Source organism: Saccharopolyspora tripterygii, from assembly GCF_054778355.1.
Map to the genome: position 1 here is coordinate 1 of NZ_BAAGZP010000030.1, position 188898 is coordinate 188898.

Genomic DNA, 188898 nt, shown 5'->3' on the forward strand with positions numbered 1-188898 from the left:
CGTGCACCACAGCCGAAACACACCGACCCGCAAGCACATCCGACACCGCAGCCCGATCAGCGACATCACACGCCACCACATCCACACGAGCACCGAAACCCGTCAGCTCAGCTTTCAGCTCACCCGCGCCCACAGCATCCAAACCACGCCGACTCACCAGAACCAGATCACGAACACCCTTCTCCAACACCAGATACCGGGCCACCACAGCACCCAAACCACCCGTGCCACCCGTGACCAGAACCGAACCCTCCACGTCCCACTCCACCGACACGTCCTGCGAAGCCACCCGCCCCAACCGAGCAGCCAAAACCTCACCATCACGGATCAACAGCTGCGGCTCATCGCTCGCCGAAGCCGTTGACAGTGCCGCGGGAGAGACCTCTCCGGCGTCCAGGTCCAGCAGCCCGAAACGACCCGGGTGCTCCGACTGCGCCGACCGCACCAAACCCCACACAGCAGCCGCAGCCACATCCTCACCCGACACCACACCCCGCGTCACGAACACCAAACGCGACCCATCAAACCGCCGTTCCGACAACCACTCCTGCACCAGACCGAGCGCGTGCCGTGCGCATTCGTGAGCCGAGCCCACGACATCGGCGTCGCCGACCACGGGAACCAGCACGACCTCGGACTCGACCGCGCCCAAGTCCTCGTGCGCGGAACCGGGCAACCCCCACGGGTTCGACCCGAGAACGGCGCACTCCGGCTCGGCGAGATCGGTCCCAGCGGACACCGGGACCCATTCGACGCCGAACAGCGCATCGCGCGTGCCCTGGGCGTCGGCGAGGTCGGTTCGGGTGAGTTCGCGCACGACCAGGGACTCGACCGACGCCACCGGGGCACCGTTCGCGTCGGCCAGCGCGAGGGACATCGTCCCGTCCTCGGCGACCGACAAGCGCACGCGCAGCTCGGTGGCTCCCGCCGCGTGCAGGGAGAGGCCCCGCCAGGAGAACGGCACGACTCCGCCGGACACGCGCCGACCGGCGAGCGCGAGAGCGTGCAGGCTCGCGTCCAGCAGCGCGGGGTGCAGGCCGAACCCGCTGCTCTCGGTCCCCTCCGGCAGGACCACCTCGGCGAACACCTCGCCGTCGAGCCGCCACGCCGAGCGCAGCGCCTGGAACACCGGGCCGTAGTCGAACCCGGCCTCGGCGAAGCGCTCGTAGAACCCGGTCAGCTCCAGCGGCTCGGAACCCGCCGGCGGCCAGGCGACGGCGTCGAACGGCTGGGACGTCTCCTCGCGACCGAGCAGACCGACCGCGTGCTGGGTCCAGGGCAGGTCCGCGTCGTCCTCCGGCCTGCTGTGCACGGTGATGGCGCGGTGTCCGGTGGCCTCCTCCGGGCCGACGCGCAGCTGCAGCTGCAGCGCGCCCTGCTCGGGCAGCACCAGCGGAGCCGACAGCGTCAGCTCCTCGACCCGCTCGCACCCCGCCTCGTCGGCGGCCCGGATCGCCAGTTCCACCAGGGCGGCGCCCGGCACGAGAACCTGGCCCTGCACGACGTGGTCGGCGAGCCAGGGCTGCGACCGGACCGACAACCGGCTGGTGAGCAGGAACCCGTCGGAGTCGGCGAGTTCGGCCGCCGCACCGAGCAGCGGGTGGTCCACCGAAGCCAGTCCGGCGCCGCGCACGTCCCCGGACTTGCCGAGGGCATCGGGCCAGAACCAGCGGCGTTCGAAGGCGTAGGTCGGGAGGTCGGTCCGGCGGGCACCCGTGCCCTCCCACAGCGGTTCCCAGCGCACGTGCGCGCCGGTCGCGTGGAGCCGGGCCATGGCGGTGACGAAGGTGGTCTCCGCGTCGTGGTCCTTGCGCAGGACGGGGGTGATCACCGCGGCGTCCGGCGCGGTTTCGGCGGCCATCGCGGAGAGGACGCCGTCGGGGCCGAGTTCCAGGAAGGCAGTCGCACCCGCGTCGACGAGCCGGTCGACGGAGTCGGCGAACCGCACGGTTTCGCGCACGTGCTGCACCCAGAACTCGGGGTCGCTCACATCACCGCTGGTCGCGATCGCGACGCTGGGAGTGTGGAACGTCAGACCGCTGATGGACTGGCGGAAGTCCTCCAGCACCGGATCCATCAACGACGAGTGGAACGCGTGCGACACCTCCAGGCGCTTCGACTCCCACCGCGACACCACGTCCAGCACGGCGGCTTCCGCACCGGCCAGCACCACCGACGACGGTCCGTTCACCGCAGCGACCGACACACTCTCGGTCACATACGGCACGACCTCGGACTCACCAGCCCGCACCGCCACCATCACACCACCGGCCGGAAGCGCCTGCATCAAACGCGCCCGCGCACTGATCAACACGCACGCGTCCTCCAACGAGAACACCCCAGCCACATGCGCAGCCGCGATCTCACCAATCGAATGCCCCGCCACAAAATCCGGCCGCACACCGAACGACTCCACCAACCGGAACAACGCCACCTCGAGAGCGAACAAGGCAGGCTGGGCCATGCCGGTCTCATTCAGCGCATCAGCCTCAGCACCCCACATCACCTCGCGCACCGAAGGATCCAGGTACCCCAGGACCTCATCCAACGCCTCCGCGAACACCGGGAACCGGCCATACAGCTCCCGACCCATCCCCAGACGCTGCGAACCCTGACCGGAGAACAGGACCGCGACCGACTGCTCGCTTGCCGCTCCCCGCGCCGCCTCCACCGGGCCGCTGTCGGTGGCCAGCAGCACGGCGCGGTGGTCGAACACCGATCGCGAGGTCACCAGCGAGTACCCGACGTCGGCGACGTCGGCGTCCCACTCGCGCAGCCGGGAGATCTGCGCGTCCAGGGCGGCCGCGGACCTCGCCGACACGACCCACGGCACCACCCCGGGCGTCACCAGCGGTCCTGCTGCGGAGTCGACGACAGCGGGTCCCTGCTCCAGGATCACGTGCGCGTTGGTGCCGCTCACGCCGAAGGACGACACGCCCGCCCGGCGAGGTCGCCCGGTCTCCGGCCACTCCACCGGCGCGTCCAGCAGCTCCACGGCACCGGATTCCCAGTCCACGTGGGTGGAGGGCACCTCGGCGTGCAGGCTTCGCGGCACGAGGCCGCGCTGCATCGCGGTGACCATCTTGATCACACCGGCGACTCCGGAGGCGGCCTGGGTGTGACCGAGGTTGGACTTGATCGAGCCGAGCAGCAGCGGACGCTCGCGGTCCTGCCCGTAGGTCGCCAGCAGGGCTTGGGCCTCGATCGGGTCACCCAAAGTCGTTCCCGTGCCGTGGCCGTCCACCGCGTCGACGTCCGAAGCGGACAGACCGGCTGCGGCCAGGGCGCGGCGGATCACCCGCTGCTGCGCGGGACCGTTGGGCGCGGTCAGGCCGTTGGACGCGCCGTCGGAGTTCACCGCCGAACCCCGCAAGAACGCCAGCACCTGATGGCCGTTGCGACGGGCGTCCGAGAGCCGTTCCAGCACCACCAGACCGGCGCCCTCGGACCAGCCGACGCCGTCGGCGGTGTCGGAGTAGGACTTGCAGCGGCCGTCGGCGGCCAGTCCGCGCTGGCGGGAGAACACCACGAACGACGCCGGGGTCGACATCACGGTCACACCTCCGGCCAGCGCCAGGGAGCACTCCCCCTGCCGCAGCGACTGCGCCGCCAGGTGCATCGACACCAGCGACGACGAGCACGCCGTGTCCACGGTGACCGCCGGCCCCTCAAAACCCAGGGTGTAGGACACGCGACCGGACAGGACGCTCTGCGCGGTACCGGTCCCCTGGTATCCCTCGAAGGTCTCGCCGTCGAGCAGGGTGCCGTAGTCGTTGACCATCACACCGGCGAACACACCGGTCTGGCTTCCCTGCAACGACACCGGGTCGATCCCGGCTCGCTCGATCGCCTCCCACGCGGTCTGCAGCACCAGCCGCTGCTGCACGTCGGTGGCCAGCGCCTCGCGCGGCGACATGGCGAAGAAGTCGGCGTCGAACTCCCCCGCGTCGTGCAGGAATCCGCCCGAGGCCGAGTACGAGGTGCCCGCGCTGTCCGGGTCGACGTCGAACAGGGAATCCAGGTCCCAGCCGCGATTGGTCGGGAACTCCGAGATCGCGTCCACCCCGTCGGACACCAACCGCCACAGGTCCTCCGGCGAGGACACCCCGCCCGGGTAGCGGCACGCCATGCCCACGATCACGATCGGGTCGTCGTCCGGGGACCGCACGGGTTCGACCGGACGAACGTCGAGGGCCGCGCCGAACAGGTCGTCGCGCAGGTGCTCGGCGAGCCGGGTCACCGTCGGGTAGTCGAACACCGAGGTCGCCGAGAGCCGCAGTCCGGTCGCCGCGGTCAGCCGGTTGCGCAGCTCCACGGCGGTGAGCGAGTCGAAGCCCAGTTCCTGGAAGGGCCGCGAGGCGTCCACTCCCCCGGCACCGGCGTGCCCGAGCACCGCCGCGACCTCGTCGCGGACGAGCTCCACCAGCCGCTCGGTGCGCTCGGCGGGAGTGGAGGCGGCGAGGCGGTCCACGAGCGCCTCGGCGCCGTTCCCGGAGGACGCGGTGACTCGGCGGATGGGGGTGCGGATCAGCCCGCGCAGCAGGTGCGGGACCTCACCGCGACCGCGCAGCGACGGCAGGTCCAGCTGCACCGGGAGGAGCTGCGGCTGTCCGGTTCCCAGCGCCGCGTCGAACAGGTCCAGGCCCTGCTCCACCGGCAGCGCCTGCACTCCCATCCGCGAGATCCGCTGCACATCGGCTTCGGAGAGGGCGCTGGTCAGGCCGACGGACTGCTCCCACGCGCCCCAGCCCAGCGACGCGGCCGGGAGTCCGCGCTCGCGGCGGTGCCGCGCCAGGGCGTCGAGGAAGGCGTTGCCCGCGGCGTAGTTGCCCTGCCCGGCGCCGCCGAAAGTGGCTGCGGCGGAGGAGAACAGGACGAACGCGTCGAGATCCCCGGCGAGTTCGTGGAGGTGCCAGGCGGCGTCGACCTTCGGGGCCAGCACCGCCTCGACGGCCTCGGCGGACAGGGATTCGATCACGCCGTCGTCGACGACTCCGGCGGTGTGCACCACGGCGCGCACCGGGTTCTGGTCGAGAAGGGCGGCGACCGCTGCGCGATCGGTGACGTCGCAGGCCACGATCCTCGCGGTGGCACCGCGTTCGGCCAGGTCGGCGACCAGGTCGGCGGCGCCGTCGGCGTCCGGGCCCCGGCGGCTGACCAGCAGCAGCTCCCGCACGCCGTGCGCGCCGGCCAGGTGCCGGGCGAGCACGGCCCCGAGACCGCCGGTGCCGCCGGTGATCAGCACCGTACCGTCGGCGTCCCAGGTGACGTCCTCTGACGCATGTCGGGTGGGTGGGGAAGTTTTCATGAAAACTTCCCCACCCACACCCGATGTCCTCGCCCGGGCGACGCGCGGCGCGAGCACCTCGCCGTCGCGGATGAGCAGTTGCGGCTCGTCGCTGGTCAGCGCACGCGACAGCAGCGCGTCGGCGTCCGCCTCGGCACCGGGCTCGGTGTCCACCAGCGTGAACCGGCCCGGGTGCTCGGTCTGCGCCGAGCGCACCAGGCCCCACACCGCTGAGCCGGTGAGGTCGTGGCCGGAGGTCGCGCCGCGGGTCGCGAACACCAGCCGGGAGTCGGCGAAGCGCTCCTGCGCGAGCCAGTCCTGCAGGACGCGCAGCACTCGCGCGGTCGTGGAGCGCACCGAGTCGACGACGTCGGAGGCGTCTCCGACGACGGGCACCACGACCGTGCCGGGGTCGACGTCGGTGAGGTCGTGCGGTGCGTCGAGCACCGACCACGTCTCGTCGGTCGCGTCCGCGGTGGCGACCGGACTCCAGTCGAGCTGGAAGAGCGCGTCGCGCGTGGCCGAGTCCTCGGTGATCTGGTCGGCGGGCATCTGCCGGGTGACCAGGCGGTCGACCGAGGCGACCGGCGCTCCCGCCGCGTCGCCGATGGACAGCACCGTGGTGTCGTCGGGTCCCGGGGCCAGCCGCATCCGCACCGCCGAAGCGCCGGAGGCGTGCAGCGAGACACCCTGCCACGAGAACGGCAGCGCGCTCCTGCTGAGCGCGCCGACGTCGCCGAAACCGGCGGCGTGCATCCCGGCGTCGAGCAGCGCCGGGTGCAGGCCGAAGTCGTCGGCTGCGGTGTCTCCCGGCAGCTCGACCTCGGCGAACACCTCATCACCTCGGCGCCACACGGCGCGCAGGCCGCGGAAGACGGGACCGTAGTCGAATCCGACCTCGGCGAACCGCTCGTAGCAGTCGGTCACGTCGACGGCCTCGGCACCGGCCGGAGGCCACGCGGCCAGGTCGAAGCCGGGCCGAGCCGCTGTCACGGCGAGCACCCCGCTGGCGTGCTGGGTCCAGGCGCGCTCGCCCGCGTCCGCGCGGCGGGAGAAGATCGCCACCGGACGGCGGCCGGACTCGTCGGCCGCACCGACGGTCGCCTGCACCTGGACGTCGCCCTGGGAGGGCAGCACCAGGGGCGCCGACAGCGTCAGCTCTTCGACGTGGCCGCATCCCACTTCGTCACCGGCGCGGATCGCGATTTCGAGGAATCCCGTTCCGGGGAACAGGACTCGGCCGTGGACGACGTGTTCGGCGAGCCAGGTGTGGGTGCGCAGCGCCAGCCGGCCGGCGAGCAGGAACCCGTCGGTGCCTGCGAGTTCGGCGGCGGCGCCGAGCAGCGGGTGTCCCGGCGATTCCAGCCCGGCCGACCGCACGTCAGCCTTCGACGTCGCGGGCCGCGGCCAGTAGCGCTCGTGCTGGAAGGCGTAGGTGGGCAGGTCGACCCGCCGTGCGCCGGGGCCGAAGAACTGCGCCCAGTCGACGTCGCCGCCGGTCACGTGCAGCCGGGCCAGCGCGTCGATCAGCGCGGGCTCGGCCTCGCGGTCCTTGCGCTGCGCGGCAACGAGAACCGCGTCCTCCGGGATGGTTTCGGCTGCCATCGCGGTGAGAACGCCGTCGGGACCGAGTTCCAGGAAGGCGTTCACGCCTTTCTCGGCCAGCGAGCGCGCGTTGTCGGCGAACCGCACGGCGTTCCGCACGTGCTGGACCCAGAACTCACGCGACGTCACGTCGCCGTCGACCACGACCGGAACGCCGGGGTCGTGCAACGACAACCCGCTGATCGCGGCGCGGAAGTCGTCCAGCATCGGGTCCATCAGCGGGGAGTGGAAGGCGTGCGAGACCTTCAGGCGAGTGGACTTCCACCGGGCGGCCACGGCGAGGACGGGCTCCTCGGCGCCGGCCAGCACCACCGAGGCCGGGCCGTTCACCGCAGCGATCGAGACGCCCTCGGTCAGGTGCGGCAGCACCTCCGCCTCACCGGCCTGCACCGCCACCATCACGCCGCCCGCGGGCAACGCCTGCATCAGCCGAGCCCGCGCGCTGATCAGCGCGCACGCGTCCTCCAACGAGAACACCCCGGCCACGTGCGCGGCCGCGATCTCCCCGATCGAATGCCCGGCCAAGTAGTCCGGCCTCACGCCGAACGACTCCACCAACCGGAACAACGCCACCTCGAAGGCGAACAACGCGGGCTGCGCGAACCCGGTCTGGTTCAACGCCTCCGCGTCCTCGCCCCACATCACCTCGCGCACCGCGGGATCCAGGTGCGCCAGCGCCGCGTCCAGAGCCTCGGCGAACACCGGGAAACGGCTGTGCAGCTCGCGACCCATCCCGAGCCGCTGCGAACCCTGACCCGCGAACAGCACACCCAGCGACCGCTCGACGGCGACACCCCGCGCGATCTCGGCCGCTCCGTCGCGCGAAACCAGCCGCACCACCCGGTGGTCCAGGGCCGTCCGCGAGGTGGCGAGGGCACCACCGATGTCGACCGGTGCCAGGTGCGGGTTGCGCTCGACGAACGCGTCGAACCGCTCGACCTGCGCGGCCAGCGCCGCCTCCGACTTGCCCGAGAGCACCCACGGCACCTCGGCCGGCTCGGAGTCCCGGTTCTCGTCCTCGACCGGTTCCGCGAGCGGAGCTTCTTCGATGATCACGTGCGCGTTCGTGCCGCTGACGCCGAAGGCCGAAACCCCGGCCCGGCGCGGGCGTTCACCGCGCTGCCACTGCCGGGACGAGGTCAGCAGCTCCACCGCGCCGGACGACCAGTCCACGTTGGACGACGGGTTCTCGGCGTGCAGCGTCCGGGGCAGCACGCCGTGGCGCAGCGCCATCGCCATCTTGATGACGCCCGCGACACCGGCGGCGCCCTGCGGGTGGCCGATGTTGGACTTGATCGACCCCAGCAGCACGGGGTCCTCGCGATCCTGGCCGTAGGTCGCCTGGACCGCCTGGGCCTCGATCGGGTCGCCCAAAGTCGTTCCCGTGCCGTGCGCCTCGACCACGTCCACGTCGCCGGCGGCCAGATCGGCGTTGTCGAGAGCCGTCCGGATCACCCGCTGCTGCGACGGGCCGTTGGGCGCGGTCAACCCGTTCGACCCGCCGTCGGAGTTGATCGCGGACCCCCGCAGCACGGCCAGCACCTCGTGGCCGTTGCGCTGGGCGTCGGAGAGTCGTTCCAGCACGAGGACGCCGACGCCCTCCGACCACCCGGTCCCGTCCGCCGAATCGGAGAAGGCCTTGCACCGGCCGTCGGGCGCCAAGCCGCTCTGCGAGCTGAACGCGCTGAACGCGTTGGGCGTCGACATCACCGCCACGCCACCCGCCAGAGCCAGCGAGCACTCACCGCCGCGCAGCGACTGCACCGCGTTGTGCAGCGCGACCAGCGACGAGGAGCAGGCGGTGTCGACCGTGACCGCCGGGCCCTCCAGCCCCAGCAGGTAGGAGATGCGTCCCGACAGCACGCTCGCCGCGAACGCCGTCGTGGAGTACACGCCGATGTCCTCGCTCGACCCGGCCAGGAGTTCGCTGTAGTCCTGGCCGGTGGTGCCCATGAACACCCCGGTCCGGCTGGCGCGCAGCGAAGTGGCGTCGATGCCCGACCGCTCGATCGCCTCCCACGCGACCTCCAGCAGCAGCCGCTGCTGCGGGTCCATGGCCACCGCCTCGCGCGGGGCGATGCCGAAGAACCCGGCGTCGAAACCGGCGACGTCGGCGAGGAAACCGCCCTGGAAGGTGGCGCTGGCCAGCTCGTCGACGTCCCAGCCGCGATCGGCGGGGAACTCCGAGATGGCGTCGCGCCCCTCGGACACCAGCTCCCACAGCTCCTCCGGCGACGAGACGCCGCCGGGGTACCGGCAGCCCATCCCGACGATCGCGACGGGCTCCACCGCAGCGGCGATGAGCTGCTGGTTCTGCTTGCGCAGGCGATCGTTCTCCTTCAGGGACGAGCGCAGAGCCTCGACGTACTGCTTCTCAGAGCTGCTCATCGGTTTCCTTTGATCGCCGGGTCTTTCAGTTCGCGGTGTGCTCTGTGGCCAGCCGCAGGAGGCTTTCGCCGTCCATCTCGTCGATCGAGTCCCCCTCGTCGGGCGAGGGGTCGGCGGTTTCGCCGTCGTCCTGGGCCAATCCCAGGACGAGGTCCAGCAAGCCCGCCTTGCGCAGTCGGCTGATCGGGATCGCCGCCAGGGCTTCCCGGACGTGCGCGTCCGGGTCGTCGGCTTCGCCACCGCCGGGGAGGAGTTGTTCGTGGAGGTGTCCGGCCAGGGCCGCGGGTGTCGGGTGGTCGAACACGAGCGTCGCCGGCAGCGCGAGCCCGGTGACCGACTTGAGCCGGTTGCGGAGCTCGATGGCGGTCACCGAGTCGTAGCCGACGTCGCGGAAGGCCCGGTTGGCGGGGAACGACTCGGCATCGGCGAATCCGAGCGTCGCCGCGGCTTCTCCGCGCACCAGTTCCAGCACGGACCGCGCCCGTTCCGCTTCGGGCAGGCCGGTCAGGCGCTGCGCGAACGCCGATTCGTCGGTCTCCGACTCGGGTTCGGCCAGGGCCTCCCGGGCTTCCGGGATGCCCGACAGCAGCGGGCTCGGGCGTCCGACCGTGAAGCTGGGCGCGAACCGCTCCCACTCGGTGTTGGCGACGGTCAGCGTCGCGTCCCCGTCCGCCACCGCCTGGTGCAGCACCATGAGCGCGAGCTCCGGGTCCATCTGCAGCACGCCTCGCTTGCGCAGGCGCTCGGCGTCCTCGCCGTCCGAGGCGGCCTTGCCCGCTCCTGCCCACGCTCCCCAGGCGATCGACGTGGCCGGCAGCCCGGTGCTGCGCCGGTGCTGCGCCAGGCCGTCGAGGTAGGCGTTGGCCGCGGCGTACGCGGACTGGCCACCGCTGCCCCAGCTCGCGGCACCCGACGAGAACAGCACGAAAGCGTCCAGGTCCAGCTCCGCGGTGAGCTCGTGCAGGTGCCGCGCGGAAGTCATCTTCGCCCGCAGGACACCGTCGAAGTCCTCGCCGGAGAGCTCGTCGATCCCGAGCCCGCTGTCGAAGATGCCTGCGGCGTGCACGATTCCGCGCAAGGGCTGCTCGCTCGGGATCTCCGCCAGCACCGAGGCCAGCGCGTCGCGGTCGGCGACGTCGCAGGCCCGCACCGTGACCTCGGCCCCGATCGCTTCCAGCTCGTTCCGCAGTTGTTCTGCACCAGGGGCTTCCGGACCCCGGCGGCTGAGGAGCACCACGTGCTCGGCTCCTCGGCTCACCGCGGAGCGGGCCACCTCGGCGCCCAGACCGCCGGTACCGCCGGTGATCAGCACCGTGCCGCTGACCTGCCACTCGCCGCTCCGCTGCCCGCGCGGGGCGCGGCTCAGTCGCCGACCGAACGAGCCGGAGGAGCGCACAGCGATCTGGTCCTCGTCGCCGGGATCCGCCAGCACACCGGCGAACCGCTCCAGGACCCGCTCGTCGAGCTCATCGGGCAGGTCGATCAACCCGCCCCACCGACTCGGAAGTTCCAGCGCCGCAACGCGTCCCATCCCCCACAGCACAGTTTGAACCGGACTGCAAGGGGCGTCGGAGTCACCGACCTGCACGGCTCGCCGGGTCGCGCACCACAGCGGTGCGTCGATGCCCCGGTCCCCCAGCGCCTGCAGCAGCGCCAGGGTCGAGAGCACGCCGATCGGGGTCTCGCCGAACACCGGGTGCGCCGCTTCGTCCACGCCCAGCAACGACAGCACCCCGGCGAACCCGACGCCCTCCGGAGCGGCCTCGGCGAGGTCGGCAGCGAACTGGTCGCGGTCGGCGGCGGGCTTGACCTCGACCCGCACCACGTCCGGTCCCAGCGCGGTGAGCGCCGAGCTCGTCCAGGTGTCCGCCGCTCCGGCGGGCACCACGGCCAGCCACGTCCCCGACGGCGTGCCTGCGGATCCGGCCAGCGCGGCCCAGGTCTCCTGGTACCGCCAGGCGCCGGTGATCGAGTGGGCTCGCTGGTTCTGGCGCCAGGACGTCAGCGCGGGGGTGATCGCGGCCGCGGTCTCCTCGTCCAGGCCCAGCGCCGAGCCGAGGTCCCCGCCTTCGACCAGGCCCCAGAAGGCGTGGTCCACGGGGTCGGCCGCGGTGACGGCCGCAGCGGGCTTCGGCCAGAGTCGCTGCCGCTGGAAGGCGTAGGTGGGCAGGTCGACCCGGCGAGCACCGGTCCGGTCGAACGACCCGCTCCAGTCCACGTCGACACCCCGCACGTACGCCTCGGCCAGCGAGGTCGCGAACCGGACGGGCCCGCCCTGCCGGCGGCGCAGGGTGCCCACGGCCGTCACGTCGACCTCGGCGTCCTCGGCCATCTGCTGCACGTGCATCGTCAGCACCGGGTGCGCGCTGGGTTCGATGAACACGCGGTGCCCATCGGCCATGAGCGCGGCCACGGCACCGGCGAAGTCCACCGGTCGGCGCAGGTTCTGGAACCAGTACTCGGCGTCGAGCTCGGCGGTGTCGATCCGGGTGGCGGTCACCGCGGAGTAGAACGGGATGTCGGTGGAGCGCGGTCGCACCGACGACAGCGCCTCCAGCAGCGTCTCCCGCAGCGGTTGGACGTGCGCGCAGTGCGAGGCGACCGGAGCGACCACCCGCGCCCGCACGTCCCGCGCCTCGCAGGCCGCCTGGAACTCCTCCAGCGCGTCCCGGTCTCCGGCGACGGTGACCGCGCCGGGCCCGTTGATCCCGGCGAGCGCGAGCTGGTCGGGCCAGTCCTCCAGCAGTGCGGTGACGGCCTCGCGGCCTGCCGCGACGGAGGCCACGCCGCCCTTGCCCTGCAGCTCTTCGGCGAACAACCGGCTGCGCACCACCACGATGCGCGCCGCGTCCTGCACGCTCAGGGCCCCGGCGACGCAGGCCGCGGCGATCTCGCCCTGCGAGTGGCCGACGACGGCGGCGGGCCGGACTCCGCAGGAGCCCCAGAGCTCCGCCAGCGACACCATCACCGCGAACAGCACCGGTTGCAGGACCTCGATGCGCTCCAGGACGGCCGCGCCCTCCTCGGTCTCGGAGTCGCGCAGCACCTCCAGGACCGACCACCCGGCCAGCGGGTGGATCGCCTCGTCGCACTCGCGCAGGGCGCGCCCGAAGACGGGCGAGGATTCCAGGAGTTCCAGTGCCATGCCCGGCCACTGCGTGCCCTGCCCGGGGAACACCAGGACCGGTCCCGGCCCGACCTCGCCCACCTCGCCGCGCACGGCACCGACGGGCGCGCCGTCGAGGCGCAGCGACACCGCGCGGTTCTCGAACACCGAGCGCGTGGTCAGCAGCGAGGATCCGATGTCGACCGGGGAGACCTCGGGGTGTTCGGCGGCGAAGGACTCGATCCGGTCGAGCTGTTCGTCCACCGCGGACTCGGAACGCGCGGACACGACCCACGGGACGAGCCCGCTCGGGGTTACGCCCGGTGCCGAGGGTTCGACGTCCGCTTCGGCCTGCTCCAGGACGAGGTGGGCATTGGTGCCGCTGATGCCGAAGGAGGACACCGCCGCGCGCCGCGCCCGGGCGACCTCCGGCCACTCCGCGGGTTCGTTGAGCACCTGAACTCCGGAGGCCGACCAGTCCACGTGCGCGGAGGGCGTGCCGGCGTGCAGGGTGCGCGGCAGTACTCCGTGGCGCAGGGCCAGCACCATCTTGATCACGCTCGCCACGCCCGCGGCGGCCTGGGTGTGCCCGATGTTGGACTTGATCGAGCCCAGCAGCAGCGGGTGCTCGCGTTCTTGGCCGTAGGTCGCCGCGAGCGCCTGCACCTCGATCGGGTCGCCCAGCGCGGTTCCCGTGCCGTGCGCGTCGATCGCGTCAACGTCCGATGTGGACAGATCGGCCGACGACAGCGCCTGGCGGATCACCCGCTGCTGCGACGGCCCGTTCGGGGCGGTCAGGCCGTTGGACGCACCGTCCTGGTTGACCGCCGAACCGCGCACCACCGCGAGCACGTCGTGGCCGTTGCGGCGCGCGTCCGACAGGCGCTCCAGCACCACCACGCCGACGCCTTCCGCCCAGCCGGCGCCGTCGGCGTCGTCGGAGAAGGCCTTGCAGCGCCCATCGGGGGCGGACGCCCCTTGCCGCTCCAGCTCGGCGATCGTCGCCGGGGTGGACATGATCGTGGCGCCACCGGCCAGCGCCAGATCGCACTCGTCCCGGTGCAGCGACTGCGCGGCCAGGTGCATCGCCAGCAGCGAGGACGAGCAGGCGGTGTCCACGGTGACGGCGGGGCCTTCGAAGCCGAAGGTGTAGGCGAGCCGCCCGGAGATCACGCTGCCCGCGACACCGGTCAGCGCGTGCCCGCCGGTGTCCTGGTCGGAGGCGGTGAGCACGGTGGCGTAGTCCTGCATGGTGCTGCCGACGAACACGCCGGTCCGGCTGCCGCGCAAGGATTCCGGGACGACCCCGGCGCGTTCGAAGGCTTCCCACGACGTCTCCAGCAGCAGGCGCTGCTGGGGGTCCATGGCCAGCGCCTCGCGCGGCGAGATGCCGAAGAACAGCGGGTCGAACTCCGCCTGCCCGGCCAGGAATCCGCCCTCGCCGGGGATCGCGCCGGAGCCCAGCAGCGCGTCGAGGTCCCAGCCCCGGTCGGTGGGGAACCCGGCGATCGCGTCGCGGCCCTCCACCAGGAGTTGCCAGAGCTCTTCCGGCGAGGTGACGCCGCCGGGGAAGCGGCAGGCCATGCCGACGATCGCGATCGGCTCGTCGACCCGGTCGTGGCGGTGCGCGACCTCGATCGCGGAGCGGTCCCCGAGCAGCGCGGCGAGCAGGTGCTCGGCCAGCGCCCGAGGAGTCGGGTAGTCGTAGACGAGGCCGGCGGCCAGCGTCCGGCCGGTGGCGTGCGCGAGCTGGTTGCGCAGCTCGACACCGGTCAGCGAGTCGAAACCCAGGTCCCGGAACGCCTTGTCCAGCCCGATCGCCGAGGGGGCGGCGTGACCGAGGACCGCGGCGACGCGGGTGCGGACCAGGTCGAGCACGAGTTCGGTCCGCGCGGCCTCGTCCAGCTCCCGGAGCCGGGTGGTGAAGGCTGTCGCTCCGGCGTCGGGCCGGGCGGATTCGAGCGCGGCCAGCACCGACCGCGCTTCCGGCAGCTCGGACAGCAGCGGCAGCGGGCGCATCTCCAGCAAGCTGCTCAGGGTTCGCGGTTGCACCAGGTCGGCGATGACCGTCGTCGCGGAGGGGCGGGCGACGGCCTGCCACAGCGCGGTGATCGCGAGTTCCGGGTCGAGCGTCCCGGCGCCGGCCCGCTGCAGGCGCTCGGCGACCTCGCCGTCGGCGGCCATGCCGCTGCCTGCCCAGGCGCCCCACGCGAGGGAGGTGGCGGGCTTCCCGGCGCTCCGGCGCCACTGCGCCAGCGCGTCGAGGACCGCGTTGGCGGCCGCGTAGTTGGCCTGCCCGGGGTTGCCCACCGCACCGGCCACGGACGAGAACAGCACGAAGAAGTCCAGGTCGCCGGTGAGCTCGTGGAGCAGCAGCGCGGAGTCGACCTTCGAGCGCAGCACCCCGGCGAAGCGCTCCGGTGTCAGCTGTTCCAGCACGCCGTCGTCGACGACACCGGCGGTGTGCACCACGCCGGACAACCGCTCCACCCCGGCCAGCAGGGCGGTGAGGTCGTCGCGGTCGGCGACGTCGCAGGACTCGATCCGGACCCGCACGCCCAGCCCGGTCAGCTCCTCGTGCAGAGCGTCGGCGCCGGGTGCTCGCGGTCCGCGACGGCTGACGAGGACGAGCTCGTCGACACCGCGTCCGGCCAGGTCGCGCGCGACGGCGGCACCCAGCGCGCCGGTGCCGCCGGTGATGAGCACGGTCCCGGAGGCCGTGAACGGCCCCGAGGCAGGCTGGTGGCGAGGCGCGGGGATCAGCCTTCGGCCGAACGCGCCCTGGGCGCGCACCGCCACCTGGTCCTCGGTCCCCGAGGCCAGCACCGCGGTCACGCGCTCGGTGATCCTCTCGTCGAGCTGGTCGGGCAGGTCGATCAGGCCGCCCCACCGGCCGGGGAGCTCCAGCGCGGCGACGCGACCCAGGCCCCACGTGGCAGCGCGCTGCGGGTCGCGGATCGGGTCGTCGTCGCCGGTGGAAACCGCTGCGCGGGTGATGGCCCAGATCCGGGCGTCGACACCCGCGTCGCCGAGCGCCTGCACCAGCAGAGCGTTCCCGGTCAGGTCCCATTCGGCCGCACCGAGCAGCGACACCGCTCCGGACACCTCGGGCAGGTCCGCGAGTCGCTCGGCCAGCTCACCGCGGCCCTGGTCTTCGGGGATGTCCAGGGCGAGGGCCTGCGTGCCGAGGGAGTCGACGACGGCGGTGATCCACGGGTCGTCGGCGAGTTCGGCGGGCACCAGGACCAGCCAGGTTCCGGTCACCGGCGCCGGGGACGGGGTCAACGGGGTCCAGGACTCCTGGTAGCACCAGGAGTCCACCTGCGCTTGGGTGCGGCGCCGGGTGCGCCAGGAGGACAGCGCGGGGACCAGTCCGGCGACCGATTCCTCGTCCACGCCCAGTTCGGCGGCCAGCGAACCGTTGTCGACCAGGTCCCAGAACAGGTCGTCATCGGGGTTCGACGCCACCCGCTCCGGCCAGTAGCGCTCGCGTTGGAAGGGGTAGGTGGGCAGGTCGACCCGATGCGCGCCGGCGCCTGCGAAGCACCCGGACCAGTCGACCTCGACGCCGGCCGTGTGCAGCCGGGCGAGAGCTTCGACGAGCGCGGGCTCGGCGTCGCGGTCCTTGCGCTGCGCGGGGACCAGAACCGCTTCCTCCGCAGCGGATTCGGTGGCCATGGCGGTCAGGGCGCCGTCCGGCCCGAGCTCCAGGAACGCGTTCACCCCTCGGTCGCCCAGGGAGCGCACGTGGTCGGCGAACCGAACGGTGTTCCGCACGTGGCGCACCCAGAACTCCGGCGAGGTCACATCCCCGTCGGTGGCGATCGCAATGCCGGGTTCCTGGAAGGACAGTCCGCTGATCGCAGCGCGGAAGTCGTCCAGCATCGGGTCCATCGCCGATGAGTGAAACGCATGACTGACCAGTAGACGCCTAGACTTCCAACGCCCGGCCACTTCCAGGACGTCGTCCTCGTCACCGGCGAGCACCACCGAGTTCGGGCCGTTCACCGCAGCGATAGAGACGCCCTCGGCCAGGTACGGCAGCACCTCGTCCTCACCGGCCTGCACCGCGACCATCGCACCGCCCGCGGGCAGCGCCTGCATCAGCCGAGCCCGCGCGCTGATCAACGTGCACGCGTCCTCCAGCGAGAACACCCCGGCCACGTGCGCAGCCGCGATCTCACCGATCGAATGCCCCGCGACGTGATCCGCACGCACACCGAAGGACTCGATTAGCCGGAACAACGCCACCTCGACGGCGAACAGCGCGGGCTGCGCGAACCCGGTCTGGTTCAGCGCCTCCGCGTGCTGGCCCCACATCACGTCCCGAACACCCGGGTCCAGCTGCTCCAGCACGCAGTCCAGGGCCTCGGCGAACACCGGGAAACGGTCGTAGAGCTCCCGACCCATCCCCAGCCGCTGCGAACCCTGCCCCGCGAACAGCACACCCAGCGACCGCTCCCCGGCCACACCGCGCGCCGCCTCCACCACGCCCGTTGCCGAGGCCAGCAGGACCGCGCGGTGCTCGAAGGACGAACGCGATCGGGCGAGCGAGAAGCCGACGTCGACGGGCGAGAGATCGGCGTGGTCGCGCACGAACGCCTCGACCCGCTCCAGCTGCGCCGCCAGGGCGGGTTCGGACCGCGCCGACACGACCCACGGTATGACGTCGGGCACGAGGGCAGGCTCCTCCGCCTGATCCTCGGGATGCGGGGCGGATTCGACGATCACGTGCGCGTTGGTGCCGCTGACCCCGAACGAGGACACACCGGCACGGCGCTCGGGTCCCGTGTCCGGCCATTCCCGTTGCGACACGAGGAGTTCCACCGAACCAGAAGTCCAGTCCACTGAGGATGACGGCTCGTCGACGTGCAGCGTGCGCGGCACCAGGCCGCGCTGCATCGCCGCGACCACCTTCATCACCCCGGCGACACCGCCCGCCGACTGCGCGTGTCCGATGTTGGACTTGATCGACCCCAGCAGGACCGGTGCGTCCCGGTCCTGGCCGTAGGTGGCGAGCACGGCCTGCGCCTCGATCGGGTCCCCGAGCGTGGTTCCGGTGCCGTGCGCCTCCACCACGTCCACATCGGACGGTTGCAGGCCCGAGTTGGCCAGCGCCTGGCGGATCACCCGCTGCTGCGACGGGCCGTTCGGCGCCGTCAGCCCGTTCGACGCGCCGTCGGAGTTCACCGCCGAACCCCGCACCACCGCCAGCACGCGGTGGCCGTGGCGACGGGCGTCCGACAACCGCTCCAGCGCCAGCATCCCGGCGCCTTCGGACCAGCCCGTGCCGTCGGCGGCGTCGGCGAACGCCTTGCAGCGGCCGTCCGGCGCCAAACCTCCCTGCCAGGTGAACGCGGCGAACGCGTTCGGCGTCGCCATCACCCGCACGCCACCCGCCAGGGCGAGGTCGCACTCGCCCTGGCGCAGGGACTGCGCGGCCAGGTGCAGCGCCACCAGCGACGACGAGCACGCCGTGTCCACGGTGATCGCGGGGCCCTCCATGCCCAGCAGGTAGGAGATCCGGCCCGAGAGCACGCTCGCCGAGAACGCCGTGGTGGCGTAGAGCTGGAATTCCTCGCGCGCGTGGGAGCGGGTGAGCAGGTCGCCGTAGTCCTGGTCGGTGGTCCCGGTGAACACACCGGTCCGGCTGCCCCGCAGCGCCCCCGGGTCGATGCCCGCGCGCTCCAATGCCTCCCACGAGACCTCCAGCAGCAGCCGCTGCTGCGGGTCCATCGCCAGCGCCTCGCGCGGCGAGATGCCGAAGAACCCGGCGTCGAAACCGCCGACGTCGGCGAGGAAACCGCCCTGCGAGGTGGCGCTGTCCATCCGATCCAGATCCCAGCCGCGGTCGGCGGGGAACGACCCGATCACGTCGCGGCCCTCGGCCACCACGTCCCACAGCTGCTCGGGCGAGGACACCCCACCCGGATAGCGGCATCCCATGCCCACGATCGCGATCGGGTCGTCGGACACCCCGGTGCCGACGACCGGGACCGCGACCGCATCGCCGCCGCCGAGCAGCGCTGTGCGCAGGTGCGCGACCACGGCTTTCGCGGTCGGGTGGTCGAAGACCAGCGTGGTCGGCAACGCGAGCCCGGTCGCCGCCCTGAGCCGGTTGCGGACGTCGACGGCCGTCACCGAGTCGAAGCCGAGCTCGCGGAACGCCCTGTCGACGGGCAGCTCGCCCGGGTCGGTGTAACCGAGCGCCCGCCCGGCCTCGGCCCGCACCAGGTCGAGCAGCACTCGGTCCCGCTCGGGCTCGGAGAGACCGGTGAGCCGCCGCACCAGGCCGGAGGCACCGGCGGCCTGGTGCGCGTCGGCGTCATCCTCCAGCGCCCGCCGGGCCTCCGGGATTCCCGTCAGCAGCGGGCTCGGGCGTCCGGCGGTGAAGCTCGGGGCGAACCGCTGCCAGTCGGTGTCGGTCGCGGTGAGGGTCGTCGACCCGTCGCCGACGGCGTGCTGCAGCACCAGCAGCGCCTGCTGCGGGTCCATCGGCCGCACGCCGACGCGCCGCATCAGCTCGGCGCGCTCCGGGTCGGTGGCCAGCCCGGACCCGGCCCAGGCGCCCCACGCGATCGAGGTCGCGGCCAGGCCCAGGCCGCGCCGGTGCAGCGCGAGCCCGTCCAGGTAGGCGTTGGCAGCGGCGTACGCGGACTGGCCACCGCTACCCCAGCTCGCGGCACCCGAGGAGAACAGCACGAAAGCGTCCAGGTCCAGCTCCGCGGTGAGCTCGTGCAGGTGCCGCGCGGAGGTCATCTTCGCGCGAAGGGCACCGTCGAGGTCGTTGGCTTCGAGGAGGTCGACCGGCGCGTCGCCCTCGCCGTGCGCGGCGGCGTGCACCACCGCGGTCAGCGGGCAGTCGTCCGGCACGCGCGCGAGCACGCCCGCCAGCGCGTCGCGGTCCGAGACGTCGCAGGGCTCGACGGTGACCCGGGCGCCCAGCGCCTCCAGCTCGTCGCGCAGTTGCGGGGCGCCCGGCGCTCCGAGACCCCGGCGGCTCACCAGCAGGACGTGCTCGGCTCCTCGGTCGATCACCCATCGTGCGACCTGGCCGCCCAGCGCACCGGTCCCGCCGGTGATCAGGACGGTGCCTCGCGCTCGCCACTCCCCCCGGCGCGCTGGTCGCGGGGCGCGCGACAGGCGCCGGCCGAAGGCGCTGGACGAGCGCACCGCGACCTGGTCCTCGCCGCCCGCGAACGCGGCTGCGAAGTGCTGCGCTACCGAGTCGTCCAGGTCCTCGGGCAGGTCGATCAGCCCGCCCCACCGGTCCGGCAGGTCGAGCGCGGCGACCCGGCCGAATCCCCACAGGGCCGACTGCACCGGGTGGAGCACCGGGTCGGACTCGCCGGTCGACATCGCCGCCCTGGTGACGCACCACAGCGGCGCGGTGATGCCGGCGTCACCGAGCGCCTGCACGAGCAGCAGCGTGGAGACCAGTCCGGCCGGGCTCGACGCGTGCACGGGACGGGCGGTCTCCGAGGTGCCCAGCAGCGACACCACGCCCGCCGGGTGCGGCAGCTGCGTGAGCCGGTCCGCCAGCGCGGGCCGGTCGTCGTCGCCGACGTCCAGCCGGAGCACCTCGGCGTGCGCTCCCAGCGCGGCCGACGCCCAGTCGGCTTCCGGAGAACCGGCCGAGGCGACGAGCAGCCAGGTCCCGCGTGGACCGGTCGCGGCGGGCGCCGGCACCCAGGTTTCCCGGTACCGCCAGGAATCCACCGCGGCCTGCGCGCGCGAGCGCTCGCGCCAGGAGGCCAGCGCGGGTGCCACGGCGGTGGCGGTCTCGGCGTCGAGGTCCAGCGCCGAGGCCAGGTCGCCGCCCTCGACGAGCTCCCACAGCGCGGAGTCCACCGGGTCGGCGGCCACCCCGTGTTCGATCGGGTCCTCCCAGTAGCGCTGCCGCTGGAAGGCGTAGGTGGGCAAGGAGACCCGCCGCGCGTCCGTGCCCGCGAACAGGGCCGCCCAGTCGACCCGGACCCCGCGGACGTGGGCTTGGGCGACCGAGGTCAGCAGCTGGCCCCAGCCGCCGCTCCCCCGCCGCAACGAGCCCAGGACGACGCCCTCAGCTCCCGCGTCCTCGATCGTCTGCTCGACGGGGCTGGTCAGCACGGGGTGCGCGCTGGGCTCGATGAACACGTCGTGCCCGTCGGCCAGCAGGAGTCGCGTGGTCGGCTCGAAACGCACTGTCCTGCGCAGGTTCTCGTACCAGTAGTGGGCGTCGAGACCGGCGGTGTCGAGGAGGCCGCCGGTGACTGTCGAGTAGAACGGCACGGCGGCGGAACGCGGCTGGAGGCCGGAGAGCTCGGTGAGCACGCGGTCGCGGATGGCTTCCACCTGCGCGCTGTGCGAGGCGTAGTCGACGGTGACCCGCCGGGTGCGGACGCCCTCGGCCTCGCACTCGGCGGCCAACTCGTCCAGCGCCGCGTCCTCACCGGCGACGACCGCCGAGTGCGACGCGTTGACCACGGCCACCGACAGCCGCTCGCCCCACCGGTCGAGCCGGCTGCTCAGCTCGGCTTCGGGCAGCGCGACCGAGAGCATCCCGCCGCGCCCCGACAAGGAGTCGGCGACGGCGAGGCTGCGGAGGGCGACCACGCGGGCGCCGTCGGCGAGGCTCAGCGCACCGGACACCACCGCGGCCGCGATCTCGCCCTGCGAATGTCCCACCACCGCAGCGGGTTCCACGCCCAGCGAGCGCCACAGGTGCGCGAGCGAAACCATCGTCGCCCACAGCACCGGCTGCACCACGTCGACGCGGTCCAGCGAGGGCGCGCCATCGGCTTCCCGGAGCACGTCGTGCAGCGACCAGTCGACGAACGGCTCCAGCGCCGCGGCGCACTCGTCGATCCGCTCGTCGAACGCCGCCGACCGTCCCAGCAACTCGCGGCCCATGCCGGCCCACTGGGAGCCCTGCCCGGGGAAGACGAAGGCGGTCTTGCCGACGGGTGCGGTGACGCCCTGGACGACGCGGTCGTCCGGGCGCTCGGCGATCAGCGAGTCCAGCGCGGCGCGCAGCGCGGCGCGGTCGGTCCCGAGCACGACGGCCCGGTTCTCGAAGGACGTCCGCGAGGTCACCAGCGAATACCCGACGTCCACCGGTTCGGCCTCCGGCACCTCGGCGTCGCGGAGCCGCGCGGCCTGCGCGAGCAGCGCCTGGTGCGATCGCGCCGACAGCACCCACGGCACCACCGCGGTGGGCTCGTCCCTCACCTCGGCCGGAGGGTCGGCGCGCGGGGCCTGTTCGAGGATGATGTGCGCGTTGGTGCCGCTGATGCCGAACGACGACACCCCGGCCCGGTGCGAGCGGTCCGCGTCCGGCCACGGCGTCGGCTCGGTCAGCAGCCGGACCCCGCCGGTGGACCAGTCGACCTGGCTGCTCGGCTCGTCGGCGTGCAGCGTCCTGGGCAGCAGGCCGTGGCGCAGCGCGAGCACCATCTTGATGACCCCACCCACGCCCGCGGCGGCCTGCGCGTGCCCGATGTTGGACTTCAGCGCGCCCAGCAGCAGCGGCTGCTTGCGGTCCTCGCCGTAGGTCGCCATCAGCGCTTGGGCCTCGATCGGGTCGCCCAGCGGGGTTCCGGTGCCGTGCGCCTCCACTGCGTCCACATCGGACGGACGCAGTCCCGCGGTGGCGATGGCCTGGCGGATCACCCGCTGCTGCGCGGGACCGTTCGGGGCGGTCAACCCGTTCGACGCGCCGTCGGAGTTGACCGCCGAGCCCCGCACCACCGCGAGCACCTCGCGGCCGTTGCGGCGGGCGTCGGAGAGGCGTTCCAGCGCGAGGACGCCCGCGCCTTCCGACCAGCCCATCCCGTCGGCGGAATCGGAGAACGGCTTGCACCGGCCATCCGGTGCCAGGCCGCGCAGCCGCCCGAAGATGGTGAAGGGCTCCGGCGTGGACATCACCGTCACACCGCCGGCGAGGGCGAGATCGCACTCGCCGGAGCGCAGCGACTGCACGGCCAGGTGCAGCGCCACCAGCGACGACGAGCACGCCGTGTCCACCGACAGCGCAGGGCCTTCCAGCCCGAGGGTGTAGGCGACCCGGCCGGAGACCAGGCTGCCACCGCTGGTGCTCGCCGAGTCCGTACCGCGCGCGTAGTCGTGGTACATCACCCCGGCGAACACCCCGGTCCGGCTGCCCTTCAGCGAGCGCGGGTCGATCCCCGCGCGCTCGACGGCTTCCCACGCGACTTCGAGCATCACCCGCTGCTGCGGGTCGGTCTGGGTCGCCTCGGCCGGGGAGATGCCGAAGAATCCGGGGTCGAACCGCGTCGCGTCGTCGATGAAACCGCCGGTGGAGACGTAGGTGCGGCCGATCTTGCCCGGTTCCGGGTCGAAGATGCGCTCCACGTCCCACCCGCGGTCGGTGGGTAGGTCGGTCGTGGCGTCGCCGCCGTCGAGCAGCAGCTGCCACAGCTCCTCGGGGCTGTTCGCCCCTCCCGGGTAGCGGCAGCTCAGCGACACGACCGCGATCGGATCGTCGACGCCGTGGCGGGCGGTGACCACCTCGTCGCGAACGACCCCGCTCAGGTCGTCGTCCAGGTGCTCCACGACGGCCAGCGGCGTGGGGTGGTCGAAGACGAGCGTGGCGGGCAGGTGCAGCCCGGTGGCCGCGGCGAGCCGGTTGCGGAACTCCACGGCGCTCAGCGAGTCGAAACCGAGCTCCTGGAAGGCGCGTTCGGGTTCGACCGCAGCCGAGGAGGCGTGCCCGAGCACCGACGCCGCGGTGGAGCGGACCAGGTCGAGGAACGCGGTTCGCCGGTCCGCGCCGGACAGGCCCGCGAACGCCCCGGCGAGCGAGGAGGTCCGGGCGGCCTGGCGCGCCGGTGCGCGCACGAGACCGCGCAGCAGCGCGGGGATCTCGCCGCCGCGCGACCGCAGCGCACCGGTGGCCAGGCGCAGCGGGACGAGCTGCGCGGAATCGGATGCCAGCGCGGCGTCGAACAGGGCGAGCCCGTCCTCGCCCGACAGCGGCAGGTAGCCCTGCTCGCGCATCCGGTCCCAGTCGCTCTGCGCGAGCCCGGTGCTGAGCCCGTCGCCGATGTCGAGCACGCCGTAGTCCAGCGACGTCGCGGGCAGGCCGTGGCGGCGGCGGTGCGCGGCGAGGGCGTCCAGGAAGACGTTGGCCGCCGCGTAGTTCGCCTGCCCGGCGCTGAGCACCAGGCCGCCTGCCGAGGAGATCAGCACGAACATCGCCAGGTCGGCCTCGGCCGTCAGCTCGTGCAGGTGCCACGCCGCGTCGGCCTTCGGGCGGAACACGCTGTCGAGCCGGTGCGGGTTCATCGACTCGATCACGCCGTTGTCGCTGACGCCGGCCGCGTGGACGACGCCGACGAGCGGGTGCTCGGCGGGAACGTCCTCCAGCAACCGGGCGAGGGCGTCGCGGTCGGCGACGTCGCAGGCGGCGAAGGTGACCGAGGCTCCTCGCTCGGCGAGTTCGGCGCGCAGCCGCTCCGCCCCGGGCGCGTCCGCGCCTCGGCGGCTGGTCAGCAGTAGGTGGCGCACGTCGTGCGCGTGGACCAGGTGCCGGGCCAGCAGAGCCCCGAACCCACCGGTGCCGCCGGTGACGAGCACGGTGCCCTCGCGCAGCTCCGGTGCGGTCGCCGCGGTCGAGGTGCCGGTCAGGCGCGGGACCCGCAGTTCGCCGTCGCGCACCGCCGCTTCCGGCTCACCGACCGCGACCGCGGCGCCGACGTGGGCGAGGTCGTCGACGTCGAGGAGCTGGAACCGCCCGGGGTTCTCGGCCTCAGCGGCCCGGACGAGGCCCCACACCGGGGCTTGACCTAGGTCGATGGCGTTCTCGTCGGCGACCGCTCCCCTGGTCACCACGACCAGGCGGGACCGGCTGAAGCGCTCGTCGGCGAGCCACCGCTGCACGGTCTCCAGCACGGACCCGCAGACGTCGCGGGCGCCGTCGAGCACCTGTCCGGAGGTGCTCGGGCAGACCAGGGCGACGATGTCCGGCACGTCCTCGCCGAATTCGGGCAGATCGGCGAGAACCGGTGCGTCGAGGTCCTCGCTGCCGATCACCGACCAGTTCAGCGGCCCGGGTGCGGGAAGCGGCCGGGAGGTCCATTCCAGCCCGAACAGCGAGTCCGAAACCCGCTGCGAGCCGAGCTGTTCCGCCGTCACCTCGCGGCCGACGAGGTTGTCCACCGCCAGCACCGGACGGCCCAGCTCGTCGGCCAGCTGCAGCGAGACGCTGCCGGGCCCCTCCAGCACCATCCGCACGCGGACGGCGGAGGCCCCGGTCGCGTGCAGCGACAAGCCGTTCCACACGAACGGCAAGGACACGCCTTCGTCGGCGCCCCGGCCGATCAGCGAGACGTGCAGGGCGGCATCGAGCAGGGCGGGGTGGACGCCGTAGTCCGATGCCGCAGCGACATCGGCGTCGTCGAGCCGCACCTCGGCGAACAGCTCGTCGCCTCGGCGCCACGCCGAGCGCAGGCCCTGGAAGGCCGGGCCGTAGGCGTAGCCGGCGTCGGCGAGCACCTCGTAGGCCGCGTCGAGCTCGATCGGATCCACCTGCGGCGGAGGCCATTCGGCGAAGTCGAAGTCGGGTACCGCACCGCCCAGGACCACGGATCCTTCGGCGTGCACCGTCCACGGGGACTCGCCGTCCGGGCGCGCGTGCACGGTCAGCCTGCGCCTGCCGGACTCGTCGGCGCCCGCGACGGCCACCTGGATCCAGACCGCGCCGTCCGCCGGGATCTCCAGGGGCGCGCGGAGGGTGAGCTCGTCGACGACGTCGCAGTCCACGCGCTGGGCGGCGTGCAGGGCCAGCTCCGCGAAACCGGTTCCCGGCAGGAGGACCGAGCCGAGCACGACGTGATCGGCCAGCCAGGGAAGGGTTTTCGTGGACAGCGCGCCGGTGAAGGTGACTCCGTCGGAGTCGGGCTGTTCGACCACGGCACCCAGCAGCGGGTGTTCGGCGGTGTCGACGCCGTGGGCGGCCAGACCGCCGATGTCGCCACCCAGCCACGAGTGGGCCAGGTGCTCGCGGGGGTCCAGCCAGAACCGCTCGTGCTGGAAGGGGTAGGTCGGCAGGTCGATGCGGCGCGCCCCGCGGTCGCGGTGGAAGGCCGCCCAGTCCACGTCGGTGCCCGCGCAGAACAGCCCGGCCAGCCCGGTGACCGCGGTCATGCGCTCGGTCCGGTGGCGCCTGCCGAGCGGGAACGCGGCGACACCGCCGGAGTGCTCCAGCGCCTCCAGGACCATGGGCGTGAGGGCCGCGTCGGGCCCGACCTCCGCGAACCGGGACGCGCCCAGCTCGCGCATGGTCGTGACCGCGTCGGCGAAGCGCACGGTGTCGCGCACCTGCCGGACCCAGTACCCGGGGTCGGACATCTCGTCGGTGATCTGCGCCCCGGTCACCGACGACACCAGCGGAACCTGCGGGCGGTGGAACGACAGGCCGCGGATCTCGGCCTCGAAGGCCGCGAGCATCGGGTCCATCAGCGGGGAGTGGAAGGCGTGCGAGACCCGCAGCCCGCGGGTGCGCCATCCCCGCTCCTGGCAGCGCTCGGCGACCGCGCGCACGGCGTCCTCGGCGCCGGAGACGACGACCGACGCCGGGCCGTTGACGGCCGCGATGGCCACGTGCTCCGGCAGCAGCGGACGCACGTCGTGCTCCGCGGCGCCGATCGCGACCATCGCACCACCGGCCGGGAGGTCCTGCATCAACCGGCCGCGCGCGGCCACCAGGGCGCAGGCGTCGTGCAGCGACAGGACGCCTGCCACGTGGGCGGCGGCGATCTCACCGATCGAGTGCCCGGCCACCACGTCGGGACGGACGCCCCAGGACTCCAGCAGCCGGTGCAGGGACACCTCGAACGCGAACAGGCCGGCCTGCGCGAACAGGGTCTCGTCCAGCAGATCGTCCCCGGCCTCGCCGAAGATCACCTCGCGCGGTGAGCGGCCCACCAGCGGCGCGAGCAGTTCGGTGATCTCGTCGAAAGCCGCTGCGAACGCGGGAAAGGCGGCGTGCAGGTCGGCACCCATGCCGGCCCACTGCGCGCCCTGCCCGGAGAACACCGCGCCGGTCGACCCGGTGATGGCCCGGCCCGACACCACGCCCGGGGCGTCCCCGCCGCGGGCCAGCGCCTCCAGCCCGGAGGCCGGCTCCGGGAGTTCGGTGCCGAAGGCGACGGCGCGGTGCTCGAACAGCGCGCCCGAAGTCGCCAGCGAGAACCCGACGTCCACCGGGTGTTCCACCACTTCGGACAGATCGCGAGCACGATCACGCAGCGCATCAGCGGTTTTCGCCGACAGGACCCACGGGATCACCGGTGCGGGAATCCGCTCGTCGGCGACGTCCTCCTCCGCAGGCGCCAGCTCCAGGATGACGTGCGCGTTGGTGCCGCTGATGCCGAACGACGACACTCCGGCGCGGCGCGGGGCGCCGGTCTCCGGCCAGCGCACCGGTTCCCGCAGGAGCCGGACGCCACCCGCCGACCAGTCGACCCGGCTGCTGGGCTCGTCGACGTGCAGGGTCGGCGGCAGAACCCCGTGACGCAGCGCCATCACCATCTTGATGACCCCGCCCACGCCGGAGGCGGCCTGGGCGTGCCCGATGTTGGACTTCAGCGAACCCAGCCACAGCGGACGTTCGGCGGGCCGGTCGGCACCGTAGGTCCCGAGCAGCGCTTGGGCCTCGATCGGGTCGCCCAGCGACGTGCCGGTGCCGTGGCCCTCCACGGCGTCGACCTGATCTGCCGAGATCCGCGCGTTCGCCAGCGCCTGGCGGATCACCCGCCGCTGCGCCGGGCCGTTGGGCGCGGTGAGCCCGCTGGACGCGCCGTCGGAGTTGACCGCGCTCCCCCGGACCACGGCGAGCACCTGGTGGCCGTTGCGACGCGCGTCCGACAGCCGCTCGACGACGAGCACGCCGACGCCTTCTGACCAGGACGTTCCGTCAGCGGAGTCGGCGAAGGACCGGCACCGGCCGTCCGCCGACAGGCCCCGCTGCTTGCTGAACTCGATGAACGCCTCGGGCGTCGCCATCACCGTGACACCACCGGCCAGCGCCAGCTCGCACTCCCCCGAGCGCAGCGACCGCACCGCCGCATGCAGCGACACCAGCGACGACGAGCACGCGGTGTCCACCGTGACGGCCGGACCTTCGAACCCGTAGACGTAGGAGAGCCGGCCGGAGGCGACCGAGCCGGAGTTCGCGTTGGCCGGGTAGTCGTGGTACATCATCCCGACGAACACGCCGGTCCGGCTGCCGCGCAGCGCGGCGGGGTCGAGGCCCGCGCGCTCGAAGGCCTCCCAGGAGGTTTCCAGCAGCAGGTGCTGCTGCGGGTCCATCGTGGCGGCTTCGTTCGGGCTGATCCCGAAGAAACCGGGGTCGAAATCCCCTGCCTCGTGCAGGAAACCGCCCTGGCGGCTGTAGGTGGTGCGGGGTTCGACGCCGGTGGGGTCGTGGAGCCGTTCGACGTCCCATCCCCGGTTGGTGGGGAAGTCGGTGATGGCGTCGACCCCGTTCTCCACCAACCGCCACAGGTCCTCCGGGCTCGTCACGCCACCCGGGTAGCGGCAGGCCATGCCCACGATCGCGATCGGCTCGGAGGCTGCGGCGACGAGCTCGCGGTTCTGGGCTCTGAGCTGCTCGTTCTCCTTCAGCGAGGCCCGCAGCGCTCCGATGAGCTTGTCCTTGGACTCAGCCATGTGTCAGCCTCACGCTTCCCGTGCGGCGTCGTCGGATGCCGAGGCACCTTCGAACGCCATCGTGATCAGGTCTTCCGCGTCCATCTCGTCGATGTCCTCGACGTCGTCGGCCGCGCTGGGCTCGGACGGGGCGCGCACCCCGCCGAGTTCGAGCAGGGCGTCGAGCAGGCCCGCGTCGCGGAGCCGGTGCAGCGGGACGCTCCGCAGCACCTCGCGGATGCGCTGCTCGCTCAGGGCCGAGGCGTCCTCGTCCACCGGGGCGAGCTCGGCGCTGAGGTGTTCGGCCAGCACGGTGACGCTCGGGTGGTCGAAGACCAGCGTGGCGGGCAAGCGCAGCCCGGTCGCCTCACCCAGAGCGTTCCGGAATTCCACGGCCGTCAGCGAATCGAACCCCAGATCGGTGAACCCCGCACCAACGTCAACCGATTCGGCGTCGGGGTGCCCGAGAACCGTTGCGGCGTAGGTCTGGACGAGTTCGACGAGCACCGCCGCGCGCTCGGAGTCGGAGGCGGCGCGCAGCCGTTCGGCCAGCACCGGTCCAGCGCTGGTCGTCGCTCGCCTGGTTCGGTTCGGCCTGACCAGGTCGGCGAAGATGCGGGGCACGTCGGCCGTCGAGGCCCGCAGCGCCGCGGCTTCCAGCCGCAGCGGCACGAGTGCGGCTTCGGAGCGCGCCCCGGCCGCGTCGAACAGCCGCACGCCCTGCTCGACCGGTAGCGAACCGACGCCGTTGCGCGCGGTCCGCTGCCGCGCGGCGGAATCCAGCTCGGCTGCCATGCCGGGCGCGCCGGTGTCCTCCCACAAGCCCCAGGCCAGCGACTGCCCGGCCAGCCCGCGGGATCGCCGGTGCTGGACGAGCGCGTCCAGGAAGGCGTTGGCGGCCGCGTAGTTGCCCTGTCCCGGTCCGCCGATCACCCCCGCTGCGGAGGAGAACACCACGAACGCGCCGAGCGGCATGTCGCGGGTGAGCTCGTGCAGGTGGAGGGCGGCGTCGACCTTCGGGCGCAGGACCGCCCCGACCTGCTCGTCGGTCAGGGTCTCGATCACGCCGTCGTCGATCGCGCCCGCCAGGTGCACCACGCCGGTCAGCGGGTGCTGCGCAGGCACTCCGGCCAGCACGGTGGCCAGCGAGTCGCGATCGGCGACGTCGCAGGCGGCGAAGGTGACCTCAGCGCCCAAGCCCACCAGCTCGGCGCGCAGCTCCTGCGCGCCGGGCGCGGTCTCGCCGCGACGGCTCGCGAGCACGAGGTGGCGGACGCCGTGCTCGGCGACGAGGTGGCGGCTGAACAGCCTCCCGAGCATCCCGCCTGCACCGGTGATCAGCACCGTGCCGTCAGGTGCGAAGGTCGAGGCGGGCGGTCCCGCACCGGTGTCGGCGCGGCGGAGCCGTGCCCCGGAGAACCGCGTGCCGCGCACCAGCACCTGCGGCTCCCCGGTCGCCAGGACGCTCGCGGCGTCGAGCTCTCCGTCGACGTCGGCCAGCACGACCCGGCCGGGGTGCTCCGCCTGCGCGGAGCGCACCAGCCCCCACACGGCCGCACCGGCGAGGTCGGTGACGTCCTCCCCGGTGTCCCCGACCGCGGACCGCGTCACGACGAGCAGCGTCGCGTCGGTGTCGCGGGCCAGGAATTCCCGGAGCCGGGCCAGCACCCGCAGGACCTCGGTCCGCACGGCGATCTCGTCGGCGCCGGGGGTCGTGGGCAGGACCTCGACCTCCCGCTCGCCCGGCTCACCCGGTGACACCGGCACCCACCGCAGTTCGTGGAGGTCGTCGGCTCCGGCGAGCTGCTGCGCCGAGACGGGCCGGGTGACCAGCGAGTCGACGGTGGCGACAGGCGCACCCGTGGCGTCGGCCAGCGCCAGCGCGACGGTCCCGTCGGCGCCGGGCGTCAGCCGCACCCGCAGCTCCTCGGCGCCGGGGGCGTGCACGGTGATGCCCTGCCAGGAGAACGGCAGTACCGCTCCGGTGGGTTCGGCGGCGCGCAGCGCGGAGTCCAGCAGCGCCGGGTGCAGGCCGAAACCGCTCGGCCCGCCTGCTGGCAGCCGCACCTCGGCGAACACGTCGTCGCCGCGTTGCCAAGCAGTGTGCAGGCCCTGGAACGCCGGGCCGAAGTCGAAGCCCGCGTCGGCGAACCGCGCGTACCGCTCCTCGACGTCGACGGGCTCCGCGCCCTGCGGCGGCCATTCGGCGAAAGCTTCCGCGTCCCAGTCGCTTCCCCGCTCCGCGAGCACTCCGCCGGCGTGCTCGGTCCACTCGCCCACCCCTGCCGGGCGGCCGTGGATCGCCAGGGTGCGGCGGCCCGATTCGTCCGGCGAGCCGACCCGCACCTGCAGGTCCACCGCGCCCTGCTCCGGCAGCACGAGCGGTGCCGCGAGGGTGAGCTCCTCGACCTGGGCGCATCCGAGCTCGTCACCGGCGCGCGCGGCCAGTTCCAGGAACGCCGTGCCCGGCAGCAGCACTCGGCCCAGGACGACGTGGTCGCTCAGCCACGGGTGACGTTCGATCGACACCCTGCCGCTGAACAGCTGCTCCCCGGATCCGGCCAGCTGGGCGCCGGCGCCGAGCAGCGGGTGCTCGACCTCGGCCAGCCCGAGGCTCGCCGCATCACCGCGGCGCTGTGACCCGGTTGCCCAGAACCGCTGGTGCTGGAACGGGTAGGTCGGCAGGTCGACCCGGCGCGTTCCGGTCCCCGCGTACCAGGCGCTCCACCGCACGTCGGTTCCGATCACGTGCAGCTCGGCCAGCGCGCGGAGCAAGCACGCCTGGGCGTCGTCGTCCTTGCGCTGCACCGGCACGATCACCGCTGCCCCGGGCGCGGATTCGGCGACCAGCGCGGAGAGCACCCCGTCCGGGCCGAGTTCCAGGAACGCGCTCGTCCCGGACTCGGCGAGCTCGGTGACCGCGTCGGCGAACCGCACGGTCTCCCGCACGTGCCGCACCCAGCGCTCCGGCGAAGTCACGTCCCCGGTGGCGGCGAGAGGGATCTGCGGTTCGTGGAACGTCAGACCTGCGACCACGGCGCGGAATTCGTCCAGCATGGGATCCATCAGCGGCGAGTGGAAGGCGTGCGAGACCGTCAGCCGGGTGGACTTCCACCGCGCGGCCACCTCCAGCACCGGGGCTTCCTCCCCCGCCAGCACCACCGCTGCCGGGCCGTTGACCGCGGCGATCGAGACCCCGTCGACCAAGTGCGGCAGCACCTCGTCCTCACCGGCCTGCACCGCGACCATCGCACCGCCCTGCGGGAGGGCCTGCATCAGGCTCGACCTGGCGTTGACCAGCGCGCAGGCGTCGGCCAGCGAGAGCACCCCGGCGACGTGCGCCGCCGCGATCTCGCCGATCGAGTGCCCCGCGAGGCGGTCCGGGCGCACGCCGAGCGATTCCACGAGCCGGAACAGCGCGACTTCGAGCGCGAACAGCGCGGGCTGGGCGTAGCCGGTGCGGTTGAGCACCTCGACGTCGTCGCCCCACATGACCTTGCGCACGGCGGGGTCCAGCTGCGCCAGCACCGCGTCCAGGGCCTCGGCGAACACCGGGAACCGGTCGTAGAGCTCCCGTCCCATGCCGAGCCGCTGCGCGCCCTGACCGGAGAACAGCACCGCCAGGGAGTGCTCGCCGGCGATTCCCCGGGTCAGCTCGACGGGAATTCCGCCGTCGTCGGCGACCAGCACGGCGCGGTGCGCGAGGTCCGACCGCGAGGTCAGGGAGAGCCCGATGTCCGCAGCGGACCGCTCGACGCGCTTCAGTCGTGCGATCTGCTCGTCCAGCGCGGTGTCCGCCTTCGCCGACACCGGCCACGGCACCACCCCGGTCGGCGGTGGCGGGGTGTCATCGGGGGCCGCGTCGATCGCGGGCTGCTCGATGATCACATGCGCGTTGGTGCCGCTGACCCCGAAGGAGGAGATCCCCGCCCGGCGAGAACGACCCGCCTCGGGCCACTCCGCGGGAGACGTGACCAGCTCGACGGCGCCGGCGTCCCAGTCCACGTGCGAGGAGCGGGTCTCGGCGTGCAAGGTCCGGGGCACCACGCCGTGCTGCATCGCGAGCACCATCTTGATCACACCGGCTACGCCCGAAGCCGCTTGCGCGTGGCCGATGTTGGACTTGATGGTGCCCAGCAGCAGAGGCCGGTCGCGGTCGCGGCCGTAGGTCGCCAGCAGCGCCTGGGCCTCGATCGGGTCGCCAAGCGTGGTGCCGGTCCCGTGCGCCTCGACCACGTCGACGTCCGATGTGGAAAGTCCGGAGCTCGCCAGGGCCTGGCGGATCACCCGCTGCTGGGACGGGCCGTTGGGAGCGGTCAGGCCGTTCGAGGCGCCGTCGGAGTTCACCGCGCTGCCGCGCAGCACGGCCAGCACCGGGTGCCCTTGGCGCTGGGCGTCCGAGAGTCGTTCCAGCACGAGCAGCCCCGCGCCTTCCGACCAGCCGACGCCGTCGGCCGACTCGGCGAACGACTTGCACCGGCCGTCGGGCGACAGCCCGCGCTGGCGGGAGAACTCCAGGAAGGTGCGCGGGGTGGACATCACCGTGACCCCGCCCGCCAGCGCCAGCGAGCACTCGCCCTGCCGGAGCGCCTGCGCGGCCAGGTGCATCGCCACCAGCGAGGACGAGCACGCCGTGTCCACGGTGACCGCTGGACCCTCGAATCCGAAGGCGTAGGACAACCGGCCCGACACCACGCTGGGAGAGCTGCCGAGGTTCTGATAGCCCTCGAACGCGGGGCCGGTGAGCAGGTCGCCGTAGTCGTTGTACATCACGCCCGCGAACACGCCGGTCTGACTGCCGCGCAACGCGTTCGGGTCGACCCCGGAGCGTTCCAGCGATTCCCAGGCCAGTTCCAGCAGCAGGCGCTGCTGAGCATCGGTGGCCATCGCCTCCCGCGGCGACATCCCGAAGAACGCCGGATCGAAATCACCCGCATCATGCAGGAAACCACCATGCCGCGCGTACGAAGTCCCAGCACTACCCGGATCCGAATCGAACAACGAATCCAGATCCCAACCACGGTCCACCGGGAACTCCGAAATCGCATCCACACCACCGGACACCAACCGCCACAAGTCCTCCGGCGACGCGACCCCACCCGGATAGCGGCACGACATCCCCACCACGACCACCGGATCATCCGCCGTGCTCGACGCTGAGGGAATCGGCTGGGAGACGGTCGCTTCGGAGCCGTAGAGCTCGTCGTGGAGATAGGCGGCCAGCGCCTTGGCGGTCGGGTGATCGAAGCTCGCCGTCGTGGGCAACCGCAGTCCCGTCGCGGCACCCAACCGGTTGCGCAGGTCGACCGCGGTCAGCGAGTCGAAACCCAGCTCCTGGAACGCCTTCGCCGTGTCGATCGCGCTCGCGTCGGCGTGCCCCAGCACCGCGGCGACCTCGCCGCGCACGAGTTCCACCAGCGCACCGGGGCGGTCCGAGGCTCCCAGCGAGTTCAACCGCGCCCGCAGCGACTCGGTCGCCGCAGAGCCCACCAGCGACCGGCGCGGCCTGGTCCGCACGAGGCCGCGCAGCAGGGGCGGCACCTCACCGGCCGACCGCAGCGCCGCCAGGTCCAGCCGGAGGGGCACCACCACGGACCTGCCGGTGGACATCGCGGCGTCGAACAGCCGCACGCCCTGCTCCCGCGCCAGCGGAGGCGTTCCCGCCTTCGCCACCCGCTCGGCGTCGACGTCCGAGGCCATGCCGAGCTGCCACGGGCCCCACGCCATCGACACCCCGGGCATCCCCAGCGAGCGCCGGTGTTCGACCAGCGCGTCCAGGAAGGCGTTGGCCGCCGCGTAGTTCCCCTGGCCGGCCGTGCCGAGGACGCCAGCTGCGGAGGAGAAGACCACGAACGCCGACAGGCCCTCGGTGAGCTCGTGCAGGTTCCAGGCCGCGTCCACCTTCGGACGCAGCACCGCGTGCACCCTCTCCGGTGTCAGCGCTTCGAGGACGCCGTCGTCGACGGCGCCGGCCACGTGCACGACCGATCGCACCTCGTGCTCGGCGAGCAGGCGCGCGACCGACGGGCGGTCCGCGACGTCGCAAGCCCGGATCGCGACGCGGGCTCCCTGGGCGGTGAGCTCGTCGACCAGCGCATCAGCACCGGGAACGTCCGCGCCCTGGCGGCTGACCAGCAGCAGCTCGCGCACCCCGTGCTCGGCGACGAGATGCCGGGCCAGCACCGCGCCCAGTTCTCCGGTACCGCCGGTGATCAGCACCGGTCCGTCGAGCGACCGGCTCTCGTCCTGCGGTGCCGCGCGGGCGAGACGGGCGGCGAGCAGTGCGCCGCCGTCGATCGCCAGCTCCGGTTCGTCGCAGGTCACGGCGCGCGCGAGCAGGTCGTGCCCGACGGGCTCGGTCCCGAGGTCGATCAGCCCGAACCGGCCCGGGTGCTCGGTTTGCGCCGACCGGACCAGGCCTCGCACCGCCGCGGCCGCCGGGTCGGCGCCCGACACGGCTCCGCGCGTCACGAACATCAGCCTGGAATCGGTGAACCGCTCGGCGGCCAGCCAGTCCTGCAGCACCGACAGCGCTCGCTCGGTGAGGGCGTGGGTGGAGGCGACCACGTCGCCGGGATCACCGGCGATCGGGACCAGGACCACACCCGCATCGCAGGAGCCCAGGTCGGTTCCGGATCCCGCTTCGAGCCCTGCGCCGCGCAGCGCGTCGGCGACCTCGTGGACGTCCTCGCCCAGGACGGTCACCCGCCCTGCCGGGGTGTCCGCCGCGTCGGGCACCGCGGTCCACTCGACGCCGAACAGCGCGTCGTCCAGGCGCACCGCGGCACCGGCCTGCGCCGGAACCGGGCGGGTGCGCAGGGAATCGATCGTGGCCACCGGCAGTCCGGTGGTGTCGGCGACGGTGAGGACGAGCTCACCGTCGGCTCCGGGCGCGACGCGCACCCGGACCTCCGAGGCGCCGGTGGCGTGCAAGGCCACGCCCTGCCAGGAGAACGGCAGCCCGGCCCGCTCGATCACCTCGTGATCGGCGACGCCGGAGGCGTGCAGGCACGCGTCCAGCAGCGCGGGGTGCAGGCCGAACCCGCTGCCGTCCGCTCCGTCCGGGAGCGCGACCTCGGCGAAGACCTCCACTCCTCGCTGCCACACCGCGCGCAGACCCCGGAACACCGGGCCGTAGTCGAAACCGGCTTCGGCGAACCGCTCGTAGCCGGCCTCCACGTCGGCGGGCAGCGCACCCACCGGTGGCCAGGCCGCCAGGTCGGCGGGCACGTCCTCGCCCCGCACGCCGAGGAGACCGGCGGCGTGCTCGACCCACGGCAGGTCCGACTCGCCCTCGGGGCGGGACAGAACCGCGACCGGGCGCCTGCCGAACTCGTCCGCAGCGCCGACCGACACCTGCAGCTGCACCGCGCCGCGCTCGGGGATCACCAGCGGAGCGGCGAGCGTCAGCTCCTGGACCTGATCGCAGCTCACCTCGTCGGCGGCGCGCATCGCCAGTTCGAGGAACGCGGTTCCGGGCAGCAGCACTCGACCGGCCACGGCGTGGTCGCCGAGCCACGGGTGCTCCTCCAGCGACAACCGGCCGGTGAACAGGAATCCGTCGGATCCGGCCAGTTCGACGCCCGCACCCAGCAGGGGGTGCTCCACCTCGCCCAGACCCGCGGCGCGCACGTCGGCTCGCCCGGGCGAGAGCCGGGCCCAGTAGCGGCGCCGCTGGAACGGGTAGGTGGGCAGATCGACCGGCCGCGCCCGGGTGTCCGCGAAGAACGGCGCCCAGTCCACGTCCGCACCGGCCACGTGCAGACCGGCCAGCGCCGAGAGCACGGCGACCGCGTCACCCCGGTCCTTGCGCAGCGCGGGGATCAGAACGGCGTCCGGGGAGATGGTTTCGGCGGCCATCGCGGTCAGGACGCCGTCGGGTCCCAGTTCGAGGAACGCGTTCACCCCGGCGTCGGTGAGGCGAGCTACCGCATCGCCGAACCGGACCGCGTCACGCACGTGCCGGACCCAGTGCTCCGGCGAGGTCACGTCACCGCCGGCGGCGATCGGGATGTTGGGTGCGTGGAAGGAGATTCCGCCGATCGCAGCGCGGAACTCGTCGAGCATCGGGTCCATCAGCGGCGAGTGGAAGGCGTGCGAGACCGTCAGCCGGGTGGACTTCCACCGCCCGGCCACCTCCAGCACCGGGGCTTCTTCCCCCGCCAGCACCACCGAGTTCGGGCCGTTCACCGCGGCGATCGACACCCCCTCGGCCAGGTACGGCACGACCTCGTCCTCACCGGCCTGCACCGCGACCATCGCACCGCCCGCGGGCAGCGCCTGCATCAGCCGAGCCCGCGCGCTGATCAACGTGCACGCGTCCTCCAACGAGAACACCCCGGCCACGTGCGCAGCCGCGATCTCCCCGATCGAATGCCCCGCGACGTGATCCGCACGCACACCGAAGGACTCCACCAACCGGAACAGCGCCACCTCGACGGCGAACAACGCGGGCTGCGCGATGCCGGTCTCGTTGAGCGCTTCGGCGTTCGGCCCCCACATCACGTCGCGCACCGCGGGGTCCAGCTGCGCCAGCACCGCGTCCAGGGCATTGGCGAACACCGGGAACCGGTCGTAGAGCTCCCGACCCATCCCCAACCGCTGCGAACCCTGCCCCGCGAACAGCACACCCAGCGACCGCTCCCCGGCCACACCGCGCACCGCCTCGATCACCGAGTCGCGGGAGACGAGCAGCACCGCGCGGTGCTCGAAGACCGACCGGCAGGTGGCCAACGAGAACCCGACGTCGACGCTGACGCCGTCCGACCCGCGCAGCCGGTCGATCTGCTCGTCCAGCGCGGCTTCGGACTTCGCCGACACCACCCACGGCACGACTGCGGGCGACACCCACGCCGAGGGCGAGGGCACCTCCACCACCGCCGGGTGTTCCAGGATCACGTGCGCGTTGGTCCCGCTGACGCCGAACGAGGACACCCCGGCGTGCCGGGGACGTCCCGTCTCGGGCCACGCCACGGGTGCGGTGAGCAGTTCAACGCCGCCCGACCAGTCGACGTGCGAGGACGGCGCGTTGACGTGCAGCGTCCGGGGCAGCACGCCGCGGCGCATCGCCATCACCATCTTGATGACGCCGGCGACCCCGGCCGCCGCCTGCGTGTGGCCCAGGTTGGACTTGACCGACCCGAGCAGCAGCGGGTGTTCCCGATCGCCGCCGTAGGTCGCGATCAGCGCGTCGGCCTCGATGGGATCACCGAGGGCCGTGCCGGTGCCGTGTGCTTCGACAGCATCCACTTCGGACGGTTCGAGCTTCGCCGAGCGCAGTGCTTCTCGGATGACGCGCTGCTGGGAGGGCCCGTTCGGCGCGGTCAGCCCGTTGGACGCCCCGTCGGAGTTCACCGCCGAACCCCGCACCACCGCCAGCACCCGGTGCCCGTTGCGCTGGGCCTCCGACAACCGCTCCAGGACCAGCACGCCGACGCCCTCGGACCAGCCCGTGCCGTCGGCCGAGTCCGAGAACGCCTTGCAGCGGCCGTCCGCGGCGAGGCCGCGCTGCCGGGTGAACTCGAAGAAGGCGTGCGGGGTGGCCATGACGGTGGCCCCGCCCGCCAGTGCCAGCGAGCACTCGCCCTGCCGCAGCGACTGCGCGGCGAGGTGCATCGCCACCAGCGACGACGAGCACGCCGTGTCCAGCGTCATCGACGGGCCCTCGAACCCGAGCGCGTAGGACACGCGACCGGACAGGACGCTGGCGATGTGCCCGGTGGCCGCGTGCCCCTCGGGGACCTCAGGGCCCGTGCCGAGGAGGGTGGCGTAGTCCTGGCCGTTGGTGCCGATGAAGGCGCCGGTCCTGCTGCCCCGCAACCGGGCGGGGTCGATGTTCGCCCGCTCCAAGGATTCCCAGGCCGTCTCCAGCACGAGGCGCTGCTGCGGGTCCATCCCCGCCGCCTCTCGCGGCGAGATCCCGAAGAAGTCGGCGTCGAAATCCGCTGCGGAGTCGAGGAATCCGCCTTCGGTGGCGAGGCTGGAGCCGGCCAGCGCCGACCGGTCCCACCCGCGGTCGTCCGGGAACGGGGAGATCGCGTCCACGCCGTCGCGGACCAGTTCCCAGAGCCCCTCGGGCGAGGTCACACCTCCCGGGAAGCGGCAGGCCATGCCGACGATCGCGATGGCCTCGCTGTTCCTGAGCTCCAGCTCGGACACGCGTTCGCGGGCGCGGCGGAGATCGACGGTGGTTCGCCGCAGGTATTCGACAACTCTGTCCTGCTGATCTTCCGGCACCGGTCCACCTTCATGTCACGTGTCGAGCTGGTCTCAACGTCAGGAGAGGTCGAGCAGCCCGTTGTCGATGGTGTTGAGCAGTTCGTCCACGGGCATCGCCTTGATGTCGTCCTCGGAGGGAAGACCACATGCGGAGGGCTGCGCCCGGTCGCGCAGCCAGGCTTGGATCTCCTCCAGCCGCTGCCGGATCGCCTCGCCGTCGACGTCCTCGGCCGAGGACCGCAGCGCCTCCTCGAAGCGGTCGAGCTCGGTCAGAGCGGAGCCGACCGGGGACGCGTCCTCGACGGTCAGGTTCGCCAGCAGGTGGCCGGCCACCGCGCGAGGCGTGGGGTGGTCGAACAGCAGCGCCGAGGACAGCGGCAGCCCGGTCGCCCGCCGCAGCCGGTCCCGCATCTCCACACTGGTCAGCGAATCGAAACCCACGTCGCGGAAGGCGTTGTCGACCCCGATCGCGGTGAGGTTCGCGTGTCCGAGCACGGCGGCGGCCTCGGCCCGCACCAGGTCCAGGACCGCTCGGTCCCGATCCGCGGGCGCCATCCCCGAGAGGCGCTGCGCCAGAGCGTCTTCCGGGTGATCGACGCGTTCCGCGTCGACGGCCCGGCGTGCGGCACCGATGCCCGACAGCAGCGGGCTCGGCCGCGCGGCGGTGAAGCCCGGGGCGAAGGTCTCCCAGTCCAAGTCGGCCACGACCACCGCGGCACGCTCGTCGGCGACCGAGCGCCACAGGGCGGCGATGGCCTGCTCGGGCTCCATCGGCAGCACGCCGCGCCGCCGCAACCGCTCGGCGATCGTCGCGTCGGCGGCGACGCCCGCCCCGGCCCAGGCGCCCCAGGCCACGGAGGTGGCGGGCAGGCCCGCGCTGCGGCGCTGCCGGGCCAGAGCGTCGAGCACCGCGTTGGCGGCGGCGTAGTTGGCCTGCCCCGCGTTGCCGACCGCGCCCGCCAGGGAGGAGAAGAGCACGAAGAAGTCCAGGTCCCGTTCGCGCGTGAGCTCGTCGAGCAGCAGCGCCGAGTCCACTTTGGACTGGTAGACGTCGTCGAACCGCTCGGGCGTCAGTTGTTCCAGCACGCCGTCGTCGACGACACCGGCAGCGTGCACCACCCCGGACAGGTCGTCGATGCCCGCGACGACCGCGGCGAGGGCGTCCCGGTCGGCGACGTCGCAGGCCTCGATCCGCACCCGGGCACCGTGCCCGGTCAGGGCATCCCGCAGTTCGGCGGCGCCCGGCGCCCGCGGGCCGCTCCTGCTGAGCAGGACCAGCTCCTCGGCGCCGCGCTCGGCGAGGTCGCGGGCCAGGTGCCCGCCCAGCGAACCGGTTCCGCCGGTGATCAGCACCGTGCCCGTCGGCGCCTTCGGGTCGGCGTGCGGCAGCGCGGCGGGGGCGAGCCTGCGGGCGAACGCGCCCCAGGTCCGGATCGCCACCTGATCTTCGGTCTCGGACGCGAGGACGCCGGTGAAGCGCTGCGCGCTGCGGGTGTCGAGCACGTCGGGCAGGTCGACCAGGCCGCCCCAGCGGTCCGGGAGTTCGAGCGCGGCGACCCTGCCGAGACCCCAGACGCCGGCGTAGGAGGAGTCCCGCACCTCGTCCCCGGCACCGACCGACACCGCTCCGCGCGTCACCGCCCACACCCGGGCGTCGACGTCCGCATCACCCAGCGCCTGCAGCAGCGCGGTGCACTCGATCTCGTCGAGCAGCGACACCACGCCGTCGGGCACGGGCAGGTCGGCCAGGCGCTTGGCCAGTTCCTCGCGCCGCGCGCCGGGACCGATCTCGACGCGCACCGCAGCCGCGCCGAGGGCATCCACGACGGAGGTGGCCCACGGGTCGGCCGCGAGTTCGTCGGGCATCGCGATCCACCAGGTCTGTCCCCCCGGCGCCGAGGGCAGCGCCGACAGCGGGGTCCAGTTCTCCTCGTAGCACCAGGAATCCGTCACTCCGGAGACCAGCTGCTCGGGCCAGTACCGCTTCCGCTGGAAGGGGTAGGTGGGCAGGTCCACCCGCTGCGCGCCGGTACCGCTGAACAACGAGGACCAGTCGACGTCGGCGCCGGACACGTGCAGCCGGGCCAGCGCCTCGATCAGCGCGGGTTCGGAGTCACGGTCCTTGCGCTGCGCGGGAACCAGAACCGCGTCCTCCGGTGCGGAATCCGCAGCCATCGCGGTCAGAACGCCGTCCGGACCCAGTTCGAGGAACGTGTTCACACCCCGTTCCGCCATCGACTGCACGTGGTCGGCGAACCGCACCGAGTTGCGCACGTGCTGGACCCAGAACTCCGGCGACGTCACGTCTCCGTCGGCCACGATCGCGACAGCGGGTGCCCGCAGGGACAACCCGCTGATCGCCGCGCGGAAGTCGTCCAGCATCGGGTCCATCAACGACGAGTGAAACGCATGGCTGACCAGCAGACGCCTAGACTTCCACGGCTCGGCGACGGAGAGGACCGCGGACTCGTCACCGGCCAGCACCACCGACGAGGGCCCGTTCACCGCGGCGACCGACACCCCGTCGGTCAGGTGCGGCAGCACCTCCGCCTCATTGGCCTGCACCGCCACCATCACGCCACCGGAAGGCAGTGCCTGCATGAGGCGCGCCCGGGCGCTGATCAACGTGCAGGCGTCCTCCAGCGAGAACACCCCTGCCACGTGCGCGGCCGCGATCTCGCCGATCGAATGCCCGGCCAGGAAATCCGGTGTCACGCCGAACGATTCGACCAACCGGAACAACGCCACCTCGAAGGCGAACAACGCGGGCTGCGCAACGCCCGTTCGGCTCAGCGCCTCCTCGTCCGCACCCCACATCACGTCTCGCACGACCGGGTCCAAGTGCTCCAGCACGGCATCCAAAGCGGTTGCGAACACCGGGAAGCGGGCGTGGAGCTCACGGCCCATCCCGAGCCGCTGCGAGCCCTGGCCCGCGAACAGCACGCCCACCGAGCGCACGACGGCGACACCGCGCGCCACCTCGTCCACGCCGCCGGACGAGGCCAGCCACACGCCGCGGTGCGCGAACACCGACCGCGACTCCACCAGCGAGAGCCCGACGTCGACCGGTGAGCGCTCGACCGCGCGCACCCGCGCGGCCTGCTCGTCCAGGGCCGACTCGGACTTGGCCGACACCACCCACGGCACCGCGGCGGGGAGCACCCGCTCCTCCACCGCAGGCGACTCGATGGTCGGCGCCTGCTCGACGATCAGGTGCGCGTTCGTCCCACCGATCCCGAAGGAGGAGACCCCGGCCCGGCGAGGGCGTCCGGTTTCCGGCCACCGCACCGGCGAGCTCACCAGCTCCACCGAACCCGATCCCCACTCCACGTGGGAGGAAGGCGCCTCCGCGTGGAGGGTTCGCGGCACCACACCGCGCCGCATCGCCATGACCACCTTGATCACCCCGGCGACTCCGGCCGCGGCCTGGGTGTGACCGAGGTTGGACTTGACCGACCCCAGCAGCAGCGGCCGTTCCCGGTCCTGGCCGTAGGTGGCCAGCAGCGCCTGCGCCTCGATCGGGTCGCCCAGCGACGTCCCCGTGCCGTGCCCCTCGACCACGTCTACGTCCGAAGTGGACAGAGCGGCGCGGGTCAGCGCCTGGCGGATCACCCGCTGCTGCGACGGGCCGTTCGGCGCGGTCAGGCCGTTGGACGCGCCATCGGAGTTCACCGCCGAACTCCGCAGCACGGCCAGCACCGGATGTCCGTTGCGCCGGGCGTCGGAGAGCCGTTCGAGCACGACCACGCCGGCACCCTCGGACCAGCCGACGCCGTCGGCGGCATCGGAGTAGGACTTGCACCGGCCGTCGGCGGACAACCCGCCCTGCTTGGTGAACTCGACGAAGGTCGACGGCGTGGACATGATCGTCGCGCCACCGGCCAGCGCCAGCGAGCACTCGCCCTGCCGCAGCGACTGGGCCGCCAGGTGCATCCCCACCAGCGACGACGAGCACGCCGTGTCCACCGTGACCGCAGGCCCCTCGAACCCGAAGGCGTAGGCGACCCGGCCGGAGGCGACGCTGCCCGCGGTACCGGTTGTCCAGTACCCCTCGGTGCCCTCCGGCGCGTCGACGAGCCCGGTGCCGTAGTCGTGGTACATCACGCCGGTGAACACGCCCGCGTCGCGACCGCGCAGCGACACCGGGTCGATTCCCGACCGCTCCAACGCTTCCCAGGAGACCTCCAGCAGCAGGCGCTGCTGCGGATCCATCGCCAACGCCTCGCGCGGCGAGATGCCGAAGAACGCCGCGTCGAAATCGGCTGCGTCGTGCAGGAATCCGCCGTGCCGGGTGGCGCTGGTGCCGGGCCGTCCCGGGTCGCCGCCGGACATCTTCGCCAGGTTCCAGCCGCGGTCCGCGGGGAACGGTGAGAGCACCTCGGCCCCGTCGGCGATCAGCTCCCACAGTTGCTCGGGCGAGCGCACGTCACCGGGGAACCGGCATCCCATGCCGATGATCGCGATCGCCTCCCCGGACTCGGCACGCGGCGGCGCGACCAGCGCGGTCGGCGTCCGCTCCCCGAACAGCTCGGCGCGCAGGTGGCGGGCCAAGGACTCCGGTGTCGGGTGGTCGAACGCGACGGGTGCGGGCAGGTCCAAGCCGGTGGCCAGAGTCAGCCGGTTGCGCAGGGCGACCGCGCTGACCGAGGTGAGCCCGAGCTCGCGGAACGCGCTCCTGGCCGCCCCGGCGCCCGGCGACGGGTGTCCGAGGGCTTCGGCGACTTCGGTGAGCACCAGGTCGAGCAGGGAGGATTCCTGCTGCTGCGGCGACATCTCGGCCATCCGCTTCCGCAGCGCCGAGCGTTCCCGCTCGTCGCCCTCGACCGTTCGCGACGAGGCCTCGGTCAGCTCGCGCAGCAGGGCCGGCACCTCCCCGGAGGTCCTGGCCGGCATGACGACGGCGTGGGCGAGGTCGCTTCCGGTGGCGACGTCGAGCATCCCCACCAGCTCCCGGCCGGGCAGCGCGGCGTCGACGGCCAGGCACAGCGCGGGCAGACCGCGGGAGCGACGGTGCTGCGCCAGCCCCGCCAGGAACTCCTGCAGCGCGGCCCGCTCTCCGCCGGCTTCGCCGAGCGCACCCGCTGCGGTGCCCACGAGCAGGAAGGCACCGATCTCGCGCTGCTCGGTGATTCGGTGGAGGGTCAGCGCCCCGTCCGCGATGGACCGGAAGTCGCTCTGCGCCTCGCCGCAGTGCAGCACCGCGGCGATCGGCCGTCCCAGCTCGGCGTCCAGCGCCTGGTGATCGGGGATGTCGCAGGTCGCGATCCGGGTCTTGGCGCCGAGGTCGGTCAGTTCAGCCGCGAGCTCCTCGGCGTCGTCGGCGAGCAGGACGTGGCGAGCACCGCAGGCGGCCACGAGGTGCCGGGCGATCGCGGCAGCCGCCGGGCCTGCGGCCCCGGTGACCACGAGCGCGCCGTCCGGATCGAGCCGCAGCGACTCCCCCACCGCCGTGGACGACGCCCTGGCCAGCTGCGGCGAGAGCACCACGCCCTCCCGGACGGCCAGCTGCGGCTCCGCTGTGGCGACCGCGGCGGCCAGCGCCTCGACGGAGTCCTCGTCGAGGTCGATCAGCGAGAACCGCCCCGGTTGCTCGGCTTGCCGGGCGCGCAGCAGCCCCACCGCGGGCGCGTGCACCAGGTCCCGCACGTCCTCATCGCTCGCAGTGGCTACCGCGCCTCGGGTGACCAGGACCAATCGGGTTGCGGGAAGAGGGTTTCCGGTCCACTCGCGCAGCAGTTCCTCGACCCGCCGCACCGCGTCGCGCGCCGCTCGGCCCAGGTCGTCCGCCGTCTCGGGCGGCAGGCACACGACGGCGACATCGGGGGCGGGGCCTTCGGCTGCCCGGAACGCCGCGACATCGGGGTGGGCGCCGACGGCCAGACCCGCCGCTGCGAGCGCCGGTGCTACGCCGAAGAGGTCCGGGCCGAGCACCGTCCAGGACGCCGGAGCAGCCGCGTCCTGCGGCAGCGGCTTCCAGGACATCCGCAGCAGCGACTCGTGCCTGCCCTCGACCGCGCCCCGCAGCCGCGCGGGCAGGTCGAGCAGCACGTGCCGGGTGATCTTGCCAGAGGCGGTCCTGGGGACGCGGTCGATCTCGTAGAGCTGCTCGGGGATCTTGAAGCTCGACAGCTGCTCGCGGCACGCGGCGTAGATCCGCTCGGCGTCGAAGCCGGGTGAGCGCGGCACGACGAACGCGACCGGCACCTCACCGAGCACGTCGTGCGGCTTGCCCACGACCGCCACGTCGGCGACCCCGGCAACGCCGCGCAGGACGTCCTCGACCTCACCGGGATGGATGTTCTCCCCACCCCGGTTGATCAGCTCCTTCACCCGGCCGGTGATCGTCAGGTAGCCGAACTCGTCCTGCCGGGCCAGATCCCCCGTGCGGTACCAGCCGCCGGGCAACGCGGCGGCGGTCGCCTCGGGCTGGTCGTGGTAGCCCACCATCAGGTTGGGGCCCTTGACCCACACCTCGCCCTCGTCGCCCAACGCGACGTCGAGGTGGGACTCCGGGTCGACCAGCCGGATCGCCTGTCCCGGCACCGGGAGGCCGCAGGAACCGTCCACGCGGGTGCCGGTCTGCCAGTTCACCGCCATCAGACCGCAGGTCTCGGTGCTGCCGTAGCCGTCGATCAGCGGGACGCCGAAGGTCTCCTCGAACTCGGTCCGCAGCGAGGCCGAGCACACCGAGCCCGCGGTCAGGCAGCGCTCGAGACCGCTGATCCGGACGTCGCTGCGCTGCGCGGCCTCCAGCATGTGGTGGTACATCGCGGGCACGCCGGTGAGGAAGGTGTAGTCCTCGTCCTGGAACGCCCGGAGGACTTCCTCGCCGGAGAACCCGTCCAGCACGCGGCAGGTCGCCCCGACCGCCGTCACCCCGATCACGCACAGCACGTGCGCCAGGCTGTGGTGCAGCGGCAGCGGCCAGAGCACGCGGTCCTGCTCGCGGAGGCCGACGATCGGCGCGTAGCAGGCCGCCACCGACCACAGGCAGCTGCGCTGGGTGGACAGGACGCCCTTCGGCTTCCCGGTGGTGCCCGAGGTGTAGAGCATCCAGGCGATGTCGTCGAGCTGCTGGTCGTCGCGGGCCGGACGCGGCGGCTCGGAGCCGACCAGATCCGCGTAGCGGCTCACCGCTGCCGGTGCTTCGACCGGCAGCGGATCGCTCCCGGTGACCAGCACCCGAAGGTGCGGACGTCCCGGTAGCAGGGCCAGGACCTGGTCCAGGCGCCCCGGATCGGTGATGATCACCCTGGTCCCACTGTCGTCGACCACGTAGGACAGCTCCGCGTCGGCGGAGTGCGGGTTGAACGGGACGGCCACCCCGCTGGCCCGGATGATCGAGAGGTAGCTCTCCAGGGTCTCCACGGAGTTGCCGAGGTAGATCAGCGCGCGGTCACCGGGCTCCAGCCATTCCGCCAGGTGCCCCGCCAGGCGGCCGGTGTCGCGCTCGTACTCCGCGTAGGTCAGGTCTCGCCGGTTGTCGCTGAACGCGATCTTGTCCGGGATCCGCTCGGCGTGTTCTTGCAGCAGCACCGACAACGGCCGGATGAGTTCGGTACGCAGCACGACGACGCTCCCTCGTCCAGTGGCTGATCGGGTCCGCGCCGTTCGGGCCGTCGAACTGACCACGCGAAACCGGGAGATCTCGGCACCGGACGACGTTGCTTGCAACCAGTCGCGACGCTAATCGCAGACGTAGTGAGAATTTCCCTAGCTGTTCGCAGCGGTTTCGCCGACGCGAACGCGCCGCCGCGCAGGTTCTCCCGCTCGCGTGCTCAGTGGGCCGGAGAACTGGGAGAAACACGAGACTTCTGCGCCTACGGTTGACGGCGCAACGCTGTTCACGCCACCGCCTCCGACCACACCGAGCGGAAGTGAGATGCCGATCCCCGCTGTGCCCCCCAGGCCCGACCGCGACACCGACGCGGACGTGGTGATCGTCGGCTGCGGCCCGGTGGGGCTCACCCTCGCCCTGCAGCTGGCCCACCGCGGGTGGGAGGTGGCCGTCCTGGAGCGATACGCCGAGCAGTACCCCTTCCCCCGGGTCGTGACGATCGACGGCGAGACCGCCCGGAACTTCGCCGCCGCAGGCATCGGTGATCAGCTCCACGACCTCGGCGAGGAGATGGGCGTCTACGAGTTCCGCAACGCCGACGGCCACACCCTGCTCAGCTTCGACGCGCCCTACCGGCCCGGCCACCAGGGGTGGCCGAAAGCCGCGGTGATGCACCAGCCCTCGTACGAGGCGGCGCTGCGGGCGCATGCCGAGACGCTGCCCAACCTCAGGATGCTCTACGGCCACGAGGTCCACGGCCTGGCGGATCGCGGCGAGCACGTCGAGGTGCGCGGCACCGGTCCGGAACTCGGCGACCGCCCCCTCACCGGGTCCTGGCTGGTGGGCTGCGACGGCGCGAACAGCACCGTCCGCGAGCACATGGGCGTCGAGGTCACCGATCTCGGCTTCTCCCAGGACTGGCTGCTGTGCGACGTGGTGTTCCACGAACGGCGCGAGTTCCACCCCACCGACGTGCAGATCTGCGATCCGGCGCGGCCCACGACCATCGTCGCCAGCGGACGCGGCCACCGCCGCTGGGAGTTCATGCTGCTGCCCGGCGAGACCCCCGAGGAGCTCAGCACCGTCGAGGCGATGTGGGAGCTGCTGGAACCGCACGGCGCCACGCCGGACAACGCCTCGCTGACCCGCAACATCGTCTACACCTTCGACGCGAGCGCGACGCAGCAGTGGCGCCTCGGCCGGTTCCTGCTGGCCGGCGACTCCGCGCATCTGATGCCGCCGTTCGCAGGCCAGGGCATGTGCTCCGGGGTGCGCGACGCCGCAGGCCTGTCCTGGCGCCTCGACCTGGTGCTGCGCGGCCTGGCGACCGAGCGGCTGCTGGACACCTACCCCGCCGAGCGCGCGAAGCAGGTCCGGCGCACCACCGACGCCTCGATCGAGATGGGCAAGCTGGTCTCCGAACTCGATCCCGTCAAGTCGGCCCGCCGGGACGAATACCTCATCGCCGCCCGGTCCGAGCAGGACCAGCCGGGGGCGGCGCCCCCTTCGTTCCCGCTGGAGGACGGCTTCCTGCGCCGCGCTCTCGGCCGCACCATCGTCAAGCCCGCCGGTGAGCTGATGCCCCAGGGCCAGGTCGCGCGCGGCGAGCAGCGGGGCCTGTTCGACGACGTGGTCGGCAACGGCTTCGCGCTCATCACCTCGCTCGATCCCCGCGACGCCCTGGACGAGGACGGGCGCGCGTTCCTGGGGAGCATCGGCGCGATGCTGGTCCGCGTCCTGCCTTTCGGCTCCGGCCCCAAGCACGCCGGGCCGGACGAGGTCGTCGACGTCGGCAACGTCTACCTCCCCTACCTCACCGAGCAGAAGCAGGTGGCTGTGCTGGTGCGGCCGGACTTCTACGTCTTCGGCGGAGCGAAGGACCGCGCCGACATCTCCCGGCTCGTGCGGGAGCTGCGCGCGCAGATCACCGGCGCGACGTCGATCCCGCGACGGCCGGTCGCGGCCCACCAGCGCAGTTCCCCGCAGTGACCCCGCAGAGCCTGGCGCAGAAAGGGCGGACACGACGATGTCGACGAGCACGCAGGATTCGAACCCCGCGACGGCGGAGGACTTCAACTCGGGCTTCCGCAAGCTCAACGCGCAGCCGCAGGCCGAGCGTCGCGGCCCCGAACCCGAGCAGATCAAGGGTGCGGTCTCGGAGATCTACAACGGGGTCGCGTCGTGGTCGACCCACGGCGACTTCTGGAACTGGGGCATGCACGACGCGGCGCTGCTCGACGAAATCCGCTCCCTGGTACCCGGTTTCGACCGGTACGGTACCGATGGTTTCTCCGAGCAGCTGTACTTCCAGGCGCTGCGCCAGGTCCCGATCCCGCTCGACGGCTACGCGGGCAAGAAGGTCCTCGAAATCGGTTGCGGCCTGGGCGAAGGCCTGAACTTCGTGTCCCGCTTGATCAACTCCTCGGAGGTCGTCGGCCTGGACCTGTCACGAGCCGCGACCGATCGCGCCAACGCCCGGCTCTCCCGCGGCGATCAGCTGCGCTTCGTGCAGGGCGACGCCGAATCCCTGCCCTTCGACGACGGGGAGTTCGACGTCGTCCTCAACGTCGAGAGCTCCCACAACTACCCCGATCTCGGCGGTTTCCTCAGCGAAGCCGCCAGGGTGCTCAAACCCGGTGGGCACCTCTCGCACGTCGACCTGTTCATCGAGGAGTCCCACGCGCGGCTCACCCGGCTCAAGCAGGACGACGGCGAGTTCGAGTGGATCGAGGAGGTCGACATCACCGAGCAGGTGCGCTCGGCCATCCGGAAGCGCCTGGAACCCGGCAGCTTCTACCGCCGGAACTTCTCCTCGAAGAAGCTCGGCCTCAAGACCCGGATCATGATGGGACGCGGCGGAAGCCACCTCGCCGGAGCGGATTTCGTCGGGCACCAGGATCTCGTCGACCGAGTGCTGGAGGCCGCCCGGATCCGCCCCAAGCGCGTCCTGCAGGACTACCACAGCTACCGCCACCACATCGCCCGCAAGAAGGCCTGAGCGCTCGTCGTGCACTGGGCGTTTCACTAACGCGAAGGTGCTTATCGTGACGGTCGTTCGCCTCCCCCAACGGCAGGAGAAGTCGTGACTGACACCGCGAACGAGGTCAGCCAGCAGCCGCTGCTCGACCTGACCACCGGCTTCATGCGCTTCAAGACCTTCGCAGCGGCCGTGGAGCTGGACGTGTTCAGCCGGCTCTCCGACGGACGCGAAGTCACCGCGCAGGAGTTCGCCACCACCCTCGGCCTGCAGCAACGCCCCGCGGACATCCTGCTGCCCGCGCTGGTGGCCCTCGAGCTGCTGGACAAGGACGGCGAGAAGTACCGGAACTCCGCTGTGGCCGAGGAATTCCTCGTCAAGGGGCGCCCCTACTTCTTCGGCGGGTTCGTGCAGTTCTACGACCGCGGCCTCTACCCCGGCTGGGAACAGCTGGTGAACTCCCTGCGCACCAACAGGTCGATGTTCGTCGACCCCGAGAAGCAGGAAACGGTCTTCGCTCCCAACGACTTCATGATGAACTTCTTCTGGGAGGCGATGCACTCGCTGGCCGGCTACACCGGCAAGGCGCTCGGCGAGGTCTACGACTTCGGCGCGCATCAGGCGGTGCTCGACGTCGGCGGCGGCTCGGGCGGCATCCCGATCGAGCTGTGCCGGAGGGTTCCCGGACTCACCGCGGGCGTCTACGAACTCCCCCACGTGTGCCCCGTGATCGAGAAGAAGATCGGCGAAGCCGGGCTCGACGGCGTCGTCAGCGCCCTGCCGGGCGACTTCAACACCGACGAGGAGCTGCCCGGCGGCTACGACGCCATGCTGCTCAGCCAGGTCATGCACTGCGGCGACGAGGAGTCCAACCGGGCGCTGCTGGACAAGTGCTTCGCGGCCCTGGAACCCGGTGGAGCCGTGCTCATCTGCGAACTGCTGCTCAACCCCGACCGCACCGGGCCGGCGAACGCCGCGGTGATGGGCCTGAACATGCTCGTCAGCCATCCTGGCGGGCAGAACTACTCCGAAGCCGAGTACCGGGACTGGCTCACCGGCGCGGGATTCGTCGACATCGACGTGGTCCGCTTCGACGCGGCCGGAGCCGACGGAGCGGTGATCGGCCGCAAGCCGGCCTGACGGCCTCGGCTCCCCCACTCGGTCTGCACAGCAGCGGAACCTGGCTCGTCGTCAGGGCTCCGGACGCAGGAAGGAAGCATGAGCGATTCGGAGACCATCGATGTGCCGGTCCTCATCGTGGGCGGTGGCGGCGCGGGACTGACCGCGTCCATGCTGCTGTCCCTGCACGGCGTGGACGCGCTGCTGATCAACTCGGCACCGGCGACCTCGATCCTGCCCAAGGCCCACGTGCTCCACCAGCGGACCATGGAGATCCTGCGGGACGCCGGGATCGCCGAAGCCGTCTACGAACGCGGCACGCCGCCGGAGAACATGGCCCGCGCGGGCTGGTACATCGAGGGCGGCGACCACGAGGACCGCGGGCGCTGCCTGGCCAAGCTCGAGATCTGGGGAGCGGGCGGCGAGAACCCGGCGTGGCGCGCCGCCAGCGCCTGCCTGCCCGCGAACCTCCCGCAGATGCAGCTCGAACCGCTCATGCGGGACCGCGCCGAAGAACTGGCCCCCGGCCGCGTGCGGTTCGGCCACGAGATGACCGACTTCCGGCAGGACGCCACCGGTGTGACAGCCGACGTGCGCGACAACGCGACCGGACGCACCTACCAGGTGCGCAGCCAGTACCTGCTCGCCTGCGACGGGGGCCGGTTGATCCTGCCGGCGCTGGGCATCGGCACCGAAGGCGTCGACGACATCGCGCGCATGGTCTCGGTGCACCTCTCGGCGGACCTCTCGACGTCCCTGACCGACCCCGAGGTGCTGCTGCGGTGGCTCTGGCTGCCGGAGACCGGTGTGGGCGCGACCCTCCTGCCCGCGGGCCCGCACCGCTGGGGGCCGGAGTCGGAGGAATGGGTGGTGCACACCAGCCCGGTCACCGGCGACGTCGACGAGCTCGACGACGAGGCGATCCTGGCCGAGGTGCGCACCATCCTCGGCCTCGACGAATCCGACGTGCAGGTGCACGCCGTGTCCCGCTGGACGATGGGCGGCTCCGTCGCGGAGCGGTTCCGCGACGACCGCGTCTTCCTGCTCGGCGACGCCGCGCACCGGTTCCCGCCCACCGGCGGGTACGGCCTGAACTCCGCGGTGCAGGACGCCCACAACCTCGTCTGGAAGCTGGCGGCGGTGCTGCACGGCGACGCCGGTGAACCGCTGCTGGACACCTACGAGGTCGAGCGCCGCACGGTCACCGGCCGCACGGTCGGTCAGGCGGTGAACAACATCGTCAACCACCTGCAGGCCATCGAGACGGTCGGCATGGGACCCGACAGCGTCCCCGCCGAGAACTGGGTGGCGCTGCGCAGGCTGTGGAGCAAGCAGCCGGAGGACGCCGAGTTCCGGGCCGCGGTGCGGCGCGTCATCGACTCCCAGTCGATGGAGTTCAACGCCCTCAACCTGGAATGCGGCTACACCTACGACTCCGCCGCCGTCATTCCCGACGGCACCCCCGAACCGCACAACCCCGACCCGATCCGGCACTACCAACCCGACGCGCGGCCCGGCCACCCCCTGCCGCACGCGCTGCTCGAAGACCACGACGGCCACCGCGTGCCGCTCATGGACCTGGTGCGGCCGGGCCGGTTCCTGCTGATCGCGGGCGAGGACGACACCTGGACGAAGGCGGTGGGCGAGCTCGTCGAGCTCTACGACGTGCCGCTGGACGTGCTGAGCATCGGGCACGTCGACGGCGACTACCACGATCCGCGGTCCACCTGGGTCGCCCACCGCGGCATCACCGCGCGCGGCGCCGTCCTGGTCCGCCCGGACCGGTTCATCGCCTGGCGCACCCCCGACTCGGTCGACGACCCCGTCGCGGAACTGACGCAGGTGCTCACCCCGCTCCTCGGAGGGAACCGGTGACGGGCGCCGCGATCCGGGTGCGACCGCGCAACACGAGACACCAAGGAGCCCACGATGCCTGACCAGTCGAGCCTCTCGAACGCCGAAGCGGTCGGCAAGATCTACGACCGCTTCGCCGCGGAATCCCGCGACCTGTGGCCGGACGAGGCCGAGGTCCCCAACTTCGGGTTCGGCGAGCACCTGCACTTCGGCTACTGGGAGACGCCGGACGAGGACGTGCCGCTGGGCGTCGCGGCCCTCCGGCTCACCGACATGGTGATCGACCGCCTGCGCGTCGACGAGCGGCACCACGTGCTCGACGTGGGCTGCGGCATCGGCGGGCCCGCGCTGCGCACCGCTCGGCGCACGGGAGCGCGGGTCACCGGCATCACGGTCAGCGAAGCCCAGGTCGAGCCCGCGAAGGCGCTGGCGCGGTCGGAGGACACGGCCGGGCTGCTGGACTTCCAGCTCGCCGACGCGCTGAACCTGCCCTTCCCCGACGGCTCCTTCGACGCCGTCTTCGCGCTGGAATCCATGATGCACATGCCGGATCGGCAGCAGGTCCTCGGCGAGATCTCCCGCGTCCTGCGACCCGGCGGCCGGCTGGTGCTGACCGACTTCTTCGAACGGGCCCCGATCCCCGAGGCGGACCGCCCGTTCGTCGACCTCCTGCGCGAGAGCTCCTTGCTCACCACGGTTCCGGTGGAGGACTACCCGTCGATGCTGCGCGAGGCGGGCATGCTCTTCGAGGAGATCCGGGACATCAGCCCGCACACGACACGCCGGACCTTCATGGAGATGTCGCGCCCGTGGACGGACTGGGCCGCGGCGAATCCCGGGGTCGGACTGCAAGACGCGCTCGCGGCGCGGATTCCCGCACCGGGGCTCATCGACGTCGACGAGCTCGGGTACCTCCTGCTCAGCGCCCAGCGCACCTGAGAGGCTGCGTCTGATCGCGATTTCGCCTGTTCTTGGGGACGTTTCGGTGTGAAACCCGGTGTGGAGCACCCGATTCAGTGATCGCTATGCGCTCGCGTTCTCGAACTGGTGCGTGCATGATTAGCACATGAGTTCGAGGACGCCTGTGGGGGCCGCGATGGCGACGGCCAGGGCCGCGCTCGCCGCGGTCCTGGCGTCCCCGCCGCATACCAGTGATGCGGAGTTGACCGAAGCAATCGTCGATGCCGAGTCGCTTGTTCGCCTGCTCCAGTCGCTTCAGGCTGGTTTGGTGGCCGAGGCCGACCGGCGTGCGCTGGGGCGTGCGCAGGGTGCGCGGAATACCGCGACCTGGTTGCAGGACCGGCTCGCACTCGATCCCGGGCAGGCCCGCGGCCGGGTCGCAGTTGCCCGGGCTTCCGGTGGACCGAGTCGGCAGGCGTTGTCGGATGGTGTGATCAGTCTGGATCACGCCCGGATCATCGCCACGTGTCTGCAGAAGTTGCCTGATTCGGCTGCCGGTGAGGTGGCGAAGATCGAGCGGGTGCTGACCGAGCGGGCGCGATGGTGCCGTCCGGGTGACTTGCGGAGGCTTGCGGACGGCGTGAATGCGACCTACGACCGCGACACCGCAGTCCGGGATGAGCAGGCGCAGCACGAGGCTCGTGAGCTGCACTACGTCACCACCGACGACGGCACGGTCATGATCAAGGCCCGGCTGGACAAGGAGGCCGGGCAGAAGTTCATCGCCGCCCTCCGGCCGGTGTCGAAACCCTGTCCCGCCGCCGGTGGTGAGGCGGATCCGAGGAGTCCCGCGCAACGTCACGCTGATGGTCTTGCCACGTTGGTGGATTTGGCGTTGGGGGCCCATGGGATGCCCCGTGTGGGTGGGCAGCGAGTGCAGGTTCAGGTGTCGGTCGACTTCGACGACCTCGCCCGCAGCCTGGATCCGGACGCTGAGGGTGTGTCGCCGGGGGTTTTCGCTGACGGTGTGCCGATCACCGCCGACAACGTGCGCCGCCTGGCGTGTGACGCTGGAATCCTGCCGGTCGTCTTGGGCAGCGACGGAGTTGCCGTGGATCACGGGCGGGAGGAACGCACCGCTCCTCCGGCACAACGCGCCGCGCTGTTCCGGAGGGACGGGGTGTGCGCGTTTCCCGGGTGCGAGCATCCGCCGGGAACATCACAAGCGCACCACATCCGCCACTGGCTGGACGGTGGTGCGACGGATCTCGACAACCTGGTGATGTTGTGCGCTCTTCACCACCGAATCCTCCACCGCGACCACTGGCACATCACCCTGCGACAAGGCCGGCCGGTGTTCATCCCGCCCGCCCACGTGGACCCGGAACGCGCACCACGACCCGGCGGCACCGCCAGAACAACCGTGCATCAACGAATTGTCCGGTCCCTGGCCCCAAATCCACGACAACCAGAACCCACCCACAACTAGCCAAACCCGTTACCCGGACACGCCTTCGTGGCCGGTCACCCCGGCATGCCCTTGTGGCACCTGCTCATTGACAACTCAAGAGGGACGAGCACTCCCCCGCGCGCAGGATCACCACTTCACCGGGAGCTCCCGCACGCAGTAGGTGATGGCCGCATCTCGGTAGCTGAGCTCGCTCGGCGGCACCGCGAGCTGGAGGGTGGGGATCCGGCTCACCAGAGTTCCGATCGCGACCTGCATCTCGACCCTGGTGAGGAACTTGCCGACGCAGCTGTGCAGGCCGTGGCCGAACGACAGCGAGATCCCGGTCTCCCGGGTGATGTCGAGCCGATCGGCGTCGGGGTGGGCGGCGTCGTCGCGGTCGGCCGAGGGCAGGAGCAGGATCACCGCGGAGCCCGAGGGGATGCGCTGACCCGCGATCTCCACGTCCTCCGAGGCGACCCGGCCGACTCCCCACTGCATGATGTTCTGGTGCCGCAGCAGCTCCTCCACCGCGCTGTTGATCAGGCTCGGGTCCGCTCGGAGACGAGCCAGCTCCTCCGGGTTCTCCAGCAGCGTCATCACGCTCAGCGAGATGGCGCTGGCCGAGGTGTCGTACCCGGCGGAGAGCAGCATCATCGCCATGGCGGTGATCTCCTCGCGGGTGATCTCGCCTCGGGCGAGGTGGTCGCCCGCGAGCCAGCCGAGCAGGTCGTCGGTGGGCTTCTTCGACTTCGCCGTCACGAGACGGCGCAGGTACTGGAACAGCGAACTCGCGGCTCCCTTGTTCACCGAGGGGTTGGCGGTCGGCTCGTTCAGCTTGTTCACCCACCGCCCGAACGCGACCCGGTCGCGGTAGGGCACGCCGAGCAGCTTGCAGATGACCGACAGCGGCACCTCCTTGGCGTACGAGGCCACCAGGTCCACGGGCGGGCCGGCCGCGAGCATGGCGTCGATCCTCGCGTCGACCAGCTCCTGCAGGTACGGCCGCATCGCCTCGGCTCGCTTGCGGGTGAACTGGCCGACCACCATCCGCCGGTAGCGGCTGTGCTCCGGCGGATCCGACTGGACGAACGCCCCCGGCGGTGCGGGTTCCGGGAAGAACAGCTTCGGGTACCCGGGGTGCGCGACGCGCGAGCTCAGGCGCCGATCGCTGAGCGCGGCGCGCACGTCCTCGTACCGGCTGATCACCCACGCGTCATCGCCCGCCGAAGTGCGCACCCGGCACACCGGTTCCTCCTGCCGGAGCCGCCGGTACTCGGGTGGCAGGTCCAGCCGGTTCTCGGGGTCCCTCGGCATCGGGAACGGGCAGGCCGACACCACTTCGTCGCTCATCGGATCACCATCTGATCGGGAAGCGTTCGAGGCCGCCCGCGAGCTTGCCGCCCGCGCGCGTTTCCAGCTCCGACTGCGGCACGGCCAGGCTCAGCTCGGGAAGCCGGGAGAACAGGGCGGTGAACCCCACCGACATGATGACCCGCACCAGCGGAGCACCCGTGCAGTGCCGCATCCCGTGACCGAAGGTGAAGTGCGGGTTGGGGGTTCGGGTGACGTCGAACTTCTCGGGCTCGGCGAACACGCGCCAGTCGAAGTTCGCCAGCGAGAAGTCCAGCATCACAAGATCGCCCGAGGGGATCGTCACGTCCCCCACTTCGAGGTCGACGCTGGCGTAGCGCGGGAGGACGGGGCTGCCGATGGTCGCCCGCATCACCTCGTCGACGGCCCGCGCCATGATCTCCGGATCGTTCATGGCCAGCTCGCGCTGATCGGGGTTGAGCAGGAACAGCAGCACCCCGAAGTCGATGTGGCTCACCAGCCCGGCCAGACCGGTGAACAGCAGCACGACCACGTGCATGCCGATCTCGTCATCGGTCAGGCCGCTCTCGACGAACCGCGTGATCACGTCGTCGCCCGGGTCGTCGCGGCGGCGCTCGGCGACCTGCGCGGCGAAGCCGAACACCGATTCCATGCCGCCTTCGGCGTGTTCCCGGTCGACCGAGCCGACCCGGTCCATCTGCGTCAGCAGCTCCTCCCGGGCGTCCTCCGGGATGCCGATCATGTCGCACAGCGCGTTCTGCGAGAAGACCGTCGAGAAGGTCTCGTGCAGGTCCGCGGGCTGTCCGGCGGCGATGATGTCGTCGATCTTGGCGTGCGCGATGGCCTTCACCCGGGACTTGCGGTCCAGCACGCGCCGGGCCGCGAAGCTCTTGGTGTACAGGGCGCGCTTCTCCTCGTGCACCTTGCGCTCGACCTCGACATCGGTGTCGGTGACGAGCATGTCGAGCATCGGGTTGCGCAGGAACCGCGGGGCGTTGGCCGGGTCCGGGTGGTAGCGGGCGAGCCGGTTGTCCTGCAGCAGGGCCTTGACCTCGGCGTGCTGGGTCACCAGCCACGCCTCGTCGCCCGCTGGTGTGCGGATGCGGCACACGGGTGCCTTCGCCTGCAAGGCGAGGCGCACCTCGCTGAAGCTCAAGATGGATGGGCGCTCGACGCCCACCAGGGGTAGTTCCTCGCTCGAAGCGGTCACGACGCCTCTCCCAGTCTCTGTGCGTTGTCCGGGTCTCTTGCAGCGGGCGGGGCGGCCGAGGTCACCCCGGGTTCACCGCGGAGGTGCTGAGCCAGTCCTCGATCACCTCCGCGGTCATCGCCGAGTCCTCCTTGACCATCGACATGTGGTCGGTCTGCACCAGGCGCAGCTCGTCGTGCGGCACCTTGACGTCCTGGCCGGTGATCTCGAGGTTCGTCCCGTCCACTTCCTTCGCGCAGCGGACCAGCAGCTTCGGCGCGGTCGACTCCAGTCCGATGTCGACGATGCGGACGAACCAGTGCGCCATCGCCGACAGCCGGGCGCTGTTGAGGCTCACCGCAGGCGATTCCATGGTGTTGAAGTAGTTGTTGGTGACCGCGTCGAAGTCCATGCCCTCGTGGCTGTCGTAGCGGAGGCTGAGGGTGTCGAGCATGATCACGCCCTCGGGGCGGATCCCCCACGTCTCCTCCAGCACGGCCGCGGCGAAGTAGGCGAGCGTTCCGCCCGAGGAGTGCCCGACGAGCACGAACGGTTCCCCGTCGCTGGCGTGCAGGACGGCCTCGGCCACCCAGCGCGCCGCCGCCTCGCTGGTGGCCGGCAGGGCTTCGCCCGGCTCGAACCCCACCAGCGGCAGCGCCGACACGTCCCGCTTGCCCCGCAGCTGCGCCGCCAACCGCGCGTACATGTGGATGCCCGCGGTGGCGCCGGGGGCGCTGATGCAGATCAGCTTCGGGCCGTCGGGGCCGCTCGCCAGCGGGACCGGGGCGGCCAGCTCCTCCAGCTCGGCCGGCGTCTCGAACATCGGCCGCAGCAGCGCCACGTGCTTGAGCACCTGCAGGCCCTGCAGCGTCTGCCCGGAGCTGACCGACTGCATGAACAGCCCGTGGAGGGTGTCCTCCGGGGCCACGGGCTGACCCGCCCCCTGCACCGGCGCGGCGCCGGCCCCGTCGAGCGAGCCGAGTTCACCGAGCAGCGTCTTCGCGAGCTGCTCCGGCGTCTTGCTGTCGAAGACGATGGAGCTGGAGGGCCGCACGTTGAGCTGGTCGGACAGCTGGTTGCGCAGCTCCACCGCGATGAGCGAGTCGAAGCCCAGTTCCAGGAAGTCGCGTTCCGGGGCGACCGCGCTCGGATCGGGGTGGCCGAGCAGCGTGGCCGACAACCCGACCACGAGGTCGCGCACCATGCCTTCTCGCTCCTCCGGGTCGGCGTCGCGCAACCGCTCCAGCACGGTGACCGCGGCGGTCCTGCCCGTCGTTCCCGCGATCGACGCCTCGGGGACGAGCCCGCGCAGCAGCGCTCCACCCCCGCCGGGTGCGCTCGTTTCGACGTGAGCGGCCACCGCCAGAGACTCATCGGCGACCAGGGCCGCGTCGAACAGCGCCAGGCCCTGCTCGGGAGCCAGCGGCGGAATCCCGGAGCGGGTGATCCGCTCCATCGCCGCCTCGCTCAGCCCACCCGTCATGCCGCTCGTCGACGTCCACGGTCCCCACGCCAGCGAGATCCCCGCCAGCCCCTCGTGACGGCGGTGCGCCGCGAGAGCGTCCAGGTATGCGTTCGCGGCCGCGTAGTTGCCCTGCCCGGCACCGCCAAGCAGGTTCGCGACCGACGAGTACAGCGCGAAGACGGAGAGGTCGAGACCGCGGGTGGCGCGGTGCAGGTTCCACGCCCCGTCCACCTTCGGCCGCAGGACGGCGGAAAGCCGTTCGGGCGTCAAGGTGTTCACCAGCCCGTCGTCGAGCACGCCGGCGGTGTGCACGACGGCGTCGAGCGGGTGAGCATCGGAAATCCCGGCCAGCAGTGCGGACACGGCATCGGGGTCGCCGATGTCGGCGGCGGTGACCGTCACGGTCGCACCGTGCGCGGCGAGGTCGGCTTCCAGCTCGGGAACTCCGCGTGCGTCCGGGCCGCGCCGGCTGACGAGCAGCAGGTGCCGGACACCGCAGCGCGCGACCAGGTGCCGCGCGAGCTCGGCGCCCAGGCCACCCGTGCCACCGGTGATGAGCACGGTTCGGTCGGGATCCCAGGTGTGCGGGGTCCGGTCCACCTGGGGCACGTCGGCCAGTCGTGCGGCTCGCACGGAGCCGTTGCGCACCAGCACCTGTGGCTCGTCGGCGGAGACCAGCTTCGGCAGGAGCGCCGCCGACATCGGCTCGCCGTCGGAGTCGACGAGCAGGAAGCGCCCCGGGTTCTCCGACTGCGCCGAGCGCACCAGGCCCCACGAGGACGCGGCGGCGAGGTCGTCGCCGGTGGCCGCACCACGACCGACGAACACCAGTCGCGAGTTGTCGAGCTGCGGATTCGCCAGGCATTCCTGGACGAGGCCGAGCACGCGGGCGCACACGGCGTGCACCGAGTCGGCGTCATCGCCGCCCGACAGCGTCACCACGAAGACGTCCGGGGCGACGCCGCTCTCACCGGTCGCGTCGGCCAGGGTCTCGCCGTAGCCCGTCACGGTCTGGCCTGCGCTGAAGAGCAGGTGCGCGAGGTCGAGCGGGTCGTCGCCGACGACGGCCCAGCGCGCGCCGGTGGCGGCGGTCGTGATCTCCACGGGCGCCCAACCGAGGCGGTACAGCGACGGTTTCGGGCCCTGGAACATCGCACCGAACGCCGCCCGCGGGTCGGCCGTGGACTCCGGCCAGTACCGCTCGCGGTCGAACGGGTAGGTGGGCAGCTCGACCCGCCGGGCACCGGTGTTCGCGAAGAACACCGTCCAGTCCACGGCGACGCCGGCGACGTGCAGCCGGGCAAGCGCGGTCAGGAAAGCGCTGTCCTCGGGCCGGTCCTTGCGCAGGGCCGGAACGCAGCCGTCGACCAGCGTCGAGAGCGCGCCGTCCGGACCGAGTTCCAGGAACGCGTCGGCGCCGTTCTCCCGGAGCCTGGTGACGTTGTCGTGGAAGCGCACCGCGTCGCGCACGTGCCGCACCCAGTGCTCCGCCGAGGTGACGTCGCCGGTGGCCGCGATCGGGATTTGCGGCGCGGAGAAGGAGATCCCGCTGATGGCGGCGCGGAAATCCTCCAGCATCGTATCCATCAGCGGTGAGTGGAAGGCGTGCGACACGCGCAGCCGCTTGTGCTTCCACCGCTCGGCGAGCGCCAGCACCTCGTCCTCGGCACCGGCCAGGACCAGCGAGTCCTTCCCGTTGATCGCGGCGATCGACACCTGGTCCGGCAGGTGTGGAAGCACCTCGTCCTCGGTGGCCTGCACCGCCACCATCGCCCCGCCCTCGGGCAGCGCCTGCATCAGCGACGCCCGGGCCGACACCAGCCGGCAGGCGTCGGGCAGCGACAGCACGCCCGCGACGTGAGCTGCCGCGATCTCGCCGATCGAATGACCGGCGAGGTGTTCCGGTGTCACCCCGAAGGACTCCACCAGCCGGTAGAGGGCGACCTCGATCGCGAACAGCGCGGGCTGAGCGTTCCCGGTCCGCTGCAACGCATCCTCGTCGTCGCCCCACATGATCTCGCGCAGGCCCACGTCGAGGTGGGCGAGCACCGCGTCCAGGGCCTCGGCGAACACCGGGAACTGCTCGTGGAGCCGACGGCCCATGCCGAGCCGCTGCGAGCCCTGGCCGGAGAACAGCACGGCGAGCGAACCGCTTCCCGCGACCCCGCGCGCGACCTCGGCCGTTCCGTCCTGAGTGGACAGCACGACGGCGCGGTGGTCGAAGGTCGGCCGGGTCGCCAGCAGCGAGTGGCCGATGTCGACCGGGGAGCCTTCGACGAGCTCGATCCGCTCGACCTGGGCGTCCAGCGCGGAGGCCGACTTCGCCGACACCACCAGGGGAACCACCTCGAGGGCGGCAGGAGCGGATCCGCCGTCCTCGGGTTCGGGCGCTTCGCGGAGGATCACGTGCGAGTTCGTGCCGCTGACGCCGAACGACGACACACCGGCGCGACGCGGCTTCTCCCCGCGCGGCCACGTCACCGGTTCGGTGAGCAGCCGCACGCTGCCCGCCGACCAGTCGACGTGCGCCGAGGGCTCTGTGACGTGCAAGGTCCGCGGCAGCAGGCCGTGCTGCAGCGCCAGCACCATCTTGATCACCCCGGCGGCACCCGCCGCCGCCTGCGTGTGGCCGATGTTGGTCTTGATCGCGCCGAGCAGCAGCGGCTTATCGCGGTCCTGCCCGTAGGTCGCCAGCAGCGCCTGCGCCTCGATCGGGTCGCCCAGCGTCGTGCCCGTGCCGTGCGCCTCCACGGCGTCCACATCGGACGCACCCAGTCCGGCACTGGCCAGGGCCGCGCGGATGACCTCCCGCTGCGCCGGACCGTTCGGGGCCGTCAGGCCGTTGGAGGCGCCGTCCTGGTTCACCGCGCTGCCCTCCAGCACCGCGAGCACCGGGTGCCCGTGGCGCTGGGCGTCGGACAGCTTCTCGACGAGCAGCACGCCGACGCCCTCCGACCAGCCGGTGCCGTCGGCGTCGTCGGAGAAGGCCTTGCAGCGGCCGTCCGGCGCGAGCCCGCCCTGCCGGGTGAACCCGGCGAAGTTCGAGGCGGTGGTCATCACCGTGACCCCACCGGCGAGCGCCAGCGAGCACTCACCGCCCCGCAGCGCCTGCGACGCCTGGTGCAACGCCACCAGGGCCGAGGAGCAGGCGGTGTCGATCGTGACCGCGGGGCCTTCGAGTCCGAGGGTGTAGGCCACGCGGCCGGAGAGCACGCTGGCCGCCGTGCCCATCCCCGCGTGTCCGCCGACGTCCTCCTGCGACGCCATGAGCACGTGCCCGTAGTCCTGGCCGTTGGTGCCGACGAACACGCCGGTCCGACTGCCGCGCAACGACGTGGGATCGACTCCGGCGCGCTCGACGGCCTCCCAGGAGGTCTCCAGCAGGAGTCGCTGCTGGGGGTCCAGGGCCACGGCTTCGCGTGGCGAGATGCCGAAGAACCCCGGGTCGAACTCCGTCACGTCGCGGAGGAATCCGCCCTGGAGAGTCGCGCTGTGCCCGGCGTCGCTGCCGGCGAGCGCGCCGAGGTCCCAGCCACGATCGGTCGGGAAGCCCGAGATCGTGTCGCGGCCGGACGCCAGCACGTCCCACAGGTCCTCCGGCGTGCTCACGCCGCCCGGGAAGCGGCAGGCGAGGCCGATGATCGCGACCGGTTCGTGCTTGCCCGCCTCGACCTCCTCCAGCCGCTGACGTGCCCGGTGCAGGTCAGCGGTGACCCACTTCAGGTACTCGACGAGCTTCTCTTCGTCGGGCATGGCAGGCGCCTTTCCTTCTAGAGACCAGGGATCAGGAGCGGTCGGAGAGCGGTGCGGCAGCGGTCGCGCCGCATCTCCGGACCACCCCTAGCGCTCGGTGTCGCGGCCGAGCTCGTTGTCGATGAACGCCAGGACCTCGTCGGTGCTGGCCGCGTGGATCCGTTCGGTCACGGTCACCTCCTCGGTGGTCGTGACCGAACCGTCGTACTGGGCCAGGAGGTTGCGCAGCCTCGCCGGAGCACCGGAGCGCGCCCGGTCCTCCGGATCGGAGGAGGCCAGCAGGGACTCCAGGCGGTCGAGCTCGCCGAGCAGCGCGGCCGCCGCGTCCAGCTCGCCGCCGAACAGCTCGCCGTCGAGGAACCCGGCGAGCTCGGCGGGTGTCGGGTGGTCGAACACGAGCGTGGAGGGCAGTTTCACCCCGCAGGCCGCGGACAGGCTGTTGCGCAGCTCCACCGCGGTGAGCGAGTCGAAGCCGACCTGGCGGAACTCCTTGCCGGGGTCGATCGCCTCCGGTGAGCCGTGGCCCAGGACCCCGGCGGCGTGGCCGCGCACCAGCGCCACCAGGTGCTGCCGCCGCTCCTCGGCGCCCATCCCGGCGAGGCTGCTCGCCAGGTCGGCGTCGCCGCGACGACCGGCGGCGACCCGCTTGCCTCCGCGGACCAGTCCCCGCAGCACGGCCGACACCGGGCCGTCGCGGCGGCCGGCGTTGATCCGCGCCGCGACCAGCAGGGCCTCGTCGCGACCCGTCGCGTCCTCGAAAAGCGCGAGACCCTGCGCGACCGACAGCGGCGGCATCTCGGAGCGCCCGATGCGTTCCGCGCGCCCAATGCGTTCCGCGGAACCGTCTTCGAGGCCGCCGGTCATGCCGACCGAACCGGTCCAGGGACCCCAGGCCAGCGAGGTCGCCACCATGCCACGAGCCCGCCGGTGCGCGGCCAGCCCGTCCAGGAAGGCGTTGGCCGCCGCGTAGTTGCCCTGGCCGGCCGATCCGATGACCCCGGCGACCGAGGAGTACAGCACGAACGCGGCGAGATCGAGGTCGCGCGTGGCCTCGTGCAGGTTCCACGCGCCGTCGACCTTGGGTCGCAGCACGTCGTCGAGGCGTTCGGGCGTCAGCGACTCGACGATGCCGTCGTCGAGCACACCGGCGGCGTGCACCACGGCGGTCAGCGGTCGCTCCACTTCGGACAGGAGCCGGGACAGCGAGCCGGGATCGGTGATGTCGCACGCGGCGGTGCCGACGTCCGCGCCGTGCACGGCCAGTTCGTCCCGGAGCTGCTGCGCGCCGGCGGCTTCCAGACCACGACGGGACACCAGCAGCAGGTGTCGCGCACCGCGCTCGACCACGAGGTGGCGGGCGAGCTCGGCGCCGAGCCCACCGGTGCCACCGGTGATCAGGACCGTGCCCTCGGGGTCCCAGTCGCGGGGTCCGGGCTCGTCGGTGGTGCGGGCGAGGCGGGCGAGGCGAGCCTCGCCGTCGCGCAGCAGCACCTGGGTTTCGCCGTTCTCCAGGAGTTCCGGCACGAGCGGGATCGCGTCCGGCTCGTCGAGGTCCACCAGCAGGAACGTGCCGGGATTCTCCGACTGCGCCGAGCGCACCAGGCCCCACGCGGTCGCCGCGCCGAGGTCATCGCCGCTGACGGCACCGCTGGTGGCGAACACCAGTCGGCTGCGGGTGAACCGGTCGTCGGCCAGCCACTCCTGCACGCACCGCAGCGCGCGAGCCGCCGCGTCGTGCGCGGCCTCGGCGCCCCGGCCCTGGCCGGTCAGCGGTACCAGAACGACGTCGGGGACCCGCTCCTCCGCGGCCACGTCCGCCAGGGAGGCCGCCGACACCACCTGGTTCCCGGACTTCTCGATGGCCACGCGCGCACCGATCTCGTCGTCCCCGAGCACGGCCCAGCGCGTCTCCCCCACCGGCACCTGCGCCTGAGCGGGAACCCAGTCCAGCCGCAGCAGCGAATCCCGCGGGGCGGCGGCAGCGGCCGACGGGGCGCCGAGCGCGGCGGAGTCGACGCTCAGCACCGGTGCGCCGTCGGGGTCGACCGCGACCAGGCCGATCGAGTCGTCCCGGATCGAGGCGCGGACCCGCAGCTCGGCGGCGCCGACCGCGTGCAGCACCGCGCCGCGCCAGGCGAGCGCGACCCGGTCGTCCTGCGCGGCCGCGCCGACGGCGGCGGTCAGCAGTGCCGGGTGCACGCCGTACCCGGCGGCGTCGGTGTCCTCCGGCAGGACGATCTCGGCGTAGACGTCGTCGCCGATCCGCCACGCCCTCGGCACGAGTTCCGGGTCGGGCACCTCGGCGGGCTCGGCTCCCTGCGGCGGCCACTGCTCGGTGAAGCGCTCGGCCGCCGGGGTTTCGGGGGCGAGGACGCCGCGGGCGTGCTCGCGCCACGGCTGGTCCTCCGACTGCCGCGAGTGCACCGCGATGCGTCGGCGACCGTCCTCGTCAGCACCGTCGACCCAGACCTGCACCACTCCGGGCAGCAGGGGTTCGACGACGGTGAGCTCGTCCACGACCCCGCAGCCGACGTGGTCGGCGGCGGCGAAGGCCAGTTCCAGGAACGCCGATTCCGGCACGGCCTCGCTGAGCCGGTTGGTGAACGCGACGGCCCGCGAGCCTCCGGCGGACTCGGAGCCCGCGACCTCCATCGCCACGCCCAGCAGCGGGTGCTCGGACGGCGCGAGGCCGATTCCTCCGGTGTCACCTGCCCTCTTGACGGGCTGGGGCCAGTAGTGCTCGTGCTGGAACGGGTAGGTGGGCAGGGTGACGCGTCGCGCACCGGTCCGGGCGAACAGCCGCTGCCACTCGACGCGGACACCGGTGACGAACAGCCGGGCCAGCGCGGTCACCAGGGATTCCTGCTCGTCGCGGTCCCGGCGCAGCATCGGCACGCAGCCCTCGACCATCGCCGAGAGCGCGCCGTCCGGGCCGATCTCCAGGAACGCGTCCACCCCGGCGCCGCGCAGCGCGTCGACGCCGTCTCCGAAGCGCACGGTCTCGCGGACGTGGCGCACCCAGTACTCCGGCGAGCGCAGCTCGTCGCCACCGGCGATCTGGCCGCTGAGGTGGGACACCACCGGGATCACCGGCTCGGCGAAGGTCAGATCGGCCACGACGGCGCGGAAGTCCGCCAGCATCGGCTCCATCAGCGGGGAGTGGAACGCGTGGCTGACCGACAGCCGTCGCGTCCTGCGGCCCTGCTCGGCGAAGTGCTCGGCGACGGTGAGCACGGCGTCCTCGGCACCGGAGAGCACCACGGAACCGGGCGCGTTGACCGCAGCGATCGACACCTGGTCGGTCAGGTGCGCGACCACCTCGGCCTCGTCGGCCTGGACCGCGACCATCGCCCCGCCTTCGGGCAGCGCCTGCATCAGCGAGGCGCGCGCCGACACCAGCCGGCAGGCGTCGTCCAGCGACAGCACGCCCGCGACGTGCGCGGCCGCGATCTCGCCGACGGAGTGGCCGCCGACGAATTCTGGCATTACACCGAAGGATTCGGCGAGACGGTAGAGCGCGACCTCGATCGCGAACAGCGCGGGCTGGGCGTTGCCGGTCCGCTCCAGCGCCTCGGCGTCCTCGCCCCAGACGACGTCCCGGAGCCCGGGGTCGAGCCGGTCGAGGACGTCGTCCAGCGCGTCGGCGAACACCGGGAAGCGCTCGTGGAGCTCGCGTCCGATGCCGAGGCGCTGGCTGCCCTGACCGGAGAACAGCACGGCCAGCGATCGCCGTCGCGCCTCGCCGCGGGCGATCTGCGCTCCGTCCAGCAGCACCGCGCGGTGCTCGAACGCCGAGCGCCGCAGCAACGAGTGGCCGACGTCGAGCGGATCGTGCTCGACGGCGCCGATGCGCTCGATCTGGGTGTCCAGCGCCTCTGCGGTCTTGGCCGACACCACCCACGGTGCGCAGAACCGCTCGTCGTCGGAGCGCACGACCCCTTCCACGGACCCGTCCACGACGGCGGGAGCGGCTTCGAGAATCACGTGCGCGTTGGTGCCGCTGATGCCGAACGACGACACACCGGCACGAGAGGGCCGGTCGAGCGAAGGCCATTCGGTCTGCTCGGTCAGCAGCCGCACGGCTCCGGCCGACCAGTCGACGTGCGTGGACGGTTCGGTGACGTTCAGCGTCCTCGGCAGCACCCCGTGGCGCAGCGCCATGACCATCTTGATCACGCCGGCGACGCCCGCCGCCGCCTGGGTGTGGCCCATGTTGGACTTGATCGAGCCCAGCAGCAGCGGGCGTTCCCTGTCCTGGCCGTAGGTGGCCAGCAGCGCCTGCGCCTCGATCGGGTCGCCCAGCGTCGTGCCGGTGCCGTGGGCTTCCACGGCGTCTACGTCGGCGGCAACCAGCCCGGCGCCGGCGAGCGCCTGCTTGATGACGCGCTGCTGCGACGGTCCGTTCGGCGCCGTCAGGCCGTTGGACGCGCCGTCCTGGTTGACCGCCGAACCGCGCAGCACCGCCAGCACCTCGTGCCCGTTGCGTTCCGCGTCGGAGAGCCGCTCCACCACCAGCACGCCGATGCCCTCGGACCAGGCGGTGCCGTCGGCGCTGTCGGAGAAGGGCTTGCACCGGCCGTCGCTCGCGAGCCCGTTCTGCTGGGTGAACTCCATGAACGCGCCCGGCGTCGACATCAGCTGGACGCCTCCGGCCAGCGCGAGCGAGCACTCGCCGTTGCGCAGCGCCTGCATCGCCACGTGCAGCGCGACCAGGGCCGACGAGCAGGCGGTGTCGATCGTCATGGCCGGGCCTTCGAGTCCGAAGACGTAGGACAGGCGGCCGGAGATGATGCTCGGCGAGGTGCCGGTGCCCGAGTAGCCCCCCGTGCTCAGGTCCGAGCCGAGCACGAGGTGGGCGTAGTCCTGGCCGCTGGCCCCGACGAACACGCCGGTCCGGCTGCCGCGCAACGACACCGGGTCGATGCCGGCGCGTTCCAGCGCCTCCCACGACAGTTCCAGCGTCAGCCGCTGGTGCGGGTCCATCGACACGGCTTCGCGCGGCGAGATGCCGAAGAACGCCGGGTCGAAGTCGGCGATGCCGGAGATGAATCCGCCGCGATCGGTGGCGCTGTGCCCTGGCCCGTCGCCGTGGAGCGCGTCGAGGTCCCACCCGCGGTCCTGCGGGAACGGTCCCATCGCGTCGCGGCCGTCGGCCAGCAGCTGCCACACCGCTTCCGGTGAGTCGATCCCGCCCGGGAAGCGGCAGCTGATGCCGACGATCGCGATGGGGTCGTCGCGGACGTCGACGCCCGTGACCACGTCGTCGTCGAGCTCGGGTTCCGAGCCGAACAGCTCGCCGAGCAGGAACTCGCCCATCTCGCGAGGCGTCGGGTAGTCGAAGACCAGGGTGGCGGGCAACGTCAAACCCGTTGCGGCGCCGACCCTGTTGCCCAGTTCGACGGAGGTCAGCGAGTCGAAGCCGAGCTGGCGGAACTCCCGCTCCTCGTCGATCTCCTCCGCCGAGGAGTGCCCCAGCACCGCCGCGGCCTCGCCGCGCACGAGGTCGACCACGGCACGTGCGCGCTGCGCGGGCGGCACGCCCTGCAGCTGCGACGCCGCCGTGGCTCCTTCGGTCCCGGGTGCCGCGGCGCGCCTGCCGCCGCGCACGAGTCCCTGCAGCATCGGCGGCAGCATCCCGTCGAGCGCACCGACCTTGATCTGCGCGGGCACGACGAGCGGTTCGTCCACGGTGGTGGCGACGTCGAACAGCGCGAGCCCCATCTCGACCGGGAGCGGCGGCAGGGCGGACTTCTCCAGCCGCTGGAGCTGTCGCGCGTCCATCGTGCCGGTCATGCCCAGCGACGACGCCCACGCGCTCCAGGCCAGGGACACCGCGGGCAGGCCGAGGTGTCGGCGGTGCGCCGCGAGCGCGTCCAGGAAGCTGTTGCCCGCCGCGTAGTTCCCCTGGCCGGGCGTGCCGAGCAGACCCGACACCGACGAGTAGAGGATGAACGCGGCGAGGTCCTGGTCGCGGGTGAGCTCGTGCAGGTGCCAGGCCGCGTCGACCTTGGGCCGCAGCACCTTCTCCATCCGCTCGGGTGTCAGCGAGCCGATCGCGCCGTCGTCGAGCACACCGGAGGCGTGGACCACCGCGGTGAGCGGGCGGTCCACTTCGGACAGCACGCGGGCGAGCGAGTCGCGATCGCTGAGGTCGCAGGCCTTGATCAGCACGTCGGCGCCGTGCCCGGCGAGCTCGTTGCGCAGCTCCGCAGCGCCCGGGGCGTCCGGGCCTCGCCTGCTCAGCAGCAGCAGGTGCCGCACGCCCCGGCTGACGACCAGGTGTCGTGCGAGTTCGGCGCCCAGACCACCCGTGCCACCGGTGATCAGGACGGTGCCCTCGGGGTCCCAGGGCTCGGGCATCGACAGGACGATCTTGCCGATGTGCTTGGCACGGCTCATGAACCGGAACGCCTCGCGCGCCCGGCGCACGTCCCAGCCCGCGATCGGCAGCGGTTCCAGGACGCCGTCGCCGAACAGCCCCAGCAGCTCGGTCAGCATCCCCTGGATGCGCTCGGGATCGACCCAGCCCAGGTCGAACGCCCGGTAGGAGATCCCCGGCAGGGCCTCCGGGTCGCGCAGGTCGGTCTTGCCCATCTCCAGGAAGCGACCGCCTTCGCCGAGCAGTCGCAGCGAGGCGTCGATGAACTCCCCGGACAGGGCGTTGAGCACGACGTCGACGCCCTGGGCGAAGCGCTGCTCGAACTCCACGGTCCGCGAGGAGGCGATGTGGTCGTCGGCGACGCCGAGCCCGCGCAGCACGTCCCACTTGCCCTCGCCGGCCGTGGCGAACACCTCGGCGCCGAGGTGGCGGGCGATCTGGATCGCGGCCATGCCGACGCCACCGGCACCGGCGTGGACCAGCACCTTCTCACCGGGTCGCACGTCGGCGAGGTCCACCAGAGCGTGGTGAGCGGTCAGGAACACCAGCGGCACCGAGGCGGCCACCTCGAAGGACCAGTCCTCCGGCAGCCGCGCGAGGTGCCGCTCGTCGACCGAGCCCAGCGGCCCGAAACCACCGGGCAGCATGCCGAACACGCGGTCGCCGACCCGCAGGTCCGTCACGTCCGGGCCGGTGTCGACCACGACGCCGGCGGCCTCGTTGCCCAGCGCGCCGGCCTCGCCGGGGTACATGCCCAGGGCGTTGAGGACGTCGCGGAAGTTCATGCCCGCGCTGCGGATCGACAACCGCACCTGGCGTCCCGCGAGCGGTTCCAGCGCTTCCGGGTACGGCGCGAGTTCCAGGTCGTCGAGGCTGCCGCGCTGGGCGATGTCCAGTCGCCACGGGACGCCCGCCGGCGGCACGAGCCCGCCGCTGGAGGCCATCCGGGCGAGCCGTCCCGCGTAGGCGTTGCCGTCGCGCACGACGAGTTGCGGTTCGCGGGTGACGAACATCCCGGGCGTCACGGTCGCGCCGTCGTCGAGGTCGATGAGCTGGAACCTGCCCGGCTGCTCGGCCTGCGCGGAGCGCACCAGGCCCCACACGGAGGCGGCTCCGAGGTCGGTGATCGGCTCGCCGGAGACGGAGACCGCGCCACGGGTGACGAACACGATCGGTTTGCGCGCCTGCTGCAGCATGTCGAGCACGCGCCCGGTCTCGACGTGCGCCGATTCCGGGTTCATGCCGCCGGAGATCTCGACCAGGTCCACTTCGGGACCGTCCACGTCGTCGACCTCCACCGGTACCCACTCCAGGCGGTGCAGACCGTCCTCGGCCGGTTTGGGCGCGGGCTGCTCGGCCGAGGGCGTGCGGACGACCAGCGAGGACACCGACATCACCGGCTTGCCCTCGACGTCGACCGCCGCCACCGACACGCCCGACTTGCCGGCGCGCGACAGGCGCACCCGCAGCCGGGAAGCCCCGACCGCGTGCAGCGACACCCCGTCCCACGCGAACGGCAGGCCCTGCCCGCCGCCGTCGAGGAACGCGATCGCGTGCAGCGAGGCGTCCAGCAGCGCGGGGTGCACGCCGAAGGACCCGGCGTCTTCGACGGAGTCGGGCAGCGCGACCTCGACAAACACGTCGGAGTCGCGACGCCACGCGGTCCGCAGTCCCTGGAACACCGGCCCGTAGCCGAGCCCGGATTCGTGCAGGCCTGCGTAGAAGTCGTCGAGGGAGAGCTCTTCGGCGCCCTCGGGTGGCCATTCGGCCGTGTCGAACTCGGCGGTGTGCGCGCCGGTCACGAGCGTGCCGCTCGCGTGCTTGGTCCACTCCTCGGTGTCGGCCGGGCGCGCGTGGATGGTGACGGCGCGGCGGTCGGCGTCGTCGGGTTCCTGGACGCGCACCTGCACGTCGACGGCGTCGCGCTCGCCCAGCACCAGCGGGACGACGATGCTGAGCCCGTCCACCCGGTCGCAGCCGGCCATGTCGCCTGCGCGGAGGGCAAAGTCGAGGAAGCAGGTGCCGGGAAGCAGCACCGATCCGCCGACCACGTGGTCGGCGAGCCAGGGGTGCGTGGAGACCGAGAGCCTGCCGGAGAGCACCAGCTCCTCGGTCCCGGCCACCGCGACGGCGGCCGACAGCAGCGGGTGCCCGGCCCGGTCGAGCCCGAACGATCGCGCGTCGGCCCGGCCGACCGCGGAGGTCCTGGGCCACAACCGCTTGTGCTGGAACGGGTAGGTGGGCACGTCCACCCGCCGCGCCCCGGTCCCGGCGAACCAGGCGCCCCAGTCCACGCGCACGCCTTCGACGTGCAGGCGGGCGAGCGCGGTGGCCGTGGCGACCTGCTCGGTCCTGTCCTCGCGCAGCATCGGGTGCACGTCGGGGACCATCGCCGAGAGCACGCCGTCCGGACCGATTTCGAGGAACCGGGTGGCCCCGGACTCGCGCAGGGACGCGACGTTGTCGGCGAACCGCACGGCGTCGCGCACGTGCCGCACCCAGTACTCCGAGGTCGCGACGTCACCGGTGGCGACCACCGGGATGCGCGGCCGGTGGAAGGTGATCCCGCTGATCGCGGCCCGGAAGTCCTCCAGCACCGGATCCATCAACGGCGAGTGGAACGCGTGGGACACGCTCAGCCGCTTGGACTTCCACCGCTCGGCGATCTCCAGCACCTCGGACTCGGCACCGGAGATCACCACCGAGCGCGGGCCGTTGACCGCGGCGATCGACACCCGCTCGGTCAGGTGCTCCACGACCTCGGCCTCGCTCGCCTGGAGCGCGACCATCGCCCCGCCGGTGGGCAGCGCCTGCATGAGGCTCGCCCTGGCGGTCACGAGCGTCGCGGCGTCTTCCACCGAGAGCACGCCTGCGACGTGCGCGGCAGCGATCTCGCCGACGGAGTGACCGGCGAGGAACCGGGGGCTGAGGCCGAAGGACTCCGCCAGCCGGTACAGGGCGACCTCGATCGCGAACAGCGCGGGCTGCGCGAACCCGGTCTGGTTCAGCGCCTCGGCGTCCTCGCCCCACATCACCTCGCGCAACCGCGGATCAAGGTGCAGCAGCACGGCATCCAGCGCGTCGGCGAACACCGGGAACCGCCCGTGGAGCTCGCGGCCCATCCCGAGGCGCTGCGATCCCTGGCCGGAGAACAGCACGGCCAGCGGCCCGTCCGCCGCCACTCCCCTGACGATCTCCGCTCCGTCGAGCAGCACCGCCCGGTGCGCGAACGCCGCTCGCCCGGTCGCCAGCGAGTACCCGACGTCCAGCGGGTTCGCCTCCAGAGCGCGCACCCGCTCGACCTGGGCGTCCAGCGCTTCCTCGGTTTTCGCGCTGACCAGCTGCGGAACGACTCCCGCGTGGTCGGTTTCCGGTTGCTCGGGGGTGTCGAACGATTCCAGGATCAGGTGCGCGTTGGTGCCGCTCATGCCGAACGACGACACGCCCGCGCGCCGAGGCCGGTCACCGGCGGGCCATTCGGCGGGCCCGGTCAGCAGTTCGATGCCGCCGGACCAGTCGATGCGCGAGGACGGTTCGGAGACGTGCAGCGTCGGGGGCAGCAGCCCGTGGCGCATCGCCATGACCACCTTGATCACGCCCGAGGCGCCGGCCGCGGCCTGCGAGTGGCCGAGGTTGGACTTCACCGATCCGATCAGCAGCGGGCGTTCGCGCTCGTGGTCGTAGGCCGCGACCAGAGCTTCCGCCTCGATGGGGTCGCCCAGCGCGGTGCCCGTCCCGTGCGCTTCGACGGCGTCCACGTCGGACGGTCGCAGGCGGGCGCTCGCCAGGGCATCGCGGATGACGCGCTGCTGCGAGGGACCGTTCGGCGCCGTCAGGCCGTTGGACGCGCCGTCCTGGTTGACCGCGGAACCGCGCAGCACCGCCAGCACCTGGTTCCCGTCGCGCTCGGCGTCGGAAAGCCGTTGCAGGACGATGATTCCCACGCCCTCGGACCAGCCGGTGCCGTCGGCGTCGTCGGAGAACGCCTTGCACCGGCCGTCGGCCGCGATGCCGCCCTGCAGGGAGAAGCCACCGAAGCTCGTCGGTGTCGACAGCACGCTCACTCCGCCGGCCAGCGCCAACGAGCAATCGCCGCCCCGCAGCGCCTGCGCGGCCTGGTGCATCGACACCAGCGCCGAGGAGCAGGCGGTGTCGAGGGTGACCGACGGGCCTTCCAGGCCCAGCACGTAGGACAGGCGGCCGGACAGGACGCTCGCGGCCAGGCCGGTGCTGGCGTGGCCTTCGAGGTCTTCGTTGGCGGCCATCACGACCTGCTGGTAGTCCTGCCCGTTCGTGCCGACGAACACGCCGGTGCGGCTGCCGCGCAACGAGGTCGGGTCGACCCCGGCTCGTTCGACGGCCTCCCAGGACGTTTCCAGCAGCAGCCGCTGCTGCGGGTCCATCGCCAGCGCCTCGCGCGGCGAGATGCCGAAGAACTCGGGGTCGAAGTCGGCGACACCGGTGAGGAAACCGCCCTTGCCGGTGGAGCTGGTCATGCCCGCCAGGTCCCAGCCGCGGTCGGTCGGGAAGTCGCCGATCGCGTCGCGGCCCTCCACCAGCATCCGCCACAGGTCTTCGGGCGAGTCGACACCGCCGGAGTAGTGGCAGGCCATGCCCACGATCGCGATGTCGTCGGTGCTCGCGAGCGGCCCGTCCTCGCGGGTTCGGGCGGGCGAGCCGACGGCCTCGTCCCCGCCCAGCAGCTCGTCGGTCAGGAACTCGGCGAGACCGCGGGGCGTCGGGTGGTCGAAGACCAGGCCGGTGGCCAGCGCGAGACCGGTGACTTCGATCAACCGGTTGCGCAGCTCCACCGCGGTCAGCGAGTCGAAACCCAGGTCGCGGAAGGCCTTGTCGGCGCTGATCGCCGATGCCTGGGCGTGGCCGAGCGCCGCGGCGGCGTGCGTGAGCACGACCTCCAGCACGACCTCGACGCGGTCGCCGGGGTGGGCCTCGCGCAGTTCCCGGCGCAGTTGCGCGCCGGTCTCGTCGTCGCTGCGGCCTGCCGCGAGCTCCGCCAGAACGCCTCGCGCCGCGGGGAGTTCGGACAGCACCGGGCTGGTGCGCAGCCTCAGCAGCGAGCCCAGCAGCTGCGAGCGGTTGAGGTCGGCGATCACCACCGCGGGCGCGGGTTCGGCGACCGACCGGCGCAGCGCGGCCAGCGCGCGCTCGGGGTCCAGCGCGGACGCGCCGAGCTGCCGGATCTGCTCGCTCGCGCCGGCTCGGGCGGTCATGCCCTCGCCTGCCCAGGCTCCCCAGGCGATGGAGGTCGCGGCGAGGCCCGCCGCGTGCCGCCGCTGCGCGAGGGCGTCGAGCGCCGCGTTCGCCGCGGCGCTGTTGGCCTGACCGGCATCGCCGACGGCTCCGGTCGTGGAGGAGAACAGCACGAACGCGGCCAGGTCGTGCTCTCGGGTCAGCTCGTCGAGCACCCTCGCCCCGTCGACCTTGGCGCGGAACGCCTCGGCGAACCGCTCGGGCGTGAGCGACCGGAGCTCGCCGCCGTCGAGCACGCCCGCCGCGTGCACCACGGCGGTGACCTCGGACAACCCGGACAGAACCTCGGCCACCGAGCTCCGGTCGGCGACGTCGCACGCGCGGATCGACACCTCGGCGCCGAACGCGCGCACCTGCTCGTCCAGTTCGGCGGCGGCCGGCGCGTCTGGTCCGCGACGGCTCAGCAGCACCAGTCGTCGCGCACCGCGCCGCGCGAGATCCCGGGCCACGTGCGAGCCCAGAGCCCCGGTGCCACCGGTGATGACCACGGTGCCGGAGGGTTCCCACTCGGCGATCTCCGTCGTCCGGGGTGCGGGCACGATCCGGCGGCCGAACGCGCCACCCGGGCGGAGGGCGACCTGGTCCTCCCCCGAATCGCCGCTGATGATCGCCGCGAGCCGCGCCGCAGCGCGCTCGTCGAGCTCCTGCTCGGGCAGGTCGACCAGTCCGCCCCAGCGGTGCGGGTGTTCGAGCGCGACCGCGCGACCGAGGCCCCAGACACCGGCCTGCCACGTGCTGGTGGTGGTCTCCGCGCGGCCGGCCGAGACGGCTCCGCGGGTGAGCGCCCACAGCGCGGTGGTGCTGCCGATGTCGCCGAGCGCCTGCACGAGGGCGGCGGTGCCGAGCACCGGTGTCAGATCACCGGGGTCGTCCAGCGCCAGCAGTGACACGACCTGGGTGTGCTGCCCCTCGACCGCCGCGATCACCTCGGCGAGGTGATCGCGGTCGGCGTCGTCCACGTCCAGGCGGGTGACGTCCGGTCCGAGGGCGGTGAGCACGGCGGAGACCTGCGGGTCGTCGCCGAGTCGCCGGGGCACCACGACCAGTCGCCGTCCCGACCGCCCGGAGCCCAGTCCGGTGAGCGGGTGCCAGGTCTCGCGGTGCCGCCAGGAATCGACGGTGGACTGCGTCCGGCGCCGGCTGCGCCAGGCCGAGAGCGCGGGCACGACCGCGGCGACCGTCTCGGCGTCGAGGTCCAGCGTCGAGGCGACCGAGTCGAGGTCCTCGCGCTCGATCGCCGACCAGAACGCCTGGTCGGCGGGATCGGCCGCCGCTGCGGCGCTCTCGGCGATCTCCGGCCAGAACCGCTCGTGCTGGAAGGGGTAGGTCGGCAGGTCGACCGACCGGCCGCCGTCGTAGATCGGGGACCAGTCGACCTCGACACCGCTGACGTGCAGCCGAGCCAGCGCCGTGAGCAGCGCGGACTCCTCGCCGCGGTCCTTGCGCAGGGCCGCGACCGCGCCGTCGACCAGCGCGGACAGGACGCCGCCGGGTCCGATCTCCAGGAATGCGGTGGCACCGGATTCGCGCAGCGACGCGACGGCGTCGGCGAACCGGACCGTCTCGCGCACGTGCCGCACCCAGTGCTCCGGCGAGGTCACGTCACCGGTGGTGGCCAGCGGGATGCGCGGTTCGCGGAAGGTGATTCCGCTGATCGCGGCCCGGAAGTCCTCCAGCATCGCGTCCATCAGCGGCGAGTGGAACGCGTGGCTGACCTGGAGCCGGGTGGTCTTGCGGCCCTGCTCGGCGAACCGCGCGGTGAGATCCGCGACCGCGTCCTCGGTTCCGGAGGCGACGACCGAGTCGGGCGCGTTCACCGCGGCGATCGCGATCTCCGGGCTGAGCCAGGGCTCGATCTCCTGCTCGGTGGCGTTGATCGCGACCATCGCGCCGCCGGTGGGCAGCGCCTGCATCAGGTCCGCGCGGGCCGACACCAGCGTGCAGGCGTCCCGCAGCGACAGCACACCGGCGACGTGCGCCGCGGCGACCTCACCGATCGAGTGGCCTGCGACGAAACGGGGCCGCACGCCGAACGATTCGACCAGCCGGTGCAGCGCGACCTCGACGGCGAACAGGGCGGGCTGCGAGTACCCGGTCTCGTCGAGGCGGTCGGCGTCCTCGCCCCACATCACCTCGCGCACCCCCGCACCGAGGTGCGCGAGCACGTCGTCGAGGGCCGCGGCGAACACCGGGAACCGCTGGTGCAGCTCGCGGCCCATGCCCAGGCGCTGCGATCCCTGGCCGGAGAACAGCAGCGCGGTCGAGGGTTCACCGGCCACTCCCCTGGCGATCTCCAGGCCGTCGAGCAGCACCGCGCGGTGCTCGAAGGTGCTGCGGTGGGCCGACAGCGAGTAGCCGATGTCCAGCGGGTCGCCGTCGAGCGCGCGGACGCGATCGAGCTGCGCGTCCAGCGCGGCCTCGGATTTCGCGCTGACCAGCAGCGGAACCGGTCCGGCGGGGTCGCGGTCGGGGACCTCGTCCTCGACGGGGCCGGCTTCCAGGATCACGTGCGCGTTGGTGCCGCTGAGCCCGAACGACGACACGCCGCTGCGCCGCGGGCGGTTCAGCTCGACCCACGGGCTGGGCTCGGTGGCCAGCTCGACGGCTCCGGCGGACCAGTCGACGTGCGAGGACGGCTCGGTGACGTGCAGGGTGCGGGGCACCAGCCCGTGCTGCATCGCCAGCACCATCTTGATCACACCGGCCACACCCGCGGCCGCCTGCGTGTGGCCGAGGTTGGACTTGACCGCGCCGAGCAGCAGCGGGTGCTGCCGGTCGTGGCCGTAGGTGGCGATCAGCGCCTGCGCTTCGATCGGGTCGCCGAGCGCGGTGCCGGTGCCGTGCGCCTCGACGGAGTCCACATCGGACGGTTGGAGCCCTGCGTTGGCCAGGGCCTGCCGGATCACCCGCTGCTGCGCGGGACCGTTCGGGGCGGTTAGGCCGTTGGAGGCGCCGTCGGAGTTCACCGCCGAGCCGCGCACGGTGGCGAGCACGCGGTGCCCGTGGCGCTCGGCATCGGAACGCCGCTCCACCACCAGCACCCCGACGCCCTCGGACCAGCCGGTGCCCCCGGTGTCGTCGGAGAATGCGCGGCATCGCGCGTCCGGTGCGAGACCGCCCTGGGCGTTGAAACCGGCGAAGTTCATCGGGGTCGACATCACCGTGACACCGCCGACCAGCGCGAGCGAGGACTCGCCCGAGCGCAGCGACTGCGCCGCCACGTGCAGCGCGACCAGCGACGAGGAGCAGGCGGTGTCGACGGTGAGGGCGGGTCCTTCGAGGCCGAAGGCGTAGGAGAGGCGCCCGGAGATGACCGCGGCGGCCAGGCCGGTGCTGGAGTGCCCCATGATCTCCTCGCGGGAGCGGAGCACGAGCTGGGTGTAGTCCTGGCCGTTGGTGCCGATGAACACGCCGGTGTTGCTGCCGCGCAGTCCCCGGGCGTCGATGCCGGTGCGTTCGACGGCTTCCCAGGCGACCTCCAGCAGCTGGCGCTGCTGCGGGTCCATCGCCAGCGCCTCGCGCGGTGAGATCCCGAAGAAGCCGGGATCGAAATCGGCTGCGCCGTCGAGGAAACCGCCCTCGGCGGTATCGCCGTCGGCCAGCGGGTCCTGCTCCCAGCCGCGATCGGAGGGGAATCCGGAGATGGCATCGGTGCCGTCGGCGAGCAGCTGCCAGAAGTCCTCGGGAGAGCGCACCCCGCCCGGGAACCGGCAGCTCATCCCGACGATGACGATCGGGTCGTCGTCGATGTCGGCGTGCTGCGGCGCGAAGTCGAGATCGCCGCGCTCGCCCGAGATCTCGGCGATCAGGTGCTCGGCGAGCTCGCGCGGGGTCGGGTGGTCGAACGCGAGCGTGGTGGGCAGGTTCAGGCCGGTCGCGCCGGCGAGCCGGTTGCGCAGTTCGATGGCGGTCAGCGAGTCGAAGCCCAGCGCCCGGAACTCCCGGTCCGCGCGGACGTCCGAGCCGGAGGTGTGGCCGAGGACCGCCGCGGCCTCGTCGCGCACGACGTCGGTGACGTGACGCAGCCGGTCCTCGCCGCGCAGTCCGGACAGCTGGTCCGCCAGGGCGCCTTCGGCACCCCCGCGCCCGCTCGCCGCGATGCGCCGCCCCGGCCTCATCAGGCCGCGCAGGATCGCCGGGACTTCTCCCCCGGCGGGCCTGGTTCCGGTCGCCAGCGGCACCAGCAGCGCCTCGCCGGAGGCGACCGCGGCGTCGAACAGCGCGAGTCCTCGCTGGACCGACAGGGTCGGCGTCCGACGCGCTTCGGCCACGGTGGAGGTCATGCCCGCGCTGGCTTCCCAGGCGCCCCACGCCAGCGACAGCGCGGGGAGTCCGAGGCCGCCGCGGTGCGCGGCGAGCGCGTCGAGGTAGCTGTTGGCGGCCGCGTAGTTGCCCTGCCCGGCCGCGCCCATCACCCCGGCCACCGAGGAGTACAGGACGAACGCGGCGAGGTCCTGCTCGCGGGTGAGCTCGTGCAGGTGCCAGGCGGCGTCGACCTTCGGCCGCAGCACCTCGTCGAGCCGCTCGGGGGTCAGCGAGCCGATCACGCCGTCGTCGAGCACGCCCGCGGTGTGCACCACGGCGGTCAGCCGCACCGGGGCCAGCAGGGCGGCGAGCGCGTCGCGGTCGGCGACGTCGCACGCCGCCACCGACACCTCGGCGCCGTGCTCTTCCAGCTCTGCCCGGAGTTCCGCGGCTCCGGGGGCGTCGAGGCCGCGGCGGCTCACCAGCAGCAGGGAGCGGACGCCGCGTTCGGTCACCAGGTGCCGCGCCAGCGCCGCACCGAGCCCTCCGGTGCCACCGGTGATCAGCACGGTGCCATCGGGGTCCCACGCGCGCGCGGTGCTCTCGCGGAGCGTCGCCCGCGCGAGGCGGCCGACCCGCGCTTCCCCGGCGCGCACCACCACCTGCGTCTCGCCCGAGCTCAGCAGGGCGGGCAGATCCGGCAGGAGGGCGGCCGACTCCTCGGTGTCGTCGAGGTCGACGAGCAGGAACCGGCCGGGGTTCTCCGTCTGCGCGGCCCGCACCAGGCCCCAGGCCGCGGCGGCGGCCGGGTCGTCGCCGGACACCGCGCCGCGCGCGACGAAGACGAGCACCGAGCGCGCCTCGCCGGGCCACTCCTGCAGCAACGCGAGCACGCGGGCGGTGAGCCGGTGGGCCTGCTCCGGTTCGGCGCCGCCGGCGAGCGGCACGACGACCGTCGCGGGCGGCTCGTCCGGAAGGGCGGGCACCGCGGGGATTCCGAGGCCGAGCACGTCCTCGCCGAGCAGCACGGCGTCGGCGCGGTCGGCCTGCTCGACCCGCTGGGGCACCCAGTCGAGCTGGAACAGAGAGCGCAGGTCGGTGACCTCCGCCGGCTGCGGGACCGGCGCGAAGGTCACCTGCGCCGTGAGGACCGGGTCGCCGGAGACGTCGGTGGCGGCCGCGGACACGCGATCACCGGCGGCGGTGAGGCGCACGTGCAGCACTGATGCCCCGGAGGCGTGCAGCGAGACGTCGGCCCAGTCGGTCGGCACGCCGTACACGCCGAGGAAGCCGGCCGCGTGCAGCGCCGCGTCCAGGAGCGCGGGGTGCAGGCCGAAGGCGCTGCCCTCCGAGACGTCCTCCGGCAGCGCGACCTCGGCGAACACCTCGGTGCCCGCAGCCGAAGCACGACGCCACACCGCGCGCAGCCCGCGGAACACGGGACCGCGCACCACCTCGGCGGTCTCGTCGTCGAGGTCGGCGATGTCCACGACGGTCGCACCGCGCGGTGGCCACTCGTCGATGCCGACTTCCGCCAGACCCTCGCCATCGGCGAGGACGCCGTCGGCGTGCGGCACCCACTCGGCTTCCTCGTCGGCGCGCGCGTGCAGCCGCAGCTCGCGGCGACCGGTCTCGTCCGGTTCGCCGACCCGCAGCTGCACCTGCACCGGGCCGTCGTCGGGCAGCACGAGCGGCGCGATCCGGGTGAGCCGTTCGACGCGGTCGCAGCCGATGCGGTCGGCGGCGTAGGAGGCCAGCTCCAGCACGGCCGAGGCCGGAAGCAGCGCGCGGTCGTCCACGAGGTGGTCGGCCAGCCACGGGTGCGCGGCCAGCGACAGGGTGCCGGTCAGGATCATCTCGTCGGAGCCGGCGACGGTCATCGCGGCACCGAGCAACGGGTGGTCGGCGGCCGAGAGGCCCAGGCCTGCGGGGTCGCCCGCGCTCACCGACACCGACGGCCAGAACCGCTGGTGCTCGAAGGGGTAGGTGGGCAGGTCCACTCGACGGCCGCCCGCGAACGACGACGACCAGTCCACCTCAACGCCGGTGACGTGCAGTCGCGCCAGGGCCGTGAACCACGCGGTTTCCTCGTCGTGGTCGGCGCGCAGCGACGGGACGGCGTCGCCGACGAGCGCGGAGAGCACGGCGTCCGGGCCGAGTTCCAGGAACGTGGTGGCGCCGGAGTCGCGTGCGGCGGCGGCGTTGTCGGCGAACCGCACGGTGTCGCGCACGTGCCGCACCCAGTGCTCCGGCGACGTCACGTCACCGCTGGTGGCCAGCGGGATGCGCGGCTGGTGGAAGGTCAGTCCGCTGATCGCGGCCCGGAAGTCCTCCAGCATCGGATCCATCAGCGGCGAGTGGAACGCGTGGGACACGCTCAGCCGCTTCGACTTCCACCGCTCGGCCAGGCGCAGCACCTCGTCCTCGGCACCGGCGATGACCACCGACCGCGGACCGTTGACCGCGGCGACAGACACGCGCTCGGTCAGGTGGCCGACGACCTCCGTCTCGCTCGCTTCGAGGGCGACCATCGCCCCGCGCTCCGGCAGCGCCTGCATCAACGACGCACGAGCCGACACCAGCACCGCGGCGTCCTCCAGCGAGAGCACACCGGCCACGTGGGCCGCGGCGATCTCGCCGACCGAGTGCCCCACCAGCGTCGTCGGGCGGAGGCCGAAGGACTCGGCCAACCGGTACAGGGCGACCTCGACCGCGAACAGCGCGGGCTGCGCGAACCCGGTCTGGTTCAACGCCTCCGCGTCCTCGCCCCACATCACCTCGCGCAACCGCGGGTCCCAGTGCCGCAGCACGGCGTCCAGGGATTCGGCGAACACCGGGAACCGATCGTGGAGCTCGCGTCCCATCCCGAGGCGCTGGGCTCCCTGACCGGTGAACAGCACCGCAGGCGCGTGCTTGCGGGCTTCGCCCCTGGCGACTTCCCGGCCGTCGAGCAGCACCGCCCGGTGCTCGAAGTTCGCCCGCCCGGTCGCCAGCGAGTACCCGACGTCCAGGGGATTCTCCCGCACGCCCCGGACGCGTTCGACCTGCTCGTCCAGCGACGCCTCGGACCGGGCGCTGAGCAGCCACGGGACCTGGCCGGACGGCTCCGAAGCGGTGACCGCGACCTGCTCCCGGCCTTCGAGGATGACGTGCGCGTTGGTGCCGCTCACGCCGAACGACGACACGGCCGAGCGAGCGGGGCGGTCGCCGGCGGGCCAGTCGACCGGCGAGGTGACCAGCTCGGCCGATCCCGCCGACCAGTCCACGTGCGAGGACGGTTCGGAGACGTGCAGCGTCTCGGGCACCACACCGTGCCGCATCGCCATGACCATCTTGATCACGCCCGCGACGCCTGCCGCCGCCTGCGCGTGCCCGATGTTGGACTTGATGGTGCCCACCAGCAGCGGGTTCTCGCGGTCCTGGCCGTAGGTGGCGAGCAGGCTGCGCCCCTCGATCGGGTCGCCCAACGGCGTTCCGGTTCCGTGCGCCTCGACGACGTCCACTTCGGACGGTTCGAGCCCGGCCTGGTTCAACGCCTGGCGGATGATGCGCTGCTGTGCACGGCCGTTCGGCGCGGTGAAGCCGTTCGAGGCCCCGTCGGAGTTGACCGCCGATCCGCGCACCACCGCCAGCACCGGATGCCCGTTGCGCTCGGCGTCGGAAAGCCGTTCCAGCACCAGCATTCCCACGCCCTCGGACCACCCGGTGCCGTCGGCGTCGTCGGAGAAGGCCTTGCAGCGGCCGTCGGGGGCCAGACCGCCCTGGCGGCTGAACTCCACCAGCGAGCCCGGCGTGCACATGACGTTCACACCACCGGCCAGGGCGAGCCCGCACTCACCGGCGCGCAGTGCGTGCACGGCGAAGTGCAGCGACACCAGCGACGAGGAGCACGCCGTGTCGATCGTGGCGGTGGGCCCCTCCAGCCCGAGTTCGTAGGACACGCGCCCGGATTCCGCGCTCGCGGCGATGCCGGTGCCGATGTCGCCGGTCGCGTCGGACACCGAGTGGATCAGCAGGTGCTGGTAGTCCTGCCCGTTGGTGCCGACGAACACACCGGTCTGGGTTCCTCGCAGCGAAGTCGGGTCGATCCCGGCGCTCTCGATCGCCTGCCAGGACGTCTCCAGCAGCAGCCGCTGCTGCGGGTCCATGGTCAGCGCTTCGCGCGGGGAGATGCCGAAGAAGCCGGGGTCGAAATCCGCTATGCCGGAGAGGAATCCGCCGCGCACGCTGATGCCGGTGCCTCGCTCGTCGACGCCGGCGGCGCCGAGCGCACCCACGTCCCAGCCCCGGTCGGCGGGCAGCTCCGAGGTCGCGTCCCGGCCGGAGGCGACCAGTTCCCACAGGTCTTCGGGCGACTCGACACCGCCCGGGTAGCGGCACGACATGCCCACGATGGCGACGGGCTCGGTAGCCGCGGCCACCAGCTGCCTGTTCTGCTTCCGCAGGCGGTCGGTCTCCTTGACCGCCGCGCGCAGCGCCTCGACGACCTTGTCGCTGGAGTCGTTCATGGTCAGCTCCTTCAGTCCTGGCCGTCGAGTGCGGCTTGCACCAGGTCATCGACGGACATCTCATCGATGCCGTCGTCGTGGGCAGTCTCGTCGCCACCGGAGGTCTCGCCGTCGCGGCCGACCAGCTGCAGCAGCGGCTCCAGCACGCCGATCTCCCGCAGCTGCGAGAGCGGCACCTTCCCGAGCAACCGGCGGATCTCCGCTTCCTCGTCGTCGGCCCGGGTCGCCGGGGTCGCCGAGTCGGGCAGCAGCTCGCCCAGCACGTGCTCGGCGAGGTCGGCCGGTGTGGGGTGGTCGAACACCAGCGTGGAGGCGAGGCTCAGGCCGGTGGCCGCGCCCAGCTGGTTGCGCAGCTCCACCACCGCCAGCGAGTCGAACCCGAGGTCCCGGAAGGGCCGGTCGGGGCGGACGACCTCGACGTCCTGCTGACCGAGCACGGCGGCGGAGAGCGTCCGCACCAGCTCCAGCACCACGTCCGAGCGCCGTTCGGGCGCCAGTGCGCGGATCTGCTCCGGAAGCGCGGGTTCCTGCGGCCCGCTCGCCTCCGGGGTGTCGTCCGGGATGAGCTCGCGCATCAGCGGGCTCGGGCGGGCGGGGCGGCCTGCTCGCCCGGTGTCGACGGCCGTGACGACCGCGGTCGGGCCGGATTCGGCGGCGAGTTGCCGCAGCGCCGTGCAGGCCAGCGCCGGGTCCATCGGGATGATCCCGGCGCGCTGAGCGCTCTGCTCGGCCTCGGCGGAACCGGCCATGCCACCACCGCCCCAGGCTCCCCAGGCGATCGAGGTCGCCGGGAGGCCGCGCGACCTGCGCCGTTCGGCGAGCGCGTCGAGCATCGCGTTGGCCGCCGCGTAATTCGCCTGCCCCGGGCTGCCCACGGCCGAGGAGGCGGAGGAGAACAGCACGAAGGCCGTCAGGTCCGAGGTCAGCTCGTCCAGCAGCAGCGCCGAGTCGACCTTGGTGCGGAAGACCTCCTGGAACCGCTCCGGTGTCAGCCGGTCCAGCACGCCGTCGTCGATGACACCGGCGGTGTGCACGACTCCGGTGAGCGGACCGGGGATCTCGGCGAGCAGCGCGGTCAGCGAGGCGCGGTCGGCGACGTCGCACGCGGCGATCGTGACGCCGACGCCCGCCGCGCGGAGTTCCTCGCGCAGCTGCTCGGCTCCGGGCGCGTCGGGCCCGCGCCTGCTGGCCAGCACCAGGTGTTCGGCGCCTTCGCGGGCCAGCGCGCGGGCGACGTGCCCGCCGAGGGCACCGGTGCCGCCGGTGATGAGCACCGTCCCGGAGGGCTGCCACGCGGCAGCGGGCTTCTGCTCGGACGCGGGCGCGGGTGCGGGCACGAGCCTGCGGGCGAACAGCCCGCCGGAGCGCACGGCCACCTGGTCCTCACCGTCCACTCCGGACAGCACGGCGCGGAACAGGGCTGCGGCCCCGTCGCCGAGCTCGCCGGGCAGGTCGACGAGACCGCCCCAGCGCTCCGGGTGCTCCATCGCCGCGACCCGGCCCAAGCCCCACACGGCGCCCTGGGTGACGTCGTCGAGCCGGTCGGAGGCGCCGGTGGACACCCCGCGCCGGGTGACGCACCACAGCGGCGCGGTGATCCGAGCATCGCCGAGCGCCTGGATGAGCGCGGCGGTGAGCAGCGCACCGTCGGGCACCGAGCCGCCGGACGGCGAGGCGAGCGCCAGCAGGGACACCACGCCGTCGAACCCGGTGCCGCAGGAGCGCAGGGCCTCGGCGAGGGCGTCGCGATCCGGGTCACCGACCTCGACGAGGACGGTGTCGGTGCCGAGGGCGTCCACCGCGGCGGTGACCTGCTCGTCGGCTTCACGAGGGACGATCACCAGCCACGTCCCGGCCGGTTCGCCGGCGTGCGCGCCGCCGAGCGGGCGCCAGGCGATCCGGTGCCGCCAGCGGTCCACCTCGGCGAGGTCCTGGTGCTGCTTGCGCCAGTCGAGCAGCGCGGGCAGCACCTGGGACAGCGCGGTGCCGTCGACCTGGAGCACGTTCTCCAGCGAGGGGAAGTCCTCGCGTTCGACGGCGTCCCAGAACGCGTGGTCGTCGGCGTCGTGCGCGGCGGCAGCGGCGGTGGGCCGGGACATCGCATCCGGCCAGTACCGCTGGCGCTGGAAGGCGTAGGTGGGCAGGTCGATCCGCCGCGCCCCGGCACCGTCGAAGAAGGCCGTCCAGTCGACGGTCGCGCCGTCGACGAACAGCCTGCCCAGCGAGGAGGTGAACCACGCTTCCTCGTCGCGGTCCCGGCGCAGGACCGGGACGGTGCCCTCGACGAGAGCGGACAGCGGCCCGTCGGGGCCGATCTCGACGAAGCCGGTGACCCCGGACTCGCGGACCTCATCGACGTTGTCGGCGAAGCGCACGGTGTCGCGCACGTGCCGCACCCAGCGCTCAGGAGAGGTCACGTCACCGGTGGCGGCCAGGGGGATCCGGGGTTCGTGGAAGGTCAGCTCCGCGACCACGGCCCGGAAGTCCTCCAGCACCGGATCCATCAGCGACGAGTGGAACGCGTGGGACACGCTGAGCCGCTTGGGCTTCCAGCGCTGCGCGAGCTCCAGCACCTCGCTCTCGACGCCCGACAGCACCACGGACTGGGCGCCGTTGACCGCGGCGATGGACACGCCGTCGGTCAGCAGCGGCAGCACGTCGGCTTCGGCGGCCTGCACCGCCACCATCGCCCCGCCCTCGGGCAGCGCCTGCATCAGCGACGCGCGCGCCGTGACCAGTCGGCAGGCATCGCCCAGCGAGAGCACGCCGGCCACGTGCGCGGCCGCGATCTCACCGACCGAATGACCCACCAGGTGATCCGGCTCGACGCCCAGCCACTCCACCAGCCGGAACAGCGCCACCTCGACCGCGAACAGCGCGGGCTGGGTGAACTCCGTGCGGTTGAGCACTTCGGCGTCCTCGCCCCACATGACCTCGCGCAGCCGCGGATCGAGGTGGGCGAGCACCTCGTCCAGCGCGTCGGCGAACGCCGGGAACCGCGCGTGAAGCCCCCGGCCCATCCCGACGCGCTGCGCGCCCTGTCCCGAGAACAGGAAGGCCGGCTTGCGGTGGCGCGCGGCTTCACCGCGCAGAACCCCGGGCGCGCTGCGGTCGTCGACCAGGGCGGTCAACCCGTCGATCAGCGCGGCGTGGTCGGTGGCGAGCACGCCTGCGCGCTGCTCGAACGCGGCGCGCGTCGTGGCCGCCGACCACGCGATGTCGGTGAGCGGGAACGCACCGGACCGCACGTGCGCGAGCAGGTTGCGCGCCTGCTCGCGCAGCGCCGCCGGGGTGCGGCCGGACACCGGCACCAGCACCTCCGCCACCGGGATCGCGGCGTTGCCGCCGTCCTCCTCGGGCTGCGGGACGTGCTGCTCCAGGATGACGTGCGCGTTGGTGCCGCTGGCGCCGAAGGACGACACGGCGGCCCGGCGCTGCGCCCCGGTCTCCGGCCAGCCGGTCCGCTCGGTGAGCAGCGACAGCGCGCCGGATTCCCAGTCCACGTGCGACGACGGCGCGTCGGCGTGCAGCGTCCTGGGCAGTTCTCCGTGCCGCATCGCCATGACCATCTTGATCACCCCGGCGACGCCGGACGCGGCCTGGGTGTGGCCGATGTTGGACTTGACGGCGCCCAGCCACAGCGGCCGCTCCCGGTCCTGCCCGTAGGTGGCGAGCAGTCCTTGCGCTTCGATCGGGTCGCCGAGCTCGGTACCGGTCCCGTGCGCCTCCACAGCGTCCACATCGGACGGTTCGAGACCGGCCGCGTTGAGCGCCTGGCGGATCACCCGCTGCTGCGCGGGACCGCTGGGAGCGGTGAGGCCGTTGGAGGCGCCGTCGGAGTTGATGGCCGAGCCCCGGACGACGGCCAGCACCTGGTGGCCGTTGCGCTCGGCGTCGGAAAGCCGTTCCAGCACCAGCATTCCCACGCCCTCGGACCAGCCGGTGCCGTCGGCGTCGTCGGAGAAGGCCTTGCACCGGCCGTCGCGCGAGAGCGCGCCCTGCGCGCTGAACTCGACGAACCCGACCGGGGTCGCCATCACGGTGACGCCGCCCGCCAGGGCCATCGAGCACTCACCGGAGCGCAGCGCCTGCGCCGCGAGGTGCAGCGACACCAGCGAGGAGGAGCATGCCGTGTCCACCGACACCGTCGGTCCCTGCAGGCCGAACGCGTAGGCCACCCGGCCGGAGAGCAGGCTCGCGGACTGCGCGGTCTGCCACTCCATGCCGGTGATCTCCGCCGGTGCGCGGTACTCCCCGCTGCCACCGCCGACGAACACGCCCGTGACGCTGCCGCGCAACCGGCCCGGGTCGATCCCCGCGCGTTCCAGGGATTCCCACGCCGCCTCCAGCACGAGCCGCTGCTGCGGGTCCATCACCAGCGCCTCGCGCGGTGAGATGGAGAAGAAGTCCGGGTCGAAGTCGGCGACGTCGTGCAGGAATCCGCCGCAGCGGGTGGCGCTGCGGCCTTCGTCGAACAGCGCCCCGAGGTCCCATCCCCGGTCGGTGGGCATCTCGCCGACCGCGTCGACCTCGTCGACCAGCAGCCGCCACAGGTCCTCGGGAGACCGCACGCCGCCGGGGTAGCGGCAGCTCATGCCGACGATCGCGATGGGTTCGTCCGCCGCGGGCCCGGCGGGCAGCACGGCCGGGGCGTCGCTCTCGCCCGTGAGCTCGGCGAGCAGGTGCTCGGCGAGCTCGGTCGGCGTCGGGTGGTCGAACACCAGCGTCGCCGTCAGGGCGAGCCCGGTCGCCCCGGTGAGCTGGTTGCGCAGGTCGACGGCGGTGAGCGAGTCGAAACCGAGGTCGCGGAACGGCGCGTCGAGCTCGACGGCGTCGGCGTCGCCGTGCCCGAGGACGGCGGCCGCGCGCTCGCGCACCAGGGTCAGCACCGCGCTGCGACGACGTCCCTCGGGCATCGCCAGCAGCTCCTGCCGCATCGCGGGGTCCTCGCTGGATTCCCCGGCCTGCACCGCGCGGGCTTCGGGGATCCCGGAGAACAGCGCGGCGCGTTCGCCGAGCGATCCGGCGAAGGTCTCCCAGCGGACGTCAGCGACGGCCACGGCGGTTTCCCCGCCCGCCACAACACGTCCCAGCACGGTCAGCGCCCGCTGCGCGGGAACGGCCGGAAGGCCGCTGAGCCGCAGGTGGGAGCTCGTGCTGCGGTCGGTGGTCTCGGCCCACGGTCCCCAGGCGACGAAACGAGTGGGGCGGCCGCGGCTCTGGCGGCGCCGCGCGAACGCGTCCAGCCGCGCGTCGTGGGCCGCCTGCCGCGAACGCCCGCGCACGCCCCAGGTTCCGGCGATGGAGCCCAGCACCACGAACGCGTCCAGCTCGCGGTCGCCCAGCAGCTCGTCGAGGTGCGCGAGCCCGGTCATCGCGTGCTCGGGGTCCTCGGCGTGCTCCTCACCCGCGTGCACCACCGCGGTGAGGTCGTCGACGCCGTCGAGCAGCGCGGCGAGTCCGTCGCGGTCGGCGGTGTCGCAGAGCGCGACGGTCGCGGGCAGGTCCCGCACCACCTCGGAGGCCTTCTCGGTGCCGGTGAGCACGAGGTTGTCGGCGCCGTTGTCGGTCAGCCAGCGGGCGACGAGCTCGCCCATCGGGCCGGTGCCGCCGACGACGAGGACGGTTCCCCGCGGTGTCCAGGTCTCCCCCGCTGCGGCACCGCGCACCAGTCGGCGGGCGTGGGCGCCGTCGGGTCGGATCGCGATCTCGTTCTCGCCGTCCGGGATCTGCCCGAGCCAGTCGTCGACGACCTCGGGCAGGTCGATCAGGCCGCCCCAGCGCTCCGCGTGCTCCAGCGCCGCGACCTGTCCGGCGCCCCAGACGTGGGCGTGCGCGGTGTCGCGCAGCGGCTCGTCGGCCACGGCGACGGCACCGCGCGTCACGCACCACAGCGGTGCGGTGATCCCGGCGTCGGCCAGTGCCTCCAGCAGCTCGTCCGGGCCGGTTCCCAGCAGCGACACGACTCCGGCGAACTCCTGCGCGGGCGCCTCGCCGATCGCCTCGGCGCGCACCACGGCGTCGCCGAGCGCGTCGGCGGCGTCCGCCGCCCACTCGTCGCCGGTCGGCACGAGCGCGAGCCACGTTCCTCGCGGGAGTCCGGTGCCGGTGACCGGGGTCCACGTCGTGGTGTAGAGCCAGTTCTGCGCTCCGGGATGGTCGACGACCGCCCCGGCGACGGTGTCCGGCCAGTAGCGCTGGCGCTGGAAGGCGTAGGTGGGCAGGTGGATCCGGCGCGCGCCGGTGCCCTCGAAGAAGGACTCCCAGCGCACGTCGTGGCCTTCGGTGAACAACCGGCCCAGCGCGGAGGCGAAGGCCTGCTGCTCGTCGCGGTCCCGGCGCAGCAGCGGGACGCTTCCCTCGACGAGCGCGGACAGCGGCCCGTCGGGACCGATCTCGACAAACCTCGTCGCCCCGGCGTCGCGCACCGCGTCGACGTCGTCGGCGAAGCGCACGGTGTCGCGCACGTGCCGCACCCAGTGCTCGGGCGAGGTCACGTCACCGCCGGTGGCGAGCCGGATCGTGGGCTGGTGGAAGGTCAGCCGCTCCACGACGGCCCGGAAGTCCTCCAGCATCGGATCCATCAGCGACGAGTGGAAAGCGTGGGAGACCTTGAGGCGCTTGGATTCCCAGCGCTGCGCGAGCTCCAGCACCTCGTCCTCGACACCCGACAGCACCACCGAATCGGGGCCGTTCACCGCCGCGATCGAAACGCCCTCGGTCAGCAGCGGCAGCACCTCGGCTTCGGCGGCCTGCACCGCCACCATCGCCCCACCTTCGGGCAGCGCCTGCATCAGCGAAGCCCGGGCCGACACCAACGCGCAGGCATCCTCCAGCGAGAGCACGCCCGCCACGTGCGCAGCCGCGATCTCACCGACCGAATGCCCCACCAGGTGATCCGGTGCGATGCCCAACCACTCGACCAGCCGGAACAGCGCCACCTCGACCGCGAACAGCGCCGGCTGGGCGAACCCGGTCTGGTTCAGCGCCTCCGCGTCCTCGCCCCACATCACCTCGCGCAGCTGCGGATCCAGGTGCAGCAGCACGGCATCCAGCGCGTCCGCGAACACCGGGAACCGCTCGGAGAGCTCGCGACCCATCCCGAGGCGCTGCGCGCCCTGGCCCGAGAACAGGAACGCGCTCGCTCCGCCGCGCCGCACGACACCCCGAGCCAGCTCGACCGGGCCGGAATCGGCAGGCATCAGTGCCGCGCGATGCGCGAACGCCGACCGGCTGGTCGCCAACGAGCAGGCGACGTCGATCGCCTCGCCCTCGGCGGCCCGCACGCGCTCGATCTGAGCGTCCAGGGCAGCCGCGGTCTTGCCGCTGACCAGCCACGGCGCGGGCACGATCTCCCGCCGCGCGATGCTCGCCTCCCCTTCCGGGACGCCCTCCAGCACGACGTGCGCGTTGGTCCCGGACAGGCCGAACGCCGACACGCCCGAACGTCGCGGGCGGCCCGTCTCCGGCCACTCGACCGACTCGGTGAGCAGCGACAACGCACCGGAATCCCAGTCGATGTGCGAGGTCGGTTCGTCGACGTGCACCGTCCTGGGCAGGACCCCCCGCCGCATCGCCATGACCATCTTGATCACACCGGCCACACCGGCGGCGGCCTGGGCGTGGCCGAGGTTCGACTTCACCGAGCCCAGCCACAGCGGCCGGTCGCGGTCGCGGAACGCGGCCAGCAGCGCCTGGGCCTCGATCGGGTCGCCCAGAGTGGTTCCGGTGCCGTGCGCCTCGATCGCGTCCACGTCCGCCGAGGTCAGACCCGCGTCGGCCAGGGCGTTGCGGATCACGCGTTGCTGCGACGGGCCGTTCGGCGCGGTGAGGCCGTTGGAGGCGCCGTCGGAGTTCACCGCCGAACCGCGCAGCAGTCCCCACACCTCGTGGCCGTTGCGGGTCGCGTCGGACAACCGCTCCAGCACGAGCACACCGACGCCCTCGGACCACGAGGTCCCGTCGGCGGCGTCGGCGAAGGCCTTGCACCGGCCGTCGGGCGCGAGTCCGTCCTGTGCGGTGAACTCGACGAACGAATCGGGGCTGGACATCACCGAAACACCGCCGGCCAGCGCCAGCGAGCACTCACCACCGCTCAGCGCGCCTGCGGCCCAGTGCATCGCGACGATCGAGGACGAGCACGCGGTGTCGACGGTGACCGCGGGTCCTTCCAGGCCCAGGGCGTAGGCGAGGCGGCCGGACATGACGCTCGCCGTGTTGCCGGTGGCGAGGTAGCCCAGCGCGTCGAGGTCCTGCGAGCGGCGCAGCACGTGCTCGTAGTCCTGGCCGTTGGTGCCGACGAAGACACCGGTTTCGCTGCCGCGCAACGACACCGGGTCGATCCCCGCGCGTTCCAGCGCCTCCCAGGCTGTTTCGAGAACCAGGCGCTGCTGCGGGTCCATCGCCATCGCTTCGCGCGGCGAGATCCCGAAGAACCCGGCGTCGAAGTCCGCGACACCGCGCAGGAAGCTCGCCTCGCGGGTTGCCGACGCACCGGCGTCCAGGGCGGCCAGGTCCCAGCCGCGGTCGTCCGGGAACGGGCCCGCGGTGTCCTCTCCGTCGAGCAGCAGCCGCCAGAGCTCTTCCGGCGAGGAGATGCCGCCGGGGAAGCGGCAGCCGATCCCGACGATGGCGATCGGCTCGTCCGCGACCGATTCGGCGCCGGTCCGGGTGAGGACCGCGGGGTCGTTCCCGGCGGTTCCGACGACCTCGCCGAGCAGGAATTCCGCCAGGTCCACCGGTGTCGGGTGGTCGAACAGCAGCGAGGCGGGCAGCGTCAGCCCGGTCGCCGCGGCGAGCCGGTTGCGCAGCTCCAGCGTCGTCAGGGAGTCGAACCCGAGGTCGCGGAACGCGCGGTCCGGGTCGAGATCGGTGGGCCGCGCGTGGCCCAGCACCCCGGCGACGTGCGCCAGCAGCAGGTCGAGGACCGCTCGACGACGATCGGTCTCGGGCAGTCCGGCCAGTTCGCGCAGCGGCTCCGGCTCCTGCTGCTCGGCCGTCGGCCGCGCACCGGTCGAGATCCGCCGCACCTCGGGCAGGTCGCCCACCAGCGGCGCCGGGCGGAGGTGGGTGAGGCCGGGCAGGAACCGCGACCAGTCGATGTCGGCGACGGCGAGCGAGGTGTCGCCGTGCTCGATCGCGCGCTGCAGGGCGGCGATCGCCTGCTTCGGCGGCATCGGGGTGAACCCGCCGCGCCGCAACCGCTCTTCGACGCCTTCGTCGACCGCCATGCCCGAACCGGCCCACGGGCCCCACGCGACCGAGGTGGCCGGGAGCCCCTGAGCGCGGCGCATCTCGGCGAAGGCGTCCAGGAAGGCGTTGGCGGCGGCGTAGTTTCCCTGCCCGGCCGCGCCGATGACCCCGGCAGTGGAGGAGAACAGCACGAACGCGTCGAGGTCGTCGGTGAGCTCGTGCAGGTTGTGGGCGGCTGTCGCCTTGGCGCGCAGGACGTTCGCGAAGCTCTCGGGGGTGAGCGAGTCGACCAGCGCGTCCTCCACGACACCGGCCGCGTGGAACACTGAGGTGACCCGGTGTTCGGCCAGCAGGGCCGCGAGGGCGTCGCGGTCGGCCGCGTCGCACGCGGCGATGGTGACCCGCTCCCCCAGCTCCTGCGCGAGTTCCGCGGCACCCGGCGCGTTCGCGCCGCGCGTGCCCACGAGCAGCAGGTGTTCGGCGCCCGCCTCGGCGAGCCAGCGCGCCACGTGGGCGCCGAGGGCTCCCGTTCCGCCGGTGACCAGCGCGGTTCCCGGCCGGAACCCGCGGGTGGTCTGGTCGTCGTCGATCTCGCTGCGCACGAGCCTGCGGGCGTAGACGCCGGAGGGGCGCACCGCGACCTGGTCCTCACCGGTCCCGGCGAGGACACCGGCCAGGCGGCGCACGGCGTTGCGGTCGAGCTGCTGCGGGAGGTCGACCAGACCGCCCCAGCGCTGCGGGTGCTCCAGCGCGATGACGCGCCCGAGGCCCCACACGGCTGCTCGTTCGGGTGCCGGGCCCGCATCGCTGGCGTCCGCGGCGACCGCGCCGCGAGTGGCGACCCACAGCGGTGCCTCGACTCCGCTGTCGCCCAGCGCCTGCGCAGCAGCCGTGGTTCGGGTCAGGCCCTCGTGCAGGTCCGACTCCAGCGCGAGCAGCGACAGCACGCCGGTGAACGAGCCGTCGAGGTCGCGCAGGGCTCCGGCGAGCACCTCGCGATCGGTTCCGGCGACCTCCAGACGGGCGGTCTCGACACCGAGACCGTCGAGGAGGTCGTTCGCGTCCTGCCCGGGGGCGTGCAGCACGAGCCACCGACCGGTCGGTGTCGCCGACGTGGTGACGGGCCGCCAGGTCACGCAGTAGCGCCAGGAGTCGACGGCGGACAGCTGGTGCCTGCGACGCCATTCGGCGAGCGCGGCGAAGTCCTCGCGCTCCACCGCGTCCCAGAACTGCTCGTCGAGCGGCACCGAGGTCTCGGCTGGCTCGCCGGCGGGGGCAGCGGCCTCCGGCCAGAACCGCTCGTGCTGGAACGGGTACGTGGGCAGGTCCACGGCGCGGGCACCGCTGCCGTCGAAGAACGCGGGCCAGTCGACACCCGTGCCGCGCACGTGGAGCCGCGCCAGCGAGGCGAGAAGCGCCGGCACCTCGTCGCGGTCGGAGCGCAGCGCCGGAGCGAGAACGGCGTCACCGCCCAGGATTTCCTGCGCGAGGGCGCTCAACGTCCCGTCGGGGCCGATCTCCAGCGCCGCGCGCACGTCTCGCTGCGCGAGCTGCGCGACGTTGTCGGCGAAGCGCACGGCGTCCCGGACGTGCCGCACCCAGTGCTCGGGCGAGGTCACATCACCGGCGACCACGAGCGGGATCTGCGGTTCGCGGAAGGTCAGCCCCTCCACGACGGTCCGGAAGTCCTCCAGCATCGGATCCATCAGCGACGAGTGGAACGCGTGAGAAACCTTGAGCCGCTTGGATTCCCAGCGCTGCGCGAGCTCCAGCACCTCGTCCTCGACACCTGAGAGCACCACCGACGACGGCCCGTTCACCGCCGCGATCGAAACACCCCCGGTCAACAGCGGCAGCACCTCGGCCTCACCGGCCTGCACCGCCACCATCGCCCCACCCGCAGGAAGCGCCTCCATCAGCGACGCCCGAGCCGACACCAACGCGCAGGCATCCTCCAGCGAGAACACCCCCGCCACGTGCGCAGCCGCGATCTCACCGACCGAATGCCCGGCCAGCTGATCCGGGCTCACACCCAGCGACTCCACCAGCCGGAACAGCGCCACCTCCACCGCGAACAGCGCCGGCTGGGCGAACTCCGTGCGGTTGAGCAGTTCGGCGTCCTCCCCCCAGATGACCTCGCGCAGCGGCCGGTCGGACTGCGAGTCCAGGTGCGCGCACACCTCGTCGAAGGCGTCGGCGAACGCCGGGAACCGCTCGTGGAGCTCGCGACCCATGCCCAACCGCTGCGATCCCTGGCCGGAGAACAGGAAAGCCGTGCGACCGCGCGTCGAAACACCTCGCACCAGCGCGGTGTCGGGCTGGTCGTCGCGCAGCGCGGTCAGGCCGCGCACCAGGCTCTCGCGGTCCTCGGCGATCACAGCGGCGCGGTGCTCGAACGTCGACCGCGCGGTCGCGAGCGCGCCCGCGACGTCGGTCAGGTGCGCGTCCGGCTGGTCGTCGAGCAGCTCCAGCAACCGCGCGGCCTGCTGGCGCAGCGCCCTCGCCGCTCGCGCCGAGACGAGCACCGGGACGGTTCCGCCGACCGGCTCGCGCTGCTCGGCGTCCGGCTGCTCGACCTCGGGTGCCTGTTCGAGGATGGCGTGGGCGTTGGTGCCGCTGAGCCCGAACGAGGACACGGCGGCCCGGCGCGGGCGACCCACCTCCGGCCAGGCGGTCTCCTCGGCGAGCAGCTCGATGGCGCCGGGAACCCAGTCCACCTTCGTGGACGGCTGCTCGACGTGCAGCGTCCGCGGCAGCACGTCGCGCTGCAGCGCCTGCACCATCTTGATCACGCCGGCGACACCGGAGGCCATCTGGGTGTGGCCGATGTTCGACTTGATGGAGCCGAGCAGCAGCGGACGTTCGCGACCCTGGCCGTAGGTGGCCAGCAGCGCGTCCGCCTCGATCGGGTCGCCCAGCGCCGTACCGGTCCCGTGACCCTCCACCACGTCCACATCGGACGGTTGCAGGCGGGCGTTCGCCAGCGCCTGGCGGATGACCCGCTGCTGCGCGAGGCCGTTCGGGGCGGTGAGGCCGTTGGACTCGCCGTCCTGGTTGACCGAACTGCCCCGCACCACCGCGAGGACCTCGTGGCCGTTGCGCTGCGCGTCGGAGAGCCGTTCCAGCAGGACCAGACCGACGCCCTCGGCGAGGGTCATGCCGTCGGCGGCGTCGGAGTAGGCCTTGCAGCGGCCATCAGCGGCCAGCGCGCGCTGACGGCTGAAGCCGACGAACGCGCCCGGGGTCGACATGATGCTCACGCCGCCCGCGAGGGCGAGCGAGCTCTCCCCGCCGCGCAGCGACTGGCAGGCCAGGTGCAGCGCCATCAGCGACGACGAGCACGCCGTGTCCAGGGTGACCGCAGGCCCTTCCAGGCCGAACAGGTAGCTGATCCGCCCGGACAGGATGCTGGAGAGCGCACCGGTGATCATGTGCCCCTCGTCGGGGGCACCACCGGCGCCGGCCGAGTAGTCCTGGTAGCTGGCGCCGATGAACGCGCCGGTGAGGCTGCGGCGCAGCCGGTGCGGGTCGATGCCCGCGCGTTCGATCGCCTCCCACGCGGTCTCCAGCAGCAGTCGCTGCTGCGGGTCCATCGACAGCGCCTCGCGCGGGCTGATGCCGAAGAAGCCCGGGTCGAAATCCGCTGCGTCGTGCAGGAATCCGCCCTGGACGGAGTAGGTGCTGCCGGGCCGGTCCGGGTCCGGGTCGTGCAGGAAGCCGTCCCAGCCGCGGTCCGCGGGGAACCCGGAGATGGCGTCGACGCCGTCGGCGACGAGCCGCCACAGGTCCTCCGGCGAGCTCACACCGCCGGGGTAGCGGCAGGCCATGCCGACGATCGCGATCGGCTCGTCCTCGGCCACCGAGGTGACGACCGGCGCGTCGTGCCGGGTCTCGCCGCCGCCGATCTCGGCCAGCAGGTGGTCGGTGAGCGCCAGCACGCTCGGGTGGTCGAAGACCATCGTGGTCGCCAGCCGCAGGCCGGTCGCGGCCACGAGGCGGTTGCGCAGGTCCACGGCGGTGATCGAGTCGAAGCCGACCTCGCGGAAGGCGCGGTCCTCCGGCAGCGCGTCGGGACTGGAGTGCCCGAGCACCTTGGCGGCTTCGGCGCGCACCAGCTGCAGCACGGCCTGCCCGCGCTCGCCGGCGGGCAGCGCGCGCAGCCGCGCGACCTCCCCGCCGTCGCTCGCCGCGGAGTGCTCGACCGCGGCGTTGCGCCTGCGGACCTCGGCGATCTCGTCGAACAGGGTCGTCGGGCGCGCCGCGGTGAACACCGGGTGGTAGCGGTCCCAGGCGACGTGCGCGATGGCGAGTTCGGTCTCGTCGTCCTCGATCGCCCGCTGCAAGGAGCCCAGCGCCAGCCGCGCCTTCATGAACTCCAGCCCGCTGCGGCGGATCTGGTCCGGGTCGACGCGGCCGAGACCGAGGTCGTCGGACCAGATGCCCCAGGAGATCGCGGTCGCCCGCAGGCCGCGGGCGCGTCGGTGGGCCGCCAGCGAGTTGAGGTAGGCGTTGCCGGCCACGTAGGCGGCGTGGTCGCCGCTGCCCCACATGCCCGAGACCGAGGAGAACAGGACGAACGCGTCGAGGTCGTCGGGCAGCAGCGCGTCGAGGTGCTGCGCGCCGTGGACCTTGGCGCGCAGCACCTCGGCGAGGACCTCGGGCGTGGCGTCGTCGATCGGGTGCAGCCCGATGGTGGCGGCCGCGTGCAGGACCGCGCGCACCTGATGCCCGTCGGCGCTGAGCCGGGCGAGCAGTGCGGCGACCGAGTCGCGGTCGGCGACGTCGCAGGCCACGACGGTGGTCGGGGTGCCGAGTTCGCCCAGTTCGCGGGCGAGTTCGGCGGCGCCGGGCGCGTCCTGGCCGCTGCGGCTGGTGAGCACCAGGTGCTCGGCGCCCAGGTGGGCCAGCCAACGGGCGACGTGCGGCCCGAGCGTGCCGGTGCCTCCGGTGATGATCGTGGTGCCGCGCGGTGTCCACGGTTCGGAGCGGTCGGGGCGCGCAGGGGCGTGCACGACGCGGCGGGTGAGCACACCGTTGACGCGCACGGCGAACTGGTCCTCGTCACCGGGCTGGACCAGCAGGGCCGCGAACCGGCGAGCGCTGCGCTGGTCGAGCTCCTCGGGGACGTCGATCGAACCGCCCCAGCGCTGCGGGTGCTCCAGCGCGGCGGACCAGCCGAGCCCCATCGCCATCGCCTGCGCCGGGTGCTCGACGGCGTCCGACCGGCCGGTGGACACGGCGTTGCGCGTGATGTTCCACAGCGGAGCGTCGATGCCCGCGTCGCCGAGCGCCTGGACGAGCGCGACGGTGAGCACGAGGCCGACCGGCAGGTCCACGCTGGTCTCGGTGGCGTGCTCGGCACCGGGCAGCAGCGACACCACTCCGGCGAGATCGTCGGCGCCGGCTGATGCTTCGAGATCGCTCGATTCATCCGGAGCACCGAGCCGCCGGGCGAGCACCGCTCGGTCGGCGCAGGTCTCGTCGAGGACCACCCGCCGGACCTCGGCGCCCTGATCGGTCAGAGCCGCCGCCACGTCGTCGCCGGGGTTGCCCTCGGTGGTGACCAGCAGCCAGGTTCCGGTGAGGTGGGCGTCCGGCTGGCCGCGCAACGGCTTCCACACGACGCGGTAGCGCCAGGAGTCCGTTGTGGACTCCTCGCGGCGGCGTTCGCGCCAGGAGTTCAGCGCGGGCAGCACGGCCGCCAAGGAGTCCTCGCCGACGTGCAGGCTGGCGGTGAGCGAGGCGAGGTCGGACTGCTCCACGGCGGCCCAGAACTCCGCATCGGCCGGGTCGGACTCGGTCTGCCCCGGGATCGCGGGTTCGATCCAGAACCGCTCCCGCTGGAACGGGTAGGTGGGCAGGTCCACGCGCCGGGCGCCGGTGAACCGGGCCGACCAGTCCACTGCGATGCCGCGGACGTAGGCCTCGGCGAGCGAGTGGAGCACGCGGCCGGTGCCGCCGTCGTCGCGGCGCAGCGTCCCGCAGGCCAGTGCGCGGGCACCGGCGTCATCGATCGCGTCCTGCACTCCCGGCGTGAGCACCGGGTGCGCGCTGACCTCGATGAACGCCTGGTGGCCCGAGGTGAGCAGGGTATCGACGGCTTCGGTGAAGCGCACGGTCCGGCGGAGGTTCTGGTACCAGTACTCGGCGTCGGTGTCCGGCCCGTCGATGCGCTCACCGGTCACCGTGGACAGGAACGGGACCTCGGGCTGCTGCGGCCGGATCGGTGCCAGCTCGCGCAACAGCTCGTCGTGCAGGTCTTCGACGTGCCGGGAGTGCGAGGCGTAGTCGACCTCGATGCGGCGGACCCGCACGCCCTCCTCGGTCAGCGCGGCGCAGAACTCGTCGAGCGCGTCCAGATCGCCCGACACGGCCACCGAGCGCGGGCCGTTGGTGGCGGCCAGCGAGAGGCGGCCTTCCCAGGCTGCGAGCCTCGGTTCGACCTCGTCGGCGGCCAGGGCGAGCGAGGCGATGCTGCCGCGCCCGGCGAGCGCGCCCGCGATCGCCTTGCTGCGCAACGCCACGACCCTGGCGGCGTCCTCCAGCGACAGCGCGCCGGACACGCAGGCGGCGGCGATCTCGCCCTGGGAGTGGCCGATCACGACGTCGGGTTCGACCCCGTGGGCGCGCCACACCTCGGCCAGCGACACCATGACGGCCCAGGTGACCGGCTGCACGACGTCCACGCGGTCCAGCGGCAGCCCACCGCGGACCACGTCGACGAGCGAGAAGTCGGTGAACGGCGCGAGCGCCGCGGCGCACTCGGCGAAGCGGTCGGCGAAGGCGGGCGACTCGTCGAGCAGCTGCGCTCCCATGCCGACCCACTGCGCGCCCTGCCCGGGGAAGACGAAGGCGACCTTGCCGTCCACGTCACCGACGCCGCGCACGGCCTCGACGCCGTCGAGCAGCACCGCCCGGTGCTCCAGCTGCGAGCGCGCGGTCAGCGAGAACCCGACGTCGACCGGCTCGGCCTCGACCTCGCGGACCCGCTCGACGTGGGCGTCGAGCGCTGGCGCCGACCGGGCCGTGACCGGCCACGGGACGGGCCCCTCGTGCTCCGCTCGGAAGGACGAGCGCTGTTCGCCCGCAACGCCTTCCAGGATGATGTGCGCGTTGGTGCCGCTGATCCCGAACGACGACACCGCGCCGCGGCGCGCGCGCCCGGTCTCCGGCCAGCTCTGCTCCTCGTGCAGCAGCGACAGGTGACCCGCGCTCCAGTCCACGTGCGTGGACGGCGTGTCGCAGTGCAGCGTTTCCGGCAGGGTGCCGTGCCGCAGCGCCATCACCATCTTGATCACGCCGGCCACACCGGCCGCGGACTGGGTGTGCCCGATGTTGGACTTCACCGAGCCGACCAGCAGCGGGCGGTCCGCGTCGCGGCGCTGACCGTAGGTCGCCAGCAGCGCTTGGGCTTCGATCGGGTCGCCCAGCGCGGTTCCGGTGCCGTGCGCGTCGAGTGCGTCCACATCGGACGGTTCGAGCCCGGCGTTGGCGAGCGCCTGGGTGATGACCCGCCGCTGCGACGGCCCGTTCGGCGCGGACAGGCCGTTGGAGGCGCCGTCCTGGTTGATCGCCGACCCCCGAACCACCGCGAGCACCGGGTGCCCGTGGCGTTCGGCGTCGGAGAGCCGTTCGACCACGAGCACGCCGATGCCCTCGGAGAGGATCATGCCGTCGGCCGAGTCGGCGAAGGCCTTGCAGCGGCCGTCCGCGGCCAGGGCGCGCTGCTGGCTGAAGGCGATCAGCGGCTTGGGGTTGGGCATGACGGTGACGCCGCCGGCGAGCGCGTAGTCGCTCTCGCCGCTGCGCAGCGACTGGCAGGCCAGGTGCAGCGCGACCAGCGACGAGGAGCAGGCGGTGTCGACGGTGACCGCCGGGCCTTCCAGCCCGAACAGGTAGGACACGCGTCCGGACAGCACGCTCGGGCTGCTGCCGGTGACCTGGTAGCCCTCGGAACCGGCGTCGCCTCCGCCGTACTCGATGTAGCTGGAGCCGATGAACGCGCCGGTGCTGGTGCCGCGCAGCGCGGCCGGGTCGATGCCGGCCCGCTCGATGGCCTCCCAGGTCGATTCGAGCAGCAAGCGCTGCTGCGGGTCCATGCCCAGGGCTTCGCGGGGCGAGATCCCGAAGAACGCCGGGTCGAACTCGGCGGCGTCGTCGAGGTAGCCGCCCGCCGTGGTGTAGGTCGTGCCGGGCCGGTCGCGGTCCGGGTCGTGCAACGCGGAGACGTCGAATCCCCGGTCGTTCGGGAACGAGGTGATGGCGTCGGTGCCGGTCCGGATGAGCTCCCAGAACTCCTCCGGTGTCGTGACGCCGCCGGGGAAGCGGCAGCTCATGCCGACGATCGCGATCGGCTCGTCGGAGGCGCCGTCGACCTGGGGCCGCCGCGCGATGGCGTCCTCGGAGGCGCCGAGCAGCTCGCCCACCAGGTGCTCGGCCAGCACCTCGGGGGTGGGGTGGTCGAAGACCAGGGTGGCCGGGAGGGTCAGCCCGGTGGCGGTCGCGAGCTTCTTGCGCAGTTCGACGGCGGTCAGCGAGTCGAACCCGATGTCGCGGAACGCCCGCTTCTCCCCCACTTCTTCGGCGGAGCCGTGCCCGAGCGTCGCAGCCGCCTCGGCGCGCACGAGCTCCAGGACGCGGCGCTCCTGGTCGGCGGCGGACATCCCGCGCAACCGCCGGGCGAAGTCGGAGTCCTCGGCGGGGGTCGCGGAGGACTCGGCCAGCGCGCGCACTTCCGGCAGGTCGGCCAGCAGCGGGCTGGGGCGCGACGAGGTGAAGACGGGGTGGAAGTTCTCCCAGTCCACGTCGGCGATCGTGACGTGGGCGTCGCCGTGCACGACGGCGCGGTTGAGCTCGGTGATGGCCAGTTGCGGCGGCAGGGGCGTCAGACCGCGGCGGGACAGGTCCTCGGCCACGGCAACGTGGGTCGCCATGCCGGACTCGGCCCACGGGCCCCAGGCCACCGAGGTCGCGGTCAGGCCGCGCGCCCGGCGCTGCTCGGCCAGGGCGTCGAGCAGCGCGTTGCCCGCTGCGTAGGCGCTCTGCCCACCGCTGCCCCAGACCCCGGCGATGGATCCGAACAGCACGAAGAGGTCGAGCTCGCGGTCGGCGAGCAGTTCGTGCAGGGTGATCGCGCCGAGCACCTTCGCCGAGAGCACGTCGGCGAACTCGGCGCGCGAGGTCTGCGCCAGCGGCGCAGACTGGCCGACACCGGCGGCGTGCACCACGCCGGTCAGGTCCGGGATCCGGTCGAGCAGCGCGGCGACGGCGTCGCGGTCGGTGACGTCGCAGGCGACGACCTCCACGCGCGGCCCGAGGTCCTGCAGCTGCTCGATCAGCTCCGCCGCGCCCGGCGCCTCGGCGCCCCGGCGGCTGGTGAGCACGAGCCGCTCGACCCCGCACCGCGCGAGCCAGCGCGCGGTTTCGGCGCCGAGCGCCCCGGTTCCGCCGGTGATCAGCACGGTCCCGCGCCCGGTGTGGGAGTGCGGCAGGGCGTCCACGGTGCGGTGCACGAGCCGCCTGCCGAGCAGTCCGGTGGAGCGCAGCGCGACCTGGTCCTCGGCGCGGTCGCGACCGATGCCGGCGAGCACCGCGACGAGCCGCTGCGCCGCGCGCTCGTCGAGCACCTCCGGCAGGTCGACCAGCCCGGCCCAGTGCTGGGGGTCTTCCAGCGCGGCGACCCGGCCGAACCCCCAGACGGCAGCCTGGGCGAGGGAGGTGATCTCGTCGGCGGGACCGGTGCTCACGGCACCGCGCGTGGCGGTCCACAGTGGAGCGTTCAGGGATCGGACGAGTGCGAGTGTGAGTCCGAGACCCACCGAGAGCGAGGGGTGTTCGGCGCTCGGCCGCTCGTCGAGGGCGACCAGCGACACGGCGCCGTCGCAGTCGGGAAGCCGCTCGGCCAGCACCGCCGGGTCGAGGCACGCCTCGTCCAGCACCACCGGCGAGACCTCCGCGCCCGCCGCGCTCAGCGCCGCCCTCACCCGCTCCACGAGCTCGTCGTCGGCACCGTTGGAGGTCAGCAGCAGCCAGGTGCCTTCCAGCGCCGGAGTTCCGGTGGCGCGCAACGGCGACCACAGGACCCGGTAGCGCCAGGCGTCGAGTCGCGTCTTGTCCTGGTTGCCCTTGCGCCAGGACGACAGCGCGGGGATCAGGGAGTCCAGCTGCGAGCGGTCGTCGAGGTCGAGCGCCAGCATCGAGGCCAGTTCGGCGGCGTCTCCGCGCTCGATCGCCGCCCACAGCCGCGTGTCCGCCGGATCCGCCTGCCCGTCGGCGGCGGGTGCGGCGGTGGCCACCGGCCAGTAGTGCTCGTGCCGGAACGCGTAGGTGGGCAGGTCGACCCTGCGGGCGCCGGGGAAGTGCGCGGACCAGTCCACGCGCACGCCGTGGACGTGCAACCGGGCGAGCGCGGTGATCAGAGCCGCGGGTTCGTCGCGGTCCTCGCGCAGCAGCGGGACGCACTCGTCGACCAGTGCGGACAGGGCGCCGCTGGGACCGATCTCCAGGAACGTCGTGACGCCCGAGTCGCGCAGCGCGGCCACGTCGTCGGCGAAGCGCACGGCGTCCCGGACGTGCCGCACCCAGTGCTCCGGCGAGGTCACGTCACCGGCGACCACGAGCGGGATCTGCGGTTCGCGGAACGTCAGCCCCTCCACGACCGCCCGGAAGTCCTCCAGCATCGGATCCATCAGCGACGAGTGGAACGCGTGAGAGACCTTGAGCCGCTTGGATTCCCAGCGCTGCGCGAGCTCCAGCACCTCGTCCTCGACACCTGAGAGCACCACCGACGACGGCCCGTTCACCGCCGCGATCGAGACACCCCCGGTCAGCAACGGCAGCACCTCACCCTCACCGGCCTGCACCGCCACCATCGCCCCACCCTCGGGCAACGCCTCCATCAGCGACGCCCGAGCCGACACCAACGCGCAGGCATCCTCCAGCGAGAACACCCCCGCCACGTGCGCGGCCGCGATCTCACCGACCGAATGACCGGCCAACGCGGAGGGCCTGACGTTCCACGAGCGCACCAGCCGGAACAGCGCCACCTCGACCGCGAACAGCGCCGGCTGGGCGATCCCGGTCCGGTTCAGCAGGTCCTGGTCCTCGCCCCACATCAGCTCGCGCACCGCGGGATCGAGATGCGCCAGCACCTCGTCCAGCGCTTCGGCGAAAACCGGGTGCTCGGCGTGCAGCGCGCGACCCATGCCGAGGCGCTGCGCGCCCTGACCCGAGAACAGGAACGCGAGCCGGCCCGTCTCAGCATCACCGGTGATCACGGCCGGGTCCGGGCGGTCGGCGGCCAGCGCGTCCAGCGACCGCAGCAGCGAGTCGCGGTCGTCCGCGACGATCGCCGCACGCTGCTCGAAGGCGGTCCGCGAGGTGGCCAGCGAGTGGCCGAGGTCGGTGAGCCGGGTCTGCGGGTTCGCGTCGAGGTGGGAACGCAGCCGCGCGGCCTGCGCGCGCACCGCGTGCCGCGACCGGGCCGACAGCAGCACCGGCACCACGCCCGGCTCCTCCGGAGCGGAGTCCGGGACGGGCTCCTCCGGCGGCTGCTCGATGATCAGGTGCGCGTTGGTGCCGCTGATGCCGAACGACGAGATCCCGGCCCGCCGCGGCCGATCGTGCTGCGGCCAGGCCGTGCTCTCGGCGAGCACCTCCACGGCGCCCTCGGACCAGTCCACGCGCGAGGAGGGTTCGGTGACGTGCAGCGTCTTGGGCAGCACGCCGTGCCGCATCGCCTGCACGACCTTGATGACACCGGCGACACCCGCGGCGGCCTGCGTGTGGCCCATGTTCGACTTCACCGAACCGAGCAGCAGCGCCTCGTCGCGGTCCTGGCCGTAGGTCGCCAGCAGCGCCTGCGCCTCGATCGGGTCGCCGAGGGAGGTCCCCGTCCCGTGCGCCTCGACGACGTCCACATCGGACGGTTCTAGGCGGGCGCCGGCGAGCGCGGAGCGGATCACGCGCTGCTGCGCGGGACCGTTGGGCGCCATCAGGCCGTTGGACGCGCCGTCCTGGTTCACCGCCGAACCGCGCACCACGCCGAGCACCCGGTGGCCGTTGCGGCGCGCGTCGGACAACCGCTCCAGCACGACCACGCCGACGCCCTCGGACCAGCCGACGCCGTCGGCGGTGTCCGAGAACGCCTTGCAGCGCCCGTCCGGGGAGAGCCCGCGCTGCCGGGAGAACTCGATGAGCGCGGTGGGCGTCGACATCACCGTCACGCCACCGGCCAGCGCCAGCGAGCACTCCCCGGCGCGCAGCGCCTGCATCGCCCAGTGCATGGCCACCAGCGACGACGAGCAGGCGGTGTCGACGGTGACCGCGGGTCCTTCCAGCCCCAGCGTGTAGGAGACGCGGCCGGAGACCACACTCGGCGAGGTGCCGCTTCCCTGGAAGCCCTCGAAATCGCCTCCGCCGAGCCCGGCACCGTAGTCGCTGTACATGACACCGGCGAACATGCCGGTGGGGCTGCCGCGCAGCGAGCGCGGATCGATCCCGGCGTGCTCGACGGCCTCCCAGACGACCTCCAGCAGCAGGCGTTGCTGCGCGTCGGTCGCGAGCGCCTCGCGCGGCGACATGCCGAAGAAACCGGCGTCGAACTCCCCCGCGTCGTGCAGGAATCCGCCGAAGCGCGCGTAGGAGGTGCCGGGGTGGTCGGGGTCCGGGTGGTACAGCCGCTCCAGGTCCCAGCCGCGGTTGGTCGGCAGTCCCGACACCGCGTCGCCGCCCTCGTCGATCAGCCGCCACAGCGCATCCGGCGAGTCGACCCCGCCCGGGTAGCGGCAACCCATGCCCACCAGCACGATCGGGTCGTCCTCGTCGGCCGTCCGCGCCCCGGGAACCACCTTCGCCTGGACCTGCTCGCCGAGGAGCTCGCCGAGCAGGTGGTCGGCGAGAGCGGCCGGGGTCGGGTAGTCGAACACCATCGTCGCGGGCAGCCGCAGCCCGGTGACGGCGGTGAGCTGGTTGCGCAGCTCCACGGCGGTCAGCGAGTCGAAACCCAGGTCCTGGAACTGGCGTTCCGGTTCGATCTCCTCGCCACCGGAGTGCCCGAGCACGGCCGCGATCCGGCCGCGCACCAGCTCCAACACGGCGTCCTGCCGGTCCTCCTCCGACAACGCGGCCAGGCGCTGGAGCAGGGAGTCGGCGGTCTGCGACCCGGCGGCCTGCCTGCGGGTGCGGGTGCGGATGAGGCCGCGCAGCAGCGCGGGTACCTCGCCGCGGGTGCGCATGGTGGCCAGGTCCAGCTTGGCGGGCACGACGACCGGCCGGCCGGCGGCGATCGCGGCGTCGAACAGCCGGAGCCCGTCGGCGACCGGCAGCGGCGGCATGCCCACGCGGGCCATGCGTTCGGCTTCGACGGGCGAGAGCATGCCTTCCTGCTCCCACGCGCCCCAGGCCAGCGACACCGCGGGCAGGCCCTCGGCGTGCCGGTGGCGGGCCAGCGCGTCGAGGAAGACGTTGCCCGCGGCGTAGTTGGCCTGCCCGGCGTTGCCGAAAGCACCGGCGGCCGAGGAGAACAGGACGAACGCGGAGAGCTCCCCGGTCAGCTCGTGCAGGTTCCACGCGGCGTCGACCTTGGGTCGCAGCACGGCGTGCAGGCGCTCCGGGGTGAGCGCGTCGATCACGCCGTCGTCGAGCACACCGGCGGCGTGCACGACCGCCCCCACCTCGTGCTCGGCGAGCAGTTCCGCCAGCGCAGCCCGGTCGGCGACGTCGCAGGCGGCGACCTGCACGCGGGCGCCCAGCTCGGTGAGCTCGGCCGGCAGCTCGCCTGCGTCACCGCGGCGGCTCACCAGCAGCAGGTCACGCACGCCGTGCGCGGTGACCAGGTGCCGTGCGACGAGCGCGCCCAGGCCGCCGGTGGCGCCGGTGATCAGCACGGTGCCGTCCCAGGTGACGGGCGCCGATGCCGGTTCGGAGCGGGCGAGGCGCGGGGCCCGCGGCTCACCCTGGTGCAGCAGCAGCTGCGGTTCGTCCGATCCCAGCGCCTGCGGCAACGCGGCGAGGGACGCTTCAGCGGAATCGATCTCCACCAGGCCGAAGCTGCCGGGGTGCTCGGACTGCGCGGAGCGCACCAGCCCCCACGCGGCCGAGGAGGCGAGCTCTCCCGCCCTCGTGACGAACACGACCTTCTCGGCCCGGTGGCCCTGGATCAGCTCCAGCGCGCGCTCGGCCGACGCGTGCGCCGACCCGGCGACGTCGTCACCACCCACGACCGGCACGACGAGGACGTCGGCGTTCTGTGGATCGACCCCGCCCAGGCCGAGCACGTCCTCGCCGAGCACGGCGAAGGCCGGGGGCTCACCGGTGGCCGCGACCGGGACCGGGTCGATGCGGAACAAGGAGTCGCGGTCCACACCGGACGCGGGCGCTGTACCGGCTGCGGGCCGCACGACCAGGGAGTCCACCGAGAACAGCGGCGCCCCAGCACCGTCGGCCGCCACGACCGTCATGGCGCCGTCGTCGGTCAGCTCCAGGCGCACCCGCAGCGCGGAGGCGCCGGTGGCGTGCAGCGACACGCCTTCCCACGAGAACGGCACGCCCGCCTCGCCCAGCCCGGCGAGCTGCGCGGCGTGCAGCGCGGAGTCCAGCAGCGCCGGGTGCAAGCCGAACTCGGCCGGCTCGACGTCTTCGGGCAGCTCGACCTCGGCGAACACGACGCCGTCCGCACCGCGCCAGGCGGCGCGCAGTCCGCGGAACGCCGGGCCGTACTCGAAGCCCCGCTCCGCGAAGCGCTCGTAGCAGCCCTCGACGTCCAGGAGCTCGGTGCCTGCAGGCGGCCAGGTGTCGGCGTCGAACGATCCCGCGGCCTCCCCCACCGCCAGGGTGCCGCCAGCGTGCTGGGTCCACGGCTGCTCGTCCTCGCTCTCGGGCCGCGAGTAGATCGTCACCGACCGCCGGCCCTCGGGGTCGGGCTTGCCGATCCACAGCTGCACCTGCACACCGCCCCGCTCGGGCAGCACCAGGGGCGCGGTGAGGGTGAGCTCGTCGACTCGATCGCAGCCGACCTCGTCACCGGCGCGGATCGCGAGTTCCACGAACGCGGTGCCCGGCAGCAGCACCGCGCCGTTGACCGCGTGATCCACCAGCCACGGGTGCGATTGCCGCGCCAGCCTCCCGGTGAGCAGCACCCCGTCGGAGTCGGCGAGCGACACGGCGGCCGACAGCAGCGGGTGCTGCGCGCTGCCGAGCCCGGCCGCCCTCGGGTCGTTGAAGCCGAACGCGCCGCCCTTGGGCCAGAATCGCTTTCGCTGGAAGGCGTAGGTGGGCAGGTCGACGCGGCGGGCACCCGTTCCTGCGAAGCACTCGGCCCAGTTCACCCCGACGCCGCGCACGTGCACGCCCGCCAGGGCGGCGGTCAGGGTGTCGACCTCCGGCCGGCCGGACCGCAGCGCGGGCACGGCGACGGCGTCCACGCACTCCTGCGCCATCGCCGAGAGCACGCCGTCCGGGCCGAGTTCGAGGAACGTGGCGACGCCGTGCTCGTGCATCCAGCGCACGGCGTCGGCGAAGCGCACGGTCCGGCGCACCTGGTCGACCCAGTAGTCGGCGGAGGTGACCTGCTCCAACCGCACCTGCTCGCCGGTCACCGTCGACACCAGCGGGATCTGCGGGGCTTCCATCGAGATCTCCGCCAGCACCGCGCGGAAGTCGTCCAGCGCGGGTTCCACCAGCGGCGAGTGGAAGGCGTGCGAGACGTGCAACCGGCTGGTCTTGCGCCCTTCGGCGGTGAAAGCGGTCTCGATGGCGGCGACCGCGTCCTCGGTGCCCGAGACCACGAGCGAGTGGGGGCTGTTGATCGCGGCGATCGAGGTCTCGGCGGTGAGGTGCGGCAGCACGTCGGCTTCCGCCGCGGTGACGGCCAGCATCGCCCCGCCCGGCGGCAGCGCCTGGATGAGGCGGCCGCGCGCGGTGACGAGCTTCGCGGCGTCCTCCAGCGAGAAGACCCCCGCGACGTGCGCGGCGCTGATCTCGCCGATCGAGTGCCCGGCGACGAAATCGGCTTTGATCCCCCATGATTCGACGAGCCGGTGCAGTGCGACCTCGATCGCGAACAGCGCTGGCTGGGCGAATTCCGTGCGCGCCAGGGCATCGCGGTCCTCGCCCCACATCACGTCCCGGACCGCGGGGTCGAGGTGGTCGAGCACCTCGTCGAGCGCCTCAGCGAAGGCGGGGAACCGCGCGTGGAGCTCGCGTCCCATGCCGGGGTGCTGCGCGCCCTGCCCGGTGAACAGGTGGGCGAGCTTCCCGCGTCCCTGCGCGACGCCGTGCACGACGCGGGGTCCCGCTTCGCCGCGCGCGAGCTCGTCGAGCGCGGTGCGCAAGGAGGTGGTGTCGTCGGCGAGCACGACGGCCCGCTGCTCGAAGCTCGACCGCGTGGTCGCGAGCGAGTAGGCGACGTCGAGCGGCGAACCCTCCACGGTGGACAGACGCGCGGCCTGCTCCTGCAGCGCCGCGCGGGTGCGGCCGGACACCAGCACCGGCACCGTCGACACCGGGATCGGCTCGGGTTCGGGCTCGGGCTCGACGACCGGCGCCTGCTCGATGATCGCGTGGGCGTTGGTGCCGCTGAGTCCGAACGAGGACACCGCGGCGCGACGCGGTTCACCGGTCTCCGGCCACGGGGTGTTCTCGGTGACCAGCCGCACGGCACCGGCGGACCAGTCGACGTGCGAGGACGGCTCGTCGACCAGCAGCGTCCGGGGCACCACCCCGTTGCGCATCGCCATGACCATCTTGATGACGCCGGCAACACCGGCGGCGGCCTGCGTGTGGCTGATGTTGGACTTCACCGAGCCGAGCAGCAGCGGCCGGTGCTCGTCGCGGTTGCGGCCGTAGGTGGCCAGGAGGGCTTGGGCCTCGACGGGATCGCCGAGGGTGGTTCCGGTGCCGTGCGCGTCCACGGCGTCGATCTGGTCGGCGGTCAGCCGCGCGTTGACCAGCGCCTGCTGGATGACGCGCTGCTGCGAGGGCCCGTTGGGGGCGGTGAGGCCGTTGGAGGCGCCGTCCTGGTTGACCGCGGATCCGCGCAGCACCGCGAGGACGTCGTGGCCGTTGCGCTGCGCGTCGGACAACCGCTCCAGCACCAGCACACCGGCGCCCTCGGCCCAGCCGGTCCCGTCCGCGCTGTCGGCGAACGAGCGGCAGCGACCGTCGGAGGACAGACCGCCCTGGCGGCTGAACTCGATGAAGGTCGCCGGGTTCGACATGACGGTGACGCCGCCGGCCAGCGCCATCGAGCACTCGCCGTTGCGCAGCGCGTGCGTGGCCATGTGCATGGCCGCGAGCGACGACGAGCACGCGGTGTCGAGCGTGACGGCCGGGCCGACGAGCCCGAGGGTGTAGGCGATCCGGCCGGAAATGACGCTCTGCGAGCTGCCCAGCAGAGCCGTTCCCTCGCCGCCCTCGCCGGGCGCGAGCTGGTAGTCCTGGTTCATGGCACCGACGAACACGGCTGTCTCGGTGCCCTTGATGGAGTGCGGGTCGATCCCGGAGCGCTCCAGCGCCTCCCAGGTCACCTCCAGCACCACGCGCTGCTGCGGGTTCATGCCGAGCGCTTCGCGGGGCGAGATGCCGAAGAAGTCGGCGTCGAAGTCCCCGGCGCCGCTGAGGAATCCGCCGCGGTCGGTGGCCGACATCGCCAGCATCTCCGGGTCCCAGCCGCGGTCGTCCGGGAACTCCCCCACGCCGTGCTCGCCGAAGGCGACCATCCGCCACAGGTCTTCCGGGCCGGTGACTCCTCCGGGGTAGCGGCAGCCGATGCCGACGATGGCGATGGGTTCCTGCGCAGCGGCCTCCACATCGCGCAACCGCCGCCGGGTCCGCTGGAGGTCCGCACTGGCCCGCCGCAGGTAATCCCGGAGCTTCTGCTCGTTGTCCATCTCCACCAAACCCATCTCGACGACGCCCGTTTCTTTTGGCCCACCGGCCTGGACGCGATCACGCAGGAGGAACGACCCGCCGGGAAGTGTTGTGCAACAGCAGCTCAGAAACCCCTAGTTCTTCGGGTGCCCGGCTCCAGCGGCCGTTCGCGGGCGGGCGCGAGAGGGGCGCGAAGTCTAGGGATTCTCGAGCTCGCGCTGAGGTCGACTGGCGGACGGCCCACTGACCGCCACCGGAGAGTGCCGCTTGCTGATCGCCTTCTTGGACACCCATCTGCGGCCGTACCGGCGGGCGCTCGCGCTGCTGCTGGTGCTGCAGATCGCGAAGACGATGGCCACGCTGCTGCAGCCGGCCTTCTTCTCGCTGGTGGTCGACCGGGGCATCGTGCGCGGCGACCTGGACTACATCCGCTACATGGGCACCGTCATGGTGGTGGTCGCGCTGGTGCAGATCCTGGCCGCGGGCGGGGCGGCGGCCGTCGGCGCGCGCGTGTCGGCCGCGCTCGGTCGGGACCTGCGCTCCCGGGTCTTCCGCCGCGTCATGGGGGTTTCGGCCCGCGAAGTCGGGCGGTTCGGGGCGCCCTCGCTGATCACGCGCACCGTCAACGACGTCCAGCAGGTGCAGGCGCTGGTCGTCACGCTGCTCGACATCGCCGTCGCCGCCGTGATCACCTGCGTGGGCGGCGTGGTGATGGCGCTGCTGCAGGACGTGTCGCTGTCGCTGATCATCGTGGCCTTGGTCGTGGTTCTGGTGACCGGGCTGACGGTGATCCTGGTGCGGATCAGCCCCACCTACGCCCGGATGCAGCGAGCCGTCGAGAACATCAACCGGCTGTTGCGCGAGCAGATCACCGGTATCCGCATCATCCGCGCGTTCGTCCGCGACGACCACGAGCGCGCCCGGTTCAGCGGGGCGAACTCCGAGTTGTTCGGCGTCGGGCTGAAGGTCGGCCGCATGATGGCGACGGTCCCGGTGGTGGTCATGGTGCTCATGAACACCGCGACGCTGCCGATCATCTGGTTCGCCACCGGCCGCATCGACGCCGGTCAGGCGCAGGTCGGCTCGATCGCGGCCTTGCTGGGCTACGTGACGCTGATCATCACCGCGATCATCATGGCCACCATCGTCTTCGCCGACCTGCCGCGCGCCGCCGTCTCGGTGCGGCGCGTCCAGGAGGTGCTGGACGTCGAGACGAGCGTGCCGACGCACCCGAACCCGGTCCACGGCGCCCGCCGGCGCGGCCGCCTGGAGATCCAGGCCGCCGGGTTCCAGTACCCGGGTGCGCCGAAACCGGTTCTGCACAACATCGATCTGGTCGCCGAGGGCGGTCAGACGGTGGCGATCGTCGGCAGCACGGGCAGCGGCAAGACGACTCTGCTCAACCTCGCGCTGCGGCTGTTCGACCCGACGAGCGGCAGCGTCCACGTCAACGGGATCGACGTCCGGTCCTTCTCCCCCGATTCGCTGCACCGGGTGATCGGCATCGTTCCGCAGGAACCGCACCTGTTCAGCGGCACCATCGGCTCGAACCTCCGCTACGGTTCTCCGGGCGCGCACGACCACGACCTGTGGCACGCCCTGGACATCGCCCAGGCCGGGGAGTTCGTCGAGCGGCTGCCCGGGATGCTAGACGCCCCGGTCTCGCAGGGCGGTTCGAACTTCTCCGGCGGGCAACGACAGCGGCTCGCGATCGCCCGGGCGCTCGTGCTGCGCCCGGAGATCTACCTGCTCGACGACAGCTTCTCGGCGCTGGACCGCAGGACCGAGGCCCGGCTGCGGGCCGCGATGGCCCGCGACGTGCCGGGGGCGACGATGATCGTCGTGGCGCAGCGGCTCAGCGCCGTGCAGCACGCCGATCGGATCGTGGTGCTCGACCAGGGCCGCGTGGTCGGCGCCGGCACCCACGAGCACCTGCTGTACTACAACAGGACTTACCAGGAAATCGCTTATTCCCAGGGCATTCCGCAGGAGATCCCGAGTCGCGGCAACCGAACCATCCGGGGGGTGCTGCATGGCCTCCGCAGCTGACGCGTCCTCGTCCGCGATCGTGCGGCTGCTGGCCATGCTGCGGCCCTACCGGGTCCGCCTCGTGCTGGTGCTGGTGCTGGGCACGGGAGCGACGGTGTTCAACCTCGCGGGCCCCAAGCTGGTCGGCAACGCCACGGACATGGCCTTCGCGGGAGTGGTCAGCCGCGGCCTGCCTGCGGGGGCGTCCAAGGAGGAGGTCATCGCCGGGATGCGCGCCAGGGGCGACGAGGCTCTGGCCAACGTGCTCAGCACCGCCGACATCGTCCCCGGCCAAGGCGTGAACTTCCAGGCGCTTGCCCAGCTGCTGATGGTGATCCTCGCCCTCTACCTCGCCAGCGGGTTGTGCATGCTGGTGCAGGGGCGCGTCGTCGCGTTCATCGCGCAGCACGCCATGTTCGCGCTGCGGGAGCGGGTGAGCGCGAAGCTGACCCGGCTGCCGCTGGGCTACTTCGACCGCACGTCGCGCGGCGAGGTGCTGAGCCGGGTCACCAACGACGTGGACAACCTCCAGCGAACCCTGCAGCAGACCCTCGGTCACATGGTCAACTCGATCTTCGCGGTGGTCGGCGTCATGACGGTCATGGTGCTGCTCTCGCCGCTGCTCGCGGGACTGGTGCTGGTGAGCGTGCTGGTGGCCGCGGCGGCGGCGCTGGCGATCAGCAGGCGAGCACGGCCGAGGTTCGCCGAGCGGTGGCAGCGCACCGGCGCCCTCAACGGCTACGTCGAGGAGACCTACACGGGGCATTCGACGGTGGTGGCCTTCGGTCGCCGCGAACTCGCCGAGCGCACCTTCGAGGAGCACAACGAAGCGCTCTACCTCGCCTCGTCCCGCTCGCAGACGCTGTCCGGCCTGATCGGCCCGGTCACGCGGTTCGTCACCGATCTGAACTACGTGATGGTGGCCGTGGTCGGCGCCCTGCAGGTCGCCAGCGGTTCGATGTCGATCGGCAGCGTGCAGTCGTTCATGCAGTACTCCAGCATGTTCACCCAGCCCATCATCGACATGGCCAACTTCTCCGCCCAGCTCCAGTCGGGGATGGCCTCCGCGCGCCGGGTTTTCGAGGTCCTCGACGAGCCCGAGCAGCGCCCCGCCCCGCCGAGGCCGGTGCGCCCGAGGCGGGTGCGCGGGCGGGTCGACTTCCGGCAGGTGTGCTTCCGCTACAAGCCGGACGCCCCGCTGATCGAGGACCTGTCGTTGAGCGCGTCGCCGGGTGAGCTCATCGCCATCGTCGGCCCGACGGGCGCGGGCAAGTCGACGCTGGGCAACCTGCTGCTGCGCTTCTACGAGGTGGACCGCGGCAGCATCCTGCTGGACGGCGTCGACGTCGCCGACATGGCCCGCGAAGACCTCCGCTCGCGGATCGGCCTGGTCTCGCAGGACTCGTGGCTGTTCGCGGGCACCATCGCCGACAACATCGCCTACGGACGCCCGGGCGCGACCCGCCAGGAGGTCGTCAACGCGGCCCGCGCCATGTGCGTGGACCGCTTCGTCCGCTCGCTGCCCGATGGCTACGACACGGTCCTGGACGACGAGTCCTCCACCGTGAGCGCAGGTGAGCGCCAGCTCATCACGCTGGCCCGAGCGTTCCTGGCGGAACCGTCGATCCTGCTCCTGGACGAGGCGACCAGCTCGGTCGACTCCCGCACCGAAGTCCTCATCCAGCAGGCGATGGCCTCGCTGCGGGCGGGTCGCACGAGCTTCGTCATCGCCCACCGCCTCTCCACGATCCGCCACGCGGACATGATCCTGGTGATGGACTCGGGCCGCGTCGTCGAACGAGGAACCCACCAGCAGCTCCTGGCCGCCAACGGCCACTACTCCCGCATGTACGCCTCCTGATCCACGCATCAGGCCGTCGCGGGATGAACGTCGGGCGCCCGGGCGGGAAGCCGAAGACTAGGGATTCGCGAGGGGTTCCTGGGGTTGACTGGTAGCTGGAAAGGCAGCGACCGAAAGGATCGGCCACCGAGTTGAACACCACCAAGGATGATGCGACCACGGAGTGGATTCGCCGGTACCGGCCGTCGACGACGAGCACGACGCGGCTCGTCTGCTTCCCCCACGCGGGCGGCTCGGCCAGCTTCTTCCACCCGTTGGCGCCGCGGTTCTCCCCCGGTACCGACGTCGTCTCCCTGCAGTACCCGGGCCGCCAGGACCGGCGGCACGAGCCGTGCGTCGAGGACATCGGGACGCTCGCCGACCTGCTGGCCGATGAGATCGCCGCGCTCAGCGACAAGCCCACCGTCTTCTTCGGCCACAGCATGGGCGCGGCCCTGGCCTTCGAGACCGCGTACCGACTCGAACAGCGTGGAACCCGCGCTCCGCGCTCGGTGATCGCCTCCGGCAGGCGCGGACCCGCGACTCGCCGGGACGAGGAGGTGCACAAGCGCGACGACAACGGCGTCATCGACGAGCTCAAGAAGCTCAACGGCACCGACACGGCGATCTTCGGCGACGAGGAGCTGCTGCGGATGGCGATGCGCGCCATCCGCAACGACTACCGCGCCATCGAGTCCTACCGCAGCGAGCCGGACCGGAAGGTGCGCGCTCCCCTCGTGGTCCTGACCGGCGACGAGGACCCGAAGACGACGCGGGAGGAAGCGCAGGCCTGGGAACAGCACACCGAGGGCGACTTCCGGCTCAGGGTGTTCCCCGGCGGCCACTTCTTCCTCACCGAGCACCTGGCCGAGGTCAACCGCGAGATCGAGACCGAGCTCGCGGCCGCGGAGTCGATCGGGGTGGGGCAACGTGGCTGAGAAGCGCAGCGGACGGGTCGGCAACGCCCTCCTGTGGGTGCTGCAGGTGGTGCTGGCGCTGGTGTTCGTCGCCGCGGCCGTCCCGAAGTTCCTCGGCGACCCCACGATGGTGGCCACGTTCGACGCCGTCGGCGTCGGTCAGTGGCTGCGGTACGTCACCGGCGCGTGCGAGATCGCCGGCGCCATCGGCCTGCTCGTACCGAGGGTGACCGCACCGGCCGCGCTCGGGCTCGTGGCCGTCATGGTCGGCGCCACCATCACCAACCTGCTGACCTTCCCCCCGATCGCCGCGGTGACGGTGGTGCTGGGTGTCCTGCTCGGCGTGGTCGCCCGCGCCCGCTGGACCGGCATTCGCACCGCGTCCTGATCCCCGAACCGCACCTCCGGACCACCGACCCGGAGGTGCGGTTCGGTCCCACTACAGCTCCCGGGCCAGGTGGTCGGCGAGCAGGCGCGTGAAGCGCGCGGGATCGGTGAGCTCACCGCCTTCCGCGAGCAGCGCCGTGCCGTGCAGGAGCTCGACGGTCTCGGCGAGCTCCGCGGAGTCCCCGCGATCACCGCGGGCCTTGCGCAGGCCCTCAACCAGCGCGTGACCAGGGTTGATCTCCAGGACGCGCTTGGTCGCGGGCAGCTGCTGCCCCATCGCGCGGTAGAGCTTCTCCATCGTGGGCGTCATCTCGTGCGCACCGCTGACCAGGCACGCCGGCGAGGTCGTCAGCCGCGAGGACAGCCGGACCTCCTTCACCTGATCGGCCAGCAGCTCGCTCATCCACGACAGCAGCTCCGCGAACTCCTCCTGGCGCTGCTCGGGCTCGCCGCCCTCGCCGCCGTCGGCGTCCAGGTCCAGCTCGCCCTTCGCGATCGACCGCAGCGGCGTTCCCTCGAACTCCGGAACGGAGTCGACCCACACCTCGTCGACGGGATCGGTCAGCAGCAGCACCTCGTAGCCCTTGGCCCGGAAAGCTTCCATGTGCGGCGAACTCTCGATGACCGAGCGGGACGCACCGGTCATGTAGTAGATGTCGCGCTGGTCCTCGCCCATGCGCTCGACGTACTCGCGCAGCGTGGTCGGCTTCTCGGGGTCGTGGGTGGAGGCGAACGAGGCGATCTCCACGATGGTGTCGCGGTTGTCGGGGTCGCTGAGGATGCCTTCCTTGAGCACGGCGCCGAACTCGCGCCACATCGTGGCGTAGCGCTCGGGGTGCTCGCTCATCATCGTCTTCACCGTCGACAGCACCTTCTTGGTGAGCCGCCTGCGCATCAGGTTGATCTGCCTGTCCTGCTGCAGGATCTCCCGCGAGATGTTGAGCGACAGGTCCTGAGCATCGACGACGCCCTTGATGAAGCGCAGGTAGGGCGGGACCAGCGCTTCGCACTCGTCCATCACGAACACGCGCTTGACGTAGAGCTGCACGCCTTGCCGGTGGCCCTCGGCGAAGAGGTCCCCCGGTGCGTGCGAGGGGATGAACAGCAGCGCCTTGTACTCGAAGGTCCCCTCGGCCTGGACCGCGACGACTTCGAGCGGTGCGCGCCGGTCCCGGCTGATGTGCTGGTAGAACTCCGCGTACTCCTCGTCGGAGATCTCGTCGCGAGGACGCGCCCACAGCGCCTTCATCGAGTTGAGCGTGTCGGTCTCGCGCCGGGTTCCGCCGTCGTCGTCGGCGCGCTCCACCTCCATGCGGATCGGCCAGGTGATGAAGTCGGAGTACCGCCGGACGAGTTCGCGGATCTTGTGCTCGGAGGTGTAGTCGAAGAGGTTGTCGTCGGTCTCCTCGGGTTTCAGCCGCAGCGTCACCGACGTTCCCTGCTCCGCACCGAGCACCGTCTCGACGGTGTAGGTGCCGTTGCCGTCCGACTCCCAGCGCGTGGCCTCGTCCTCCCCGGCGCGCCGGGTCACCAGGTCGACGCGGTCGGCGACCATGAAGCTGGAGTAGAAGCCGACGCCGAACTGCCCGATGAGCTCCGCCGCGGAGTCCTGGGACTCGCGGACCTTGGCCAGCAGCTCGGCCGTGCCCGACTTGGCGATGGTGCCGATCAGCTCGACCACTTCCGCACGCGACATGCCGATGCCGTTGTCCCGCACCGTCAAGGTGCGCTGCTCGGGGTCGACCGCGATCTCGACGTGCAGGTCGGAGGTGTCGACCTGGAGGTCCTTGTCGGCGAACGAGGCCAATCGCAGCTTGTCCAGGGCGTCGGCTGCGTTCGAGATCAGCTCGCGCAGGAACACGTCCTTGTTGGAGTAGATCGAATGCACCACCAGCTGCAGAAGCTGCTGCGTTTCCGCCTGGAACTCGTGGGTTTCCGCGCGTGCGGTCAAGGGACTCCTCTCAGCGGGTCGTATCACTCGGTGATGCGACGGGGTTGCGCCGGTTTCAGCCCGAAACCGGGTTCTGCGGGGGCGCCGAGCGCGTCGGCGAGCTCCGCCCTGCCCGCGACGCCCAGTTTCCGGTAGATCTTCGTCAGGTGCTTCTCGACGGTGCGGGAGGTGATGCGCGCTTCGCGCGCGATCTCCTCGTTCGTGCGACCGGTGCGGGCCAGCACGGCCACCTGGCGTTCGGACGGTGTCAGCAGGCCCGCCCTCGACGACGTCACCGATCCCTGCTCGCCCAGTTCGGCGGTGGTGCGGTCGATCAACCGCTGGACGCCGCACTCGATGGCGATGCCTCGCGCTTCCTGGAGGTGCTTCTCCGTTCCCGGCCGGCCCGCGGCGCGCAACCGCCGGCCGAGCAGCAGGTGCGCGCGGGCGAGTTCGATCCGGTTGGCGGACTCGCTGAGCGCCGAGATCGCGCCCTGGAGCAGCCGGATGTCCTTCCCGCTCTCGCTGAGCACGGCGTAGCTGCGCAGGGCTCGTCCGACCGCGACGTGCGCGCCCCAGTTCTGCGCCAGCTCCAGCTCCTGCTCGATGAGCTTGTGCGCTTCGTCGACGTCGCCGAGCCGGTGGTGCATCATCGCGGCCAGGCTGCGCCACGGGCACAGCGCGGGGTTGCGCATCCCCCAGCGGTCCAGCTGCTGCCCGAGGTCGAGGATCCGCTGGAGCTCGGGGCCGAGTTCGCGGCGATCCGTGGCGACCGAGCCCTTCAGCAGGCGCAGCGCCGCCGTGACGCACACGTTGTTCCCGGTGGCGCCACCGCTTTCCAGCACTCGGCGCACCAGATCGCGGTCCGCGGTCTCCAGCGCGAGGAAGGCGACGGTGAGCAGCGTCGCGGAATTGCCGTGGTCCCAGCCCAGACCACCCAGGTCGATCGCCTCGCGGGTGACCGCCAGCGCGTCGTCCAGCTTCCCGGTGGACATGAGCACGAGCCCTGTCTCGGTGCACAGCAAGGTCCGCGCCACGACGTCACCTTGGCTCTGCTGCTCCCTGGCGCGGTCGAGCCACGACGCCAGCTTCCCCGGGGCGTCGGTGCCGACGAGGACGTTGGCCAGCAGCGCGAGTCCCGTGTGGACGTGGCCGGGCTGGGCGGGTTCGCGTTCGATGACGCGGTGCGCCAGGCGGGCCAACTCGGCCGCCCCAATCTCCGAGGCGACCGTGGCCGCGTACAGCAGCACTACGAGGAGTTCGCGCTCGGCCGCGGTGTTCACGGGCGGGTTCGGCCCGAGCGCCCGCAACCGGCGGACGTTGTCCGCGAGCCCCAATGGGTCGTCCATGCTGAGGTAGCGACGCCGGGCTTCCAGGCGCAGGGCCTGATCCCCCGGGGCGCGCTCCTGCTGCGCCCCGAAATCCCCTGATACCTCCCGGATCATCTCGGTGATGGGCGCCGGGGAGGTGGCCAGCACCATCGGTGACAGCCGCGAGAGCGCCTCCGCCCGATCGTGGGCCGAATCGAGCATCGACACCGACTGGGAGATGTGACGAACCGAAGCCGACGGGTCGAAAGACCGCTCCGCGGTGGCGAGTTCGACCAGGATGCGCCCGCACTCCTCGCCGCTGGGAGAGCTGTCGAGGAGCGCTCTTCGCAGGTAGGACGCGGCGGTTTCCGGTGCCCCGCACTCCAATTCGTCCTGCACGGCGTCCCGGATCACCCGCAGCGCCCAGTCGTCGAGCGGCGCGGCAACCTCGACGAGATACCGGGCGATCTCCCTCGCCGCGTGGCCCTGCTGGTGGAGCCACTTCGCCGCGCGCAGGTGCACTTCGTCCAGGTCCTCACCCGCCGTCAGCTCCTCGGCCGCGGCCCGCACGACCCACCTCGCCGGCCCGAGGCAGGATTCGGAGTTGAGCAGGCCGAGCCTCCGCACCACCCGCACGGCCCGCACGTGCTGGCACTCGTCGAGCCCGGCGACTCTGCCGACCAGTTCGGTGTCGGCGCTCTCCCCGAGCACCGCCGTGGTCTGGATCAGCCGGTGCACCGCAGCGGGCTGGCTGCTCAGGCAGGACACCAGCCGCTCCCGCAACCCGGCCGGTCGCTTCACGGCTCCGGTCGAGCGCCCGGTGGCCTTGACCTCGGACACCATCGACATGAGGAACAGGGGGTTGCCCGCCGAGCTCTCCGCGCAGGCCGTCACGAGCTCGTCATCGGCCTCGTCCCCGAGCTCCCCGCGGACCAGTGCGCGCACCGCTGCGGTCGACAGCGGTTCGGGGCGCGGGGAATGCGCCGCGGATTCCCGGATCTCGCGCACCGGCAGGCGATCCGCACCGGGATCGCCGTCGAGCACGGACACGGCGATCGCGACCGGATGTCGGCTCACCCGCCGGCTGAGGTAGCTCAGACATGCCAGCGAGGCGGTGTCGGCCGCGTGCAGGTCGTCGACCACGATCAGCAGCGGCTGCTCGACGCTCATCTCCGCGATGAGGGGATGCACGTCGTGCCGCGCCACCGACGCGGGTTCGCGCTGGTCGGCGGCCGAGAACAGCGCGGGGTCCAGGAGCTGCCGGACGACGCCGAACTCGAAGTCGCGCTCCTGCTCCGCGCAGGACGCGCGCAGCACGCGCAGGCCCGCCCAACGAGCGCGCTGAGCGCAGGCGTTGAGCAGCTCCGATTTCCCGATGCCGAGCGAGCCGCCGATGAACAGCAACGATCCCTTCCCGGCGCGGGCCGCTTCCAGGACGTGGTCGACGAGTTCGAGCTCGTGGTCGCGTTCCAGCAGCACTGGACGCGACCCGGCCCGGGTCGTGACGCGCTGCCGGCTCGGCGGCTCGGTTCCGCGCCACCCGAGACCCGGTGCGGAACCGATCGGCACGTGCGTCGCGGTCATCTGCATCGCCCCCCTGGCTCGGCGTCATGGTCTTGCGGCGAAAGTGGCTTCGTCCTCGTCCTCGTCGTGCTGGAGCCGTGTTCGGGAACCGCCGAGCACGGCGGCCAGTTCTGCTCGCTTGGACACGCGCAACTTCCGGTAGGCGTTGGTCAGGTGTGCTTCGACGGTGCGCAGCGTGACGAACAGCGCCTCGGCGATCGCCCGGTTGCTGGCACCGGCGGCGGCCATGGTCGCCACCCGCAGCTCGCTGCCGGTGAGCAGGTCGACCGGCGACCGCAGCGGCTGTCCGACCCTGCCTCCGGCGGTGACGACGAGTGCCCGCGCGCTCTCGGCGATGGGCCGCGAACCGCAGAGCGTGGCGAGGTCGATGCACCGGCGCAGGTGCTTGCGGGCTCCCCGGACGTCGTCGGTGCGCAGCAAGAATTCTCCGAGCCGGTGGTGCGCCCGCGCCTCGTCCAGCCACGCGGGGGATCCGGAGAGGACTTCGACGGCCTCGGTGAGCGAGTCCACCGCGCGCGACGGGTTCTCGGCGACGGCTCCGCGCGCCATCAGGTGCCGCCCGACGGCTCGCGCGGTGTCCCAGCGGTGCACGGCTTCCGCGTCCTGCTCGACGATTTCGATGGCCTCCGAGCGACGTCCGAGGCTCACCAGCAGCCAGGCCGCGTCGGTGCGCCACGGCGCGAAGACCGGGTTGAGGATGCCCGCGTCGGTCATGCTCCGGCCGCATCGCAGCAGCAGGTCGAGCGCGGCGGTCGCGTCACCCCGGATCCAGCGCACGCGGGCTCTGGCGTGCAGGAAGTAGTGCCATTCGAGAGTCGCTTCCTCGAACCACTCCCGGTCGATCCGGCCGAGCACCTCGTCGGCCTGCTCGACCTGCCCGAGTTCGGCCAGCGCGCTCGCCCAGGCGGTGAACTGAGCTGACGTCGAATCCGCGCCGCGGGTCTGCGAGCAGATCTTGGCAGCGGCCTGCGCCTGCTCGGCGGCTTCCCGGACGTTCCCGAAGTGCAGCAGGACCCGGGCGTAGCAGGACAGCGAGTACGAGTAGTCCCAGCTGGCGCCCATGCTCTCGACCAGTTCCAGCGAGCGCTGGGCAGCGGGCAGCAGGTCGTCGGTGACGTCGGCCAGGTGCAGGGCGAACAGCGCGCACCGCTCGCTCCAGGGGTCGGCGTCGCTGGTCTGGAAGCTCAGGGCGGTGCGCGCGTGCGTCACCACGTGCTCGGAGGGCTCGCAGCGCAGCGATTGCACGAAGGCGATGGCGGCGAGCGTGCGTCGTTCCGCCGGTGTGCCGCCGGTGGGCAGCGGGCGTTGCTCGATGCGGTCCCGCACGATGCTGAAGGTCGACTTCTCGGCGCTGCCGACGATCATCAGCATGGATTCGAGGGACAAGCACAGCTCGCGGTGAGCGGGCGAGGCATCTCCCCGGTCCCTGGCCGCGAGCATCGCCAGCACCTCGGCCAGCACCCGGACCGCCTCCGGATGGCGTTGCGCGGTGACGGCGGTCATGGCGAAGTTCAGGACGAACGAGACGTAGGCGTCCGGGTCGGTGACCCGGTCCAGCAGTTCGCGCATGATCGGCAGCGCCGCGTAGGGGTCGAGCTGCGCGAGCACCCGGCCGAGGTCGCCCCGGACTCGGACGCGCTGGGGGTCGGAGGTCTCGACGTCGAGGACCCGCCGCAGGTACCGCACGGCGACCTCCAGCTCACCCCGCTGCTCGGACAGGGCCGCGGCGTCGCGGAGGACCCCGGCCATCCACTGCTGGTTCAACTCCGCCAGCGCGAGAAGGTGCTGGGCGACCTCGACGGCGGGCCGCCCGGCGTCGTTGAGGATGCGCGCCGCGCGCAGGCGGTCCGCTTCGGACACCGGCAGCGCGTCGAGCACGGCGTCGCGGACCGGCTCGTGCGCGAAGTCCATCCCGGACTCCGCGACGATGTCGCAGTCGCGCAGTACGTCGAGCGCTTCGCCGACCTGCCACCGGGTCGCTCCGGCCAGCGCGGCAACTGATTCCGGGTCGGATCCCGGGCCGAGCAGCGCCAGCGCTGCGGCGACGTCGCGGACCCGACGCGGGTGCCCGGCGAGCCGGTTGAGCACCGAAGCGGCCAGCACGCCCTTCTCAGCGGCTTCGACCGAGAGGACTCCGGTCGCGTCGGGCCCGATCCCGGCGTTGCGCACGTCGTCGAGCAGCCGGCGCAGCAGCGACGGGTTGCCGCCGGAGGCTCGCGCGCAGGCGTCGACGAACGAGCTCTCCGGCCGCGCGGAGAACCCCGCCGCGACGACCTCGCCGACCTCGTCCCTCGTCAGCGGCGCCAGTTCGATCACGCTGCCCGCGCGCTGGGCGATGATGCGGGCGAGCGCTCTGCGCGCGGTGTCGTCGACTTCGTCGCAGCGGTGGCCGAGCAGGATCAGCAGGGGCAGGTCGGCTGCGCGCCGGAGCAGGAAGTCCAGCCAGCGCAGCGAACCCTCGTCGCACCGGTGGGCGTCGTCGACGACGAGCACCAGCGGAGCGCTGTCCATGAGGTTCGCCGCCAGGCTGCACAACCCGGACAGCGTTTCGTGGTCGTTGCCGTGCTGGGCCCCGGCTCGCCGCCCCGGGAAGAGCACTCGGACCACGGAGTCGGAGACGTCGTCGGCGCCGAGCTCCAGCGGTTCGAAGAGCGCCCGCACCGCGTCGTAGCGGAGCGGGGAGGTGACATCCGGGCAGCTCACGTGCAGGACGGTGCAGGTGCGCGCCTGCTCGTGCCGCGTGACCTCGCTCAGCAGCCGGGTCTTGCCGACTCCGCCCGGTCCTCGGACGACGACGCAACGGGCGCGGCCGGAACGGGCGTCCGCGAGGCTCGCGGCGAGCACGGCGCGCTCACGGGACCGGCCGGCCAAGGGCTGGTTCCGGTCCGCGATGCACTCTTGGTCACCGCGCATCCCAACTCACCCCGACTCACACGTCCTGACCAGGGATTCCCAGCCGCGCTCACGGGGTGCATCCGCCGGTAGACGAGGGCAGTCCACCACCGGCCACCACGGGAGCGCAAGCACTGATCAACTCCGGAAACTAGCGGATTCCCTAGTTCCCCTGCGGTAGCGGCGTTCGCGGTCCGGCATCGGGCCGGTCCGCCCACGTCGTCCACATCGGACGGTCGTGGCCGCATCCCGCTTACTTCACGTAATCCCGCGGCACGCGCGGAGGCCAGCTCCCCACGCTGAGCAAGCCGAGGCTGTAGGCACGGGAGACCAGCGCGGCGCGGTTGGGCGCCTTGAGCTTCTTGAGCATCGCGCCGACGTGGTACTCGACGCCCTGCCGGCTCAGGAACAGCCGGGACGCCAGCCGCACCGTCGATTCGCCGGTGGCGATGCCTTCGAGGATCCGGGCGTTGAGCTCGGACAGGACGCGCTTGCGGTCCGCCACGACCACGTTGGCCCGGTTGCTCCGCTCCGGGGAGAGCAGGACGACGAACTGCGTCAGCTCACCCGAGGACGAGCCGCGCACCGCGATCCCGGTGATCTCACCGGTGAAGGCGGCCTGCTCCGGCCCGACGCCCACGAAGTACTCGGTGAAGCGCTGGCTCCGGCCTTCGAGCAGCCGCTCGAAGCTCCGGCTGATCGGCTCCCGCACGCCGGGGTGGAGCAGCTCGTTGAGGCTGCGCCCCACCACCGACTCCGGGTGCTGACCGAATTGTTCGACGAACGCGTCGTTGGCCTGGGTGATCCGCATCCGCAGATCCACGCTCGCCAGGTGAAGGCCCGATCGCTCCAGCAGCGACTGGAACACGTCCACGTCTGCGATGTCATTTTTCAATTCTTCGCCGCACGCTTTGTCGAAGAGGCGAGAATCAGCGGTAACAGTGGGCATTGACGGTGTACCTCTCTCGAATCCCGAGGAATCCCGACTGCCGGGAAGATCTGTTTGTCCCCGCACGGAGACACCACCGATCGTATGAAGCGCGCTCTTATGAGGTCAACGTGGCGAGGAGCCGGCCGCCTAATGTTGTGGTTCCCTCATCGGACAGTTCGGACACCCGCCGGACGATGGGGAAAGCCGATCTCGTGACCAGCGAGAACAGAACGTGAGTACACCTCACGGGCTCCCCACCTTGGGTCATTCGGACCAGCGCCCGGAGGGGGAGGACGGCGCACGCGTGCAGCGCAGGCCCCACAGGGCCGGACTCCACGGAGAGCATTTAGTCGGACGCATTCCGTGAGCGCAACGCGGACAACTCCGAACACCCTCCGCAATTGCTCAAATGAGCCGATCGCCGTTCACGCTCATCTGAGCGACCGCAATTTCCCATAATTCACAGAATTACCATATAATCCGCTTCGATCATAAGGGTCCCTTATTGGGTTCAATGTTTTTTCGCGATGCGGCGAATCGTTGCCTCGCCGTGACAACCCGCCGCCTCGATCAATTCAGCGCCCGAGAAACACCGATCGCCTTTTTGCGGCGCTCTCGTGAATTGGCAGAACTCGAGAACTCCGCGAGCGCGATCATCCGGCCGCGATCGACTCGATGATGCGCGCTCCGGCGCCCCATGCCGAGCCCGCGCGCGCTGATTTAGGGGCTTCCCTGGCACCACGGGCTCCGGTCGCCGGCGCACGGGACGCCGGGCCTGCCTCCGCGACGAGCAGGACGTCGCGCGGCGCGACCGGCGCTCACCCCCGACCGATGTGGTGGATCAGGTCGAGACCGGTGAATCCCGGTACTTCAGAAGGCCTTCCACGCCGAGGAGGAAGGTGTCGCAGACGGGATCCGGGTCGGTGAGGCATCCGGCGGCCATCGCGCCGTCGCGGAGCATGACGAAGTGCCTCGCCGCCGGTTCGGGGTCCGACTCGCCGGTCTCGGCCAGGAGCTCGGTGACGGTACGCAGGAACCACTGCCGGTGCTCGACGACGGCGAGGTGCACCGGGTGGGAAGGATCGGGGTACTCCGCCGCGGCGTTGAGGAACGCGCATCCCCGGAACCCCGAGGACCGGATGTCATCGGCGATCGACTTCGCGACCCCGCGCACGATCGCCCTGGGCGACCCGCCTCGGTCCCGGACCTCGGCGGTGCGCGCGCGCATCGCGCCGTCGGCTTCGGCCAGGTAGGCGACGACCAGGTCGTCCTTGCCCGAGAAGTGCCGGTACAGCGTCGCCCGGGTCACCGAGGCCTCGGAGACGATCCGATCGACCCCGACGGAGTGCAGCCCCTCGGTGTAGAAAAGCCGGCTCACCATCTCCAGCAGCCGGTTCCGCGCCTCGGACAACTCCTCACCCACTTCCTGCCGCGTCCCCGGCAGCCGTTCCCCGCCGGGAACGGGCCCGCACCTCATCCGCGAGGGAGAACGTTCGTTCTTGTCAATACCGCGCCACCGGGCCAGTCTTCCACGGAGAGAACGAACGTTCTTTCTTCTGCGCGGTCGCGCCCTTCCGAGAGGATCACCATGACCACCGTTGACCGGCCCACCTCCACCACCTCCGGAAACGCGCCCGCGCTGCGCCGCCTCTACTTCGCGCGGTTCGGATTCGCCCTGGCCTGGGCCGCGCTGCTGTTGCTCACCGGGTCAGCGCTTGGACCCGTGAGCATCTCGCTGCTCGTCCTCTACCCGCTGTTCGACGTCGCGGCCGCGATCGTGGACGCCCGGTCGTCGGGTTCCGGCGGATCGGCTCTGGGCCTGCGGGTCAACGTCGCGATCAGCCTCCTCGCCACCGCGGGCGTGGCCGCAGCCTCCGCTTCCGGCGCGCCGATGGTGCTGCGGGCGTGGGGTGCGTGGGCGATCGTCTCTGGACTCGTCCAGCTGGCCGTGGCCATCAGCCGCCGCAGGATGGGCGGGCAGCTTCCGATGATCCTCAGCGGCAGCATCTCCGCCGTGGCCGGAGCGTCGTTCATCGGCATGGCGTCCGTGCCGAACCCGTCCCTGGCGAGCATCGCCGGCTACGCGACCCTCGGCGGCGCCTTCTTCCTCATCTCGGCGCTGCGCCTGGCTCGCGCCTGACGCGGCCGGTCTCGTCCCGCTGCGATCGCGGCGGGACGATCAACCGGTCAGACCCGTGACTCGCATGGTGATGTTGATGCGGCCGGTGTCGAGGCCGCAGCCCGCGGGTGCCGTCCCGGGGTGGACCTTCGGCACGCCGTGGTAGGCGAGGCGGGACGGTCCGCCGAAGACGAACAGATCACCGGAGGCGAGTTCGGCGTCCTGGTACGGGCGGTTCCGGGTCTCGGTGTTGCCGAAGCGGAACGTGCAGGTGTCACCGATCGACAGCGACACCACCGGAGCCCGGGAGCGTTCGTCCTTGTCCTGGTGCATACCCATCCGCGCGGCTTCGGCGTAGTAGTTCACCAGCGCGGTGTCCGGCGTGTAGTCCTCGCCCGCGCGCGGTTGGCCGGTCGCTCGCACGAGCGCTCGCCTGCCCAGGCGCACCATCCAGTCGGGGAAGGCGAGGACCCGGTTGCCGTTCACGTCGACCGCCGCCCGCGTGTACTCGTAGGGCCGCCAGTGCCAGCCCAGGCACACGGTCTGCACGCTCATCTCGTGTCCGCCGACCTTGGCCGCCCGGATCGGCACGGGACCTCTGATCCACCGGTGGAACTGCCCGACGATCCAGCGCTGCTGCTCGAACGTCAGGAAGCCGGGAACGTGGTGCGCCCCCGCCGGCAGCTCGGGCTCCAGCCCCAGCTCGCCGTCGTCGAACAGGCTGTTCATCGGATGCTCCCCTCCCCGCGGCGAAATCCAGGCGCCCGGTTCAACAGTCTGCCCGAGAGCCGTCGGGTGACGCCGCCTGCCACGACCCGCAGGACGAGCGTCCGATCGGTTCCCGCGCCGAAACGCACTGCCGCGGGCCGGTCCTGGGATTCGGCGATCGTCTGATCTCATGGGACGACGAGCCGACGTGCGAGAGGGAGGGGTCGAGGTGCCGTCCACACCGGGTCCGGATCCCCTCCACCGCTGGCGGCTGGCGGGGTGGTGCGCGTGCTTCATCCCGATCTGCGCGGGGCTGTTCCTCGCCGGCTTCGCGCGCCCCACGGCGTTCTTCCCCGCCGCCGCGCTCTGGTCCGCGGCTCTCGCCTGCGTGCTCCGGATGGAATCCCTCGATCACCGCAGCCGCGCGGCAGCCGAGGTCGACCCGCGTCAGCAACTCGCCAAAGCTGGATGGTTGCTGCTCGCGATCATCTTGATCGCCCTCAGCGCTCTGATCGTGCACGCGTCCTTCGGTTGACGCCTCGCCACGCCTGGGGCGAAAGGCCCGTGCGGGGCTCGGTGCCGTGTGCTGCAGTGATGTGGGGCGCGTTGAGCGCCGGGGATTCCAGGTGTCGTGCACCAGAAGGCAGGTGTCGGGACATGTCGTCTGAGCGTCGTGCTGGGAGTTCACCTTCGGTCGGGGCCGAGGACGCGCGGGCGTTGATGACCTGGCGAGCGATGAGCGCGCTCTTCCTGCTCGCCATGGGCGGGATTCACCTGTTCCTCGTGCTCACCGGCACCGGTGGCCTGCTCGGGGTGCTGTTCGTGCTGAACGCGGTCGGATCGATCGTGCTGGCCGTCGCGATGATCCGCGTTCGCGACCGCCTGGTGCCGGTGAGCGTCCTGGGTCTGCTGTTCATGCTGGGAACTCTGCTGGCGCTGCTGATCGCGCTGAGTCCGCTGTCGCTGTTCGGGATGCGCTCCAGCCTGAGCTACCAGCTGGCACCGACCGCCATCGTCGTCGAGGCGATCGGCGTCCTCGTCCTCGCCGCGACCGTCCTGCTCGCAGCCCGGAAGCGCACCGGCTGAGCCTCCGGAGTTCGCTGCGCGACCGCTCGTGTCGCCTGGCGAACAACCGCCGGTGGGCCCGAAGCGAGTTCGCCGGAAGCTACGGCCTCGATCCCGTTCGGGAATCCTCGCTGCTCAGCCTCCCGCAGCCACCTGTTGCCCCGGCTTCGAAGACCGTCCGCGACCGCGGTTCGTGCCCCGCATCACAGCCACTCCCCCGGCGTTCCGTGCCTAGGATCCGCGTCACACGAGCGCCGGAACCGATTGCGGCGTTGCGGTTCTCAACGGTGAGCGGGGAGGTCGTGGATGTCCGGCAGGATTCTGCATCGCGGTTTCGCGTCGAAGGTGGTCTCGGCTGACGAGGCCGCGGAGATGATCGAACCGGGCGACAACGTGGGCATGAGCGGGTTCACCGGTGCCGGCTACCCCAAGGAGGTCCCGGAAGCGCTGGCCAAGCGGGTCGCCGCGTCCCGCGAGCGCGGGGACCCGATGAAGATCGGTCTGTGGACGGGGGCTTCGACCGCTCCGGAGCTCGATGGGGCGCTCGCCGACGTCGAGGGAATCGACCTGCGCCTGCCCTACCAGTCGGATCCGGTGAGCCGGGCGAAGATCAACGCGGGCCTGCTCGACTACACCGACATCCACCTCTCCCACGTCGCCCAGCAGGTGTGGCAGGGGGTTCTCGGCGAGCTCGACGTGGCCGTCGTGGAGGTCAGCGGGATCACCCGGGACGGCCGGTTGATCCCGTCCTCGTCGGTCGGCAACAACAAGACCTGGCTGGAGCAGGCGGACCGGGTCATCCTCGAGGTCAACTCGTGGCAGAGCGAGCAGCTCGACGGCATGCACGACATCTACTACGGGACGGCGCTCCCCCCGCACCGCAAACCGATCCCGATCACGCACCCCGCTGACCGGATCGGCCGACCGCACTTCGATTGCCCTCAGGACAAGGTGATCGCGGTCGTGGAGACCGAATCTCCCGACCGCAACGCTCCTTTCACCGAACCCGACGAGATATCCGAGCAGATCGCCGGGCACGTGCTGGACTTCCTGGAGGCGGAGGTCCGCGGCGGCCGGCTCCCCCGGGAACTGCTGCCGCTGCAGTCGGGGGTGGGCAACGTCGCCAACGCCGTGCTCGCCGGGCTCGGTTCCGGCCCGTTCGACGGGATGACCGCCTACACCGAGGTGATCCAGGACGGGATGCTGCAGCTGCTCGAATCGGGGAAGTTGCGGAAGGCCTCGGCGACGGCGTTCTCGCTGAGCCCAGAAGCCGTGGAGCGGTTCAACTCCCACACCGCCGCCTTCCGCGACAAGATCGTGCTGCGACCGCAGGAGATCAGCAACCACCCGGAGGTGGTGCGCAGGCTGGGCTGCCTGGCGATGAACGGCGTGGTGGAGGCCGACATCTACGGCAACATCAACTCGACCCACCTGATGGGCAGCCGCGTCCAGAACGGCATCGGCGGCTCCGGCGACTTCGCCCGCAACGCCCACATCTCGCTGTTCGTGACGCCGTCGCAGGCCAAGGGCGGCGCGGTGTCGTCGATCGTGCCGATGGTCTCGCACGTCGACCACACCGAGCACGACGTGGACGTCATCGTGACCGAGCAGGGGCTCGCCGACCTGCGCGGCCTGTCGCCGAAGAAGCGGGCCGAGCGGGTCATCGAGCGCTGCGCGCACCCGGACTTCCGCCCGGCGCTGCGCGACTACTTCGATCGGGCGCAGCGCTCGTCCTTCGGCCTGCACACGCCGCACCTGCTCGACGAATCGCTCTCCTGGCACCACCACTTCGTCCGAAGCGGCTCGATGCCCCGGTGACGCCCCGGGTGTCGGGGCGCGTGCCCGGGCCGGGGGCCGTCAGACTGAGGTCATGTCTCAACCGTCGCTGCTGCTCGCGCTGGACCTGACGGGCACGTTCGCGTTCGGCCTCAACGGTGCGCTGACCGCGGTGCGGATGGTTCGGCTGGATCTCGTCGGCGTCCTCACGCTGGGCATGATGACCGCGCTCGGCGGCGGGATCCTCCGGGACATCCTCATCGGCTCGCTGCCGCCCGCGACGTTCAGCGACGTGATCTACCTGGGCGTGGCGGCGGGCGGGGCGCTCGTGGCGTTCTTCATCAGCGTCGAGCTGGAGCGGTTCACCAAGCTGATCACCCTCTTCGACGCGGCGGGTCTGGCGGTGTTCTGCGTGACCGGCGCCAGCAAGGCGCTCGCCTACGGGCTGGGTCCGGTGCAGGCCGTCTTGCTCGGAGCGCTGACCGCGGTCGGCGGCGGAACGCTGCGCGACGTAGTCATCAAGCGGGTGCCCAACGTCCTGACCAGTGATTTCTACGCCGTCCCGGCTCTGGTGGGAGCGGCGCTGACGGTCCTGGCCGTGCGCCTGGAGGTCTACGGGGTCGCGGCCGCGCTCATCACCGCGGCGGTGGTCTTCGCCATCAGGATGCTCGGCGTCCGCTACAGCCTGCACGTGCCCAGCACGCCGCGCCGCGAGAACCCGGAGGAGTAGTTCAACCGCTGCGATCCCACCGCCCCGCGCTCATCCTGAGACGGGTTACCCGGAACGCGACCGGTGATGAGGAGCGATGATCGGCATGGACACGCGACGCGCCAGCGCAGTGCTGACCGACCTGAAGTCCGCGCTGGACTGGCAGGAGGACTTCTACCGGGACCTGCACGCCCAACCCGAGCTGTCCCACCAGGAGTCGCGCACCGCGTCGCTCGTGACCGACCGGCTCCGGGAGTCCGGCTACGAGGTCCACGAGCAGGTGGGCGGGACCGGTGTGGTCGGGGTGCTGGCCAACGGCGACGGTCCCGCGGTCCTGCTGCGGGCCGACATGGACGCGCTGCCGGTCCGCGAGGCGACCGAGCTGCCCTACGCCAGCACCGCCACCACCGACGACGGCACACCGGTGATGCACGCCTGCGGGCACGACGTGCACGTCGCGTGCCTGCTCGGCGCGGCGCAGCTGATGGCCTCGGCCACCGACCAGTGGACGGGCACGCTGATCGCGCTGTTCCAGCCCGCCGAGGAGGTCGCCGACGGTGCGCGCGGGATGATCGACGACGGCCTCCGCTCGCTGATCCCCCGCCCCCGCGCAGCACGTGCTGCCGATGCGAGCCGGCGAGGTCGCCACCCGATCCGGTCCCACGCTCGCCGCCGCCGACAGCATGCGCATCACCGTCCACGGCCGCGGTGCGCACGGATCGATGCCGCAGTCCGCCGTGGACCCCGTCGTGCTGGCGGCCATGATCGTGGTGCGGCTGCAGACCGTCGTCGTCCGCGAGATCGCGCCCGGCGAGCCGACCGTGCTCACCGTCGGCAGCATCCGGGCGGGCTCCAAGAGCAACATCATCCCGGATCGCGCCGAGATCCAGCTCAACGTCCGCACCTACAGCGAGCGGACCCGCGCCGAGGTGGTCAAGGCGATCAAGCGGATCGTCACCGCGGAGTGCCAGGCGTCGAGATCGCCGCGAGAACCCGAGTTCGAGATGTTCGAGCGCTTCCCGATCACCGACAACGACCCGGCGACCACCGACTCGGTCGCCGCGGCGTTCGCCGACTTCTTCGGTGAACGGGCCGGGCCGCTCGGCCAGTGGGCCGCCAGCGAGGACTTCAGCGACATCGCCACGGCGTTCGACGTGCCCTACACCTACTGGGGCATCGGCGGGATCGACCCGGATCTGTTCGACCGCGCCTCGAAGGCCGGTCGCGTCTCCCAGGACGTCCCGGCAAACCACTCGGCCACCTTCGCCCCGGTGATCCAGCCGACGCTGACCACCGGGACCCAGGCACTCGTCGTCGCGGCTCTCACCTGGCTGTGATCCCCCGTCGCGCCCGGGCGTGATGGCGCGATCGCACAACCGGGGCGTGCCGATTTGTTCGATTTCCACAGCGCCCTCGGCTCCGATCTCTGCCACGATCGGCCTCGTACGGCGACGTCAATCACGGGAGGGCTGGTCATGGGTTGCGGCATCGCTGACACCCGTCGTGGTCCGACGGTGATCGACCCCCATCCGTCCGCCCGCGCGACGCCCTGGCTCAGACCACCACGTCGCCGACGCTGACCACCCACCTGGCCGAGCGGCGAGCGCGCGCGAGCTGACGTCGCAGTCCTCGCGCCCCGCCGGGTGAACCGGCCGGATGCTCCGATGCCACTCCGCGTCTGGATCGCCGACGCGAGCGCCACGTGCCGCACTGGTCCCACCCGCGCTGCCGACGCCTCCACTCGGCGTTTGCGGAACGAGCGACCAGCCGAGAAGACCGACAAGAGGAAACCCCATGACCAGCACGCAAGGCCGTTGGATGACGCAGGACTCGCACGACCGGCTGCGCGCCGAGCTCACCGAGCTGCTGGCGCAGCGCTCCGAGGAGATCGAGGACGAGGGGCACCGCCGCGCCCGGATCGGGCAGATCAGGGATCTGCTGAACAACGCCGTGGTCGGTGAAACACCTCCGGACGACGGGGTCGCCGAGCCCGGGATGCTGCTGACCGTCCGGTTCGACGACGGCGAGACCGAGACGTTCCTGCTCGGCACCCGCGACGGGGCCGACTCCGACGAGCTCACCGTCTACTCGCCGGAATCCCCTCTCGGCACCGCGCTGGCCGGCGCCAAGCAGGGCGACGAGCGGACCTACGAGGTCCCCAACGGCGGGACCGAGCGGGTCACCCTCGTGCGGGCGGTGCCCCACCGGTCGTGATCCGCGGGCGTGCGCGGGCACGCCGCGACGTGAGCCACCAGATCAACGCAGGAGAGCACCGCAGTGCACGTGGGTACCTTCTCGATCGCCGCCTACGACCCCTCGACCGGGTGCGCGGGCGTCGCGGTCAGCACGCGCATGCCCGCCATCGGGGCGCTCTCGGTGTTCGCCGACGGGAACTCGGGTGCTGTGGCGACCCAGGCGTTGATCAACCCGCTGCTCGGCGTCGACGGCCTGGAACTCCTCCGCACCCGCTCCGCGGAGGAGACCCTGCGCGCACTGCTCGACGCCGACCCCGGCGCGGATTCCCGCCAAGTGGCCGTGGTGGACGCGCGTGGCGGTGCGGCGGCGCACACCGGCGCCGAGACGCATCCGTGGAGCGGGCACCGGACGGGCCCGGGTTTCGCCGTCGCCGGCAACATGCTCGTCGACGCGAGAACCGTTGAGGCCATGGCGGATCGGTTCACCGCGACCGGGGGCGAACCGCTGCACGCGCGCCTGATCCAGTCGCTCGAAGGGGGTCAGCGGGCGGGCGGGGACCGCCGCGGCAAGCAGAGCGCCGCCCTGCGGGTGAGCACCGGTGAGCCCTACCCGTACCTGGACCTGCGGGTGGACGACCACCCCGAGCCGGTGACCGAGCTGCGCCGGGTCTACGAGGTCGCGAAGCGGGAGCTGCTGCCGTTCGTCGAAGCGCTCCCGACCAGGAGCAACCCGAATGGCAGGTTTCACGAAATGCTCGGCACCGAGGACACCTCGGGTCGCTGATCCGGCGAACTCCGCGCGCTCAGGTCGTTCTCGGCGGGAGCGGCGACGAATTCCCGCCAGCGGTCCCAGGTTCCGCGCAGAGCCGCGTCGGCCTCGTGCGCGTGCCCGGAGAGCGCGCGGGCGATCGAGCCGGGCCCGGCGAGGGCCGTCTCGGGTGGGGACGCCAGGACGTCCGGACGTGCGCCGAGCAGCGCGACCGTGCCGAGCACCCGGCGATCACCGAGGATGCCGGGCGCGCTGCGCAGTGACGGAGCGCGCAGGTCGAGGTCCTCGACCAGGAGGTCCCTGCGGCCCAGTGCGCACCGCAGCGTCGAGCGCAGCGCTCCGCCCTCCTCCCCCGTGCGCCCGAGCACCAGGGTTTCGGAGACCAGGACGCGCGCACCTTCGTCCAGTTCGAGCACCGTGCTCCGGTGAACGTCGGCGCCACCCGCGACCACCATCGGCGCGGCGGCCCAGACGAGCGATCCACCGGTCTCGACGTGCACGTCGGCCGCCCAGCGCTGGTGGCCGCCGCGGGCGTCGTAGGCGACGAGGCCCGCCGGTTCGACGAGTTCGAGGTGCACGCCGCGACCCACCCGGACCTCGATCCGCAGGTCGTCCCCGGCGAGCAGGGTCGCGCACACGCCGACGAGCGCGATGCGCACGTGCGGACCCTCGACCCCGAGCAGGCGGGGGCGCAAGAACTCCCCCGCGCTCAGAACCTCGGCTCGGGCGACTCCGCCGACGAGGGCGACCGACACCGCAGCCATCCCGCGCTCACCCGTGCCGGTGGACGTGCGGGGCCATCGGTCCCGGGTCGACCGCGGTGCGCGCTCCGCTGCGGTGCTCGGCCACGAGGTGGTGCACCCACTTGCACAGGTCGCCGACGGACGCCTGATCCGCGCGGGACAGGGCGAGCGTGGGAAGACCCGAGCGTACCGATGCGGCGTCCTCGATCATCCGGGCGACGTCGACGTCCACGTGGTGCGCGAGGTCGGTCTTGTTGATCACCAGCAGGTCGGCGCGCTCGATGCCGGGACCTCCCTTGCGCGCGACGTCGCCGCCACCGGCCACGTCGATGCAGAAGATCTGGGCGTCGACCAGAGCGGGGCTGAACGTCGCCGTCAGGTTGTCCCCGCCGCTCTCCACGAGCACGACGTCCAGCGGCGAGAAGGCGCGCTCCAGGTCCTCGACGGCGATGAGGTTGGCGGTGACGTCGTCGCGGATCGCCGTGTGCGGGCAGGCGCCGGTCTCCACCGCGCGAATCCGCTCCACCGGCAGAACCCCTGCTGCGCGCAGCATTCGGGCGTCCTCGTCGGTGTAGATGTCGTTGGTGACCACCGCGAGCTCCAGCTCGTCGGCGAGCTGCGCGCACAGCGTCGCGATCAGGGTGCTCTTGCCGGTGCCGACCGGTCCGGCGATGCCCAGCCTCAACGGCCGGGACGCAGCGGTGCGGTGGTGTTCCTGTTCAGGCAACGAAGATCCTCCTAGTGCGGTTGTCGTGCTGCAGAGCCCAGTGCTCCGCCAGCGGTGCGGTCACCGCCGGCAGCTCGGCCGGGCAGGTGACGGCGGTGGCGATCTCCACCGATTCGCCGATGACCGCGCTCGATTCCCAGACCCAGCGCGCGGTGTCGACCGGATCGACGGGCAGCAGCTTGAGCGCCGCCGCCGCGACCGTCTGGGCGTCCTCGTACAGGCAGGCCCGCGCGACGCGGGCGGCGTCCATTCCCATGGCCGCCGCGACGACGCCCAGCGCCACGGGACGTTGCGGCGCCGGGCCGAGCGCGCCGAGCGCGGCCACGGCCGAGTGGTCCGGCCACCACCGCTCGGCCAGCCTGGCCAGTCCCCTGCCGAGCAGGGCCGAGGCCGTGCGCACCGGTTCGGTCGGGGTGCGCGCGAGCAGCGCGTCGTGGATCTCGTCGAGCCGCACGTGCTGCTCACCGGCGGCGCGCAGGGTCAGGACCGCGGCGGAGGCGTCGACAAGCGCGACCGAGCGCAGCCGTGCGCGGAGGTAGTCGGGCACCTCCGCGGGGCCGACCCCGGCCGCGAGCGCCGGTTCGAGCCCCGCCGAGTGCGCGTGCCCGCCGGTGGGGAGCCGGGCGTCCGCCAGGAGCATGGCTCCCAGGTCGGGGTCCATCGGCGCTCCTTTAGAACAGCGAGTAGCGCTGGGCCAGCGGCACCGTCGCGACGGGGTTCGGGCGGACGCGCTCGCCATCGATGCTGATGTCGAAGGTCTCCGGGTCCACCTCGATCCGCGGCAGCGCGGTGTTGTTCGGCAGGTCGTGCTTGGTGACGCCGCGGGTGGGCCGCACGGCCGCCAGCCTGCGGCGCAGGCCGAGCTCGTCGGCGAGGCCGTTGTCCAGCGCCGCCTGCGCCACGAAGCTCACCGACAGGTGCGGTGCCGACCCCGGTGCGTGGGGCAGCGCCGGACGCATCATGACCGGCTGCGGCGTCGGGATCGTGGCGTTGGGGTCGCCGAGCGCGCCCCACACGGCGGCGCCGCCCTTGATCACGGTGAACGGCCGGATGCCGAAGAACGCCGGGTCCCACAGGACCAGGTCGGCCAGCTTCCCCGGTTCCACGGAACCGATCTCGTGGTCGATGCCGTGCGCGACCGCGGGGCAGATCGTGTACTTGGCGACGTAGCGCCGCGCGCGTTCGTTGTCGGCGGGCAGCGACGAGCCCAGCGACCCGCGCTGGCTCTTCATCACGTGCGCGACCTGCCAGGTGCGGCACACGACTTCACCGATGCGCCCCATGGCCTGCGCGTCGGACGAGGTGATCGACATCGCCCCGATGTCGTGCAGGATGTCCTCGGCCGCCATCGTCGTCGGGCGGATGCGCGATTCGGCGAAGGCCAGGTCTTCGGGGACCTGCGGGTTGAGGTGGTGGCACACCAGGAGCATGTCCAGGTGCTCGGTGACGGTGTTGACGGTGTGCGGCAGGGTCGGGTTCGTCGAGGCGGGCAGCACGTTGGGTTCCCCGGCGACGACGATGATGTCGGGCGCGTGCCCGCCACCGGCGCCCTCGGAGTGGAACGCGTGGATGCCGCGGCCGTCGATGGCGTCGAGAGTGTGCTGCACGTAGCCGGTTTCGTTGAGGCTGTCGGCGTGCAGCGCGACCTGCAGGCCGAACTCGTCGGCGGCGCGCAGGGCCGAGTCGACGACCGCCGGGGTCGCGCCCCAGTCCTCGTGCACCTTGTAGCCGCCCGCCCCGGACAGCGCCTGCTCGGCGAGGCCTTCGGCGCTGACGGTGCTGCCCTTGCCGAACAGGATGACGTTCAGCGGCAGGTGGTCGAGCGCCCGGTGCATCATCGCCAGCGACCACGAGCCGGGGGTGACGGTCGTGGCCTTCGAGCCCTCGGTCGGCCCGGTGCCGCCGCCGATGACGGTCGTGGTGCCGGTGGCCAGGGCTTCGGCCATCTCGGCCTCGGTGAGGAAGTGGACGTGGGTGTCCACGGCGCCGGCGGTCAGGATCTTGCGGTCGCCCGCGATGACGTCGGTGCTCGGCCCGATGCGCAGGTCGGGGTGCACGCCGTCCATCACGTCCGGGTTCCCGGACTTGCCGACCGCGACGATGCGCCCGTCGCGGACCCCGACGTCACCTCGGACGACGCCCCAGTGGTCGAGCACGATGACGTTGGTGATGACCAGGTCCGGAGCGCCCTGCGCCCGCGTGGTCATGCCCTGCGCACCGGACTCGCGGATGCTCTTGCCACCGCCGAACACGGCCTCGTCGCCACCGGCGCAGAAGTCCTGCTCGATCTCGATCCACAGGTCGGTGTCACCGAGGCGCACCTGGTCCCCCGTGGTCGGCCCGTAGAGCTTCGCGTACTCGCGACGACCGATCTGGCTCAACTTCCCTCCTCCGTTCGCTGCTGGTCGGAACCGGTCTCGCGCTCGTCGGTGGCCGGTTCGTCGGTGACCCTCGCCCGCGCGGGAGGGGAGGCCGTCTCGGGCATCTCGGGTTCGGAACCCGGCGTCCCGTAGGGCACGACCTTCCTGGGCTCCCTGACGTGGGTGGGCATCTCGCGCTCCCGGATCTGGAGGCCGGGCACGTGCCCGCTCCCGCCGAAGGCCACCAGCTCGACGAGCCTGCTGACCCCGGGTTCGAAGCGCACCGAAGTGCCCGCCGGAACGTCGAGCCGGTACCCGCGGACGGAGTCCCGGTCGAAGGTCAGCGCCGGGTTGGCGTCCGGGAAGTGCAGGTGAGCCCCGACCTGGATCGGCCGATCACCGTCGTTGACCACCAGCAGCGTCTTCTTCTCGCGTCCCGCGTTGAGCTCGATGGGGGTGTCGCGGACGCGGACCTCACCGGGAATCACGAGATCGGCTCCGTGATCGTGACGAGCTTGCGCCCGTCCGGGAACGTCGCTTCGACCTGGACGTCGGTGATCATCTCGGGAACGCCCTCCATCACCTCGTCACGAGTGAGCACGCGCCTGCCCTCGTTCATCAGAGCGTGGACGGTGAACCCCTCGCGGGCGCGTTCGATCGCCCAGCAGGACAGCAGCGCGACCGCTTCCGGGTGGTTGAGCAGCACGCCGCGCTCCCGCCGATCGCGGGCGATCATCCCGGCGACGCTCAGCAACAGCTTCTCCGTGTCAGACGGAGTCAGATTCATGAATGCACCTCGCATCCCTGCGTTTCGCGCCCGACTGTAAGCCACAGCGGAATCGTTCGCACAACGAGCCGAGAGTCGCGGAATTGCTGATCGAGAAATCGCATAACAGCTGCTCACGGCTCCACATCGACTGAGCCGGAACAGCTTTCAGCTCAGCGGGACACCGATCGAAGGAATTCGTCCGCTTGAAGTTTTTTGACGACTCTCGCCACATCACGCATTTTTCGCACCCGGACCGGAAAATCGCAAGAACCGCAACAAAATTTAACCGCTCGCGCGATCGGATTTAAAAAATCCGCAACGAGACCCCGAACGGAACAGCTCCTGCTGGCATCAGCCGGCCTCGCCGCCGACGAGCACGTTGTGCAGCCGGACCGCGACGTGCAGATCGCCGAGCTTCTCAGGATCGGTCACATCAGCTCCCAGGCAGGCGGAGAGCTTCTCCAGCCGCTGGTACAGCGTCTGCCTGCGCACGTGCAGGCGCTCGGCGGCCCGGGTCTTGTTGGCCGCGCAGTCGAAGAAGACCTCCAGCGTTCGCAGCAGGCGGTCGCGGACCTCCCTCGGCTCGTCGAGCACGGCTCCCAGCTGCTCGCGGATGAACCGGTGGAGGACGGCGTCGGAATCGAGCTGGTGCACGAGCCGGTGCAGCGACCAGGCGGCCGCGTCGACCACACCGGTCGCCTCGCGCTGGGCGACCTCCAGCTGCAGGCAGCGACGCGCTTCGACGACCGCGTGCCGGATCCCGCCGGTGCCGGTGACCAGCGGCCCCACTCCGACGACCGCGTTCTCCGGCCCCTGGCCGCCGAGCTGGCGCACGTCCTGGATCAGACCTCGCCGGGAACGTTCGGGGTGGCGCGGTTCGAGGGCGACCAGCGCCAGGTACTCGTGGTCGCCCGCCTGGCCCACCGCCTGCCGCCCGTTGCGCTGCAACGCCTGCTCCAAGCTCTCGCGCACCCCCGCATCGACCTGGCCGGTGACGACGGCGACGAACGAATCCGCGCTGTTCAAGCCGGAATTGGTGATGAGGACGTCGAGGTCGGCCTGCGCGCCCGCCGGATCGCGGAGGTGGTGGAACAGGGCGCGCGTCGCGCGCATCCGGGGCGTGGGCGGCTGTTCCCGCAGCAAGGCGAGCGCGAACGCCTGCGGCGCCCGGTGCAGGGCGGCCTCCAGCACGAGCGGATCGACGCCCGGGCCCGCCAGCACCTCCAGCTGCGCGGTGCTGATGCCGTGCACGGTGAGGGTGGCGCGCCGCGTCACGGGCTCGTCCGGCTCGTCCTCACCCGACCTGGGTGCTCTCGCGAGCTCCGCGCCCGACCTGTCCCGCACCACGACCACCGCCCCGGTGATCTCCGCGAGCGCTCCGGTGAGCTGCTGGAGACCGGCGCCCGAGGTCAGCTGGGCCGACAGCACGTCGGAGAGGGAGTCGGCCAGCCGCAACCGGTGCACGGAATCGTTGATGAGCAGCCCGTTGACGTCCTCGGTGATCTGCACGAAGGGAACCGGCCGGTCGAACCGGATCAGCGGGAACCCCTGCTTCGCGCACTCGTCGATCACGGCGTCGGGCACTCCGGTGCCGGTGCTGGCCGTCTCCACCGCGAGCGCCGCGACCCCGCGCGCCGCCAGCTCGCGGACGTAGGAGCGCTGACGCGCGGGCCCCGCTCCCGAGAGCACCACGCCACCGGTGAGCAGCAGCTCGCCGCCTCGGAGCAGCGGCGCGATGTCGATGACCTCGCTGGAGTGCACCCACCGGACGCTGCGCGAACCGCTCCCGGCTCCGACCAACAGCACCGGGTCACCGCGTTGCACGCTGCGGTGACGGAGCACCTCGTCGAGGGTCATCTGCATGACGGATCGTCCATAGGTGTTCGGGAATTGATTGACGGAATGTACCTTGTCCGCCACCTCCCCCGGCAACAAGCATGGGCGAACGCCTTAGGTCAGCCTGGAGGGAGAACCGATGAAGAGCCCGGCAACGGACGACCCCGCGAGAGGTGATTTCGAAGAATCCCTCCAGCCCATCCCGGAGGGCGCGAGGACGCGCAGGGTCTCCGGCCAGTTCTGGATCTGGGCCGGCGCGAACATCGCCCCGATCAACTGGGTCCTGGGCGCGCTGGGCATCGAGCTGGGGCTCGGGCTGTCGGACACGTTGATCGTGCTCATCGCGGGCAACTTCATCGGCATGGCCCTGTTCGGCCTGTTCGTGCTGCTGGGCCAGCGCACGGGCGCGACCGGGATGGTGCTGTCCAGGGCGGCGTTCGGCCGGCGGGGGGCTTACCTGCCCGCCGCCATCCAGGCCCTGCTCGCGGTGGGGTGGTGCGCGGTCAACACCTGGATCATCCTGGACCTGGTCATGGCGTTGCTGGGCGAGCTCGGGCTGGTCGACCCGGACGCGCAGAACCACGCCGCCAAGCTGCTCGTGGCCGCGGCGATCATGCTCGCCCAGGTGGTCATCTCCTGGTTCGGCTACCGCGCCATCGCCGCGTTCGAGCGCTGGACCGTGCCGCCGACGATCGCGGTGCTGGTGCTCATGTCGTTGGTCGCCTGGACCCAGCTGCAGATCGACTGGAGCTACGCGGGCCCGCCGGGCGAGGTCCTGACCGGCATCGACCGGCTCAGCGCGATGACGGCGGTGATGACCGCGATCGGGATCGGCTGGGGCATCACCTGGTTCACCTACGCCGCCGACTACTCGCGGTTCGTCAGCACCGAGGTACCGCGTCGCCGCCTCTACCTCGCCAGCACGCTGGGGCAGTTCCTGCCCGTGGTCTGGCTCGGCGTGCTCGGCGCGTCACTGGCCACCAAGAACGGCGAGGCCGATCCCGGACGTCTGATCGTGGACAACTACGGGTCGCTGGCCGTGCCGGTGCTGTTCCTGGTGATCCACGGCCCGATCGCCACCAACATCCTCAACATCTACACCTTCGGCGTCGCCGCGCAGGCCCTGGACGTCAAGGCCTCCCGCCGCACGCTGAGCACGGTCGTGGGCGTGTTCGCGATGCTGTGCGTGGCGCTGTTCGTCTTCCACGGCGATCTCGCGTCCGTGCTGGACTCCTGGCTGGTGTCCCTGGTGGCCTGGGTGGCCTCCTGGGCCGGGATCATGCTCGTCCACTTCTTCGTCCTGGAGCGCGGCACCGCCGACACCGCCCGGTTGTTCGGGCCGGTGGGGACCGATCGCCTGCCGGACTTCAACTGGGCCGCGCTGTTCGCCTTCGGCTCGGGCGTGGTGGCCACCTGGCTGTTCATGCACGGCGTGCTGGAGGTCTTCCAGGGACCGATCGCCGGTGCCATGGGAGGCATCGACCTGTCCTGGCTGGCCGGCGGCGCCGTCTCCGCCGCGCTCTACGCCGCGACCGGCCCGCGGGCGCACCGCCGGTACCTGCCGGACGCGGCGGTGAGCCGGGGCGACGTGCGCGATCCCTCCCCTTCCTGAGCGGTGTCATTCCCGATGTGCAACGAGGTGAAGATGTCCGAGACTCCCGGATCGTTCCCCTGGCAGCGCGGCGTGCGCGCCGCTGCGGCGCTGACGTTCGACGTGGACGCCGAATCCTGCGCGCTGGTGCAGGATCCGTCCTCGGTGAACCGGATGTCCCTGATGGGCCACCAGTCCTACGGCCCCCGGGTGGGCGTGCCGCGGCTGCTGCAGGTGCTCCGCCACCAGGACGTGCGGGCGACCTTCTTCGTCCCCGGCTACACGGCTGAGTGCTACCCCGACACCGTGCGGGCCATCGTCGACGACGGCCACGAGGTGGCCCACCACGGCTACATCCACGAGTCGATGCGCGGGCTCTCCGAGGCCGCCGAAGCCGAGTACCTGGACCGGGGGCTCGAAGCGCTCGACCGCGTGGCCGGTGTCCGGCCGACCGGCTACCGCGCGCCCTGGTGGGAGATGAACTGGCACACCCCGAAGCTGTTGGCGGAGCGCGGTTTCACCTACGACTCCAGCCTGCTCGACGACGACGTCCCGTACCTGATGACCACGTCGGGACCGGGTTCGGCGGAGCTCGTCGAGATCCCGGTGGACTGGTCGCTGGACGACTGGGAGCAGTTCGCGTTCTTCCCCGGCTGGACCGGAAGCGGGGTCATCGAGAGCCCGCTGAAGGCGCTGGAGATGTGGTCGCTGGAGGCCACGACGCGCCACGCCGAGGGCGGGTGCTTCGTGCTGACCGCACACCCGTTCCTGTCGGGCCGCCCGACCAAGGCCCACGTCCTCGACAAGCTGCTCGAGCTCCTGAAGTCGCTCGACGGGATGTGGGTGACCTCGCTGGCCGAGATCGCCGCGCACGCGCGGCCCGAGTGCGGGCCGGCCCGCACGCACGAGCCGCTGCAGGACGTGCCGCTGTGATCAGGGGCGCGGCGGCGCCACGTCGGTGTCGCCGCGCCCGCCCAGCCGGGCGGAGATCTCCGCGGCGGTCTCGCGCACCGCTCGCGCCAGCTCCTCGCGCAGCTGGGCGGAGATGCGGAAGCTCGGCGCCGACAGCAGCAGCGCGGCCACGACCTGGCCGCGGTGGTCGCGCACCGGCGCGCTGATCCCGACCTCTTCCACGTGCGATTCGCCGGCGTTGATGGCCACTCCGCGACGGCGCACCTCGGCGAGCCGTTCGAGGTAGGCGCCGACCTCGGCGTCGTCGCTCGTCGCCGGGCGCAGCAGTCCCCGTTCCAGCAGGTCCCTGGCCCGGCCCTCGGACAGCTCGGCGAGGAAGACCTGCACGGACGCGCTCGCCGCGGTGGTGTAGCGGGTTCCGATCGGGGTGGTGTGCTTGACCTGCTTCGGGCTGGGGACCTGCTCGACCGAGATGGACTCGTGGCCGCTCCAGACGACCAGGGCGCTGGTCTCACCGGTGCGCTCGGTGAGCCGTTCCAGCGAGGGGTAGGCCAGGCGGCGGACGTCGAGGTTGGCCAGCAGCGGCCCGGCGAGACCGATCAGACCGGAACCGAGCCGGAACCGCCCGTTGTCCGGGTCGCGCAGGACCAGGTCCATCTGCTCCAGCTGACCGAGCAACCGGGAAACCGTGCTCTTGTGCAGGTCGACCCGGCGAGCGATCTCGGTGACCCCGAGCGCGGGCTCGTCCACCGAGAACGCGCGCAGGATGCGGAAGCCGTTGTGCAGCATCGAGGAAGCGCTCCTGGCTTCCTGCCGGTCGATCTCGTCGTTGTCGGTCATGGTTCTCCTGCACCACCGCACCTCGCTCGCGGCTGCGAGCCGTGCCGGTGACCAGATCGGTCACCGGCGCGGCCCGTCGTTCCGCCGTCAGGCGGAGATGATGTTGTGGTCGGGGCCGTAGGGGAAACGGGTGATGTTCTCAGCGCCGTTCTCGGTGACCACGAGGATGTCATGCTCGCGGTACCCGCCCGCTCCTTCCTGCCCCTCCGGGATGGTGATCATCGGTTCCATGGACACGACCATCCCCGGTTCGAGCACCGTGGTGATGTCCTCGCGCAGCTCCAGCCCGGCTTCGCGGCCGTAGTAGTGCGACAGCACGCCGAACGAGTGGCCGTAGCCGAAGGTGCGGGACTGCAGCAGGCCCTGCTCGTCGTAGATCTTGTTGAGCTCGGCGGCGATGTCACCGCAGACCGCACCCGGCCGGATGAGCTGCAGACCGCGTTCGTGCACCGCGGTGTTGACCTCCCAGTACCGCAGCTGCGCGGCGTCGGCCTCGCCGAAGACCAGGGTGCGCTCCAGCGCGGTGTAGTAGCCGGCGATCATCGGGAAGCAGTTCAGGCTCAGCAGGTCGCCGCGCCGGACCTTCCGGGAGGTGGGCCAGTTGTGGGCGCCGTCGGTGTTCACGCCGGACTGGAACCACACCCAGGTGTCGCGCAGTTCCGCGTCCGGGAAGGTGCGCGCGATCTCCCGGACCATCGCCTGGGTCCCGGCCAGCGCCACCTCGTACTCCGGCACTCCGTCCGCGACGGCGGCGGTCACGGCGGCGCCACCCAGGTCGGCGATGCGCGCGCCCTCCTTGATCAGCGCGATCTCCTCGGCCGACTTGACCATGCGCTGGGCCATCGCCGCTGCGGAGACGTCGACGAGCTCGAAACCGGGCAGCGTCCCGGTGATCCGGGCGCGCAGCGCGGGCGCCATCTCGTCGTCCTCGACGCCGAGCCGGCCCGAGGTGACGCCGGCGTCGCTGAGCACCGAGGCGATGGCGTGCTCGAAGTTGTCCCGCTGCCAGTCGGTGTAGACGACGTTGTCACCGAAGCTGCGCCGCCACGGCTGTCCCGCGTCGATGTTGGCCGAGACGGTGACGTGGCTGTTGGCGGTGACGACCAGCGCGTAGTTCCGGCCGAAAGCGGTGTAGAGGAAGTCGCTGTAGTAGTTGATGTTGTGGTAGCTGGTGAACACCACCGCGTCCACGCCGTTCCCGGCCATGTGCTCGCGCAGCGCGTCCACCCGCCGCTGCATCTCCGCCGCGGAGAACGTCGGGGCGACGCGTTGTCCGTTGTGGATGTTCTTGAGGCGTTCCATGCTCATCGAGCCGGTCCTTTCTCCTGATCAGTGCTGACCTGCTGTGCGGGACCCGGCTGCGCCCCTCGCGGGTCCGCACCGGGTGGGACGTGACGAGCGGCGCGCATGACCAGCACCGCCGCGATCCCGGCTGCGGCGAGGTACCAGGCGGGAGCGACCGGGTCACCGCTCACGTGGATCAGGGAGGTGGCCACGAACGGCGCCGTCCCCCCGAACAGCGCGTTGGCCGTGTTGAAGCTGAACGCGAAACCGCTGTAGCGGACGTGCGTCGGGAACAGCTCGGCCAGGAAGGCCGGGAGCGTGCCGTCGTTCGTGCTCAGGATGATGCCCAGCGCCGCGTGGAGGAGCACCACGCCGACGACCCCGCTCGTCCCCAGCAGCAGGAAGACCGGGATCGACAGCACCGCGAACAGAACTCCCGCGGTGGTCAGCATCATCGGGCGGCCCACCCGGTCGGACGCGTGGCCCATGAGCAGCACCGCGGCGATGTAGATCACGAGCGTGACCGCGGTCGAGACCGAGGAGCTCACCTCGTCCAGGCCGAGCTCGGTCGACAGGTAGGTCGGCATGTAGCTGAGGAGCACGTAGAACCCGACCGCGTTGAGGCTGGTGGCCCCGAACGCGATCAGCAGCCGGGTCTTGTTGCGCGCGAAGACGTCTCGCAGCGGGGCCTGCACCGCCGACTGCCGCCCTTCCAGCTCCCGGTACTCGGGGGTGTCTTCGAGCTTGAGCCGGATGTAGCGGCCGATCAGCCCCAGCGGCGCCGCGAGCAGGAACGGGATGCGCCAGCCCCACGACGACATCGCCTCGTCGGACAGCGTCGAGGTCAGCGCCGTGACCACCAGCGAGCCCAGCAGCAGGCCGCAGGCGGTGCTCGCGGGCACGACGCTGGTGAGCAGGCCCTTGCGCTGCCGGGGCGCGTACTCGTACAGGAAGGCCGAGGCTCCCGCGTACTCACCTGCCGCCGAGAACCCCTGCACCAGCCGGGTCGCCAGCAGCAGGAGCGGAGCCGCGATGCCGACCTGCGCGTGACCGGGCAGCAGGGCGATCACGAAGGTCGCGGCGGACATGATCAGGATGGACAGCGACAGCGCGTTGCGCCTGCCGACCCGGTCGCCGAAGTGACCCCAGAAGAGCCCGCCGATCGGCCGGATGATGAACGACAGCGCGAAGACGCTGAAGGTCGCCAGTAGCCCGGCGGTGGGCGAGGTCCCCGGGAAGAAGACGCCCGCGATGGTGGTGGCGAGGTAGCCGTACACGGCGTAGTCGAACCACTCGACGAGGTTGCCGATGAAGCTCGCGCTGACCACTCGGCGCATCGTCGACGGCGCAGGCGTCCCGCTCCCTGGATCGGACGTGTTGTCGGGCACTGTGCCCACTCCCCCGTCGGTCGAGTCGGCGATGCGGGTGCGCACCGGCGCAGTCGCTCGCGACAACCGTGGTTCGTCGCGAGCAACGCTGTTGCATTTCAAGCAACGTAAGCACCGGGGCTGGGCCTGTCAACATCCACCCGGGAGACCAGCGGGGATGACCGAAGACGCAAAGCTCCTTTTCCGTATGACGAACTCCTGCTCACCGCACCGCCGCAAGGCGGGCCGTCATCAGCCAGTAGCCCAACGTGGTTGCTTCTCGTGCAACCACGAGCTCACTCGACCGCCGCGCCGGGCGCCTCGAACAAGCCCTGCGCGTACTCCTCCTCCGCCTGCTGCCGGGCCCGGTAGTGGACCTTCTTGCCGGTGGCGGTCATCGGCAGCTCGTCGACCAGGCGGTAGGCCCTCGGCCGCTTGTACCCGGCGAGCATCGGGTGCGCCCTGCAGTGCCGCTCGCACTTGGCGGCGGTCAGCCCGTCGCGCGCGGGCACCACGTAGGCCACCACGAGCCTGCCCCAGCGCTCGTGCGGGATCCCCACGACCACCGAGTCCGCGATGCCGGGGTGCTCGTTGAGGACTTCCTCGACCTGAACCGGGTGCACGTTCTCGCCCCCGGAGACGATCATGTCGTCCTTGCGCCCCACGATCGTCACGTACTCCTGGTCGTCCCAGGTGGCCAGGTCGCCGTTGTAGACCCAGCCGTCCTTGAACTTCGCGGCGTCCTGCTCCGGCGCGTTGAAGTAGGCGTACGCGCACTTCGGGGACCGGACGATCACCTCGCCGACCTCGGACCCGTCCTTGGCGACCGTCTCGTCAGGTTCGGCCAGCCGGTCGCCGAGCACCTGCACCACCGCGATGTCGTCGTCCGTGCACGCGCGCCCCGCGCTGCCGGCGTGCTCGGGCAGGTCCGACGGGCGCAGGAAGCTGTTCCAGAACGCCTCGGTGGTGCCGTACCCGTTGAAGATCCTGGGGCACAGGACGTCCTGGTAGTGCAGGGCCGCCTCCCGCTCCAGCGGCGCTCCCATGGTGACGATCCCGCGCAGCGTCGAGAGGTCCCTCGGCCGCTCCGCCTGGACCTGCGCCAGCATCGCCAGGTTGGTGGGCGCACCGATGAGGAAGGTGATGCCGTAGCGCTCCACGTGGTCCAGGCATGCGGCCGGGTCGAACGTCCGCATCGGCACCACCCGAGCACCCAGGTAGAACGCCGGGTTCGGCCCGCCCGCGTACAGACCGCCCCGGTGGAACCAGGGCGTCATGTTCAGCGTTCGGTCTTCCGGCGTCAGCAGGAAGTGCATGATCACGTCGTGCGCGCTGAAGACCTCGACCATGCTGTTGAGCGGAACGCCCTTGGGCATTCCGGTGGTGCCCGAGGTGTACAGCCTGGTGCTCTCCTCGTAGACCGTGCGCGACACCGCCGGGGGCTTCTCCCCTTCCGGCGCCAGGAGGTCCTCGAACCGCACGGATGCGAATCCGCCGTCGGCGGGCAGGGGTTCACCGTCGCCGACCGCCACCACCAGCTCGGGCCGGTGCGTCGCGCGTTCCAGAGCTCCCCGGGCGACCTCGGCGAGCGTCGTGTCGTAGAGGTAGACGCGCGGGCGGCTGTCGTCGAGGATGTACGCGGTTTCACCGGGCGAGAGGCGGAAGTTGATCGGTGTCCCCACGGCTCCGCACGCCTGCGTGGCGAGGTAGAGCTGCGCGAACTCCACCCCGTTGAACAGCTGGTGCACCACCACGTCGCCGGGCTGGACGCCCGCGCGGGCGAGCCCGGCGGCCAGCCGGTCCACGCGGTCGCCGAGCTCCGCGTAGGTCCAGCTCGTTCCGGTCAGCGGGCACTGGATCGCCACCGAATCGGCGAACCGGTGCGTGTTGCGGCGGAATCCGGCGTAGTAGGTGAACTCGTTCTCGAAGAACCTCTTGTACGCCGCGGGATCGTAGGTGCTCATGCTTCTTCCTCCTCGTTGAGGTCGAGCGGGCGGAGTCCACATCGGCCTGCTCTTCCGACGGGATCCCTTCGAGCCGAGGCGCTGTCAGCTCATCGTCAGGCCGCCGCGCGGCTCATGGACCGCAACGGTTTCCACGGGGTCTCGATGCAGGCGCTCGCCGACGAGGCCTCGGTCAGCGTCGGCCTGATCTACCGGTACTTCGGCAACAAGGACGAACTGCTGCTGGCGGTGATCGTCAACGTCCTCGAAGCCTTCGCCGGGCAGGTGCCCGCCGCGGTGGAGGCCGCGGGCGACGACCCGGTGGAGCGGGTCGCGGCGGCGTTCCGGGCGCACTGCGAGGTGATCGACGAGCACCGGCACGCCGCCGTGCTGACCTACCGGGAGAGCAGGAGCCTGAGCGCCGAAGGCCGGAACAAGATCAAGGAGATGGAGATCGCCACCAGCGATCCGCTCCGGTCGGCGATCCGCGACGGGATCGGCGAGGGCCGCTTCGCCGACGCCGACGTCGAGCTGGTGACCCACGACTTCCTGCTGATGGCCCACGGCTGGGCGCTCAAGCACTGGCACCTCGAACGCACCATGCAGTTCCACGACTACGTCGCCAAGCAGACCGCGCTCATGCTCGGCGCCCTGATCGCCCCCGAGCACCGCGACGACTACCGGCACCTGCTCGCACCGGCCTGATCGACGAGCGCGGAACGCACTGCGGCTCAGCTGTTTTCAGGATCACTCGAATCCCGGATGCCACTGAGCGGTGGGCGTGGCAGGCTGGTGTCATGTCGGGAAGCTCGCGTGCTGACAGAGCGCGTTCCGGGACCTCCGCGGTCCGCTCGATCTTGGTGGCGACCGACTTCTCCAGCGCCGCGGACCTGGCCGTGCAGCGGGCCTTCGACCTCGCCCGGCACCACGGTGCGCACGTCACGGTCATGCACGCGGCCCCGCTCGGAGCGAGCGACGAGGCGCTGAGCGAAGCCGATCGCCGGTTGCACGACATGACGCGCGGCGCTGAGCTGAGCGCCGACTCGCTCCTGGCCACGGGCGAACCGAGCGCCGCGATCTCGCAGGCCGCCGACGAGCTCGGCGTGGACCTGGTGGTGACCGGCGCGCGCGGAACGCACTGGCTGCGGAAGGTCTTCCTCGGTTCCACGGCGAAAGCGCTCCTCGCCACGATCGAGGTGCCCGTGCTTCTGGCGAAACGCGAAGACCACTCCGACTACTCGACGGTGGTCCTGGCCGTGGACGACACCCGGCGTTCCTTCCGGGCCGTCAACCGCGGGATCGCGCTGGTCCCCGAGTCGCGGCACGTGCTGGTGCACGGCGTCACGGTGCTCGGCGAGAACCTGCTCCGGCTGGGCGGAGCGGATGCCGAGGCGGTCGACGAGTTGCGCGACGGCCAGCTCGCGCTGGCCCGCCCCGAGATCGAGCGGCTGGCGGGCGAGCTGGTACCGCCGCCGGACGAGGTCCTCATCGAAGCGACGCAGGCGCAGGCGCTGATCTCGACGATGTCCGCCCTCCAGGACGCGGACCTGCTCGTGGTCGGCGCGGAACGCCGATCGAACCTGCGGCACGCGCTGATGGGCAGCGTCAGCGAGCAGGCGATGCAGAAGGCCCCGTGCGACGTCCTCGTCGTCCCGCTGGAGTCCGACGACCCACGACCTTGATCCAACGCTGCCGCAGGTCAGTCGAGCGGCAGGTCCGCTCGCCCCGCCCGGTGGTGCTCCCGCGCGGCGGCGACCAGCGCGCTCGCCGTGCTGGTCCGCGGGTTCGTCAGCAGCTCGTGCGGGGTCGCCGACTCGACGAGACGCCCGCCGCGCATCAGGTGCACCTCGTCGGCGAGCTCGGATACCGCCGCGAAGTCGTGGCTGATCAACAGCATTCCGACGTCCAGTGTGGACTTCGCGGTCGCCAGCGCGCGCAACAGCTCGGACTGGTTGATCACGTCCAGCGCCGAGGTGATCTCGTCGCAGATCAGCACCGACGGGTGGGCCAGCAGACCGCGCGCGACCGCCGCGCGCTGGAGCTGACCGCCGGAGAGACCCGAGGGGCCCCGCCAGGCCTGCGCCGGGTCCAGACCGAGGTCGCCCAGCGCCGCCTCCGCCTCCGCCATCGCCTGGCGCCGGGAGACGTTCCTCAGCAACTCCGCGGTCCTGGCGACCTGCTGGATCACCGGGCGGTGCGGGTCGAAGGCGGCGCGGGCGTCCTGGTGGACGAGCTGCACCTGGCGGCGGTGCTCGCGCGGCCGCCGGCGCGCGGTTGGCGCCAGCGCGGTCTCACCGAGCAGCACCCGGCCGGTATCGGGGCGGGTGAGTCCGGCGAGGCAGCGGGCGAGGGTGGTCTTGCCCGCACCGGAGGGCCCCACGATCGCCGAGCACCAGCCGGCCCGGACCGCCAGGTCCACGTCGGTGAGCAGGGATGCGCCGTCCTTCGCGCGATGTCCCAGCCCGTCCGCGCGGAGCACCGGATCCGGCCGCGAGCGCGCGTCGCCGACGTCAGCGGTCAGGACCGGCTCCGCTGCGAGGATTTCCCTGGACCGCGCGTGCGCGGGCGCGTGCAGCGGGCGGGTTCCCGGACCGTCCTCGACGATCCGACCTTCGTGCAGCACGAGGGCGTCGTGCGCCAGCCGCCGCGCGAGCGGCAGGTCGTGGGTCAGCAGGACCACGGCCGTTCCCCTCCCGACCAGGGCTTCCAGCATGTCGGCGGTCTCGGCCTTGGTGAGGGTGTCGGCGCCGGTGGTGGGTTCGTCGAGGATCACGATGCCGGGTTCGGTGATCAAGGCCTGGGCGAGCGCGACGCGCTGCTGCTGGCCGCCGGAGAGCTGGTGCGGAAAGCGGCGCAGCAGAGCCGGTTCCGGGTCCAACCTGGCCGTGGCCAGCGCGTGCCGGACGGCCTCGTCCTGCTCGGCGCGGCGCGGGTGGCGCAGGGCCGCCAGTTCGCGCAGCACCCTGCCGATGCGCCGCATCGGGTTGAGCACGGCGGCCGGGTGCTGCGGCAGCACCGAGGTCGTTCCCGCGCGAGCGGCGCGCCGCTGCCCGTCGGTGAGCTCCAGCAGGTCGGTTCCGTGCAGCCGGACCTCGCCGGACAGCGCGACGCCGGGCGGGGATTCGCCCTGCAGCGCCCACCCGAGGGTCGTCTTGCCCACGCCCGACCGCCCGATGACGGCGAGCGCGGTTCCCGGACGGACGTCCAGGTCGATCCCGTCGAGCAGCACGTGCTCGCCGGCTGTGGCGCGGAGTCCTCGCGCGGAGAGGGCCGGCTCGGTCACGTCGGCACCACCTCGCGTCGCGCCACCGTCCGGTCGACCACCACGTTGACGCCGATGCACAGGGCCACCAGCAGGAACGCGGGCACCAGGACGGCGAGGGGCTGCAGGAACAGGGCTTCCCGGTTGCGCTCCACCAGCACGGCCCAGTCGCTGGCCGACGAGGCCAACCCGAGACCGAGGAAGTTCGCCGAGGCCATCAGCTGCAGCACCAGGATCAACCGGCTCCCGGCGTCCACCGCGACCGGCCCGAGCACCGCTCGACCGGTGTGCAGCAGGTGGATCCGCCACCACGGTTCGCCTTGCAGGACCATGCTCTCCACCACCGTCCGGCAGCCAGGGGCGATCGCCGCGCTGCGGGTCAGGCGCACGATCGCGGGAAGTTGCAGCACGACCACCGCCGCCACCAGACCGACCGCGCCCTGCCTGCCCGTCGCGGCCAGCACCAGCAGCACCAGCAGCCCGGGCAGCGCGAGCAGCACGTCCAGCCCGTGCAGCGCGGTTTCCTCGACCCACTGGCGCGACTGCCCCGCCAGCACCAGTCCGATCGGCACGCTCACCAAGTAGGCCAGCAGGAGCGCCACACCCGTGAGCAGCACGACCGTTCGGCCGCCGGTGAGCACGAGCGCGAGCACGTCCCGGCCGAGCACGTCGGTGCCCAGCGGGTGCTCGCCGTCGGGCGGCATCAGCGGCCCGGCTTCCGAACGCGTCGAACCGGCGAGAGCCGGTCCGAGCACGGCGACGCAGAGCGGGAGCCCGACGAGCAGCCACGCGATCGCGGCTCGCACGCGCTTCACGCCCTCACCTCCCGTTGCGGCACCAGGCGGCGCGCCGCGACGTCGGCGGCGACGTTCACCAGCACGGTCGTCAGCACGAACACCAAGGCGTAGCCCTGGACGACCGGGAGGTCGCGGGCTTTGACGGCTTCGACGAATCCCGACCCCACGCCGTCGAGCCCGAACAGCGCCTCCACGACGACGACCCCGCCGAGCAGTCCGTCGACGGTGCGGGCCAGCTGCTGCACGGCAGGCGCGCACCCGTTGGGCAGCACGTGCCGCAGCAGCACGTCCCGCTCCGGCAGTCCGAGCATCCGCAGGTGGGTGGCGTATCCGGCGTGCGTCGCCTCCGCCACGCCTACCCGGACCTGCCGGGTCAGCGCGCACAACTGCTTGCACACCAGCACGGTCACGGGCAGCACCAGCACAGCGGGTTGATCGGCCAGCGAGAGCCCGGACAGCCCTGCCCCCGTCGCGGGCAACCAGCCGAGCTGCAGCGAGAACAGCGCCACCAGCACCATGCCCAGCGCGAACTCCGGGACCGCGTTGAGCGCGACGATCGCCGAGTTCAGCGCGCGGTCGGTGCGCGAACCCGGGCGGACGCCGCTGGACACGCCGATCAACGCCGCCAGCGGCAGCACCACGGCCAGCGCGAGCGCCGTGAGCACAGCCGTGCTGCCCAGGCCGCGGCCGATCTCCTCGGAGACCGCCCTGCCGGTCAGCAACGACGTCCCGAGGTCGCCGCTCACCAGCCCGCTGATCCAGTCGAGGAACCGCTGGGCGGGCGGCTCGTCGAGACCGAGCTGGTGCCGCAACGCCGCCACCTGCTGCTCGGTGGCGTTCTCGCCCAGCACGACCACGGCGGTGTCGCCGGGGAGCCACGAGGTCAGGACGTGGACCGCCACGGCCACCGCGGCGATCTGCACGACCCCGGTGGACAGGCGCAGCAGGGCGAACTTGAGCATCAGCCCAGGACGGCGTGGTCGAACCGCGCCCAGTCGAGCGAGTTCGGCGGAGCGGCCCGCAGGCCCCGGACGCCCGGAGCGACGGCCACGTTCCAGTTGCTGAAGCCCCACACCATCAGTCCGCTGCGCTCGTGGGCCATCTGCTGCGCATCGGCGAGCAGCCGGGTCCGCTCGGCTTCGTCGGCGGTCGCGAGGGCCGCGCTGAACAGCGAGTCGAACTCGGGCGACTGGAACCGGGTGTAGTTGTTGTTCCCGCTGCCCCGGATCATCCGCTGTTCCAGGAAGGTCGCCACCGGCAGGGCCGCGGTCCTGGTGAGCGCGGCGACGCCCTGGTCCTTGATGTCGGAGAAGTAGGTCTCCGAGGGGCGCACCCGCGGCGTGGCGCGGAGGCCGACGTCACCGAGCTGTTGAGCGATCAGGGTCGCCGCCGGCTCGAAGTACGGGTCCGCGCCGCTGGTCAGCAGGTCGAACTGGAGCCCGTCGGCTCCCGCCTCGCGCAGCAGCGCGGCGGCCCGGCCCACGTCGCGCGTGCGCTGCCCGACCTCCGCCGCGTAGTGCCGGAGCCCCTTGCCGAACAGGTCGTTGCCCACCTCGCCCTTGCCGCTGAGCGCGACGTCGACGAGCGCCCGGCGGTCCACTCCGAGCAGCGCCGCCTGGAGCACGCGGGGGTCGTGGAACGGCGGGCGGTCGACCTTGAACGCCACCGCCTGCATCGTGCTGAGCGGCGCGGACAGCAGCTGCGCCCGCTGGTCGCCTTCGAGCCTGCGGGCCGCGTTCGCCCCGATGTCGTGGGCGTAGTGCACCTGTCCGGACAGCAGCGCCGAGACCCTGGCCGATTCCTCGTTGACCGGAACGAACTCCAGCCCGGCGAGCTCCGGCGCACCTGCCCAGTGGCCGTCGAACCGGGTGAACACCGCGCTCGATCCGGGCTGGAAGTCGGCGAAGCGGAACGGCCCCGATCCGACGGGGGCGCGGAAGTCGTTCGATCCCGCTGGAACGATCTCGGCCCCCGGGGCTCCCCACGCGGACGGGAACTCGAAGTTCGGTGCGTTCAGCACGATTTCGAGCTCGGTGGCCGACCGCGCGCGGCTCGCCGCGAAGTCCACGGCGGCGAACTGCTTGGCGGCGGTGGCGGACGTCGCCGGGTCCGCGATGCGCCGGTAGCTGTAGAGCACGTCGTCGGCGGTGACCGGACGACCGTCGTGGAACCGCGCCCCGCGCAACCGGATCAGCCACCGGGTGCCGGTGCCGTCGGGTTCCCAGGACTCCGCGAGGTGCGGGATGACGCTCATGTCGTCCCCGTAGGTCACCAGCGTGTCGAACAGCGCCTTCGCCCGGGCCTGGTCGACGAACAGCGAGCTGGTGTGCGGGTCCAGCGACTCCTTGGCGCCCGAGGTCGGGAAGGCGGCCCGGAGCCGGTCTCCTCCGGCGGCGCCACCCGCGCACCCGGCGAGCGGCAGGGCCGCCGCCGCGCCGATCGCGGTGGTCAACAACCGCCTGCGGCTCCACCGCGCGCGGTCACCCGGTTCGCTCATGCTCTCGTTCCTTCCGCTTCTTCCCGGTCGTTCCGCTCTGCTCGGGCGAGCAGGCCGCGGCGTTCCATCACCCCGGTGCCCAGCGCCCCGGCCAAGCCCACCGCGCACAGCACGAGCCACGGGGCCCAGCGCAGTTCGGGGCTGGTGAAGCCGTCGAGCAAGGCGCCGACGAGCCAGCTGACACCGGCGGCCACCAGGCTGGAGACCAGGTAGTAGAAGCCGTAGTAGGTCCCGGCCAGGCGCTCGCTGCCCACGATCGGCAGCAGCTCCATGGCGAACGGGTTCGTGATCGCCTGACCGACTGTGAACAGCACGGTGGTCACCAGGACCGGCAGGACGGCCAGCAGCACCGCGGCACCGGTGTCGCCCACGCCTCGCGTCGGCAGCAGCGGGGCCGCGGCCAGCAGCGGGACGAACGACAGGCCCATGCACGCCAACCCGATCGCCGCGGAACGGCCCGCCGACCAGCGGGCGCGGCACCAGTCGGTGATCCGGACCTGCCCGAAGACGCCGATGACCGTGGAGACCACGAAGACCGCGGTGATCGCCCAGGACAGGCCGGAGACGCGCTGCGCTTCCAGCGGGAGCGTCAGGTAGAGCTGGTTGTAGAGACCGAAGTACGCCGAGAGCGCCAGCGTGAACACCAGGAATCGCCGGTTGGTGACCACCTCGCGCCAGCTGTCGAGCACGCCGCTGCTCTGCGGCTCGACCTCCCTGCGCGGCAGCACCAGGATCTGCGCGACCGTGAGCAGCGCGAACGCCAGGCACGCCACCAGGGCGACCAGGCGGAAGTCGACCGCCAGCAGCGCCGCCCCCAGCAGCGGGCCGACCAGTGTTCCCGCGTGCGCGAACACGTTGAACACCGAGAACGCCTCAGCCCGGCGCTCCCCCGCCTCGTGCATCAGGTAGGTCCGCACGGCCGGGTTGAAGAACGCGCCGGCGAGCCCGGTCAGCACCACGGCCACGACCAGCCCGGGCAGCGAGGTCAGGAACGCGAAGAGGCCGAACGCCACGACCCGCAGCGCGCACCCGAGGATGATCATCGGCCGGCAGCCGAGCCGGTCGGCGGCCGTGCCCCCGAGCAGGAACATGCCCTGCTGGCTGAGGTTGCGCACGCCCAGCACGAGACCGACGACGGCGGCGCTGTAGCCGAGGTCGTGGCTCATGTACGAGGCGAGGAACGGCAGCAGCATGTAGAAGCCCACGTTGATGCCGAACTGGTTGACCACCAAGAGCCTCGCCGGCACGGAGAGCTGCCGGAAAGCGGTCCTGCTCGTCACGGGGTCGTCTCCTCCTCACACACCGGGCACGGCGTTCGGTCCGCGTCCCGTCGGCGGCACGGGTCGGCGACGGTGCGGCAGCGCGCCCACCGCAGTCCCGCTGATTCGGCAACCGTCTCCACTTCGGACGGATCGGTGGCGACCGGTACCAGACCGTGCTGCTCGCAGAAGTCGTCGTCGTAGACCGATTCCCAGTACCGGTTCGGCCCGTCCGGGAACACCGCTGCGACGCGGTCGGTTCCGAGTTCGTTGGCGCACCACGCCGCGACCATCGCGGCCGCGCCGGTGCTCCAGCCGCCGGTGACGAAGCACCCCGCGGCCAGTCGCCTGCACGCGTCGGCCGCTTCGGCGGGCCCGACCCAGTGCACCTCGTCGAACTGCCCGTAGGCGACGTTGTCCGGGTGGATGCTGCTGCCCAGACCGCGCATCACGCGACGCCCCGAGGGCTGACCGAACACGCTGGAGCCGGGCGAGTCGACGCCCACGATGCGCACGTCGGGCCACCGCTCCCGCAGCGCGGCGGCGATTCCCGCGCTGTGACCGCCGGTTCCGACGCTGCAGACCACGGCGTCCAGCCGCTCGAACTGCTCGGTGAGCTCGCGGCCCAACGACCGGTACCCGGCGGGGTTGTCCGGGTTGTTGTACTGGTCCGGCCAGTACGCCCCGGGCAGCTCGTCGAGCAGCTCGCGCACGCGTTCCAACCGCGCCCGTTGCCACCCGCCGACCGGGTGCGGCCGGGACACGATCTCCACGCGAGCACCGTGGGCGCGCAACAGGTTTCGGGTCATCGCGTCGAGCTCGCTGTCGGCGACGACGACCACCGGGTGGCCCAGCGCGGCTCCCACATAGGCCAGGCCGATCGCGAGGGTGCCGCTGCTGGACTCGACCACCACCCCGCCCGGCCGAAGCTCACCTCGCGCTCGTGCGCCGCGCAACATCGACAGCGCCGCGCGCGCCTTCATCGTCGCCGGGCCGACGGACTCCAACTTGGCCCAGAAACCGGGGTGCTGCCGGGGGAGCGGCGTGGGCACGCGCAGCACCGGGGTGTTGCCGATGAGGTCGAGCATCGACTCGCACCTGCGGCCACCGGCACTCTCACCGGGGTCCTCGACCACCTTCTGCACGGGGATCACGGGCGACCTCCGTCGTAGAGGTGGATGCCGGTGTCGTCTCCGCTGAGCCAGAAGAAGGGGTACGGCTCCGCCGACAGCGCGGTGATCTCGCGTCCCAGCATCTCCCGGAAGACCGCGCTTCCCGTCTGCGCGAACACCACGAGCGGGAGCTGCCGCAGGTGGCAGCGATCGACGATGTCGTCGAGCGTGCCGTTGCCCAGCACCATTCCCGAGGCCAGCACCGCGTCCGCGCCGTCGATCGCCACCTGGTGGTCGGCGAGGATCTCCTCGCCGAACTCGGTGCGACCGCCCTTGAGATCGCAGGGGACGCAATCGATCCCGCGTTCCCGCAGGGCCGCGAGCAGCGAGTTGACCACGCCGATCACGGCGACGCGGGAACCCTCGGGCACCGGCACCAGTTCCGCGACGGCGCGGGCGCGGGCCATCGACTTCTCCAGCGACGTCCCCGCGGGGATCCGCACCGCGCGCGAACGCGAGTGCTGCGCGTGCGGAACCGCATCCGCCAGGCAGGCGTCGAGCACCGCCACGCGCACCGCCCTGGAAGGGTGGTGCAGCAGTTCGGCGACGTCACCGCCGACGATCTCGCGGACCAGCTCGTCGCCGAGCTCGCCCGGTTCTGCCGCGCAGGAGCCCACCGCGGAGCCGACCCGCACGCTCAACACCGTGTTCACGTAGCCGCTGCGCCTGCCGGAGTGCTGCGCCGCCTGCACCGTCAGGAAGGCGACGGACACCGTCGAGCTCGGTTCGGCGGATCCGCGCAGATCGGTGATCACGCGCTCCAGCGACGTGGGAGTTCCGCGTTCACAGGGGAACTGACCACTCGTCCGCATGGCCTACGCGATTCGGAGCGCGGCGGGCGAACGCCTCATCGGGCCTATCTGCGCGGGGACGACACATCGATCCGGGTGCACCGGGTACCTCCTCCGGGGCTCCGCGACCCCGTTGACTCGGCACGACGGAGCGAGTCTCCTGACTCATGGATCGGCACCTCCCCCCAGCCTTCCCACCGGCTTTCCGGCAGTGGCGCTCGCGGAGTCGACTCCCCATTCACAGTGGCGGGACCGTGCCGGATTCTCACCGGCTTCCTGCGCACCGTCGCATGAATTGTTTTCAACCTTTCAGCCTGCCCGCGCCCAGTCAAGGGACCGCACTGTGATCGTTGTTGCACATTGCTAGCATCAAGGAGCGAAGTCGCTGGTCCAGACGTCGGAGGTGGAGCATGTCACCGCACGAGGCTCTCGTTCGCGGGGAGTACGTGATCAGGCGTGCGCGTCACGAAGACGTCGAGAGCGCGCGAACCTTGATGTTCGACACCTTCTACCGCGTCATGGGCCACGGCTACGTCCCCGAGTGGCACGCCGACGTCATCGACATGCAGCGCGCGTACTTCGAAACCCCGGGCCACGCGCTGTTCGTCGCCGCCCTCGGCGAAGAGGTGGTCGGAACGGCCTCGGTGCGAGCGAGCGGCCCCAAGAGCCCGCCGCATCCACAGTGGATCGCCGAGCGCTACGGAACCCCCACCACGGCACAGATCTTCCGCACCTACGTCCGCGAGGAGCACCAACGAAACGGGCTCGCCCGCGCACTGGTCGAGAAGTCCTGCGAGTTCGTCGCTGAAACCGGGCTCTACGACACGATCTACCTGCACACCAACCCGGCGATCGCAGGTGCGGAACCGTTCTGGCGCAGCGTGGCCAAGGAGGTCTGCGACGCTCGCGGGACCGGCGACTTCAGCCCCACCATCCACTTCGAGATCCCGGTCCCACCACGGGATCTCACCTCCGCCTGAGGCCGGTCAGGCCTCCGGCGGTTCGGTGATGTGCTGCTCGGCCAGGCAGGCGAAGTCGGCCACCAGGCGATTGCGCTCGCCCGCCCTGGTCGCCAGCACGACGTGGCTCGGCTCGACGCCCTCGATGGGGATCGCGACGAGGTCGGGACGCATCCGGGCGGCCGCGCGCACCGTCACCACCACCGCCTGACCGGCGGCGACGACCTCGAACTTCTCCTCCAGCGCGTTGATGTCCGGGCCCTCGGGCGCCTTGCTGCCGTCGGGACGGGGTTCCAGGCGCCAGTACGCGGACCATGCCGGGTCGGCCTCGGGGAAGCGTGGCATCGGCTCGCCGGCGAGATCGTCGAGGGTGACCGACTCCTCACCCGCCAGCCGGTGTTCGCGGGAGACCACCAACGTCCTCGGTTCCTGGTAGAGCAGCGTCACCCGCAGACCGTCGGTGGGGAACGGCAACCGCGCGACGACGGCGTCCACCTCTCGGTCCAGCAGAGCCGCTTGCGGCTGGCTGAACTCGATGTGCCTGGTCCGCACGTCGGCGTCCGGGTGCGCCCGGCGCATCGCCTGGGCGGCCCTGGTGACGATGAGCCCGTTGCCGTAACCGATGACGATCCGGTTCGGCCGAGCGACCGCGCGGGCTTCCGCCGTGGCTCGGGTCGCCGAGCGCAACAGCGACTTGGCGTGCGGCAGGAAGACCTCGCCGGCCTCGGTCAGCGCGGTCCCGCGAGGTGTCCGGTCGAGCAAGCGCGCGCCGAGCTGCTGCTCCAGCCTGCGGATCTGCCGGGACAGCGAGGGCTGGGCGATGCGGAGCTGCTCGGCGGCCCGGCCGAAGTGCCGGTGCTCGGCGACCACGGCGAAGTACCGCACCAAGCGCAGGTCGAGGTCTCCTTCGGTCATGCGCCCAGGGTATCGCCGACGACCAGGCAGCAGGACACCTCTATCGAACTGAACAGCTGTGATGCCTGAATCGCATGACGGATTTCGAAACGGGACTTGGACGCGAGCCGATGGCCGGACGCAGCCTGGAGCGGTCCGAGGAACCCGTCGAGAGGAGCGCACCGTGCGGGTCTTCATCACAGGCGCGACCGGCATGGTCGGCACCGCCGTCGTCCGCGAACTGCACCAGGCCGGGCACGAGGTGCTGGGACTGGCGCGCTCGGACGCCGCGGCGGCGAAGCTGACCGAGGCGGGGGTGGCGGTGCAGCGCGGCTCGCTCACCGATCTCGACAGCCTGCGCGACGGCGCCGCCCGAGCCGACGCGGTGATCCACACCGCCTTCGTCCACGACTTCACCGACTTCGAGGGTGCAGTGGCCACCGACCGGCGCGCCGTCGAGGCGTTGTGCGAAGCGCTGGTCGGTTCAGCCAAGCCGCTGCTGATCACCTCGGGCGTTCCGGGTGACGGAGCGACCGAGGACACCGTGCCCCCGCTGGACTCGGTCGCGGCGGGCAGGTTCGCGACCGAGGAGCTCGCGCTGTCCTACGTCGATCACGGCGTTCGCGTCTCGATCCTGCGGCTGCCGCGGTCGGTCCACGGACCGGAGGACGCGAGCGGTTTCATCCCGGCGATGATCGCCACCGCCCGCGAGTCGGGGTTCGCGGGATTCGTGGGCGACGGATCGACGCACTTCTCCGCCGTCCACCTGCGCGACGCCGCGCGCCTGTACCTGCGGGCCCTGCACGCGGCGCCGGCCGGAGCCAGGCTGCACGCGCTCGGCGACGGAGCTCTCCCCCACCGCGAGATCGCCACCACCATCGGGCGCCGCCTCGGGCTCCCGGTCACCTCCGTGCCCGCCGAGAAGGCGACCGAGCACTTCGGGTTCCTGGGCATGATCCTCGCGAGCGACCACAGCGCCTCCGCCGAGGCCACCACCGAGCGGTTCGGCTGGAAGCCGGAACGACCGGGCCTGCTGCAAGACCTCGAACAGGAGCACTACTTCGCATGAGCCCCGTGGGCGACGCTGGGCCGGACGGAACCCATCTTCTCGCCCGCAGGACAGGTGATCGTGGATTTCCCAATCAGGGCAACGCATCTCGGTGAACGTGGCGAATGTCGCCGCGTCCTGGAATATTGTTGCGGCCCGGTGTCTTATGTAGTCGTGCCCGCTTCGACTTCCGGCGTGGGGTTGCGCTCCGCGCGCGGCCCCATCCTGCTCGCCCTGATGCTCTCGACAGCGCTGGTGGCGCTGGACGCGACGATCATCGCCACCGCGTCCGCGACCATCGCCCGCGACCTCGGCAGCTTCGCCCAGGTGCCGTGGCTGTTCTCGGCCTACCTGCTCGCCCAGGCGGTGAGCACTCCGCTGTTCGGCAGGCTCGCCGACGTCCTCGGCCGCAAGCGGCTGATGCTTGCGGGAGTGGGGTTCTTCCTGGCGGGCTCGGTCCTGTGCGGCGCGGCCTGGTCGATGCCCGCGCTGATCGGCGGCCGGGTGCTGCAGGGTCTCGGAGCGGGTGCGGTCATGCCCGTGTCGCTGACCATCGCCGCGGACATCTACACGCTCCAGGAGCGGGCCAAGACCCAGGGGTACCTGGCGTCGGTGTGGGCGATCTCGTCGGTCGTGGGCCCCACGCTGGGCGGGGTGTTCAGCGAATTCCTCAGCTGGCGCTGGATCTTCTGGGTCAACCTGCCGCTGTGCTTCGCGGCGGCGGCGATGCTGGTCCTGAAGTACCACGAGTCCCCGCGCGAAGGGGACCGCGAACCGATCGACTACCTCGGTGCGGCGCTGCTGGCCGGGGGCAGCACGCTCCTCCTGCTGGGCTTGCTCGAAGGCGGGACCAGCTGGGCGTGGGCCTCGACCACCTCGGTGCTGATCTTCGTCGCCGCCGCGCTGATGCTGGCCGCCTTCGCCGCGCACGCCCTGCGCGCGACGCACCCGATCCTCAGCCTGCGCCTGCTGCGGCGCCGCGTGGTGGGCGTGCCGACCGCCGTGTCGCTGCTGGTGGGGGTGATCGTCCTCGGCCTGTCCACCTACGTGCCGATCTACGCGCAAGGGGTGCTCGGAGTCGGCCCGCTGATCGCCGGTTTCGCCCTGGCCGCGATGACCGTCGGCTGGCCGCTGGCCGCGACGAACGCCGGCCGCGTGTACCTCGCGCTCGGGTTCCGGCACACGTCGCAGATCGGCTCGACCTTCGTGGTCGTCGGCACCGCCCTGACGCTGCTGCTGGGCGAGAACTCGACGGTGATCATGATCGGGATGTTCACGTTCGTCGTCGGCGTGGGAATGGGGTTGACGGCGGTGCCCACCCTCATCGCGTCCCAGTCCGCCGCCGAGTTCACCGAGCGCGGCGCGGTCACCGGCGTCAACATGTTCGCCCGCTCCCTGGGATCGGCCATCGGCGTGGCGATCTGCGGCGCCATCGTCAACGCCCGCACCACCGTCGGCCCCGACGGAACCCCAGCGGGCCCAGGCCTGATGGCAGCGGTGCACATCGTCTTCGCCCTCCTCCTGCTCACCGCAGCAACCCTCGCCGTCCTCACCTACCTCATGCCCGCCGACAACCCGAAGCGGACACCGAAGCCCGCGGACGACGAAACCCCAACCCCCACGACGCGCTGACCCCGCCCCGCGTCGGCAGCGCGGCGGGGGTGCGACGTCGCCATGTTCCAGTTCTCGTCCTGATTGGGAAGGTTCCGCGCCCGAGATACCTGGTCAGTGGGGTGGGGGAAGTTTTCATGAAAACTTCCCCCACTGACCAACCTCCCCGGACATCACCACCAAAACTGGGAAGTGCCGGGATCTCCCCTGGCCGAGCCGCTGGGATCAGGTGTCGCGGCGGCTCAGGTCTTTGACCGCTTGCCAGGCGAGTTGGGCTTGGTGTCTTTCGGTGTCGGCGTTGGTGGCGTGGCCGTCGTCGCCCATGTGGCCTGCCTCGTAGCGGGCGCGCACTCCTGCGGTGATGCAGCAGGAGCGCCAGCGCTGGAACGCCACGTAGAACGGCAGGTCGGCGAGGTCGCGGGTGGTGAGCTCGGCGTAGCGCTCGATGAGGTCGGCGCGCGTCGGGAAGCCCTCTTCGGCCGTGGGACCGGGGGTGACCGGCGGGAGGTCGTCACCGGGTTCCTCCCAGGTGGCGATGAGCCAGCCCAGGTCGGCCAGCGGTTCGCCCAGGGTCGCCAGCTCCCAGTCGAGGACGGCCAGCACCTCGCCGTCCCGGTCGTACGACACGTTGCCGGGCCTGAAGTCGCCGTGCACGATGCCGGTGACCTGCTCCGGGACGCGGGCCATCAGCGCGTCGTGCACCTGGTCCAGCAGCGCGAGGTCCGGCGCTCCCGAGGCGTGGACCTGCTTCTGCCAGCGCTGGAGCTGCCGCCGCAGGTATCCGTCGCGACGCGCCGCGTCGCCGAGGCCGACGTCGTCGGGGTCGAGTTCGTGCAGCGCGGCCATGCACTCGACCGTCGCCATCCCCGCCCGGCGCCGCGCCACCCGCGACAGCGGTGCCGCGGAGGGCCTGTCGGCCAGGACCGTGCCGTCCACGAAGTCCATCACGTAGAACGAGGCTCCGGTGACGTCGGTGTCCGCGCAGTAGGCGAACGGTTCGGGCACGGGCACGCCCGTGCCGTGCAGCGCGGAGAGGAAGCGCCATTCGCGGCTCATGTCGTGCGCGGTGCTCAGCACTCCCCCGGTCGGCGGCCTGCGCAGCGCCCGCACGACCCCGTCCGCATCGCTGACCCGGTAGGTGAGGTTGGACCTGCCACCGGAGACCAGCGAGAACTCGACCGGCGTCGGGACGCCGCGTTCGGACAGCCAGCGGTTCACCGAAGCTCGGTCGATGCCGGGCAGTTCCACCTCGCTCACCCCTGCGCGACGATCTGCTCGCGGAGCCTCCGCTTGAGGACCTTGCCGGTCGGCGTGCGCGGCAGCGGGTCCTCTCGCACCACGACGTGGGCCGGAACCTTGAACGCCGCCAACCGTTCCCGCACGTGGGTGCGCAGTTCGTCCGCGTCCGCCGGGGTCTTGAGGTTCACCACCGCGGCGACCTCCTCGCCCAAGGTGGGGTGCGGAAGTCCGATGACGGCGACGTCGGCGATCGCGGGATGCTCGTGCAGCGCGGCCTCGACCTCGGCGCAGTAGACGTTCTCACCGCCCCGGATCACCACGTCCTTGAGCCGGTCCACCACGTACACCCAGTCATCGTCGACGTATCCGAGGTCGCCGGTGCGGAACCACCCGTCGATGAACGACTCCGCGGTCGCCTCGGGGAGGTTCCAGTAGCCGCGCACCACGTTCGGCCCGCGGAACCACAGCTCCCCGATCTCACCGTCACCGAGGTCGTCGCCGGTCGCCGGATCGACGACGCGGATCTCCGCTCCCGGAACGGGTTTCCCGACGCTGTTGGACCGTTCCTGGTAATCGTCACCGGAGTTGCCGACGACCGTGGACGTCGTCTCGGTCAGCCCGTACCCGCTGGACGCGCTGCTGCCGAGCCCGCCGATGCGCTCCACCAGGTCGGGCGGGATGGGCGCACCGCCCATCGTGACGCCGTCCAGGCCCCGCACGACTTCGGCGTTCTCGACCAGGTCGCGCATCACCGTGGGCACCCCGGCCGCGCTGGTGAGCTGGTGATCCGCGATCAGCGCCACGGCCTGCTCGCGGTCCCAGCGGTACATGGTCGCGAGCTTCGCGCCCGCGAGGGTGGCGAAGCACAGCACCGTGATCCCGGCGATGTGGAACATCGGGAAGGTCAGCAGCACACCGGGCTGCGGATCGTTCGGATCGGGATCGGTGAGGGTGCCGCCGTTGGTGATGGCCGTGCCGATCTTCCTGCTGACGACCGTGTTGAGGAGGTTGGTGACGTGGTTGCGGTGCGTGGCGACCGCGCCCTTGGGGCGGCCGGTGGTGCCCGATGTGTAGAGGATCGTGGAATCGTCGTCCGGCTCGATGACGACCTCCGGCGGCGACGCGTCCTGCGGGAGTCCCGCCAGCAGCTCCGCCCAGGCCCGCACGCCGTCACCGGGTTCGCCGCCGCGCACCTCGACGACCGGGACCTCGCGGTCGAGCAGCGCGGTGCGCTCGGGGTCGGCGAAGACGAGCTTGGCGCCGCTGTCGGTCATGCCGTAGCGCAGCTCGTCCTCGGACCACCAGGCGTTGAGCGGGACGGCCACGAGTCCGGCGACCTGGATCGCCCAGAAGATCGGCACCCACTCCGGGAAGTTGCGCATCGCGATGGCGACCCGGTCGCCACTGGTCAGGCCGTACTCCTCGCGCAGGACCCTGGCCAGTCCGGCGACGATCCGCTGGTGCTCGGTGAAGGTGCAGCGGTAGTCCTCGTAGACGAGGAAGTCCGCATCACCGTGGAACGCGCTGACCAGCGCCGCGTCTCGCAGGGTCCGCAGCGGTTTCGCGTAGACGCGCATCGCGGTGCCTCGGACCACGGCTTCGGTCATCTCGAAGTCGCCGCCGGGTCCGGTGAGTTCGTCCAGCAGACGGTCGCGCAGCTCGTCAGACACCGTTGCCCCTCCTCCTCATCGCTTGGCGTGCTTCGGATTGGCGACCGCGAGCCGGTCCAGCACCTCCGACCACAGCAGCGCGGCCACTCCTTCGTACTGCGGGTCCGCTTCGCCCGACCGGAGCGCGGCGGCCAGCGCCGCACGATCGGTGAAGCCGAGCTCCGCCAGCTGGTGGCGGTGCCGCCTCTCCTGCTCGTCCCCGAACCGCAGTTCGCGCTCCACAGTGGACAGAACGTTGACGGCCACCAGCGTCTGGAAGCGCATCCGCCCTTCGGCACTCGCCAGCACCTCATCGCGGACGAAGTCCCGGGTGGCGGCGACGAGCTCGGCGGCGGACGGGCGTCCGTGCAGATCAGCCGGCGCGGATTCGGCCTGCGCGGGCGGTGGTGGTCTCGGCACTCCCAAGGCGGTCAGCAGGTCGAACTCCTGCTCGCAGACCCTGCGCCCGATCGCGGCGAGCTCCATCGACGGGTGGGCACCGCTGAGGTGCTGTTCGGCCTGGGAGCGGCAGATCACGCCCCACTTGGCCGCGCCGCAGATCTCCCACCAGCGCACCACTTCCGGGTCGGGTCGCGCACCCGCGACCTCGGCGTATCCGTCCAGCAGCTCGTCCAAGGGTCCGAAACCGCCCACCGGCAGGGGTGATCCGAACCGCCAGGCGGTGGTGCACAGCCAGCCCAGGTCTTCCATCGGATCACCGGCGTGCACAAGCTCCCAGTCCAGCACCGCCCGCAGCCCCGTCTCGGCAACGATGAGGTTGCCGTTGCGGAAGTCGCCGTGCACCAGGGATTTTCCCGATCTCGCGGGGCGGTTGGCGCGCAGCCAGCGGAAAGCGATCTCCAGCGCCGGGATCGGATCTCCGAGGGAGTCGTAGTCGGCGATGAGCGCTTCCAGCGGATCGTGATCCGGCATGCCCTCGGGGAGCGGGATCTGGTGGATCCGCGCAGCGGCGCGGCCCAGCTCGCGTGCCAGGCCTTCTCGGGCGGTGGCGTACTTCTCCTCGCGCAGCAGGCGTCGCGGGATCGTCTCGCCGTCGACGTGGCCGGTGAGCACGTAGGGCGATCCGAGCACCGATGCGTCGGTGCTGTGGTCGACGACGTGCGGCACCGGGACCCCGGTCCGCTCGGCGGCTTCGAGCACCAGCGCCTCGCGGGCCATGCCCTCCGGGCGGGCCAGGCCCACGGGGTCGCGCCGCAGCACCAGCTGGTGCGGCGGCCGGTCGAGCTCGACGAACCACGTCTCCCGGCTCGCTCCGCCGCTGGCCCTCTCCAGCCGCGTCACCCGCACCGGAGTCCCCTGGACCTCGCTCAGCCGGCGGGCCAGGAGCTCGTCGAGTTCCGCAGCGCTCATGCGCGCTTCCCGGGCCCCGCGAAGCCGAAGAGGTAGCCCGCGACCTTGCGCATCTGCACCTCTTCAGCGCCTTCGGTGATCCGGTAGCGGCGGTGGTGCCGGTAGATGTGCTCGAACGGCGTGTGCCGGGTGTACCCGAGTCCGCCGTGCACCTGGATCGCGCGGTCCGCCGCGTCGCAGACCAGCCGGTTGGCCCGGTAGTTGCACATCGAGACCTTGTCGCTGATCTCGAAGTGGGGTCGCCGGTCCATCTCCCACGCCGTCTTGCGGACCAGGCCGCGCACCAGCTCGGCCTCGGTCTGCAGCTCCACCAGCGGCCACTGGATCGCCTGCCTGGTGGCCAGCGGCGAACCGAAGGTGACGCGCTTGCGGGCGTAGTCGACGCTCCGGTCGACGCAGAACTGGGCCGCGCCGACGCCCGAAGCCGCCTGGCGGATGCGGTTCTCGTGGACGAAGCACTGCGCCAGCTCCAGGCCCATGCCCTCCTCGCCGAACATCGCGGTGGCGGGCACCCGCACGCCGTGCAGCGACACCTCGGCGTGGTCGGTGGGCATGTTGAAGGTCCACCAGTGGAAGTCCACGGAGAAGCCCTCGGTGTCGGTCGGCACGATGAAGGCGGTGATGCCTCGCGCGTCACCCGGCTCACCCGAGGTGCGGGCGAAGATGACGTCGTGCGTGGCGGAGTGCATGCCGGAGTTGAAGCGCTTGCCGCCGTTGATGATCCAGTCGTCGCCGTCGCGGACCGCCGTGGTCTCCAGCCAGGTGGCGTCGCTGCCGTGGTCGGGTTCGGTGAGCCCGAAGCCGAGCCGGGCACCTCCGGTGAGCATCGGCTGCAGGAACTCCTCCCGCTGGGGAGCGGTCCCGAACTCCAGCATCATGTGCACGACGGGGAAGTTGCCGACCACGGAGGCCTCGTTCTGCAGATCGTTGTGCAGTCCAAGGCCTTTCGCCGCGAGGTGCTCGCGGATCACGGCCATCTCGAAGTTCCCGCCGCCCCCGCCGCCGACCTCCTCTGGCAGCCCGTAGCGCAACCACCCGGCCGCGTCGGCGCGACGCGCCATCTCGCGCAGCAGGTCTTCCCACTCCGGCCGCGGCGTGCCGCCCGCCTCGAAGTCGGTGCGGGCGAACTCCCGCCGGTGGTCGAAGAAGCGCTCGTTGTCGTCCTGCCGTTGCAGCGGAACGATCTCCGAATCGATGAACTCGTCGAGCTCACCGAGCAGAGCGACGAGCTCGTCGGGCATCGAGAAGTCCATGCCGCCTCCTTAGCGCCCGTTCAGTGACCTTAAGCACACGGCTTCGGTGGCACAAGAGGAGCTCAGTCGACCAGCCATTCGCCGGTGAACTCCGGGTCGGTCTTGTTGGCGAAGGCCAGGAACGCCGCCGGGGCGTCAGCCGTCGCGAAGTTGACGCTCTGGGCCCGCGCCTCGGACTCCAGCGCCTCCCGGAAGGTCTGCTGACCAGCGGCGTTGAGCATCTGCTTGCTCTGCGAGAGCGCGACGGGCGGCCCTGCGGCGATCTTGTCGGCGAGCTCGTCGACGAACCCGTCCAGCTCGGCCTCGTCCTTCACCCAGGTGACCAGCCCGAGCTCGCGCGCCTCCTCGCCGCTGATGATCTCGCCGAGCAGCGCCAGCCGCTTGGCCTGCTGCAGGCCCACGACGCGCGGCAGCAGCCAGGACCCGCCGAAGTCCAGCGACAGGCCGCGCTTGGCGAAGATCTGCGAGAAGCGGGCCTCCGGGTTCGAGACCACCAGGTCGCAGCCCAGCGCCAGGTTCCAGCCCGCACCCACGGCCACGCCGCGCACCTTGGCGATCACCGGCTTGGAGAGCTCGTGCACCGCTAGCGCCACGTCGTTGACCCGGTGCATCCGGGCGAGCGGGTGCCCGCCTCGGCCGGCGACGAGGTCCGCGCCGGCGCAGAAGTCACCTCCGGCACCGGTCAGCACCACCGCCCGGACGTCGTCGTCGAGCTCCGCGCCGCGGATCGCGTCGTAGAGCGCGTCCCAGGTCGCGACGTCGATGGCGTTCTTGCGGTGCGGCCGGTTCAGCGTCAGCGTCAGCACGTGCCCGCGCCGCTCCGCCAGAACGGTGTCACTGTCCACTGTGTTCACACGCTCCTCGTCGAACGAGAACTCCGCGTACTTAACGATCGCTAAGTTAGCACCTGGAACCCCAGAACAGAACCGTCCGCGACCACTCCTTCCCGAGCAGCACCTGTTGAGGGGAAGAACCGACAAGCCCGGTGCGCTGGCCCTTCACCACGTGGGAGGATCCGCTGAGGTCGGCTTTCGACGAGAGGGATCGGGCACGTGACTCCGTTCGGGAAACGCGTGGAGACCCCGAGCGGCGCGATGCTCCTGCACCGCTCGGGGACCGGGCCGAGCGTGGTGTTCCTCGCCGGGGGTGGGATGTCCGGAGCGCACTGCTGGAAGGCGCACGACCTCGTCGCCGCGTTCGCCACGGCCGTGAGCTACGACAGGCTCGGACTGGGGTGGAGCGATGCGGTGGAGCTCCCGCGCAGCGCCACGGAGGTCAGCGATGACCTGCGCGGGCTGCTGCGGGCAGCGCAGGTCCCCGAACCGCCCGTGCTGGTCGGGCACTCGCTCGGCGGGCTGTACGCGCGCCTGCACGCGAAGCGCTTCGCCGGGGAGGTCGCCGGTCTCGTGCTGCTCGACCCGACGCACGAGGACATCACCGCGTACCTGCCGCAGGCCGAAGCCGAGCGCATCGACGCCCTGAACCCCGACGACCTCCCCGGGGACGAGCAGTTGGACCCGATCCGCACCCGCTACCGCGCGGCGTTCGCACGGGCCATGGCCGACTGGCCCGCCGAGATCCGGGACCCGCTGCTGGAACGCGGGTTCAGCCGCAGCGGGTACCGCAATTCCTCGCTGGAGCCGCTGAACCTGCCGCACGTGTTCGACGAGGTGCGCCGGGCAGGACCCGACCCCGACCTGCCGACGATCTTCCTGTCCGCCACGGGCCCCGATCCGGTCGCCGACGAGCTGGTGCCACCCGAGGCCAGGAAACCGGCCGGTGAGGCGGGTCTGGCCAAGCACCGGCTCTACTGCGATCTCGCCACCGCGCTCCCCCGTGCCGAGGTGCGCCGACTCGACGACGCCGGGCACTCGAACATGCTCTGGACCAGGGCCGATGCGGTAGCCGAGGCCGTCCGCGACGTCCTCCGCTCCGCAAATACCCCCTAGCGCGCCGGCCTCGCGCTGACGAGCGGGGGCCGGATGGGCAGTTTTGGTCCGAATTGACCGGGCAAAACGGACATCGATCATGGACGGTTCGGACCAAAACTGCCCGATGCCGACGAGCGCGGTCGCGTCGAGCTCGCCGCCTCAGGATTCGCGGACAGCTCCCGGTCGTGCACCACGGCGTCCACTTCGGACGGTCGGATCCCCTTCGGGCGCGGGGTGAAAGCGCCCTGCGGTCCGATCTCGTCGCGCCATCACCGCCGCACCCTCTCAACCCTGGCGGGCTTTGTACCGCGGGCTCTTCTTGTTGATCACGAAGGTCTTCCCGTGCCGCCGGATCACCTGGGCTCCCGGCTTCGACTTCATGGACCTCAACGACTTCCGCACCTTCACGACTCCACCTTCCCGAACGTTGGTGACGCCACCCTATCGAAAATGGAATTCATTGTCATCATGTCGCTCGGAAAATCGGCACCCCACGATCACCCGCGCCGGTAACATCGACACCGTGCTGGAACAGGGCGCCGACGTGGCCGCAACCCCGGACCTCCTGGGCCGCGTCACGGCGGCCCTGCCAGTGCTCGAACGCCACCGCGAGGCGAACGACCGGCTGCGCCGCCTCAGCGACGAGACGGTCTCCTGCCTCACCGAGACGGGGCTGATGCGCGCGCTGGTCCCTGCGCGGTTCGGCGGCGGAGAGTGCGCGCTGCGCACCGCGATCGACGCGACCTGCGAGGTCTCCAAGGCCGATCCCTCCGCTGGTTGGGTGGTGATGATCCTCGGTTCGGGAGCGTTCATCAGCGGCATCTTCCCCGCACGCGCGCAGGAGGACCTCTACGCCGACGGCCCCGACAACCTCGCGTGCACCGTCCTCACGCCGAGGGGCGAGGCGCGGCCCGTCGACGGCGGCTGGGTGCTGACCGGCCGCTGGGCGCCGGCCTCCGGCTGCCTGCACTCGCAGTGGGCGATGATCGGCTTCCCCGGCCACGGCGGCGAGAAGACCCTGGCGCTGGTGCCGATGGCGGAGCTGGCGGTCGAGGACACCTGGTTCACCACCGGCATGCGGGGCACCGGCAGCAACCTGCTCAGCGGGACGGACCTGTTCGTGCCGGAGCACCGGGTCCTGGCGCTGCACTCCGCCGTCCACGGCCGGTACCCGGCAGGTGCTCCGCGCGAATCCCGCTACCGCGCCGCCCTCATGCCGACGCTGGCGACCTACATGATCGCGCCCTACCTCGGCATCGCCTCCGCGGTGCTGGAGCACGTCATCGCGGACGCCGACGTCAAGGGCATCGCCTTCACCCACTACGAGAGGCAGCGCGACTCCACGGCGTTCCAGCTGGCGGTCGCGGACGCGTCGACGAAGATCGACGTCGCCCAGCTGATCGCGGAGAACTCCGCCGCCGTCGTCGACGGCCACGCCGAGTCGGGCACGTTCCCCGATCACCTGACCCGCGCCAGGATCCGGCAGCACACCGGTCACGCCGTGCAGCTGTGCAGGCAGGCGGTGGACGACCTGGTCACCGCGCACGGAGCGGGGGCGTTCGCCGAGACCAGTCCGCTGCAAGGGCACGTGCGCGACATCCACGCCGCGTCCCGGCACGCGGTGGCCAACCCGGCGACCTGCTCCGAGATCTTCGGGCGCGCCCTGCTGGGCGTGGAGCCCAACATCAGCAACATGGTCTGAGCGGCGGATCGGCGGCAGCCGGGGAATCATCGGCAGCGAGGCCCGACCGACGCCGAGCAGCCGACAGGAGAACCCCGTGCGAACTCCCCCAGTCGTGCTCGACGCGATGCACGCGACCTTCCTCGCCCGGGCGATGTTCGTGGTCGCCGAGCTCGGGATCGCCGACGTGCTCGCTGAGGGTCCGCTGTCCTGCGCCGACCTCGCGGCGCGGGTGGGCGTCGAGCGGGACCCGCTGCACCAAGTGCTGCGCGCCGTGGCGACCACCGGCCTGCTGCGCACCGAGCCCGGCCCGGAAACCGGTCCGCACCAGCGGTTCGCGCTCACCGAAACCGGTCGCACGCTGCAGGACGAGCACCCGTCCGGCACCAGGGACCTGGTGCTGACCATGCAGGGAGAGCTGTTCTGGAACGCGTTGCGGGTGCTCCCGCAACGGGTGGCCGAGGGTCGCACGGGCCCCGAGATCGCCTGCGGGAAACCGTTCTTCGACCTGATGTCGGAACGACCGGACGAGGCCGCCCGGTTCAACCGGATGATGGTCGCCACCAACTGCGGCGAGGCCTCGGCAGTCGCCGGGGCCTACGACTTCTCCGCCTTCGAACGACTCGTCGACGTGGGCGGCGGCATCGGCACCGTGCTGCTGGAAGTGCTCCGCGAACACCCTCGCCTGCGCGGGGTCCTGCTGGACCTGCCGGGGGTCACCGAGCAGGCCCGGCGGACCATCGCGGAGGCGGGCTTGTCCGCGCGGTGCGAGGTCGTCGAAGGCGACTTCCTCGCAGCGCTGCCGAGCGGAGCGGACGCCTACCTGGTCTCGCGCGTCCTGCACGACTGGGACGACGAGACCTGCGTGCGGGTGCTGCGCTCGTGCGCGCGGGCGATGACCGGTGACAGCCGTCTGCTGCTCGTCGAGAAGGTCCTGCCGGACGACGACGAACCGCATCTCGGCAAGCGGCTGGACCTGGTCATGGTCACGCTCACCCGCGGCCGCGAGCGCACCGCCGCCGAGTACGGCGCGCTGCTCGCCGAAGCCGGGCTGCGCACGATCCGGCACGTGCCCACCGGGACCGCGGCCGGCATCGTCGAGGCCGCGCTCGCGTCCTGACCCAGGAGTCGGTTCAGAACGCGGCGGTAGCCGCTGTTCCAGGTGCGGGACTCAACCCGCACCGCCGAGCACCGCGACAAGCCCCCTCAGGACTCGGCCGAGACGTACGGGATGGTCTGCGGGCCTTCGGGCAGGACGCACACGCGGGCCTGCGGACCGCGTGACGCGAGCTCGTCGGCGACGGCGGTGGCGATGTCGTCGACCCGGTAGAGGTGGGCGGTGCGCAGCTGCTCGTCGGTGAGCTCCGTGGTGTGCACGCCGACGCGGGACGTGGCGAGCACGCGGGCGAGGATCTGCACCTGCCACTGGTCCGGGACCGTCTCGGTGCGCCCGGAGATCGCGCGCAGCAGCGCTTCCGGTGTCGGTTCCGATGCGAGGACTTCGCGGAACGAGCCGTGATCGGGGAAGCCGTCGCTGCACTCGGCCGCGCAGATGATCAGTCCCCCGGGCTCGACGACGGTCGCGGCGGCGGACATGCCCTTGACGGCCTGGTAGACGTTCTGGTCGAGCGGATACCCCGAGTTGGTGGTCACCACGACGTCGTAGCGCTGCGGGACCGGTTGCATCGACAGCTCGCGGACCACGTCGCGCGCGGCGGCGTGCATCGGCAGCAGGTCCCCGCCGAACGCTTCGACGATCCGCTGCTCGCGGTCGAGCACGACGTCGAAGGCGAAGTCGACGCCGGTACCGGCCGCGATGGCGCGGACGTCGTCGTGCACGGGATTGCCCTCGCACACCGCCCAGGTCGCCCGCTCGCTGGCGATGCGCGCCGCGTCGTGCAGCGTGAGCACGGTGTCGAGACCTGCGAGCCCGGGGGCGACGAGCTTGGGTCCGCCGCTGAACCCGGCGAAGAAGTGCGGTTCGACGAAACCGGTGGTGATCCGAACGTCGGCCTCCACCCAGTGCCGGTTCAGCGACACCTGCACGCCGTCACCGAAAGTCCCCACCGGGCGCAGCATCTCGGGGTCCCGGGCGTCGTGGTTGATGATGCGGAGGGTGTCGACCAGCTCGTCACCGAGCATCGCGCGCAGCTCCTCGTCGGTGTTGCCCCGGTGCGTTCCGGTCGCCACGAGCAGCGTGAAGTCGTCCGGCGCGGCGATGCCCTCCAGTTCCGCCAAGAGCGCCCGGACCATCGCTTCCCTGGGCTGCGGCCGGGTGGCGTCGCAGATCGACACCGCGATCCGCTGGCCCGGGCGCACCCGTTCGCGCAGCGGCGGTCCGGCCACCGGCTCGGCCAGCGCCTCGCGCAGCGCCGCCACCGGGTCGGGAGCCGCCGTCGGCTGGGAGGGCGCGACCACGGTCGTGCGGTCGGACGGCAGCTCGACGGTGAGTCCCGTCCTGCCGTAGGCCAGCTCGACCGACACCGTCTTCGTCATTCCTCGCTCCATGTCCGCTCGGGTTCCCCCCATCCTGACCTCGCGAACGGCGCGCGGGGAGTTCGGCCCGAACGCGAAGGGGAATTTTCGGTCATGGTCTTGGTCCGGGACCCTTCGCCAGGCATGCTGTGGCCCGCCGACGTCGTGGGAGGGTGATCAACATGCCGCGTCCGCGGTTGGCCGCGTTCGCGGCCGCCATCGGCGTGATCCTGGCCGGGTGCACCGCTCCCCCGCCTGAGCCGACGAGCGATCCCGCACGCCCGAACATCGTGTTCGTGCTCGTCGACGACATGGACCAGGGCCTGCTGCGGTTCATGCCGCAGGTGCAGCGGATGCAGCGGGAAGGCGTGACGTTCTCGAACTTCACCGTCACCGACTCGCTGTGCTGCCCGTCGCGCGCGTCGCTGCTGTCCGGGAAGTACCCGCACAACACCGGCGTGTTCACCAACGAACCACCGGACGGCGGTTTCGCGGTGTTCCACCGGCGCGACGAGCGCGACACGGTGGGCACGCAGTTGCAGCAGGCCGGGTACCGGACCGGGTTCATGGGCAAGTACCTCAACGGCTACCAGCCGGGCAAAGCGCTGGGCGGGGACGGGCCGTTCGTGCCGCCGGGCTGGGACGAGTGGGCCGTGGCCGGCAACGGTTATCCCGAGTACGACTACAAGCTCAACGTCAACGGCCAGGTGCGCTCGCACGGCCACCGGCCGGGCGACTACCTCACCGACGTGCTGGCCAAGCGCGGCAACGACTTCATCCGCACCAACGCCGCCCGCGGCACACCGTTCTTCCTGGAGGTCGCGCCGTTCGCACCGCACGGCCCGTCGACCCCCGCACCCCGGCACGCCGACGCGTTCCCCGGTCTGACCGCCCCGCGCACGCCGGCCTTCGACGAACCGGACCGCTCGGACAAACCGGCGTGGCTGCGCGCGCTCCCGCCGCTGCCCGCCGCGAAGATCGCCGCGGCGGACGCGAAGTTCCGCAAGCGCGCGCAGTCGTTGCTGGCGGTGGACGACATGCTCGGAGGGTTCCGGCGCACGCTCGCCGAGACGGGTCAAGCTCAGCGCACGCACGTCATCTTCACCTCGGACAACGGTTTCCACCTCGGTGAGCACGCACTGCCCGAGGGCAAGCAGACGGCGTTCGACACCGACGTGCGGGTCCCGCTGGTGGCCACCGGCCCCGGTGTTCCGGCCGGACGCGCGGTGCCGGACTCGGTGCAGAACATCGACTTCCGGCCGACGTTCGCCGAGATCGCCGGTGCCCCACCGAATCCCGAGGTCGACGGGGTCGGCTTCGCGGCGCTGCTGCGCGGTGAGCCCGGCACCGGCAGGAACGTGGCGCTCGTCGAGCACCACGAACCGCCCGCCTCCCGGAAGGATCCCGACCACCAGGAACGGCCCGACGGGGTCCCGCCGACCTACACCGCGATCCGGACCCCCGGAGGCACCTACGTCGAGTACGTCACCGGCGAGCGCGAGTTCTACGACGAGGAGACCGATCCGTTCCAGCTCACCAACACCTACGAGAGCCTTCCACCGGAGCGCCGGGACGAGCTCCACCGCACGCTCACCGGGCTCGCCGCCTGTCGCGGCAGCGCGGAGTGCACCGAATCGGCCACTGTGCGCTGAACGTCCCCTTCTTCACGAGATCTTCTGCAGAGTGGCACGTTTGGCGTTTCGTCCGTCTCCCGAGGATCGTCCGGTGATCCGCCGCCACAGCCACGGCGCCAGGAACACCGCCGCCCAGCGGAGCTCGGCGGCGACCGTCCGCACCGGACCGGGGGCGGGCTGCGGCGGGAGCGGGTCGCTCCAGGACTCGTCGGCGCCCGGCAGTCCGAGCGCGTGCCCGAAACCGTTGGCCAGCAGCGCGTGCCCCGCGGGGTTGAGGTGCAGGCGGTCGCTGCTCCAGATCCGCCGGTCGGCGCAGACCGGGTGCCGATCGGCTTCCACGACGGTGGCGCCGTGCTTCGCGGCGATCTCGCGGATCCGGGCGTTGAACTCGGTCAGCCTGGGCTGGCGCGACCGGGCCATCGGGGCGATCTCACCGATGTCGGGGTAGGTCACGGTGGCGACGTGCGCACCGGCCTCGCGCAGCGCGCTGACCATCTCCTCCAGGTGCGCGGCGACCGCGTCGGCGTCGTAGCCGCTGCTCAGCACGTCGTTGAGGCCCGCGACGACGGTGACCAGGTCGGGCTGGAGCTGCAGAGCCGGCCCGAGCTGCTGGGCGCGCACCTCGCCGATGAGCCGTCCGCGCACGGCCAGGTTGGCGTAGCGGAAGCCGGGATCGAGGGCCGCGAGCTGCTCAGCGAGCCGGTCCGCCCAGCCGCGCAGGCCGCGCCGGTCATCACCGTCCCCCACGCCCTCGGTCTGGCTGTCCCCGATCGCCACGTACCGCGCGTACATGCCCCGCCCTCCTCGGTGGTCGACATCGTCCTCGTGGCACAGCAAACCACTCGCGGGATGAAAGGAGGCGGACCGTACCGGGTTTCACCGATGCTGGGTCGAGGCTCCGCAGCCGATCGCCGGTTTCGCAGAGTCACCCACTCGCGACGGCGCGTAGTTGTCGGGAGTTTTTGCTCATGCGGCCAACCGGCGTAAGCGCGTGTGTGTCATCGTCACACCCATGGGCACCGAGGTATGGGTGACGTGGATCCCGGCCGTCCTGGCGCTGGTGGCCGCCGGGGTCTCCGGCTGGCTGCTGTGGTCTGCCCGGAAGACCGCTGAGGAAACCACTCGGCGCTCCGAAACCGTGCGCCGCATGACGGCGGCGGTCGAGGCCAACGCGGAGAAGACCGACCACGCCGCCACGACCGCGACCGAGCAGGCCGAGCGCGCATGGGAGCAGGTGAAGCTGTCGCGCAGCCAGCTCGACGAAGCCCGCGAGGAACGCCACGCCAGCACGCAGGCCGAGCAGTGGGAGTGGGCCTACGCGCTGACCACCGCTGCCCGGGAGCTGGTCAACAGCTGCCACGAGCTCATCCGCATGTCCCTGGACTCGCAGGTCGCCCCGCACTACCGCACGGCAGCGGACCGGCACTACCGCCAGGCCGGTCAGCGCTGGCAGGACACCATGATCAAGGCGATCGCGCGCACCCAGCCGCCGCTGGAGATGCAGCAGCAGGTCGCCACGTTCGCCGAGGTGCACCAGAGGCTACACGGTCAGCTCGGCGTGCTGCTGCGCGCCGTGGAGACCAATACGCTCACCGAAGGCGACACGCTCACCAAGCAGGTCCACGGGATGCGCCACGAGCTCAACAACGCGCACCGGAACCTGCAGCGCATCGTGAGCACGAGCTTGTCCGCCCCGGCTCCCCAAGGTGCGCAGACCAACGGCACCGCGGCTCAGGCCGGCCCGCCGCAGAGCAAGGCCGCCCAGATCAACGCCTCCCAGCAGACCCAGCTCACCCCGGCGGTGTCGCCGAACGCGGTCCGGACCGAGGGCGCCCAGCAGACCACGCAGAACCGGGCGCTGACCCCGGCGGAGCCGCCGACCCAGCAGCTCGGCAACAGGCCGGCCAGGGGCTGACTCAGGGCTTGCGGGCGATCCCCGCGTACATGGCGATGTCGGCTTCGGGGACGTCGAGCGACGCGGAGTCGTCGGCCCGCCACTTGTGCATCTGGACCACCCCCGGGTCGACGAGGTCGAGTCCCGAGAAGAAGCGCTCAGCGGTGGCGTGCGTCCGGAACTTCAGCGTCTCCCCGTGCTCGCGGTACGCGCGGCGGACCTCCGCCAGCAGTTCGGGGGCGTAGTCGTCGGTGGCGATCGTGGCGGCCACGTAACTTCCCGGCGGCAGCACGTCGACGATGCGGCGCACGACGTCGAGCGCCTCGTCGTCCTCCTCGATGAAGTGCACGACCGCGATCAGCATCAGCCCGATCGGCCGGCTCGGGTCCAGGGTCTCCCGGAACTCCCGCGAGCCGAGGATCGTGTCGGGATCGCGCAGGTCGGCGTCGACGTAGGCGGTGGCGCCCTGCCTGGTGCGCGACATCAGCGCGCGGGCGTGGGCGAGCACGATCGGATCGTTGTCGGTGTAGAGGACGCTGGCTTCCGGCGTCACCTCCTGGACGACCTCGTGCAGGTTCGGCCGGGTCGGGATGCCCGTGCCGATGTCGAGGAACTGCTCGATGCCGCATTCGGTGGCCAGGAACCGCCCGGCGCGGTGCATGAACTCGCGGTTGGCCCGCATGTGCACCGGCAGCGCGGGCCAGACCTGCTTGGACGCCTCCGCGGCCGCGCGGTCGACGGCGTAGTTGTCCTTGCCGCCGAGGATGTAGTCGTAGATCCGTGCGCCGTGCGCCACGTCCGTGCGCAGGTCTTGACCACCGTCGCTCATTCCGCCCCTCCCGAAGACACCGGCCCGATCGTGTCAAAGATCAACACCCGGGTCCACGCCTCCCGCGCACCAGGGAGGTCACATCAGCCGCGTTCACCACGCGGGGACCCGGTATCGCTGACGTCGTGCGCGCGGGCTGCGCCGGCCGCTCCAGCGGCCGATCGCAGGAGCACCAATCGCGACTGCGCCGTCCGGGTGCTCCATACGTGGGAATTCCGGGCGTTCACCCCACAGGGCGATCCGTTCTTGAGACCGTGTGCCCAACGTGGGTTGATCACCAGCGCAGCCGACCGTCCGGCCTGGGGAACACCGGCGGTGCCCTCGCGAGCGTTGCGCAACCCGAGCACAACAAGATGAGGGACCCCATGGACTACGGAATCGACATCAGCCACCACAACGCCGTCGACGACTGGGCTGCGGTCCGCGGCAACAACATCACCTTCGCGAGCATGAAGCTGACCGAGGGCCAGACCTGGGTCGACGACGCGGCCGGAGCCCACGTGGCCGGAGCGCGCGGCGCGGGCATCGCCACCGGTGGCTACCACTTCGCCCGTCCCGGGGCCATCGACCCCCAGGTCGGGCACTTCGCCTGGTGGATGGGCCAGCACGGCCTCAAGGAGCCGGGCAACATGTGGCCGATGCTCGACATGGAGGACGCCGAGATCGCCGATCCGAACGCCTTCATCCCCGAGTTCATCCGGCTGCTGCGCATCGCCACCGGCGTCCGGGGGGTGCTGGTGTACGCGAGCCTGAACTGGTTCCAGAACATCATCGACCCGAACCTGTGGGCCGGGGACGACGTGCTGCTGTGGATCGCCCGCTACAACGGCGATCCCGGCAACCCCGGTTGGTCGCACCCGCGCCTTGCGCTGCACCAGCACAGCGACGCGGGCCAGGTCCCCGGCATTCCCGCCGGTGTCGACCGCAACGCCACCGTCGGCGGCTACACCCAGGCGGCCTTCACCCTCTGACCCGCGCCTCGGGCCCGCCCCTCGTCCCCAGGGGGAAGTTTTCATGAAAACTTCCCCCTGGGGACAGAGCGACACCCGCCCGGAGATTCCGGTCGGGTGCCGCCATCGGAGCGTTTCAGCCTCGGTGGAGCGAGGCGAACGGCGCCGAGTTGATGTCGGACCCGGCGTTGCCGATGCCGAGCAGGTGGCCATCGACCTCCGCCCCGGTGAGGGGTGCGCCTTCGGCCGGTCCGGCGACGGCCTGCCAGGCGGTGCCGTCGTAGCGCAGAGGGCCGGAGTCGGCGAGGTTCCAGAGCGCGCCCTCGGCGTGGACGAACTCGCCGGGAACACCCGCGTCCGGAGCGGGGACTTCAGCCCACTCCACGCCGTTCCAGTGCAGCAGCACGGGTTTCGTCTGATCGGGCTCGTCGTAGACGCGGGCGGCGGCCGAGACCCACACGTCGTCCGGTGCGCGGGCGGCCACGTCGTCCACCAGGAGGTAGGCGCCCTCGGGCATCTCGATCGGGGGCACGGGCACCTCGGTCCACGCGGTTCCGTCCCAGTGCACCGAGATCGGGGCCGATCCCTTCGCGCCCACGATCCACAGGTCGTCCGGGCTGCCGCCGATCGCGTTCACCGTTGCATCCTGGACCGACGCCGGCAGCGGCAGATCCTGCCAGGCGGCGCCGTCCCAGCGCTGGGCGAAGCTGTACTGACGGGACTCCTGCCCGTCGGCGAATCCCTTGCCGATGCTCCAGACCTCGTCACCGACCACGGCGACGTCGTCCGGCCGCACCCGGGTGACCCCCGGAACCTCCACCGGGGTCTCGATCCACGCGGCACCGTCCCAGTGCAGCAGTGCTCCCGCGGTGTTCTTGTACCCCCAGCCGATCGTCCACGCGTCGTTCGGGCCGGCCACGGCCGAGGACACCAGGCGACCGACGGAGGGCACCGGGACCTCCGCCCAGCTCCCGTCGGCGCCGCGGCGGTAGGCCTGGGAGGTCGACGAGGTGCCGCCTGCCTGACCGAACGAGCCGAACGCCCAGGTCTCGCCGCCCCCGCTCGATGCGGTGGAGATGATCGACGAGACGTCGGGCCGTTGCGGGAACGGCTCGGCCGTCCACGTCTCCTGGGCGCTGGCGACGCCTCCCACCAGCGCGCTCGCCGCGGTGAGCGCGGTGATGATCGCGGTCTTCTTCAGCACGGTCTTCCCCCTCCGAGTGGTGGTACCACCCTGCAGACGCCGTGAACCGCGACCGGGTTGTCCAGACCGGAGCACGAAAATCGCTGCGGCGGCCTCCGTTTCCGGAGACCGCCGCAGCGATGTCTTTCGCATCGGACCAGGCGGGGAGGCCTGGCGCCGATGTGATCAGGCCACGTAACCGCGTTGCTTCACCAGGGAGGTCAGCTGGTCGAGGCTCAGCCAGTACTCCTTGTTGCCGCCGAAGTTCGCCGGGTCGGCGATCTTGACGTTCTTGTGCTGGGCGTCGTACCCGACGACCGACACGTAGTGGTAGATCGTCTGGCTCGACGGGTAGCCGGGCGGCTGGTTGCCGGGCTCGGCCACGATGTTGGCGACCATGGCCTTGCCGTCGTCGATGTTGCGAACCGTGTCGTTCCACAGCTCGTTGCTCATCTCCGGCGACTGCGGCTTCTCGCTGAGGTCCTTGGCCACGTAGTGCGCGCCGGTGGGAGCCAGCAGCTTGTTCATGCCGTCAGCGACCTGACCGACGTGGTCGGTGCCGTTCTCAGTGGTGCGCAGGGTCTTGGCCAGCTCGGACTGGGAAGGCAGCTCCCCGGTCTTGCTGGACATCGCGATGCGCGTGGCGGCGGGGCCGCACCAGTAACCGGTCAGCTGCTTCTCGTAGTTGACCGGCAGGGTCTTGGTGGCTTCCCGCGGCTTGACCTCCGCGGGCTTCTTCTGGGCCTTCTGCTCAGCCTTGTCGGCCTTCGGGGCGGCCGGCGCTGCGGGGACAGCGGCGGGGCTCAGAGCAACGGGGGCGTGGGCTTCGGGGATTGCCGGGGACAGGGCGGCGGGGGCGGGGCTCTGCACACCAACCGGTTGCGTGGCAGCGTCAACGCTGTGCGGGGTCGATGTTTCGGCGCTTGCCAATGCACCGAGGCCCAGTGCTGCGGCCAATCCGACGGGGACAACCGCAACTGCGAGCCGGGGCATCTAGGTCTCCGTTTCAAGGCGGGATCATTACAACTTCATATCCTTACGCCAAGCGACGATCCTTTAATGGGCCGAATGGAGCAATCCAATGAGGCCCGCACCACCATCTCACTCCGCGTCACCTGATCGTCTCCGCAGGTCACAGGCACAACGGATGACCATGGTGAAGCGATCGACTTCGCCTCGGAAAAACTGTCCGTGAACGGCCGGGCACGCAATGCGATAACTGCGTAGCGAAATGCGAACCGGCAATTGACGCAGCGTGTCCGAATGGAATGGGCTGCGAGTAATCAGCCGAACACTCATCGTCGACCGGGTGGCCAGCGTCACTTTTCCGCCGCGCGTTCCGCCCCGGTTCGCACCTCCCCGTGGGGCGGTCGCGCCCCCGGCGGACGACTCCGGGTGACCGCGCCCACGCCGCTCGCGGACCCGCTCGACCGATTCACCACGGGCCGCCGCGACACGTGGTGACGGTGCGCGAGGACCGCCCCGGCCAGGCCGATGGCTGCTCCGGGTGACCGGCACACCGCCCCCGGCGGCGATGGCACCGGCGGCCCGGTCGGCTTCTCCGGGCACCGCGCGTGAGCAATGGCCGTCCGCGCAGAGATGCACTCACTGCGACGGAGCGAATGCGCTCCGAGAGGAACTCGAAAAGCCCGGAATTGATCCACAGTGCACCCTTTCGTCCGGTTCTTCCCTTTGGTGCGCGGGGTTTTGCGCGCGGGAAATTCCCATTTGCCGAGCGCGCGATGAGGACGAACGCCGATGCGGCGCGCAGCTGGACGGCGTAGCCGATCTTTCACCGGATCACCGAAACAACCGTCCACCAGGGACGACGAGACCTGCGCCACAGGGTGCGGGTTCTGTGAAAGACGGTTCCCCGCCACGCAGAACTGACTCGTGCGCAACGCGGACGCAAAATTCCGGTGACTAGTATCGCCCCGCCGGATGACCTAGCACCGGCACGAAAAACGCCTGGACGTCGCTTTTCTCCGGCGTGTCCTGGTCACGAAGGGACTTGGTTTTCGTGGATTCATCGTTGCGGTCGGGGCAGGATCCTGCGCCCACGACCGACGCCGAGGGCTATTCGAAGTCGCTCGGCAACCGCCAGGTGCAGATGATCGCCATCGGCGGCGCGATCGGCGTCGGGCTCTTCCTGGGCGCAGGAGGCAAGCTCGCCACGGTCGGCCCGTCGCTCGTGGTCGCCTACGCGCTGTGCGGTCTGGCCGCGTTCTTCGTCATGCGCGCCCTCGGTGAACTGGTGCTGCACCGGCCGGTCGCAGGCAGCTTCGTGGAGTACGCCCGCGAGTTCATCGGCCCCTGGGCGGGTTTCGCCTCCGGCTGGATGTACTGGCTGAACTGGGCGATGACCGGCATCGCCGAGATCACCGCGGTCGCGATCTACGTGCACCGCTGGCTGCCGGACCTGCCGCAGTGGATCACCGCGCTGATCGCGCTCGGCGTGCTGCTGGCGGTCAACCTCGTGTCGGTGAAGCTCTTCGGCGAGCTGGAGTTCTGGTTCTCGCTCGTCAAGGTCGTGGCGATCCTGGTGTTCCTGGTCGTGGGCCTGGGCCTGGTGTTCACCGCCACCGACATCGGCGGAGCACCGGCCGGACCGGCCAACCTCACCTCGCACGGCGGATTCTTCCCAGCGGGCTTCGGCATCACCTTGATGGCGATGCAGTCGGTGATCTTCGCCTACTCGGCGATCGAGATGGTCGGCATCACCGCGGGTGAGGCCAAGGACCCGCACAAGGTGCTGCCCAAGGCCATCAACGGCGTCGTGTGGCGGATCGCGATCTTCTACGTCGGTTCCGTGCTGCTGCTGGCGATGCTGCTGCCGTGGACGGTCTTCAGCGCCGACGAGAGCCCGTTCGTCACCGTGTTCTCCCGCCTGGGCGTCCCCTACGTCGGCGACCTGATGAACGCCGTGGTGCTCACCGCCGCCCTGTCGTCGTGCAACTCGGGCCTGTACTCGACCGGCCGGATCCTGCGAGCGCTGGCCAACGACGGCGAGGCACCCGGATTCGCGGCGAAGATGAACAAGCGCCACGTCCCCTACGGCGGAATCCTGTTCACCGCAGGCGCTTTCGTCCTCGGCGTGATCCTCAACGGCATCGTGCCGGAGTCGGCGTTCGAGATCGCCACGGCGATCGCCTCGCTGGGCGTGGTCGCCACCTGGGCGACGCTGGTGATCTGCCAGATGCGCTTGCGCACCAAGGCGTTGCGCGGCGAGATCGAGCGGCCGAGCTACCGGATGCCGGGCGCTCCGTACACGAGTTGGGCCACGCTGACGTTCCTGGCCTTGGTGATCGTGCTGATGGGCTTCTCCGACGGCCCCGAGCGGATCGCCTTCATCTCGATCCCCGCCATCGTCGCGGTGATCGCGCTGAGCTGGTGGCTGATCACGCGCGGCCGCAAGAAGCGCGACAACGCCGAGCCGATGGCCACCATCGGTTCGTGATCAGCGCATGAGACGGGAGAACGGCTTCCGGGATCAGGAAGCCGTTCTCCCGTTTTCAGGTCCGCTCAGGACTCGACGGGCTCCAGCAGGACGACCGGGATCGTGCGGTCGGTCTTGGTCTGGTACTCCGCGTAGTTCGGGAACGCCGCGACCGCGCGGTCCCACCACAGCTCGCGCTCCTCGCCGCTGAGCTCGCGTGCCGCGTAGTCCCGGCGCACCGGACCGTCCTGCAGCTCGACGGTCGGGTTCGCGCGAATGTTGTGGTACCAGACGGGGTTCTGCGGTGCACCGCCCAGCGAGGCGACCACGGCGTAGCGCCCGTCGTGCTCCACCCGCATCACGGGGGTCTTGCGGATCTTGCCGGACCGGGCGCCCTTCGTGGTCAGCACGACCACGGGAAGGCCGTGGATCGTGGTGCCCTCGGTACCGCCCGATCTCTCGTAGGTCTCGACCTGGTCGCGCACGAACTCGGTGGGGCTCGGGGCGTACTCGCCGGTCAACGGCATCGTCGTACCTCCATCGCACAGTCGGGACGTGCTCAGCACAACGCCGGCCGTCCGGCGGGCATTCCGGTGGTCACCCGACCGGGGTCACCGGCGACGAGGCTTGCGCCCCTTGCCCGGTGAGGGACCGCGGCGCGGCGCGGGCTTGCGCACCTGGGGCTTGGCCGGAGCCTTCTTCTTCGCCTTGGCGGGCTCGGGCTGCTGCTTGCCCCGGGTGCTGTTGGGGGTGCGGCCTCGGACGATCCCGATGAACTGCTCCATCAGATCGGTGGTCTCGTCGTCGGTCCAGGTCAGCGCGACGGTGGACTCGACGGCGTCGGTGATCGGCCGGTAGGTGAGGTCCTTGCGGTGGTGCAGCCGCGCCAGCGACTGCGGCACGACCAGCAAGCCGACCCCGGCCGCGACCAGCACGATCGCATCACCCGTGGTGGCCGGGCGCTCGACCGCCGGCTGTCCCGGCGGGCGCTGCCAGTCGAGGGTGTCGTCGAGCGGGTGCAGCACCACGTCGTCGACCAGGTCCTCGGAGGTGACCTCGTCAGCCGCGGCGACCACGTGGTCCTTGGGCACCACGACCACCGTCTGCTCGGTGTAGAGCGGAATCGCGTGCAGCCCGGTGCGATCGATCGGGAGCCGCAGCAGCGCGGCGTCGGCCTCCCCGCCGCGCACCAGCTCGCTCGCGCCCTCATCCGGGACCTGGACGAGGTTGAGCGGAACCAGGGGTTCGCGCTCCTGCCACTTGCGCGCCCACTTGTCGGGCGTGACGCCGGGGACGTAGGCGAGATCGAAGGACGGGGCCGACTCTGTCACCTGCCCAGACTACCGGCCGGAGTCGCCGGTTACGCTGGTCGGATGACGTCGCGCAAATCCGTCCAGACGATGAAGCCCGCCACGGCGGCCAAGAAGCTCGGTGTCCTGCTGGAGGCCACCCCCGCCGAATTCCAGGAGGGGGTCGTCTCGCGCGACGAGCTCAACGCCCTGCAGGCCGAGCCGCCGGAGTGGCTGCGCGACCTCCGCCGCAACGGCCCGCACCCACGCCCGGTCGTCGCGGCGAAGCTGGGCGTGTCGATCAGCGGCCTCACCCGCAACGGCTACGCGGACCCGCTGACCACCGAGCAGATCAACGCGATCCGCGACGAGAACCCCGACTGGCTCCAGCAGGAGCGCACCACCCGCGTCGAGGCCCGCCACGAGGAAGAACGCGCCCAGGCGCGCAAGGCGGCCAAGGCGGAGAAGGCCCAGAAGGCCCGCGAGAACTCCTGACCTCCTTCACCCGAGAGCCGCACGCGATGCGGCCCTCGGGCGCTGGGCCGGGCGGCCCGTGATCGGGAGCCGAGGACACGTCCTGGTCGTCCGCAGGATCCTGGCCTCCGCCAAGCGCTTGGCGGAGCGGTCCGGGAGCTGACGAACGCACTTCCGCGGCAGAAGAGGTGGGGACAGGACGCCCATTTATGGGGTACGGTCCTGTTCCTGTTACTTCTAGTACGACGAAGTGCGGAGGTACCCGATGACCGCCGTCGATGTGGCCGGCCTGGGCGTGGAGCAGGATTCCCGTCGCCTGCTGGAGTCCTCGCAGACGCTGTCCTACGACCCGATCACCGAGATCGACTGGGACGGCCCGCTACCGGATGACCAGTACGGGCTGAACCCCGAGTGGAGCACCCTCTACGGCACGCCGCTGTGGGACGAGCTCACCGAGCAGCAGCGCGTCACGCTCACCAGGCACGAAGTCGGCTCGATCATGAGCACCGGCATCTGGTTCGAGATGATCCTGCAGCAGATGATCCTGCGCGACCAGTACGTGAAGAATCCCGCGAACTCCGAGTTCCAGTTCGCGCTCACCGAGATCGCCGACGAATGCCGGCACTCCATCATGTTCGCCCGCATCTGCCAGAAGCTCGAAATCCCCGCCTACCAGCCGCCGAAGGACATCGTCGAGTTCGCCCGCGCCTTCAAGAGCCTGGCAGGCGGAGAGGTCGCCTACGCGGGCGCGCTCGTCGCCGAAGAGGTCCTGGACGTGATGCAGCGCGACTGGATGCGCGGCGAGAACGTCCTGGACATCGTGCGCACCAGCTCCAAGATCCACGTGGTCGAGGAGTCCCGGCACATGAAGTTCGCCCGCGAGGAGACCCGCGCGCACATGCGCGGCGTCGGCACCGTGCAGCGGCACGCCAGCGCGCTGCTGGTCGCCGCGGTCGCCTACGCGATCGTCTCCAGCCTCGTCAGCCCGCAGGTCTACAAGGCCGTCGGCATCGCACCCCGGCGCGGGCTCACCGCGGCGCGGGTCAACGAGCACCGGAAGTCCATGCTGCGCAACGCTTGTGCGGGACTCATGGAGTTCCTGGACGAGGCGGGCCTGCTGACCTCACCGGCGGTCGCGATCTACAAGCGCGTCCACATGCTCTGAAGCCCTACTCGTCGTCCGTTTCCGCGTCGAGCAGTGGCAGGTCGGGGTCCATCTCGATGCCGTAGTACTGCAGCGATCGGTCGAGCAGGCACCAGGTCCAGTCGCAGAGCCAGTCGGTGAGCTCGTCGAGCGTGAGCCCGTCCGGGTCCTCCTGCCAGCTGCCCGCGCTGGACTCGACGAGCCCGACGATGCCGAAGGCCAGCGATTGCACGACCGGCGGCTGGACGCCGAACCGGTCGAGGAAGTGCTGGAAGAGCCCGATGACCTGGCGAGCGATGACCGTCTTCACGTCGGTGATGACGTTCTGCCCGGCCTCGCCGGTCGCCGAGTTCATGCTCAGGTAGTGGTAGAGGTTGCCGTGCTCAGCGAGCCAGTTGGTGTGCGCGCCGATCGCGGCGCGGATCATCTCCCGAGGCGTGCCGCTGGGGTGGAACATCGGCGCGAGCTCGTCGGTGACCATCTCGGCGACGCGTTCGGCGATGGCCGCGCCCAGGTCAGCGGTGTCGTTGAAGTACTTGTACAGCCGCGGCCTGGCGACACCGGCCTCTTCGGCCATCTGCTCGACGGACACGTCGGGGCCGTGCTTGGCGATCGCGCTCAGCGCCGCATCGACCAGCTCTTTCCGGCGCTTCTCGCGGTATCCGGCCCACCTGGCGCTCCGGCCGTCCACTTGCCGTGTTGATGCGGTCACCTACGGAGTCTATCGGTCGCGAAAAAAGGGCTCCGCATCCACGGATTTATGGGGTACAGTTTGTTCCTGTTACTTCGAGTACCACTAACTGCGGAGGTGCGCCCATGACCGCCGTCGGCGTTGCCGGCCAGAGCGCCGAGCAGGACTTCTCCAGCCGCCTGCTGGAGTCGTCGCAGACGTTGTCCTACGACCCGATGACCGAGATCGACTGGGACGCCCCGCTACCCGAGGACCAGTACGGGCTGAACCCCGAGTGGAGCACGCTCTACGGGACCAAGCTGTGGGACGAGCTCACCGAACAGCAGCGGATCAACCTGACTAGGCACGAGGTCTGCTCGATCATGAGCACCGGCATCTGGTTCGAGATGATCCTGCAGCAGATGATCCTGCGGGACCAGTACGTGCAGGACCCCGCGAACTCGGAATTCCAGTTCGCGCTCACCGAGGTCGCCGACGAATGCCGGCACTCCCTCATGTTCGCCCGCATCTGCCAGAAGCTCGAGGTGCCCGCCTACTTCCCGGGCAGGTTCGTCATCGAGCTCGCGCGCGGGCTGAAGAGCCTCGCCGGGGGCGAGGTCGCCTACGGGGCCGGCCTGGTCGCCGAGGAAGTCCTCGACGTCATGCAGCGCGACTGGATGCGCGGCGAGAACGTGCTCGACATCGTGCGCACCAGCTCCAAGATCCACGTGGTCGAAGAATCCCGGCACATGAAGTTCGCCCGGGAGGAGATCAAGGAGCACATGCAGGGCGTCGGGCGGACCAAGCGCCACCTCAGCGCGACGGTGATCGCCATCGCCGCCTACGTCATCGTCAACGCGCTGGTCAGCCCGAAGGTCTACGCCGCCGTCGGCATCGACACCAAGCGGGCGCTCGCCGAGGTCAAGTCCAACGAGCACCGGAAGTCGCTGATGCGCAACGCGAGCGCCGGCCTCATGGAGTTCCTCGACGATGCAGGACTGCTCACCCGTCCGGCGATCGCGCTCTACAAGCGCGTGCACATGATCTGAGCCGACGACGATGACCTACGCGATCACGCAATCCTGTTGCGCCGACGCATCCTGCATCTCGGTGTGCCCGGTCAACTGCATCCACCCCACCCCCGACGAGCCCGACTTCGGGACCACCGACCGGCTCTACATCGACCCGCGCGCCTGCATCGGCTGCGGCGCTTGCGCCGATGCGTGCCCGGTCGACGCGGTGTTCCCGATCGACAAGCTCACCGGGGAGCTGGCCGTCCACGCCGAGATCAACCGGGAGCGGTTCTCCGACATCCCGGCGGACCACTCCTGGGGACAGCCGCAGTTCCCGCGATCGCTGCCCACCCACGCGGCGTCGCCGAGCGTCGCCGTCGTGGGCACCGGCCCCGCGGCCGGGTACGCGGTGCAATCCCTGCTGCGCTCCACCGACGCCGAGATCACGCTGATCGACCGGATGACGACCCCGGGTGGGCTGATCAAGTTCGGCGTGGCGCCGGATCACCCGAGCACCAAGCAGATCGAGCACACCTTCGCGACGAGCTTCAAGCACCCGCGGGTGCGCATGCACCTCGGCGTGGAGGTCGGGCGGCACGTCACCCACGCGGAGCTCACCGAGCACCACAACGCGGTGGTCTACGCCGTGGGCGCGCCCGGTCACCGCACGCTCGGACTGCCCGGTGAGGACCTGCCGGGGACGCTGGCCGCGCGCGAGTTCGTCGGCTGGTGCAACGGACATCCGGACATCCCGGCCGACACCGTGGAGCTGTCGTCGGAGCGGGTCGTGATCGTGGGCAACGGCAACGTGGCGCTGGACGCCGCGCGACTGCTGCTCAGCGACCCCGACGAGCTGGTCGGCACCCCGATCGCCGAGCACGCCCTCGCGGCCCTGCGAACGAGCAAGGTCCGGGAAGTCGTGCTGCTCGCGCGGCGAGGTCCCGAGCACGCGGCTTTCACGCGGTCGGAGTGGATCGGCATCCAGCACCGGTTGAAGGACCGCATCGTCATCGACGGTCATGGCGGCACGGCGGAGGCGATCGACTCGGCGGAGCACGACTCGACTGCCGCGCTGCTGGGCGGGTTGCCGGTCGAGGACGTCGACTGGGACCGGCCTCCGGGTGAGGAACGCCGTCTGGTGCTGCGGTTCTCCTCCGCACCGAGCGAGGTCGTCGGCGACCCGCAGGTCCGCGCGCTGCGCGTCGGCGACGGCCCGGGGAGCCGCGATCTGGAGACAGGGATGGTGCTGTGGTCGGTCGGCAGCCGCGGGGTGCAGATCCCGCAACTGCCGTTCGACGAGGAGAGCGGGGTCATCCCGAACACCGGCGGCCGGGTGCAGCCGGGCACCTACGTGGTCGGCTGGGCGAAACGCGGTGCGGCCGGTGGCATCGGCGCCAACCGCGCGTGCGCGTCGGAGACCATCGACTCCTTCATCGACGACGCCACCGCGGGCCGCCTCCACCAACCCCCCAAGAACGCCAAGTCCTTCGCGAAGCTCCTCCGCTCCCGGCGCTGACGTCCCTGGAGCAGCCCAGTTTTAGTCCAAACTGAGCCGACATTTCGGGCACGAAAGACGCCCAATTAGGACTAAATGTGATGTCCGGGGAGGTTGTCCCGGTGGGTTGTCCGTAGACAGGTGAAGGCCT

Annotated in this window: 81 protein-coding genes, 4 pseudogenes and 1 riboswitch; of the genes and pseudogenes, 37 read left to right on the top strand and 48 right to left on the bottom strand. The window is 71.8% G+C overall.

What is annotated here, in order from left to right; genetic code table 11:
* From ACYVF3_RS23320 to ACYVF3_RS23335, 4 genes and pseudogenes are all read right to left on the bottom strand, one after another.
* Positions 1–9280 (bottom strand): SDR family NAD(P)-dependent oxidoreductase (locus ACYVF3_RS23320; protein ID WP_461156394.1); only part of this gene is annotated, 9280 nt, incomplete at its 3' end.
* Between the two features lie 25 nt (positions 9281–9305).
* The gene (locus ACYVF3_RS23325) at positions 9306–28034 is read right to left on the bottom strand and encodes a type I polyketide synthase (protein ID WP_461156474.1); all 18729 of its coding nucleotides are present in this window, start codon (positions 28032–28034) and stop codon (positions 9306–9308) included.
* A 33-nt stretch (positions 28035–28067) separates the two neighbouring features.
* A pseudogene (locus tag ACYVF3_RS23330) lies at positions 28068–38240 on the bottom strand (SDR family NAD(P)-dependent oxidoreductase); the annotation flags it as partial.
* Between the two features lie 72 nt (positions 38241–38312).
* Positions 38313–45824, bottom strand: a complete 7512-nt coding sequence (locus tag ACYVF3_RS23335; RefSeq protein ID WP_461156395.1) for an SDR family NAD(P)-dependent oxidoreductase — start codon at positions 45822–45824, stop codon at positions 38313–38315.
* 313 nt (positions 45825–46137) lie between these two features.
* On the opposite strand from ACYVF3_RS23335, the gene mhpA reads away from it, so the two are divergent.
* From mhpA to ACYVF3_RS23365, 6 genes are all read left to right on the top strand, one after another.
* Positions 46138–47802 (top strand): bifunctional 3-(3-hydroxy-phenyl)propionate/3-hydroxycinnamic acid hydroxylase MhpA, encoded by a 1665-nt coding sequence (mhpA, locus tag ACYVF3_RS23340; protein ID WP_461156396.1) that lies wholly within the window; start codon positions 46138–46140, stop codon positions 47800–47802.
* Positions 47803–47839: 37 nt separating this feature from the next.
* On the top strand, positions 47840–48811 hold the full coding sequence (locus tag ACYVF3_RS23345) for a class I SAM-dependent methyltransferase (RefSeq protein WP_461156397.1): 972 nt from the start codon (positions 47840–47842) through the stop codon (positions 48809–48811).
* Between the two features lie 84 nt (positions 48812–48895).
* Positions 48896–49930 (top strand): methyltransferase, encoded by a 1035-nt coding sequence (locus tag ACYVF3_RS23350; RefSeq protein ID WP_461156398.1) that lies wholly within the window; start codon positions 48896–48898, stop codon positions 49928–49930.
* 78 nt (positions 49931–50008) lie between these two features.
* Complete coding sequence (locus ACYVF3_RS23355; protein WP_461156399.1) at positions 50009–51784, top strand: FAD-dependent monooxygenase; 1776 nt, start codon at positions 50009–50011, stop codon at positions 51782–51784.
* A 54-nt stretch (positions 51785–51838) separates the two neighbouring features.
* Positions 51839–52702 (top strand): SAM-dependent methyltransferase, encoded by an 864-nt coding sequence (locus ACYVF3_RS23360; protein ID WP_461156400.1) that lies wholly within the window; start codon positions 51839–51841, stop codon positions 52700–52702.
* A 157-nt stretch (positions 52703–52859) separates the two neighbouring features.
* On the top strand, positions 52860–54152 hold the full coding sequence (locus ACYVF3_RS23365; RefSeq protein WP_461156401.1) for an HNH endonuclease signature motif containing protein: 1293 nt from the start codon (positions 52860–52862) through the stop codon (positions 54150–54152).
* Positions 54153–54260: 108 nt separating this feature from the next.
* Here ACYVF3_RS23365 and ACYVF3_RS23370 read toward each other — a convergent pair whose 3' ends face one another.
* The 5 genes and pseudogenes from ACYVF3_RS23370 to ACYVF3_RS23390 all read right to left on the bottom strand — a co-directional run bounded on the left by ACYVF3_RS23370 (position 54261) and on the right by ACYVF3_RS23390 (position 109350).
* A complete protein-coding gene (locus tag ACYVF3_RS23370) occupies positions 54261–55463 on the bottom strand; it encodes a cytochrome P450 (protein ID WP_461156402.1) in 1203 nt (400 codons plus the stop codon).
* 4 nt (positions 55464–55467) lie between these two features.
* Positions 55468–56655 carry a cytochrome P450 gene (locus ACYVF3_RS23375; protein ID WP_461156403.1) on the bottom strand — a complete coding sequence of 396 codons (1188 nt, stop codon included), beginning with the start codon at positions 56653–56655 and terminating at the stop codon, positions 55468–55470.
* A 61-nt stretch (positions 56656–56716) separates the two neighbouring features.
* Positions 56717–61852, bottom strand: a pseudogene (locus ACYVF3_RS23380) (SDR family NAD(P)-dependent oxidoreductase); the annotation flags it as partial.
* Between the two features lie 87 nt (positions 61853–61939).
* On the bottom strand, positions 61940–82255 hold the full coding sequence (locus ACYVF3_RS23385; protein WP_461156404.1) for a type I polyketide synthase: 20316 nt from the start codon (positions 82253–82255) through the stop codon (positions 61940–61942).
* Positions 82256–82266: 11 nt separating this feature from the next.
* A complete protein-coding gene (locus ACYVF3_RS23390) occupies positions 82267–109350 on the bottom strand; it encodes a type I polyketide synthase (protein WP_461156405.1) in 27084 nt (9027 codons plus the stop codon).
* Positions 109351–109582: 232 nt separating this feature from the next.
* Between ACYVF3_RS23390 and ACYVF3_RS23395 the strand changes: the two genes are divergently transcribed.
* The 4 genes from ACYVF3_RS23395 (at position 109583) to ACYVF3_RS23410 (ending at position 114488) form a co-directional block, all read left to right on the top strand.
* Entirely contained in the window at positions 109583–111364 is a 1782-nt protein-coding gene (locus tag ACYVF3_RS23395) for an ABC transporter ATP-binding protein (RefSeq protein WP_461156406.1), read from the top strand.
* Positions 111348–113204 (top strand): ABC transporter ATP-binding protein, encoded by a 1857-nt coding sequence (locus ACYVF3_RS23400; protein WP_461156407.1) that lies wholly within the window; start codon positions 111348–111350, stop codon positions 113202–113204. Before ACYVF3_RS23395 ends, ACYVF3_RS23400 begins: the two co-directional genes overlap by 17 nt.
* A 131-nt stretch (positions 113205–113335) precedes the next feature.
* Positions 113336–114121: a thioesterase II family protein gene (locus tag ACYVF3_RS23405; protein ID WP_461156408.1), complete on the top strand. Its 786-nt coding sequence runs from the start codon at positions 113336–113338 to the stop codon at positions 114119–114121.
* Entirely contained in the window at positions 114114–114488 is a 375-nt protein-coding gene (locus ACYVF3_RS23410; RefSeq protein WP_461156409.1) for a DoxX family protein, read from the top strand. Before ACYVF3_RS23405 ends, ACYVF3_RS23410 begins: the two co-directional genes overlap by 8 nt.
* Positions 114489–114539: 51 nt before the next feature.
* On the opposite strand, the gene htpG is transcribed toward ACYVF3_RS23410, so the two are convergent.
* The 5 genes from htpG to ACYVF3_RS23435 all read right to left on the bottom strand — a co-directional run bounded on the left by htpG (position 114540) and on the right by ACYVF3_RS23435 (position 124545).
* The gene (htpG, locus tag ACYVF3_RS23415; RefSeq protein WP_461156410.1) at positions 114540–116438 is read right to left on the bottom strand and encodes a molecular chaperone HtpG; all 1899 of its coding nucleotides are present in this window, start codon (positions 116436–116438) and stop codon (positions 114540–114542) included.
* Between the two features lie 23 nt (positions 116439–116461).
* On the bottom strand, positions 116462–119311 hold the full coding sequence (locus tag ACYVF3_RS23420; protein ID WP_461156411.1) for a helix-turn-helix transcriptional regulator: 2850 nt from the start codon (positions 119309–119311) through the stop codon (positions 116462–116464).
* A 24-nt stretch (positions 119312–119335) separates the two neighbouring features.
* Positions 119336–122224 carry an AAA family ATPase gene (locus ACYVF3_RS23425; RefSeq protein ID WP_461156412.1) on the bottom strand — a complete coding sequence of 963 codons (2889 nt, stop codon included), beginning with the start codon at positions 122222–122224 and terminating at the stop codon, positions 119336–119338.
* Positions 122225–122456: 232 nt separating this feature from the next.
* On the bottom strand, positions 122457–123077 hold the full coding sequence (locus ACYVF3_RS23430) for a PAS domain-containing protein (RefSeq protein ID WP_461156413.1): 621 nt from the start codon (positions 123075–123077) through the stop codon (positions 122457–122459).
* Between the two features lie 898 nt (positions 123078–123975).
* Positions 123976–124545 carry a TetR/AcrR family transcriptional regulator gene (locus tag ACYVF3_RS23435; protein WP_461156414.1) on the bottom strand — a complete coding sequence of 190 codons (570 nt, stop codon included), beginning with the start codon at positions 124543–124545 and terminating at the stop codon, positions 123976–123978.
* A 177-nt stretch (positions 124546–124722) separates the two neighbouring features.
* Between ACYVF3_RS23435 and ACYVF3_RS23440 the strand changes: the two genes are divergently transcribed.
* Complete coding sequence (locus ACYVF3_RS23440; RefSeq protein ID WP_461156415.1) at positions 124723–125274, top strand: hypothetical protein; 552 nt, start codon at positions 124723–124725, stop codon at positions 125272–125274.
* 39 nt (positions 125275–125313) lie between these two features.
* On the opposite strand, the gene ACYVF3_RS23445 is transcribed toward ACYVF3_RS23440, so the two are convergent.
* On the bottom strand, positions 125314–125982 hold the full coding sequence (locus ACYVF3_RS23445; protein WP_461156416.1) for an alpha-ketoglutarate-dependent dioxygenase AlkB family protein: 669 nt from the start codon (positions 125980–125982) through the stop codon (positions 125314–125316).
* A 187-nt stretch (positions 125983–126169) separates the two neighbouring features.
* Here ACYVF3_RS23445 and ACYVF3_RS23450 point away from each other — a divergent pair, with 187 nt between their 5' ends.
* From ACYVF3_RS23450 to ACYVF3_RS23485, 8 genes and pseudogenes are all read left to right on the top strand, one after another.
* Positions 126170–126496 (top strand): hypothetical protein, encoded by a 327-nt coding sequence (locus ACYVF3_RS23450; RefSeq protein ID WP_461156417.1) that lies wholly within the window; start codon positions 126170–126172, stop codon positions 126494–126496.
* Positions 126497–126618: 122 nt separating this feature from the next.
* Positions 126619–127047, top strand: coding sequence for a hypothetical protein (locus ACYVF3_RS23455; RefSeq protein ID WP_461156418.1), 429 nt, complete (start codon positions 126619–126621; stop codon positions 127045–127047).
* Between the two features lie 285 nt (positions 127048–127332).
* Complete coding sequence (locus ACYVF3_RS23460; RefSeq protein WP_461156419.1) at positions 127333–128844, top strand: acetyl-CoA hydrolase/transferase family protein; 1512 nt, start codon at positions 127333–127335, stop codon at positions 128842–128844.
* 52 nt (positions 128845–128896) lie between these two features.
* Positions 128897–129532, top strand: a complete 636-nt coding sequence (locus ACYVF3_RS23465; RefSeq protein WP_461156420.1) for a trimeric intracellular cation channel family protein — start codon at positions 128897–128899, stop codon at positions 129530–129532.
* Positions 129533–129860: 328 nt separating this feature from the next.
* A pseudogene (locus tag ACYVF3_RS23470) lies at positions 129861–130040 on the top strand (M20/M25/M40 family metallo-hydrolase); the annotation flags it as partial.
* Positions 130041–130137: 97 nt separating this feature from the next.
* Complete coding sequence (locus tag ACYVF3_RS23475; protein ID WP_461156421.1) at positions 130138–130848, top strand: peptidase dimerization domain-containing protein; 711 nt, start codon at positions 130138–130140, stop codon at positions 130846–130848.
* A gap of 457 nt (positions 130849–131305) precedes the next feature.
* Positions 131306–131725 carry a GreA/GreB family elongation factor gene (locus ACYVF3_RS23480; RefSeq protein ID WP_461156422.1) on the top strand — a complete coding sequence of 140 codons (420 nt, stop codon included), beginning with the start codon at positions 131306–131308 and terminating at the stop codon, positions 131723–131725.
* 69 nt (positions 131726–131794) lie between these two features.
* A complete protein-coding gene (locus ACYVF3_RS23485; protein ID WP_461156423.1) occupies positions 131795–132490 on the top strand; it encodes a DUF1028 domain-containing protein in 696 nt (231 codons plus the stop codon).
* Here ACYVF3_RS23485 and ACYVF3_RS23490 read toward each other — a convergent pair.
* The 7 genes and pseudogenes from ACYVF3_RS23490 to ACYVF3_RS23520 all read right to left on the bottom strand — a co-directional run bounded on the left by ACYVF3_RS23490 (position 132451) and on the right by ACYVF3_RS23520 (position 138937).
* Positions 132451–133239, bottom strand: a complete 789-nt coding sequence (locus ACYVF3_RS23490; protein WP_461156424.1) for an urease accessory protein UreD — start codon at positions 133237–133239, stop codon at positions 132451–132453. The genes ACYVF3_RS23485 and ACYVF3_RS23490 overlap by 40 nt on opposite strands.
* A gap of 7 nt (positions 133240–133246) precedes the next feature.
* Positions 133247–133945 (bottom strand): urease accessory protein UreG, encoded by a 699-nt coding sequence (gene ureG / locus ACYVF3_RS23495; protein WP_461156425.1) that lies wholly within the window; start codon positions 133943–133945, stop codon positions 133247–133249.
* Positions 133938–134606: an urease accessory protein UreF gene (locus tag ACYVF3_RS23500; RefSeq protein ID WP_461156426.1), complete on the bottom strand. Its 669-nt coding sequence runs from the start codon at positions 134604–134606 to the stop codon at positions 133938–133940. The genes ureG and ACYVF3_RS23500 overlap by 8 nt, the downstream gene beginning before the upstream one ends.
* 10 nt (positions 134607–134616) lie before the next feature.
* Positions 134617–136326: an urease subunit alpha gene (locus ACYVF3_RS23505; protein WP_461156427.1), complete on the bottom strand. Its 1710-nt coding sequence runs from the start codon at positions 136324–136326 to the stop codon at positions 134617–134619.
* Positions 136327–136511: 185 nt separating this feature from the next.
* Positions 136512–136793: pseudogene (locus ACYVF3_RS23510) on the bottom strand (urease subunit beta); the annotation flags it as partial.
* Positions 136790–137092 carry an urease subunit gamma gene (locus ACYVF3_RS23515; RefSeq protein WP_461156428.1) on the bottom strand — a complete coding sequence of 101 codons (303 nt, stop codon included), beginning with the start codon at positions 137090–137092 and terminating at the stop codon, positions 136790–136792. The pseudogene ACYVF3_RS23510 and the gene ACYVF3_RS23515, both read right to left, overlap by 4 nt.
* 333 nt (positions 137093–137425) lie before the next feature.
* Positions 137426–138937 (bottom strand): PucR family transcriptional regulator, encoded by a 1512-nt coding sequence (locus tag ACYVF3_RS23520; protein WP_461156429.1) that lies wholly within the window; start codon positions 138935–138937, stop codon positions 137426–137428.
* 112 nt (positions 138938–139049) lie between these two features.
* Between ACYVF3_RS23520 and ACYVF3_RS23525 the strand changes: the two genes are divergently transcribed.
* Both ACYVF3_RS23525 and ACYVF3_RS23530 read left to right on the top strand, forming a co-directional pair.
* Positions 139050–140522, top strand: a complete 1473-nt coding sequence (locus ACYVF3_RS23525) for a purine-cytosine permease family protein (RefSeq protein WP_461156430.1) — start codon at positions 139050–139052, stop codon at positions 140520–140522.
* 33 nt (positions 140523–140555) lie between these two features.
* Complete coding sequence (locus ACYVF3_RS23530; protein ID WP_461156431.1) at positions 140556–141434, top strand: polysaccharide deacetylase family protein; 879 nt, start codon at positions 140556–140558, stop codon at positions 141432–141434.
* Here the strand turns inward: ACYVF3_RS23530 and ACYVF3_RS23535 are convergent, their stop codons facing one another.
* From ACYVF3_RS23535 to ACYVF3_RS23550, 4 genes are all read right to left on the bottom strand, one after another.
* A complete protein-coding gene (locus ACYVF3_RS23535; RefSeq protein ID WP_461156432.1) occupies positions 141435–142253 on the bottom strand; it encodes an IclR family transcriptional regulator in 819 nt (272 codons plus the stop codon). It abuts the gene before it with no gap.
* A gap of 87 nt (positions 142254–142340) precedes the next feature.
* Positions 142341–143561, bottom strand: a complete 1221-nt coding sequence (locus ACYVF3_RS23540) for an aminopeptidase P family protein (RefSeq protein ID WP_461156433.1) — start codon at positions 143559–143561, stop codon at positions 142341–142343.
* The gene (locus tag ACYVF3_RS23545) at positions 143558–144991 is read right to left on the bottom strand and encodes an MFS transporter (RefSeq protein ID WP_461156434.1); all 1434 of its coding nucleotides are present in this window, start codon (positions 144989–144991) and stop codon (positions 143558–143560) included. Before ACYVF3_RS23545 ends, ACYVF3_RS23540 begins: the two co-directional genes overlap by 4 nt.
* A gap of 209 nt (positions 144992–145200) precedes the next feature.
* Positions 145201–146868 (bottom strand): class I adenylate-forming enzyme family protein, encoded by a 1668-nt coding sequence (locus ACYVF3_RS23550; protein ID WP_461156435.1) that lies wholly within the window; start codon positions 146866–146868, stop codon positions 145201–145203.
* Here ACYVF3_RS23550 and ACYVF3_RS23555 point away from each other — a divergent pair.
* A complete protein-coding gene (locus ACYVF3_RS23555; RefSeq protein ID WP_461156436.1) occupies positions 146785–147552 on the top strand; it encodes a TetR/AcrR family transcriptional regulator in 768 nt (255 codons plus the stop codon). The genes ACYVF3_RS23550 and ACYVF3_RS23555 overlap by 84 nt on opposite strands.
* A gap of 92 nt (positions 147553–147644) precedes the next feature.
* On the top strand, positions 147645–148529 hold the full coding sequence (locus ACYVF3_RS23560) for a universal stress protein (RefSeq protein WP_461156437.1): 885 nt from the start codon (positions 147645–147647) through the stop codon (positions 148527–148529).
* 17 nt (positions 148530–148546) lie between these two features.
* Here the strand turns inward: ACYVF3_RS23560 and ACYVF3_RS23565 are convergent, their stop codons facing one another.
* From ACYVF3_RS23565 to ACYVF3_RS23595, 7 genes are read right to left on the bottom strand one after another with little or no spacing between them, the layout of a single operon-like run.
* Positions 148547–150130: an ABC transporter ATP-binding protein gene (locus tag ACYVF3_RS23565; protein WP_461156438.1), complete on the bottom strand. Its 1584-nt coding sequence runs from the start codon at positions 150128–150130 to the stop codon at positions 148547–148549.
* A complete protein-coding gene (locus ACYVF3_RS23570; RefSeq protein WP_461156439.1) occupies positions 150127–150924 on the bottom strand; it encodes an ABC transporter permease subunit in 798 nt (265 codons plus the stop codon). The genes ACYVF3_RS23565 and ACYVF3_RS23570 overlap by 4 nt, the downstream gene beginning before the upstream one ends.
* Positions 150921–151868, bottom strand: coding sequence for an ABC transporter permease (locus tag ACYVF3_RS23575; protein ID WP_461156440.1), 948 nt, complete (start codon positions 151866–151868; stop codon positions 150921–150923). Before ACYVF3_RS23575 ends, ACYVF3_RS23570 begins: the two co-directional genes overlap by 4 nt.
* Positions 151868–153403, bottom strand: coding sequence for an ABC transporter substrate-binding protein (locus ACYVF3_RS23580; protein ID WP_461156441.1), 1536 nt, complete (start codon positions 153401–153403; stop codon positions 151868–151870). The genes ACYVF3_RS23575 and ACYVF3_RS23580 overlap by 1 nt, the downstream gene beginning before the upstream one ends.
* Positions 153400–154683, bottom strand: a complete 1284-nt coding sequence (locus tag ACYVF3_RS23585; protein WP_461156442.1) for an MFS transporter — start codon at positions 154681–154683, stop codon at positions 153400–153402. The genes ACYVF3_RS23580 and ACYVF3_RS23585 overlap by 4 nt, the downstream gene beginning before the upstream one ends.
* Positions 154680–155816, bottom strand: a complete 1137-nt coding sequence (locus ACYVF3_RS23590; protein ID WP_461156443.1) for a PLP-dependent cysteine synthase family protein — start codon at positions 155814–155816, stop codon at positions 154680–154682. Before ACYVF3_RS23590 ends, ACYVF3_RS23585 begins: the two co-directional genes overlap by 4 nt.
* Positions 155813–156589, bottom strand: coding sequence for a Rossmann-like domain-containing protein (locus ACYVF3_RS23595; RefSeq protein ID WP_461156444.1), 777 nt, complete (start codon positions 156587–156589; stop codon positions 155813–155815). The genes ACYVF3_RS23590 and ACYVF3_RS23595 overlap by 4 nt, the downstream gene beginning before the upstream one ends.
* Before the next feature lie 169 nt (positions 156590–156758).
* Positions 156759–156981: riboswitch (cobalamin riboswitch) on the bottom strand.
* Positions 156982–157035: 54 nt separating this feature from the next.
* Here ACYVF3_RS23595 and ACYVF3_RS23600 point away from each other — a divergent pair.
* The gene (locus tag ACYVF3_RS23600; RefSeq protein WP_461156445.1) at positions 157036–157605 is read left to right on the top strand and encodes a GNAT family N-acetyltransferase; all 570 of its coding nucleotides are present in this window, start codon (positions 157036–157038) and stop codon (positions 157603–157605) included.
* Positions 157606–157611: 6 nt separating this feature from the next.
* On the opposite strand, the gene ACYVF3_RS23605 is transcribed toward ACYVF3_RS23600, so the two are convergent.
* Positions 157612–158499, bottom strand: a complete 888-nt coding sequence (locus tag ACYVF3_RS23605; protein ID WP_461156446.1) for a LysR family transcriptional regulator — start codon at positions 158497–158499, stop codon at positions 157612–157614.
* A 163-nt stretch (positions 158500–158662) separates the two neighbouring features.
* Between ACYVF3_RS23605 and ACYVF3_RS23610 the strand changes: the two genes are divergently transcribed.
* Both ACYVF3_RS23610 and ACYVF3_RS23615 read left to right on the top strand, forming a co-directional pair.
* Complete coding sequence (locus ACYVF3_RS23610; protein ID WP_461156447.1) at positions 158663–159547, top strand: SDR family oxidoreductase; 885 nt, start codon at positions 158663–158665, stop codon at positions 159545–159547.
* A gap of 153 nt (positions 159548–159700) precedes the next feature.
* Positions 159701–161158, top strand: a complete 1458-nt coding sequence (locus ACYVF3_RS23615) for an MDR family MFS transporter (protein WP_461156448.1) — start codon at positions 159701–159703, stop codon at positions 161156–161158.
* Between the two features lie 204 nt (positions 161159–161362).
* On the opposite strand, the gene ACYVF3_RS23620 is transcribed toward ACYVF3_RS23615, so the two are convergent.
* From ACYVF3_RS23620 to ACYVF3_RS23640, 5 genes are all read right to left on the bottom strand, one after another.
* Positions 161363–162394 carry a phosphotransferase family protein gene (locus ACYVF3_RS23620; protein ID WP_461156449.1) on the bottom strand — a complete coding sequence of 344 codons (1032 nt, stop codon included), beginning with the start codon at positions 162392–162394 and terminating at the stop codon, positions 161363–161365.
* Entirely contained in the window at positions 162391–164046 is a 1656-nt protein-coding gene (locus tag ACYVF3_RS23625; protein ID WP_461156450.1) for a class I adenylate-forming enzyme family protein, read from the bottom strand. The genes ACYVF3_RS23620 and ACYVF3_RS23625 overlap by 4 nt, the downstream gene beginning before the upstream one ends.
* Positions 164047–164061: 15 nt before the next feature.
* Positions 164062–165396, bottom strand: a complete 1335-nt coding sequence (locus ACYVF3_RS23630; RefSeq protein WP_461156451.1) for a phosphotransferase family protein — start codon at positions 165394–165396, stop codon at positions 164062–164064.
* The gene (locus ACYVF3_RS23635; protein WP_461156452.1) at positions 165393–166649 is read right to left on the bottom strand and encodes an acyl-CoA dehydrogenase family protein; all 1257 of its coding nucleotides are present in this window, start codon (positions 166647–166649) and stop codon (positions 165393–165395) included. The genes ACYVF3_RS23630 and ACYVF3_RS23635 overlap by 4 nt, the downstream gene beginning before the upstream one ends.
* Positions 166650–166711: 62 nt before the next feature.
* Positions 166712–167494 carry an enoyl-CoA hydratase/isomerase family protein gene (locus ACYVF3_RS23640; RefSeq protein ID WP_461156453.1) on the bottom strand — a complete coding sequence of 261 codons (783 nt, stop codon included), beginning with the start codon at positions 167492–167494 and terminating at the stop codon, positions 166712–166714.
* Between the two features lie 207 nt (positions 167495–167701).
* On the opposite strand from ACYVF3_RS23640, the gene ACYVF3_RS23645 reads away from it, so the two are divergent.
* A complete protein-coding gene (locus ACYVF3_RS23645; RefSeq protein ID WP_461156454.1) occupies positions 167702–168598 on the top strand; it encodes an alpha/beta fold hydrolase in 897 nt (298 codons plus the stop codon).
* Between the two features lie 267 nt (positions 168599–168865).
* On the opposite strand, the gene ACYVF3_RS23650 is transcribed toward ACYVF3_RS23645, so the two are convergent.
* The gene (locus tag ACYVF3_RS23650) at positions 168866–168988 is read right to left on the bottom strand and encodes a ribosomal protein bL36 (RefSeq protein WP_461156455.1); all 123 of its coding nucleotides are present in this window, start codon (positions 168986–168988) and stop codon (positions 168866–168868) included.
* A 115-nt stretch (positions 168989–169103) separates the two neighbouring features.
* On the opposite strand from ACYVF3_RS23650, the gene ACYVF3_RS23655 reads away from it, so the two are divergent.
* Positions 169104–170282, top strand: coding sequence for an acyl-CoA dehydrogenase family protein (locus tag ACYVF3_RS23655; protein WP_461156456.1), 1179 nt, complete (start codon positions 169104–169106; stop codon positions 170280–170282).
* Positions 170283–170358: 76 nt separating this feature from the next.
* Positions 170359–171381, top strand: coding sequence for a methyltransferase (locus ACYVF3_RS23660; protein WP_461156457.1), 1023 nt, complete (start codon positions 170359–170361; stop codon positions 171379–171381).
* An 86-nt stretch (positions 171382–171467) separates the two neighbouring features.
* Here the strand turns inward: ACYVF3_RS23660 and larA are convergent, their stop codons facing one another.
* Complete coding sequence (gene larA, locus ACYVF3_RS23665; RefSeq protein ID WP_461156458.1) at positions 171468–172757, bottom strand: nickel-dependent lactate racemase; 1290 nt, start codon at positions 172755–172757, stop codon at positions 171468–171470.
* Positions 172758–172918: 161 nt separating this feature from the next.
* On the opposite strand from larA, the gene ACYVF3_RS23670 reads away from it, so the two are divergent.
* Positions 172919–174388 carry a sulfatase family protein gene (locus ACYVF3_RS23670; protein WP_461156459.1) on the top strand — a complete coding sequence of 490 codons (1470 nt, stop codon included), beginning with the start codon at positions 172919–172921 and terminating at the stop codon, positions 174386–174388.
* Between the two features lie 12 nt (positions 174389–174400).
* Here ACYVF3_RS23670 and ACYVF3_RS23675 read toward each other — a convergent pair whose 3' ends face one another.
* Entirely contained in the window at positions 174401–175162 is a 762-nt protein-coding gene (locus ACYVF3_RS23675; RefSeq protein ID WP_461156460.1) for an SGNH/GDSL hydrolase family protein, read from the bottom strand.
* A gap of 220 nt (positions 175163–175382) precedes the next feature.
* Between ACYVF3_RS23675 and ACYVF3_RS23680 the strand changes: the two genes are divergently transcribed.
* On the top strand, positions 175383–176285 hold the full coding sequence (locus ACYVF3_RS23680) for a hypothetical protein (protein ID WP_461156461.1): 903 nt from the start codon (positions 175383–175385) through the stop codon (positions 176283–176285).
* Between the two features lies 1 nt (position 176286).
* On the opposite strand, the gene ACYVF3_RS23685 is transcribed toward ACYVF3_RS23680, so the two are convergent.
* A complete protein-coding gene (locus tag ACYVF3_RS23685) occupies positions 176287–177093 on the bottom strand; it encodes an SAM-dependent methyltransferase (RefSeq protein WP_461156462.1) in 807 nt (268 codons plus the stop codon).
* Positions 177094–177458: 365 nt separating this feature from the next.
* On the opposite strand from ACYVF3_RS23685, the gene ACYVF3_RS23690 reads away from it, so the two are divergent.
* Positions 177459–178064 (top strand): glycoside hydrolase family 25 protein, encoded by a 606-nt coding sequence (locus ACYVF3_RS23690; protein WP_461156463.1) that lies wholly within the window; start codon positions 177459–177461, stop codon positions 178062–178064.
* 115 nt (positions 178065–178179) lie between these two features.
* Here ACYVF3_RS23690 and ACYVF3_RS23695 read toward each other — a convergent pair whose 3' ends face one another.
* Both ACYVF3_RS23695 and ACYVF3_RS23700 read right to left on the bottom strand, forming a co-directional pair.
* Positions 178180–179247 carry a hypothetical protein gene (locus tag ACYVF3_RS23695; RefSeq protein WP_461156464.1) on the bottom strand — a complete coding sequence of 356 codons (1068 nt, stop codon included), beginning with the start codon at positions 179245–179247 and terminating at the stop codon, positions 178180–178182.
* A gap of 165 nt (positions 179248–179412) precedes the next feature.
* Positions 179413–180096, bottom strand: a complete 684-nt coding sequence (locus ACYVF3_RS23700; RefSeq protein ID WP_461156465.1) for a C39 family peptidase — start codon at positions 180094–180096, stop codon at positions 179413–179415.
* Between the two features lie 1150 nt (positions 180097–181246).
* On the opposite strand from ACYVF3_RS23700, the gene ACYVF3_RS23705 reads away from it, so the two are divergent.
* On the top strand, positions 181247–182683 hold the full coding sequence (locus ACYVF3_RS23705) for an amino acid permease (RefSeq protein WP_461156466.1): 1437 nt from the start codon (positions 181247–181249) through the stop codon (positions 182681–182683).
* A 65-nt stretch (positions 182684–182748) separates the two neighbouring features.
* On the opposite strand, the gene ACYVF3_RS23710 is transcribed toward ACYVF3_RS23705, so the two are convergent.
* Both ACYVF3_RS23710 and ACYVF3_RS23715 read right to left on the bottom strand, forming a co-directional pair.
* Positions 182749–183189 carry a nitroreductase family deazaflavin-dependent oxidoreductase gene (locus ACYVF3_RS23710; protein WP_461156467.1) on the bottom strand — a complete coding sequence of 147 codons (441 nt, stop codon included), beginning with the start codon at positions 183187–183189 and terminating at the stop codon, positions 182749–182751.
* Positions 183190–183273: 84 nt separating this feature from the next.
* The gene (locus tag ACYVF3_RS23715; RefSeq protein ID WP_461156468.1) at positions 183274–183993 is read right to left on the bottom strand and encodes a LysR family transcriptional regulator substrate-binding protein; all 720 of its coding nucleotides are present in this window, start codon (positions 183991–183993) and stop codon (positions 183274–183276) included.
* Between the two features lie 42 nt (positions 183994–184035).
* Between ACYVF3_RS23715 and ACYVF3_RS23720 the strand changes: the two genes are divergently transcribed.
* Both ACYVF3_RS23720 and ACYVF3_RS23725 read left to right on the top strand, forming a co-directional pair.
* Positions 184036–184446 carry a DUF5997 family protein gene (locus tag ACYVF3_RS23720; RefSeq protein WP_461156469.1) on the top strand — a complete coding sequence of 137 codons (411 nt, stop codon included), beginning with the start codon at positions 184036–184038 and terminating at the stop codon, positions 184444–184446.
* Between the two features lie 244 nt (positions 184447–184690).
* Positions 184691–185590 carry an AurF N-oxygenase family protein gene (locus tag ACYVF3_RS23725; RefSeq protein WP_461156470.1) on the top strand — a complete coding sequence of 300 codons (900 nt, stop codon included), beginning with the start codon at positions 184691–184693 and terminating at the stop codon, positions 185588–185590.
* 4 nt (positions 185591–185594) lie between these two features.
* On the opposite strand, the gene ACYVF3_RS23730 is transcribed toward ACYVF3_RS23725, so the two are convergent.
* Positions 185595–186281 carry a TetR/AcrR family transcriptional regulator gene (locus tag ACYVF3_RS23730; RefSeq protein WP_461156471.1) on the bottom strand — a complete coding sequence of 229 codons (687 nt, stop codon included), beginning with the start codon at positions 186279–186281 and terminating at the stop codon, positions 185595–185597.
* 104 nt (positions 186282–186385) lie between these two features.
* Between ACYVF3_RS23730 and ACYVF3_RS23735 the strand changes: the two genes are divergently transcribed.
* The gene (locus ACYVF3_RS23735) at positions 186386–187288 is read left to right on the top strand and encodes an AurF N-oxygenase family protein (RefSeq protein WP_461156472.1); all 903 of its coding nucleotides are present in this window, start codon (positions 186386–186388) and stop codon (positions 187286–187288) included.
* A gap of 10 nt (positions 187289–187298) precedes the next feature.
* On the top strand, positions 187299–188768 hold the full coding sequence (locus ACYVF3_RS23740; protein WP_461156473.1) for an FAD-dependent oxidoreductase: 1470 nt from the start codon (positions 187299–187301) through the stop codon (positions 188766–188768).
* Positions 188769–188898: the final 130 nt, after the last annotated feature.

Bases quoted from the DNA above. Each gene is read 5' to 3' on its own strand.
- ACYVF3_RS23500 (WP_461156426.1), bottom strand. From the start codon at position 134,606: ATGGACCCCGACCTGGGAGCCATGCTCCTGGCGGACGCCCGGCTCCCC.
- ACYVF3_RS23685 (WP_461156462.1), bottom strand. From the start codon at position 177,093: ATGAGCGACGGTGGTCAAGACCTGCGCACGGACGTGGCGCACGGCGCA.
- ACYVF3_RS23460 (WP_461156419.1), top strand. From the start codon at position 127,333: ATGTCCGGCAGGATTCTGCATCGCGGTTTCGCGTCGAAGGTGGTCTCG.
- ACYVF3_RS23390 (WP_461156405.1), bottom strand. From the start codon at position 109,350: ATGGGTTTGGTGGAGATGGACAACGAGCAGAAGCTCCGGGATTACCTG.
- ACYVF3_RS23575 (WP_461156440.1), bottom strand. From the start codon at position 151,868: ATGCTCAAGTTCGCCCTGCTGCGCCTGTCCACCGGGGTCGTGCAGATC.
- ACYVF3_RS23515 (WP_461156428.1), bottom strand. From the start codon at position 137,092: ATGAATCTGACTCCGTCTGACACGGAGAAGCTGTTGCTGAGCGTCGCC.
- ACYVF3_RS23550 (WP_461156435.1), bottom strand. From the start codon at position 146,868: ATGAGCACCTACGATCCCGCGGCGTACAAGAGGTTCTTCGAGAACGAG.
- ACYVF3_RS23560 (WP_461156437.1), top strand. From the start codon at position 147,645: ATGTCGGGAAGCTCGCGTGCTGACAGAGCGCGTTCCGGGACCTCCGCG.
- ACYVF3_RS23725 (WP_461156470.1), top strand. From the start codon at position 184,691: ATGACCGCCGTCGATGTGGCCGGCCTGGGCGTGGAGCAGGATTCCCGT.
- ACYVF3_RS23690 (WP_461156463.1), top strand. From the start codon at position 177,459: ATGGACTACGGAATCGACATCAGCCACCACAACGCCGTCGACGACTGG.
- ACYVF3_RS23385 (WP_461156404.1), bottom strand. From the start codon at position 82,255: ATGAACGACTCCAGCGACAAGGTCGTCGAGGCGCTGCGCGCGGCGGTC.
- ACYVF3_RS23635 (WP_461156452.1), bottom strand. From the start codon at position 166,649: ATGGACTTCTCGATGCCCGACGAGCTCGTCGCTCTGCTCGGTGAGCTC.
- ACYVF3_RS23680 (WP_461156461.1), top strand. From the start codon at position 175,383: ATGGGCACCGAGGTATGGGTGACGTGGATCCCGGCCGTCCTGGCGCTG.
- ACYVF3_RS23580 (WP_461156441.1), bottom strand. From the start codon at position 153,403: ATGAGCGAACCGGGTGACCGCGCGCGGTGGAGCCGCAGGCGGTTGTTG.
- ACYVF3_RS23600 (WP_461156445.1), top strand. From the start codon at position 157,036: ATGTCACCGCACGAGGCTCTCGTTCGCGGGGAGTACGTGATCAGGCGT.
- ACYVF3_RS23465 (WP_461156420.1), top strand. From the start codon at position 128,897: ATGTCTCAACCGTCGCTGCTGCTCGCGCTGGACCTGACGGGCACGTTC.
- ACYVF3_RS23360 (WP_461156400.1), top strand. From the start codon at position 51,839: ATGCCTGACCAGTCGAGCCTCTCGAACGCCGAAGCGGTCGGCAAGATC.
- ACYVF3_RS23670 (WP_461156459.1), top strand. From the start codon at position 172,919: ATGCCGCGTCCGCGGTTGGCCGCGTTCGCGGCCGCCATCGGCGTGATC.
- ACYVF3_RS23365 (WP_461156401.1), top strand. From the start codon at position 52,860: ATGGCGACGGCCAGGGCCGCGCTCGCCGCGGTCCTGGCGTCCCCGCCG.
- ACYVF3_RS23535 (WP_461156432.1), bottom strand. From the start codon at position 142,253: ATGACCGACAACGACGAGATCGACCGGCAGGAAGCCAGGAGCGCTTCC.
- ACYVF3_RS23355 (WP_461156399.1), top strand. From the start codon at position 50,009: ATGAGCGATTCGGAGACCATCGATGTGCCGGTCCTCATCGTGGGCGGT.
- mhpA (WP_461156396.1), top strand. From the start codon at position 46,138: ATGCCGATCCCCGCTGTGCCCCCCAGGCCCGACCGCGACACCGACGCG.
- ACYVF3_RS23630 (WP_461156451.1), bottom strand. From the start codon at position 165,396: ATGAGCGCTGCGGAACTCGACGAGCTCCTGGCCCGCCGGCTGAGCGAG.
- ACYVF3_RS23425 (WP_461156412.1), bottom strand. From the start codon at position 122,224: ATGCGCGGTGACCAAGAGTGCATCGCGGACCGGAACCAGCCCTTGGCC.
- ACYVF3_RS23440 (WP_461156415.1), top strand. From the start codon at position 124,723: ATGACCACCGTTGACCGGCCCACCTCCACCACCTCCGGAAACGCGCCC.
- ACYVF3_RS23420 (WP_461156411.1), bottom strand. From the start codon at position 119,311: ATGACCGCGACGCACGTGCCGATCGGTTCCGCACCGGGTCTCGGGTGG.
- ACYVF3_RS23605 (WP_461156446.1), bottom strand. From the start codon at position 158,499: ATGACCGAAGGAGACCTCGACCTGCGCTTGGTGCGGTACTTCGCCGTG.
- ACYVF3_RS23720 (WP_461156469.1), top strand. From the start codon at position 184,036: ATGACGTCGCGCAAATCCGTCCAGACGATGAAGCCCGCCACGGCGGCC.
- ACYVF3_RS23370 (WP_461156402.1), bottom strand. From the start codon at position 55,463: ATGAGCGACGAAGTGGTGTCGGCCTGCCCGTTCCCGATGCCGAGGGAC.
- ACYVF3_RS23710 (WP_461156467.1), bottom strand. From the start codon at position 183,189: ATGCCGTTGACCGGCGAGTACGCCCCGAGCCCCACCGAGTTCGTGCGC.
- ACYVF3_RS23345 (WP_461156397.1), top strand. From the start codon at position 47,840: ATGTCGACGAGCACGCAGGATTCGAACCCCGCGACGGCGGAGGACTTC.
- ACYVF3_RS23525 (WP_461156430.1), top strand. From the start codon at position 139,050: ATGAAGAGCCCGGCAACGGACGACCCCGCGAGAGGTGATTTCGAAGAA.
- ACYVF3_RS23740 (WP_461156473.1), top strand. From the start codon at position 187,299: ATGACCTACGCGATCACGCAATCCTGTTGCGCCGACGCATCCTGCATC.
- ACYVF3_RS23480 (WP_461156422.1), top strand. From the start codon at position 131,306: ATGACCAGCACGCAAGGCCGTTGGATGACGCAGGACTCGCACGACCGG.
- ACYVF3_RS23540 (WP_461156433.1), bottom strand. From the start codon at position 143,561: ATGAGCATGGAACGCCTCAAGAACATCCACAACGGACAACGCGTCGCC.
- ACYVF3_RS23475 (WP_461156421.1), top strand. From the start codon at position 130,138: ATGCGAGCCGGCGAGGTCGCCACCCGATCCGGTCCCACGCTCGCCGCC.
- ACYVF3_RS23400 (WP_461156407.1), top strand. From the start codon at position 111,348: ATGGCCTCCGCAGCTGACGCGTCCTCGTCCGCGATCGTGCGGCTGCTG.
- ACYVF3_RS23490 (WP_461156424.1), bottom strand. From the start codon at position 133,239: ATGGCTGCGGTGTCGGTCGCCCTCGTCGGCGGAGTCGCCCGAGCCGAG.
- ACYVF3_RS23530 (WP_461156431.1), top strand. From the start codon at position 140,556: ATGTCCGAGACTCCCGGATCGTTCCCCTGGCAGCGCGGCGTGCGCGCC.
- ACYVF3_RS23520 (WP_461156429.1), bottom strand. From the start codon at position 138,937: ATGCAGATGACCCTCGACGAGGTGCTCCGTCACCGCAGCGTGCAACGC.
- ACYVF3_RS23455 (WP_461156418.1), top strand. From the start codon at position 126,619: ATGTCGTCTGAGCGTCGTGCTGGGAGTTCACCTTCGGTCGGGGCCGAG.
- ACYVF3_RS23735 (WP_461156472.1), top strand. From the start codon at position 186,386: ATGACCGCCGTCGGCGTTGCCGGCCAGAGCGCCGAGCAGGACTTCTCC.
- ACYVF3_RS23445 (WP_461156416.1), bottom strand. From the start codon at position 125,982: ATGAACAGCCTGTTCGACGACGGCGAGCTGGGGCTGGAGCCCGAGCTG.
- larA (WP_461156458.1), bottom strand. From the start codon at position 172,757: ATGACGAAGACGGTGTCGGTCGAGCTGGCCTACGGCAGGACGGGACTC.
- ACYVF3_RS23675 (WP_461156460.1), bottom strand. From the start codon at position 175,162: ATGTACGCGCGGTACGTGGCGATCGGGGACAGCCAGACCGAGGGCGTG.